Origin of the sequence: Microbacterium sp. ET2 (assembly GCF_030347395.1) — a bacterium.
Taxonomy (GTDB): domain Bacteria; phylum Actinomycetota; class Actinomycetes; order Actinomycetales; family Microbacteriaceae; genus Microbacterium; species Microbacterium albipurpureum.
The window spans coordinates 280,682-508,738 of sequence record NZ_CP128170.1; the positions used below are offsets into that span (position 1 = coordinate 280,682).

General features: G+C 69.9%; 208 protein-coding genes, 2 tRNA genes, 7 pseudogenes and 2 riboswitches (2 of these 219 only partly in view). Of the genes and pseudogenes, 95 read left to right on the forward strand and 122 right to left on the reverse strand.

Translation table 11 applies throughout. The features are described 5' to 3' along the window. The 5 genes in view from QSU92_RS01450 to QSU92_RS01470 are tightly spaced (at most 1 nt apart) and all read left to right on the forward strand, a layout consistent with a single transcriptional unit that may run on beyond the window. Window positions 1-5: the final stretch of a phytoene/squalene synthase family protein gene (locus QSU92_RS01450; RefSeq protein WP_289264432.1), read on the forward strand. It extends 877 nt beyond the left edge of the window; only the last 5 of its 882 coding nucleotides appear in the window; its start codon lies off the left edge, out of view; its stop codon occupies window positions 3-5. Beyond that, entirely contained in the window at window positions 2-1,576 is a 1,575-nt protein-coding gene (crtI, locus tag QSU92_RS01455; protein WP_289264433.1) for a phytoene desaturase family protein, read from the forward strand. Before QSU92_RS01450 ends, crtI begins: the two co-directional genes overlap by 4 nt. A gap of 1 nt (window position 1,577) precedes the next feature. Then, window positions 1,578-1,928 carry a lycopene cyclase domain-containing protein gene (locus QSU92_RS01460; RefSeq protein ID WP_289264434.1) on the forward strand — a complete coding sequence of 117 codons (351 nt, stop codon included), beginning with the start codon at window positions 1,578-1,580 and terminating at the stop codon, window positions 1,926-1,928. Continuing rightward, window positions 1,925-2,245 (forward strand): lycopene cyclase domain-containing protein, encoded by a 321-nt coding sequence (locus QSU92_RS01465; RefSeq protein WP_289264435.1) that lies wholly within the window; start codon window positions 1,925-1,927, stop codon window positions 2,243-2,245. Before QSU92_RS01460 ends, QSU92_RS01465 begins: the two co-directional genes overlap by 4 nt. Next, complete coding sequence (locus tag QSU92_RS01470; protein ID WP_289264436.1) at window positions 2,242-3,141, forward strand: prenyltransferase; 900 nt, start codon at window positions 2,242-2,244, stop codon at window positions 3,139-3,141. The genes QSU92_RS01465 and QSU92_RS01470 overlap by 4 nt, the downstream gene beginning before the upstream one ends. 46 nt (window positions 3,142-3,187) lie before the next feature. Here the strand turns inward: QSU92_RS01470 and QSU92_RS01475 are convergent, their stop codons facing one another. After that, on the reverse strand, window positions 3,188-6,112 hold the full coding sequence (locus QSU92_RS01475; RefSeq protein WP_289264437.1) for a UPF0182 family membrane protein: 2,925 nt from the start codon (window positions 6,110-6,112) through the stop codon (window positions 3,188-3,190). A gap of 79 nt (window positions 6,113-6,191) precedes the next feature. After that, on the reverse strand, window positions 6,192-7,337 hold the full coding sequence (locus tag QSU92_RS01480) for a YlbL family protein (RefSeq protein ID WP_289264438.1): 1,146 nt from the start codon (window positions 7,335-7,337) through the stop codon (window positions 6,192-6,194). A 197-nt stretch (window positions 7,338-7,534) separates the two neighbouring features. Here QSU92_RS01480 and QSU92_RS01485 point away from each other — a divergent pair, with 197 nt between their 5' ends. Beyond that, a complete protein-coding gene (locus tag QSU92_RS01485) occupies window positions 7,535-8,863 on the forward strand; it encodes a zinc-dependent metalloprotease (protein ID WP_289265779.1) in 1,329 nt (442 codons plus the stop codon). Window positions 8,864-9,628: 765 nt separating this feature from the next. On the opposite strand, the gene QSU92_RS01490 is transcribed toward QSU92_RS01485, so the two are convergent. Further along, window positions 9,629-11,416 carry an ATP-dependent helicase gene (locus tag QSU92_RS01490; RefSeq protein WP_289264439.1) on the reverse strand — a complete coding sequence of 596 codons (1,788 nt, stop codon included), beginning with the start codon at window positions 11,414-11,416 and terminating at the stop codon, window positions 9,629-9,631. Beyond that, entirely contained in the window at window positions 11,413-12,366 is a 954-nt protein-coding gene (gene nudC, locus QSU92_RS01495; protein ID WP_289264440.1) for an NAD(+) diphosphatase, read from the reverse strand. The genes QSU92_RS01490 and nudC overlap by 4 nt, the downstream gene beginning before the upstream one ends. A 77-nt stretch (window positions 12,367-12,443) precedes the next feature. Between nudC and QSU92_RS01500 the strand changes: the two genes are divergently transcribed. Further along, window positions 12,444-13,736, forward strand: coding sequence for a phosphotransferase (locus QSU92_RS01500; RefSeq protein ID WP_289264441.1), 1,293 nt, complete (start codon window positions 12,444-12,446; stop codon window positions 13,734-13,736). Here QSU92_RS01500 and QSU92_RS01505 read toward each other — a convergent pair. Further along, window positions 13,703-16,982 (reverse strand): annotated as a pseudogene (locus QSU92_RS01505) (UvrD-helicase domain-containing protein). The gene QSU92_RS01500 and the pseudogene QSU92_RS01505 sit on opposite strands and share 34 nt — an antisense overlap. After that, window positions 16,979-20,218, reverse strand: coding sequence for an ATP-dependent helicase (locus QSU92_RS01510; RefSeq protein ID WP_289264442.1), 3,240 nt, complete (start codon window positions 20,216-20,218; stop codon window positions 16,979-16,981). Before QSU92_RS01510 ends, QSU92_RS01505 begins: the two are co-directional and overlap by 4 nt. Window positions 20,219-20,368: 150 nt before the next feature. On the opposite strand from QSU92_RS01510, the gene QSU92_RS01515 reads away from it, so the two are divergent. Both QSU92_RS01515 and QSU92_RS01520 read left to right on the forward strand, forming a co-directional pair. Further along, window positions 20,369-20,593: a DUF3107 domain-containing protein gene (locus QSU92_RS01515; RefSeq protein ID WP_289264443.1), complete on the forward strand. Its 225-nt coding sequence runs from the start codon at window positions 20,369-20,371 to the stop codon at window positions 20,591-20,593. Between the two features lie 10 nt (window positions 20,594-20,603). Further along, window positions 20,604-20,894, forward strand: a complete 291-nt coding sequence (locus tag QSU92_RS01520; RefSeq protein WP_289264444.1) for a hypothetical protein — start codon at window positions 20,604-20,606, stop codon at window positions 20,892-20,894. A 37-nt stretch (window positions 20,895-20,931) separates the two neighbouring features. Here QSU92_RS01520 and QSU92_RS01525 read toward each other — a convergent pair whose 3' ends face one another. Continuing rightward, entirely contained in the window at window positions 20,932-21,648 is a 717-nt protein-coding gene (locus QSU92_RS01525; protein ID WP_289264445.1) for a ferritin-like fold-containing protein, read from the reverse strand. A gap of 188 nt (window positions 21,649-21,836) precedes the next feature. Between QSU92_RS01525 and QSU92_RS01530 the strand changes: the two genes are divergently transcribed. Both QSU92_RS01530 and QSU92_RS01535 read left to right on the forward strand, forming a co-directional pair. Beyond that, window positions 21,837-23,300 (forward strand): DEAD/DEAH box helicase, encoded by a 1,464-nt coding sequence (locus QSU92_RS01530; protein WP_289264446.1) that lies wholly within the window; start codon window positions 21,837-21,839, stop codon window positions 23,298-23,300. A 107-nt stretch (window positions 23,301-23,407) separates the two neighbouring features. Beyond that, window positions 23,408-23,815, forward strand: coding sequence for an SHOCT domain-containing protein (locus QSU92_RS01535; protein WP_289265780.1), 408 nt, complete (start codon window positions 23,408-23,410; stop codon window positions 23,813-23,815). 27 nt (window positions 23,816-23,842) lie between these two features. On the opposite strand, the gene QSU92_RS01540 is transcribed toward QSU92_RS01535, so the two are convergent. Beyond that, window positions 23,843-24,703 carry a PHP domain-containing protein gene (locus tag QSU92_RS01540; protein ID WP_289264447.1) on the reverse strand — a complete coding sequence of 287 codons (861 nt, stop codon included), beginning with the start codon at window positions 24,701-24,703 and terminating at the stop codon, window positions 23,843-23,845. Window positions 24,704-25,131: 428 nt separating this feature from the next. Here QSU92_RS01540 and QSU92_RS01545 point away from each other — a divergent pair. The 3 genes and pseudogenes from QSU92_RS01545 to QSU92_RS01555 all read left to right on the forward strand — a co-directional run. Continuing rightward, a pseudogene (locus QSU92_RS01545) lies at window positions 25,132-25,740 on the forward strand (endonuclease/exonuclease/phosphatase family protein); the annotation flags it as partial. A 165-nt stretch (window positions 25,741-25,905) separates the two neighbouring features. After that, entirely contained in the window at window positions 25,906-27,327 is a 1,422-nt protein-coding gene (locus QSU92_RS01550) for an aminopeptidase P family protein (RefSeq protein ID WP_289265781.1), read from the forward strand. Further along, window positions 27,324-29,144, forward strand: coding sequence for a gamma-glutamyltransferase family protein (locus QSU92_RS01555; protein WP_289265782.1), 1,821 nt, complete (start codon window positions 27,324-27,326; stop codon window positions 29,142-29,144). The genes QSU92_RS01550 and QSU92_RS01555 overlap by 4 nt, the downstream gene beginning before the upstream one ends. Here the strand turns inward: QSU92_RS01555 and QSU92_RS01560 are convergent. Next, the gene (locus QSU92_RS01560) at window positions 29,126-29,821 is read right to left on the reverse strand and encodes an alpha/beta hydrolase family protein (RefSeq protein ID WP_289264448.1); all 696 of its coding nucleotides are present in this window, start codon (window positions 29,819-29,821) and stop codon (window positions 29,126-29,128) included. The genes QSU92_RS01555 and QSU92_RS01560 overlap by 19 nt on opposite strands. Beyond that, window positions 29,818-30,465 carry a YflT domain-containing protein gene (locus QSU92_RS01565; protein ID WP_289264449.1) on the reverse strand — a complete coding sequence of 216 codons (648 nt, stop codon included), beginning with the start codon at window positions 30,463-30,465 and terminating at the stop codon, window positions 29,818-29,820. The genes QSU92_RS01560 and QSU92_RS01565 overlap by 4 nt, the downstream gene beginning before the upstream one ends. Window positions 30,466-30,500: 35 nt before the next feature. Here QSU92_RS01565 and QSU92_RS01570 point away from each other — a divergent pair, with 35 nt between their 5' ends. From QSU92_RS01570 to QSU92_RS01580, 3 genes and pseudogenes are all read left to right on the forward strand, one after another. Beyond that, window positions 30,501-31,796, forward strand: coding sequence for a magnesium transporter MgtE N-terminal domain-containing protein (locus QSU92_RS01570; protein ID WP_289264450.1), 1,296 nt, complete (start codon window positions 30,501-30,503; stop codon window positions 31,794-31,796). After that, window positions 31,796-32,324: pseudogene (locus QSU92_RS01575) on the forward strand (DUF1003 domain-containing protein). Before QSU92_RS01570 ends, QSU92_RS01575 begins: the two are co-directional and overlap by 1 nt. Continuing rightward, window positions 32,321-33,478 carry an Mrp/NBP35 family ATP-binding protein gene (locus QSU92_RS01580; protein WP_289264451.1) on the forward strand — a complete coding sequence of 386 codons (1,158 nt, stop codon included), beginning with the start codon at window positions 32,321-32,323 and terminating at the stop codon, window positions 33,476-33,478. The pseudogene QSU92_RS01575 and the gene QSU92_RS01580 overlap by 4 nt, the downstream one beginning before the upstream one ends. A 5-nt stretch (window positions 33,479-33,483) precedes the next feature. Here the strand turns inward: QSU92_RS01580 and QSU92_RS01585 are convergent, their stop codons facing one another. Continuing rightward, window positions 33,484-33,864 (reverse strand): twin-arginine translocase TatA/TatE family subunit, encoded by a 381-nt coding sequence (locus tag QSU92_RS01585; protein ID WP_289264452.1) that lies wholly within the window; start codon window positions 33,862-33,864, stop codon window positions 33,484-33,486. Window positions 33,865-33,949: 85 nt separating this feature from the next. Here QSU92_RS01585 and QSU92_RS01590 point away from each other — a divergent pair, with 85 nt between their 5' ends. Then, window positions 33,950-34,588, forward strand: a complete 639-nt coding sequence (locus QSU92_RS01590) for an O-methyltransferase (protein WP_289264453.1) — start codon at window positions 33,950-33,952, stop codon at window positions 34,586-34,588. A gap of 67 nt (window positions 34,589-34,655) precedes the next feature. Here the strand turns inward: QSU92_RS01590 and QSU92_RS01595 are convergent, their stop codons facing one another. From QSU92_RS01595 to dapE, 3 genes are all read right to left on the reverse strand, one after another. Beyond that, window positions 34,656-34,826: a DUF3117 domain-containing protein gene (locus QSU92_RS01595; RefSeq protein ID WP_124293549.1), complete on the reverse strand. Its 171-nt coding sequence runs from the start codon at window positions 34,824-34,826 to the stop codon at window positions 34,656-34,658. 90 nt (window positions 34,827-34,916) lie between these two features. Then, window positions 34,917-36,146 carry a hypothetical protein gene (locus QSU92_RS01600; RefSeq protein WP_289264454.1) on the reverse strand — a complete coding sequence of 410 codons (1,230 nt, stop codon included), beginning with the start codon at window positions 36,144-36,146 and terminating at the stop codon, window positions 34,917-34,919. Continuing rightward, a complete protein-coding gene (gene dapE / locus QSU92_RS01605) occupies window positions 36,131-37,204 on the reverse strand; it encodes a succinyl-diaminopimelate desuccinylase (RefSeq protein ID WP_289264455.1) in 1,074 nt (357 codons plus the stop codon). The genes QSU92_RS01600 and dapE overlap by 16 nt, the downstream gene beginning before the upstream one ends. A 72-nt stretch (window positions 37,205-37,276) precedes the next feature. On the opposite strand from dapE, the gene dapD reads away from it, so the two are divergent. Both dapD and ppk2 read left to right on the forward strand, forming a co-directional pair. Further along, entirely contained in the window at window positions 37,277-38,233 is a 957-nt protein-coding gene (dapD, locus tag QSU92_RS01610; RefSeq protein ID WP_289264456.1) for a 2,3,4,5-tetrahydropyridine-2,6-dicarboxylate N-succinyltransferase, read from the forward strand. Window positions 38,234-38,255: 22 nt separating this feature from the next. Continuing rightward, window positions 38,256-39,047 (forward strand): annotated as a pseudogene (gene ppk2 / locus QSU92_RS01615) (polyphosphate kinase 2); the annotation flags it as partial. A 75-nt stretch (window positions 39,048-39,122) separates the two neighbouring features. On the opposite strand, the gene QSU92_RS01620 reads toward ppk2, so the two are convergent. From QSU92_RS01620 to QSU92_RS01645, 6 genes are all read right to left on the reverse strand, one after another. Beyond that, complete coding sequence (locus QSU92_RS01620) at window positions 39,123-40,418, reverse strand: citrate synthase (RefSeq protein WP_289264457.1); 1,296 nt, start codon at window positions 40,416-40,418, stop codon at window positions 39,123-39,125. A gap of 180 nt (window positions 40,419-40,598) precedes the next feature. Beyond that, window positions 40,599-41,705 carry a succinyldiaminopimelate transaminase gene (dapC, locus tag QSU92_RS01625; protein WP_289264458.1) on the reverse strand — a complete coding sequence of 369 codons (1,107 nt, stop codon included), beginning with the start codon at window positions 41,703-41,705 and terminating at the stop codon, window positions 40,599-40,601. Window positions 41,706-41,707: 2 nt separating this feature from the next. After that, window positions 41,708-42,028, reverse strand: coding sequence for a ferredoxin (gene fdxA, locus QSU92_RS01630; RefSeq protein ID WP_289264459.1), 321 nt, complete (start codon window positions 42,026-42,028; stop codon window positions 41,708-41,710). A gap of 4 nt (window positions 42,029-42,032) precedes the next feature. After that, window positions 42,033-42,425: a histidinol dehydrogenase gene (locus QSU92_RS01635; protein ID WP_289264460.1), complete on the reverse strand. Its 393-nt coding sequence runs from the start codon at window positions 42,423-42,425 to the stop codon at window positions 42,033-42,035. 37 nt (window positions 42,426-42,462) lie between these two features. Continuing rightward, window positions 42,463-42,777 carry an AzlD domain-containing protein gene (locus tag QSU92_RS01640; protein WP_289264461.1) on the reverse strand — a complete coding sequence of 105 codons (315 nt, stop codon included), beginning with the start codon at window positions 42,775-42,777 and terminating at the stop codon, window positions 42,463-42,465. Beyond that, window positions 42,774-43,490, reverse strand: coding sequence for an AzlC family ABC transporter permease (locus QSU92_RS01645; protein ID WP_289264462.1), 717 nt, complete (start codon window positions 43,488-43,490; stop codon window positions 42,774-42,776). The genes QSU92_RS01640 and QSU92_RS01645 overlap by 4 nt, the downstream gene beginning before the upstream one ends. 114 nt (window positions 43,491-43,604) lie before the next feature. Between QSU92_RS01645 and QSU92_RS01650 the strand changes: the two genes are divergently transcribed. After that, window positions 43,605-44,153 (forward strand): helix-turn-helix domain-containing protein, encoded by a 549-nt coding sequence (locus QSU92_RS01650; RefSeq protein WP_289264463.1) that lies wholly within the window; start codon window positions 43,605-43,607, stop codon window positions 44,151-44,153. Between the two features lie 24 nt (window positions 44,154-44,177). Here the strand turns inward: QSU92_RS01650 and typA are convergent, their stop codons facing one another. Both typA and QSU92_RS01660 read right to left on the reverse strand, forming a co-directional pair. Then, window positions 44,178-46,091 carry a translational GTPase TypA gene (gene typA, locus QSU92_RS01655; RefSeq protein ID WP_289264464.1) on the reverse strand — a complete coding sequence of 638 codons (1,914 nt, stop codon included), beginning with the start codon at window positions 46,089-46,091 and terminating at the stop codon, window positions 44,178-44,180. Between the two features lie 127 nt (window positions 46,092-46,218). Further along, a complete protein-coding gene (locus QSU92_RS01660) occupies window positions 46,219-47,988 on the reverse strand; it encodes a dipeptide ABC transporter ATP-binding protein (RefSeq protein WP_289264465.1) in 1,770 nt (589 codons plus the stop codon). A gap of 32 nt (window positions 47,989-48,020) precedes the next feature. Here QSU92_RS01660 and QSU92_RS01665 point away from each other — a divergent pair, with 32 nt between their 5' ends. Further along, window positions 48,021-48,629, forward strand: a complete 609-nt coding sequence (locus QSU92_RS01665) for a PH domain-containing protein (protein WP_289264466.1) — start codon at window positions 48,021-48,023, stop codon at window positions 48,627-48,629. A 10-nt stretch (window positions 48,630-48,639) separates the two neighbouring features. Here QSU92_RS01665 and QSU92_RS01670 read toward each other — a convergent pair whose 3' ends face one another. The 3 genes from QSU92_RS01670 to QSU92_RS01680 form a co-directional block, all read right to left on the reverse strand. Beyond that, window positions 48,640-49,842 carry an ABC transporter permease gene (locus tag QSU92_RS01670; RefSeq protein ID WP_289264467.1) on the reverse strand — a complete coding sequence of 401 codons (1,203 nt, stop codon included), beginning with the start codon at window positions 49,840-49,842 and terminating at the stop codon, window positions 48,640-48,642. Further along, window positions 49,842-51,359, reverse strand: coding sequence for an ABC transporter permease (locus tag QSU92_RS01675; RefSeq protein ID WP_289264468.1), 1,518 nt, complete (start codon window positions 51,357-51,359; stop codon window positions 49,842-49,844). Before QSU92_RS01675 ends, QSU92_RS01670 begins: the two co-directional genes overlap by 1 nt. 188 nt (window positions 51,360-51,547) lie before the next feature. Further along, a complete protein-coding gene (locus QSU92_RS01680; protein ID WP_289264469.1) occupies window positions 51,548-53,383 on the reverse strand; it encodes an ABC transporter family substrate-binding protein in 1,836 nt (611 codons plus the stop codon). Window positions 53,384-53,561: 178 nt separating this feature from the next. Between QSU92_RS01680 and QSU92_RS01685 the strand changes: the two genes are divergently transcribed. Beyond that, the gene (locus tag QSU92_RS01685) at window positions 53,562-54,377 is read left to right on the forward strand and encodes a CPBP family intramembrane glutamic endopeptidase (RefSeq protein ID WP_289265783.1); all 816 of its coding nucleotides are present in this window, start codon (window positions 53,562-53,564) and stop codon (window positions 54,375-54,377) included. Window positions 54,378-54,583: 206 nt separating this feature from the next. Then, window positions 54,584-55,576 (forward strand): hypothetical protein, encoded by a 993-nt coding sequence (locus QSU92_RS01690; protein WP_289264470.1) that lies wholly within the window; start codon window positions 54,584-54,586, stop codon window positions 55,574-55,576. 95 nt (window positions 55,577-55,671) lie between these two features. Here the strand turns inward: QSU92_RS01690 and gcvP are convergent, their stop codons facing one another. From gcvP to QSU92_RS01710, 4 genes are all read right to left on the reverse strand, one after another. Next, on the reverse strand, window positions 55,672-58,551 hold the full coding sequence (gene gcvP, locus QSU92_RS01695; protein ID WP_289264471.1) for an aminomethyl-transferring glycine dehydrogenase: 2,880 nt from the start codon (window positions 58,549-58,551) through the stop codon (window positions 55,672-55,674). Then, a complete protein-coding gene (gene gcvH, locus QSU92_RS01700; RefSeq protein ID WP_289264472.1) occupies window positions 58,551-58,931 on the reverse strand; it encodes a glycine cleavage system protein GcvH in 381 nt (126 codons plus the stop codon). The genes gcvP and gcvH overlap by 1 nt, the downstream gene beginning before the upstream one ends. Beyond that, entirely contained in the window at window positions 58,928-60,145 is a 1,218-nt protein-coding gene (locus QSU92_RS01705) for a glycine cleavage system aminomethyltransferase GcvT (RefSeq protein ID WP_289264473.1), read from the reverse strand. Before QSU92_RS01705 ends, gcvH begins: the two co-directional genes overlap by 4 nt. 50 nt (window positions 60,146-60,195) lie before the next feature. Then, a riboswitch (glycine riboswitch) is annotated at window positions 60,196-60,295 on the reverse strand. 1 nt (window position 60,296) lies between these two features. Next, window positions 60,297-60,393: riboswitch (glycine riboswitch) on the reverse strand. A 90-nt stretch (window positions 60,394-60,483) separates the two neighbouring features. After that, window positions 60,484-61,665: a MarP family serine protease gene (locus tag QSU92_RS01710; protein WP_333783435.1), complete on the reverse strand. Its 1,182-nt coding sequence runs from the start codon at window positions 61,663-61,665 to the stop codon at window positions 60,484-60,486. A gap of 134 nt (window positions 61,666-61,799) precedes the next feature. Between QSU92_RS01710 and QSU92_RS01715 the strand changes: the two genes are divergently transcribed. From QSU92_RS01715 to QSU92_RS01740, 6 genes are read left to right on the forward strand one after another with little or no spacing between them, the layout of a single operon-like run. Next, complete coding sequence (locus QSU92_RS01715; RefSeq protein ID WP_289264475.1) at window positions 61,800-62,492, forward strand: NUDIX hydrolase; 693 nt, start codon at window positions 61,800-61,802, stop codon at window positions 62,490-62,492. After that, window positions 62,489-63,808, forward strand: a complete 1,320-nt coding sequence (gene nadA / locus QSU92_RS01720; protein WP_289264476.1) for a quinolinate synthase NadA — start codon at window positions 62,489-62,491, stop codon at window positions 63,806-63,808. Before QSU92_RS01715 ends, nadA begins: the two co-directional genes overlap by 4 nt. Beyond that, window positions 63,805-65,406 (forward strand): L-aspartate oxidase, encoded by a 1,602-nt coding sequence (nadB, locus tag QSU92_RS01725; protein ID WP_289264477.1) that lies wholly within the window; start codon window positions 63,805-63,807, stop codon window positions 65,404-65,406. Before nadA ends, nadB begins: the two co-directional genes overlap by 4 nt. Next, complete coding sequence (gene nadC / locus QSU92_RS01730; protein WP_289264478.1) at window positions 65,400-66,266, forward strand: carboxylating nicotinate-nucleotide diphosphorylase; 867 nt, start codon at window positions 65,400-65,402, stop codon at window positions 66,264-66,266. The genes nadB and nadC overlap by 7 nt, the downstream gene beginning before the upstream one ends. Before the next feature lie 16 nt (window positions 66,267-66,282). Beyond that, entirely contained in the window at window positions 66,283-67,422 is a 1,140-nt protein-coding gene (locus QSU92_RS01735; protein WP_289265784.1) for a cysteine desulfurase family protein, read from the forward strand. Then, a complete protein-coding gene (locus QSU92_RS01740; protein ID WP_289264479.1) occupies window positions 67,419-68,360 on the forward strand; it encodes a glycosyltransferase family 2 protein in 942 nt (313 codons plus the stop codon). The genes QSU92_RS01735 and QSU92_RS01740 overlap by 4 nt, the downstream gene beginning before the upstream one ends. Window positions 68,361-68,400: 40 nt before the next feature. Here QSU92_RS01740 and QSU92_RS01745 read toward each other — a convergent pair whose 3' ends face one another. Beyond that, window positions 68,401-70,443 (reverse strand): ABC transporter ATP-binding protein, encoded by a 2,043-nt coding sequence (locus tag QSU92_RS01745; RefSeq protein WP_289265785.1) that lies wholly within the window; start codon window positions 70,441-70,443, stop codon window positions 68,401-68,403. Window positions 70,444-70,500: 57 nt separating this feature from the next. Here QSU92_RS01745 and QSU92_RS01750 point away from each other — a divergent pair, with 57 nt between their 5' ends. From QSU92_RS01750 to QSU92_RS01760, 3 genes are all read left to right on the forward strand, one after another. Then, entirely contained in the window at window positions 70,501-70,710 is a 210-nt protein-coding gene (locus QSU92_RS01750) for a hypothetical protein (protein ID WP_289264480.1), read from the forward strand. 141 nt (window positions 70,711-70,851) lie between these two features. Next, window positions 70,852-72,369 (forward strand): MDR family MFS transporter, encoded by a 1,518-nt coding sequence (locus QSU92_RS01755; RefSeq protein WP_289264481.1) that lies wholly within the window; start codon window positions 70,852-70,854, stop codon window positions 72,367-72,369. 89 nt (window positions 72,370-72,458) lie between these two features. Continuing rightward, window positions 72,459-73,007, forward strand: a complete 549-nt coding sequence (locus QSU92_RS01760; protein WP_289264482.1) for a type 1 glutamine amidotransferase domain-containing protein — start codon at window positions 72,459-72,461, stop codon at window positions 73,005-73,007. Between the two features lie 36 nt (window positions 73,008-73,043). On the opposite strand, the gene QSU92_RS01765 is transcribed toward QSU92_RS01760, so the two are convergent. Continuing rightward, entirely contained in the window at window positions 73,044-73,184 is a 141-nt protein-coding gene (locus QSU92_RS01765; RefSeq protein ID WP_289264483.1) for a hypothetical protein, read from the reverse strand. A 41-nt stretch (window positions 73,185-73,225) separates the two neighbouring features. Beyond that, complete coding sequence (locus QSU92_RS01770) at window positions 73,226-74,074, reverse strand: DNA-formamidopyrimidine glycosylase family protein (protein WP_289264484.1); 849 nt, start codon at window positions 74,072-74,074, stop codon at window positions 73,226-73,228. A gap of 57 nt (window positions 74,075-74,131) precedes the next feature. Between QSU92_RS01770 and QSU92_RS01775 the strand changes: the two genes are divergently transcribed. Beyond that, on the forward strand, window positions 74,132-74,494 hold the full coding sequence (locus QSU92_RS01775) for a hypothetical protein (protein ID WP_289264485.1): 363 nt from the start codon (window positions 74,132-74,134) through the stop codon (window positions 74,492-74,494). Here QSU92_RS01775 and QSU92_RS01780 read toward each other — a convergent pair. The 4 genes from QSU92_RS01780 to QSU92_RS01795 form a co-directional block, all read right to left on the reverse strand. Beyond that, a complete protein-coding gene (locus tag QSU92_RS01780) occupies window positions 74,491-74,820 on the reverse strand; it encodes a hypothetical protein (RefSeq protein ID WP_289264486.1) in 330 nt (109 codons plus the stop codon). The genes QSU92_RS01775 and QSU92_RS01780 overlap by 4 nt on opposite strands. Window positions 74,821-74,946: 126 nt before the next feature. Next, complete coding sequence (locus QSU92_RS01785) at window positions 74,947-75,510, reverse strand: alpha/beta fold hydrolase (RefSeq protein WP_289264487.1); 564 nt, start codon at window positions 75,508-75,510, stop codon at window positions 74,947-74,949. Window positions 75,511-75,582: 72 nt separating this feature from the next. Next, on the reverse strand, window positions 75,583-76,296 hold the full coding sequence (locus tag QSU92_RS01790) for an anti-sigma factor (protein ID WP_289264488.1): 714 nt from the start codon (window positions 76,294-76,296) through the stop codon (window positions 75,583-75,585). Continuing rightward, the gene (locus QSU92_RS01795; RefSeq protein WP_289264489.1) at window positions 76,293-76,805 is read right to left on the reverse strand and encodes a sigma-70 family RNA polymerase sigma factor; all 513 of its coding nucleotides are present in this window, start codon (window positions 76,803-76,805) and stop codon (window positions 76,293-76,295) included. The genes QSU92_RS01790 and QSU92_RS01795 overlap by 4 nt, the downstream gene beginning before the upstream one ends. 227 nt (window positions 76,806-77,032) lie before the next feature. Between QSU92_RS01795 and QSU92_RS01800 the strand changes: the two genes are divergently transcribed. The 3 genes from QSU92_RS01800 to QSU92_RS01810 all read left to right on the forward strand — a co-directional run bounded on the left by QSU92_RS01800 (window position 77,033) and on the right by QSU92_RS01810 (window position 79,064). After that, window positions 77,033-77,746: a CHRD domain-containing protein gene (locus tag QSU92_RS01800; RefSeq protein ID WP_289264490.1), complete on the forward strand. Its 714-nt coding sequence runs from the start codon at window positions 77,033-77,035 to the stop codon at window positions 77,744-77,746. Then, complete coding sequence (locus QSU92_RS01805) at window positions 77,743-78,387, forward strand: class F sortase (RefSeq protein ID WP_289264491.1); 645 nt, start codon at window positions 77,743-77,745, stop codon at window positions 78,385-78,387. The genes QSU92_RS01800 and QSU92_RS01805 overlap by 4 nt, the downstream gene beginning before the upstream one ends. A gap of 113 nt (window positions 78,388-78,500) precedes the next feature. Then, the gene (locus QSU92_RS01810; RefSeq protein WP_289264492.1) at window positions 78,501-79,064 is read left to right on the forward strand and encodes a hypothetical protein; all 564 of its coding nucleotides are present in this window, start codon (window positions 78,501-78,503) and stop codon (window positions 79,062-79,064) included. 230 nt (window positions 79,065-79,294) lie between these two features. Here the strand turns inward: QSU92_RS01810 and ychF are convergent, their stop codons facing one another. Both ychF and QSU92_RS01820 read right to left on the reverse strand, forming a co-directional pair. Continuing rightward, on the reverse strand, window positions 79,295-80,368 hold the full coding sequence (ychF, locus tag QSU92_RS01815) for a redox-regulated ATPase YchF (RefSeq protein WP_289264493.1): 1,074 nt from the start codon (window positions 80,366-80,368) through the stop codon (window positions 79,295-79,297). Window positions 80,369-80,410: 42 nt separating this feature from the next. Then, window positions 80,411-81,157: a class I SAM-dependent methyltransferase gene (locus QSU92_RS01820; protein ID WP_289264494.1), complete on the reverse strand. Its 747-nt coding sequence runs from the start codon at window positions 81,155-81,157 to the stop codon at window positions 80,411-80,413. A gap of 82 nt (window positions 81,158-81,239) precedes the next feature. Here QSU92_RS01820 and QSU92_RS01825 point away from each other — a divergent pair, with 82 nt between their 5' ends. Both QSU92_RS01825 and QSU92_RS01830 read left to right on the forward strand, forming a co-directional pair. Next, window positions 81,240-81,857, forward strand: coding sequence for an exonuclease domain-containing protein (locus tag QSU92_RS01825; RefSeq protein WP_289264495.1), 618 nt, complete (start codon window positions 81,240-81,242; stop codon window positions 81,855-81,857). 57 nt (window positions 81,858-81,914) lie between these two features. Then, window positions 81,915-83,219, forward strand: a complete 1,305-nt coding sequence (locus QSU92_RS01830; RefSeq protein ID WP_289264496.1) for a DNA recombination protein RmuC — start codon at window positions 81,915-81,917, stop codon at window positions 83,217-83,219. Window positions 83,220-83,229: 10 nt separating this feature from the next. Here QSU92_RS01830 and QSU92_RS01835 read toward each other — a convergent pair whose 3' ends face one another. Together QSU92_RS01835 and glpX are read right to left on the reverse strand one after the other, a co-directional pair. Then, complete coding sequence (locus QSU92_RS01835; RefSeq protein ID WP_179560413.1) at window positions 83,230-83,433, reverse strand: UDP-N-acetylmuramyl pentapeptide phosphotransferase; 204 nt, start codon at window positions 83,431-83,433, stop codon at window positions 83,230-83,232. A gap of 159 nt (window positions 83,434-83,592) precedes the next feature. Next, complete coding sequence (glpX, locus tag QSU92_RS01840; protein WP_289264497.1) at window positions 83,593-84,582, reverse strand: class II fructose-bisphosphatase; 990 nt, start codon at window positions 84,580-84,582, stop codon at window positions 83,593-83,595. Between the two features lie 235 nt (window positions 84,583-84,817). On the opposite strand from glpX, the gene fbaA reads away from it, so the two are divergent. Then, complete coding sequence (fbaA, locus tag QSU92_RS01845; protein WP_289264498.1) at window positions 84,818-85,849, forward strand: class II fructose-bisphosphate aldolase; 1,032 nt, start codon at window positions 84,818-84,820, stop codon at window positions 85,847-85,849. A gap of 19 nt (window positions 85,850-85,868) precedes the next feature. On the opposite strand, the gene QSU92_RS01850 is transcribed toward fbaA, so the two are convergent. The 4 genes from QSU92_RS01850 to QSU92_RS01865 are packed head-to-tail and all read right to left on the reverse strand — an operon-like array spanning window position 85,869 to window position 88,807. Continuing rightward, a complete protein-coding gene (locus QSU92_RS01850; protein WP_289264499.1) occupies window positions 85,869-86,417 on the reverse strand; it encodes an MOSC domain-containing protein in 549 nt (182 codons plus the stop codon). A gap of 28 nt (window positions 86,418-86,445) precedes the next feature. Continuing rightward, window positions 86,446-87,186, reverse strand: a complete 741-nt coding sequence (locus QSU92_RS01855; protein WP_289264500.1) for a formylglycine-generating enzyme family protein — start codon at window positions 87,184-87,186, stop codon at window positions 86,446-86,448. Next, window positions 87,183-87,749 carry a DUF6264 family protein gene (locus QSU92_RS01860; protein ID WP_289264501.1) on the reverse strand — a complete coding sequence of 189 codons (567 nt, stop codon included), beginning with the start codon at window positions 87,747-87,749 and terminating at the stop codon, window positions 87,183-87,185. Before QSU92_RS01860 ends, QSU92_RS01855 begins: the two co-directional genes overlap by 4 nt. After that, window positions 87,746-88,807 (reverse strand): 4-hydroxy-3-methylbut-2-enyl diphosphate reductase, encoded by a 1,062-nt coding sequence (locus QSU92_RS01865; RefSeq protein WP_289264502.1) that lies wholly within the window; start codon window positions 88,805-88,807, stop codon window positions 87,746-87,748. Before QSU92_RS01865 ends, QSU92_RS01860 begins: the two co-directional genes overlap by 4 nt. 58 nt (window positions 88,808-88,865) lie before the next feature. Here QSU92_RS01865 and xseA point away from each other — a divergent pair, with 58 nt between their 5' ends. From xseA to QSU92_RS01900, 7 genes are all read left to right on the forward strand, one after another. Next, the gene (gene xseA, locus QSU92_RS01870; RefSeq protein WP_289264503.1) at window positions 88,866-90,188 is read left to right on the forward strand and encodes an exodeoxyribonuclease VII large subunit; all 1,323 of its coding nucleotides are present in this window, start codon (window positions 88,866-88,868) and stop codon (window positions 90,186-90,188) included. Beyond that, window positions 90,185-90,430, forward strand: a complete 246-nt coding sequence (locus tag QSU92_RS01875; protein WP_422880404.1) for an exodeoxyribonuclease VII small subunit — start codon at window positions 90,185-90,187, stop codon at window positions 90,428-90,430. The genes xseA and QSU92_RS01875 overlap by 4 nt, the downstream gene beginning before the upstream one ends. Beyond that, window positions 90,430-91,074 (forward strand): DUF4245 family protein, encoded by a 645-nt coding sequence (locus QSU92_RS01880; RefSeq protein WP_289264505.1) that lies wholly within the window; start codon window positions 90,430-90,432, stop codon window positions 91,072-91,074. The genes QSU92_RS01875 and QSU92_RS01880 overlap by 1 nt, the downstream gene beginning before the upstream one ends. A 32-nt stretch (window positions 91,075-91,106) precedes the next feature. Beyond that, window positions 91,107-91,724: a carbonic anhydrase gene (locus QSU92_RS01885; protein ID WP_289265786.1), complete on the forward strand. Its 618-nt coding sequence runs from the start codon at window positions 91,107-91,109 to the stop codon at window positions 91,722-91,724. 72 nt (window positions 91,725-91,796) lie between these two features. Further along, on the forward strand, window positions 91,797-93,191 hold the full coding sequence (locus QSU92_RS01890) for a class II fumarate hydratase (RefSeq protein ID WP_289264506.1): 1,395 nt from the start codon (window positions 91,797-91,799) through the stop codon (window positions 93,189-93,191). A gap of 66 nt (window positions 93,192-93,257) precedes the next feature. Further along, the gene (locus QSU92_RS01895; RefSeq protein ID WP_289264507.1) at window positions 93,258-94,730 is read left to right on the forward strand and encodes a sensor histidine kinase; all 1,473 of its coding nucleotides are present in this window, start codon (window positions 93,258-93,260) and stop codon (window positions 94,728-94,730) included. Beyond that, window positions 94,727-95,383: a response regulator transcription factor gene (locus QSU92_RS01900; protein ID WP_289264508.1), complete on the forward strand. Its 657-nt coding sequence runs from the start codon at window positions 94,727-94,729 to the stop codon at window positions 95,381-95,383. Before QSU92_RS01895 ends, QSU92_RS01900 begins: the two co-directional genes overlap by 4 nt. A 177-nt stretch (window positions 95,384-95,560) precedes the next feature. Here QSU92_RS01900 and QSU92_RS01905 read toward each other — a convergent pair whose 3' ends face one another. Both QSU92_RS01905 and QSU92_RS01910 read right to left on the reverse strand, forming a co-directional pair. Further along, on the reverse strand, window positions 95,561-96,916 hold the full coding sequence (locus QSU92_RS01905) for an RNA 5'-3' helicase PhoH2 (protein ID WP_422880405.1): 1,356 nt from the start codon (window positions 96,914-96,916) through the stop codon (window positions 95,561-95,563). A 213-nt stretch (window positions 96,917-97,129) separates the two neighbouring features. After that, window positions 97,130-97,909 (reverse strand): isoprenyl transferase, encoded by a 780-nt coding sequence (locus QSU92_RS01910; RefSeq protein ID WP_289264509.1) that lies wholly within the window; start codon window positions 97,907-97,909, stop codon window positions 97,130-97,132. Between the two features lie 91 nt (window positions 97,910-98,000). Between QSU92_RS01910 and trhA the strand changes: the two genes are divergently transcribed. Continuing rightward, window positions 98,001-98,735, forward strand: coding sequence for a PAQR family membrane homeostasis protein TrhA (gene trhA, locus QSU92_RS01915; protein ID WP_422880406.1), 735 nt, complete (start codon window positions 98,001-98,003; stop codon window positions 98,733-98,735). 5 nt (window positions 98,736-98,740) lie between these two features. Here the strand turns inward: trhA and QSU92_RS01920 are convergent, their stop codons facing one another. Next, window positions 98,741-98,980, reverse strand: a complete 240-nt coding sequence (locus QSU92_RS01920) for a hypothetical protein (RefSeq protein WP_289264510.1) — start codon at window positions 98,978-98,980, stop codon at window positions 98,741-98,743. Window positions 98,981-99,046: 66 nt separating this feature from the next. On the opposite strand from QSU92_RS01920, the gene QSU92_RS01925 reads away from it, so the two are divergent. Further along, window positions 99,047-99,439: a DUF4307 domain-containing protein gene (locus QSU92_RS01925; RefSeq protein ID WP_289264511.1), complete on the forward strand. Its 393-nt coding sequence runs from the start codon at window positions 99,047-99,049 to the stop codon at window positions 99,437-99,439. Window positions 99,440-99,520: 81 nt separating this feature from the next. After that, window positions 99,521-100,012 carry a transcription elongation factor GreA gene (gene greA, locus QSU92_RS01930; RefSeq protein WP_289264512.1) on the forward strand — a complete coding sequence of 164 codons (492 nt, stop codon included), beginning with the start codon at window positions 99,521-99,523 and terminating at the stop codon, window positions 100,010-100,012. Between the two features lie 18 nt (window positions 100,013-100,030). Here the strand turns inward: greA and ilvA are convergent, their stop codons facing one another. Both ilvA and QSU92_RS01940 read right to left on the reverse strand, forming a co-directional pair. Further along, entirely contained in the window at window positions 100,031-101,281 is a 1,251-nt protein-coding gene (gene ilvA, locus QSU92_RS01935) for a threonine ammonia-lyase (RefSeq protein ID WP_289264513.1), read from the reverse strand. Beyond that, window positions 101,278-102,465, reverse strand: coding sequence for an AI-2E family transporter (locus QSU92_RS01940; protein ID WP_289264514.1), 1,188 nt, complete (start codon window positions 102,463-102,465; stop codon window positions 101,278-101,280). The genes ilvA and QSU92_RS01940 overlap by 4 nt, the downstream gene beginning before the upstream one ends. A gap of 184 nt (window positions 102,466-102,649) precedes the next feature. Between QSU92_RS01940 and QSU92_RS01945 the strand changes: the two are divergent. Both QSU92_RS01945 and QSU92_RS01950 read left to right on the forward strand, forming a co-directional pair. Then, window positions 102,650-103,779 (forward strand): annotated as a pseudogene (locus QSU92_RS01945) (DNA glycosylase AlkZ-like family protein). 14 nt (window positions 103,780-103,793) lie between these two features. Then, window positions 103,794-104,696 carry a hypothetical protein gene (locus QSU92_RS01950; protein WP_289264515.1) on the forward strand — a complete coding sequence of 301 codons (903 nt, stop codon included), beginning with the start codon at window positions 103,794-103,796 and terminating at the stop codon, window positions 104,694-104,696. Here the strand turns inward: QSU92_RS01950 and QSU92_RS17535 are convergent. From QSU92_RS17535 to QSU92_RS02010, 13 genes and pseudogenes are all read right to left on the reverse strand, one after another. Then, a complete protein-coding gene (locus tag QSU92_RS17535) occupies window positions 104,693-104,962 on the reverse strand; it encodes a DNA glycosylase AlkZ-like family protein (protein WP_422880407.1) in 270 nt (89 codons plus the stop codon). The two genes, QSU92_RS01950 and QSU92_RS17535, sit on opposite strands and share 4 nt — an antisense overlap. A gap of 63 nt (window positions 104,963-105,025) precedes the next feature. Beyond that, window positions 105,026-105,517 (reverse strand): DNA glycosylase AlkZ-like family protein, encoded by a 492-nt coding sequence (locus QSU92_RS17540; protein ID WP_422880408.1) that lies wholly within the window; start codon window positions 105,515-105,517, stop codon window positions 105,026-105,028. Between the two features lie 128 nt (window positions 105,518-105,645). After that, window positions 105,646-106,215: a LemA family protein gene (locus QSU92_RS01960; RefSeq protein ID WP_289264516.1), complete on the reverse strand. Its 570-nt coding sequence runs from the start codon at window positions 106,213-106,215 to the stop codon at window positions 105,646-105,648. Between the two features lie 84 nt (window positions 106,216-106,299). Next, window positions 106,300-107,607: a D-arabinono-1,4-lactone oxidase gene (locus QSU92_RS01965; protein ID WP_289264517.1), complete on the reverse strand. Its 1,308-nt coding sequence runs from the start codon at window positions 107,605-107,607 to the stop codon at window positions 106,300-106,302. Next, window positions 107,604-108,845, reverse strand: coding sequence for an alanine racemase (locus QSU92_RS01970; RefSeq protein WP_289264518.1), 1,242 nt, complete (start codon window positions 108,843-108,845; stop codon window positions 107,604-107,606). The genes QSU92_RS01965 and QSU92_RS01970 overlap by 4 nt, the downstream gene beginning before the upstream one ends. A gap of 23 nt (window positions 108,846-108,868) precedes the next feature. Continuing rightward, window positions 108,869-108,941: transfer RNA gene (locus QSU92_RS01975), tRNA-Leu, on the reverse strand. Window positions 108,942-108,970: 29 nt separating this feature from the next. Then, window positions 108,971-110,395 carry an NAD(P)/FAD-dependent oxidoreductase gene (locus QSU92_RS01980; RefSeq protein WP_289264519.1) on the reverse strand — a complete coding sequence of 475 codons (1,425 nt, stop codon included), beginning with the start codon at window positions 110,393-110,395 and terminating at the stop codon, window positions 108,971-108,973. 21 nt (window positions 110,396-110,416) lie between these two features. Next, window positions 110,417-111,700: a S8 family serine peptidase gene (locus QSU92_RS01985; RefSeq protein WP_289264520.1), complete on the reverse strand. Its 1,284-nt coding sequence runs from the start codon at window positions 111,698-111,700 to the stop codon at window positions 110,417-110,419. Next, the gene (locus tag QSU92_RS01990) at window positions 111,697-112,212 is read right to left on the reverse strand and encodes a DUF501 domain-containing protein (protein ID WP_289264521.1); all 516 of its coding nucleotides are present in this window, start codon (window positions 112,210-112,212) and stop codon (window positions 111,697-111,699) included. The genes QSU92_RS01985 and QSU92_RS01990 overlap by 4 nt, the downstream gene beginning before the upstream one ends. 9 nt (window positions 112,213-112,221) lie before the next feature. Further along, window positions 112,222-112,731, reverse strand: coding sequence for a septum formation initiator family protein (locus tag QSU92_RS01995; protein ID WP_289264522.1), 510 nt, complete (start codon window positions 112,729-112,731; stop codon window positions 112,222-112,224). A gap of 31 nt (window positions 112,732-112,762) precedes the next feature. After that, a pseudogene (gene eno, locus QSU92_RS02000) lies at window positions 112,763-114,044 on the reverse strand (phosphopyruvate hydratase). Window positions 114,045-114,132: 88 nt separating this feature from the next. Continuing rightward, complete coding sequence (locus QSU92_RS02005; RefSeq protein WP_289264523.1) at window positions 114,133-114,801, reverse strand: O-methyltransferase; 669 nt, start codon at window positions 114,799-114,801, stop codon at window positions 114,133-114,135. Between the two features lie 32 nt (window positions 114,802-114,833). Then, the gene (locus QSU92_RS02010) at window positions 114,834-115,637 is read right to left on the reverse strand and encodes an SGNH/GDSL hydrolase family protein (RefSeq protein WP_289264524.1); all 804 of its coding nucleotides are present in this window, start codon (window positions 115,635-115,637) and stop codon (window positions 114,834-114,836) included. An 82-nt stretch (window positions 115,638-115,719) separates the two neighbouring features. Between QSU92_RS02010 and QSU92_RS02015 the strand changes: the two genes are divergently transcribed. Beyond that, window positions 115,720-116,982, forward strand: a complete 1,263-nt coding sequence (locus QSU92_RS02015; protein ID WP_289264525.1) for an APC family permease — start codon at window positions 115,720-115,722, stop codon at window positions 116,980-116,982. Here QSU92_RS02015 and hisS read toward each other — a convergent pair whose 3' ends face one another. From hisS to nhaA, 3 genes are read right to left on the reverse strand one after another with little or no spacing between them, the layout of a single operon-like run. Further along, complete coding sequence (hisS, locus tag QSU92_RS02020) at window positions 116,983-118,263, reverse strand: histidine--tRNA ligase (protein ID WP_289265789.1); 1,281 nt, start codon at window positions 118,261-118,263, stop codon at window positions 116,983-116,985. A gap of 31 nt (window positions 118,264-118,294) precedes the next feature. Next, a complete protein-coding gene (locus tag QSU92_RS02025; RefSeq protein ID WP_289264526.1) occupies window positions 118,295-118,981 on the reverse strand; it encodes a MazG nucleotide pyrophosphohydrolase domain-containing protein in 687 nt (228 codons plus the stop codon). A 16-nt stretch (window positions 118,982-118,997) separates the two neighbouring features. After that, window positions 118,998-120,194 carry a Na+/H+ antiporter NhaA gene (gene nhaA, locus QSU92_RS02030; protein ID WP_289264527.1) on the reverse strand — a complete coding sequence of 399 codons (1,197 nt, stop codon included), beginning with the start codon at window positions 120,192-120,194 and terminating at the stop codon, window positions 118,998-119,000. Window positions 120,195-120,325: 131 nt separating this feature from the next. Here nhaA and QSU92_RS02035 point away from each other — a divergent pair, with 131 nt between their 5' ends. After that, window positions 120,326-122,995, forward strand: coding sequence for a phosphoenolpyruvate carboxylase (locus QSU92_RS02035; protein WP_289264528.1), 2,670 nt, complete (start codon window positions 120,326-120,328; stop codon window positions 122,993-122,995). Here the strand turns inward: QSU92_RS02035 and mfd are convergent. Then, window positions 122,980-126,608 (reverse strand): annotated as a pseudogene (mfd, locus tag QSU92_RS02040) (transcription-repair coupling factor). The gene QSU92_RS02035 and the pseudogene mfd overlap by 16 nt on opposite strands. A 48-nt stretch (window positions 126,609-126,656) precedes the next feature. On the opposite strand from mfd, the gene QSU92_RS02045 reads away from it, so the two are divergent. Beyond that, window positions 126,657-127,160 (forward strand): hypothetical protein, encoded by a 504-nt coding sequence (locus QSU92_RS02045; RefSeq protein WP_289264529.1) that lies wholly within the window; start codon window positions 126,657-126,659, stop codon window positions 127,158-127,160. Window positions 127,161-127,170: 10 nt separating this feature from the next. On the opposite strand, the gene pth is transcribed toward QSU92_RS02045, so the two are convergent. Next, entirely contained in the window at window positions 127,171-127,755 is a 585-nt protein-coding gene (gene pth, locus QSU92_RS02050) for an aminoacyl-tRNA hydrolase (protein ID WP_289264530.1), read from the reverse strand. Between the two features lie 9 nt (window positions 127,756-127,764). Next, a complete protein-coding gene (locus tag QSU92_RS02055) occupies window positions 127,765-128,430 on the reverse strand; it encodes a 50S ribosomal protein L25/general stress protein Ctc (RefSeq protein WP_289264531.1) in 666 nt (221 codons plus the stop codon). A 197-nt stretch (window positions 128,431-128,627) separates the two neighbouring features. Here QSU92_RS02055 and QSU92_RS02060 point away from each other — a divergent pair, with 197 nt between their 5' ends. From QSU92_RS02060 to QSU92_RS02070, 3 genes are all read left to right on the forward strand, one after another. Further along, entirely contained in the window at window positions 128,628-128,783 is a 156-nt protein-coding gene (locus tag QSU92_RS02060) for a hypothetical protein (RefSeq protein ID WP_289264532.1), read from the forward strand. A gap of 232 nt (window positions 128,784-129,015) precedes the next feature. Then, entirely contained in the window at window positions 129,016-130,428 is a 1,413-nt protein-coding gene (gene gndA / locus QSU92_RS02065) for an NADP-dependent phosphogluconate dehydrogenase (protein WP_289265790.1), read from the forward strand. 31 nt (window positions 130,429-130,459) lie between these two features. Next, window positions 130,460-131,452: an NAD-dependent epimerase/dehydratase family protein gene (locus QSU92_RS02070; RefSeq protein WP_289264533.1), complete on the forward strand. Its 993-nt coding sequence runs from the start codon at window positions 130,460-130,462 to the stop codon at window positions 131,450-131,452. A gap of 6 nt (window positions 131,453-131,458) precedes the next feature. Here the strand turns inward: QSU92_RS02070 and QSU92_RS02075 are convergent, their stop codons facing one another. Both QSU92_RS02075 and QSU92_RS02080 read right to left on the reverse strand, forming a co-directional pair. Next, window positions 131,459-132,184: an ABC transporter ATP-binding protein gene (locus QSU92_RS02075; RefSeq protein ID WP_289264534.1), complete on the reverse strand. Its 726-nt coding sequence runs from the start codon at window positions 132,182-132,184 to the stop codon at window positions 131,459-131,461. A gap of 65 nt (window positions 132,185-132,249) precedes the next feature. After that, complete coding sequence (locus QSU92_RS02080) at window positions 132,250-133,722, reverse strand: ABC transporter permease (protein ID WP_289264535.1); 1,473 nt, start codon at window positions 133,720-133,722, stop codon at window positions 132,250-132,252. Between the two features lie 163 nt (window positions 133,723-133,885). Here QSU92_RS02080 and QSU92_RS02085 point away from each other — a divergent pair, with 163 nt between their 5' ends. Continuing rightward, window positions 133,886-134,617, forward strand: coding sequence for a response regulator transcription factor (locus QSU92_RS02085; protein ID WP_289264536.1), 732 nt, complete (start codon window positions 133,886-133,888; stop codon window positions 134,615-134,617). Then, on the forward strand, window positions 134,614-136,098 hold the full coding sequence (locus tag QSU92_RS02090) for a sensor histidine kinase (protein ID WP_289264537.1): 1,485 nt from the start codon (window positions 134,614-134,616) through the stop codon (window positions 136,096-136,098). Before QSU92_RS02085 ends, QSU92_RS02090 begins: the two co-directional genes overlap by 4 nt. Here the strand turns inward: QSU92_RS02090 and QSU92_RS02095 are convergent. The 6 genes from QSU92_RS02095 to QSU92_RS02120 form a co-directional block, all read right to left on the reverse strand. Continuing rightward, window positions 136,085-137,647: an FAD-dependent oxidoreductase gene (locus QSU92_RS02095; RefSeq protein ID WP_422880428.1), complete on the reverse strand. Its 1,563-nt coding sequence runs from the start codon at window positions 137,645-137,647 to the stop codon at window positions 136,085-136,087. The two genes, QSU92_RS02090 and QSU92_RS02095, sit on opposite strands and share 14 nt — an antisense overlap. Before the next feature lie 5 nt (window positions 137,648-137,652). After that, the gene (locus tag QSU92_RS02100) at window positions 137,653-138,552 is read right to left on the reverse strand and encodes an FAD:protein FMN transferase (protein WP_289264539.1); all 900 of its coding nucleotides are present in this window, start codon (window positions 138,550-138,552) and stop codon (window positions 137,653-137,655) included. A gap of 1 nt (window position 138,553) precedes the next feature. Continuing rightward, on the reverse strand, window positions 138,554-139,012 hold the full coding sequence (locus QSU92_RS02105) for an FMN-binding protein (RefSeq protein ID WP_289264540.1): 459 nt from the start codon (window positions 139,010-139,012) through the stop codon (window positions 138,554-138,556). A gap of 93 nt (window positions 139,013-139,105) precedes the next feature. Beyond that, window positions 139,106-140,140: a ribose-phosphate diphosphokinase gene (locus QSU92_RS02110; RefSeq protein ID WP_289264541.1), complete on the reverse strand. Its 1,035-nt coding sequence runs from the start codon at window positions 140,138-140,140 to the stop codon at window positions 139,106-139,108. Next, window positions 140,115-141,587 carry a bifunctional UDP-N-acetylglucosamine diphosphorylase/glucosamine-1-phosphate N-acetyltransferase GlmU gene (gene glmU / locus QSU92_RS02115; protein ID WP_289264542.1) on the reverse strand — a complete coding sequence of 491 codons (1,473 nt, stop codon included), beginning with the start codon at window positions 141,585-141,587 and terminating at the stop codon, window positions 140,115-140,117. Before glmU ends, QSU92_RS02110 begins: the two co-directional genes overlap by 26 nt. 1 nt (window position 141,588) lies before the next feature. Continuing rightward, a tRNA-Gln gene (locus QSU92_RS02120) sits at window positions 141,589-141,660 on the reverse strand. Between the two features lie 45 nt (window positions 141,661-141,705). Between QSU92_RS02120 and QSU92_RS02125 the strand changes: the two genes are divergently transcribed. Further along, complete coding sequence (locus tag QSU92_RS02125; RefSeq protein ID WP_289264543.1) at window positions 141,706-142,203, forward strand: MarR family winged helix-turn-helix transcriptional regulator; 498 nt, start codon at window positions 141,706-141,708, stop codon at window positions 142,201-142,203. Between the two features lie 3 nt (window positions 142,204-142,206). Here the strand turns inward: QSU92_RS02125 and QSU92_RS02130 are convergent, their stop codons facing one another. The 8 genes from QSU92_RS02130 to QSU92_RS02165 form a co-directional block, all read right to left on the reverse strand. Continuing rightward, on the reverse strand, window positions 142,207-144,021 hold the full coding sequence (locus QSU92_RS02130) for an ABC-F family ATP-binding cassette domain-containing protein (RefSeq protein WP_289264544.1): 1,815 nt from the start codon (window positions 144,019-144,021) through the stop codon (window positions 142,207-142,209). Window positions 144,022-144,067: 46 nt separating this feature from the next. Next, a complete protein-coding gene (locus QSU92_RS02135; protein WP_289264545.1) occupies window positions 144,068-145,378 on the reverse strand; it encodes a GNAT family N-acetyltransferase in 1,311 nt (436 codons plus the stop codon). Window positions 145,379-145,443: 65 nt separating this feature from the next. Further along, the gene (locus tag QSU92_RS02140; RefSeq protein ID WP_289264546.1) at window positions 145,444-146,367 is read right to left on the reverse strand and encodes an ABC transporter substrate-binding protein; all 924 of its coding nucleotides are present in this window, start codon (window positions 146,365-146,367) and stop codon (window positions 145,444-145,446) included. Between the two features lie 39 nt (window positions 146,368-146,406). Next, on the reverse strand, window positions 146,407-147,126 hold the full coding sequence (locus QSU92_RS02145; protein WP_289264547.1) for an ABC transporter permease: 720 nt from the start codon (window positions 147,124-147,126) through the stop codon (window positions 146,407-146,409). Further along, window positions 147,123-147,812, reverse strand: a complete 690-nt coding sequence (locus QSU92_RS02150) for an ABC transporter permease (RefSeq protein WP_289264548.1) — start codon at window positions 147,810-147,812, stop codon at window positions 147,123-147,125. Before QSU92_RS02150 ends, QSU92_RS02145 begins: the two co-directional genes overlap by 4 nt. Next, complete coding sequence (locus QSU92_RS02155; protein WP_289264549.1) at window positions 147,809-148,636, reverse strand: ABC transporter ATP-binding protein; 828 nt, start codon at window positions 148,634-148,636, stop codon at window positions 147,809-147,811. The genes QSU92_RS02150 and QSU92_RS02155 overlap by 4 nt, the downstream gene beginning before the upstream one ends. 21 nt (window positions 148,637-148,657) lie before the next feature. Further along, window positions 148,658-148,957, reverse strand: coding sequence for a DUF427 domain-containing protein (locus QSU92_RS02160; protein WP_289264550.1), 300 nt, complete (start codon window positions 148,955-148,957; stop codon window positions 148,658-148,660). A gap of 90 nt (window positions 148,958-149,047) precedes the next feature. Continuing rightward, on the reverse strand, window positions 149,048-149,983 hold the full coding sequence (locus QSU92_RS02165) for a 4-(cytidine 5'-diphospho)-2-C-methyl-D-erythritol kinase (protein WP_289264551.1): 936 nt from the start codon (window positions 149,981-149,983) through the stop codon (window positions 149,048-149,050). A 144-nt stretch (window positions 149,984-150,127) separates the two neighbouring features. Here QSU92_RS02165 and QSU92_RS02170 point away from each other — a divergent pair, with 144 nt between their 5' ends. Continuing rightward, window positions 150,128-151,705, forward strand: a complete 1,578-nt coding sequence (locus tag QSU92_RS02170; protein WP_289264552.1) for a stealth conserved region 3 domain-containing protein — start codon at window positions 150,128-150,130, stop codon at window positions 151,703-151,705. On the opposite strand, the gene QSU92_RS02175 is transcribed toward QSU92_RS02170, so the two are convergent. After that, a complete protein-coding gene (locus QSU92_RS02175) occupies window positions 151,659-152,609 on the reverse strand; it encodes a phosphodiesterase (RefSeq protein ID WP_289264553.1) in 951 nt (316 codons plus the stop codon). The genes QSU92_RS02170 and QSU92_RS02175 overlap by 47 nt on opposite strands. Window positions 152,610-152,722: 113 nt before the next feature. Next, window positions 152,723-153,583, reverse strand: coding sequence for a 16S rRNA (adenine(1518)-N(6)/adenine(1519)-N(6))-dimethyltransferase RsmA (rsmA, locus tag QSU92_RS02180; protein ID WP_289264554.1), 861 nt, complete (start codon window positions 153,581-153,583; stop codon window positions 152,723-152,725). A gap of 109 nt (window positions 153,584-153,692) precedes the next feature. Between rsmA and QSU92_RS02185 the strand changes: the two genes are divergently transcribed. Beyond that, window positions 153,693-155,120, forward strand: a complete 1,428-nt coding sequence (locus QSU92_RS02185) for a sugar porter family MFS transporter (RefSeq protein ID WP_289265791.1) — start codon at window positions 153,693-153,695, stop codon at window positions 155,118-155,120. A 56-nt stretch (window positions 155,121-155,176) separates the two neighbouring features. Next, entirely contained in the window at window positions 155,177-156,439 is a 1,263-nt protein-coding gene (locus tag QSU92_RS02190; RefSeq protein WP_289264555.1) for an MFS transporter, read from the forward strand. A gap of 3 nt (window positions 156,440-156,442) precedes the next feature. On the opposite strand, the gene QSU92_RS02195 is transcribed toward QSU92_RS02190, so the two are convergent. The 4 genes from QSU92_RS02195 to rsmI are packed head-to-tail and all read right to left on the reverse strand — an operon-like array spanning window position 156,443 to window position 160,296. Further along, window positions 156,443-156,949 carry an NUDIX hydrolase gene (locus QSU92_RS02195; RefSeq protein WP_289264556.1) on the reverse strand — a complete coding sequence of 169 codons (507 nt, stop codon included), beginning with the start codon at window positions 156,947-156,949 and terminating at the stop codon, window positions 156,443-156,445. A 6-nt stretch (window positions 156,950-156,955) separates the two neighbouring features. Beyond that, window positions 156,956-157,840 carry a TatD family hydrolase gene (locus QSU92_RS02200; RefSeq protein ID WP_289264557.1) on the reverse strand — a complete coding sequence of 295 codons (885 nt, stop codon included), beginning with the start codon at window positions 157,838-157,840 and terminating at the stop codon, window positions 156,956-156,958. After that, window positions 157,837-159,441 carry a methionine--tRNA ligase gene (metG, locus tag QSU92_RS02205; protein WP_289264558.1) on the reverse strand — a complete coding sequence of 535 codons (1,605 nt, stop codon included), beginning with the start codon at window positions 159,439-159,441 and terminating at the stop codon, window positions 157,837-157,839. The genes QSU92_RS02200 and metG overlap by 4 nt, the downstream gene beginning before the upstream one ends. 9 nt (window positions 159,442-159,450) lie before the next feature. Beyond that, complete coding sequence (gene rsmI / locus QSU92_RS02210; protein ID WP_289264559.1) at window positions 159,451-160,296, reverse strand: 16S rRNA (cytidine(1402)-2'-O)-methyltransferase; 846 nt, start codon at window positions 160,294-160,296, stop codon at window positions 159,451-159,453. A gap of 38 nt (window positions 160,297-160,334) precedes the next feature. Here rsmI and QSU92_RS02215 point away from each other — a divergent pair, with 38 nt between their 5' ends. Then, window positions 160,335-161,858, forward strand: a complete 1,524-nt coding sequence (locus QSU92_RS02215; protein WP_289264560.1) for a dolichyl-phosphate-mannose--protein mannosyltransferase — start codon at window positions 160,335-160,337, stop codon at window positions 161,856-161,858. A 2-nt stretch (window positions 161,859-161,860) separates the two neighbouring features. Here QSU92_RS02215 and QSU92_RS02220 read toward each other — a convergent pair whose 3' ends face one another. From QSU92_RS02220 to hemE, 7 genes are read right to left on the reverse strand one after another with little or no spacing between them, the layout of a single operon-like run. After that, the gene (locus QSU92_RS02220; RefSeq protein WP_289264561.1) at window positions 161,861-163,201 is read right to left on the reverse strand and encodes a glutamate-1-semialdehyde 2,1-aminomutase; all 1,341 of its coding nucleotides are present in this window, start codon (window positions 163,199-163,201) and stop codon (window positions 161,861-161,863) included. Further along, window positions 163,198-164,190, reverse strand: coding sequence for a porphobilinogen synthase (gene hemB, locus QSU92_RS02225; RefSeq protein ID WP_289264562.1), 993 nt, complete (start codon window positions 164,188-164,190; stop codon window positions 163,198-163,200). The genes QSU92_RS02220 and hemB overlap by 4 nt, the downstream gene beginning before the upstream one ends. Beyond that, window positions 164,187-165,110, reverse strand: a complete 924-nt coding sequence (gene hemC, locus QSU92_RS02230; protein WP_289264563.1) for a hydroxymethylbilane synthase — start codon at window positions 165,108-165,110, stop codon at window positions 164,187-164,189. Before hemC ends, hemB begins: the two co-directional genes overlap by 4 nt. After that, the gene (gene hemQ, locus QSU92_RS02235; protein ID WP_289264564.1) at window positions 165,107-165,790 is read right to left on the reverse strand and encodes a hydrogen peroxide-dependent heme synthase; all 684 of its coding nucleotides are present in this window, start codon (window positions 165,788-165,790) and stop codon (window positions 165,107-165,109) included. Before hemQ ends, hemC begins: the two co-directional genes overlap by 4 nt. Further along, the gene (locus QSU92_RS02240) at window positions 165,787-166,077 is read right to left on the reverse strand and encodes a hypothetical protein (RefSeq protein WP_289264565.1); all 291 of its coding nucleotides are present in this window, start codon (window positions 166,075-166,077) and stop codon (window positions 165,787-165,789) included. The genes hemQ and QSU92_RS02240 overlap by 4 nt, the downstream gene beginning before the upstream one ends. Next, a complete protein-coding gene (locus QSU92_RS02245; protein WP_289264566.1) occupies window positions 166,061-167,083 on the reverse strand; it encodes an FAD-dependent oxidoreductase in 1,023 nt (340 codons plus the stop codon). Before QSU92_RS02245 ends, QSU92_RS02240 begins: the two co-directional genes overlap by 17 nt. Then, window positions 167,073-168,149: a uroporphyrinogen decarboxylase gene (hemE, locus tag QSU92_RS02250; protein ID WP_289264567.1), complete on the reverse strand. Its 1,077-nt coding sequence runs from the start codon at window positions 168,147-168,149 to the stop codon at window positions 167,073-167,075. Before hemE ends, QSU92_RS02245 begins: the two co-directional genes overlap by 11 nt. Window positions 168,150-168,205: 56 nt before the next feature. On the opposite strand from hemE, the gene QSU92_RS02255 reads away from it, so the two are divergent. Continuing rightward, window positions 168,206-169,444: a glutamyl-tRNA reductase gene (locus tag QSU92_RS02255; RefSeq protein WP_289264568.1), complete on the forward strand. Its 1,239-nt coding sequence runs from the start codon at window positions 168,206-168,208 to the stop codon at window positions 169,442-169,444. Between the two features lie 12 nt (window positions 169,445-169,456). On the opposite strand, the gene QSU92_RS02260 is transcribed toward QSU92_RS02255, so the two are convergent. After that, on the reverse strand, window positions 169,457-170,290 hold the full coding sequence (locus tag QSU92_RS02260; RefSeq protein ID WP_289264569.1) for an aldo/keto reductase: 834 nt from the start codon (window positions 170,288-170,290) through the stop codon (window positions 169,457-169,459). A 98-nt stretch (window positions 170,291-170,388) separates the two neighbouring features. Between QSU92_RS02260 and hrpA the strand changes: the two genes are divergently transcribed. The 11 genes from hrpA (at window position 170,389) to QSU92_RS02315 (ending at window position 184,824) form a co-directional block, all read left to right on the forward strand. Next, window positions 170,389-174,222, forward strand: coding sequence for an ATP-dependent RNA helicase HrpA (gene hrpA / locus QSU92_RS02265; RefSeq protein ID WP_289264570.1), 3,834 nt, complete (start codon window positions 170,389-170,391; stop codon window positions 174,220-174,222). Window positions 174,223-174,251: 29 nt separating this feature from the next. Then, window positions 174,252-175,190, forward strand: coding sequence for a quinone oxidoreductase family protein (locus QSU92_RS02270; RefSeq protein WP_289264571.1), 939 nt, complete (start codon window positions 174,252-174,254; stop codon window positions 175,188-175,190). Window positions 175,191-175,221: 31 nt separating this feature from the next. Next, window positions 175,222-176,205 carry a Gfo/Idh/MocA family protein gene (locus tag QSU92_RS02275; RefSeq protein ID WP_289264572.1) on the forward strand — a complete coding sequence of 328 codons (984 nt, stop codon included), beginning with the start codon at window positions 175,222-175,224 and terminating at the stop codon, window positions 176,203-176,205. After that, complete coding sequence (locus tag QSU92_RS02280; protein ID WP_289264573.1) at window positions 176,205-177,062, forward strand: NYN domain-containing protein; 858 nt, start codon at window positions 176,205-176,207, stop codon at window positions 177,060-177,062. Before QSU92_RS02275 ends, QSU92_RS02280 begins: the two co-directional genes overlap by 1 nt. Before the next feature lie 17 nt (window positions 177,063-177,079). After that, a complete protein-coding gene (locus tag QSU92_RS02285) occupies window positions 177,080-178,282 on the forward strand; it encodes an ROK family transcriptional regulator (protein ID WP_289264574.1) in 1,203 nt (400 codons plus the stop codon). A 7-nt stretch (window positions 178,283-178,289) separates the two neighbouring features. Next, on the forward strand, window positions 178,290-179,363 hold the full coding sequence (locus tag QSU92_RS02290; protein WP_289264575.1) for a sugar ABC transporter substrate-binding protein: 1,074 nt from the start codon (window positions 178,290-178,292) through the stop codon (window positions 179,361-179,363). Further along, a complete protein-coding gene (locus QSU92_RS02295; RefSeq protein WP_289264576.1) occupies window positions 179,360-180,235 on the forward strand; it encodes an ATP-binding cassette domain-containing protein in 876 nt (291 codons plus the stop codon). Before QSU92_RS02290 ends, QSU92_RS02295 begins: the two co-directional genes overlap by 4 nt. Continuing rightward, entirely contained in the window at window positions 180,232-181,413 is a 1,182-nt protein-coding gene (locus QSU92_RS02300; protein WP_289264577.1) for a sugar ABC transporter permease, read from the forward strand. Before QSU92_RS02295 ends, QSU92_RS02300 begins: the two co-directional genes overlap by 4 nt. Before the next feature lie 145 nt (window positions 181,414-181,558). Further along, on the forward strand, window positions 181,559-182,647 hold the full coding sequence (locus QSU92_RS02305; RefSeq protein WP_289264578.1) for a sugar ABC transporter substrate-binding protein: 1,089 nt from the start codon (window positions 181,559-181,561) through the stop codon (window positions 182,645-182,647). Between the two features lie 96 nt (window positions 182,648-182,743). Further along, a complete protein-coding gene (locus QSU92_RS02310; RefSeq protein WP_289264579.1) occupies window positions 182,744-183,556 on the forward strand; it encodes an ATP-binding cassette domain-containing protein in 813 nt (270 codons plus the stop codon). Then, window positions 183,553-184,824, forward strand: coding sequence for a sugar ABC transporter permease (locus QSU92_RS02315; RefSeq protein WP_289264580.1), 1,272 nt, complete (start codon window positions 183,553-183,555; stop codon window positions 184,822-184,824). The genes QSU92_RS02310 and QSU92_RS02315 overlap by 4 nt, the downstream gene beginning before the upstream one ends. Before the next feature lie 40 nt (window positions 184,825-184,864). Here the strand turns inward: QSU92_RS02315 and QSU92_RS02320 are convergent, their stop codons facing one another. From QSU92_RS02320 to nagA, 6 genes are all read right to left on the reverse strand, one after another. Then, window positions 184,865-185,566, reverse strand: a complete 702-nt coding sequence (locus QSU92_RS02320) for an NAD-dependent deacylase (protein WP_289264581.1) — start codon at window positions 185,564-185,566, stop codon at window positions 184,865-184,867. Further along, window positions 185,559-187,079 (reverse strand): ATP-dependent DNA ligase, encoded by a 1,521-nt coding sequence (locus tag QSU92_RS02325; RefSeq protein WP_289264582.1) that lies wholly within the window; start codon window positions 187,077-187,079, stop codon window positions 185,559-185,561. The genes QSU92_RS02320 and QSU92_RS02325 overlap by 8 nt, the downstream gene beginning before the upstream one ends. A 22-nt stretch (window positions 187,080-187,101) precedes the next feature. After that, window positions 187,102-187,866 carry an LLM class flavin-dependent oxidoreductase gene (locus tag QSU92_RS02330; protein WP_289264583.1) on the reverse strand — a complete coding sequence of 255 codons (765 nt, stop codon included), beginning with the start codon at window positions 187,864-187,866 and terminating at the stop codon, window positions 187,102-187,104. Window positions 187,867-187,895: 29 nt separating this feature from the next. After that, complete coding sequence (locus QSU92_RS02335) at window positions 187,896-190,445, reverse strand: ATP-dependent Clp protease ATP-binding subunit (protein WP_289264584.1); 2,550 nt, start codon at window positions 190,443-190,445, stop codon at window positions 187,896-187,898. Window positions 190,446-190,544: 99 nt separating this feature from the next. Continuing rightward, window positions 190,545-191,363, reverse strand: a complete 819-nt coding sequence (locus tag QSU92_RS02340) for a hypothetical protein (RefSeq protein ID WP_289264585.1) — start codon at window positions 191,361-191,363, stop codon at window positions 190,545-190,547. Next, entirely contained in the window at window positions 191,360-192,517 is a 1,158-nt protein-coding gene (gene nagA / locus QSU92_RS02345) for an N-acetylglucosamine-6-phosphate deacetylase (protein ID WP_289264586.1), read from the reverse strand. The genes QSU92_RS02340 and nagA overlap by 4 nt, the downstream gene beginning before the upstream one ends. Before the next feature lie 56 nt (window positions 192,518-192,573). On the opposite strand from nagA, the gene QSU92_RS02350 reads away from it, so the two are divergent. Next, window positions 192,574-193,311, forward strand: a complete 738-nt coding sequence (locus QSU92_RS02350; protein WP_289264587.1) for an EI24 domain-containing protein — start codon at window positions 192,574-192,576, stop codon at window positions 193,309-193,311. Here QSU92_RS02350 and QSU92_RS02355 read toward each other — a convergent pair. Together QSU92_RS02355 and QSU92_RS02360 are read right to left on the reverse strand one after the other, a co-directional pair. Then, window positions 193,308-193,718, reverse strand: a complete 411-nt coding sequence (locus QSU92_RS02355) for a DoxX family protein (RefSeq protein ID WP_289264588.1) — start codon at window positions 193,716-193,718, stop codon at window positions 193,308-193,310. The two genes, QSU92_RS02350 and QSU92_RS02355, sit on opposite strands and share 4 nt — an antisense overlap. Before the next feature lie 24 nt (window positions 193,719-193,742). After that, on the reverse strand, window positions 193,743-194,207 hold the full coding sequence (locus tag QSU92_RS02360) for a DUF3817 domain-containing protein (RefSeq protein WP_289264589.1): 465 nt from the start codon (window positions 194,205-194,207) through the stop codon (window positions 193,743-193,745). A 108-nt stretch (window positions 194,208-194,315) separates the two neighbouring features. On the opposite strand from QSU92_RS02360, the gene QSU92_RS02365 reads away from it, so the two are divergent. Both QSU92_RS02365 and QSU92_RS02370 read left to right on the forward strand, forming a co-directional pair. Next, window positions 194,316-195,422 carry a class I SAM-dependent methyltransferase gene (locus QSU92_RS02365; RefSeq protein ID WP_289264590.1) on the forward strand — a complete coding sequence of 369 codons (1,107 nt, stop codon included), beginning with the start codon at window positions 194,316-194,318 and terminating at the stop codon, window positions 195,420-195,422. A 1-nt stretch (window position 195,423) separates the two neighbouring features. Continuing rightward, window positions 195,424-196,122 (forward strand): hypothetical protein, encoded by a 699-nt coding sequence (locus QSU92_RS02370; protein WP_289264591.1) that lies wholly within the window; start codon window positions 195,424-195,426, stop codon window positions 196,120-196,122. 42 nt (window positions 196,123-196,164) lie between these two features. Here QSU92_RS02370 and QSU92_RS02375 read toward each other — a convergent pair whose 3' ends face one another. Together QSU92_RS02375 and QSU92_RS02380 are read right to left on the reverse strand one after the other, a co-directional pair. Beyond that, window positions 196,165-197,535 carry an HNH endonuclease gene (locus QSU92_RS02375; RefSeq protein WP_289264592.1) on the reverse strand — a complete coding sequence of 457 codons (1,371 nt, stop codon included), beginning with the start codon at window positions 197,533-197,535 and terminating at the stop codon, window positions 196,165-196,167. A gap of 108 nt (window positions 197,536-197,643) precedes the next feature. Then, window positions 197,644-198,120, reverse strand: coding sequence for an Lrp/AsnC family transcriptional regulator (locus QSU92_RS02380; protein WP_289264593.1), 477 nt, complete (start codon window positions 198,118-198,120; stop codon window positions 197,644-197,646). A 115-nt stretch (window positions 198,121-198,235) separates the two neighbouring features. Here QSU92_RS02380 and QSU92_RS02385 point away from each other — a divergent pair, with 115 nt between their 5' ends. Together QSU92_RS02385 and QSU92_RS02390 are read left to right on the forward strand one after the other, a co-directional pair. Next, window positions 198,236-199,432 (forward strand): trans-sulfuration enzyme family protein, encoded by a 1,197-nt coding sequence (locus QSU92_RS02385; protein ID WP_289264594.1) that lies wholly within the window; start codon window positions 198,236-198,238, stop codon window positions 199,430-199,432. Window positions 199,433-199,560: 128 nt separating this feature from the next. Beyond that, on the forward strand, window positions 199,561-199,785 hold the full coding sequence (locus tag QSU92_RS02390) for a hypothetical protein (RefSeq protein ID WP_289264595.1): 225 nt from the start codon (window positions 199,561-199,563) through the stop codon (window positions 199,783-199,785). 309 nt (window positions 199,786-200,094) lie between these two features. Here the strand turns inward: QSU92_RS02390 and nrdF are convergent, their stop codons facing one another. From nrdF to nrdH, 4 genes are read right to left on the reverse strand one after another with little or no spacing between them, the layout of a single operon-like run. Beyond that, a complete protein-coding gene (gene nrdF, locus QSU92_RS02395) occupies window positions 200,095-201,069 on the reverse strand; it encodes a class 1b ribonucleoside-diphosphate reductase subunit beta (RefSeq protein ID WP_289264596.1) in 975 nt (324 codons plus the stop codon). Window positions 201,070-201,099: 30 nt separating this feature from the next. Then, window positions 201,100-203,256 carry a class 1b ribonucleoside-diphosphate reductase subunit alpha gene (gene nrdE / locus QSU92_RS02400; protein WP_289264597.1) on the reverse strand — a complete coding sequence of 719 codons (2,157 nt, stop codon included), beginning with the start codon at window positions 203,254-203,256 and terminating at the stop codon, window positions 201,100-201,102. Then, entirely contained in the window at window positions 203,238-203,672 is a 435-nt protein-coding gene (gene nrdI / locus QSU92_RS02405) for a class Ib ribonucleoside-diphosphate reductase assembly flavoprotein NrdI (RefSeq protein ID WP_289264598.1), read from the reverse strand. Before nrdI ends, nrdE begins: the two co-directional genes overlap by 19 nt. A 49-nt stretch (window positions 203,673-203,721) precedes the next feature. Beyond that, the gene (gene nrdH, locus QSU92_RS02410) at window positions 203,722-203,955 is read right to left on the reverse strand and encodes a glutaredoxin-like protein NrdH (RefSeq protein ID WP_179561498.1); all 234 of its coding nucleotides are present in this window, start codon (window positions 203,953-203,955) and stop codon (window positions 203,722-203,724) included. A gap of 340 nt (window positions 203,956-204,295) precedes the next feature. On the opposite strand from nrdH, the gene QSU92_RS02415 reads away from it, so the two are divergent. Beyond that, window positions 204,296-205,501 (forward strand): MFS transporter, encoded by a 1,206-nt coding sequence (locus QSU92_RS02415; RefSeq protein WP_289264599.1) that lies wholly within the window; start codon window positions 204,296-204,298, stop codon window positions 205,499-205,501. A gap of 22 nt (window positions 205,502-205,523) precedes the next feature. Here the strand turns inward: QSU92_RS02415 and QSU92_RS02420 are convergent, their stop codons facing one another. Then, the gene (locus tag QSU92_RS02420) at window positions 205,524-205,928 is read right to left on the reverse strand and encodes a pilus assembly protein CpaE (RefSeq protein ID WP_289264600.1); all 405 of its coding nucleotides are present in this window, start codon (window positions 205,926-205,928) and stop codon (window positions 205,524-205,526) included. Window positions 205,929-205,981: 53 nt separating this feature from the next. Here QSU92_RS02420 and QSU92_RS02425 point away from each other — a divergent pair, with 53 nt between their 5' ends. The 5 genes from QSU92_RS02425 (at window position 205,982) to QSU92_RS02445 (ending at window position 211,271) form a co-directional block, all read left to right on the forward strand. Continuing rightward, window positions 205,982-206,764, forward strand: coding sequence for an alpha/beta fold hydrolase (locus QSU92_RS02425; protein ID WP_289264601.1), 783 nt, complete (start codon window positions 205,982-205,984; stop codon window positions 206,762-206,764). Further along, window positions 206,761-207,939, forward strand: a complete 1,179-nt coding sequence (locus QSU92_RS02430; RefSeq protein ID WP_289264602.1) for an acyl-CoA dehydrogenase family protein — start codon at window positions 206,761-206,763, stop codon at window positions 207,937-207,939. The genes QSU92_RS02425 and QSU92_RS02430 overlap by 4 nt, the downstream gene beginning before the upstream one ends. Window positions 207,940-208,018: 79 nt before the next feature. Continuing rightward, window positions 208,019-208,486 (forward strand): Lrp/AsnC family transcriptional regulator, encoded by a 468-nt coding sequence (locus QSU92_RS02435; RefSeq protein ID WP_289264603.1) that lies wholly within the window; start codon window positions 208,019-208,021, stop codon window positions 208,484-208,486. After that, window positions 208,483-209,889: an aspartate aminotransferase family protein gene (locus QSU92_RS02440; protein ID WP_422880409.1), complete on the forward strand. Its 1,407-nt coding sequence runs from the start codon at window positions 208,483-208,485 to the stop codon at window positions 209,887-209,889. Before QSU92_RS02435 ends, QSU92_RS02440 begins: the two co-directional genes overlap by 4 nt. A gap of 5 nt (window positions 209,890-209,894) precedes the next feature. After that, window positions 209,895-211,271: an NAD(P)/FAD-dependent oxidoreductase gene (locus tag QSU92_RS02445; protein WP_333783436.1), complete on the forward strand. Its 1,377-nt coding sequence runs from the start codon at window positions 209,895-209,897 to the stop codon at window positions 211,269-211,271. On the opposite strand, the gene QSU92_RS02450 is transcribed toward QSU92_RS02445, so the two are convergent. Genes QSU92_RS02450 through QSU92_RS02470 form a run of 5 tightly spaced genes read right to left on the reverse strand, consistent with a single transcriptional unit; the run spans window position 211,268 to window position 217,114 of the window. Further along, complete coding sequence (locus QSU92_RS02450) at window positions 211,268-212,908, reverse strand: amidohydrolase (RefSeq protein ID WP_289264604.1); 1,641 nt, start codon at window positions 212,906-212,908, stop codon at window positions 211,268-211,270. The two genes, QSU92_RS02445 and QSU92_RS02450, sit on opposite strands and share 4 nt — an antisense overlap. Before the next feature lie 2 nt (window positions 212,909-212,910). Next, the gene (locus QSU92_RS02455; protein WP_289264605.1) at window positions 212,911-213,771 is read right to left on the reverse strand and encodes an ABC transporter permease; all 861 of its coding nucleotides are present in this window, start codon (window positions 213,769-213,771) and stop codon (window positions 212,911-212,913) included. Next, on the reverse strand, window positions 213,768-214,709 hold the full coding sequence (locus tag QSU92_RS02460; RefSeq protein ID WP_289264606.1) for an ABC transporter permease: 942 nt from the start codon (window positions 214,707-214,709) through the stop codon (window positions 213,768-213,770). The genes QSU92_RS02455 and QSU92_RS02460 overlap by 4 nt, the downstream gene beginning before the upstream one ends. After that, the gene (locus QSU92_RS02465; RefSeq protein ID WP_289264607.1) at window positions 214,702-215,886 is read right to left on the reverse strand and encodes a polyamine ABC transporter substrate-binding protein; all 1,185 of its coding nucleotides are present in this window, start codon (window positions 215,884-215,886) and stop codon (window positions 214,702-214,704) included. Before QSU92_RS02465 ends, QSU92_RS02460 begins: the two co-directional genes overlap by 8 nt. A gap of 43 nt (window positions 215,887-215,929) precedes the next feature. Further along, window positions 215,930-217,114, reverse strand: a complete 1,185-nt coding sequence (locus tag QSU92_RS02470; protein WP_289264608.1) for an ABC transporter ATP-binding protein — start codon at window positions 217,112-217,114, stop codon at window positions 215,930-215,932. Between the two features lie 245 nt (window positions 217,115-217,359). On the opposite strand from QSU92_RS02470, the gene QSU92_RS02475 reads away from it, so the two are divergent. Genes QSU92_RS02475 through QSU92_RS02495 form a run of 5 tightly spaced genes read left to right on the forward strand, consistent with a single transcriptional unit; the run spans window position 217,360 to window position 221,522 of the window. Continuing rightward, the gene (locus tag QSU92_RS02475; RefSeq protein ID WP_289264609.1) at window positions 217,360-218,490 is read left to right on the forward strand and encodes a baeRF11 domain-containing protein; all 1,131 of its coding nucleotides are present in this window, start codon (window positions 217,360-217,362) and stop codon (window positions 218,488-218,490) included. 17 nt (window positions 218,491-218,507) lie between these two features. Then, window positions 218,508-219,779: a DUF445 domain-containing protein gene (locus QSU92_RS02480; RefSeq protein WP_289264610.1), complete on the forward strand. Its 1,272-nt coding sequence runs from the start codon at window positions 218,508-218,510 to the stop codon at window positions 219,777-219,779. Continuing rightward, window positions 219,776-220,153 carry a gamma-glutamylcyclotransferase family protein gene (locus QSU92_RS02485; RefSeq protein WP_289264611.1) on the forward strand — a complete coding sequence of 126 codons (378 nt, stop codon included), beginning with the start codon at window positions 219,776-219,778 and terminating at the stop codon, window positions 220,151-220,153. The genes QSU92_RS02480 and QSU92_RS02485 overlap by 4 nt, the downstream gene beginning before the upstream one ends. Further along, window positions 220,150-221,052 (forward strand): agmatinase family protein, encoded by a 903-nt coding sequence (locus QSU92_RS02490; RefSeq protein ID WP_289264612.1) that lies wholly within the window; start codon window positions 220,150-220,152, stop codon window positions 221,050-221,052. Before QSU92_RS02485 ends, QSU92_RS02490 begins: the two co-directional genes overlap by 4 nt. After that, window positions 221,049-221,522 (forward strand): SixA phosphatase family protein, encoded by a 474-nt coding sequence (locus QSU92_RS02495; RefSeq protein WP_289264613.1) that lies wholly within the window; start codon window positions 221,049-221,051, stop codon window positions 221,520-221,522. Before QSU92_RS02490 ends, QSU92_RS02495 begins: the two co-directional genes overlap by 4 nt. Window positions 221,523-221,528: 6 nt before the next feature. On the opposite strand, the gene hutI is transcribed toward QSU92_RS02495, so the two are convergent. The 3 genes from hutI to hutH are packed head-to-tail and all read right to left on the reverse strand — an operon-like array spanning window position 221,529 to window position 225,948. After that, window positions 221,529-222,725 (reverse strand): imidazolonepropionase, encoded by a 1,197-nt coding sequence (hutI, locus tag QSU92_RS02500; protein WP_289264614.1) that lies wholly within the window; start codon window positions 222,723-222,725, stop codon window positions 221,529-221,531. Then, window positions 222,722-224,383, reverse strand: coding sequence for a urocanate hydratase (gene hutU / locus QSU92_RS02505; protein WP_289264615.1), 1,662 nt, complete (start codon window positions 224,381-224,383; stop codon window positions 222,722-222,724). Before hutU ends, hutI begins: the two co-directional genes overlap by 4 nt. After that, window positions 224,380-225,948 (reverse strand): histidine ammonia-lyase, encoded by a 1,569-nt coding sequence (gene hutH, locus QSU92_RS02510; RefSeq protein WP_289264616.1) that lies wholly within the window; start codon window positions 225,946-225,948, stop codon window positions 224,380-224,382. The genes hutU and hutH overlap by 4 nt, the downstream gene beginning before the upstream one ends. A 52-nt stretch (window positions 225,949-226,000) precedes the next feature. Here hutH and QSU92_RS02515 point away from each other — a divergent pair, with 52 nt between their 5' ends. Next, entirely contained in the window at window positions 226,001-226,786 is a 786-nt protein-coding gene (locus QSU92_RS02515) for an IclR family transcriptional regulator (protein WP_422880410.1), read from the forward strand. 3 nt (window positions 226,787-226,789) lie between these two features. On the opposite strand, the gene QSU92_RS02520 is transcribed toward QSU92_RS02515, so the two are convergent. Then, the gene (locus QSU92_RS02520; RefSeq protein WP_289264618.1) at window positions 226,790-227,803 is read right to left on the reverse strand and encodes a LacI family DNA-binding transcriptional regulator; all 1,014 of its coding nucleotides are present in this window, start codon (window positions 227,801-227,803) and stop codon (window positions 226,790-226,792) included. Between the two features lie 201 nt (window positions 227,804-228,004). Between QSU92_RS02520 and QSU92_RS02525 the strand changes: the two genes are divergently transcribed. Further along, window positions 228,005-228,057 carry the 5' portion of a sugar ABC transporter substrate-binding protein gene (locus QSU92_RS02525; protein ID WP_289264619.1) on the forward strand. The gene runs 1,207 nt beyond the window's last position, so 53 of the gene's 1,260 nt are visible here — the first part of the coding sequence; its start codon is at window positions 228,005-228,007; its stop codon lies beyond the right edge, outside the window.

Genomic DNA, 228,057 nt, shown 5'->3' on the forward strand with positions numbered 1-228,057 from the left:
CATGACCGCCGAACGAACCGTGGTGATCGGCGGAGGAATCGCCGGGCTCGCCACAGCGGCACTGCTGGCCGCCGAAGGCCACGACGTGACGGTCCTGGAAGCACGCGACGACGTCGGCGGGCGCGCCGGATCGTGGGAGAGCGACGGCTTCCGCTTCGACACCGGTCCGAGCTGGTACCTCATGCCGGAGGTGTTCGACCACTTCTTCCGCCTGGTCGGCACGACGGCCGACGCCGAGCTCGATCTGGTCAAGCTCGACCCGGCGTACCGGGTCTACCGGGAACCCCAGGCCTCCGGTACTGCCGGCGAGTCCGTGGACGTCCGCTCGGGCCGGGAGGAGGCGACCGCGCTGTTCGAGTCGATCGAGCCCGGCGCGGGCAAGACCCTGGCGACATATCTCGACTCCGCCGGGAACGCCTACGACCTCGCCGTCTCACGTTTCCTCTACGACACCTACGAGACCACGGCGGGCCTGCGCGACCCCGCTCTTCTCAAGCGCCTCCCCCAGCTTCTGCCGCTGCTGACCACGACGCTGGCGCGCTTCGTCGATCAGCGATTCCGCGAGCCGATGCTCCGCCAGATCCTCGAGTACCCCGCGGTCTTCCTCGGCGGCTCCCCCTACGCCGTGCCGAGCCTCTACCACCTGATGAGCCACCTCGATCTCGACGATCGCGTGCTCTACCCGCGCGGGGGTTTCACCGAGGTCATCCGCGCCGTCGAACGCGTCGCGCGCCGTCAGGGCGTCACGATCCGCACCGACGCCGAAGTCGGTGCCATCCTCACCTCCGCCGATACAGGACAGGTGCGGGCGACAGGTGTGCGGCTGCACAGCGGAGAGGTGATCGACGCCGATCTCGTGGTCTCGGCAGCCGACCTCCACCACACCGAGACCGCCCTCCTCCCCCGAGAGCTTCAGACCTATCCGGAGGAGTGGTGGACCCGCAAGCAGCCGAGCCCCGGGGCACTGCTGCTCCTCCTCGGCGTCGAAGGCGAACTCCCCGAGCTCGCCCACCACACGCTGATGTTCGTCGATCGGTGGAAGGCGAACTTCGAGGCGATCTTCGGCGCGAACGCGCACATCCCCGACCCCGCGTCCATCTACATCTGCCGGCCGAGCGCGACCGACGAGACCGTCGCGCCGGCGGGTCACGAGAATCTGTTCGTCCTGGTCCCCATTCCCGCCGATCCCTCACTCGGGCGAGGCGGAGTCGACGGAGACGGAGATCCACGCATCGAAGCGGCCGCCGACCACGTGATCGCGCAGATCGCGCAGTGGGCGGGCATCGCCGACCTCGCCGATCGCATCGTCGTACGCCGCACGATCACGCCCGGCGACTTCCTCCGCGATCTGCACGCGTGGCGAGGCAACTCGCTCGGACTCGCGCACACGTTGAACCAGAGCGCGGTCTTCCGTCCGCGCAACGCCTCGAAGAAGGTTCGGGGCCTGGTCTACGCCGGGTCCTCCACCCTTCCGGGGATCGGCCTGCCGATGTGCCTCATCTCGGCCGAGCTCGTGCTGAAGCGGCTGCGGGGCGACCGGAGCCCGGGGCCGCTCCCCGAGCCTGCGAGGGTCTGAGGTGCCGGGACTCTACCTTCTTGCGATCGTCTTTTCGGGCGCGGGGATGGCGGTGATCGACGCGCGCTACCGACTTGCGCTGTGGCGGACACCGCTGGCCACGATCGTCTCGATCGCTGTCGGCGTGCTGTTCTTCCTCGCGTGGGACGTCGTCGGCATCGTCACCGGGGTGTTCTTCCAAGGAGACAGCCCCCTGTACGTCGGGGTCTCGATCGCGCCTGAGCTGCCGATCGAGGAGGTCTTCTTCCTCACCTTCCTCTGCTACCTCGCGGTGCTCTTCTCCAGCGCCGCGATCCGTCTGGGAGAGCACCGGGCCCGGCGTCGCACGCGGGATGACGGGCCCCGGTCATGACCTACGTGCTGATCAACATCCCGTTCCTCGTCCTCGCGGCCGCCGTGACCCTGGCCACCGTGCGATTGCCGCGATTCCGCGAGAGGATGGGGGCATCCCTCGCCGGTGCGGTGGTGCTCGTCATCCTCACCGCCATCTTCGACAACGTGATCATCGGAACGGGACTCGTGGCCTACGACGACGAACACCGCAGCGGCATCCTCATCGGGCTCGCGCCCATCGAGGACTTCGCCTACGCGATCGCCGCGGCGTTCCTCGTCCCGGCTGTCCACACGCTCATGACCGCCGGGCGGTCCCGCCGGGAGCACACCTCATGACGACCCCGACCCCGCTGCGCCCCGGCCGCGTCATCCGTCAGCTCTTCGTCTCCTCACGGCCCGTCAGCTGGATCAATACCGCCTATCCGTTCGCCGCGGCCTACCTGCTGGCCACCCGGCAGGTCGATCTGACACTGATCCTCGGTGCCCTGTTCTTCCTCATCCCCTACAACGTCGCCATGTACGGCATCAACGACGTCTTCGACTACGAATCCGACCTGCGCAACCCCCGGAAGGGCGGAGCCCACGGCGCCGTCCTCGATCGACGGCTGCACGCGCTCACCCTGTGGGTCTCGGGATTGCTGTGCCTGCCGTTCGTCGCCTACCTGGTGTGGGTCGGCTCACCGGCCTCCTGGCTGGTCCTGGCGGCGAGCCTGTTCTTCGTGGTGTTCTACAGCGCCCCGCCGCTGCGGTTGAAGGAGCGGCCGTTCGCGGACTCGGTCACCAGCAGCATCCATTTCTTCTCCCCCGCCGTGTACGCGCTCGTCCTCGCCGGGGTCGCCTGGACCTGGCAGCTCGTCGCCGTCATCGTCGCCTTCGCACTCTGGGGGATCGCCTCTCACGCCTTCGGCGCCGTTCAGGACGTGCTCGCCGACCGTGCGGCAGGCATCAGCTCCATCGCGACGGCTCGCGGGGCGCGGTGGACCGTTCGGTTCGCCCTCGCCTGCTACTTCGCCGCGGGTCTGGTGATCCTCGCAACGGCGTGGCCCGGCCCGCTGGCCGTGATCGCGGTCCTGCCCTACATCGCGATCGTGTGGCCGTACCGTTCGGTCACCGATGACACCGCCGAGCGGGCGACGATCGGGTGGCGCAGGTTCCTCTGGATCAATCAGATCGCCGGCTTCATCGTCACGGTGCTGCTGATCTCCTACGGCCTCCTGACCGCTGACGCCTGATCTCCGACCGGGGGCGGGGAAGAGCGGATGCCGCTCGCGTCGAGATTCACTGGTCGCCGAGCTCGATGAGCCGCTCCACCGCCGCCGTCAGACGCGCATCGGCTTCGCCGTACGCCGCCCAGTCGGCCGCCTGCAGTGCTGCCTGGCGATCCATCATCGCGTCCTGTGCCTCCTGCAACGCCGCCTCGTACTCGTCGGCGGGCGGGGCCGTGGGCGCCGGGGTCTCCGTGGCGTCACCGGCTTCGGAGGGCGTCGGAGTCGGCGTCGGCGTTGGTGTGGGGTTGGCGTCCGGCGGCACATCCGTGTCACCGGCCGTGGCCCCCGAATCCCCGCCGAAGAGGGTGTCCAGCGCCTCGTTCAGAGTGTTCTCGAACGCGATCCGGTCACCGAACGCGACGAGCACGCGCTGAAGGGTCGGCAGCTGCGTGCCGCCCGAGGACTGGACGAACACGGGTTGGACGTAGAGCAGACCGCCGCCGACAGGGAGCGTCAGAAGGTTGCCGTTGAGGACATCGGACTGACCCTGAGACAGGATGTTGATCTGAGCCGACACCGTCGGATCGGCGTCGAAGGTGTTCTGCACCTGCCCGGGCCCGGGCACCGGGGTCTCCGCGTCGATCTCCAGCATTCGGAGTTTGCCGTAGCCCTCGCTCTTCACGCCGGCCTCGGATCCGGCGTTGGAATCGACCGACAGATATCCCATCAGGACGTTCCGGCTCGCGCCGCCCTCGGAGGACGGGATGAAGGTCGTGAACATCGAGTAGCTCGGCGCCTCCTGCCCCGGCATCTGGATCGTGGAGTAGTACGGCGGCTGGAAGCTGCCGGGGTCCTGCGGGTCCTCCGGGGTGGCCCAGGCGTTGTCCCGCTGGTAGAAGGCCCGCGCATCATCGACGTGGTACACGCCCAGCATGGCGCGCTGGATCTTGAACAGATCGGTCGGGTAGCGCACGTGACTCATGAGGTCGGCCGACATCTCGCTGATCGGCTGCACCGTGGAGGGGTAGACCTTCTGCCAGGCCTGCAGGATGGGATCCTCGGCATCCCAGGCGTACAGCGTCACCGACCCGTCGTAGGCGTCCACCGTGGCCTTGACCGAATTGCGCACGTAGTTGATGTCGTCGATCGCGAACCGCGGCTGGACGTTGTTGGCGTCGGCGATCGCCTGCTGCAGGCTGACCGTCGTGGAGTACGGGTAGTTCGCACTCAGGGTGTAGCCGTCGACGATCCAGACGATCCGACCGTCCACGACGCTCGGGTACGGATCGCTGTCGAGGGTCAGGTAGGGCGCAACCTTCTCCACCCGGGTGAGCGGATCGCGGTCGTAGAGGATCTGCGATTCCTCATTGACGAAATCCGAGAAGAGGATCTGCTCAGACTGGAACTTCAGCGCGTAGATCAAGCGGTTGAACACGTTGCCGACGCTCGGTCCCCCGTCACCGGTGAAGGTGTACCGGGTCTCGTTCTCGCCGTCCGCACCGGACGGGTAATCGAGCTCGAACGGCTCGGTTCCGGCTGGAGCACCCACGATCGAGTAGGGCGGGGAGTTCTCGCCGAAGTAGACGCGCGGCTGATACTCCTCCTCTTCGGTGAGGATGCCGGACACCGGGATCCCTCGCTCGATGAATTCGGGGAAGCCTTCGACCGTCCGCGCGTTACCGCGTGCCGCGACCATGCCGTAGCCGTGCGTGTAGACCACGGTGGTGTTCTGCCACGTCGAGGCCTGACCGAGCCGCTCGACGTCCAGCTCGCGCACCGAGACGATGGTGTCCTGCGACTGGCCATCGACCTCGTACCGGTCCACGTCCAGCGTCTCGGGGAACTGGTAGAACGCGCGGTACTGCTCCTGCTGACGCACGGTCGGGCTGATGATCGCAGGGTCCATGATGCGGATGGATGCCGTGGTCTCCGCATCCTCGCGCAGCTGACCGGGCTCGACGTCGGTGACGGCGGAGAAGTCGGTCTTCTCCAGCCCATCGATGCCGTAGGCCATCTTCGTCATGTCGATGTTGCGCTGGTAGTACTCGCTCTCGAGGGTGAGCTGGTTCGGCCGCACCTGGAAGGTGTTGAGCACCCATGGGTAGCCGACGCCGACGACGATGGCGGAGATCACCAGGAGAGCCGTGGCGATGAGGGGATAGCGCCAGCGCCCGATGACGGCCGTGACGAAGAAGAGGATCGCCACGATCGCGGCCACGATCGCGAGGATCGTCTGGCCGGGGATGACCGCGTTGACGCCGGTGTACCCGGGGCCGGTGATGCGGTCGTACGGCTCCACGAGCGTGCGGTAGCGGTCCAGCCACAGGCTCCCCGCCTGGACCAGGATGTACAGACCCGCGATGACGGCGAGCTGGATGCGTGCCGCCTTGGAGATGCGCAGCTCACGCTGCCCGACCCGGACCGAGCCGTAGAGATAGGACACCAGTCCGGAGACCAGCAGACACACGAGGAGCACCGCGGAGGCGAAGCCGAGGACCGAGCCGTAGAACGGCATGGCGAACATGTAGAACCCGGTGTCCAGGCCGAACTCGGGGTCGGTCACCGTGGTCTGCACACCGTTGAACCACAGCCACGTGGTCTCCCACTGGGTCGACGCGGCGAACCCGGCGAAGAAGCCGAAGAACACCGGAATCCCCCACATGGCCAGTCGGCGCAGGGGCTCGACGACCTCCTGGTAGCGGTCGAGCTGTGAGCTCAGGCGCGCGTACACGGGCCGGAGCCGGTAGGCGAGCTGGATCGCCAACCAGACCGGAATCCCCATGGCGAGGAAGCCGACGGCGAACATCACCACGCGCGCGACCCACTGGGTCACCAGGACCGAGGTGAACTCCAGTTGGTCGTACCAGAGCCAGTCGGCGTAGAGGTTGGCGAAGATGAAGAAGGCCGCCACAAGTGCCGCGATCACGGCAAGGGTGATGGCGATCGCCCGTCGGGATCGGGAGGGTGCGGCCTGCGGCGCGGGGGTCGTGGTCACGGTGTCAATCCTAAGAGGGCGTTTCTCGGCCCATGCGCGGGCGGGGTGTGGTCAGGGCGAACGCTCAGCCCGCGGTCGGTCAGCCGACCGCCGACGACGTCGTCGCGGTACAGGCGGGAAGCGCGTCGAGATCGCCGCCGTCGGCGACGGTCTCGACGGCGGTGAGCGCATCGTCGAGGTCCTCGATGGCGAAGACGCGCAGTCCATCGGGGACGTGCCCGACGACCTCGTCGCAGTTCGCCTGCGGCGCGAGGAACCACTCCGCGCCGGCGCCGACCGCGCCCCACATCTTCTGGCGGATGCCGCCGATCGGCCCGACGATACCGTCCGAGGTGATGGTTCCGGTGCCGGCGACATCCTCGCCCCCGGTCAGGTCACCAGGGGTGAGAAGGTCGACGATGCCGAGGGCGAACATCATCCCGGCGCTCGGGCCGCCGACGTTGTTCAACTGGATCTGCACATCGATGGGGAACTCGAAGTCGGTGGCGAGGATGACGCCGATGACCCACGTCGTGGTGCCGTCCGCCTCCGTCTGCTCGGTCGGCGTGACCGAGACTCTCTCCTCGACCCCGTCTCGCAGGATCGTCAGCTCCACCGGCTCGCCGTCGCCGTCGTTGATGACCTCGCGCAGATCGTCGACCCCGTCGATGGGAGTGTCGTTCGCGGCCAGGATCACGTCGTCCACTTCCAGGATGCCCTGCGAGGCGGAGTCTTCGGAGAACTCGTAGACGACGATGTCCGACGGCACATCGAAGCCCGCTTCGGTGAGGGCGGCCGCGGTGGCGTCCTGCTGGGAGTTGACCATCATCGCGGTGCTCTGATCACGGCGCTGCTCGGTGGTCTGGCCCGCCGGGAAGACCGACTCCAACGGAAGGACCGCACGCGTGCGGTCGAACCATGCCCCGGCGAGCTCCAGCCATGAGGGCGTCCGCTGGGGGTTGCCGACGACCTGCACGGTGAGCAGGTCGAGCGACCCGTCCGTCGGGTATGTCTCCGCACCGTCGACGGTGATGAGCGCAACGTCCTCACCGTCGGCGTTCTGGGCCGTGCCCAGGGTGTTGTAGACCGGCCCCGGCTGCTGGATCACGTAGGCGGTCGGAAGGAAGGTGAGGACCAGCAGCACGACCAGTGCGATCACCAACGCCCAGATGCCCGCCAGCGTGGCACGGCCCAGGGGCTTGCGTGGCGGCGGCGTGACCGTCACCTTCTCGTCGAACAGCACCACCGGTGTTCCTGCTTCCTGCCGTGAGCCTCATGCCGATGTCGCTGATCGTTCGCGACCGGCGTAAGGGTTGGCCCGGTCTGTTCGGAGAGTGCGATCATCCGTGCGACTAGCGTAGACACCACGTCTTTGACCCGGCTGAGAGGGCGATACACGTGCCAGACGACGACCGCGGCCCCGAGGATGAGTTCCAGGAGCTCATGCGCCAACTGTTCGGCGGAGGTGGCGGCGCTCCCGATCCGGAGGCGCTCGCCCGCCTGTCGGGCATGAACATCGATCCCGCCATGATGCAGACGATCATGTCGCAGCTGCAGGGCGCGTTCGCGGCCGGCAGCGACGGCATCCCCTGGGACATGACGAAGCGCGGCGCGCTTCACATCGCCAACCAGGACGGGCTGAGCGTCACCGGCGGCCAGCGGACCGACCTCGACCAGGCGTTCTCGCTGGCCGATCTGTGGCTCGGCGAGGCGACGTCGGTGTCAGATCTGTCCACGACACCGAAGGTCATCACGCGTGGCGCCTGGGTCGAGGCGACGCTTCCGGTCTGGCAGGAACTGGCCGAGCCCGTGGCCACGAGCATCACCGATGCTCTCACCCGGGCCCTCAGCGAGCAGGCTCCGGAGGAGATGAGGTCGCTCGTCGAAGGCGCCGGTCGGCTCATGCGCACCGTCGGCGGGTCGCTCTTCGCCTCGCAGCTGGGTCAGGTCGTCGGAAACCTCTCCAAGGAGGTCGTCAGCGGCGGAGACGTGGGCATCCCCCTCATGCCCGACGGCGAGGCGGCGATCCTGCCGCAGAACTTCACCGACTTCGGTCGGGACCTCGAGATCCCGGACGATCAGTTGGCGCTCTACGTCGCCGCCCGCGAACTCGCACACGCCCGCCTGTTCCGTCATGCCCGATGGTTGCGCCTGCACGTCATCTCGCAGGTCACCGAGTTCGCGCGTGCGATCCACGTCGACACCGATGCGCTGGAGGACCTGGCGACGCGATTCGACCCGTCCGAGCCCGAGGAGCTTCGTCGGGCTTTGGAGAGCGGCGCTCTTCTGCCCCCACGCACGGACGCGCAGAATGTCGCCCTCGCCCGCTTGGAGAACCTCCTCGCGACCATCGAAGGCTGGGTGGATGTGGTCACCGAAGATGCCACGTCCCGCCTCCCGTCTGCGGCGCGGATCGCGGAAGCGGTTCGTCGTCGCCGCGCGGTCGGAGGGCCCGCCGAGCGCGCGCTGGGCTCGCTGGTGGGCCTCGAGCTTCGGCCGCGGCGCATGCGGGAGGCCGCGGCGATGTGGCGCGCGGTGACGGACGACGTCGGCATCGCCGGCCGAGACAGCCTGTGGGATTATCCCGACCTCATGCCCGGCGCCGATGACATCGACGATCCCTCGGCGCTGGTCTCCCGCCTGCAGGCACGCGCGCGCGGCGAAGCACCGGCGCGCGATGAGATGGATGACGCGCTGGAGCGCCTGCTGTCCGGCGAGGCGGACTCCGGCGAGGCGGACTCCGACGGGCCGGAGGATCCTCGGCCGGTGTGACGCCTCACCTCTCCTGCACAGGCGGGCTCTGAGGCTCGGGACCGCAGTGAAGCTGTGGACAGGGACCGGGTGACGGGCACAGCGACGAAAATCGGGGCATGCTCCGCTTGGATCCCGCCTTCCCTCCGCTGTGGCGCTCCCCGTGGGCGGTGCAATTCGGGCTGGAATCGGTGGCGACACTGACTGCTCCGACGACGTGGCAGGAGCGCCTGATCCACGAGCTGGGCACCGGTCTTCCCGCAGCGGCGCTCCCGCTGGTGGCCGCATCGCTGGGGGCTCCGGCAGGGGCCGCCGAGGACCTCCTCACCACGATCTCACCGGCTCTGGAGCGACCGCGCCCGGAATCGCCGACGCGAGCGGTGATCCAGGTCGCGGACGATGTCGCGTCGGCCGTGGTGGAATCGCTCCAGGCGGCGATGGCCTGCTGCGGTCTCGCGTCGGAGCGCTCCGGCTGGCCCGGCGACGTGCCGTCGGATCCCACCGTGCCGGTGATCGCGCTCGCCGCTCACCTCGTCCACCCCGCCCGGGCAGCCGCTCTGATGGCCTCCGACGTGACGCATCTGCCGTTCATCCTGGCCGGGAGCCGCGTCCGCGTCGGTCCACTCGTCGTGCCGGGCATCACGGCGTGCCTCAGCTGCCTGGCTCTCACATCGACGGACGCGGACGCCGGGTGGCCGCTGCTGGCGGCTCAGCTGTGCGGGAGGCCGATCTCCGGTGTCGCGCCGAGCCTGCTGGTCGAGGCCGCGGCGCGGGCGGTGCGGCTCCTCAGCGGCGAGGGGACGACGCCGTCGACGACGACCGAGCTTGTCTTGTCGACCGCGCCGGCGCCCCGGACCCTCCGGCACCGCCCGCACGAACGGTGCGCGTGCCGATCTCCTGCAGGAAACGCGACGGGCGACGATCACGCGGTCCGCGCGACCAGCTCAGATCCAACGTCCGCACGGCCCGCGTGATGCCCACATAGGCCAGTCGTCGCTCTTCGTCGATCGTCTCGAACGTCTGCGCGTAGGAGATGGGCAGCACCCCCTCCGCCAGGCCGACGAGGTACACATGATCCCATTCCAGGCCCTTTGCGGCGTGGAGCGTGGCGAGGGTCACGGTTCGCAGTGTCGGCTCCTCCTGGACCTTCGCCCGCCGGAGCAGATCGTCGGCGAACTCCCGCAGGGTCGTCCCCTCGGGCGCCTCCTCCGCCAGGCGCAGCAGCGCGGCCCGTGCCTCCCACGCCTCGCGCACCGCGCCACCTGCCGGCGGCGGGTCGTCGGTCAGCCCCAGCGAGCGCAGCACATCGCGTACCGCCTCCACGAACGTCCCGGTCAGGGGTGCCACGGCGGCAGCGCGCAGAGCCATCACGGCTTGACGCACCTCGGGGACATCGAAGAACCGGCGCCCGCCCAGCACGCTTGCTGCGATCCCGACGTCCGCCAGCGCCCGCAGCAGCTCGGCGGACTGCGCGTGGGCCCGGTACAGCACCGCGATCCGTGCCGGATCGATCCCCGCCGCGATCCGTGCGCCGACGCGTGCAGCCACAGCCCGGGCCTCCTCGCGCTCATCATCGAATGCGGTGACCGTCGGAAGCGGCGCAGCGTCGGCAGCATCCATCCTGTCCGCGGGGCGCCCTTCCCCCGCGGGCCCTGCGGCCACCAGACGGAGTGCACCGGGACGATCCTTCATCAGCGCGTTGGCGACCCCGAGGATCGCCTGGGTGGACCGGTAGTTCCGCTCCAGACGGATGACGCGGGCATCGGCGTGGCGCCGCTCGAAATCCAAGAGGAACGTCGGGTCCGCTCCCGCGAAGGAGTAGATCGTCTGGCTGGCGTCGCCGACCACGCAGAGGTCTCGTCGATCACCGAGCCACAGCTCGAGGAGGCGTGCCTGCAGCGGGGAGACGTCCTGATACTCATCGACGGTGAAGTGGCGGTACTGCTCGTGGATGGTCGCCGCCACGCGCGGTTCTGCCTCGATCATCCCCGCGCACGCCAGCAGGACGTCTTCGAAGTCGATCTGCCGACGCTGGTCCTTCAGTTGCTCGTAGGCCCGCTGCAGACGCGCGACACGGTCGGCGTCCAGGCCCCCCACCCCCTGCGGCCGCTCACGGACGTACTCCTCGATCGAGCGCATCGTGACCTTCCGCCACTCGATCTCTCCGGCGACATCCCTGAGGGTCGCGGTGTCGGGTTCGAGCCCGATGCCGTCGGCGGCGTGTGCCAGAAGCCGCACCTTGTTGTCGACGATCGACGGCATGGAGTCCCCCGCGAGCGTCGGCCAGAAGTAGTTCAGCTGCGCCAACGCCGTGGCATGGAAGGTCCTGGCGGACACCCCTTCGACGCCGAGGGCACGCAGACGCGCGCGCATCTCTCCGGCCGCCTTCGTGGTGAAGGTCACCGCCATCACGCGACCGGGGGAATAGGCGCCGGTGTCGACGCCGTGTGCGATGCGGTGGGTGATGACGCGGGTCTTCCCCGTTCCGGCGCCCGCGAGCACCACGACGGGTCCGCGCAGCGTCGTCACCGCCTCGAGCTGCTGTTCGTCGAGGTGCTCCAGCGGACCGTTCACGGCGATCCCGCCGCATGCCAGTCGCTGATGAGGCGATGCGCGATCGACGCCGGGCCGGGAAGCAGGAGATCACCACGCCCGCCGAGAGCTTCGCCGATCTCCCGGCGATGGAACCATCGCACGCTCACGATCTCGTCGCCGTCGGGCCGGGCCATGCCGGCGTCGACAGCCTCGGCGGTGAATCCCACCATGAGCGAACGCGGGTACGGCCATGCCTGCGAGGCCTGATACCGAACCTCACCGACTTCCACGCCCGCCTCCTCGCGGATCTCCCGATGGACCGCACCCTCGAGGGACTCGCCCGCCTCGACGAACCCCGCGAAACATGAGTACCGCGGCTCGGTCCACGCCGCATTCGACCCGAGCAGGAGAAGGTCGGGGTCGCCTGGATGCGTCACAGCGACGATCACGGCCGGGTCGGTGCGGGGGAAGTGCTCCCGCCCGCAGGACGGGCAGTGACGCGACCACCCCGCGTGGAGGACCTCGGTGCGAGCGCCGCACGCGGCACAGAACGGCGCCTCGATGTGCCAGCGCCCGAGACTCACCGCGGTGACGGCGAGCGCCGCCTCGGCGGGATGCAGAGACGGAGTCGCGGTCCGCAGCGACGCGTACGTCACCGAGGTGTCGTCGTCTCCCGGCGCGGCCGCATCGGCGGCGAGGACGGCCATCACCACGGCAGCGCCATTCTCGTCGCGGCCCAGGAACGCCCATTCCTCGACCAGCCCCGGAGCCGCGGGGTCCACCCACCGGCTCACCGTGTCCCACGACAGTCCGCCGTCGGCCAGGGGAACCCGGTCCCCCGCCACCGCGAGCACGCGCGTGGCGGGGTCGGCGAGGACAGTCGGGAGCAGCTTCGCGATGATGCGGTCCTCCGCAGCGCGGTCCCACCACGTCATCCGCTCGAGGGCCGTCGGACGTGGCAGCTCTCGGGCGCTGTCGGACGATGTCATCGAGACCTTCCCGCGTTGGTCGACGAGCCAGGGCGTGGCGCGAAGGCCCCGCGGCATGCTCGACCTACCCTGGGCACATGGCACGCTCCTCCCTCACTCTAGCCGCGTCGGTGACCTCTGCTCTGCCCGGCGCAGCTGTCGTCGGCGTCGCCGCGCTGACCGAGAACAGCGCCGGGCGCTACGACTCCGCGCTGGTCGATCTCGACGATGGTCGTCGCGTCGTCGTGCGCGCCCCGGTCGACGACGGCGCCGCGGCGGAGGCGGCGGCCGAGGTGCGTGCCTTGACGGTGCTCACGTCCGGTGTGCGCGGGCTCCTTCCCTTCCGGGTGCCGACCGTGCTGGGCCAGACACCTCTCGTCGGCGGTCGTGCCGTCGTGGCCGACTTCCTGCCGGGCTATCGTGTCGATCCGCCCCACCTCCCCTCGGGTCGAGGAGCCGCGACGTCACTCGGAGAGGCGATCGCAGCCATCCACGCCCTTCCCGTCTCCGTGATCCGCGATGAGGGCCTCCCCGCCCGAACGACCCGCCAGCTGCGCGACGACATCGAGCGGACGGTGGAGCGCGCCGTGGCCACCCGCCGCCTTCCCCCGAGCCTCGATGTGCGGTGGAGTCAGGCGCTGAACGCCGAGGAGCTGTGGCGCTTCGAGACCACGGTCGTGCTCGGCGGTGCCGGTGCCTCGTCCTTCCTCTTCGAGGACTTCGCCGGTGAGCCCCGCGTCACCGGCGTCCTGGACTGGCATGGGCTGAGCGTGGGCGATCCGGCGGGCGATTTCATGTGGCTCGCCTCTGCCCCGGACGCCGCGGACGACGTCTTCGCCTCCTACCTCGCTCGCAGCGTCCACGCCCCCGACGGGCTGCTGCGCGAGCGCGCGCGACTGTACGCGGAGCTGGAGTTCGCCAGATGGCTCGTGCACGGGCACGAGACAGGGCGGTCCGACATCGTCGACGACGCGGTGGAACTGCTGGAGTCACTGGCCGCGGGCGTGGCCGGCGACGACATCGTGCCGCAGGATCGCGGCGACGTCGACGACGCGATCGCGCTGCTCGACCGCGTGCCGGGGCCCGCCGGGTCGGTTGTGGACACCTCCATGCAGACAGACGCCTACGACCCCGCCGAGGTCTCGGGGTGGTTCGGTGACGACCCAGAGGATCAGGACGAGGAGGGACCCGCCGCGGGCGAGCCGACGTCGTCCGGTCGGTCGGCGTCCCCGGCAGATACGGCGCCACTGGACCTCGGCCCGATCCGCGAGCGACTGGACGATGTCGGCGAGGCGGAGCGCGCGTCGCAGGCGGCGCTGCGACGCTGGGCCGTCTCGCCAACAGCGCCAACGTCCCCTCAGCCGCGGAGAACCAGGTCGTCCGCGACGTAGTACAGCGCCACGTCGATCTGGGACACCGGGATACCGTGCTTGGCGTGATAGGCACGACGGTAGAGCTCGAGCTGCACCATGCGCTCCTCACGCTCGCGGGCATTCTTCGGGGGCGCGCCGGTCTTCCAGTCGACGATCTCCACGCGGTCGCCGCGGCGGTAGACGGCATCGAGCTTGCAGATGATGACGTGCGGGCGGCCATCGGGACCGACCATGGTGAAATCGATCTCCGTCTCCACCTCGATCGGCTTCAGGTTCGCCCACTCCGAGGCCAGGAAGCGCTCCTGCAGCCGATCCAGACCGGTCGACGCGGTGTCCACCTCGTCGTGGCCGTCCCAGAGCGCATCGTCCAGTGACGCCGCACGCCCGGGGATCCCCGATCGGCGTTCGACCCATTCGTGGAAGAGCGTACCGATGCGCGTCTGTCGATAGGGGCGTTCCGGGAGCGGCCGGAAATGTGTATCGGCGACTCCGCCGTCCGCCGGGACGAAGTCCTTGTACCTCGATGCCGGAATTCGCGTGGGGAGGGGTCCGCTACGGTGTCGTGCACGCGCGCGACGTTCCGCGAGCAGCATCCTCACCTCGTCGTCCGGGGCGGCCGGAGGCGCATCCAGTGCCTCCCTCACCCGACGCGCCGCCTTCTCGACCCGCTCGCGACGGGCCCCGAGCGCGTCGATCGGCCACGGGAGGACTCTCCGCTCGCCCTCGAACGGATTGGACTCCAGATCGGGCTCGTCGATGTCGATGCCGAGAGCGTCGGCGATCTCGCGCAGGAACACCCCCGTGGGCCTCGGCCGCTTCGTGCCCGCCCAGGGTGAGGCGGTCAGCAGCAGGTATTCCCGCGCACGGGTGACGGCGACGTAGGCCAGACGGCGGTCCTCGTCGAGCTGCCGGGCGCGATGGGCGGCGACGAAGAGGTCGATCTCGCGCTTGAGATCCTGTTGGGTGGGGGCGGCATCCGCCCGCCATGGCAGGGACGGAAGCCATGCCGCATCACCCCGGAACTCGTAGGGAAGTATGCCGAAACCCAGCCACCCCTTCGTATCCTTCGGCGCGGAGGGCAGCTCGTCGGTGACCATGCGGACGACGGCCACGGCATCCCATTCCAGCCCCTTGGATCCGTGGATCGTCAGCAGCTGAACGACATCGTCTTCGGGAGGCTCTGTCCGGGGAGCGAATTCGTCGACCTTCTCTGCGTGATCGAGCCACGCCAGCAGGCTCGCCAACGACCCCGTCTCGTCGGCGGCGAGAAAGGCATGCACCTCGTCCAGGAACGCGCGCAACTGTGCCGAGGCGATCCGCATGGGACCCCGCGTCTCGTTCGCGGCGAGTTCGACGTCCAACAGCAGCTCCGCCTCGATCAGGCGGATGAGCTCGGGCAGCGGCGCTCCTGTGGCGTGGCGCAGACCCGCGAACACCGCTCCGGCCTCCTTCAGCCGCGCACGCGCCTGGGGCGTGAAGGCCGCCATCCAACCGTGGTCAGGGGTCGAACGCACCACGAAATCCAGCGCGTCCACCAGTGACGCGCGGTCCTCCCCCGCACCGGCGCGCACCCGCTCGGCGACGACGTCGTCCAGGGGCTTCAGCGCGGCATCGTGGGTCGCGAGGCGTCGGGCGAGTTCGGCGAGCGCCCGGAGGTCGGCCAGCCCGATGCCCCACCGCGGACCCGCGAGGAGTCGAATGAGGGACGAGCCGGCCGTGGGGTCGCTGATGACGCGGAGGGCGCTGACCACGTCTACCACCTCGGGCGTGGAGAGCAGTCCGCCCAGGCCCAGGATGCGATGCGGGATACCTCGTCGCCCCAGAGCATCGCCGAAACGCACCATGTGCTTCTTGCTTCGGAAGAGGATGGCGCCGGTGGTGGTCAGGCCCGCCCGACGCCGCTCGGAGCGCACCCGGTCGAACCACTCCGCGACCCGCGCAGTCTCGGCGTCGATGTCCGCTTCCACCGCGATCTCGATCGCTCCCTCCGGCGCGTCCGGCCGCGCACGGGCCGGCCACGGCGACGGGCGAGCGCGGGGCGATCGGTGCCAGGACGGCGGCCGCGGCGCGCAGGACGTCACGGCTGTTGCGCCAGCTGGTCATCAGGGCGTAGGTGCCGCAACCCGCGTCACCCGAGAACGCGGCGGAGAATCCGCCGAGGTTGCCCGAACTCGCTCCACGCCACCCGTAGATCGCCTGATGAGGGTCGCCCACCGCCATCACACCGGTGCCGGCGAACACCTCGGCCAGGAGGTCGGACTGGATCACCGAGGTGTCCTGATACTCATCGAGGAGGACGACCCGGAAGCGCTCGCGGAGTTCTGCGGCCACGCGGGAGTGCTGACGAACCACCTCCAGCGCCCCGGCAACCTGGTCGGAGAAATCGATGACGCCCCGTCGACGCTTGGCGTCGAGGTATTCACGAGCGAGATCCGACAGCAGGGCCAGAGCAGCCACGCGGCCTTCGGCGTCGAGGACGTCCTTGTAGACGGTGACAGAGCCCTTGCGGGAGGGACGCTCCAGGACATCGGCGAACCGCTCGGGGAATCGCCGCAGCGCATCGAAGTCGACGAGGTTGTCCGCGCCGTCGCGGGCGATGCGCAGTGCGGCGTCGACGATGGTGCGCAGCGCCTCGGGACGATCCTCGAGACGAGGGTCGTCGGAATCGAGGACCACTCGCCTCATCAGCAGCCAGGCAGCCGACTCGGACAGGACGGCGGTGTCGGTGTCGCGACCGATCCGGACCGCGTGCTCGCGGACGATCTGGTCGGCGAAGCTGTTGTAGGTCGCGATGACGGGCCGCTCGAGGAGGTCATCGCCCGCAGTCGCGCCTCCACTCGCGCCGGAACGCTCGGCGAGCGCGCGCAGATAGCCGAGTCGGGTCGCCTCGTGCTGCGCACCCTCGGTGGAGAAGAAGGTCAGTGCGCCTGAGGCGTGCAGCTCGGGCAGAAGGGGAAGCAACCCGGCCGCCTCGAACTCCCCGAGCCGGCGCAGGCGGCGCTGGACGCGCTCGGCCAGTTCACCCGCCGCCTTGCGCGTGAAGGTCAGTCCGAGGACCTCGTCGCGGCGTACGAAGCCGTTGGCGATGAGCCACACGACGCGACCGGCCATCGTCTCGGTCTTCCCGCTGCCCGCTCCCGCGACGACGAGCGCGGGACGCAGCGGTGACTCGATCACCGCCGCCTGCTCGTCGGTCGGTGGGAACTGCCCGAGCGCGGCGGCGATCACCGCGGACGTGAGACGCGCCGGTTCCGAGGTGCTCACGACGCGCTCACCGCCCCGATCGTGTGGATCCGGCAGAGCCCGTGGCTGTGCTCGTCGCGGCAGTGCTCCTCGTACGGGGCGCGGAAGGACTCGCCGGTCATCACCGTGATCGCGCTGTGGATGCGGGAGAGGAAGGCGGTCCGACGTTCTTCGTCGAAGGGCGGCTGCGTCGGGGTGACGAACTCCCGCTGGGAGGTCGGTCGGAGCACGAGAAGTCGTGCGCCTCCGGAGGGCAGTCCTGCCGTCCCCGCGATGGAGCCGGCCTCGAAGGCCAGTTGATAGGCAGCCAGCTGGGGGTGATCGACGACCTTCGCGTCCGTCTGCGGCTCGCTCTTGCCGGTCTTCAGATCCACGATGACCACGCTGCCGTCCCCCGTGAGCTCGACGCGGTCGATGTATCCCGACAGCACCGCCTGGGCTTTCGCCGCGCGCTCTTCGCCATCGCCTTCGGACGACGGCGCACCCACGGTGAGCCCGGTGGGTTCTTCGGGATCGAAGATCAGCGGAATCTCGAAGTGCGGTTCGGCGTCCAGCAGTCGTCCCCCGTCGGCGTCGAACCGGTCGAGGTAGCGCGCCAGTCGGCGCACGAGGTCGCGGGCCCGGGCGCGCTCGGCCCGGCCCTGCCACGACGCGTCGAACACCAGCTCGTGCCAGCGTCGCTCGACCACCTCCCAGAGCGTGTCTTCGTCGGTTCCCGCGGTGGCGACTTCGAGCGCGGCGTGGATGATCGTCCCGACTCCTGCCGTCGTACTGCCGGGGTCGCCTCCGAGCTCGCCGATGAGCCAGTTCAGCTCGCACTCCTCGAGGGTGTGCAGTCGGGACGGCGACACCCGCACCCGCTCGCGCGCGAGATCGCGCAGCGGTCCGCTCGACGTCGGCGGACGCACCCCGTACCACTCCTCCGGTGACGCCCCGGGCACCTCCGCGGCTGCGAGCAGAGCCAATTGCCCGGCCGCGGCACGAACGCCGGCCGAGTCGGCCGGAGCGTCAGGAGCGGTGAGGGTGCGACGGTGGAGAGCGACGACGCCTCGCAGGCTCAGCGGGTGCGCGGACGATGCAGCGGGGGCCTCGGGATCGGGAAGAAGGTCGAAGAAGACGCTCGGTCCCCGATCGTCGTCGTCGACGGCGGTGACCACCGTCTGCGACCGCGAGCGCGACAGCGCGCGGGCGAAGAGGCGGAGTTCATCGTGAAGGGCCGCGCGCCGACGGTCCAGTCCCGCCGCGCCGGGGTCGGATCCTGCGGGGTATGCAGCGTCGGCCAGCCGCCATGTCTCGAGCAGACTCCCGCGATGGCGGGTGTTCGGCCAGACCCCGTCCTGGACGCCCGCGACGATGACGGTATCCACATCCAGGCCGAGGGCCGCTGCCGGCGTCAGCACCGCGACCACGTCGTGCGGGAGCGCGGCATCCAACCGATCGTCGGCCACGGCACTGTCGAGAAGTCCGCGAATGAAAGCGCGCGCATCCGCGTCCATCGAACGTTCGACGAAGCGCTTGGCCGCCTGGAACAGCGCGACCATCGCGTCGAGGTCACGACCGGCCTGATCGGCGAGCGGGCCGTGCCCCTTCGCCTGCTCCACCCATGCCCGCTCCAGGCGGCTGCACTCCCACGCGGTCCAGAGCAGTTCGTGGATGGTGGCATCCAGCGCAGCCTGTTCCCTCAGGCGTGCGAGGGTGTCGGCCACCACGGCAGCGCGGCGGGCCTCCCGCGTGTCGATCAGCTCCCACTCGAGGGGATGGATCATCGCGGACAGCAGCAGATCGCGTCCCGACCGGTCACCGCCCTCGGCGATCTCCCGATGCCGAAGTGCCGTTCGCAGCCTGCGCAGCTCGATGGAATCGAGGCGGCCGCACACCCCCTCCAGAGCGACGGAGACATCGTCGACGGTCCAGTCCTCGACGGGCCGGTGGGCCAGATCCACGAGCCGGAGGATGTCGCGGACGGCACGCACCTCTCCGAGTGCTCGACCCGCGCCTTGCGAACGCGCCGGGACCTCACGCGCTGCGAGCTCGGTCTCGAGCGCGGCGACCTGCCGACTGTCGTGCGCGACCACCGCCAACTCGCGCCACGGTACGCCGTCGAGCAGGTGACGTTCGCGCAGGATCCGTGCGACGGTGTCGAACTCCTCCGCGGCGGATCTCAGCACGAGCGCGCGCACCGACGAGTCCTGCGCCGTCGGATCGGGCGCGCGGCGGTGGGCCACGACCCCGACCGCACCGATCCGCTCGACGACGCGGCGGACGGTCTCGCGCTGGGCAGGGGTGCCGCGGTGGCCCTCCCCGAGCACATGCACGGTCTTCAGCGAGGCGGCCAACCGGGCGAAGTTCTCCGGTGACGCACCCCGGAACGCACCCGCCCCGACGTCCGGGTCGCCGAACGCCAGCACGGCGACGCCCCGGGCGGCGCAGGCCTCCAGCAGCTCGATCGCACCCAGTGTGAGCTCCTGTGCGTCGTCGACGAGCAGAACGCGCACCCCGCCGGCGACCGCGCGCGCAGCCGCGGCGTCTCGTGCTCGGCGCACGAGCCCGACCGCCTCGCGGACGAGCCCCGCCGCGTCGCGGTGCGCACCGCGCATCGCCGCGCGCACGTCGAGGTACTCCTGGAAGAACGATGCCAGCGGATGCCACACCTCGACCTCGCACGTCCGGGCCAGGCGACCGAGCGCCGTCGGCTCGACGCCCAGGGTGGTGCATTCGGCGAGGAACGTGCGCACCTCGGTGCGGAACCCCGCCGTCGCCCGGATCTCGGGCCCGAGCCATGCCGGCCACCCGCGGGGACGACCAGCCGCTTCGTCCTCGGCGTCGCCGTCGAGCAGGTCGCGCAGCAGCTGATCTTCGTCGCCTCCCGTGAGCAGCTGCGGCGCGTCGCCGCCGGAGGAGAGCTCGGCGGCGCGCACGATCTGGAACGCGAACGAGGGCACCGAACGGGCCGGAGCGCCCGACGTCGCCCGCCCGGCGGCCAGCGACAGCCGGTCGCGCAGGACCGTCGCGGTCTGCCGGGTGGGCGTGAGGACGAGGATCTCATCGGGGTCGGCCCCCTCGTCCACGAGGTGGCGGAACCGCTCGATGACGGTGCGGGTCTTGCCCGATCCCGGCGCACCCACCACGACGCCCGAGGCGTCCGCGGGAAGCCCGACCACCGCCGACTGATCCCCATCCAGGATCGGGGCGGCGCGGCCCTCCACCTGCACGTCTGCCGGTCCGGGTACCAGCGCAGGCAGGTCGGTCGATGTCACGCTTCGACGCTAACCCGGGGCTCCGACAACCCCCGTCACCACACCGACGTGGCGTTCGCCCAGAGCGTGCCCGACCGCCCTTCACCCCTCAGCCGGTGTCGTAGAGTTGCCATGCGCATCGAGGTCCGAGCGCGAGAGGAAGGCAGACACGTGGAGATCCGTATCGGTATCGCGAACACCGGCCGCGAGCTCAACTTCGAAACGAGCGAGTCGGCGGCGGACGTGAAGGCGTCGGTGGCAGCCGCGCTCGATGCCGGCGCGACCCACGTGAGCTTCGCCGACAACAAGGGCAACACCTACATCGTGCCCACCGCGGGTCTCGCCTATGTCGAGGTCGGGACCGAGGAGTCCCGCCGCGTCGGTTTCGTCGCCTGAGGACTCGACCGTGCAGATCCTCCTGGCCTTCATCGCCGGCGCCGCGATCGGCATCGCGATCCACTTCCTGCTGCAGGGTCGCGACAGCCGTGGGGTGATGCTCGCGCCGGTGATCGGCGCCGCCGCATCGGGGATCGTCTGGTCGGCACTGACCTGGTCGGGTGTGGGGATCGACAATCCGTGGATCTGGCTGAGCGCCCTGGTCGCCCCGGCCGTGGTCACCGCGCCGATCGTGGCTCTGCTGGCGCGCGCACGCGTCGCCGCCGACCGGCGGGAGCGCGACCGGCTCGGCATCGCCTGAGCGGCACCCCGACGGTCGGTGCCGGGATGGGAGCCGCTCAGGCGGCCAGGCCCATGTCCTCCATGCGCCGGGAGTGCGCCGCCATCAACGCGGTGAACACCGGTTCGACCCGCTTCTCATCGGAGGCGGCGAGCGTCGGAGGACGCAGGGCGGCGCGCGCGATCAGGAGGGTGTCGCCTACCAGGCGCCGGCCCCACATCGCCAGCAGGGAGCGCCATTCCGGGTCGCTCTGGATCGTCTCGACGACCAGATCGACGATCGCCTGCCGGTCGTCGTCTGCGCGGAGGATCCGCGCGACCCGTCGACCCGTCTCGCCGTAGCTGGCGGAGAGCGCGAGATAGAAGTCGTCGAGCATGCCGGCGGTGATGTGAACGGAGAGCATCGTCTCCTCGGGTCGGACCCCGTGAGCCGCCCGGCGGAATGCGTCCAACGGCTCCCGGAACGGGAGCATCAGCGAGGTGGGGTCCTCGCCGCGATCACGGATCAGCGCCACCAGCTCCTCGTGCTTGGTCAGCGCCGCGCCCGCGGCCCGGGAGAGTGACTCCTTCTCGGCCAGCGACGGGGTCATCGCGATCAGCTCGGAGAGGGTCTCGAAGAAGCCGAGCTGCAGATACGCCGCCTGCCCGAGGAAGGTGCTGACGTCGGGAGCCAGCTCGGCGAAATCCACGCGCCGCGCGTCGCCGAAATCCCCCCGTGACCGCAACGACAGGGTCCGAGCGGTGCCACGCTGCCTTCGCCAGAACCAGTTCACCACGCAGGTCACCTTACCGTCGCGGCTCGCCGCCACGAGGGCGTCGGCGGGCTCGCGGCCGTCGCCGGGTATTCTGGGACGCGTTCCGGCATCGGATCGGAACCCCCGCGCCTGCGGTCGACGAAGGGCGTGGATCCATCACACGGCCCGCCTGCCACATCCGGGCCCCTTCGACAGACAGGCATGACATCGTGACGACTTTCGCCGAACTCGGCGTCGATCAGGACATCGTCGATGCGCTCTCCGCGCGCGGCATCATCGACTCCTTCCCGATTCAGGAGCAGACCATCCCCCTGGGCCTTCCGGGCCAGGACATCATCGGTCAGGCCAAGACCGGCACCGGGAAGACCTTCGGCTTCGGCATCCCCGTCGTCCAGCGTCTGGGGCTCGACCCCGCACCGGGTGTGAAGGCACTGATCGTGGTCCCGACCCGGGAACTGGCGGTGCAGGTCTACGAGGACATCGACATGCTCACGCAGAACCGCTCGACCTCCGTCGTCGCGATCTACGGCGGGAAGGCCTACGAAGGCCAGATCGAGCAGCTGCAGGCGGGCGCGCAGATCGTCGTCGGAACGCCCGGGCGATTGATCGACCTGGCCGGCCAGCGCCTCCTCGACCTCTCCGGTGCGACCGAGGTCGTCCTCGACGAAGCCGACAAGATGCTCGATCTCGGATTCCTCCCCGACATCGAGAAGATCTTCCAGAAGCTTCCCGCGGTGCGCCACACCCAGCTCTTCTCGGCCACCATGCCGGGCCCCATCGTGACGCTTGCGCGTCGGTTCATGTCCAACCCCATCCACATCCGGGCGAACGACCCCGACGAGGGGCTCACGCAGGCGAACATCAACCACCTCGTGTATCGCGCGCACTCGCTGGACAAGGACGAGGTCATCGCCCGCATCCTGCAGGCGGAGGGGCGCGGCAAGACGGTGATCTTCACCCGTACGAAGCGCGCCGCCCAGAGACTGGTCGACGAGCTCGGCGACCGGGGGTTCTCGGTGGTCGCGGTGCACGGCGACATGAGCCAGGAAGCCCGGGAGCGGTCGATGGCGGCGTTCAAGGCGGGGAAGAAGGAGATCCTGATCGCCACCGATGTGGCCGCCCGCGGCATCGACGTCGACGACGTCACCCACGTCATCAACCACACGATCCCCGACGACGAGAAGACCTACCTGCACCGCGCGGGGCGAACCGGCCGAGCCGGCAAGACCGGCATCGCCGTGACCTTCGTGGACTGGGAAGACCTGCACAAGTGGGCGCTGATCAACCGTGCGCTGGAGTTCGGCCAGCCCGAGCCTCGGGAGACGTACTCCTCCAGCCCGCATCTGTTCGAGGACCTCGGCATCCCCGCGGGTGTGCGCGGCCGACTCACCAGCGCGCCGCGCGCCGAGACGGCGAAGACCTCCGGCGCCGCGTCCGATCGCCCGGGGCGCTCGGATGCGCCCCGCCGTCGTCGGCGGCGCAGTGAGGGCACGGGATCGCCCGACGCCGCAAGCGTGCCGGCCGAGCACGGGGCCGAACGCGCCGCCGAGACCGACGGTCAGGGGACGCACGACGGCAGCGGCAAGGAGCACCACGACGGCAATGCCGCCCCGGCGCGCCGCCGGCGCCGCCGCCGGGCGCCTCGCACCGGTGGCGCACCGACGGTCGGCTGACACCGTCCCGACGGCCGGGTCGCTCGAGCGATATGGTGAGCGAGACGACGCAGGACGCGGCGTCTCACCTCGCTACGAAAGGCACGACCGTGCGCTTCACCGATGTCATCGAGTACCAGGGTTTCTGGGGATCGTTCTGGGACCTCATCTGGTGGTTCCTGTGGGCCTTCGCCTTCATCGCCTATCTGTTCGCGCTGTTCGCCATCATCGGCGACCTCTTCCGCGACCACAAGATGAAGGGCTGGGCCAAGGCGATCTGGATCGTCTTCCTCATCTTCGTCCCGTTCCTGACCGCCCTCGTGTATCTGATCGCGCGCGGCGGCGGCATGGCCGAGCGCAGCGCCGCCCAGGTCCGTGCGATGCAGAAGGCGCAGGACGAGTACATCAAGTCCGTCGCCGGCGCCTCGGCGCACCCCAGTCCGGCTGATGAGATCGCCAAGGCCAAGGCGCTGCTGGATGCCGGAACCATCACGCCCGAGGAATACGAGCGTCTGAAGGCCCGCGTCATCTCCTGACGGTAGGAGTCGCGGCTCCGTCCTGGTTCAGACCAGGACGGGGCTGCTTCCTCTGCCGAGCGCGATGATCCTCTGAATCATCGCCGTCTCGGTGCTGTTCTCGCCCGGGACGTTGGGCTTGCCCTGTCCGTGGTAGTCGCTGGAGCCGGTCACGATGAGATCACGGTCCTCCACGACGCGCCGGAGCTGACGCACCTGGTCGGCGATGTTCTCCCGATGGCGCAGCTCCAAGCCGGCGAGCCCCGCGTCGAGCATGCGCTGCATCACCCCGTGCGGGAGCATGCCCCGTCCGGCCGGGTGCGCCACCACAGCCACGCCGCCCGCCCCGGTGATCCGCTCGACAGCGGTGACCGGATCGGGCGCGTAGAGCGCGACGTAGTAGTCGCCTCCGGGGTGGAGGATGCGCGAGAAGGCCTCGGTCCGGTCGCGCACGTAGCCGCGCGCGATGAGGGCGTCGGCGATGTGCGGGCGACCCACCGTGGCACCGTCGGCGGTCTGGGCGAGGATGTCGCCCCAGTCCAGATCGAAGTCGGCGCTGATGCGCTCGGCCATCTCCTGCGCGCGGTCCATGCGCGAGGAGCGGATGCGATCGGTGAGGGTACGCAGCTGGGCGTCATCCGGATCGAAGAGATAAGCCAGGATGTGCACGCTTCGCCACTGATACTTCGCCGACAGCTCCATTCCGGGGAGGAATGTCAGCCCCAGCGCCGATGCGGCGTCGGCGGCCTCGCTCCAGCCCGCTGTCGTGTCGTGGTCCGTGAGCGCCGCCGTCTGCATCCCGTGCCGGTGGGCGGCGCCCATCACCTCGGCCGGGGTCTCGGTGCCATCGGAGTAGACGGAGTGGAGGTGCAGATCCCCCGGGCCCTGGGGTCCGCGGGATCGGTGCATCCTCCCACGCTACCGTCGGCGGCGGGGCCTCGGCGGCGGGGCCCCGGCTGCGAGGGCCACGTCGAGGCCGGGCAGACGGATCTTTCAGACTCGTCGCATAGTGTCGCGATGTGCTTCGCCTGGTCGGGATCCTGCTTGCCGTGGTGGCGGCGATCGTGGCCGCGGTCCTGACGTGGCCGTCGTTCTTCCGCCTCGACCGCACCTTCCCGGTGGCGCAGATCGTCTCCTTCCGCCCTCTTCTGGTGGTGGTCTTCGCCGCCGCGGCGATCCTGTTCCTCCTCGTGGCGATCATCAGGCCGATGCGAGCCCTCGCGCTCAGTCTCGCCCTCATCTGCGTCGTGGCATCGGCGGTGGGCCTGACCACCGTGCTCGGGCGCGGCATCGGCACCCAGACGCTTCCGGAGAAGGGCGAGGACAGCCTCCGGGTCATGACGTGGAACACCGCCGGTGAGGCGACCACCGCCGAGAGCATCGCGCGGGTCGCCGTGGCGATGGATGCCGACGTCGTCACCCTCCCCGAGACGACCATCGAGACCGGCGAACAGGTAGCGATCGCCATGAGGGAGCTCGGCCATCCGATGTGGGCGCACCACACCGAGTACTTCCCCGGCGAGGGATGGGACGCGCACTCCACCACCCTTCTCATCACCCCCGAACTCGGCGACTACAGCGTGATCGAGTCCTCGGTCAACGGAACGACGAACACCTCCACGCTCCCCAGCGCCGTGGCGATGCCGGTCGACGGCGCGGGGCCCATCGTCGTCGCCGCTCACGCCGTGGCCCCGCGTCGGGAGTACATGGATCAGTGGCGCACCGATCTGCAGTGGTTGGCAGACCAGTGCGCCGATCAGAACGTCATCATGGCGGGCGACTTCAACGCCACCCTCGACCACTTGGGCGGGTTGGGCGTGGACGGCGGCGACATGGGTCGGTGCCGGGACGTCGCCAGTCGCACCGGCAACGGCTCGGTGGGGACGTGGTCCACCTCGTTGCCGGCGCTACTGGGAACGAGCATCGACCACGTCATGGTCTCCCCGCAGTGGACGCCGACGGCATCGGTGGTGCTGCGGACCATGGACGACTCCGGCAGCGATCACCGTCCCCTGATCGTGCAGCTCGAGCCGGCTGACCCACGCGCCGGCTGGCGGCGCGCGCCGGCTGATTCCCGATCGGATGCCGCGGCGGAGTGCGACACTGGAGGGATGAGCACCTCGGGCGACACCTCCTCGAACACCACCACCAATCGCCGTCAGCCCTTCCCGCAGGGTTTTCTCGACAGCATCTCCTCCGGGTGGGCCGAGCGGCCCGGCTCCCTGCCGCCGCAGCGACCCCAGGCGCAGTACGCCGCCGCACGGCGCGAACGACTCTCGGCAGCCTTCCCCGGCCGCCGCCTGGTGATCCCCGCGGGGGAGATGAAGCAGCGCAGCAACGACACCGACTACCCCTTCCGTGCCCACTCGGCGTTCTCTCACCTGACCGGCTGGGGCTCGGACTCCGAGCCGGGAGCGGTACTCGTGATGGACCCGCTTCCCGAGGGCGGCCACGGCGCCACGCTGTACTTCCGTGAGCGCGCCGATCGCACCACGCCGGAGTTCTACGCCGACGCCTCGGTCGGCGAGTTCTGGATCGGACCCCGGCCCGCCCTCGCGGGCGTCGCCGCCGACCTCGGCCTCGAGACCCGTCACCTGGACGACTTCGCGACAGCCGACGCAGACCTGATGCTCGACGTCGACGCCGAGCTCACCCGCGCGGTCTCCGAACTCCGCCTGGTCAAAGACGCGTTCGAGGTCGAGCAGATGCGCCTGGCGGTGGAGGTGACCGCGCACGGGTTCGACGACATCGTGGCCGAGCTTCCCCGCGTTCTGGCGCATCCGCGCGGAGAGCGCGTGGTGGAGGGGGTCTTCCACCTGAGAGCGCGCACCGACGGCAACGGGGAGGGCTACGACACGATCGCTGCGTCGGGTCCTCACGCCTGCTACCTCCACTGGACCCGCAACGACGGAACGGTCGCGCCCGGCGACCTCATCCTCATCGACGCCGGCGTCGAGGTCGACAGCCTCTACACCGCCGACATCACCCGCACGATCCCGGTGAGCGGACGCTTCACCGACGTCCAGCGGCGGGTGTACGAGACGGTCCGCGAAGCCGCCGACGCCGCGTTCGCCGCGGCGCGACCCGGGGTGACGTTCCGCACCGTCCACGAAGCGGCGATGCGGGTGATCGCGCAGCGCACCGCCGAGTGGGGCCTTCTGCCGGTCAGCGCCGACGAGGCCCTCGACGCCGATCGCGGCGGTCAGCACCGCCGGTACATGGTGCACGGCACCAGTCACCACCTCGGGATAGATGTGCACGATTGCGCCCAGGCGCGCCGGGAGATGTACTACGACGGCATTCTCGAGCCGGGGATGGTCTTCACCATCGAGCCGGGTCTGTACTTCCAGATCGATGACCTCACCGTTCCCGAGGAGTACCGGGGCATCGGCGTCCGCATCGAAGACGACGTGCTGATGACCGCGGACGGACCCGAGAACCTGTCAGCCTCGATCCCGCGGACCGCGGACGAGGTGGAGGCGTGGATCGCCCGGCACGCCTCGACCGCTCCGACCGGCCCGACCCCGCTGTGAGCTTCACTCCTCCTCCCCCGTTCACCACTCGGCCGACGCTGGCGGGCACCTTCGGGATGACCGCCTCCACGCACTGGATCGCCACCGCCTCGGCGCAGTCCGTCCTCGAGCGCGGCGGCAACGCCTTCGACGCGGCGACGGCGGGCGCGTTCGTGCTGCATGTGGTCGAACCGCACCTGAACGGACCCGGCGGCGATCTGGTCGGCGTCTTCGCCACCGCCGATGATCCGAGCCCCGTGGTGCTGATGGGCCAGGGTCCGGCTCCGGCACGCGCCGGCATCGCCCACTACACCGCCGAGGGGCTCGATCTCGTCCCCGGGGCGGGGGGCCTGGCCGCAGCCGTCCCCGGAGCGGTCGACGCCTGGCTCATCCTGCTGCGCGACCACGGCACATGGGAGCTGTCCGACGTGCTCGCCTATGCCATCGGCTACGCCCGTGACGGCCACCCGCTGGTCGCCCAGGCCGCCGCGACGATCGCACGGGTCGCCGGGCTCTTCCGTGACGATTGGAAGAGCTCGGCCGACCTGTGGATGCCGGGCGGCGAGCCCCCGCGCGCGGGCGAGGTCGTGCGCAATCCCGCCTACGCGTCGGTGCTCGAGGGACTCGTGCGCTCCGCAGGCCACGTGCGCGACGAGGGCCGGGCGGGACGCGCGGCACGCATCGACGCCGCGCGACGCGAATGGCGGGAGGGCTTCGTCGCGGACGAGGCCACGGCCTTCCTTCGGACGCCTCACCGTCACTCCGGCGGGGGAATGCACGCCGCCGTCATCGAGACATCCGATTTCGCGGCCTTCGAGGCGGGGTACGAGTCGGCCCTCACCCGTGAATTCCGCGGCGTGACGATTGCCAAGGCGGGGGCGTGGACGCAGGGTCCGGCCCTTCTGCAGACGCTGGCGCTCCTCGAACCCCTCACCGACGATCTGCTGGATCCTTCCACCGAGCGCGGTGCGCACACCGTCCTCGAAGCCCAGAAGCTCGCCTACGCCGACCGCGAAGCGTGGTTCGGAGACGCTTCCGACGCCGAAGCGATCACGGGTCTGTTCGACGAGGACTACCTCGCCGCGCGGCGGGATTCCATCGGAGAGGATGCTGCCACCGCGTTCCGGCCCGGGCGCCTGAGCGGCCTCGAGCCCTGGACGCCACCCCTGCGGACCGCCTACGGCCACGCCGGCGGTGCCGGAACCGGTGAGCCCACCGTCGACCGTCGTGGCCGGACCCGCGGCGACACCTGTCACATCGACGTCGCCGACCGCTGGGGCAACATCATCTCGGTGACGCCCTCCGGCGGATGGCTGCAGTCCTCTCCCACGATCCCCGCGCTCGGCTTCTGTCTCGGCACGCGGCTCCAGATGACCTGGCTCGAGCCCGGCCATCCGTCATCGCTCGAGCCGGGTCGACGCCCCCGTACCACCCTGACCCCCACGCTGACGCTCCGCGACGGCCGACCCTGGTTCGCCATGGGCTCACCCGGCGGCGACCAGCAGGACCAGTGGCAGCTGCTCGCCATCCTGCGCATGATCGTGGGCGGCTATCGCGCACAGGAAGCGATCGACGCCCCCGCGCTGCATTCGACCGCCCTGCCCGAGTCGTTCTGGCCGCGCACATGGACTCCTGCGGGAGCGGTGGTCGAGGATCGGCTCGGTGATGAAGTGATCCGCGGTCTGGAGCGACGCGGTCACGTCGTCACCCGTGCCGGGAACTGGTCGCTCGGTCGTGTCTCGGCTGTCGGCCGGGAGGCTTCGGACGGCTCGGGCAGGTCCCTGCTGTGGGCCGCCGCCAACCCTCGCGGGATGCAGGGTTACGCCGCAGGGCGCTGAGGCGAGCGCTCTCGCAGCCACGCCGCGACGGCGTCGCCGAGCTCGCCGCCTATCGCCTCGGCAGGACGTTTCCGCCCGGCGATCTCGAACGAGTGACCGCCTCCGGGTACCCAGGCGAGGGTCGCGTCGCGGCATCCGGCGACCACGCGCTCCAGGGCGTCGACGGGTTGCACGAACGGGTCGCGGGTGCCCGACAGGAAGAGCTGAGGCGGCGAGATGTCGGGAAGGTGGGTCGCGCGTTCCTTCTCCGGTTCACCCGGCGGGTGGAGGGGGTAGCCGAGGTAGACCAGGGCGGCCGGTTCGATCGCTCCCGACGCGGCGGCAAGCGACGCCATGCGGCCCCCGTACGACTTCCCCGCAGCGAAAACCGGCACCGCCGGGCACCAGCCCGAGAGCGCCGCCATCGCCGCGGCCCAGGTGGCGGTCGCATGCGCGGCAGGACCCGGCATACGACGCCCGGCTTCGCGATACGGGAAGGCGAAGCGCAGCACGCCGACGCCCCGACGCGCCAGAGCGTCGGCGACGCCGACGAGAAAGGGGTGCTCGGGCCCAGCCCCCGCGCCGTGAGCGAGGGCGACGCCGCCCCAGCATTCGTCGGGGAGCGTGAGGAGAGCCGACACTGCGACGGTTCCCCGCGGAAGCTCGACGTCGATCCGTTCGTCGCGCGAGAGCGTCATCTCGGATCGGACGTGGAGCCTTCGTCGGGGTCCCCTCCGGACGGCTCGGGGGGTGCCACGCGCTCGCCGTACCGTGGAGGATCGGCGCTACCGGGAGGAGTCGGAGGCACGGGGGCGACCGCAGGGGCGTCGGCCGGATCGACCGGTTCGGCGACCGGGGCGGGTGCGTGGGCACGGGGGCCCAGCACGCCGCGCGCCTTCGCGACGTCGGACGCGCTCACGGTGACGTCGTAGCGCTCGGCGACCACCTGCATCACCGAGGCGAAATCGCGCCGGCGGCGAACGAGCGAATAGGTGATGAGGCTCAGGAGCATGCCGATGGCGATGCCGACGAACAGCACGCCCACGAAAGCCTGGATCGGGACGGAGGGAGACCCGAGGACGAGGATCGCGGAGAACAGCATGCCCAGGAGCAGACCGTTGATCGCGCCCGACCGCGCGGCCTCGGCGTACCCGAGCCGCCCGGTGACCCGTTCGACCGAGCGGAGGTCGTGACCGACGATGGCGATGTCGCGTGCGGGGATCTCCGCCGCGATCAGGGTCGAGACGGCCTTCTGAGCCGCTTCGTACGTCGGAAAGCTCGCGATCGCCTGACCCGGTTCCCCCACACCCTGCGGCAGACGCCCCCCACCCATCATGCTCATCTCATCATCCTCCCACGCGCGACTACGCTTGACCCGTGAGCACGCAGAGGGTTTTCGTCGCGCGGCTGGCGGGGTGCTCCGTCTTCGACCCCACCGGCGATCGCCTCGGCAAAGTACGCGATGTCGTGGTGATCTATCGAAGAGACGACCCGCCCCGCGTCATCGGTCTCGTCGTGGAGATCCCCGGGCGGCGGAACGTCTTCCTCTCGATCAACCGGGTCACCTCCATCGCCACCGGGCAGGTGATCACGACCGGATTGATCAACGTGCGCAAGTTCCAGCAGCGCGGCGGTGAGGTGCGGGTCATGTCGGAGATGCTGGGGCGGAAGGTGTACTTCCGCGACGGATCGGGCCACGCCGTCATCGAGGATGTCGCCATCGAGCGCAATCGACTCGGCGAGTGGGATGTCGGCCAACTGTTCCTCCGCAAGCCCAAGACGAGCGCCTCACCGTTCGCCAAGGGACCGACCACGTTCGCCTCATGGGCCGACGTACGCGAGGATCACACCCCCGGCGAGGCGCAGTCGGCCGAGCAGCTCGTGGCGACCTACTCGGAGCTGAAGCCGGCCGATCTCGCCAACACTCTCCTCGATCTTCCCGACGACCGCCTCCTCGAGGTCGCCGAGGAGCTCTCCGATGAGCGTCTGGCCGATGCCCTGGAGGAGATGCCCGAGGACGAGCAGGTCCACATCCTCGAGCAGCTGGGCGACGAACGCGCCGCGCACATCCTCGACGCCATGGAACCCGACGATGCCGCCGACCTCCTCGGGCAGCTGCCCGAGGAGCGTTCGGAAGAGCTGCTCGACCTGATGGAGCCGGAGGAGGCCGAGGACGTCCGTGAGCTGCTGAAGTACCTGCCCGACTCCGCGGGAGGGCTCATGACGAGCGAGCCCATCGTGCTGTCCGCCGACGCCACCGTCGCAGAAGCACTCGCCCTCATCCGCCGTCATGAGCTGCATCCCGCTCTCGCCGCCGCGGTCTTCGTGACCCTCCCGCCCTATGAGACGCCGACGGGGAGGCTTCTCGGGACGGTGCATTTCCAACGGATGCTGCGCTACCCGCCGCACGAGAGGCTCGGGACGATCATCGACGACACCCTCGACCCCGTCCCGGTGACCGCGTCCGCCGCCGAGGTCGCCCGCATGCTCGCCAGCTACAACCTCGTCTCGCTGCCGGTGGTCGATCGGGCGCGACGGCTCGTGGGAGCGGTCAGCGTCGACGACGTGCTGGACTACCTCCTGCCCGAGGACTGGCGCTCGCATGACGGCGACGACAGCTCCCGCGCACCCGTTTCCGCCGCGTCACCGGCATCCCCGACGGGGACGCGCTGATGGCCCGGGGTCACCGCAGCGCGGTGTCGTTGGACGCGCCCCGCGGCCGATCAGGAGTGCTCAGCCGGACCCCTCAACCTTCGCGGGACCGGTTCGGGCGGTTCACCGAGTGGATCGCGCGCAACATGGGCACGCCCGTGTTCCTCCTGGGGCTCACCCTGTTCTGCGTGAGCCTGGATCGCCTGGAACACGCTCATGCCCATCTGGCTGCGTTTCGACTCCGCCGAATTCGGGTTCACCGCCCTGACCCTCGTCCTCTCGCTCCAGGCGTCGTACGCCGCGCCCCTCATCCTGCTCGCGCAGAACCGGCAGGATGACCGCGATCGCGTGCAGATCGAGCAGGACCGCCAGCGCGCCGAGCGCAACCTCGCCGACACCGAGTACCTCGCTCGGGAGATCGTCGCCCTGCGGATGACACTGCGCGACTTCTCCGACGAGGTGGTCACGAAAGACACCCTTCGAAGCGAGCTGCGGGCCCTGCTGGAGGATCTGGACCAGCGACGCGACGCCCCCGGTGAGCGACCGTGACCGACGCCGCATTGACCTCGGCCGTCGCCGCCGCCGTCGGCGCGGTGACCGACCCCGAGCTGCGGCGCCCGCTCTCCGAACTGCAGATGGTCACAGACGTCCGCACCGATCGCGGCGTCGCCCACGTCACCATCGCACTCACGATCGTCGGCTGCCCCGCCTCGGACCGCATCGAATCCGACGTCCGCCGTGCCGCGGCGTCCGTCCCCGGCATCCGCGACGTCGACGTCACCCTCGGCGTCATGACCCCCGATGAGCGGGCGGCGCTCACCGAGCGCCTTCGCGGGGGGCGCGCGCGTCGGGAGATGCCCTTCGGAGCAGGCTCCTTGACCCGGGTGATCGCGGTCACCAGCGGCAAGGGAGGCGTCGGCAAGTCGACGCTCACCGCCAACCTCGCCGTCGCCCTGGCGGCATCCGGCCTGTCTGTGGGTCTCGTCGACGCCGACGTCCACGGCTTCTCGATCCCCGGTCTGCTGGGTTTGGTCGCGGAAGACGGATCCGTACCGCAGCCCACCCGGATCGACGACCTCATGATCCCTCCGATCGCCCACGGCGTGAAGGTCGTCTCGATCGGGATGTTCCTGCGCCGCGGGCCCGAGGATGCTCCGCTGGGCGCGGTTGCGTGGCGCGGCCCGATGCTCCACCGCACGGTGCAGCAGTTCCTCACCGACGTGTGGTTCGGCGACCTCGACGTCCTGCTGCTGGACATGCCGCCCGGCACCGGCGACATCGCCATCTCGGTCGGCCAGCTCCTTCCGGACGCCGAGGTCCTGGTGACCACCACCCCGCAGTCGGCAGCCGCGGACGTGGCGATCCGCAGCGGACTGGTCGCTCGGCAGACCGGTCAGCGGGTCGTGGGCGTGGTCGAGACCATGGCGCCGATGACGCTCCCCGACGGAACGACGCTCGACCTCTTCGGTACCGGAGGCGGAGAAGCGGTCTCGCGCGCCCTGTCGACACCCGACGAGGCGGTCGACCTCCTCGCCTCGATCCCGCTGAGTCCTGCCCTCCGCGCGGACGGTGATGCGGGGACGCCGGTCGTCCTCGCCCACCCCGACGATCCGGCCGCGCGGGCGGTCCGCGATCTCGCAGCGCGGCTGGCCCGCTCCCCACGGGGGTTGTCGGGTCGCTCGCTCCCCCTCCGCACCCGCTGAGCGCCTCAGGTGGCTTCGCTGTCGAACGGCGGCTGCTCGCCCGCGGTGAGCGACGTCTTGCGCACGGGCGCCGCGTCCATCGCCGTCACCACCGATGCGGCCTGTGCCGCGCGGACGGTCGCCACGGGCGCATCGTCCAGGAGCGCCTCACGGATGATGCGACGAGGGTCGTACTGGCGGGGGTCGAGCGAACGCCAGTCGACGTCGTCGAAGTCCGACCCCATCTCGTCGCGCACGCGCGTCTTGGCCCCCTGAAGGAAGTCGCGGGTGCGGCGGGTGAACCGCGCCAGCGACTCGGCATAGCGCGGCAGCCGTTCGGGGCCGATGAGCAGAGCAGCGATCACACCGATCAGCAGAAGCTTCTCGATCGTGATCCCGAAGAACATGCGTCCAGATTACCGCCGCGCCTGAGGAGTCAGCCCGCAGGATCACCGTAGGCTGAGGCGGCAGGCCGGCAGGAAGGACGAGCGCATGGGCGAGCACGACGCGAACCACCGTTTCGCCGACGAAGCGACACCCGAACCCGACCACATCGCCCGCGCGAGAGCGCACGCCCTCGAGCTCGGCGCCGCGCCGGTGAGCGCCGCCGTCGGCTCTCAGTGCGCCCTCATCGCCGCATCCTCCCGAGCCCTGAACATCGTCGAGATCGGCACCGGGGGTGGAGTCTCCGGCCTGTGGCTCCTCCACGGATCTCCGCGGGCGACCTTGACCACGATCGACAACGAGCCCGAGCACCTCGGCGCGGCCCGACAAGCCTTCGCCGACGCGCGCATCCCCGCCGCCCGCGCACGCTTCATCACCGGTCGCGCGTCCGAAGTGCTGCCCCGCATGAACGAGGCGTCCTACGACATCGTCCTCATCGACGCCGATCCCGACGGGGTCCTGGAGTACGTCGAGCACGGCCTGCGCCTGGCCCGCCTCGGCGGCACGGTGCTGGTGCCCCGGGTCCTCCGCGGCGGTGCGGTCGCCGATCCGGTGCGCCGCGACGCCGTGACCACCGCCTACCGATCGCTCATCCAGGAGACGTTGGCCTCATCCGCCGTGATCGGCGCGCTCTCCATCGCCGGGGAGAGTCTGCTTCAGCTCACGACCGTCGGCGCGGACGTCTGACGCGGTCGCAGAACGGAAACGACCGGTCCGAGGACCGGTCGTTTCACGCAGAGTCTGTGGCGAGGGCTCAGGCGCCGACGACCTCACCGAGGACGTCGTACAGCTCTTTCGCTTCCGCGTCGTTGACGGAGACCACCAGACGGCCACCGCCTTCCAGCGGGACGCGCACGATGATGAGGCGTCCTTCCTTCACGGCCTCCATCGGCCCATCCCCGGTTCGCGGCTTCATGGCTGCCATCGCGGCTCCTTCTCGTCGTCGGTATATCGGTCAAGTTTATCGGGTGCGCCAGGTGCCGCGGCATCATCTCGTGTCCGTGCCGCGCATCGGTCAGGGGATCTGCCAGAACGAGGTCCCCAGTCCGTACACGTTCCAGATCCACCACCACTGACCGAGCACGCACAGCACGAGAACCGATCCGCGCCAGACCGGGTGGCGCGGTGCCGCGAACGCGCCCCACAGGGGCGAGAGCGGGAACAGCAGCCGGAACACGCTGGACTGCGGGAAGAAGACCGCCAGGAGATACACCAGGTAGCTCACCGCCCAGAGTCGCACCTCGATTCCCAGACGGGCGACGTGGGGCTCGAAGAGCACGACGCCGCCGACCACGGCGACCCCCAGACCCAAGACGACGAACCCGAGCCACGCAGGAAGCCCCCACACCCCGAACCAGAACTGCGCAGCCTGCGCCCATCCTTCGAACGGGACGAATCCGCCGGTGTCCCCCACCCACACCCGCCGCCAGGCCAGTTCTGTGTCCAGGTATGCCGTCGGATCGGCGGTGACGGCGCCGGCGATGAACGTCCAGGAGAAGCCGGTGACCGTCGCCAGGGCCCCGAGCGCGAGGATGTGCACGACCTCCGTCCCGCGCAGCGGGTCCCTTCGCCGGACGGCGAACCGCCGGATTCCGTAGAGCCCGAACAGCAGCGCCACGGCCAGGACGCCGGGGCGGGTGTACGCCATCAGCACCACCGCGGGATACAGCCAGCCATACCGACGCGTCTGCAGACACCGCAGGATCCACAGCAGGAGCAGGAGGAACAGTGTCTCGGCATAGGCGACCTGGAACATCGCCGCGAGAGGAGCGGACGCGAAGAAGGCAACGGCCCACATCGCCGCGATCCGCCCGATGCGCTCGCGCAGCAGCATCCAGAGCAGGACACAGCAGCCGTAGCCGGCGGCGAGGGCGACGAGGACCCCACCCGCTCCCCACGCTCCCAGGGGCGCACCCACCGCTCGCGCCACCAGGGCGAACACCGGCATGAACGCCCAGGCGTTCTCTCCGACCGTGCCCTGCGGGTCGCGGGGCAGCTCCGCGGGGTAGCCTTCCACAGCGATCAACCAGTACCACTGCGCATCCCAGCCGACGATGTAGTCGGCCAGGCTCGCCCCGGGGCCGAACCGGCTGCCTGCCGGAGCGAGCGCGGAGGTGAGGAGGAAGAGCGCTGTGGTCACTGCCCGCGCAGCGATGTAGAGGACGAGGATGAGCAGCGCGGGATGGCGGAACAGCACCGCGCCGGTGCGACGCCGGGTGAGCGACGAGGTCAGCCCGCCAGCCACGCCCGCAGCCCGCGCTCGACGTCCTCGATCTGCGCGAGCGCGACCCGCTCCTCGTCGTGGTGCGCCAGGTGCGGATCGCCGGGGCCGTAATTGACGGCGGGTACTCCGAGTGCCGAGAAGCGCGCGACGTCGGTCCAGCCGTACTTGGGACGGGGCTCCCCGCCGACGGCGTCGAGGAACTCCTGCGCGAGCGGCGCGTCGAGCCCGGGCCGTGCCCCCTCCGCGAGATCGACGACCTCGACGTCGAAGCCCGCGAAGACGTCGCGGACGTGTCGCTCGGCCTCCTCGCCGCTGCGACTCGGGGCGAATCGGTAGTTCACTTCGATCTCGCAGGCATCGGGGACGACGTTCCCGGCGATACCGCCGTGAACGCGGACGGCGTTCAACCCCTCGCGGTAGACCAGCCCGTCGACGCCGACATCACGCGGACGATACTCGGCGAGCCGGGCCAGCGCGGGCGCCGCGGCGTGGATGGCGTTGACCCCCACCCAGGCACGCGCGCTGTGGGCGCGAACGCCCGAGGTGCGCACGATCGCGCGGAGATTGCCGTTGCAGCCGCCCTCGACGGTTCCGTTGGAGGGCTCGCCGAGGATTGCGAAGTCGCCGGCGAAGAGATCCGGGCGGGCCCGCGCGAGGCGGGTCAGGCCGTTGAGGTCGGCGTCGACCTCCTCGTGGTCGTACCACATCCACGTGAGGTCGACGCGGGGCGCGGTCAACTCCGCGGCGAGCTTGAGCTGCACCGCGACGCCCGCCTTCATGTCGACCGTCCCCCGGCCCCACAGGAAGGCCTCGCCGTCGATCTCGACGTCGCGCGTGGGCACATTCGCGTTGATCGGCACGGTGTCGATATGCCCGGCGATCACGACCCGCTGCGCCCGCCCGAGATCGGTCCGCGCCACGATGGTGTCGCCGTCTCGGTGGATCTCCAGGTGAGGGAGGTCTGTGACCGCCGCGAAGATCGCATCAGCCAGCGGCGTCTCCTCACCGGAGACGCTGGGGATGTCGCAGATGGTCCGGGTGAGATCCACGGATGACGCGGACAGATCGATCGCGGGCACGCCCTGGAGTCTACCCAGCCCGCACGTCGCCGATCGTCCGGGTCGGGGGTCCCGGTTCGCTACCGTGGAGGTATGAGTGAAGACCGCTGGGTGTGGGGCGTAGGGCTCTCGACGATCGCCGAGAACGGCACGGTTCTGGACGCATGGTTTCCCGAGCCACGGATCGGCCGCCTTCCGGCCGGATTCGATCCGGCGCTGGCGCCCTCGGACATCGAGCGTCACGCCGTCCCCGACCCCCGTCGGGCCGTCGACATCGAGGTCGTCGCGATCGAGATCGATCTCGACCACCGTCCCACCTCCACAGCGGACGCGTACCTCCGCCTGCACGCGCTGTCGCACCGCCTCGTCGCGCCCAACGACCTGAATCTCGACGGCATCTTCGGCCAGCTCCCCAACGTCGCCTGGACGACGGCCGGGCCGATGCATCCCGACGACCTCACACGTCTTCGTCCGTTCCTGGCCCGCGACGGCATCCAGGTTCAGGGAATGGACAAGTTCCCACGTCTGCTCGACTACGTCACACCGATCGGGGTCCGCATCGCCGACGCTTCGAGAGTGCGCCTGGGCGCCCACCTCTCCCCCGGCACCACTGTCATGCACGAGGGCTTCGTCAACTACAACGCCGGCACTCTCGGCGCATCAATGGTCGAGGGCCGGATCTCGCAGGGGGTGATCGTCGGCGACGGCAGCGACATCGGTGGCGGCGCCTCGATCATGGGGACGCTTTCGGGGGGCGGTTCGCACCGCATCTCCATCGGGCGACGCACGCTTCTCGGGGCCAACGCCGGCATCGGCATCTCCCTCGGCGACGACTGCGTCGTCGAGGCGGGCCTCTACGTCACGGCCGGCACGAAGGTCGTGCTCTCCGACGAGCCTGCGCGCGCCGATGGAGCGCAGCCCGTCGTGAAGGGCGCCGAGCTGTCGGGCCGGGACGGTCTGCTCTACCGCCGCAACTCGCTCACCGGAGCCGTCGAGGCGGTGCGCCGGACCGGAGTGGGCGTCACACTCAACGAGTCGCTGCACGCGTAGCCGCAGGCAGAGAGGAGCGGACATGGCTCGCAGGATCCCGCGGGAACTGTATGAGAACGAGCTCGCCAGGCTCCAGGCGCAGCTGGTCGAGATGCAGGCATGGGTGCAGGCCACCGGCGCCCGGATCGTGGTGATCTTCGAGGGCCGGGATGCGGCGGGCAAAGGTTCCACGATCAAGCGGGTGTCGGAGTACCTCAACCCCCGCGTCACGCGGATCGTCGCCCTGCCCGCTCCCACCGACCGCGAGAAGACCCAGTGGTACTTCCAGCGGTACATCGCCCACCTGCCCGCGGCCGGCGAGATCGTGCTGATGGACAGATCCTGGTACAACCGAGCCGGTGTGGAGCACGTGATGGGCTACTGCACCAATGCCGAGTACCACCGGTTCCTGCACCAGGCGCCGATCTTCGAGCGGATGCTGGTGGAGGACGGCGTCCTGCTGCTGAAGTACTGGTTCAGCGTCTCGGACGTGGAGCAGGAGCGCCGCTTCCGCTCCCGCGCGAAGGATCCGATGCGGCGCTGGAAGCTCAGCCCCAACGACGTGCTGTCGATCACCAGGTGGGAGGACTACTCCCGCGCCAAAGACACGATGTTCGTGCACACCGACATCCCCGAGGCGCCGTGGTTCGAGGTGGACAACGAGGACAAGCGCCGCGGCCGACTCAACATGATCGCGCACCTGCTCTCACAGGTCCCATACCGCGAGATCGAGCGTCCCGTCATCGAGATCCCCGAGCGCCCCGCCTCCGGCGGCTACGAACGCTCACCGCGCAACGTCGAGAACCATGTCCCCGACTTCGCAGGCGAGGTGCTGCGACGCATCCACGCCGGAGAGAAGCTCCCCCGCTGCCCCTGCTGGAATAATGCGGAGCGGACTGACTCGCGCGGGTCAGGCCTCTCCGGGGTAATTCCGTTCGACGGCGCCCGTGTACAGCTGCTGCGGACGCCCGATCTTGGTCTGCGGGTCCTGCTGCATCTCGCGCCAGTGCGCCAGCCAGCCGGGCAGGCGCCCGATCGCGAACAGGACGGTGAACATGCGCGTGGGGAAGCCCATCGCCTTGTAGATCACGCCCGTGTAGAAGTCCACGTTGGGGTACAGGCGACGCTCCTTGAAGTAGTCGTCCTCGAGCGCGATCGCCTCGAGCTCCTTCGCCAGGTCCAGCAGCGGATCGCTGACCCCGAGCGCCTCGAGCACCTCGTCAGCCGACTCCTTCACGAGCTTGGCGCGCGGGTCGTAGTTCTTGTAGACGCGGTGCCCGAAGCCCATGAGCTTCACGCCGTCTTCCTTGTTCTTCACACGCTCGACGAAGCGACGCACGCCCTCGCCCGAGTCGCGGATGCGACCGAGCATCTCCAGAACGGCTTCGTTCGCGCCGCCGTGCAGCGGACCGTACAGCGCGTTGATGCCCGCCGATATCGATGAGAACTGGTTCGCGCCCGTCGAGCCGACGAGGCGCACGGTCGAGGTGGAGGCGTTCTGCTCGTGGTCTTCGTGGAGGATCAGCAGCCGCTCGAGGGCCCGCGTCATCACGGGGTTGACGTCATAGATCTCCGAGAGCACACCGAAGTTCAGCTTCAGGAAATTGTCGACGAAGCTCAGCGAATTGTCGGGGTAGAGGAAGGCCTGCCCGACGCTCTTCTTATGCGCGTACGCGGCGATCACGGGAAGCTTCGCGAGCATCCGGATGGTGTTCAGCTCGACGTGCTCCGGATTGTTCGGGTCGGATTCGCGCTCGTAGTAGGTCGACAGCGCCGCAGTCGCCGCGGAGAGCACCGACATCGGGTGGGCCGTGTGGGGAAGGGCGGAGAAGAACCGCTTGAGATCCTCGTGCAGCAGAGTGTGGCGACGGATGCGGTTGTCGAACTCCGCGAGCTGGTCGGCCGTGGGCAGTTCGCCGTAGATGAGCAGCCACGCGACCTCGAGGTAGGTGCTGTTCTTCGCCAGCTGCTCGATGGGATAGCCGCGATACCGCAGGATCCCCTTGTCGCCGTCGATGAAGGTGATGGCCGACTTCGTCGCCGACGTGTTCACGAAACCGTAGTCGAGGGTGGTGTGCCCGGTCTGACGCATGAAGGTGGAGATGTCGACGCTGGGGATGCCGTCGGTCCCCGCCAGCACCGGGAACTCGGCGGTGCGTTCCCCGACTGTGAAGGTTGCCTTCTCCTGCTGGGTTCCGTCGCTCACGGCGCCTCCTCGCGATTCCTGGTCGTGCCGGGGGTGTCGTCCAGCCCGGGCGTCACGTTGCCTGCCCGAGCGATGCGGCCCACGACGCGTGTCGCGACGCCGCTTACAGCCTATCGGGCGACGGCGCCTACTGTTGTCATCGCCAAAGCCCGACGAGATCGGCTGGAGGGATCAGACGATTCATCGCGTGCGCAGCCGCGCGGCCGCGGTTGCGATCCGCTCGTCCGACGCGGTGAGCGACAGCCGAACGTGCTGCGGATGATGAGGGCCGTAGAACGTGCCGGGCCCGACGAGGATGCCGAGATCGGCGAGGTCGGACAGGCTCGCCCATGCATCGCGTCCTTCCGTCGCCCAGAGGTACAGGCCGGCTTCGCTGCGGTCGATACGGAACCCGGCGTCGAGCAGGGCGGGGCGGAGGATGTCGCGGCGGCGGCGATAGCGCTCGCGCTGATGGTCCACATGCTCGTCGTCGCCGAGAGCGGCGACCATCGCGGCCTGCACCGGCGCCGGAGGGATGAGACCGAGGTGCTTGCGGGCGGTGTGGATCTCGGCGAGGAGAGCGGCGTCGCCGGCGACGAAGGCCGCGCGATAGCCGGCGAGGTTCGACTGCTTGCTCAGCGAGTAGACCGACAGCACGCCGCGTCGGTCTCCGTCGGTGACCCGCGGGTCGAGCGCGGAGGGCACGGGGTCGGCGTCCCACGGGGCGTCCCAGCCGAGTTCGGCGTAGCACTCGTCCGAGGCGAGGATCGCCCCGAGCTCACGGGCGCGCTCTCGGGCATCTCGCAGCGCCGCGACATCCTGTACCGCTCCATCGGGATTCCCGGGCGAGTTCAGCCAGGCCAGCCGGGTCGCGTCGGGCCATTCGGATGGATCATCCGAGGCGATCGGCGTGGCGCCCACGAGCCTCGCGCCCACCTCGTACGTCGGGTACGCCGCGCGCGGATGTACGACGATGTCTCCCGGACCCACGCCCAGCAGGAGCGGAAGGAGGGCGACGAACTCCTTCGACCCGACGGTCGGCAGCACCTCGTCGGCACCGAGCCCCTCGACGCCACGTCGCCGGGCGTACCATCCGGCGATCGCCTCGCGCAGCGCCGGTGTGCCCGCCGTCTGCGGGTAGGCGTGCGCATCCGTCGCGTCGCGCAGTGCCGCGGCGACGACGTCGGGGGTGGGGTCCACCGGCGAGCCGACCGACAGATCCACGATGCCATCGGGATGCTGCTGAGCCCGGACCGCGAACGGTCGGACGGCGTCCCAGGGGTAATCGGCGAGGTCGGCGACCCCCACGATCAGTGTTCCTGGGGAGGAAGAGCCGCGATGATCGGATGGTCCTTCGCGATGACGCCGACCTTGGCCGCGCCGCCGGGGGACCCCACGTCGGAGAAGAACTCGACGTTGGCGGTGTAGTAGTCCTGCCATTCCTCGGGCAGATCGTCCTCGTAGTAGATCGCCTCGACCGGGCAGACGGGCTCGCACGCACCGCAGTCCACGCACTCGTCGGGGTGGATGTACAAAGAGCGTTCACCCTCGTAGATGCAGTCGACCGGGCACTCGTCGATGCAGGCGCGATCCTTGACATCGACGCACGGGAGGGCGATCACATACGTCACGTGATCAGTCTATGGGCTCCGACCGTGCAGTCCTCGCCGGGACGGACATCCGCTCGGGCCAGGCGACGACGATCGCGACCACGAGGGGGACGGAGAACGTCCACACGATCCCCAAGCTCGTCTGCGGCACGATGACGCTCCCGCCCGGGCCTTCCCCGGAGAAGACCAGGGTGGCGGCGAGCATCCCGAGCCCGGCGGCCAGCGTCGCCCACCGATCTCCCGTCAGGAGTCGGATGGCGACCAGGAGCGCGGTCGATCCGATGATCGCCAGCACCAGCCCGACGGGCAGGACCCACAGGGTGAAGGGATGGGCGATGGTGCCCGCCAGTCCGTACGCTCCGCCGATCACGACCGCGACGATCCAGGTGAGGATGCGGGCGAGGGTGGACGTGCGCATCAGACCAGCGTAGGCGCTGCACGACCGGCGGACGCGATCAGGCCGCCCATCCGAGCCACCGCAGGAGCGCCGCGGTCAGCGCCGCGGCAGCCACCACCACGAGGAAGGGCGCACGAAGGAGGAGAAGGCCTGCCGCGACCAGTACGGCGGGTACCCGCGCGTCCACGACGATCGCCTGGCCGGCACCGAGGGTCTGCACGGCGACGAGCGCCGCGAGCAGCGCGACGGTCAGGAGATCGGCGATCCGGGCCGGGCGGGGCGCCTCGAGGACCTTCGGCGGGATGAGGTATCCGACGGCCTTGAGCGCCACGCAGATGATCGAGGCGACCAGCACCGCTGTCCAGAGCGTCACGGCGCACTCCTTCCCGGCGTTGCGGTGGCGGCGGTCCCCCCGAGGAGGTTTCCCCACCCGATGACGACGGCGACGAACGCCGCGACGAGGACGGGCAGCCCCGGCATCAGCACCGGGGTGAGCACAGTCGCGACCGCGGCCGCGGCGATTCCGGTTGCGATGGCCTGCCGTTCACGCAGGCGCGGCCAGAGGAGAGCGAGGAACGCAGCGGCGGCCGCGGCGTCGAGCCCCCATGCGCGGGGATCCCCCAGAACATCACCGAGGAGCGCTCCGGCCAGGGTGGAGAGATTCCAGCCGAGGTAGATGCCGATGCCGGTCGCCCAGAATCCGATGGTGCGTCCCCGAGGCGTGTCGCGCGCGAGCGAGACAGCCGTGGACTCGTCGATCGTGACGTGCGCTGCGGCCAGCCGCTTCAAGGGACCTGTGCCGATGATCGCCGACATCCGCATCCCATAGGCGATGTTTCGAACCCCGAGGAGTGCGGCGGAGGCGATGGCGGCAGGGGCGGCGGCCACTCCCCCGGCTCCGATGATGCCGACGAAGGCGAACTGGGACCCACCGGTGAACATGAGAAGACTGAGCACGCACGTCTGCCACACATCCAGACCGGCCGCGACCGCCAGCGCGCCGAAGGACACCCCGTAGGCACTGGTGGCCAGCGCCACGCCGAGGGCGTCGTGCCAGGCCTCGCGCGCGTCGGCGTGATCGGTCATCTCGTCCGCCTCTCAGAACGGTCACGGACATCTCCCCGGTTCGGGGGGTCCGGGTTCATCCTGGACGACCACAATCGGCCAGTCAAGTGAACGAATGTTTGGCATACTGAACGAATGGAATCATTGGGAACCCGGATCGCCGTCGCCCTCCGCCGCGAGCGCGAAGCAGCCGGCCTCTCGGTGTCGGAGCTGGCGCGGAGGGCCGAGGTGTCCAAGGCGACGATCTCGCAGCTGGAGGGCGGAGCCGGAAACCCGAACGTGGAGACGCTGTGGGCGATCGCCACGGCGCTGGGCATCCCCTTCTCGGTCTTCGTCGACGACCCGGCGCCGATCACCCGTGTCGTCCGTGGCAGCGAGATGCCCGCAGTGCCCTCAGGGGTGGCACCGTACGCGGCCGCCCTGCTGTCCGCGTGCCCACCCGGAGCGCGTCGCGACCTCTACGTGATCCGAGCCGATCCCGGCGGCACGCGCCGGTCGGCGCCCCACCCCCGCGGCACGGTCGAGTACGTCGTCCTCATCTCGGGACGGGCACTGGTCGGGCCCGAGTCAGAGCCCGTGACCCTCGAGCCCGGCGACTTCCTCACCTACGCCGGCGACGGTCCGCACGTCTTCGAGGCACTCGAGCCCGCGACATCCGCCGTGCTTCTCTCGGAAGCGCGGTGAGTCGGCCCGCGAGGGCGGGCCCGATCAGACGTTGGCGTCCTGGCGCTTCAGCCGCGACGCGGCGCGACCGCGCTCGGTCGCATCGAGGATCACCTTGCGGATGCGCACCTTCTCGGGCGTGACCTCGACGCACTCGTCCTCACGGGCGAACTCGAGGCTCTCCTCGAGCGAGAGCTGACGCGGCGGGGTCAGACGCTCGAGCTCGTCGGCAGTCGAGGAGCGCATGTTGGTGAGCTTCTTCTCTTTGGTGATGTTGACGTCCATGTCGTCGGCGCGGGTGTTCTCGCCGACGACCATGCCCTCGTAGACCTCTTCGGTGGGCTGGACGAAGAAGCTCATGCGCTCCTGGAGCGCCATCATCGCGAACGGGGTCACGACGCCGGCACGGTCGGCGACGATCGAACCGTTCTGACGGGACTGGATGTGGCCGGCCCAGTCGTCGTAACCGTGCGAGATCGCGTTGGCGATGCCCGTGCCACGGGTGACCGAGAGGAACTCGGTCCGGAATCCGATGAGCCCGCGCGAGGGTACGACGAACTCCATGCGCACCCATCCGGTGCCGTGGTTGACCATCGTCTCCATGCGACCCTTGCGAGCGGCGAGGAGCTGGGTGATGGCTCCGAGGTACTCCTCGGGAGCATCGATCGTCAGGTGCTCGAAGGGCTCCTGAACCTTGCCGTCCTCGCCCTTGCGGGTGACCACCTGGGGCTTGCCGACGGTCAGCTCGAAGCCCTCACGGCGCATGTTCTCCACCAGGATGGCGAGGGCGAGCTCGCCGCGGCCCTGCACCTCCCACGCGTCGGGCCGGCCGATGTCGACCACCTTCAGCGACACGTTGCCGATGAGCTCACGGTCGAGGCGGTCCTTCACCATGCGCGCGGTGACCTTGTGGCCCTTGACCTTGCCGACCAGGGGCGAGGTGTTCGTACCGATGGTCATCGAGATCGCCGGGTCGTCCACCGTGATGGCGGGAAGCGGCCGAACGTCCTCGGGGTCGGCGATGGTCTCGCCGATGGTGATGTCCTCGAAGCCCGCGATCGCGACGATGTCGCCCGGACCCGCCTCCTCGGCGGGGTAGCGCTCGAGCGCACGGGTCTTCAGCAGCTCGGTGATCCGTGCGGTGGAGTGCGAACCGTCATGGCGCACCCACGCGACGGTCTGCCCCTTCTTCAGCGTGCCGTTGAACACGCGCAGGAGTGCGAGGCGGCCGAGGAAGGGGCTGGAGTCGAGGTTCGTCACCCACGCCTGGAGCGGCGCTTCGTCGTCGTAGGACGGCGCGGGAACGTGCGCGAGGATGGCCTCGAACAGCGGCTCGAGGTCGCTGTTGTCGGGGAGGTCGCCGTTGGCGGGGCGGGTACGGGAGGCCGCTCCGGCGCGGCCTGACGCATAGACGACCGGCACATCGAGGAGAGCGTCGACATCGAGGTCGGGCACATCGTCCTGCAGATCGGAGGCGAGTCCGAGCAGCAGGTCATGCGCCTCCTCCTCGACCTCGGCGATGCGCGCGTCGGGCCGGTCGGTCTTGTTCACCAGCAGGATGACGGGGAGCTTGGCCTCCAGGGCCTTGCGGAGGACGAAGCGGGTCTGGGGAAGCGGGCCCTCGCTGGCGTCGACCAGCAGCACCACGCCATCGACCATCGACAGACCGCGCTCGACCTCGCCGCCGAAGTCGGCGTGACCCGGGGTGTCGATGACGTTGATCGTCACGGGTACGTCGGTGTGCGCGCCGTTGTAGGTGATGGCGGTGTTCTTCGCGAGGATCGTGATCCCCTTCTCGCGCTCCAGATCGTTGGAGTCCATCGCCCGCTCCTCGACGTGAGCGTGGTCGCCGAACGACCCGGTCTGTCGCAGCATGGCGTCCACGAGGGTGGTCTTGCCGTGGTCGACGTGCGCGACGATCGCGACGTTGCGGAGGTCCGGACGGAGGGCGCGCGCCATGAGGGAATCCTTGAAAGCTGTGGGAAAAGCCCGGAATCGGGCGGACCCATCCTACCGTCCGCGCCTGCGCGACCCGTTCAGGAGCCTCGCAGGCGCGGAGGAGAGTCCTCCGGCGCAGCGGTGTCGGTCAGCTTGCGGAACGCCCCAGGAGGGCGGCGCGGGCCTCTCGGCGCTCCCGCTGCGCGTCGGGGTCGGGCACCGGGACCGCGGCGATGAGGCGCTGGGTGTAGGGATCCTTCGCTCCGCGCAGGATCTCGTCGCGTGTGCCGGTCTCCACGAGCTTCCCCAGGTGCATCACGCTGATGCGGTGGGCGAGGATGTCGACGACAGCCAGGTCGTGGCTGATGAACAGGCACGCGAACTGCAGCTCCTGCTGCAGCTCCTGGAGAAGATCGAGGAAGCGCGCCTGCACCGAGACATCCAGGGCCGAGGTGGGCTCGTCGGCGACGAGCAGCTCGGGCGCCAGGGCCAGGGCGCGGGCGATACCGACGCGCTGGCGCTGACCGCCTGACAGCTCGTGCGGGAATCGATTCCGGTACGAGCGGGGCAGCTCGACCTGGTCGAGGAGGTCTTCGACCCTGCGATCGAGGTCCTTGCCCTTGGCCTCGCCCGCGAGGAGGATCGGCTCGCCGATCGACTGGCCGATCGGCATCCGGGGGTTCAGCGACGAGGCGGGGTCCTGGAAGACGATCCCGGTCCGGCGGCGGATGGCGAACAGATCCTTCTGCGTGGCGTGGGAGATGTCGGTGCCGACGGTGGTGAGCTTCCCCTCCGCGATCGGGATCAGGCCGATCGCGGCGCGGCCGATGGTGGTCTTGCCCGATCCCGACTCCCCCACGAGCCCCATGATCTCGCCGGGGTAGATCTGCAGATCGATGTGCTCGGCCGCACGGAAGGCGGGGATGCGCCCGCGCTTGGGGTACTCGATCGCGACATCCTCGAACGACAGCACCGGCTCGCGCGTCTCGACGACGCGCTGCGTGTTGGCGTGCTCGCGGATCGAGGCGATGGTGGGTACGGCCGAGGTTTCGCTGACCACCTCGCCGGCGGCGGACTCGTCGATCGGCTCGAGCACGCCGAGGCCGAGGTGCGGCACCGAGGCCAGCAGCTGCTGGGTGTAGGGGTGGGTGGGGTGGTGGAAGATGTCCTCCACCGAACCCGACTCCACCACGATGCCGTTCTTCATCACCATGATGCGGTCGGCGAGGTCGGCGACAACGCCCATGTCGTGGGTGATGAGGATGATCGCCGAGTCCAGACGCTTGTGGAGATTGCGGAGCAGGTCGAGGATCTCGGCCTGCACCGTGACGTCGAGCGCGGTCGTGGGCTCGTCGGCGATGAGCAGGAGCGGGTCGCACGAGATCGACTGCGCGATCATGGCGCGCTGACGCTGACCGCCGGACAGCTGATGCGGGTACTTGTGGAAGGACTGCTCGGGGTTGGGCATCTCCACCAGGCTCAGCAGCTCGATGGCGCGCTTCTTCGCCGCCGACGGCGCGAGCGAACGGTCGTGGGAGCGGAGCGCCTCGACGATCTGGAAGCCGATCGTGTAGACGGGGTTCAGGGCCGTCATCGGCTCCTGGAAGATCACCGCGATCTCGTTTCCGCGCAGCGACCGGATGGTGGCCTGGTCGACGCCGCGGAGCTCACGGTCGAGGAGCTTGATCGAGCCGGTCACGCGGGCGTTCTCGGGCAGCAGGCCCAGCAGCGACATCGAGCTGGTCGACTTGCCCGACCCCGACTCACCCACGATCGCGAGGACCTCGCCCCGGCGGACGGTGTAGTTCATGTCGACGGCGGCGGGGTAGAACTCGCCGTCCACCCAGAACTCGACGTTCAGTCCGTCGACCTCGAGGATCGTCTCGGGAGTGCCCGAGGGGGCGGTGGTGTCAGTCATGCGGTGGCATCCCATCTGAGAAGCTTGAGGTCATGGCGTTCCAGGAGGTCGACTACAGGCCGATGTTCGGCCGCATCCTCGCTGTCGTGACCGGGGTGTTGTGCGCGGGGGGAATCATCGCGCTGTGGGTGGATGACCCGGGGTCGGGGCTGCGCTACTCGTGGCCCCTGGTGTTCATCGCCGTGCTGGCGTGGACCTTCTTCTGGCGTCCTCGCCTGAAGGTCGAGCCGCACGGGGTGACGGTCGTCAACGTCCTTCGCACCCACTTCGTGCCGTGGCCGGCGATCCGCGACATCGACACGCGCTTCGCGCTCACGCTGCGGACCGGTCACGGCAAGGTGCCCGTGTGGGCGGCGCCCGCGCCGGGGCGGCACCGCGCACTCGGATTGGCGGAGAAGGACTTCGACGGTGTCGGCGCGAGTGCCCGCGGCGAATTCGGCTCGCTCCGCCCGAGCGACGCCGTCTCGACGCCGACCGGAAACCTCGCTCAGCTCATCCGCGGCCAGTGGGAGGCGCTGCGCGCCCAGGGCCTTCTCGCCCCCGGGGAAGACCCCGAGGCTGAGAAGGTGACCTGGCACGTGGGGACGATCGCCGCTCTCGCGGTCAGCGGCGCGGCGACCGTCCTCGGCCTCGCGCTGTAGGAGCGGCATCTCAGCGCTCCGGATCGAACCGGCCGTGACCGGCATCGCCGGGCTCTTCGGGGCGGGGGTCGTGGTAGTTCTCCACGTCACCGGTGTAGACCGCCTCCCCGGCGACCGTGACGGTGGCGGGTTCGTGAGCCTGCGCGGTGCCACCGGCGGGCGCCGCCGGCCCCTTCGCGATTCCCGCGCGGGCCATCGCCCGCTCGCTCGGCATCTTCTTCTGGCGCGGGTCGAACGCGTCGCGGAGGCCATCGCCGATGAAGTTGACGCAGAGCGCGATGGCGATGATGAACAGACCCGGCCACCAGAACAGCCACGGCCTCGTCGAGAACGCCGCCTGGTTGTCGGAGACGATCTTGCCGAGCGACGTGTCGGGCGACTGGACGCCGAATCCGAGGAAGCTCAGCGCCGACTCGAGCAGGATCGCGCCCGCCATGAGGAGGGTCGCGTTCACGACGATCACGCCGACCGCGTTCGGGAGGATGTGGCGGAAGATGATGCGTCGATCACGGGCTCCCGACACCCGAGCGGCATCCACGAACTCGCGCTCGCGAAGCGTGAGGAACTCACCACGCACGAGTCGCGCCAGGGTCGTCCAGGCGAAGAGGCCGATCACGACACCGAGGACGGCGGCTCCGAGGTTTCCGAGCGCGTTGCCGAGCACCGCGCCGATGACGATGAGCGGGATGGTGATGATGATGTCGGTGAAGCGCATGAGCACCGAATCGGCCCACTTGCGGTAGTAGCCCGCCACCGCGCCGATGACGACGCCGATGATCGTCGCCACCACACCTGCGATGACCATCACCATGAGCGACTGCTGCGCGCCGCGCATGACGACCGCGAAGGTGTCGCGACCGACCTCGTCCTGCCCGAACGGGTGGTTGCCGAAAGCGATCCCGGCCCCGCCGAGGAATTCGGGGATGAGGCTGAGCGACGGAGCGCCACGATTCTCGACCGTCGGGATCTCCCGCCAGTCGTACTGCCACCATCCCGGGATGCGGAGACTTCCGATCTCGATGCCCACGGAGGTGAAGGCCAGCACCACGATGAACGCCAGCACGATCATGGAGGTCACGGCCGCGCGGTGACGGAAGAACCGGCGGCGGACGATCTGACCCTGACTCAGGCCCTCGGTCTCGCGCTGCTCGATGGAGATCTCCGCGGTGGCCTCGGCCTCACGGTCTTCGGGTCCTTGTGTGACGGTGCTCATCAGCCCACCTTGATTCTCGGGTCGAGCGCGGCGTAGACGAGGTCCGCGATGAGGTTGAACAACACGGCCAGCGTCCCCGTGACGACGAAGAACGCCATGATCGGGTTCGGATCGGAGACACGCAGTGCGTCGACGAACAGGCGCCCCATTCCGGTCCAGCCGAAGATCGTCTCCGTGACCACCGCGCCGCCGACGAGGGCGCCGACGTCGAAGGCGATGATCGTCGTGATCGGGATGAGGGCGTTCCGGAAGGCGTGGCGGACGACCACGGTTCGCTCGGTGAGGCCCTTCGATCGCGCCGTGCGGATGTAGTCCTGGTTCATCACCTCGAGCAGGCTCGCCCGGGAGTAACGCGTGTAGGACGCGAACGAGATCAGCACGATCGCGATGGTCGGCAGAAGCAGGTGGGTGTAGAGGTCGATCCCCTGCACCCAGAAGTTGCCGCCCAGTCCCGGCGTCGAGGCGCCCACCGTGGCGATCGGCCGCCCCCGGATGCGGCTGGAGTTGGCGTAGGCCTCCCAGTAGGACATGTACTTGTCGAGGGCGATGAGGCCCGCGGAGAAGACACCGACGAGGATCGCGGTTCGGATCACCGGGCCCCGATCGGGGGCACCGAAGAACCACCCGATGGCGCCGGTCACCACGATGGTGAGGACGATGAGCAGGACGAAGAAGCCCAGCGTCATCCCATTGAGGATGTAGTTCATCATCGGGAAGTACAGCGCGATGCCGAGCACCGCGACGGCCAGTGCCGCGTACAGGGCCTTGCGGTTGCGCAGTCCGGTGGAGACGGCGGTGATGCCGAAGGCGATGCCGATGACGAGTGCTGCGTACACGACGATCCCGATACTCGGGTCGGCGAACCACTGGGTGACCGACAGGTAGGCCAGGACTCCCGCGGTGGCGAGGGTCGCCGCGCCGAACACGATGAGACGACGCTTCCAGTGGCCGCCGATCAGCGACATCCACAGCACACCGGCGATCAGCGATATCAGCACGATCGCGGGTATCGCGATCGTCGGATCGGCGAGCCAGGAGTTCAGCTGGATCGCGCCGTACTGCTTCAGCAGCACCGCGACCCAGAAGATCGGCAGGGAGAAGAAGAGGAACGCGATGAGGGTGACGGAGTAGTCGAAGCCGGTGTACTGGCGAAGCGCCGAGATGATGCCGACCGTGATACCCAGGACGATCGCCACGACCGTCGCCGTCGTCACGAGCGTCAGCGTCGACGTCAGTGCGTTGGAGAGGAGGGCGTTGACCGACTGGTTCTGGATGCTGATGCCGAGGTCGCCGCGGAAGAGACCGCCGAGCCACAGGAAGTAGCGCAGCGGTGCGGGGACATCCAGGTTGAGAAGCCGCGTGCGAGCTTCCATGAGCTCCGCTTTGTTCGGAGCATTGGACTGTCTGAGCTCTTCGAGCGGGTCACCCGAGAGCGAGACCAGGATGTACATCAAGAAGGTGGCGGCGAAGAGCACGAAGATCGACGCGATCAACCGCCGGATGATGAATGAAGCCATGGTGAGGCTGCCTGCCTATCGATGAGTCGGCACGGCGCGCGCGGGAGCGGGGGATGCAGCTCGGGCGTGCGGCTGCCGCGGGGAGAAGTCTAACAAGCGGGAGGGGTGCAGATTCCCGAGGGAATCTGCACCCCCCGACCTTGGTGCGGGTTCAGGCGGCGCGCGCCCGAGTCAGACCGTGGTCTTGCTTACTCCTCCGAGCCGGCGTCCGTGACTTCCCAGTCCCACGCGTTCCAGAAGATGGTCGGCGCGAGAATCGACGGGTCGATGTTCGTCACGCGGTCGCTGAAGGCAGTGACCTCGGGGAACTGGTAGATCGTCACGCCGTAGAAGTCCTCCCACAGCAGACGGTCCATCTCGACCTGGAGCTCGATCTGGGTCTCCTCGTCGAACGTGGTGTTCAGCTCGGTGATGATCTCGTCAACGCGCTCGTTCGAGTAGAAGTTGAGGTTGTTGATACCAGCGGTGACGAAGGTCGGCAGCGAGTTGGTGACACCCAGGCTCGTCGACTGCCATCCGAACAGCGAGGCGTCGTAGGCACCGGGGGTGCCCAGCAGGCCGCCCCAGTCCTCGGAGCCACAGTCGGTGACGTTGAAGCCGGCCTCGTTGGCCGACTGCTGGATGAGCGCGAACTCGTTGACACGACGCGGGTTGTTCGAGGCGTAGAGGACGCAGACCTCGGTGTTGGTGACGCCCGACTCCTCCAGGAGCTGGCGGGCGCCCTCGATGTCGACCTCGGCGTAGTCGGCGGAGGTGTTGCTGGCCGCCGCCTCGTCGTAGCCCGCCGCACCGGGGACGAACAGCTGCGAGTCACGGAGGATCGCGTCGTCGCCGATGATCGGCTTGATGAGGGTGTCGACGATCTCCTGGCGCGGGATGGTCTTCATGAAGGCCTCACGCACCTGGGGGTTGGAGAAGATGTTCTCCGGGTTGCGTCCCTGGTCGAACTGCAGGTCGACGTGCTCGTACGTGCCACCGAGACCGGTGTTCACGGTGATGCCGTCGATGCCTTCGAGGGCCGTGGTGATGTCCGCGGTCGCCTGCGGCTGGATGATGTCCACCTCACCGTTCTCCAGCGCCTGAACCGCTGCGAGCGGGTCGGGGATGAAGCGGACGGTGATCTCCTCGATGTTCGCGGTGTTATCACCGGAGTACTCGGGGTTGGCCGTCAGGGTGATGTACTCGTCGGCGACGAAGTCGCTGATGATGTACGGGCCGCTGGCGGTGACCAGCTCGGCGTCGTCGGGCATCGCCGTGAAGTTGAAGCCCGAGTTCCAGAACGAGGCCATCGGTGCGAGCGCGGCGGCGTCGTTGGACTCGATCGCGTCGAGGACGGCCTGCTTGGCCTCCTCGTTGTCCTCGAGGCCGAGGGCGTTCTTGGCGATGACGTGCGCCGGCAGCGGAGAGGTGAAGACGAGCTCCCAGTCGACGAACGGCTGGTCGAAGGTCATCGTGATGGAGCGACCGTCCTCGCCGACCTCGGGGGTCTCGCTGACCAGACCCATGCCCGACTCGGGCGTGGCACCGGAGTCGAAGTACACGACGTCGGTGGGGAACGCGTCGGTGAACTCACCGGTCTCGGGGTCGGTGAACTCGCCCGGGTCGAAGTCGGGGGTGTCCAGCGCGCGCGACAGGGCGGCCCAGTTGAGCATGAGGTCGGCGGCGTCGATCGGGGTGCCGTCGGACCAGTTGACGCCCTCGTTGACCGTGAAGGTGACCGTCAGCGGGTCTTCGCTGACGAGCTCGTAGGTGCCGAACGAGGTGTTCTGCACGAGCTCCGGGGTGTTGTTGTAGTAGTTGAAGCCGTCCAACACCAGGTAGTTGATGTTGTTGTTGGCGGTGGCGTTTCCGAACGACGTATTGCCGTTCATGGAGTAGAACGCCTGGTTCCACGCCGCGGTGATGGACGATCCTTCGACCAGACCCGAGTCGTCGCCGGCATCGCCGCCGCCGCCCGGGGCGCAGCCCGAGATCACGAGTGCGCCGACCGCGGTGAGTCCCACCGCGATCGAGAAGCGCTTCATTCTCACTGTTCCTCCTGTGCAGGGTTGTGCGCACGCGAAAAGGCCTGGACCTTACGCCGCGCGGATACCGAAACACTAAGCACGCCCTCTGCGGATGGTCAAAAGGGTGGCCCAAAACGTTACAGAGCCTTAACTCAGAGCGACCGGAATGTGACAATCTGACAAGATGGCCGCCGTGATGCCCCCCGATGATGTGAGGATTCCCACGTCGTTCCCCCGGGCCCGGACGTGGTGGGAGATCGGCATCGTGCTGGCCATCACGGTCGGTCAGAGCGCGGCCTACAGCGTCCTGGCCTTCGTCCGCTCGGTGATCCGCGCCCTCGAGGAGGAGCGTCGGATCTCCGACCAGCAGACGCAGCTGAACCCCTCGAGGGACGCCGCGGCCATCTGGGATCTCGTCTATCAGCTGCTCGACATCTTCTTCTCCCTGGCCCTCGTCGCCCTGGTGATCTACCTGCTGTGGGAACCCGGGAAGAGCGCCTTTGCCAGGATCGGCCTCGACTTCCGGCGATTCGGCGGCGATCTGGGTCGCGCCGTGCTGCTCGGCCTCGTGATCGGCGTCCCCGGCCTCGGCCTCTACATCCTCGGCCGTTCACTCGGCGTGACGGTGGCCGTGGTCGCCTCGCCGCTGGATGCCGCGTGGTACACCGTTCCCCTTCTGCTGCTTGCGGCCCTCCGCGCGGGTCTGACGGAAGAAGTCATCTTCCTCGGCTACCTCTTCGACCGCCTGCGGCGCGTCGGCTGGTCATGGTGGGCGATCATCCTCGCCACGGCCGGCCTTCGCGCGGCCTATCACGCGTATCAGGGCGTCGGCGCGATCATCGGGAACTTCGTCATGGGCATCGTCTTCGGCTGGTGCTACCGCCGGTGGGGACGCGTGATGCCGCTGGTGATCACGCACACCCTCATCGACATCGTCGCGTTCGTCGGCTACCCGCTGGCCGTCGCCTTCTTCCCCGGCGTCTTCGCCCCCCTCCCCACCCCCACCCCGTGACCCCGCCCCACCCTCTCCCCCCTTCGGCGAGAGTGCATCTGGGCGCCGAGGATGCGGGGCGACCCCGCATTCTGGGCGCGCAGATGGATTCTCGGTGGCAGACGCCTGGTCGACGAGGCTCCTCCACAGGACGGCTTGAGCACAAGTCATCCACAATCCGCCAAGACGACCGCACCGCTGCCCGACGACACGGTCAGGGTGAACGGATGTTCACCTCTGCATCGACGCTCGGGATCGCTCCGAATCCGCTACCGCTCCTGAGGGCGCGGAGCGTTCCGCATCCCGAACGTGAGGTCGCGCGCGGCGCACTCGTTCGACTCCGAAGGGGCGTGTATGCGCCCGCAGAACGGTGGCGCGATCTCGCACCCTGGGACCGCTACCTGGCCCGCGTCCACGCGGTCAACCTCACGCATCCCGACACCGTGTTCAGTCACGAATCCGCCGCTGCACTCCTGGGCGGGCCGGTCTTCGGTGATCCCCAGGTCGTTCATGTCCTGGTCGGCCCTGCAGACACCTCGCGATTCGGCGGCGGCGTCCGCACCCACCGATCCGGCTCGGACCGCGACATCCTGGTGACCGACGGATTCGCGATCACGAGCCTGGCCGACACGGCGGTCGACCTCTCCCGATATCGGCACTCGTCGCTCGGGCTGGCGATGAGTGATTACGCGCTCCGATCCGACGCCGGCCTGAGCCGGGAGGAACTCCTCGGACGTAATGCGGAGCGGATCAGCGGCCGAGGGCGCGGGGCGGCTCGGTGGGCCCTTTCGCGGGCGACGCCCGTCGCCGAGACCGTCCTCGAATCGGTCAGTCGCGCCGTGATCGAGTGGCTCGGATTCCCCGATCCCGACCTACAGGTCGTCTTCCGCTCTGGTTCGGGTGTGGAAGATCGTGCGGACTTTCACTGGCCGACCCTCGGTGTCATCGGCGAAGCCGACGGCGACGTCAAGTACGACGGTCGGTATGGAAACCCCGTCGAGATCTTCCGACGACAAGGTCATCGTGATCAGCGCCTCCTCGAGAGCATCGCGGCGACCGCGCACTGGGGATGGAGCGACGTCGCTGCTGTCGCGCCACTTCGAGCGACTCTGCGCAGCGTCGGGCTTCGACCGATCGCATCGGAGAACACAGCCGAACTCGTCGCCGTCCGTCGCATCCTTTTTCGCGAGAATGCAACGGGGCGCCGAGAGAACGGGTGAACCCCGCATCCTCGGCGCCCAGATGCACTCTCGCTGGCCGCGGGGAGCGCGCGAGGGACGCGAGCGCGGCGCGGCGCGGCGCGGCGCGGCGCGGGCTAGGCGAACGCCTCGATCGGCGGGCAGGCGCAGGTGAGATTGCGGTCGCCGTAGGCCTGGTCGATACGACGCACCGGCGGCCAGTACTTCGTCCTCACCAGCGCACGCACCGGATACACCGCTTCCTCACGCGAGTAGGGATGCCGCCACTCGGCGTCGACGATCGACTCGGCCGTGTGGGGGGCGTTGACCAGGGGGTTGTCGTCGGCGGGCCAGTCGCCCGCCGCGACGCGCGCCGCCTCGGCGCGGATCGCGATCATCGCGTCGACGAAGCGGTCGATCTCGGCGAGATCCTCCGACTCCGTCGGCTCGACCATCAGGGTCCCCGCGACGGGGAACGACATCGTCGGCGCGTGGAAGCCGTAGTCGATCAGGCGCTTGGCCACATCGTCGACGGTCACACCGGTCTCCTCGCGCAGCGGTCGCAGATCGAGGATGCACTCGTGAGCGACGAGCCCGCCCTCGCCGGTGTACAGCACCGGGAAGTGATCGCGCAGCCGCGCGGCGATGTAGTTCGCGGCGAGCACCGCCGACGCCGTCGCCCGCGTGAGGCCCTGCTCCCCCATCATCCGGATGTAGGCCCACGAGATCGGGAGGATCCCGGCCGACCCGTGCGGAGCCGCTGACACCGCACCTCCCTCGAACCGGAATCCCCCGGCGTGATCGGCCCACTGCGAGAACGGGTGCGACGGCAGGTAGGGCGCGAGGTGCGCCTTCGCCGCCACCGGCCCGACGCCCGGACCGCCCCCGCCGTGCGGGATCGCGAAGGTCTTGTGCAGGTTCAGGTGCGACACATCGCCCCCGAGGTCGCCGAACCGGGCGTAGCCGAGGAGCGCGTTGAGGTTCGCCCCGTCGATGTACACCTGGCCGCCGGCGTCGTGCACGGCCTGGGTGATCTCCAGCACGTCGTGCTCGTAGACGCCGTGCGTCGACGGGTAGGTGATCATGAGCGCCGCGAGCTCATCGGCGTGCGCGGCGACCTTCGCACGCAGGTCGCCGAGGTTGACGTTGCCGGCCTCGTCGCACGCCACGACGACGACCCGCATCCCCGCCAGCACCGCCGAGGCGGCGTTCGTACCGTGCGCCGACGACGGGATGAGGCACACCACGCGCTCCACGTCGTTGTTGGCGCGATGCCACCCCCGGATCGCCAGCAGGCCGGCGAGCTCGCCCTGCGAGCCGGCGTTCGGCTGCAGAGAGACCGCGTCGTAACCGGTGAGCTCGGCCAGCCAGCTCTCGAGCTGCTCGATGAGCGCCGCATAGCCGTGCACGTCGTCGGCGGGGGCGAACGGGTGCACCCGCGCGAACTCCGGCCACGACACCGCTGCCATCTCGGTGGCGGCGTTGAGCTTCATCGTGCACGACCCCAGCGGGATCATCCCGCGGTCCAGGGCGTAGTCGCGGTCGGCGAGCTGATGCAGGTACCGCATCATCGCCGTCTCGCTCCGGTGCTGCGAGAAGACCGGATGCTGCAGGTACCCGTCCTGACGACGGAGCGCGTCCGGCACAGCGCGCACCCCCACGATGCCGTCGAACGAGACCTCTCGGGTGCCGTCGGGCTCCTCGTCCGGGAGTCCGAACGCCCAGGCAACGGCAGCGAGGTCGGCGGCGGTCGTGGTCTCGTCGACCGAGACGCCGACGGTGGCGTCATCCGCCCAGAACAATTGGTATCCCTTCGACCGTGCGCGCTGGATGACCCGCTCCGCCGGTCCCGGGGTCACGATCCGGAGGGTGTCGAAGAACGCGTCGGACACGAGGTTCAACCCGTACGAGCGCAGGCGATCGGCGAGCGCCTCGGTCTTCTGCGCCACCTCGGTGGCGATCGCACGCAGCCCGTCGGGGCCGTGATAGACCGCGTACATCGACGCCATCACCGCAAGAAGCACCTGGGCGGTGCAGATGTTCGATGTCGCCTTCTCACGGCGGATGTGCTGCTCGCGGGTCTGCAGCGACAGGCGGTAGGCCGGGTGGCCCGCAGCATCCTGCGACACACCGACCAGCCGCCCCGGCAGCTGGCGCTCGAGGCCCTGGCGCACAGCCATGAAACCCGCGTGCGGGCCACCGAACCCGAGGGGCACGCCGAAGCGCTGCGTGGTCCCGACGGCGATGTCGGCGCCCAGCGAACCGGGTGAGGCCAGGAGCGTCAGGGCGAGAAGATCCGCGGCGACGACGGCGAGCCCGCCGGCGACGTGCACGGCGTCGATCACGCCGGAGGGGTCCCACACCCGCCCGGTCGCGCCGGGGTACTGCAGCAGCACGCCGAAGACACCCTCGGGCAGGGTCTCCCCCCGCGCGAAGTCGCGCTCGGCAACCTCGATCCCGACCGCCGAGGCGCGGGCACGCAGCAGCGCGCGGGTCTGCGGCAGCGCGTCTGCGTCCACGGCGAAGACGTTCGCGCTGCTCTTGGAGGCTCGCCGCGCGAGCAGCATCCCCTCGACGACCGCGGTCGACTCATCGAGCATCGACGCGTTCGCGATCGCGAGCCCCGTCAGGTCGGACACCATCGTCTGGAAGTTGATGAGCGCCTCGAGCCGTCCCTGGGAGATCTCGGGCTGGTACGGCGTGTACGCGGTGTACCAGGAGGGGTTCTCGAGCACGTTCCGGGCGATGACCGACGGGGTGATCGTGTCGTAGTAGCCGAGCCCGATCATGGGTCGGGCGAGCCGATTCTGCGACGCCAGCGCGCGCAGCTCGGCGAGCGCTTCGGTCTCGCTCGCGGCGGCAGGGATCGACGACGACGCGCGCGCCGTGGCCCGGATGGATGCCGGCACGGCAGCTGTCAGCAGAGCGTCGACGCTGTCGTAGCCGAGCGTGTCGAGCATGACCGCTTCGGCCGCCGCGTCGGTGCCGATGTGCCGTTCGGCGAAGGTCCGCGCCATCACTCGCCTCCCGTGAGGGCCTCGTACGCGGCGCGGTCGAGAAGCCTCTCGACGGCCGCCGGGTCGACCCGCAGCTTCAGCAGCCAGCCGTCCTCGTACGGCGAGGAGTTCACCAGCGACGGGTCGTCGACGACGGCATCGTTGACCGCGACCACATCGCCTGCGACCGGGGCGTAGAGCTCCCCCACCGACTTCGTCGACTCGATCTCGCCGCAGACCTGACCGGCGCTCACGCCGGAGTCGACCGCGGGCAGATCGACGAAGACGACATCGCCGAGCTTGTCGGCGGCGTAGTCGGTGATGCCGACGGTGGCGACATCACCGTCCAGGGCGATCCACTCGTGCTCGGCGGTGTACTTCAGAGCGTTGGTGTCTGTCATTTCTTCCTCCGGTAGAACGGCAGGGCGGTCACGGTGGCGGGAATGCGGGTGCCGCGCACGTCGATGGCCAGTTCGGTGCCGAGAGCGGATGCCGCGGGCGAGACGTACGCCATGGCGATGGGGTGCCCGAGGGTCGGGCTGAGGGCGCCGCTGGTGACTTCGCCCACGCGGTCGCGGCCGACGCGTCCGTCGCCGGCGAAGACGCCGTAGCCGGCGCGGCCCGCACGGCGGCCCTCCGAGACGAGCCCCACGAGCACGGGAGCGCCCTCATCGGCGACGGCGTTCTTCCCGACGAAGTCGGCCTTGTCGGCCGCGACGACGCGGCCGAGCCCTGCCTGGGCAGGGCGGATGCCACGTCCGAGCTCGTGGCCGTACAGCGGCATGCCCGCCTCCAGACGCAGCGTGTCGCGGGCGGCGAGGCCCGCAGGCACGAGGCCGAAGGGCTCCCCCGCCACCAGGAGCGCGTCCCACAGTTCGCCCGCGACGCCCGCGGGGGCGAGGAGCTCGAAGCCGTCCTCCCCGGTGTACCCCGTGCGGGCGACGAGAAGGTCGGCGTCCCGCCACCGAGCAGCGCGTGCGGCGTAGTAGGACAGGTCGGCGAGCTCCCACGGGGCTCTCGGCTCGCCGGCTCGTGGCGCCGGCTCACTGAGGTCGAGGTCGGGCAGAGCTTCGAGGACCTCGCGGGCACGCGGCCCCTGCACGGCGATCAGGGCGGTCTGCTCCGTGAGGTCTTCGACCCGTGGCACCTCCGAGCCGGCGACGCCCGACCAGTCTCCCTCGACAGGGCCGTCGAGGAACGGCAGGATGCGGGGCCACGCCGTCCGAGCCGCGGCGAGCGCCTCCGCCACCGCGTCACGGTTGCCGGCGTTCGCGACGACGAGGAAGTACTGCTCCCCCGTTCGGTACACGATGACGTCGTCGATGATGCCGCCGTCCTCGGCCAGCACGAGCGAGTACTTGGCCTTACCGATCTCCAGGGTGGAGACCCGGCCCGCGAGTACGTAGTCGAGGAAATCCGCCGCTCGGCCGTCGTGCACCCAGAACTCGGCCATATGCGAGATGTCGAACAGCCCCGCCGCCGATCGAACGGCATGGTGCTCGGCGAGGTCGGACGTGTACCGGACCGGCATCAGCCAGCCGCCGAAGTCGGTGAACGAGGCACCGAGCTGAGCGTGTCGATCGTGCAGCGGGCTCTGCCGCGCTGTGCTGTCCATGGAGTTCTCCCGGTCGGATCGGGTCGGCACGGTGATCCGTGTCGAAGAACTCCCCCTCTGTCATGGACCTGAGAGTTTCGCGCCGGGCGGACCCGGGCTTTCACCGTCGGCGGATGACGCAGAAAGCGGCGGCATCCTTTTTCAGAGTCGGCCGGCACGGACGGTACGCGGTACCTGAGAGATTGGCGGGGAGGCTTGCTCCTTCGGTGCTCGTCGCCGTGGCGACGAGGCTCTCCCGTCCGTGTCATGGGCCGGTATGGAGTTGTGTCCCGGCCTGGCCGGTGGGGCCCAGCATAGCCGCGGAAGAGACGTTGGCCCAGACTTCGCAAGCCGGCGCGTCAGCCGAGGCAGTTCCCGGTGGACACCCGGTCGCTGAGCCCCGGGGCACCGGCGGCGACGGGTTCGAGTTCGGCGTTCGTCATCGCGTATCCCCGCGTGTCGTCGCCGTCGGCCCGCGCGAAGACGACACCCGCCACCTCCCCGTCACCGGTCAGGAGCGGCCCTCCCGAGTTGCCCGGACGCACCTGGGCGAACAGCTGATAGATCTCCCGCGCATTGGCGGTGTCGTCGTAGATGTCGGGAACCGGAACCGTCCCCACCGAGAGCACCTCCGCCTGGGTGGGCGTCCACGGCCCGCCGAGCGGGTAGCCCTGCACTTGCGCAGCGCTTCCGGCGGGAAGGGTGTCACTGAGACCGAGCGGGGCGGCGGCGAGCCCGTCGACGGCGATGACGGCGAGGTCGTCGATGGGATCGAAGTACACCACCCGGCCCTCGACGGCGGCGCCCGCGTTCGGCTGCACGACGGGCGTGTCCACCCCTGCCACCACGTGAGCGTTGGTCACCACGCGGTCGGGAGCGACGACGAACCCCGACCCCGTCGAGCTCGTTCCGCAGGCGAAGGCCGTACCCGAGACCCGGACGACGGATGCCGCGGCGAGCTCGAGCTCAGGATCGCCGGCCTCGACCGGCGTCGCCGTGCCGGGCAAGACCTGCGGCGAGAGCAGACCGCCGAGCCTCGGCAGACCGTCATCGGTGACGAAGCTCCGCCATTGCGCGAGCGTTTGCGCCACGGGTGCCGGGATCACGCCGTTGATCGCCGTCATCACCCGCGACGACGCCACCGCGGGTCCGAGCACCGGAGCCCCGGTGTTGGCGACGCTCTGTCCGACGAGCGACAGGGCGAGGGCTGCGACGACGACGCTCACCACGCCGCCGAGGAGCCGATCGATGACCCGCAGCTTCACCCGATCGACGCCGCGACGCACCATGCCCCCGAGGACACCGCCGATCGTCCCGCCGAGCACCAGGAGGAGGAAGGACGCCACGATCACCACGAGCGGCCGCCACTGCTGCCAGGGCCACGCGTCATTGACGACCGGGGCCAGCCACCATGCCGCCACCCCGCCGGCGGCGAGGCCGAGCAGCGTCCCGAGACTTGCCACGAGGCCACGCTGCAGCCCGACGACGAGCGCCACCGCCAGCAGGGCGATGAGGAAGAGATCGACGAGCAGCACGGCCATCCTTCGGCAGGGAGCCACCAGCGTACGGCGCCCGCCTGTGACATCACCGAGGCGCCGCCGTCCGACGTCGCATTTGCCTTCAGGTCGGGATGACAATAAGATGATGGCGCACTTAGAGTCAGGATGACACGAAGATGAGCCCGGATGAAGACATGACCCGCGTCGCGGTGTCGACCGTGATCTTCTCGCTGCGCGCGCGCCGGCCCGGGCTCCCTCCGTCGGTCGTCCTCCCGCTCGTGAAGCGCACCCGGGACCCGTTCGAAGGCCTGTGGGCGCTGCCGGGCGGATGGCTGGACGTCTCCGAGGGACTGGACGCCGCGGCATCCCGCACTCTCGGCGAGACCACCGGACTCGCTCCCAGCTACCTCGAGCAGCTCTACGCGTTCGGTGCGGTGGACCGCTCGCCGACCCGTGTCGTGTCGATCGTGTACTGGGCTCTGCTGCGACCCGAGGAGGTCTCCGACGTCGAGAACGTCGGGTGGTTCGACGCCGCCGATCTCCCCCGGCTGGCGTTCGACCACAACGAGATCGTCGACTACGCGCTGTGGCGCCTGCGCAACAAGGTCGGCTACAGCCGGATCGCGCACGGCCTCCTCGCCGACGAGTTCACCCTCGCCGAGCTCCGCGAGGTGTACGAAGCGATCCTCGATCGCAAGCTCGACCCCGCCAACTTCCGCCGCCAGGTCGACACCTCCGCCACCCTCATCCCCACCGACCGGTTCCGCACCGGCAGTCACCGTCCCGCCCGTCTGTACCGCTACAACCGCGATGTGGAGCTCGCCGACCGCGGGCCCCTGTCGCGCTCGCCCGAAATGAGTGACCGATGACCACCCTCATTCCCACCCTTGCGCTCCGCGAGCCCATCGACCCGTCGGTCGATCACGAGATCCAGGCGATCGTGTCGGGCCGGTCGACGACCGAGACCTGTGCGACCGATCTGTCCGCCGGCCCCTGGACCTTCGACACACGGCCGGGCTACGGGCCGGGATCGTCGATGGGCGATGTGATCCCCACCGGGGCCCCACGCCAGGGTGAACTGCCGCTCGAGTACCGCGAGGCCTCCGAGGCCGAGCTCGCCGATCGCATCCGGGCCGCCAAGGCCACCCTCGGCGAGCGGGTCGTCGTGCTCGGGCACTTCTACCAGCGCGAGGAGGTGATCGCCCACGCCGACTACGTCGGCGACTCGTTCCAGCTGGCCAACGCCGCTTTGGCGCACCCGCACGCGGAGGCGATCGTCTTCTGCGGCGTGCACTTCATGGCCGAGACCGCCGACCTGCTCTCAGGCCCCGAGCAGGCGGTGATCCTCCCCAACCTCGCCGCAGGCTGCTCGATGGCCGACATGGCCGACATCGATCAGGTCGAGGACTGCTGGGAGCAGCTCGCCGATGTCTACGGCGACCTGGACGCCCCGGATGAGAACGGGCTCGTTCCGGTCATCCCGGTGACCTATATGAATTCCTCCGCGGCCATCAAGGGATTCGTCGGCCGCCACGGGGGCATCGTGTGCACCTCGTCGAACGCGCGGACCGTGCTGGAGTGGGCCTTCGCCCGCGGGCACCGCGTGCTCTTCTTCCCCGACCAGCACCTCGGACGCAACACCGCCAAGGCGATGGGCGTGCCGCTGGAGCAGATGCCCCTGTGGAATCCGCGGAAACCGCTCGGCGGCAGCACTCCGACCGAGCTCGCGGACGCCCGCGTCCTCCTCTGGCACGGGTTCTGCTCGGTGCACCGACGTTTCACCGTCGAGCAGATCGACCGGGCCCGCGCGGAGCACCCCGGTGTGCGCGTCATCGTCCACCCCGAGTGCCCGATGGCCGTCGTGGACGCCGCCGACGAGGCGGGGTCGACCGACTACATCCGCAAGGCCATCCAGGCGGCGACCGAACCGACCACCTTCGCCATCGGCACCGAGATCAACTTGGTGCAGCGGCTCGCCGCCGAGCATCCGCAGCACACCATCTTCTGCCTCGACCCCGTGGTGTGCCCGTGCTCGACGATGTACCGCATCCACCCCGGGTACCTCGCGTGGGTGCTCGAAGGACTCGTCCGCGGCGAGGTGCAGAACCGGATCACGGTCCCCGCCGATGTCGCAGACCCCGCCCGTGTGGCACTCGAGCGGATGCTGGCGGCCAAGCCCTCATGAACGCCACCACCGCACCCGCCGTGCACGCCGTCGTCGTCGGCAGCGGGATCGCCGGCCTCACCGCCGCGCTCCATGCCGTGAAGCGCGGATGCCGCGTGACCCTCGTCACCAAGGACGTCCTCGAGCACGCCAACACCCGCTACGCCCAGGGCGGGATCGCCGGGGTGATGTTCGACGACGACCGGATCGAGGACCACATCCGCGACACGATCACCGCCGGGGCGGGTCTCAGCGATCCCGACGCCGTCCGCGTCCTCGCCGCGGAGGGCCCTGCGCGCATCCGCGATCTGATCGCGCTCGGTGTGGCGTTCGACCGGGCTCCCGACGGCACCCTCGTGAAGGGGCTCGAGGCGGCGCACTCCTACCCGCGAATCCTTCACGCCGGAGGGGATGCCACGGGCACCGCCGTCGAGAAGGCGCTCGTCGCGCGTCTGCGCGAGAGCGGCGTGACGGTCGTGGAGCACGCGTTCCTCGTCGACCTCGCCGTCGACGCGGGGCGGGTGCGAGGGGTGAAGCTGCTCGTCGGCGGGTCCGCAGACCGGATGGGTGAGCGCCGTCTCCTCGCCGCCGACGCGGTGGTGCTCGCCACCGGTGGCGCGGGAGAGCTGTACTCCCACTCCACGAACCCGTCGGTGGCCACCGGCGACGGCATCGCCGCGGCGCTGCGCGCCGGCGCCGCCGTCACCGACCTGGAGTTCTTCCAGTTCCACCCCACCGTTCTTCCCGAGGACGATCAGGGCGAGGCCTTCCTCGTCTCCGAGGCGGTGAGAGGCGAGGGTGCCACGCTCATCGACGACGCCGGCCGCCGCTTCGTGTTCGACGTCCACCCCGACGGTGAGCTCGCCCCGCGCGATGTCGTCGCGGCGGCGATCGCGCAACGGATGGCCCGTCAGGACGGGCGTCCGGTGCGGCTGGATGCCACGCATCTGCGGCCGACCCTCACCGAGCGACGCGCGTTCCTCGCTCGGCGCTTCCCTACGATCGACGCCGCCGTGCACCGCCGAGGGTGGGACTGGGCGGCCGAGCCCGTGCCTGTCACGCCTGCGGCGCACTACCTGATGGGGGGCGTCGTGACCGACCTCCGCGGGCGCACGTCGCTCCCCGGTCTCTACGCGGTCGGCGAAGTGGCGCGCACCGGCGTCCACGGCGCGAACCGGCTGGCCTCCAACTCGCTGCTCGAGGGCGCCGTGTTCGGCGCACGAGCGGGTGACACGATCGCCGCGGACACCGCGCGCGACTGGCCGTCCACGCCGGGCGTCGTCCCGAACGCCACGCCGGCCCTCCCGATCGCCGTTGTCGCTCCTCCTCCCTTCGACCGCGCAGCCTTGCAGGACCTCCTGTGGACGCTCGCGGGGCTCGTCCGCACGGAGCGGGGCCTCGCCGAGGCAGCCGCCGTCCTCCGCGCCTGGAGCGCTGCGGCCCCCGCCGCGTCGACCGAGCGGGAGTACGAGGATGCGAACCTCCTCCTCGTCGGCACGCACCTCGTCGCGGCAGCACGCGCGCGTCGGGAGTCCATCGGAGCGCACGTCCGCGCTGACGCGTCGAGGCCGGTCTCCTCGGCGCCGACCGAGCCGATGGCACGGGCGGCATCATGCTGACGCCGGCCTCGATCGACCGCGTCGTCGCCGCGGCACTTGCCGAAGACGCACCGTGGGGCGATCTGACCAGCACCGCGTTCATCCCCGAGGCGGCGACGGCGCGCGCCGAGCTCATCGCCCGCGAAGCCGGTGTCGCCAGCGGCCTCACCGTCTTCGCCGCGGCCTTCGGGCTCACCGACCCCGTCATCACGGTGATCGCTCAGGTGGAGGACGGCGCCCGCTTCGAGCCCGGTGCCGTGCTCGCCGTCGTCGAGGGGCCTGCCCGCGGCATCCTGACCGCCGAGCGGGTCGCGTTGAATCTGACCCAGCGGATGTCGGGGATCGCCACCCTGACCGCTCGGTACGTCTCGGAGGTCGCGCACACACGGGCCCGTATCGCAGACACCCGGAAGACCACGCCGGGCCTGCGCGCGCTCGAGCGCCAGGCGGTGCGCGACGGCGGCGGACACAACCACCGCTTCTCACTGTCGGACGCGGTGATGGTCAAGGACAACCACCTGGCGGTCCTCACCGCGGGCGGCGCCTCGGTCACCGATGCCCTCCGCACCGCGATGGCGAGCCTCCCCCACACCACCCACGTCGAGGTCGAGGTCGACCGCCTCGATCAGATCGAACCCGTGCTCGCCGCGAACGTGGACACGATCATGCTCGACAACTTCTCCCTCGACGATCTCCGTCGCGGGGTCGAGGTCGTCGCCGGTCGGGCCATCGTCGAAGCATCGGGTGGGGTGTCGCTCCAGACGGTGGGCGCCATCGCCGAGACCGGGGTCGACGTCGTCTCGGTGGGAGCTCTCACGCATTCGGCCCGCGCGCTGGATCTGGGGCTGGACATCCGGGTCTCCGCTGCCGGGACCACCTGACGGGCGCCCGATGTCACTGCTCTACCTCGACAATGCCGCTACGACCCCGGTGCGTCCAGAGGTCCTGGAGGCTATGGCGCCCTACCTCACCCGGTGGTTCGGAAACCCGTCGAGCCACCACACCGTCGGCGAGTCGGCTGCCGCCGCCCTCGAAGACGCCCGCGCGCGCGTCGCCCGGATCGTGGGAATGCGGCCAGGCGACATCGTCTTCACCTCGGGCGGCACCGAGGCCGACAACCTCGCGGTGAAGGGGATCGCCATCGCGGCCCAGCAGCATCGCGGCGCGCGACACGTGGTGACCTCGCCCATCGAGCACGAGGCCATCCTGAAGTCGGTGGACTTCCTCAGGCGCATCCACGGCTTCGCGGTGACGATGCTCCCCGTCGACCACGACGGCCGGATCGACCCCGCGGAGGTCTCCCGCGCACTGCGGGATGACACGGCGCTCGTCGCCGTCGGCTACGCCAACAACGAAGTGGGCACGGTGCAGGATGTCACGGCGATCGCCGCCGTGACCGGCGCACGACGCATCCCCCTTCACCTCGATGCCGTCCAGGCCGCGGGGTGGCTGCCTCTCGCCGGCACCGGCGCCGACAGTCTCGCGATCGCCGGCCACAAGCTCGGCGCGCCCAAGGGAACAGGAGCCCTCGCCGTGCGGGGCCGCGTCCCCCTCGAACCGCTGTTCCACGGCGGCGGGCAGGAGCGAGGACGTCGCAGCGGCACCGAGGACGTCGCGGGCGCGGTGGCCCTCGCCACGGCGCTCGACCTCGCCGAGGCCGAGCGGGGTACGAGCAGCGCGCGGGTGAGAGCCACGCGGGAGCGCTTCATCGCCGCCGTGCGCAGCCGGGTGCCCGAGGCCCTCCTCACCGGCCACCCCGCGGAGCGGCTTCCCGGGACCGCGAGCTTCGTCTTCCCCGGCACCTCCGGGGAGGCGATCCTCCTCGAGCTCGAACGACGCGGAGTGGTGTCCTCCAGTGGATCGGCGTGTGCGGCAGGCAGCGACGAACCTTCGCACGTCCTGCTCGCCATGGGATACCCGCCCGAGGTCGCGCAGACCGCCGTGCGGTTCAGCTTCTCCCCCCACTCCCACGTGGAGGCGGACGGGCTGGCCGACCAGGTCGCCGCGGCCGTCCGGGCGGTACGATCGGCCCCGTGACACCCGCCCTCACCGTCATCGTCCCGGGTTTCGACGTCGGGCCCTGGGTGGGTGAGGCGCTGGCCTCGCTGCGGTCTCAGACGTTCCGCGAGTGGCGCGCCGTCCTCGTCGACGACGCCTCCACCGACGACACCCTCGAGATCTTCACGCGCGCCGCCGCGCAGGACGAGCGGTTCTCCGTCATCCGCCACGCCGAACGGCGGGGCCTGGCCGCCGCCCGCAACACCGGGCTCGACGCGGTGGACACCCCCTACCTGGCCTTCCTCGACGGCGACGATCGGTTCACCCCCACCGCCCTCGAGCGCCTCCTCACCGTCCTCGACGACACCGGCAGCGACTTCGTCGTCGGCGCCTACGTGCGGCTCCGACCCGATGAGACGGGGGCCTACGCCGCCGGACCGGTTCAGCCGTGGGTCACCGCCGCAACCCACCCCGAGCGTCGGCGCACCTCCCTGGAGGAGCACCCCGCGGCATCCGGCAACATCGTCGCCTGGTCCAAGGTCAGCAGGCACGACTTCTGGCAGCGCGCGGGCTTGCGCTTCCCCGAAGGACGACTGTACGAGGACCAGATCCTCGCCCAGCGGATGTACGCCGCCGCGCGGGCGTTCGATGTCATCCCCGACGTCGTCGTGGAGTGGCGCGAACGCGCGGACGGATCGTCGATCACCCAGCACAGGGAGGTCCTGCCGGTGCTGCGCGACTATCTCGACGGACTTCGCGGCGGTCTCGAGATCCTGGATGCCGCGGGGCATCCGGCCGCCGTGCGCGCGCGGATCGAGCTCATCCTCACCCTGGATCTCCCACCCCTCGTCACCATCGCGCGCTCGCATGACGACGACGCCTACCGACGGGCGCTCGGGGTCTTCATCCGCGAGCTGCAGGGGCGGGGCCCGGACCGCGCCGTCTCGCCGGAGGTATCGGCCGCCGCGCTCTGGTGATCTCAGGGCCCGGTGGTGATCTCGGGGGCCCGTGGTGATCTCAGGGAAGAGGGCGGTCGGGGAGGACGACGACGGGCTCGGTGAGGAGCCGCGCGACCTCCTCCCGATCGCGTCGCAGGTCGGCGTCGGTCTGCCGATCCCCCGTCTCGTCCGGCGCGCGGTCCGCTCGGCGGTCGGGGAGGTCGGCCGGTTCATCTTCGGCCTCCGCCTCGAGCACGCGCGTGGTGGCGAGCTGCTGCGCGGCGAGCTCGGCGTAGAGTCCCCCCTCGGCCACGAGTCGGCTGTGCGTCCCCGACTCCACGATGCGCCCGGCCTCGATCACATGGATGACGTCGGCGGCGATCACCGTCGAGAGCCGGTGGGCGATCGAAAGGGTGGTGCGCCCCCGGGCGGCGGCGTCCAGCGCCTCCTGCACGACCCGTTCCGAGACGGTGTCGAGGGCTGAGGTCGCCTCGTCGAGGAGGAGGACGGGCGGGTCCTTCAGCAGCACGCGCGCGATGGCGATGCGCTGCTTCTCACCGCCTGACAGCCGATACCCCCGCTCCCCGACCACGGTGTCGTACCCGCGCTCGAATCCGGCGATGACATGGTGGATGTTCGCGGCGCGGCACGCCGCCTCCAGCTCGGCATCGGTCGCGTCGGGCTTGGCGTATCGCAGGTTCTGCCGGATGGTGGCGTGGAACAGGTACGTCTCCTGGGAGACGATCCCGATCCGGTCGATGATCGACTCCTGTGTGAGATGCCGCACGTCCTCTCCGGCGAAGAGTACGGCGCCGTCTCCTGCCTCGTAGAGGCGGGGGGTGAGGTAGAGCACCGTCGTCTTGCCCGCACCCGAGGGGCCGACGAAGGCGATGTGCTGCCCGGGCTCCGCCACGAACGAGATCCCGGCGAGCGTCGGACGTGTGTCGGGTGCCGCGTCGGGGTAGCGGAACACGACGTCGCGGAACTCGATCCGCCCGACCGGTCCTGGTGCGTCGGCGACGTCGATCGCGTCGGGAGCGTCCTGGATCGCCGGCGTGAGGTCGAGGTACTCGAAGATGCGGGCGAACAGCGCGGCCGAGGTCTGCAGGTCCAACGCCACGCGCATGAGACCCATGAGCGGCATGAGCAGACGCGCCTGCACGGTGGTGAACGCCACGATCGTCCCCGCGGTGATGGCATCGGCGCCGCCGGTCACCAGCAGTCCCGCCACGAGGTAGATGAGGGCCGGCACGCTGGACATGAGCACCTGGACGACGGCGAAGAAGCCTTGACCGCTCATCGCGCGACGGACCTGCAGGCGCACCTGGTTGACGTTCTCGTCGGCGTACCGGGCCGACTCCGTGCGCTGTCGGTTGAAGGACTTCGACAGCAGGATGCCCGAGACGCTCAGCGTCTCCTGCGTGATGGAGGTCAGCTCCGACAGCGACTCCTGGGTCTCTCCGGCGATCCGCGCGCGCACCTGCCCGACCCGGCGCTGCACGATGACGAGGAACGGCATCATGATCACCGCGATGATCGTGAGCCGCCAGTCGATGATGATCATCGCGACGAGCGAGGCGATGACGGTGACGACGTTGCCGAGGATGCTCGTCACGGTGTTGGTGAGCACCCCCGACACGCCGCCGACGTCGTTCTGCAGGCGGGATTGGATGACACCCGTCTTCGTCCGGGTGAAGAACGCGAGCTCCATCGCCTGGAGGTGGTCGAAGAGGCGCACCCGCAGATCGCCGGTGACCCGGTTACCCACGGTCGAAGTCAACCACGTCTGGACGACGCCGAGCACGGCGGAGAGCAGGAACAGGCCGATCATGATGGCGACGAGCCGAGCGAGGAGGGGGATGTCGGGCGATCCCCCGTCGACGGGGAACAGGGCGTCGTCGAAGATCCGCTGCACCAGCAGCGGCGGGATGACCGCGACGCCGGCGCCGACGACGACGAGGATGCCCGTCAGGGTGATCCTCCCGAGGTACGGCCGGAAGAGGGCCACGACGCGGCGGCCCAGGTTCGGGATCTTCGGCGCCTCGGCGTTCAGTCGGCGCTGCGCCTCGATGTCGACCGGCCGGAAGCCGCCGGGAGCTCCCCCACCGCCACCACCGCGCATACTCACCTTCGCCAGCCTACTGACGCCCACCCCCACCGGATCGGTAGGGTGTGACCTATGAGCGAGACCACTCCGGAACAGCCCGCACGCGACGGTGAGGACCTCGCCGAGATCCGCGCCGAGATCGACGAGCTGAAGGCCGTGCCGGAGGAGGAGCTGGTCTCCCCGACCCCCGCGGCCCTGCTCGCCGCCGAGCCCGAGCCCGAGCCCACCGACCCGATCGGGTCGGCGGACGACGACGACACGGAGCCGACCACCGAGCACTGACCGTCGGATTCGAACGGATTCACCTCCGAGGGGAATGCCCTGTCGGAGGTGGCGGTTAGCTTCAGACAGTTCTCACGGATGACGGGTGCACCCGCGTCATCCGTCATCCTTCGCCTTCTTCCGCCCGCCCTGAGGAGCCCCGTGGCAGCCACCGACACCATCCCCACCGCCGGCGCCGTCCGCGACTCCGCGCCACCCGCCACGCTCAGCCCCATCGAGAGCCGCATCATCTGGCTCCTGCTGGCCGCCGCCTTCGTCGCGATCCTGAACGAGACCACGATGGGCATCGCGATCCCGCGTCTCATCGTCGACCTCGGCATCACCGCCGTCGCCGCGCAGTGGCTCACGACCGCCTTCATGCTGACGATGGCCGTCGTCATCCCCATCACCGGCTTCCTCCTGCGCCGATTCACGACTCGACAGATGTTCATCGCCGCGATGACCCTGTTCTCGCTCGGCACGCTCATCGCGTTCCTGGCCCCCGGCTTCCCGATGCTCCTGGTCGCACGCGTCGTACAGGCGTCGGGAACGGCGATCATGATGCCGCTGCTCATGACGACGATCATGAACGTCGTCCCGCCGCAGTCCCGCGGACGCATGATGGGGCGCGTCAGCATCGTCATCTCGCTCGCCCCGGCCATCGGCCCGTCGCTGTCGGGCTTCCTCATCGACACCGTCGGCTGGCGTTGGAACTTCGGCGTGGTCCTCCCGATCGCCCTGGTCGCCCTCGCTGTCGGCGCGATCTGGATCCGCAACCTCGGCGAGACCACGCGCGCCCCGATCGACGTGCTCTCCGTCATCCTCTCCGCCCTCGGTTTCGGCGGCCTGGTCTACGGCCTGAGCCAGATCGGCGGCGCCGCGGAGGCACACGGCGGCACCGCCGCCGAGGCGGCTACGGCGTCCACCACCGCGACCGTCTCCCTCATCGTGGCGTTCTCGGTCGGCGTGGTGGCCCTTGCGCTCTTCGCGTGGCGGCAGATCCGGCTGCAGCGCACCGACGACGCCCTCCTCGATCTGCGGGTGTTCACCTTCCGCAACTTCAGCTTCGCCACCGGTCACATGACGCTCCTCTCGGCGGCGTTCTTCGGCATCATCACGGTGCTGCCGCTCTACGCGCAGAACGTAGTCGGGCTCGACCCGTTCATGTCAGGCCTCATCGTCCTCCCGGGCGCCCTGGCGATGGGCCTGGCCGGACCCATCGTGGGGCGCATCTACGATCGGCACGGCACCCGCGTACTCCTCGTCCCCGGCACCGTCATCGCCGTCGGCATGCTGTGGGTCTTCACGACCTTCACCGCGACGACGCCGATCTGGGCCATCGCCGTGGGCCAGACCGCGCTGTCGATCGGACTGGCGCTGTCGTTCACTCCGCTGTTCACCGCATCGCTGGCCTCCCTCGACCGGAAGTACTACTCCTACGGCTCTGCCGTGGTCGGGACGGTGCAGCAGGTCGCCGGAGCTGCCGGCATCGCCCTGTTCATCACGGTGATGTCCGGCGTCCAGTCCGCCGCGGAGGCGACCGGGGCCTCCGACGCGGGCGCGCAGGGTGCTCACGCAGCCTTCCTCCTCGCGGCGATCGTGTCGCTGCCGCTGCTGTTCAGCGCGTTCCTGGTGCGCAAGCCCGCCGACGAGAGGCTGCCACTGCCCGCTCCGCACTGAGGCCTAGCCGTCGAGGGCGGCCGGGGCAAGCCCGGGCGCGGAGGCGACCGACCGACCTAGCGTGGGAGCAACCCACGAAAGGAAGTGTCATGGCCGATCTGGACGGCAAGACCGTCGCGTTCCTCCTCACCGACGGTTACGAGGACAGTGAGTTGACCAGTCCCTGGCAGGCGGTGACCGACGCCGGTGCTCAGGCGCAGCTGGTCTCGCCCGCATCGGGCAGCGTGACCGGCAAGAAGGGACACGAGCAGGCGGTCGACATGTCTGCCGCTGATGCCGACGCGGCGTCCTACGATGCGCTCGTCCTGCCCGGCGGCGTCGTGAACGCCGATCACCTGCGGATGGATGACGCGTCGGTGGCCTTCGCGCGCGCCTTCTTCTCGCAGCACAAGCCGGTCGGCGTCATCTGCCACGGCGCCTGGATCCTCATCGAAGCGGGCGCCGTCGACGGCCGAACCCTCACGAGCTACCCGAGCCTGAAGACCGATCTGACCAATGCCGGTGCCCGCTGGGTGGACGAGGAGGTCGTCGTCGACCAGGGCTTGGTGTCCAGCCGCACACCGGATGATCTGCCGGCCTTCAACGCGAAGGTGGTCGAGGAGATCGCCGAGGGAACTCACGCCGGCCAGACGATCTGACCGGCGCGCGGGGGTGGTGAGGCGGAGCCTGAGCGATCAGACGCCGCAGGCGCCGCCCCCGCAGCACGACCCCGCTAAGCTCGGCTCACCCAGGAGGTTCTCACCCGGGACGAGGGGCTTGGCGTCCTCGACGCTCTGCGCGGTGGGGATCTCGGTGGCGGAGGTGTGAGCAGTCATCCCTCCATGCTAATCCGATCCCCGGAGCTCGGACGCTCGACTCAGTCGATGGAGCCCTGACAGACCGGGCAGTACTGCGCCGCGCCCTTCGATCCCGGCACGTCCTCCACGATGCCCCCGCAGACCGGACAGGCCTCGCCCGTCCGCCCGTGCACCCTCATCGACGCGGCCTTGGCCTGCTTCATGCGCGGCAGTGGGATGCTGCGTCGTGCGCGGACCGCCTCGGAGAGCTCGTCGCGGATCGCCTCGAACAGCACCTCGCGCTCGGTGTCGTCGAGGGCGGCCGCATGGGTCGTCGGGGCGATCTTCGCGCGATGCAGGATCTCGTCGGAGTAGGCGTTGCCGATGCCGGAGATGCTCTCCTGCTCCTGCAGGAGGGCTTTGGGCTGTTTGCGCCGGCCGACGGTGATCCTGTCGAAGTCGGCCCGTGTGTAGGTCGGCGACATCGGGTCGGGTCCGAGCTTCTTCACCGCCGGCACGTCCTGGGGGTGATCGACGAGCGACAGAGCGAGGGAGAGCCACTCGCCGGCGTCGGTGAACTCCAGAGCGGTGCGGTCGTCGAGGTCGAGCGTGGCGATCACCGCGGCCGGAGGTGACGAGGGATCCGGCGGCTCGACGGTGTCGCCGTCGCCTCGCTCCCCCTCCACGCGATGCCGGACCCACCCGGCGCGACCGAGGGTGACGACGAGGTCTCCCCGATCGGTGTCGACGTCGAGGTGCTTGCCGAAGCGGGTGACGCCGGTGATCGTCGCGCCGATGAGCCCCTCCGCCGGCCGGTCCCGGGTCTTCCACGAGCGGAATTCACCCACGTCCACACCGATGATCCGGCGATGGGTCACCGCGTCGTCGAGAACGTCGGCGAGAACCTGCACTTCGGGCGACTCGGGCATGCGGTCATCCTTTCATCGACGGCCGCGATGCGGCATCCGCGTGTCTACAATCGCCGGATGACGACCGCGACGATCTGGTGTCGGAGCAGAAGCGCGGGGGCCGTCTGCACCCGGCCCGCCGGTCACCCGGGCCTTCACAACCGTGTCGGCACCGGGAGGATGTGGTCGAACGCGCAAGCCGATGCCCCGCGCTGTTCAGGAAGCGGCAGGCGCGCGTCCGCCGCCCCTTCGCTGCCGGGCGGGTTCCCGAACGGCAAGGCGGTGTGTCCGGTCTGCTGGGGGTTCGTCGCACTCGAGGGCGGCGCGCTCTGCGACCATGACGCGTACACCCGACCGGCCGACGACGACGACGCCGCAGATCGCGCCGCATGGTTCAACGCGTACGGCTGGTCCGACGGGGACGCGGAGTCGTCGATCTAGAACTCCTCGCCCCAGTTCAGCCCCTCACCCGAATCGGAGGCAACCCGCATCACAGGTCGCTGCTCTCGTGTCAGGGACTGCAGCTGCGCCACGACATCGGGTGCCGAGAGCTCTGCCCCGGACAGCGGGGCGTCCTTCACCACGATCTGGCTCGCGGGTCCCACCAGGAACGTCGCTCCGACCGTGGAGCCGTCGGGCTCGCGGACCGGGATCTCGACGATGTGTGCGGCGTGGGCGGCGCCGAGGGACTCGCTGTATTCGAGGAGGGCTGTGGCGAGGTCATCCCCCGTCAGGAACTCGCTCCCGGCGTAGACGACGACTTTCATGTCTCTTGTCTACTCCGCGGGAAAAGCCTGAGGGGCCCCCTTGCAAACCCGGCGCCGGCGAGGTACTCGTGCCGGCGACGGGTTCGTGCGGCGTGCGGAAGTGCGTCGGCAGCAGCGGCGGGGCGGTCAGTCCCAGTCGAGGTACTCCTCGATGAACAGCGCCGTCTCGATCGGATGCGACATCGGGAAGAGGTGATCGCCCGAAACCGTCCGGACCGTCGCCCGGTCGGCGGCCGACGTCTGGAGACGCGCACCGTTCTCGGGCGGGGTCTCGGCGTCATCCGTCCCCTGGATGATCAGGACCGGAATGCCGGGTGCGAGCGGAAGATCGGCGTCCTCGGCGCCCAGGAGCAGCAGTCCATCGACTCGCGCGGTGTGCTCAGCCGCCACCGCCCGGGCGACGGTGCCCCCGGGGCCGTGTCCACCGACCCAGGTATCGTCGAGACCCACGTGATCGAGGACGGCCATGACGTCCGCGACACGCTCGGCGACACTCGCGTCGCCGCCGGCAGGCTCATCGATGCGGATGACGCGGAACCCGGCCTCCTCGGCGAGATAGTGCGCGATGGCGCCCAGCGCGTCGCCCTCGAGGCTGTGTTCGGGAATGAGGACGAGCGAGACCGGTCCTTCGCCCTCGTCGATGAACGGGATGACGCGCGCGTCGCGCGTGACGCTCTGCAGGTCGGGCATCAGGATCCTCTCGAGTCGGGCGGCGGGCGCTGGGCGCCGGACAATGCCTCGAGGAGCCTACCCGGTGGTGCGTCAGGCCTCGGGCAGGTCTGCTTGCGCGAGGATCGATCGATCCTCCGCGCGCACCTCGAGACGCACGGCCTCGGTGCGCATCAGGGCGGCATTGAGGCGACATTCGATCGGCACCTCCGAGCCGAGCATCGCCCCCGCGGAGTACTCCACCCCCGATTCGTCGATCAGGACGACCTCGTAGGTCGCTCCGACGTCGAGCCCCGTGGCTTCGACCACCGTCTCGGTCCCCCAGGTGTGCGCCACGAGGTCCGCCTCGATCTCGACGTCATCGGGGACGCCGTCGAGAGCGACCGGTTCGATCGCGCCGAGAGTGCCGGGCGGTCCCGACGGCGTCGTCACCGCCGGGTCGGGCCAGGAGACGCCGATGGCGATCCCGACGACCAGGCACGCCGCGGCCACGATCGGGGCGAGCCACCGACGCGAGCGCCGGGCCGGCGCGGCGGTCACCGTCGACCGCATACCCCGCGACTCGGTCTCGGCGTCGACGGCACGGAGGATGCGGTCACCGAGCGCGTCGATATCGCGTGGGGGCGTCCAGGTGACATCTCCCTCGCGGAGCCGATTCGACAACGTTGCCAGCTCGCGGAACTCGTCCTCCACGTCGGGACGACGTCGCCGCAGCGCCTCCCACTCCTCGACTTCGCCCGGCGTCAGTTCGCCGGCGAGGGCTGCCGCCATCAGCTCGGCGATGCGGTCATCGGGGGTGCGCATCATTCCTCCTCCGTTCCCTGGAGATGTCTGCGAAGGGCCCTGAGCCCGTGAAACGCCCGCGTCCGCCACGTGGCCACGGGGATGCCGGTGGCGTCTGCGAGCTCCTGATAGCTGCGCCCCTCGACGTGCACCGCCACGACGACCGTACGATGCGCGTCACTGAGAGCCGCCAGGCCTTCGATGATGCCAAGCCTCTCCAGGGGGTCGATGGCGTCGGCCATCCGTGTCTCCAGCTCTGCGTCGTCGCCGATGCGCGGCAGGCGTGCACGGGCCCGGAGTGCGTCCACGATGACGTTCCGGGCTATCGCGAACAGCCAGGTGCGCTCGGTCGCCCGGGCCGCGTCGAAGCGGTCACGGGACCGCCATGCGCGCAGGAACGTCTCCTGTACGCAGTCCTCGGCGAGTGGACGGTCGCGGAGGGCGTTGACGGCATAACCCAGGAGAGCGTTGCCGTTCTCGGCGAAGGCCCGTCGAACGTCGAAGTCCTCCGGTGGGCGCGGGTCCGAGATCATCCTCTCCCCCTCGCCCCGTCGTGCGGTGATTCCCACACCATCTCCTCACAGGCTAGTGATCGCCCGGGCGCCGGAACGGCCTCGCGATCATCAGGTGTTACCGCCCGCGGCGTCCATCCGTTCATCGAGAAAGAAAAATCTGCGCGCCGATGAACGCACGCCCTTCGCGCCTCGTAGACCCCGACAACGGATGCGACCGGCGCGTCCAGATCGGAAGGTTCGAGGAAATGACGAAGAAGACATCCGCCCGTCTCGTGACGATCGGTGCCCTGGCCGGCGTAGCCGCCCTCACCGTCGCGATGCCCGCCCACGCCGAGACCGCGGTCGAGGAGCCGGACACATTCACCAGCGCGTTCACCGTCATGGCGACTCCGGATCAGGTCATCAACAACGACGGCGTCGCCGCGCCCGGGCAGGAGGGTGCAACGGGGACGTTCACGTTCCGCATCAATTCCGAGTTGGAGATCATCTGCTACGACATCCGCCTGGAGGGTGTCAGCGGCGACTACCAGAGCCCGGCCAAGACGGCCACGCACATCCACGAGGCTGCGGCGGGTCAGCCGGGACCGCCGCGGATCGCGTTCCCGAACCCTGAGCCGGTGGGTGACGGACCGCGCACCTCCTCGGGATGCCTCCAGGGACCGTTCACGACGGGCGTCGAGGTTGACGGCGCCGACACCGGCGACGGATTCTCCCTCGCGGAGATCGAAGCGAACCCCGCCGGATTCACCGGCGACTCGCACACCGTCGATTACGCGGCGGGCGTCGTACGCGGGCAGCTCTCAGCCATCCCCGTCGGCGGAGTGGACACCGGCGCCGGCGGAACCGCCGACACCGGCATCTCACCCCTCGGCATCGGCGGGGCCGCGCTGGCCGTCGCCGGTCTCGGGGTCGGCGCTGCGGTCGTCGTGAACCGCCGCCGGCAGGCCGCCACTCGGTGATCCGACCGCGGTCGGCCGCGCAGCGTCCATTCTGGGGGGAATGGGCGCTGCGCGGCGCGCTCGCGGCCGTGCTTGTGCTGGCGATCGGCAGCGCCGCCGCGTGCGCGACGCAGCGTTCGGCGGACTCACCGCCGCCCGCCTCGCCGGCGGTGAGCCAGGCCGCGCCGACGCCTTCGTCCGAGCCGGAGGCGCAAGCCCTTCCCCCTGCGCGGGTCTCCGTGCCGTCGATCAGTCTCGACGAGCCGCTCATCGACCTCGGCCTGAATGCCGACGGCTCGATGCAGGTACCGACCGACTTCGACGAGGTCGGATGGTTCACCGGTGGCGGTCGCCCGGGAGGAACCGGTCCGGTGGTGATCGCCGGGCACGTCGATTCGCCGACCGGGCCCGCCGTGTTCGTGCGTCTTCGCGATGTGCAGGTCGGTGATCTCGTGGAGGTTGTGGACACGGCCGGCACGGCGCACGCGTACGTGGTGACGGAGACGACGGACTATCCGAAGTCCGCTTTCCCGACCGCGGCGGTGTTCGGAGCCGTCGTCACCGACGAACTCCGCCTCATCACATGCGGCGGGGTGTTCGACCAGGACGCCGGATCGTACGTGGACAACAGGGTCGTGTACGCCCAGCGCGTGGTTCCCTGATCAGTCGTTGAAGCAGAACTCCACCACGTCACCGTCCTACGCTCTTCCGGCGCGGCGCCCTCCTTCGCCGGAAACGACGACCAGCAGGAGCGGACATGGCTTAGGCTTCGCGCATGGAGCGGCGCCGATTTCTGCTTGCCGGCCTTGCCGCCGCGTCAATGATCGCGTTCGTGGGATGTTCAGACGCCGAAACCGACGTGCCGCAGACCCCTGCGGCAGTGGCCACGTACGAGTACCGCTACGGCGACGGTGCGAACGCGGCGCCGATCGTCGGAGTCCTCGATTTCAGCAGCGGCTGCGTGCGGTTCGAGGACGGCTCGGTACCTGTCTTCGCGAGCGCTGCCATTGAGTGGGTGGGCGACGCGCTGCTCATCGAAGGCGACCCGTATCGTGACGGCGATCTGCTCGATTCCGGCGGCGGCGAGTATTCCCAACCGCTGAAGGAGGGCCTTTCCATCCCGACGGAGTGCGAGGGACACCGGTACCTCGGCATCGGGCCGTCTCGAGACTTCATGCGCAGCTTTCCGCCGCCCGTCGCGAGACCGTGTCATGGTGAGTTCATCGCCGACGTCGATACGAGCGCTGAAGGCGCGGCATCCCCGGCGGAAGCAGCGGACGCCGGCGGATGGATAGTCTCCGGACTGAACTGCGCGAGCCCGTCCGACACAACCGGCTGAGCTGGGGCCACTCGGTCCAAGATCAGGTGCTCGCGACACCGTCGGTGGTGTGAGACGCACCGGACCCAGGGAGACGTCCGCAGACGTCTACCTATGACGTCGCCGTCCTGCGCACGGCCGATGTGCCTACCGTTGAGATAGCAGTGCGGCCTCAGCGCCGTCACCGTGGACCGAGTGCTCGCGGGAGGAGCGCTCTTCGGCTTACCGAAGTCGTGACCTCATTCGACCGATCAGTTGTTGAAGCGGAACTCCACCACGTCGCCGTCCTGCATGACGTAATCCTTGCCCTCGAGGCGCGCCTTGCCCTTTGCACGGGCTTCGGCGACGGAGCCGAGGGCGACGAGGTCGTCGAAGGAGATCACCTCGGCCTTGATGAAGCCCTTCTCGAAATCGGTGTGGATGACACCGGCCGCCTGCGGCGCCTTCCAGCCCTTGCCGATCGTCCAGGCACGAGCCTCTTTCGGCCCCGCGGTCAGGTAGGTCTGAAGGCCCAGGGTGGCGAAGCCGATGCGGGCGAGCTGGTCGAGGCCCGACTCGGTCTGTCCCGTGGAGGCCAGCAGCTCGGCGGCATCCTCGGGGTCGAGATCGATCAGCTCCGACTCGATCTTCGCGTCCAGGAACACCGCCTGCGCCGGGGCCACCAGGGCGGCGAGCTCGGCCTTGCGTGCCTCGTCGGTGAGGACGGCCTCATCGACGTTGAAGACGAAGATGAAGGGCTTGGCCGTGAGAAGGCCCAGCTCCCTGATCGGCGACAAATCGAGTCCGGAGGCCGACAGCAGCACGCCCTTCTGGAGCGCGTCCTGAGCGGCGACGGCGGTCTCGAGCACGGCGGGGTCGAGCTTCTTGCCCTTCACCTCCTTCTCGTACCGGGTGATGGCCTTCTCCAGCGTCTGAAGGTCGGCCAGCTGAAGCTCGGCGTTGATCGTCTCCATATCGCCGGCGGGGTTCACTGCTCCGTCGACGTGCACCACGTCATCGTCGGCGAAACCGCGCACCACCTGGGCGATGGCGTCGGCCTCGCGGATGTTGGCGAGGAACTGGTTTCCCAGCCCCTCCCCCTCGCTCGCGCCGCGGACGATGCCGGCGATGTCGACGAACGACACCGCCGCGGGCACCACACGCTCGCTGTGAAAGACTTCGGCGAGAGCATCCAGGCGCGGATCGGGCAGGTTCACCACCCCCACGTTCGGCTCGATCGTCGCGAACGGGTAGTTCGCTGCGAGCACCTGGTTCTTGGTGAGGGCGTTGAAGAGCGTCGATTTGCCGACGTTGGGTAGACCGACGATTCCGATGGTGAGAGCCACGGGCATCCAGCCTACCGGCGGCGCGCGGCGTCGCCGACGCCGTCAGCGACGCACGACCCCTCGGAAGGCCTCGGTGCGATAGGGAAGCTCCACGACGCCGTTCTGGGCGAGTTCGTCGAACAGCGCTCCGACCTCGTCGAGGATCCTCCGACGCGCGGTCACCTCGGCGGTGATGACAGAGCTGCGCGAGGCGGCCATATCGAGGAAGGCCTCGCGCCTGAGGGGGCGATGCCACTCCCAGACGCGCGTGTCGAATGCCTCGAAGCGCGGATGCGGCCTGGGACCGCCCTCCGAGATAAGCTGCTCCGCCGAGGACCCGTGCATGATCCCGGTGAGGCGGTGCACCCAGGCGACGCGCTCGTCGCGGACGTTCCAGACAAGACCCAGGACGCCGCCCTCGCGCAGCACCCGGCCCGCTTCGACGGCGCCGGCGACCGGATCGACCCAGTGCCATGCCTGACCGCCGACGACGGCGTCGACCGATGCGTCGGGGAGCGGCATCCGCTCTGCTGTTCCGACGAACGCAGGGGTTCCGGGAACACGTCGCCGCAGCTCCGCCAGCATGTCGGCATCGGGGTCGACCGCGACGACCTCCGCTTCGAGCTCACGAAGGACTCGGGTGAGCTTGCCCGTTCCCGCGCCCACGTCTGCGACCCGCGGACGCCGCCCGGGCTCGGTCACGGGCTCGAGGAGCCACGCGACCGCCTCCGCGGGGTAGTCAGGGCGGCCGCTCTCGTAGCGAGTGGCCTCGCGTCCGAACGAGGTGGACATCTCCTCACGGCTGACCATCCCCCGAGCCTACGCCGACACGATCCGGCGAACATCGGCGCGCCTCGGACACCGGCGGCCGGGTGACGGAGAGGGTGAAGCCGTGCCTCTGGACTTCACCGCAATCGACTTCGAGACGGCGAACTCCAGCAGCGCTTCGGCATGTGCGGTCGGCTTGGCGCGGGTCCGCGGCGGGGAGGTCGTCGCCACCGCGGGGTGGCTCATCCGCCCGCCCGCCGGCCACGACCACTTCTTCGACATCAACATGCGCATCCACGGCATCCGACCGGAGGACGTCCTCCACGCCCCAAGCTGGTCCGATCAGCTCGGCGACCTCGCCGGATTCGCCGGCGGCGACGTGCTCGTGGCGCACAATGCCGGCTTCGACATGGCCGTGCTCGCGCGCGCATGCGAGGCGACCGGTGACGAGTGCCCACCCTACCGGTACGCGTGCAGCCTGCAGGTGGCGCGCAAGGTGTATCAGCTGCCGTCCTATCGACTGCCCTTCGTCGCCGCGGAGGCGGGATTCGCCGAGTTCGCCCATCACAACGCCGTGGCCGACGCCCTCGCGTGCGCGCATGTGATGATCGATGCGGCGCGACGCGTCGCCGCCGACGACATCGACGACCTGGCGGCGTGGACCGGTGTCCGGGTCTCGCAGATCGCCGTCGCCGCCGCGCCGGCGCCACGGCGTTCGGTGTCGTTCGAGGCCGTCGCCTAGGCGTGAGACCTCACGCGCCGCGCAGGCGATGTCCTACCCCTCGGGCAGGGTGAGGTCATGGACGCGCTCCTTCTTCCCCTCCTCGTCACGGTGAGCCTCTTCGCCGGGGTTCTCGCCGGCTGGACGCTCGCAACGATGCGCGCGCACAGCCGTACGGCTGCCGTGCGCGAGCGCCTGGCGGCCTCCCAAGCCTCTGAAGCTGCGATCGGGGCACAGCTCACCGAGCAGCTTCGGCTCTATCGGGACTTCGTCGCGCAGTCCCGCGCCGAGCAGGCGACGCGCGAAGAACGAGAGCGCCGCGAGCAGGCGGTCCTTCGGGCCCTCGCGCCGGTCGCCGAGACCCTGCAGACGATGCAGCATCGCGTCGGCGAGATCGAACGTGAGCGGCAGGAGCAGTTCGGCAGTCTCGCCGAGCAGCTCCGTCGTGCGCAGCAGTCCGACGAGGCCCTGCGTGCCACGACCGAATCCCTCGCGTCGGCACTGCGATCGGGCACCACGCGTGGAGTGTGGGGCGAGACCCAGCTGCGTCGGGTCGTCGAAGCGGCCGGACTCACACGGCACGTCGACTTCGATCTGCAGAGCGCCGTGAGATCGGATGCCGGCGGCGGGCGTCCCGACATGGTGATCCGACTGCCCGGCGACAAGGCGATCCCCGTCGACGCGAAGGTGCCGCTGGACGCCTACCTCGAGGCATCGGCCATTTCCGACGGAGCCTCCGGTGAACCGGCGGTGCGCCGCCGTTCACTGCGCGAGAAGCACGTCAAAGCCGTCCGCGCACATGTGGATGCGCTGTCGAAGAAGGCCTACTGGGCGGGGCTTCGCTCGAGCCCCGAATTCGTCATCTGCTTCATGCCGAGCGAGTCGCTCTTGGCCGCGGCGCTGGAGGACGATCCGTCGCTTCTGGACTACGCCTTCAGCCGGCGCGTGGCGATAGCCTCGCCGGTCAACCTGTGGGCTGTCCTGAAGACGGTGGCCTACACCTGGACGCAGCAGGATGTCTCGGCCGACGCCCGCGTGCTGTTCGACCTGGGCACCCAGCTCTACGACCGCCTCGGCACTCTCGCCGGCCATGCTGACGAGCTGCGCCGGGCTCTCGAGCGCACCCTCGATGCCTACAACGGCCTGGTCGGGTCGCTCGAATCCCGCGTCCTCGTGACCGCACGGAAATTCCCCGGCATCGATGAGACCAAGATCGATGCGCTCCGCGCGCCCGCGGCTGTCGAGTCCGGACCGCGCAGATTCACCGCGCCCGAACTGCTCGACGATCTCGACGCGACGTCGGCGCCATCAGACGAACCGGCGCCCGCCGTGGCGGCGGATATCGGCGTCCTCCGGGACCGGCTCGGTCCCGAACGCCGCTGACGAGATGCGCTCAGGCCCCGCCGGGGACGAAGCTCAGAAGGGTGATGACCGCGATGGACACTCCGGCGAACGCGCCGATCATCCACCACGGCGAGAGCTGATGGTCTTCATCCCGGCGCACCCGGAACAACACATCGGGGCGGCGGGCGGGGTCGACGGCGTCAGCGATGACCGCCTGAGCTCCCGTCTGCGGACCCACGGACTGTACCGACATGGAGTAACCCCCTGCTGTGGATGAACGACACGTGACTCCGTTGGCACTGAGGTCAATTGTGCCAGAACCGTCCACAGATACCCGTCACGACTGCGTCACGATCGACGATTCGCTAGAGTTCGCCCTTCGCTTCCGCGTGTCCGCACGACGAGGTCGCGTTCAGAGCCACTTGGAGGTCAGATGCTCCGACGTGATGCGGCGAAGGGTCCCCGAGGCGCCGCGGAGCACGACGCTCTCGGTGTAGACGTGGTCTCCTTCGCGACGCACGCCGTCGACCAGCTGCCCGTCGGTGACACCGGTGGCGACGAAGATGGTGTTGCTGCCCTTCACCAGGTCGTCGGCCTCGTACACATGGTCATTCAGGAGAAGACCGGCGTCGATGCCCTTCTGCTTCTCGTCATCGTCACGGGGCCACAGCACACCCTGGATGTGGCCGCCCAGGGCCTTGATCGCGCACGCGGTCACGATGCCCTCCGGACTGCCTCCGATCCCCACGCACATGTCCGTGCGGGCGTTGTGGCGCGCCGCATTGATCCCGCCGGCGACATCGCCGTCGCTCATCAGACGAGTGCCGGCCCCGGCGTCGCGGATCTCCGCGATCAGCCGCTCGTGCCGCGGGCGGTTCAGCACCGAGACGACGACCTCGTCGACGGGTTTGCCGAGCGCCTTGGCCAGCCGCCGGATGTTCTCGCCGATGGGGAGACGGATGTCGACCACGCCGACGCCGGCGGGACCGGTGACGAGCTTGTCCATGTAGAACACCGCCGAGGCGTCGAGCATCGATCCGCGGTCGGACACCGCGATCACCGAGAGGGCGTTGTTGCGCCCCGCAGCCGTCAGCGAGGTACCGTCGATCGGGTCGACGGCGATGTCGCACTGCGGGCCGCGGCCGTTGCCGACGCGCTCGCCGTTGAACAGCATCGGAGCGTCATCCTTCTCGCCCTCGCCGATCACGATCGTGCCGTCGAAGTTCACCGTGGTGAGGAAGGCGCGCATGGCGTCGACCGCGGCACCGTCGGCGGCTTCCTTCATCCCGCGGCCGATGAAGGGCACGGCGCGGATGGCCGCTGCTTCGGTGGCCCTCACCAACTCCAGAGCGAGGTTGCGGTCGGGGTGCAGGGGGCTCATGTCGCCGGTGATGCTCACCATGTCTCCAGCCTAGCCAGCGCCGGAGGCGAGCCACCGGCCCAGGGCAGGCCGGAGAGCGAAGGAACGCCGGTTCTTTCACCGTCGGTAAGTGCGCAGCGCTCGCCGTTCGCTTCGCAGACGGGCATGCGGCCGAGCCCTTCGCTAGAGTTTCGATCGACCCGCGTTGCGCGGAGCCCGCACGACCGACCCATCCCAGGCCACTCGACGACAGGCCGCTCGACAACAAGGAGTCCTCATGCCCGTTGCCACCCCGGATCAGTACGCCGACATGCTCTCCCGCGCCAAGGCCGGCGGGTTCGCGTACCCGGCGATCAACGTGTCGAGCTCGCAGACGATCAACGCGGTGCTCCAGGGACTGACCGAGGCCGGTTCGGATGGAATCATCCAGGTCACCACCGGCGGCGCGGACTACTTCGCCGGGCACACTGTCAAGGCTCGCGCCGCCGGAGCCCTCGCCTTCGCCAAGTTCGCCACCGAGGTCGCCAAGAACTACCCCATCACCGTCGCCCTGCACACCGACCACTGCCCCAAGGAAGCGCTGCCGAACTTCGTGCTGCCGCTCATCGAGGCATCCGAAGAAGAGGTCAGAGCCGGCCGGAACCCCATCTTCCAGTCGCACATGTGGGACGGCTCGGCCGTGCCGCTGGATGAGAACATCGACATCGCGAAGGACCTCTTGCCGCGCCTGAAGAGCATCAGCGCGATCCTCGAGATCGAAGTCGGCGTGGTCGGCGGCGAGGAGGACGGTGTCGCGCACGAGGGGTCCAACGAGGCGCTGTACACGACCGTCGGCGACGTGACCAAGGCCGTCGAGGCACTGGGACTGGGCGAGAACGGCCGGTACATCTCGGCGCTCACCTTCGGCAACGTCCACGGCGTGTACAAGCCCGGCAACGTCAAGCTCCGTCCCGAGCTCCTCGGTGAGATCCAGGAGGGCATCGCCTCGCGCTTCGGCACCGGCCCGAAGCCTCTCGACCTGGTCTTCCACGGTGGCAGCGGGTCCAGCGACGAGGAGATCGCCCTGGCCGTGGCCAACGGCGTGGTGAAGATGAACATCGACACCGACACGCAGTACGCGTTCACCCGCGCGGTGGCGGGCTACATGTTCTCCCACTACGACGGCGTCCTCAAGATCGACGGCGAAGTCGGCAACAAGAAGCAGTACGACCCGCGTGCCTGGGGCAAGATCGCCGAGTCGGCGATGGCCGCGCGCGTCGTCGAGGCGACCCACCAGCTGGGCTCGGCGGGCCAGTCGCTCGGCGTCTGAGGGCGACCGCGCCGACCGTTCAGACGCCGCGGTAGACCTCCAGGATGGTGGGTGCCCGCTCGGGGCGCTCCACCACCTCCACGGGGTCTCCCGCGCCGGCTGAACCGGTTCTCCGGACGCGCAGGTAGGCACCCAACCGGCCCTCGTCGGAGAAGCGCTTGACCCAGCCCCGCGCGTGGCTGCCGCCGACCCAGCGGGCGAATGTGGCGCACGGCGTGCGGGGCATCGTCACTTCGAGCTCCAGACGATCCCCGACGCGCCAGATCTCGCCCACGCGTGCCGCATTGACATCGATTCCGTCGACCCGGAGATTCTCGCCGAACCATCCGGGCGGAAGATCCCGTCCCAGCTGGCGTGCCCAGAAGTCGGCATCCTCCTGCGCGTACGCGTAGAGCGCCTTGTCCAGCCCGCCGTGGTGCCTGCGATTGGCCTGGACATCGCCGCGCACGCCGTAGCGGCCGACGGGTGCCTGCCCCTCGATCGGGCGTTTGTCGATGGCGGTCACGCCGTTGGTTCCGGTGTCGGGTCGAAGCTGGTGGACCGCGCAGACGGCGAGGAGGCGAGGCATCCGATCAGCCTAGGGCGATGAGCCGGAATCAGCGCAGCGGCGTCCAGCCGAAGGGCACGGGGCCATCCGTCTCCGCCCGCCGGAGGTCGGCCTCGGCGGACCATCCCTGAGCTGCATCAGCGGCGTCGAAACCGCCGCGGGCGATGCGGAACCCGACGTCGTCGTGCGACGACCTGGGTGGTCCCCCACGGCGCGTGGATGCTCGCACACTCCACGCGTCATCCGCGAATCCGCCGCCTCGGAAGACGCGGTAGTCGGCGTAACGGGCCGGGTCGAGATAGTCCCAGCACCACTCCCACACGTTTCCGAGCGTGTCGAACAGCCCAAAGAGATTCGGGTGCTTCCCGCCGACGGCCTGGGGACCCCCGACGCCGTCGGCGCTCGTCCAGGCGACATCGGCGAGCGGACCGTAGTGGGGGCCGCTCGAGCCGGCTCGGCAGGCGAACTCCCACTCGGCCTCGGTGGGCAGTCGGAATCCATCGGCATCGACGTGCCACGTGACCTGCTCGCCGTCGTAGGTGTAGGCCGGGTCCAGGCCCTCCCACTCCGACGCCGCGTTGCAGAAGCGGATGGCACGGAGCCAACTCACCTCCGACGCGGGCCGGCGCGAATGACGCCCACCGTCGAGCATCTGTGCCGTCTGCTCCTCGGTGACGGGATACACGCCGATCTCGAACGGCGCCAACTCGACCGTCCGGCGCGCCTTCCGGCGCGCGTCGTGCAGCACCACCGTGCCACCGGGGATGGCGGCGAGCGCGAAGTCCGTCACTGCGAGAGCAGCGCCCCCATGAGCGCGGGGTCGCTCAGGAGCGGCACCATCAGGAGGGCACCCGAGAGGAGGTTGAACACGACGCCTCCCACGATCGGCACCCAGAACGTGATCTTTCCCCGCTGGAGCATGATCCACGACACCGCGGCCGTCAGCAGAAGACCGACCCCCAGCACCACGGATGCCGCGACGCCCCACGCGCGGCCGTTGAGGCTCGGATCGGGCGCCTCCGCGACGCCCATGAACTCGAAGAGAGTCTGGACGTAGCCGTTGTAGTCCACCAGTGCCGGAATGGCCGTCGCGACGGAGAACACCGCGTAGACGAGCAGGGCGATCGTGAGGACGCGGTCGAAGAACCGGCGCCGCGAGGCGATGAGGTTCGGCGCGCCGTCTTCGGCCGGCGCCGGTGTCGGCGCCGGCGCGCCGGGCGCGGCCTCGGACGGTGCGGCGCCGGTCTCCAACGCGACGGTGACGTCGGGCTGCTGGATCCGCGCCCGCTGCTCCTCGGGGGTGGCGTACTCGCCGTACTGCGGCCGCGGCCGAGGATCGGAACCGTCGGTCACGCGCGACCCCGGCCGCCCAGGGCGCGCTCGTCACGACGACCCGCCGGGTCGGTCCGCAGCTCCTTGGGAAGGGAGAACATCAGATCCTCCTCGGCGGTCCGCACCTCTTCGACGTCGCGGTACCCGGCCCCTGAGAGCTCGGCGAGCACCTCTTGGACGAGCACCTCGGGGACGGAGGCCCCGCTGGTCACGCCCACGGTCTGCACGCCGTCCAGCCACTCCTGCTGGACCTCATCGACATAGTCGACCCGGTAGGCCGCTTTCGCGCCGTACTCGAGGGCGACCTCGACGAGGCGAACGCTGTTGGAAGAGTTCGCCGAGCCCACGACGATCACGAGATCGGCGTCTCTCGCAACCTTCTTGATGGCGACCTGCCGGTTCTGCGTGGCGTAGCAGATGTCGTCGGACGGCGGGTCCTGCAACTGCGGAAACCGCGTGCGCAACCGTCGGACGGTCTCCATCGTCTCGTCGACGGACAGGGTCGTCTGCGAGAGCCACACGACCTTCGAGGGGTCACGCACGTCCACGAGATCCGCCTCGTCGGGCGAATTCACTACGGTCACATGATCAGGGGCTTCACCTGCGGTGCCCTCGACCTCTTCATGGCCCTCATGACCCACGAGCAGGATCTCGAAATCATCGCGGGCGAACCGCACGGCCTCGCGGTGCACCTTCGTCACCAGCGGGCACGTCGCATCGATGGCCTGCAACCCTCGATCGGCGGCAGCGGAAACGACGGCCGGCGACACTCCGTGCGCGCTGAAGACCACATGCGCGCCCTCGGGGACTTCGTCGACCTCTTCGACGAAGATCGCACCCTTCTGCTCCAACTCCGTCACGACGTGGATGTTGTGCACGATCTGCTTGCGGACGTACACCGGCGCGCCGTAGCGATCGAGCGCCTTCTCGACCGCGATCACCGCCCGGTCGACACCGGCGCAGTAGCCGCGCGGAGCGGCGAGGAGCACCTTCTTCGGTCCGGACACCGGGATATCCTGGAGCCGCCCGCGGCGCCCCGGTATGCGGGGAACGGGAAGGCTCACGGTCGGAGTGCTCATCCCCTCGATTCTACGGGGCAACCGGCCCTGACGACCCCGATCGACCGATGGAGTCCCCATGACCACCTTCCAGCCCGCCGCGGTCCCGGGCGAGGCGCCGCCGCCCGACTCGGTCCACCCCCGCGATTCCCGTTCGGAGACTCCGACCTCGGTCTCACGGCTGAACGACACCATCCGGGGGTTCATCGAGCGCTGGGGCTCGGTGTGGGTCGAGGGCGAGGTCACCTCGTGGAACGTGCGCGGGGGCAACGTCTTCGGTCGCATGAAGGACCTCGCGACCGACTCGACGGTCTCGTTCCGGGTCTGGTCCTCGACGCTGCAACGACTCCCGCGCGATCTCAAGGTGGGCGACCACGTCATCGCGTGCGTCAAGGCGGACTACTTCGTCCGCACCGGCGATTTCACCTTCGCCGTCTCGGCGATGCGGCACGTCGGCTTGGGCGACCAGCTCGAGAAACTCGAGAGGCTGCGCCGGAAGCTGCGCGCCGAAGGACTGTTCGACCCGGCACGGAAGAGAGCCCTGCCGTTTCTGCCGCGCACCATCGGCCTCATCACCGGAGAAAGATCCGACGCGGAGAAGGACGTGCACCGCAACGCGGAGCTGCGCTGGCCCCAGGTGGTCTTCCGTACGGCCTATGCCGCTGTACAGGGCGATCGCTGCGTGCCGGAGACGATCGGTGCGTTGAAGGCGCTGGATGCCGACCCCGAGGTGGACGTCATCATCATCGCGCGCGGCGGGGGCGATCCGCAGACGCTGCTGGGTTTCAGCGACGAGCGCCTGCTCCGCGCGGTCGCCGAGGCGCAGACCCCGGTGGTCAGCGCCATCGGACACGAGAACGATCACCCGCTCCTCGACGACGTCGCCGACGTGCGCGCCTCCACACCCACCGATGCCGCCAAGCGGGTGGTGCCGGATGTGGCGGAGCAGCGGGCGCTCATCGGACAGCTGAGGTCGCGGATGACCTCGCGCCTGACCCAGCGGGTGTCTCACGACATCGCGCAGCTGGAGCAGCTGCGCTCCCGTCCGGTGCTGAGGTTCCCGGAGCAGCTGGTGGACGCAAGGACACAGCAGGTCTGGCTGGCCACGGCACGCGGCCGCGACGTCGTCGACCGGGCTGTGCACGGCGCGGAGCGCGCCACCGCGGAACTGCGTGCCTCACTGCGCGCGCTCTCCCCCGCTTCCACGCTCGCGCGCGGGTACGCCATCGCGCAGGGAGAGGACGGCCACGTCGTCCGTGACGCGACCGATGCGCCGCCCGGAACGAAGCTCGTCGTCACGGTGGAGCGGGGAATCATCGCCGCACGATCGGAGGGTGTCTCCGATGTCACCGTCGCCGGCGAAGGGTCGAGGGATGGGCGTGGCGGAGCGGAACTAGAATGACGGGTATGACCGGGGCGAGCGAGGGCGTGGCCGACATCCAGGCGATGACGTTCGAACAGGCTCGCGACGAGCTCGTTCGCGTGGTCGCCGAACTCGAGCAGGGAACTCCGACTCTCGAGCATTCCCTCGCCCTGTGGGAACGGGGCGAGGCCCTCGCCGCACGCTGCGAGGAGTGGCTGCTGGGTGCCAAGCGGCGCCTTGACGCCGCCCGTTCGGCCGTCACCGCCCCACAGGGGGGCTGATGGCCCGCGACCCGAAGATCGTCGCCGAGCTGGGGCGTCCCGAGACCCCGGATGAGGCCGCGGACCGCAAGGCCGCCTCCTCGCGCACCTACCGGGCGAGCCAGAACACTCGCAACCTCGTCGCCGCGCTCATCGCGACCCTCGCGGTCGTGCTGGTGATCATCCTCGCCGTACCCCGCGGCGCTCCGCCCGAGCGCGAACCGATCGATGTCGCCGGGGTCGCCGCGCGCATCTCCGCGAACGAGAACCGGACGCTGGTCGTCCCCGACGTCCCCGCCGAATGGCAGGTCAACGTCGCGACCGTCGAGGGGGATTCCGTCCGCGCCTGGACGATCGTCTACGTCCCCGCCGAAGACCGGGGCTTCGTGAGGGTGGCACAGGGGTTCGGGGCCGATGAGGGCTGGCCATCGCGCACCCTCCGGGGTGCCGAGGTCGCCGACACCATCACCATCGGCGGTGTGGCATGGGACCGCTACGAGATCCGCAATCCGTCCGCGGCCGGCAATGTCGCCGCCGCTCTGGGCACCACGTCGGGTGAGGACACCATCCTCATCTACGGCACCACCGATCAGGCAGCGCTGGAAGAGGCTGCGACCGCCGTCGCCGCCGAACTGCCGCTGCCCACCGAGGAGGAGGGTCCGTGAGCGAGACCAGTCCGCAGCAGGTGTGGGACGAGATGAAGCGCGGCAACGCGCGATTCGTGGGCGGCGAGCCGCGCCATCCCCGACAGGATGCCGAGCGCCGCCACGAGGTCGCCGCGGGGCAGCGCCCGCGCGCGGCGCTGTTCGGCTGCGCCGACTCGCGGCTGGCGGCGGAGATCATCTTCGACAAGGGGCTCGGCGACCTCTTCGTCGTCCGCAACGCCGGACAGGTCGTCTCGGACTCGGTCATCGGAAGCCTCGAGTACGCCGTCGCCGTGCTCGGCGTGCCGCTGATCATCGTCCTCGCGCATGACGAGTGCGGAGCGGTACGGGCCGCCATCGACTCGGTCCGCCCTGACGCACCCGCCTTGCCACCGCACATCTGGCGGCTGATCGCCCCCATCGTCCCGGCCGTGCAGCGCGTCGTGCGCGCCGACCCCACCTCGGGTGCCATCGACGGCGAGGCGGTGGGCCGCGAGCACCTGCGCGACACCGTCGGCGACATCCTGAAGACCTCGGAACTGATCAGCGAGGCCGTCGCCGAGGGCCGCCTGGCGGTCATCGGGGCGAACTATCGCCTGGCCGAAGGCGTGGCCGTCCCCGAAGTCATCGTGGGCGCCGTCTCCGACGACCTCACCCCCTCGGCCGCCTGACCGGACGACCGACATCCGACCCAGCCCTTCGCCGCGCCCCGCGGCACCCGTCACACCTCGGAGGACAACGACGTGACCGACATCGATTACCGCATCGAACACGACACCATGGGCGAGGTGCGGGTGCCCAAGGACGCGCTCTACGCCGCCCAGACGCAGCGCGCCGTGGAGAACTTCCCGATCTCGGGAGATCCGCTGGACCCCTCTCAGGTCGTCGCACTTGCGCGCATCAAGAAGGCCGCTGCGCTGGCGAACAAAGAACTCGGCACCCTTGACGGCGAGATCGCCGACGCCATCGCGCGCGCGGCGGACCGCATCATCGCGGGAGAGTACGCCGACCAGTTCCCGATCGACGTCTACCAGACCGGCAGCGGCACCTCGTCGAACATGAACATGAACGAGGTCCTGGCCACTCTCGCCACCGGCGACCTCGGTCGGACGGTCCACCCGAACGACCACGTCAACGCGTCGCAGTCGTCCAATGACGTCTTCCCCACCTCGGTCCACATCGCCGTGACCCAGGAGCTCATCGACGACCTGATCCCCGCGCTGGACCACCTGGCCGTCGCGCTCGAGGACAAGGCTCAGGCATGGGCCGAGGTGGTGAAGTCCGGCCGCACCCACCTGATGGATGCCACACCCGTCACCCTCGGGCAGGAGTTCGGCGGATACGCCCGCCAGATGCGCCTGGGCATCGAACGTGTGCAGTCCGTCCTCCCCCGCGTGGCCGAAGTCCCACTCGGCGGCACCGCGACCGGCACGGGGATCAACACCCCCGTGGGCTTCCCTCAGCGCGTCCTCGAACTCATCGTCGCGGAGACCGACCTGCCGATCACCGAGGCGAAGGATCACTTCGAGGCGCAGGGCGCGCGCGACGGCCTCGTCGAGGCATCCGGCGCCCTCCGCACCATCGCGGTGTCGCTGACGAAGATCAACAACGACATCCGCTGGATGGGCTCGGGGCCGAACACCGGCCTCGCGGAGCTGCACATCCCCGACCTCCAGCCGGGCTCGTCGATCATGCCGGGCAAGGTCAACCCGGTCGTGCCCGAAGCGAACCTCATGGTGTGCGCACGGGTCATCGGCAACGATGCCACCGTCGCCTGGGCGGGTGCCTCCGGGACGTTCGAGCTGAACGTGGCGATTCCCGTCATGGGCACCGCGGTGCTGGAGTCCATCCGCCTGCTCGCCAACGCCGTCCGGCTGCTCGCCGACAAGACCATACGGGGTCTGGAGGCCAACGTCGAGCGCGCCGCGGCCTACGCCGGCATGTCGCCGTCGATCGTCACGCCGCTGAACAAGCTCATCGGATACGAAGCGGCGGCGAAGATCGCCAAGCACGCCGTCGCCCAGGGGATCACCGTGCACGACGCGGTGATCGACCTCGGCTACGTCGAGCGCGGCGAGCTCACCGAGGCGCAGCTGCACGAGCGGCTGGACCTGCTGTCCATGACCCGACCGGGGTGAGCCCCGCGCGCTGCACCTGAACTCCGCATCCGCCCCCAGGGTCCGCGGGGGGCGATAATCAACAGCGTGGTCCGTATCCCGCGTCCGCTGTCGGCCAGAACGCGCATCCTTGCCGCGGTGCTCGCCGTCGCGTGCGTCGGGTTGACCCTGGTGGGAAGCGTGACGTTCCTCGTTCAGCGGGACATGGTGCTGAGCGAGATCGACGACCGCTTGGAGGGGCAGGCCCAGAGTCTGCTCTCCGTCGCGGAGTCCGAAGACGACGTCGCCGAGATCGACGACTTCGACACGGTCGAGGAGTTCCTCCGCGCGGCGATGGACCGCACGGTGCCCTCTCGCAACGAAGCCGCTCTCGCGATCCTCGACGGCACGACGCTCATCGGTCCGGGCGTCGCCTCGGGTATCGACATCTCCGAAGACGACGCCCTCATCGAGCGCATCCTCGCAGGGGTGGAGCGCGGCGTGACGGTCACCCCGAGGACGGCGGTCACGCCCGAGGGGACCCTCCGCTACATCGCCGTTCCAGTGTCGCTTCCGGCCGATCCGTCGCGGGGGGTCGTGGTGCGGTCGGTGGAGCTCGGAGCCGCGCTTCGTCCGGTGGCGTCGGCGCTCGTCACCTACGGCATCACGGCAGTCGCCGTGCTCGCAGCGATCGGCGTGGTCGGGTGGTTCGTCACCGGCCGGCTGCTCTCGCCCATCCGCCGGCTCCGCGAGACCGCGGACGCCATCACCCTCACCGACCTCTCCCCCCGCCTGCCGGCCGAGGGCACCGACGACATCTCCGACCTCAACCGCACCGTCAATTCCATGCTCGACCGCCTCGAGGGGTCGGTCGACGTCCAGCGCCAGCTGCTGGACGACGTGCGCCACGAGCTGAAGACGCCCATCACGATCGTCCGCGGGCATCTGGAGATGATGAACCCGAGGGATGTCGCCGACGTCACCTCGACGCGGGAGATCAGCATCGCCGAGCTCGACCGGATGACCCGGCTGGTCGAGGACATCGATCTCCTGGCGGCGGTCGAGGGCGACTCCTTCGCGATGGGCGAGGTCGACCTCGCCCTCCTCACCGCCCGGATCGGCGAGCTCGTGGCGGTGATCCCCGGGCACCGGTGGCGGATCGATGACATCGCCGACGGCGCGATCCCGGGCGACGCCGACCGGCTGCTCCAGGCGTGGCTCCAACTCGCCGACAACGCCGCGAAGTACACCCCCGCCGGTTCGCCGATCGAGCTGGGCAGCACCTGGGATGCCGCGGGCGCGCGGCTGTACGTGCGAGACCACGGCGGCGGCATCCCGCCCGCATTCCGGCACCGGATCTTCCGCCGCTTCGACCGCGCCGACGGTGCCAGACTGGCCGGGGGGTCGGGTCTGGGTCTTGCCATCGTCGATGCGATCTCGAAGGCACACGACGGCTACTGCGCGGTCACCGATACCCCCGGTGGCGGCGCCACCTTCACCATTCACGTCCCCCCGGCGACGGCGGAGCTTCCGGCTCCGGTGCGCGCGGGCGACGTGCTGCAGCGGGAGTCCAGCACATGACGACGATCCTCATCGCCGAAGACGAGCCACGCATCGCCGCATTCGTCAGCCGGGGCCTGGAGAATGCCGGGTTCACCACGCTCCTCGTCGCCGATGGCGCCGAGGCGCTCACTGCGGCACTCCGCGACGGGGTGGATCTCGTTCTGCTGGATGTCGGCCTGCCGACGATGGACGGCTTCGAGGTGCTCCGCGAGCTGCGCGCGCGCGGATCGGCCGTCCCTGTCATCATGCTCACGGCCCGCACGAGCACCCGCGACACCGTCGAGGGACTCGACGCCGGAGCGAACGACTACGTCCGAAAGCCCTTCACGTTCGAGGAGCTTCTGGCGAGGGTGCGCTCGCGCCTGCGCGAGAGCCCCGTACCGGCGGGGATGACGCTGCGTCACGGTGACGTGATGCTCGATCTGCTCGGCCGTCGTGCCACGGTGGGCGGCGACGAGGTCGAGCTCTCGGCGCGCGAGTTCGCGCTGGCCGAGCAGTTCCTGCGCAGTCCCGGTCGGGTCCTCAGTCGCGAGCAGCTGCTCAGTCGCGTCTGGTCGCTGGATTTCGACCCGGGATCGAACGTCGTCGACGTCTACGTCCGATACCTGCGCGCCAAGCTCGGCGCTCATCACATCGTGACGGTGCGCGGCGCGGGCTACCGCTGGGAGTGAGAGGTGAGAGCCCCCGGCGTCGGGGGAACACCGGGGGCTAGATCCGGGTTGGGGGCCCGGTCACCGGCCGCATTGCGTCTGGGGGATTCGCGGCCGTGTCCCCATGGTGGCAGACCGGCCCCCCTCACCGGCACTGCGCCAGATGAGACTCTTCTCACGTTCGAGCGGAATGGCCGCTCACGCCAGTTCGCCTACCTCCAGGAGATCCGTCACCAGCGCGGCGATGGCAGAGCGCTCGGAACGGGTGAGCGTGACGTGCCCGAAGAGGTCGTGACCCTTCAGCGTCTCGATCACCGAGGCGATCCCGTCGTGGCGTCCGACGCGGAGATTGTCGCGTTGCCCGACATCGTGGGTGAGGACCACGCGCGAGTGCTGGCCGATCCGACTGAGCACCGTCAGCAGTACGTTCCGCTCGAGGGATTGCGCCTCGTCGACGATCACGAAGGCGTCGTGAAGGGAACGACCGCGGATGTGGGTGAGCGGGAGCACCTCCAGGATGCCGCGCTCGATCACCTCCTCGATGACATTCGACGACACCACCGAGCCGAGCGTGTCGAACACCGCCTGACCCCAGGGGTTCATCTTCTCCGCCTGGTCGCCGGGGAGGTACCCCAGCTCCTGGCCGCCGACGGCGAACAGCGGGCGGAAGACGATGATCCGCTTCTGCTGCTGACGCTCCAGAACCGCCTCGAGTCCCGCACAGAGCGCGAGCGCGGACTTCCCCGTTCCCGCTCGCCCTCCCAGCGACACGATGCCCACCTCGGGATCCAGCAGCAGGTCGATCGCGATCCGCTGCTCGGCCGATCGCCCGTGCAGGCCGAAGGCGTCGCGGTCGCCGCGCACGAGCCGGAAGGCTCCGTCGCCGGTGACACGACCCAGTGCGGAGCCGCGCTCGGAGTGGATGATGAGCCCGGTGTTGACCGGCAGCCCGTGGACGGCGTCGGCGGTGGCGACCTCGCTCTCGTACAGGTCGCTCACTTCGTCGCCGGACAGGTCGATGTCGGCGATGCCGGTCCAGCCGGAATCCACGGCCTGCTCGGCGAGGTACTCCTCGGCAATGATCCCGAGGGAAGCAGCCTTCACGCGCATCGGGAGGTCCTTGGAGACGACGGTGACATCCTGGCCGTCCTGCGCCAGATGCATCGCGACGGCGAGAATCCGGGTGTCGTTGTCGCCCAGGCGCATACCGGAGGGCAGAACGGTCGGATCGGTGTTGTTCAACTCCACCCGCAGTGTACCGCCCGCTCCCACCGGAACGGGGAAGTCGAGGCGCCCGTGCTCGATGCGCAGCTCGTCGAGGTGACGCAGCGCCTGCCGGGCGAAGTAGCCGATCTCGGGATCGTGGCGCTTCTTCTCCAGCTCCGTGATCACCACCACCGGGATGACGATGCTGTGCTCGGCGAACCGGAAGAACGCGCGCGGATCACTCAGCAGAACCGACGTGTCCAGGACGTACGTGCGCAGATCCTGCGACAGCGCGTCCTCGTCGATGTACTGCTCGCGGCGCTGGTCGTGCGGTGCTCGTGTGGTCACAACCCACTCCTGCCCCGGGCGTGTCACCCGGCAGTCTCGAGTCGACCGTGGGTCACGAGTCGCGATCCGAGAGGCCGACCCGACCGGGCACCTTGCCCGGTGAGATGACGGTACGACTGTTCCGGGGTCCGCGGGTCGCAGACACGCTGTCGGCCGGTTACGAGCAGATGAAGTTCTGCGAACGCGCGGGCGATGACCCGACCACAGTTGCGCTCAGCGCCCGAAGCGACGGTCTCGGCGGGCGTAGTCGCGCACGGCGCGCAGGAAGTCGACTTCGCGGAGGTCGGGCCCCAGGGCCTCGACGAAGTAGAACTCACTGTGCGCGCTCTGCCACAGCAGGAAGTCGCTCAGTCGCTGCTCGCCCGAGGTGCGGATCACCAGGTCGGGATCGGGTTGGCCGCCGGTGTAGAGGTGTTCGCCGATCTGCTCGGGGGTGAGGCTCGCCGCCAGCTCTTCCAGCGACCCGCCCTCGCGATCGTGTGTGGCGATGATGGAGCGCACGGCGTCGACGATCTCGCTGCGCCCGCCGTAGCCGACCGCCAGGTTCACATGCAGCCCGCTGTGGCCGCGCGTGCGCTCCTCGGCCAGGCCCAGGACATCGGCGAGCTCGGACGGGAGCAGATCGGCGCGCCCCACGTGCTGCACCCGCCAGTCGCGCTCGTGGGAGAGCTCATGGGCGAGCTCGGCGATGATCTCCAGGAGATCTGTGAGCTCGCGCGAATCGCGCCGGCGGAGATTGTCGGTGGAGAGGAGGTAGAGCGACACGACCTTGACACCGATGTCGTCGCACCAGCGCAGGAACTCCCGCATCTTCGCGGCTCCGGCGCGGTGGCCGTGCGCTGCGGAGTCGTAGCCGAGCTGCCTCGCCCACCGGCGGTTGCCGTCGATCATCATCGCGATGTGATGAGGCACGACATCGGACGTGAGGCTCCGACGCAGCCGGGAGATGTACAGCCGGTAGAGCGGACCCCGCCCCTCGTCCGTCGCACTCACACATCTACGCTACTCCCGACATCGCGCCGTCCGTGCCCACGGCCTCCTCACGTGCATCCGGCGGCATGCGCAGCGCCGTACCCTTGGGAGGATGACCCCCAGCCCGGACACCGACCTCTCCCCCGACGGACCGGACATGCCGCAGCTGCCACTGCTGGACGCCGCCGCGGTCGACGCCAACACCGAGGTCAAGCCGACCTGGCGCGGCTGGATCCACGCCGGAACCTTCCCGGTGGCGATCGCCGCCGGCATCCTCCTCATCGTCCTCGCCGACGGCGCGGCGGCCAAGTGGTCCTCGGCCGTCTTCACGGCCACCTCGCTGCTGCTGTTCGGCAACTCCGCGCTCTACCACCGCTTCGATTGGTCACCGCGCACGAAGGTGGTCCTCAAGCGCATCGATCACGCCAACATCCTCCTGCTCATCGCCGGCACCTACACCCCCATCGCGGTCCTCGCCCTGCCGACGGACAAGGCGGTCCTGCTGCTTTCCCTCGTGTGGGGCGGGGCGATCCTCGGCATCCTGTTCCGCGTGTTCTGGATCCACGCTCCGCGGTGGCTGTACGTCGCCCTCTACCTGGTGCTCGGGTGGGCTGCGGTGATGTACTTCTTCGATCTGTTCGCCGCCAACGCGGCGATGATGATCCTCGTGGCGGTGGGCGGTCTGCTGTACACCGCGGGAGCGGTCGTCTACGCGCTCAAGCGTCCCAATCCGTGGCCAGGACACTTCGGGTTCCACGAGATCTTCCACGTCTGCACGGTGCTGGCGTTCCTCTGCCACTGGACCGCCTGCCTGCTCATCGCGTTGGCGCCGGCCTACCACGCCTGAGGCGATCAGGACCGGCCGTCGCCGTCGCGCATCTGCTCCTCGGCATCGAGCTGCTCGTTGATCTCGCCGCGGATCCGCGCGCGGCGGATGCGCCGCATCATGTCCCACACCAGGAACACCACCGCGAGCGCGATGAACGCGATCACCGCGAAACCCACCGGTCCGGGCGTGACGAGGTCGGGGTCGACCGTCGGAACCGGTGAGGGGGTGGCGGCCGCGACGAGCGTCACGAGAGCGTGCTGCATGATGTCCTCTCGGGGCGTGGGAGCGCTTAGCCTGGAATCACCAGCCTAGACGCCCCGAAGAAGGCCATGACGACTCACCAGATCCTCGACGAACGCTACGGCCGCACCCGTTCCCGCGCGCCGCGCTGGCTGATCGCCGCGGGCGTCGCCGTCGCTGGTGCGGTGGTCATCGGAGCCGGCTGGATGACCGTGGCCGGCGCTCTGGACGACGTCGACGTCCGCACCACCGGATTCCAGCTCGTGGACGACGCCTCGGTCCGCATCGACTTCCAGGTCACGGCGCCCGGGGGCCGGGCCGTCGCGTGCGCCTTGGAGGCGCAGGATGCCGACCACGGTGTGGTCGGCTGGAAGGTGATCACGCTGAGCGAGACCGACGGAACGCCGCGCGCGTTCCAGGAGACCATTCCCACGGTGGCCGAGGCGACGACCGGTTTGGTCAACTCCTGCTGGGTGACGTAATCTGTCGGGACAACTCAGAGGGACGCCCTGGCCAGCGCCGGGGCGTCTTTGCATACCAGCTGACGACCGAAGGAGACGAACGTGACTGGCGAAGCCCCGGTGACCTTCCTGACCCAGGACGCCTACGACCGTCTCGCCGCCGAGCTCGAGCACCTCTCGACCACCGGCCGCGAAGAGATCGCCAAGCGCATCGAAGCCGCGCGCGAAGAGGGTGACCTCAAGGAGAACGGCGGCTACCACGCGGCCAAGGATGAGCAGGGCAAACAGGAGGCCCGCATCCGCACGCTCCAGCAGCTGCTCAAGGACGCCAAGGTCGGCGACGCGCCCCAGAGCACGGGCGTGGTCGAATCCGGAACCGTCGTGACGGCGGTCATCGCCGGTGGCGAAGAGGTCTTCCTCCTCGGCAACCGCGAGATCGCCGCGGGCTCCGAGCTCGACGTCTACAGTGAGGCCTCCCCTCTCGGCGCGGCCATCCTGGGCCTGAAAGAGGGCGAGAAGACCACCTACACCGCACCCAACGGTCGCGAGATCGCGGTGGAGATCGTCAAGGTCGAGACGTACTCGGGGCAGTGACCCCTCCGCCGCCCGGCCCTAGTCGACGGCGATCGTGGGGGTGAAGCCGGCGTCGGTGAGCATCTGCATCACGTGCACGCGGTGATCCTCCCCCCGCGTCTCCACGCTCAGCTGCAGGATCACCTCGCTGATCTGCAGTCCCTGGCCGTGTCGCGTGTGCAGCACCTCGATGACGTTCGCCCCCGCCTGGGCGAGGACCTCGGACACCCGTGCCAGCTGCCCCGGGCGGTCGGGGAGCGGGATGCGCAGGGTCATGTAGCGGTCCGACGCGGCCAGGCCGTGGGCGACGACGCGCTGGAGCAGCAGCGGATCGATGTTTCCCCCGGAGAGGATGGCGATCGTCGGTCCGTCGGATCGGATCTTCCCCGCCAGGATCGCGGCGACACCGGCCGCACCCCCCGGCTCGACGACCTGCTTGGCCCGTTCGAGCAGGACGAGGATGGCGCGCGCGATGTCGTCGTCGGTCACGGTGACGATCTCGTCCACAAGATCACGGATCATCGCGAACGGGACATCGCCGGGGCGCGCCACGGCGATCCCGTCGGCGATCGTCGGACGGGAGGACGCGATGACCGGATGCCCTGCGGCCAGCGACGGCGGGTAGCCCGCCGCGTTCTCGGCCTGCACCCCGATGATACGGATGCGACGCCCTTCGGCGGCCGCGCGGGCCTTCATGGCGGCGGCGACGCCGGCGATGAGTCCACCGCCGCCGACGCAGACCACCACGGTCTGGACGTCGGGGAGATCGTGGTGCAGCTCGAGCCCCAGCGTCCCCTGACCGAGGATGATGTCGCGGTGGTCGAACGGGTGGATGAGGACCGCGCCGGTCCGCTCCGCGAACTCCGCAGCCAGGCGCAGCGGCGTCTCCACCGTCTCCCCCTCGAGGATGACCTCCGCACCGTACCCCCGGGTGGCCAGGAGCTTGGGCACCGGAACGCCCAGCGGCATGAAGATGGTGGCGGGGATTCCGAGCTTCTGAGCGGCCAGGGCCACGCCCTGCGCGTGGTTGCCCGCTGAAGCCGCCACGACGCCCCGGGCCCGCTCCTGCGCGGTCAGCCGCGACAGGCGGTAGGTCGCGCCGCGGATCTTGAACGACCCCGTGCGCTGCAGGTTCTCCAGCTTCAGGTAGGTGGGGACACCCAGGACGTCCGTGAGGTGCTGCGACTCCTCCAGCGGGGTGTGCGCGGCCACTCCGCGCAACGCAGCGGCGGCATCCTCGAATTCAGCGAGAGTCGGGATGCCGGAGGACGCGATCGTCGGGATGCTCACGCGGGGGTTCTCCTTCGACGGGGGACGGTACTCCAGATCAGGTCTTCCGGCGGCGGTCGCCCACCCGTCTCCCATCCGCGGGAGCCGAGATAGAGCACTACCACGTTGACGAAGGCGGCCAGCGGAACGGCGAACAGTGCTCCGGGGATGCCGGCGATCATCGCCCCGCCGGCGACGACGAGCACGACGGCGAGGGGATGGACTTTGACGGCCGCACCCATGAGCAGCGGCTGCAGCACGTGCCCTTCCAGCTGCTGCACGCCGAGAACGACGAGCAGCATCCACAGGGCGATGAGCGGACCGTTGTAGACCAGGGCGACGAACACCGCCACCGCTCCGGTCAGGACCGCACCGACGATCGGCACGAAGGCACCGAGGAAGACCAGGACCGCGATGGGAACGGCCAGGGGCACACCCAGCAGCAGCGCGCCCAGGCCGATGCCGACCGCGTCGATGGTCGCCACCAGCAGCTGCGTGCGGGCATAGTTCACCAGTGTCACCCAGCCCGCACGGGCGGCCCCGTCCACCGGAACGCGCGCAGCCTTGGGCAGGAGGCGGGTGCTCCAGCGCCAGATCCCGCCGCCGTCGGCGAGGAGGGTGAGGAGGATGAACAGGGCCAGAAGCGCCCCCGTCACGACATGGCCCAGGGTCGTCCCGATCGCGAGGGCACCCGACCACAGCAGCGAGGCCTGCTCCTGCACCAGGGCGCCGATCTGATCGAGCAGATCGTCGATCTGCTGGGCGGACAGGTGGAGCGGACCGTCGATGAGGTACTGCCGGAACGAAGCCACGGCGTCGACGGTCCGGGCCTGGACGCGGCCGAACTCGCGCGTGATCTGCCAGACCACGACCCACAGGAGTCCGGATACCACGGCGAGCGTCGTGATCACCGCGATCACGATCGCGAGCCATCGCGGCACGCGGTGGCGCAGCATCCAGCTGAAGAAGGGCCAGAGCAGGGCGGTGATGAGGATCGCGATGAGCAGCGGCACGACCAGCAGCTTCAACTGGATGACGAGCCAGATGACGACGCCCGCGGCGGCGGCGATGACGAGGAGACGCCAGGAATACGCCGCGGCCAGCCGGAGGCCGCGCGGGAGGGATCCCGACAGTTCGGTCGAGACCACGCGCGTCCGGTCGCGCAGGGCGCTCCACAGCGACTCGCGCTCGTCCGATCCGGCCATTCGGCAAGTCTAGAACCGCTCTCCGCGTCGGATGTCGGCGCCCGGGTCTAGTGTTGCGGCCGTGACGCCCCGACAGCAGCTCAGCGCCGCCGAAGCACGTCGCGTCGCGGTGGCCGCGCAGGGTCTTCACCGCGCGCGCCCTGCCCGTGTCGGCACCCGCCAACTGAATGACGCGCTGCGGCGGATGTCGGTACTGCAGATCGATTCCGTCAACGTCTTCGCCCGTTCGCACTATCTCCCCCTGTTCTCCCGGCTCGGTCCGTATGACACGACCGACCTCGACCGGCTGCTCTTCAGCCGCCGTCCGCGCTACGTCGAATACTGGGCGCACGTCGCCGCCTTCGTCGACGCCGCCGACCGCCCGCTGTTCGCGTTCCGGATGGCGGAGCTCCGGCGAAAGTACGAGGGCGACCCCGACGGATGGGTCTCGCGGCATCGAGACGTCATGGACTGGGTCCGCGGCGAGCTCGCCGCCCGCGGTCCGCTGCGCCCGGCCGAGATCGAGCGCGACGTGCGTCGCTCTCCGCGCGGCGGGTGGTGGGAGTGGGACGTCGTCAAAGAGGCGTTGGAGTTCCTGTGGCTCTTCGGCGAGGTCGCGATCGCCGGGCGACGCGGCTTCGAACGACGCTACGGCCTCGCCGTCGACGTCCTGGGCCCGGGCTGGCCGGTCGGGAGGTCCCGAGGCCCGAGGCCATCCGCGAGCTGGTTCGACGCGCCGCGCGGGCGTACGGCGTGGCGACCGCCGCCGACCTCGCCGACTACTGGCGCATCAGAGACCGTGGCGCGATCCTCGCCGCGGTCGCCGACCTCGTGGAGGACGGCGAGCTCATCCCGGTCACCGTCGTGGGGTGGACGACGGGTGGCCGCCCGGCGCCGGCATGGCTGCACCGTGACGCCGCGGTGCCGCGACGGGTGGAAACGGCAGCGCTCCTCACCCCGTTCGACCCGATGGTCTGGTTCCGCGACCGCGCGGAGCGGCTGTTCGACTTCACCTACCGCATCGAGATCTACACCCCCGCGGCTCGGCGACGGTTCGGCTACTACTCCCTTCCGGTGCTCGTCGACGATGCGGTCGTCGCTCGGGTGGATCTGAAGGCCGACCGTTCGACGCAGACGCTGCAGGTGCAGTCCGCATGGTGGGAGCGCGAGCACACATCGTCCGTCGTGGAACGCGTCGCGGAGCAGGTGCGTCACGCGGCGACCTGGCAGGGGCTGGAGCGCATCTCGGTGTCGCGCTGGGGCGACGCAGTGGACCACCTGGCCGCGGCCCTGCCCCACGCCTCCCGGCATACCGCCGGCCCCACGGCCGGATGACCTAGCGTTGAGGGATGACCCGTCCGCGACGCGCCCGCACGGCAGCGGCCATCGTCGTAGCGGCGGTCGTCGTCGCGGGCGTGGTCGGTGTCCTCATGTGGACGGGATCCCAACAGGAGTCCCCCGAGGCGGTGGCACGGGCATGGCTGCGCGCGATCGCCGAGGGTGACGACGACGCGGCCCGTGCGGCGATGACCGCTCCGGCGGAAGCGCTCGACGTCGGAGACGCTGCGGAAAGGCCGTCGGAGCCGACGGTGCGTGAGGTCCGCATCAACGGCGACACGGCCGAGGCCGACGTCTCCTTCGCCCTGGCGGGCGACGTGCACGAAGCCAGCGTCACCCTCGCGCAGACCCCGGACGGGTGGCTGATCGGAGCGGATGGCCTCGGCGACGTGGAGATCAGCACCAGCCTGGGAGACAGCGTCACGATCGGGGAGACCGTGATCCCCGCCGGCGGGATCCGGCTCCTCCCCGGAATCTACGACGTCGCCGCCGCCCCTCGGAACTACCTCGACGGAGCGGCGTCGGTCTCCGTCGTCCCGGGCGGGATGCAGGCGGTCGCGATCGATGCGGCATTCAACGACGCAGCTCTCGGCGCCGTCCGCGAGGCGCTCACCGACCATTTGGACGCGTGCACCCAGCCGTCGGCCGCCGTGCCGGACAGCTGCGGCCTGCGCGTGCCGTGGCCGGCGGACATCGCCGTCCTCGAGCGGATCGCGTACCGCATCGAGCGTCGGCCCGACGTTCAGCTGACCGATGACGGCGGGTTCGCCGCCACGGGAGGCGTCGTGGTGGCCACGGCGACCGGCACCGGCCGTGACGGCTCCCCCGCTGCGGTGACCTACCGCGACGACGCCTGGGCCGTTCGAGGAACGATCGCCGTCACCGGAGAGCAGATCCGACTCGACGTGCTCTAGGGTCGCGACACCTCGACCCCCAGCCAGCGCGCCAGGTCCTCGATCTCGGCATCTACCGCATCGGCGACCGAGGCGGTGAACGGCTCGTCCTCATGCACGGCGTTGACGCGAAGCGTCGCGGCACGACGCTCCAGTATCGCGTCGAGCTTTCCGATCAGCCGATCGCCGTGGAGGATCGGCAGGGCGAAGTATCCCCACCGCCGGGACGCCGCAGGCTTGTACATCTCCAGGACGTAGTCGAACCCGAAGAGCTCGCGCAGCCGCACACGGTCGAAAACGAGGCGGTCGTGCGGCGAGAGAAGCGCCGTGCGCGGGTGAAGGGGCTCGTCCTAGAGGAGCGCTCGGTCCACGCGCCAGCGACCGTCCACGCCCTCGACGAGCACGTCGACTCCGACGTCTCCGACGTCCACCGGCTCCCCCGGCTGCGCCACGCCCTTCCGTCTGGCGATGCCCAGCGCCGACAGGCGACGCTCGGCCCTCCCGCGTGCCGCCTCGTCGGCGGTCGCCGATGCCACCGCCGGATAGACGCGCTCGGCCAGGTCGAACCATCTGCCCTTCGCATCACGGTGATCGACGGCCACCTCTCCGCACTCGGTGAGGATCTCCAGCATCTGCAGGACGTTCCGATCGTTCGTCCACCCCGTCGAACGCCAGGACTGAACGGAGGTGTCCTCGATGTCGACGGGACGCAGCGGTCCGTCATCCCGAAGTCGACCCAGGATGTCGCGGCGGAAGGGATCGTTGGTCGACAGCCAGTCGCGGACGGCGGCCGACTGCGGGCCACCGCGCATCAGCGGAAGGAACAGCGGCAGGTCGCTCATCGGGCGGAAGAAACCGCGCCACTCGAAGATCTGCCGGTCCTCGCGGAAGAGGCGGCGGAAGCGGCCGGCTCATAGCGCACGCACCGCGATGCGTGCCGCCTCAGCGCGCGAGATCGTGGGAACCGAGGTCAAAACTGAACGCGCGGAGGCTCCGAGATCGCCGCACCGTCGACGACCTCGAAGAACTCACGTTCGTCGAAGCCGAGATTGCGGGCGAATAGGTTGTTGGGGAACACCTTGATCTTGGTGTTCAGCTCCCGTACCCCGCCGTTGTAGAAGCGACGGGACGCCTGGATCTTGTCTTCGGTGTCGACGATCGACTGCTGCAGCTGCAGGAAGTTCTGGCTGGCCTGCAGCTGCGGGTACGCCTCGGCGACCGCGAAGATCGACCGCAGCGCCTGCTGCATGTGGCCCTCCGCGACACCCGCCTCCGCGGGCCCCCCCGCAGAGAGCGTCTCGGCGCGCGCGCGGGTCACGTTCTCGAACACCGCCTTCTCGTGCGCGGCGTAGCCCTTCACCGCCTCGATGAGATTGGGGAGCAGGTCGGCCCGTCGCTTCAGCTGGACGGTGATGTCGCTCCATGCCTCATCGACACGCACGTTCAGCTGCACCAGCGAGTTGTAGGTCGCCCACAGGTAGATGCCCGCGATGACGACCAGTGCGACGACGATCAGGACGGGGATGAGCCATTCCCACATACCGGGGTCTCCGTTCCAGGTCAGTGCTGACAATCCTAACGGTCCGCCGATGCGCGCCCCAGGCTGTGCGGCGACCTCACAGGCCTAGAGCCCGAGCACGCGGTCCAGATACTCATTGCGGAACAGGCCGTCGGGATCGAGTGCGCGGCGCACCGAGAGGAAGTCGTCGAATCGGGGATAGCGGTCGCGGAGGACGTCGGCACCGAGCGAATGGAGCTTGCCCCAGTGCGGACGTGCGTCGTACGCGAGCATGATCTGCTCGACGGCGGTGAAGTACGCCGTCGGGTCCTCCCGGAAGTAGCGGTGGACGGCGATGTAGCCCGTCGGTCTGTCGTACGCGGTCGACAGCCAGCGATCGTCGCCGGCGGCGAAGCGCACTTCGAGGGGGAAGGAGATCCGCCACCCCTCGGCTGCGATGAGGGCGCGCACCTCGGCGAATGCCGACGCCACGTTCTCGGCGGGAAGGGCGTACTCCATCTCGCGGAAGCGGACCCCGCGCCGCTGCGTGAAGACGCGGTGCGACCGGTCGAGATAGGTGCGGTCGCCGGTGACGCGCGTGGCGAGGCGCGAGAAGGCCGGGACGGCCGGCGGGAGCGCCCTTCCGACGGCGCACATGCCCCGGTACACGCCGTTCGCCAGCACCGTCTCGTCGATGAACCTCCCCACCCGTGGCAACGGACGGCGAGGGGTCGTCTCCGCGAGCCTCCGGTTGGTCTTGGTCAGGGCCACGTCGGTGTGGGGGAACCAGTAGAACTCGAAGTGGTCCGCCGTCCGAGCTCGATCCAGCAGTCCCGCGACGACCTCGTCGAGCGGCTCGCGACGTTCGACGGCTTCGAGGTGGAAGGCGGGAACGCACTGCAGCGTCACATCGACGAGCACCCCGAGGGCGCCGAGTCCGAGGGAGACCGCGGCGAGCAGAGGATCATCCTCTGCAATCCGCCGGGTCTCGCCGGTGCCGGTGACGATGGTGACGCCGACGACCTGGGTGGCCAACCCCCCGAAGGCGAGGCCCGTGCCGTGGGTGCCGGTGGCGATGGCCCCGGCGATGGTCTGCCGATCGATGTCACCGAGATTCTGCATGGCCAGACCGTGACGAGCAAGAAGGCGCGGAACCTGGTGCAGAGGCGTGCCCGCTCCCAACGTCACCCGCATGGTCTCGGAGTCGATCGCGACGACCCCCGACAGCGCGGACAGGTCCAGCAGCACGTCGGGTGCGACGGCGATGCCCGAGAAGCTGTGCCCGGAGCCGACCGGCTTGATCCGCAGCCTCCGCCGGGCAGCCGCGCCGACCGCGCGCTCGACCGCCTCGGGAGTGGCCGGGAACTCGGCGCGCACCGGCTTGGCCTGGACCGTGCGCCCCCAATTGCGCCAGACGGCGCCCGGGCGGGTCACAGGAACGCCTTTCCCTCGCCGCGGTATGTCGGAATACCGGCCACGATCCCTCCGTCCGACACGAGCTCGAACCTCTCCACCCGCTCGGCCAGTTCTCCGCTCTTGGCGTGACGGAACCATACTCTGTCGCCGATCGCCAGATGCGCGGCGGCCGGGCCGCGAAGCGGGGTCTGGACCTCACCCGCGCCCTCGCGAGGGAGAAGACGCAGGCCCGCGGGCCAGACAGGGCGCGGCAGCCGCGATTGCGCGGCAGGACCCGAGGCGACCCATCCTCCCCCGAGGACCGTCGCAACGTCCGGCGCGGGCATCCGCACGATGTCGAGCGCGAAAGCCGCCGCCGGGGCCGGGTCGAAGGAGCGGTAGCCGTCGAAGAGGTGGCCGGCGAGCAGGCCGCTCCCGGCCGTCAGTTCTGTCACCGCGAGGTCAGCAGCGGTCCGCTCCAGCGAGCCGGTGCCCCCGCCGTTGACGAAGTCGAGGTGTGCGAGTTCGCCGACGCGCCGGACGACCTCGCCCCGGCGCTCGCGCAGTTCTTCCGCAGACCGGCGCTGCATCCAGCGGATGACGGCGTCACCGGCACCGGTCGCATCCGGCTGGCCGGCGATCTGAGCCTCGTACATCATCAGCCCGACCAGTCGGAAGCCCGGCCGCTCGACGATGACGCGCGCCAGGCTCACCGCGTCCTGGGCCGTGTGAAGCGGCGAGCGGTGCACGCCGACATGACCGAGGCCCGGGGTCCGCCACGACGCGTCCACGTCCACAGCGACCCGCAGCTCGGTGCGAGCGGTCGCCGGCACGACCGCATCGATGAGATCGAGCTGCCCGGGGTCGTCGACCATCAGGGTGATCCGCCGCGCGGCTTCCTCGTCTGCGGCAAGGCGGGCAAGACTCCGCCTGTCGATCGTGGGATAGCCCAGCACGATGTCATCGTGGTCCGAGCTCAGCCACAGGGCTTCGGCGAGCGTGAAGGCCAGGATGCCGCGATACCCGGGGAGCCGCAGGACAGCGTCGAGCACCTCCCGTACGCGGATGGACTTGCTCGCCACCCGGATGGGCACGCCTCCGGCGCGCACCATCATGTCGAGGGCGTTGAACGCCAGCGCCCCACGGTCGATCGCGGCGACCGGCGCCGGCAGGTGGGCGGTGGCCGCCGACATCTCGGCCCAGTACCGCGCCGGCGCCCGCCAGAGCTCGCCGGATGACTTCGCGGTGGCATCCTGCGCCAGGAGATCGATCGTCACTGGCTCATCCTCGCCCAGATGCGTGCCCCCGGTGGGACTCGAACCCACACTGAAGCGATTTTAAGTCGCCTGCCTCTGCCATTGGGCTACGGGGGCGCCGTCCTGCGACACCCGTCACCTTAGCGTCAGCGTCCCGCGGCGACCTTCGACTTCTCGGGAGCGTCGGCGTCCGCACCGGCGTCGCGGGGCGTCTGCGGCGGCGTCACCGCGGGCTGAGCAGGTCGCGGGCGCGCCGCGAACTCCTCGAACGCCGCACGCGGCGTCTGCACCGCTTCGAGGTTCGCCATGTCGCGACCGAGGACCACATTGCCCAGCCATCCGGCGATCACGCGCAGCTTGCGCTCCCAGGTCGGCATGGCCAGGCCGTGGTAGCCACGGTGTGCGAGCCAGGCGAGGAATCCCTTGATCGCGATGTTCCCCGACTGGAAAGCCCCGTTGTACAGACCCAGACCGGCGACGGCACCGAGGTTCTTGTGGAGGTAGTCGACCGGGTCCTCGCCGCGCAACACAGCAGTGATGTTCTTCGCCAGGAGCTTCCCCTGGCGGACGGCGTGCTGAGCGTTCGGCACGCAGTAGCCGCCGACTCCACCGCCGGACAGATCCGGGACCGCCGCGACGTCGCCCGCTGCCCAGGCACCTTCGACGATCTCGTCCTCTGTGCCCACGCGGAGGTCGGCGCGCGTGCGGATGCGACCGCGCTCCTCGACCGGGAGATCGCCGCCGCGCACGACCGTCGGGTTTGCCATGACCCCGGCCGTCCAGATGATGAGATCGGCGGGGATCACCTCTCCGGTGGACAGTTCGACGTCACCGTCGACCGCGCTCGTGACCTGGGTGTCGAGATGGACGAAGGCGCCGCGCTTGGCCAGGTCCTTCAGCACCCATTCGCTGGTCTTCAGCGAGACCTCGGGCATGATGCGCCCCATCGCCTCGATGAGGTGGAAGTGCGTCTCGTCGAACGTGAGCTCGGGGTACTTCGCCACCAGCGACGAGGCGAACGAACGCAGTTCGGCGAAGACCTCGATGCCGGCGAAGCCGCCGCCGACCACGACGACGGTCAGCAGCCGCTCACGCTCGGGACCGGGCGGGAGCGCGGCGGCCCTGTCGAAGTTGGTCAGGAGCCGGTCGCGGATCGCGACGGCCTCCTCGATGGTCTTCAGCCCGATCGCGGTGTCGGCGATGCCGGGAATGGGGAAGGTCCGCGAGACCGCGCCGGCGGTGACGACGATCTGGTCGTACTCCTGCTGGTACGGCTCCCCCGCGATCGGGGCGAGGGTAGCCGTCTTGTGGGCGTGATCGATGCCGGTGACCTTCGCGGCCACGATCCGGGTCCGCTTCAAGTGCCGTCGGAGTGACACCACCGAGTGCCGGGCCTCGATCGAACCGGCCGCCACCTCGGGCAGGAACGGCTGATAGGTCATGTAGGCGAGAGGATCGACGATCGTCACCTCGGCCTCGCCGCGGCGCAGACGCTTCTCCAGCTTCCACGCCGTGTAGAAGCCTGCGTATCCGCCACCGACAATGAGGATCCTGTGCGCGGTGTGGGTCACGATGTGGAGTACTCCCCTAGATCAACGGCTCGGCGTGCGGGACGCCAATCGGACGCGTCGGACAGCAGCGGTGACGCCGAGCGCCACCAGTATAGCCCCGACGGTCAGCGCCCCGAGCGGCAGGGTGCCGTACAGGAGGGTCTGCTCCGACGGAAGGAACGGCGATCCGGCAGGTCCCGCAGCTTCGGCCGGAGGCAGCGGCGGCACCTCCACCGCGCTCGGCGTGGGCTGCGGATCCGGAGCACTCTCGGCTCGACGGTAGAGCCTCACCCACTCGCGGAGGTCGCCGAGCGGATTCTGCGCCACGTCGGGCACCGTCGCGCTCAGCGCCGCGGCGGCGTCGATGAGGCCGTACCCGTAGAGAGGATCGGGGACGGACACCCCCGGAACCTCCCGTGCGGTGGAGATGATGCGATTGATGACATTCGCCGCATCGAGGTCGGGATAGGCCGACCGTACGAGGGCGGCGACGCCCGCCACGATGGGCGCCGCCCCGCTCGTCCCGTTCCAGGACACGACCCGACCGTCGGCGGAGATGCCGAGGAGGTTCTCGCTCGGCGCGGCCACGCCGATGGTGATCCCCTGGGTGGACGCCTCGACGCTGGCCCGACCGTCGGGGTCGACCCCGCCGACGGCCAGAACCCCGGGGATGGTGGCGGGCGCTCCTACGCGGGTCGTCCCCGTGCCCCGGTTGCCGGCGGCCACGACCACCACCACGTCGTTGTCGAAGGCGTAGAGGAACGCGTCGTCCCAGCTGCGGTCCCAGTCGGGGGTGTTCGTCGTGAGGGAGAGGTTGATGATGTCGGCTCCGTTGTCGACCGACCAGCGCACCGCCTCGGAGATCTGCTCGGCGAACGGCACGGGCGAGGAGTTGCCCACCCCGATCGAGACCGACAGCAGTTCCGCCGCCGGCGCCACGCCGATCATGCCGGTGTCGGCGCCGGTCCCGCGCGCCGCAGCCAGCGAGGCCACCCAGCTGCCGTGATTGCCGTCGACCGCACCCACCGGCAGCCGGCCGTCGGGCGCGCCGATGTCGGACACATCCGTGCCGCCGACCACCGCACCGGCGAACTCGACCGGTCCGCGCCCGATGCCGGTGTCGATGATGGCGATGCGGGCACCCTCGCCACGGGTCGTGCGCCACGCATCCCGGATGCCGTAATCGTCGAGCCAGTACTCCGCGGCCCGCACCGGATCAGCGGCGGCGTCGGGCGACGGCGTGGTCGCTGCGGCAGGGGTCACCAGTCCCCCGACCAGCCCCGCGACGAGCACCGCGATCACTCCTGCGCGGCCGCGGCGCGTCATCCGCTCTCCTCCGGCGGACACGCGCACACCCCCGGCGACCAGGACGCCCGTTCCAGGGCGGCATCCCCCACCGGATTCACTCCGGGCCCTGCCGCCAGTGCGTGTGCCGCCAGCGCATGCAGACACTTCACCCGCGTGGGCATGCCACCGGCGGAGATCCCGGCGATCTCGGCGACCTCACCGAACTGCGCGCGATCGGCGAGGTACTGCTCATGGGCGTGCCGGTAGGCCGCGGGCCCCTCGGGATCGGCCTGGAGCTCGGCGAGCAGCTCGGGCATCACCTGTCCGGCCTCCAGCGCCGACATGGCGGCGGTCGCAGCGGGATGTGTGAGGTAGTAGAACGTCGGGAAGGGCGTCCCGTCGGGGAGCCTCGGCGCGGTGGCGACGACCGTGGGGTTGCCGCAGACGCACCGCGCGGCCACGCCCAGCACACCGCGCGCCGGGCGTCCCAGCTGACGCTGGATCACGGCCAGATCGGTGTCGCTCACGGGCGGATACGGCGGCCTCGTCACCTCGACAGGTTACCCGGGGTCGGTGACGGTGGTGGCGAGGCCGGCCTCGGCGACCGAGCGCAGAAGCTGCGACATCCAGTCGGTGCGGGTGCGTTCGACCTCCTCGCTCACCGCACCCTGCTCCTGCGGGACGTCCTCGGGCGGCAGGTCGTTGTCGACCAGGTACACCACCTCGCCGGGCCTGACGTAGTACAGGCGCTCGCGGGCCTCGGTCGTGATGTAGGCCGGATCGCTCCAGCGCTCGCGCTCGGATTCGAGTTCCTCGATCTGCTCCCGCGTCAGTTCCACGGACTGCTCCAGAGCGGCGATCTGCTGACGCTGATCGAGGTAGGTCCCGACCGTCGGCACGAGGACGAAGGCGGCGAGCACCACCAGACCCAGCATGATCACCATGAACCCGGAGAGTCGGATGCCGCCGAGCCAGCCGCGCACGTCGACCCGGCCGTCCGCGGGGCGACGCCCCGGCCGCCGTCGTCTGGCTGCGGAAGACGACGAGGGGGGAGCCGATCGTGCGGTCACGGCTCCCCCTTCATCGACGATCGGTCGCGCGTCAGCCCCGGTAGCGGGGGAAGGCGGAGCGGCCGGCGAATTCCGCGGCGTCGCCCAGCTCCTCCTCGATGCGCAGAAGCTGATTGTATTTCGCGACGCGCTCGCTGCGAGCGGGCGCGCCGGTCTTGATCTGACCGGCGTTCACAGCCACCGCGAGGTCGGCGATGGTGGTGTCCTCCGTCTCGCCCGAGCGGTGCGAGAGCATCGAGGCGTAGCCCGACCGGGTGGCCAGCGAGATCGCGTCGAGCGTCTCGGACAGGGTGCCGATCTGGTTGACCTTCACCAGGAGCGCGTTCGCGACCCCGCGGGAGATGCCGTCGGCGAGGCGGGTGGGGTTGGTGACGAACAGGTCGTCGCCGACAAGCTGCACCGTCGATCCGATCGCGTCGGTCAGGGTCTTCCATCCGTCCCAGTCATCCTCGGCCAGGGCGTCCTCGATGGTGACGATCGGGTAGTTGGCCACGAGGTCGGTGAAGTACGAGACGAGCTCGTCGACGCTCCACGCCTTGCCCTCGACGGTGTACACGCCGTCCGAGTAGAACTCGGTCGCCGCCACATCCAGGCCCACGGCGATGTCGGCGCCGGGGGTGAAGCCGGCCTTCTCGATGGCGCGGATGAGGAAGTCCAGGCCCTCGCGGTTGCTCGGCAGATCGGGGGCGAAGCCGCCCTCGTCGCCGAGGCCCGTGGCGAACCCGGCGCTCTTGAGCCTCGCCCTTCAGCACGTGGTAGACCTCCGTGCCCCAGCGCAGCGACTCGGCGTAGGTGTCCGCGCCGATGGGTGCGAGGAAGAACTCCTGGAAGTCGATGCCGTTGTCGGCGTGCTCGCCACCGTTGATGACGTTGAAGAGCGGCACCGGCAGAAGGTGTGCGTTGGGACCGCCGAGGTAGCGGAACAGCGGCAGGTCGGCGCTGTCGGCCGCGGCCTTGGCCACGGCGAGGCTGACGCCGAGGATGGCGTTGGCGCCCGTGCGGGACTTGTTCTCGGTGCCGTCGGTCTCGATGAGGATCTCGTCGATGATGCGCTGCTCGCTGGCGTCGACACCCTCGATCGCCGGGCCGAGCTCGTCGATGACGGCGGCGACGGCCTTGAGCACACCCTTTCCGCCGTATCGGCTCTTGTCGCCGTCGCGCAGCTCGTACGCCTCGAACGCTCCGGTGGACGCGCCCGAAGGCACGGCCGCGCGCTGCACGATGCCGTCATCGAGCAGCACCTCCACCTCGACGGTCGGGTTGCCGCGCGAATCCAGGATCTCGCGCGCGCCTACAGCCTCGATTGATGCCACGGGGTGTCTCCTTGCTCGTGGAGGGCGTCCTGCGCCCGATGGAACGGTGGAGCGTCGTCGGTCCGCCCCCGAGTCTAGTGATCCGGCTTCACACCACCATGGCCAGCGCCACGCCGTCCCATCCCTTCGCGTCGAGGGTCTGGAAAGCGGTGGCGTCGAAGCGTGGGTCGCGCGCGAGCATCTCCAGGCCCCGGCGCACACCGTGCACCTGCAGGCTCTCGCTGGCGGGGTTGGCCACCTCCCCCGAGCGCACGACGTTGTCGACGATCACGACCGTGCCGGGCCTTCCGAGCCGGGCCGCCCAGTCGAGGTAGACGGTGTTGGACTCCTTGTCGGCGTCGATGAAGACGAGGTCGAAGGGCGCTTCGCCGACGAGGGTGGGGAGCACGTCGGCCGCGCGACCCTCCGCGATGCGCACCCGCTCGGAAACCCCGGCCCGGGCGAGGTTGGTGCGTGCCACGGCCGCGTTCTGCGGCTCGGCCTCCACCGTCACGACCCGGCCGCCCTCGGGGAGCGCCCGCGCCATCCAGATCGCCGAGTAGCCGGCGAGGGTCCCGATCTCCAGGACGCGGCGGGCGCCGGTGACTCGGACCATGAGGTGGAGGAACTTCCCGGTCAGCGGCGCCACCTCGATCGCGGGGAGCCCGGCGGCCCGCTGGTCGAGCACCGCCTCGTGAAGGGCGGCGTCTTCGCCGACGAGGGTGTCGCTGAGATAGCGGTCGACGCGGGTCCACGCGTCCGGGGTGGGCAGGCTCACTCCCCCAGCCAACAAGCGCCGGGGCCCGCGCGTCAAGAGCGGGCTCGCCATTCCGCCACGAGCGCGGGCACGAGCGCCTCCGCGGTGCGGCGATAGCCCAGTGCGCTCGGGTGGAACCTGTCTGCGCTGAACATCGCCTCGGGATCGCGGGCGAAGGCGTGTCCGACCGCGGCTCTCAGCGAGACCGGTCGCGCGTCGAGCGCGCGTGCCACGCGCGCCTGTCCCGCAGCGAGCCGTCGCGAAAGTCGGGACGCGAGGGCGCGCAGCGGCTGCGGCACGGGTCGAAGGGCACCGAGGTCGGGGCAGGTCCCCACCACCACACGTGCGCCACGGGCTCGGAGTTCTCGCACGGCGTCGGCGAGGTGCCCCAGTGAGATCTCCATCGGCACGCGGTGCGTGACATCGTTTCCGCCGACGATGATGACCGCGAGATCCGGCCGCAGGTCAGACGGCAGCCGCGCGATCTGGGAGGGGAGAGCGGATGACTCCGACCCGACGACCGCAACAGATCGAAGTCGCACCGGGCGCAGGAGCGCGGTGCCCAGTCCCTTGGCGACCCGCGCACCCAACGTCTGCTTCGGGCGCTGCGCACCCAGACCCGCGGCGATGGAGTCGCCGAGGACCACCAGATCGATCGGGTCACCGTGCAGCCGACGCCGCCATACCCGGTCGGTGTCCCAGGCGTCCTCCCCGAGGGGCTTGCCGATCCGGCGCCTCGCGATGCCCGCCTGCCGCCGGATGGTGCGGGGCAGCTCCACGGTCACAGCGACGGTGAGCACGACGGCGACGGCGAGCGCGACGCCGCCGATACGTGCCGCTGTCGCCGAGGATCTCATGAGGTCATTGCACGGGCGTTCGGTGAACGAAGGGGAACGGCCGGGTGACCACCCGGCCACCCGGGCTTAGTAGGGTTCGGTCGTGTCCTCCCCCTCCCTCGCCCGACGACTCGGCCTCGGGGACGCCGTGTTCATCGGGCTCGGTGCGATGCTCGGCGCCGGTGTCTTCTCCGCCTTCTCGCCTGCGGCCCAGGCTGCCGGCGCGGGCCTGCTCATCGGGCTGGTGCTGGCGGCCGTCGTGGCGTATGCCAATGCGACCTCCTCCGCCCAGCTCGCCGCGGTGTATCCGACCTCGGGCGGCACCTACGTCTACGGGCGCGCGGAGCTGAACGACTGGTGGGGGTTCCTCGCCGGCTGGGGTTTCATCATCGGCAAGACCGCCAGCTGCGCGGCGATGGCCCTCACCTTCGCCGCCTACGTCGCCCCCGCCGGATGGGAACGGCCCCTCGCCGTCGCCGCGGTGGTCGCCCTCGGCGCGGTGAACTGGTTCGGCATCACCCGGACGGCGCAGCTCACCCGCATCATCGTCACCGTCGTGCTGCTGTGCCTCGCGGTGGCGGTGGTCGCCGCCGGGGCGGGAGCGGCGGCGGCTCCGACCGCGGCCACCGTCACCGCGCCGGAGCTGTTCGTCGGCGGCCCCTACGGCATCCTCCAGTCGGCGGGTCTGCTGTTCTTCGCCTTCGCCGGCTACGCCCGCATCGCCACGATGGGCGAGGAGGTCCGCGACCCCGCGCGCGTGATCCCGCGCGCGATCTCCCTGGCCTTCGTGATCGTCGTGGCCGTCTATGCCGTCGTCGCCGTCGCGGTCCTCGCCGCACTCGGTCCGCAGGCCACCGCCGCGTCATCCGATCCCGTGGCGGCGGCGGCCGCGACCGCTGGCTGGACGTGGGTGGATCCGGTCGTGCGGATCGGCGCCGCGGCCGCCGCTCTCGGGGCTCTCCTCGCGCTCATCGCCGGGGTGGGGCGGACCACCCTCGCCATGGCGCGGGAGCGGGATCTGCCCGCCTTCCTCTCCGCGGTGCACCCCCGGTGGCACGTGCCGCACCGCGCCGAAGTGCTGATCGTCCTCGCCGTGGTGCTGCTGGTTGCGTTCACCGACCTGCGCGGCGCGATCGGCTTCTCCTCGTTCGGCGTGCTGACCTACTACCTCGTGTCGAACCTGGCCGCGCACCGCCAGACCGAAGCCGCGCGCCGTTACCCCCGCTGGCTGCAGCTGGTCGGGGTCGCGGGGTGCGTCATCCTCGCGCTGAGCCTCCCCTGGCAGAGCGTCGTCGGTGGCGCCGCGGTGCTCGCAATCGGGCTGGTCTTCCGGTTCGTGCGCCTGCGGGTCAGTCGCGGCGACTGATCATCCCAGAGGCTTGATCTCGAGCCTGTCGACGTCACGGTCGCCCGATGCCACCGTCGCGAAGGCGGTGAACCCGTCGGCGCGGGCACGCTCGAGGAGGGCCTTGAGGTTCTTCGTCCGCTGCTCGAGACGCACACGCCCGCCGCGATCGATGAGCGCAGACTTCAGGGTCAGCAGATCTCCGACCGACGCATCCCGGTCGTGAACCAGCACGAGGGCGTCGGCGGTGGTGTCGCCACCGGCGGGAACGAGGTCGACGAGCCGTTCGAATCCGAGCGAGAAGCCGACGGCGGGGACCTCCTGTCCGAGGAAGCGCCCGATCATCCCGTCGTAGCGGCCTCCGCCGCCCAGCGAGTACGACACCGCCGGGTGAGCGAGCTCGAAGATCGTGCCCGTGTAGTACCCCATCCCCCGCACGAGGAACGGATCGAACCGCAGCGGAACCTCACGACTGCCCGCGTCCACCCCACGTGCAGCCGCCACGGCCTCGCCGATGCCCACGAGGTGGGCCACGACGTCGCCCGGCATCCCGTCGGGGAGCGCCCCGCGGATCCCCGACGCGGTGAGGGGATGGTCGGAGCCGGCCCCGGACGCGGCCAGACGTGCGAGATGGGACGCCACAGCAGTCACCGCGGTCTCGTCGGCGCCGCGTTCACGCAGCTCGACCGTCACGCCCTCGGGGCCGATCTTGTCGAGCTTGTCGAGCGTGATCAGCACCCCGGCGCGCGCGTCGGCGGGAAACCCGAAGGCTGCGAGCATCGCGTCCAGCAGGCGACGATCATTGACACGGACTTCGCCGCCCTCCAGCCCCAGCGCATCGAGGGTGTCGAGGGTCGCCGTGACGAGTTCCGACTCGGCACGGGAGGTGGCGTCGCCGATGATGTCGATGTCGCACTGCAGGAACTGCCGGTAGCGGCCCTTCTGCGGACGCTCCGCGCGCCAGACCGGGGCGATCTGCACGGCGCGGAAGATGCCCGGCAGTTCGCCGCGGTGACTGGCGTAGAAGCGCGCGAGCGGCACGGTGAGGTCGTATCGCAGACCCAGATCGGTGAGGGATGCGGGGTCGTCGGCGGCCGCGCGGATGGCATCGGCGTCGAGCCCGCGCTTGAGCACGTTGTAGGCGAGCTTCTCGTTGTCCCCGCCGATACCGGCGTGGAGGCGGTCGTAGTCCTCCATCACCGGGGTTTCGATCTCGTCGAAGCCGTGCACTCGGTAGCGGTCGCGGATGGTGCGGAGCACACGCTCGCGGCGGGCCTTTTCGGCGGGGAGGAAATCGCGCATGCCGCGCGGCGGAGTGACGGTGGGCACCGGACTATCCTTCCAGGTCGTCCCCGCGCGACGCGTCGCGCTCCTCTCCCTCGGCGAAGCGGATCCGAGCGCCCAGGGTCCGCAGCGCGCCGCGGAGCGCCCGATCCGCGTCCCACCCCTGCTCCCGCGCACGCGCCGCCAACGCGAGGAGGGCGTCGCCGAGCTCCGCCTCCGTCGAAGGTTCCTGGGCGGCCGCCGGCACGACGGGCGCGGGCGTGAGACCGGGGACCCGAGCCGCCTTCCCCAGCATCTTCTGCGCGAGGGCGAGAGCCGGCATCCGCTCCGACACCCCGTCCAGCACGCTCGTCCGGGTGCTCTTCTCGGCCGCCTTCGCGGCGTTCCAGTGCACGAGCACCTCCTCCGGGGTCTCAGCGACGGCGCCCGCGAAGACGTGCGGGTGGCGACGTTCCATCTTCTCGGCGAGCGCGGCGGCGACGTCGTCGATGTCGAACGGATCGTCCGGATCCTCCGACGCGATCTCGGCGTGGAAGAGCACCTGCCAGAGGAGATCGCCGAGTTCCTCGCGCAGCTCCGGGCGCGACCCGACCTCGATGGCGTCGATCAGCTCGGCCGACTCCTCCACGAGGTAGGGCACGAGATCGTGGTGGGTGATCAGCCGTGACCAGGCGCACCGCACGCGCACGGCGTGCATCACCTCGGCCGCCCGGCGCAGCCCGTCATCCTCGCTCATGCGCACCCCTCGCGGATCAGTGGATGTCCCCCGTCGTCTCAGCCGGCTCGGGGAGCTCCTCGTCGGCGGTCTCGGGAGACACCCGACGATAGTGGCGGGCGCGCTGGGCGACCAGCAGCGCCGCGAGGATGATCGAGATCGCCGACCCCGCGAGGACACCCAGCGTCGCCTCGTCGCGCACGAGGGGGCTGTTGGCGAAGGCGAGTTCGGACAGCAGCAGCGACACGGTGAACCCGATACCGCCCAGCGCCCCGGCGGCCAGGAGGTCGAGGAACGACAGCGGCGGAGTCACGCCGCGGTTGAGAAGCCTCATCGAGATCCAGCTGAAGACGGAGATGCCGATGATCTTGCCCACGGGAAGTGCGACGAGGATGCCCCAGAAGGCCGGGGAGAGCTGGGTCGGCGAGACGGCGGGGATGACGACGAGGGCTGCCGAGAATGCGAACAGCGGCAGGACGAGTCCGTTCACCCACGGCTCGAGGGTGTGGCGTGTGCGAAGCGCCGGCTGCTGAGCCATCGCGATGCCGAGTGCGACGCCGGCGATTGTCGCGTGGACGCCCGACAGGTAGACCAGCACCCAGGTGGCGAGACCGATCACGACGAGCGCGGCGGCGATCGGGATGCGGCCGCGGGTGTCGAGGCGCCGGCTGAGGAAGCCGAAGGCGATCACCAGCAGGGCGGCCACCGCGAGGAGCCCGACGTTGACGTCGGTGGTGAAGAGCACCGCGATGAAGATGATGCCGACGATGTCGTCGAGGATCGCCAGGGCGAGGAGGAAGATCCGGATGCCGGAGGGCAGGCCCTTGCCGAAGACGGCGAGCACGCCCAGGGCGAAGGCGATATCGGTCGCCGTGGGAATCGGCCACCCCTGCGCGGCATCCGACCCTCCGGCGATGAGCACGAAGATCGCGATCGGGATGACGACACCGCCCGCGGCGGCGATCGCCGGCTGGAGTGCTTTCTTCGCCGAGTTCAACTCGCCGCTGGTGAGTTCGTACTGCAGCTCCACGGCGACGACGAAGAAGAAGACCGCCAGCAGGCCGTCCTGGATCCAGTGACCCACCGACATCTCGAACACCCCGGGGATGCCGAGGTAGGTCTCCTTCAGCGCCTGGGCGGCAGGGCCGAGCGGGGAGTTGGCCACGATGAGCGCCGCGGCGGCGGCGGCGAGGAGCACGATGGCGGGGAAACGGGCAGAGCGCAGCAGGGACACAGGCGGTCCTTTCGTCGGTGTCTGGCGAGTACGCTGACGCGCACGCCGACCAGGCTTCCCGGCACACCGTGTCCGATTCTACCGGGCTCTCCTGTGACATACCCGTCACACAGCGGCGATACCGTGGGGGAATGCGCGAACTCACCCAGACGGAGGCCATCGACCTCGTCGGTCGCTACGAGGCGGGGCAGGGCATCCCCGAATCCATGCGTGCCAACGTCCGCCTGCTGGGCGCCCTCCTCGGACAGGTCCTCCGCGAAAGCGGCTCGCCGGGACTCTTCGATGATGTCGAACGCCTGCGGATCGCCACGATCCAGGCGTACACCGATGAGACCGACGAGGCCTTCGCCCGCGCCGCCGAGATCGCCGATTCGTTCTCGGTGACCCGTGCGGACGAGGTCGCCCGGGCCTTCACCTGCTACTTCCACCTGGCCAACCTCGTCGAGGAGCACCAGCGCGTGAGGGTTCTGCGCGAGCGCGACCGCACGCCCGATGCCGACGGGGATTCGATTCCCGCAGCCTTCCGGCGACTGGCCGACGAGGTGGGCGAGGACGCCGCGACCAAGCGCCTGCAGTCACTGCGTTTCCACCCCGTGTTCACCGCACATCCCACCGAGGCGCGTCGTCGGGCGGTGTCGACCAGCATCCGCCGACTCGCCGCCCTTGTCACCGAGCACGAGAGCGCACCGGAGGGCGGCAGCGAACAGCGACGCGCCCGTCGGCGCATGCTGGAGGAGATCGACACCCTCTGGCGGACCGCACCGCTGAGGCATGAGAAGCCCACGCCGACGGATGAGGTCCGCGCGGTCATGGCCGTCTTCGACGAGACCCTCTACACCGCCATCCCTCACGTCTATCGTCGTGTCGACGACGCGCTCCAGGCCGAGCGAGCCGGCAGCGCCGCGCCGCTGGTGCGGCCCTTCGTCCGCATCGGGTCGTGGGTCGGCGGCGACCGGGACGGCAACCCGTTCGTCACCGCGTCGGTGACCCGCAAGGCGGCCGCCATCGCCAGCGAGCACGTGCTGCGCGGGCTCGAGCGCTCTGCCGAGCGAATCGGACGCACCCTGACCCTGGATGCCGCGACCACCCCCCCGAGTCCCGATGCCGTCGCGCTGTGGCAGCGTCTTCGCACCGAGGACGACGACGCGGCAGCGGAGATCGCCGCGCGGTCGCCGGAGGAACCCCATCGGCAGATCCTCCTCATGGTGGCCCGCAAGATCGAGGCCACGAGGCTCCGCAACGCCGACCTGGCCTACAGCGACCCGGAGGAGCTGCACCGTCAGCTCCGCGTGGTGCAGGACTCGCTCGTCGCCGCACGGGCGCCCCGGCAGGCCTACGGACACCTGCAGCAGCTCATCTGGCAGGTGCAGACCTACGGGTTCCACCTCAGCGAGCTGGAGGTGCGCCAGCACTCCGCCGTACACGCGAAGGTGCTCGCCGAGCTCGATGCCGGCCAGCCTCGCTCGGAGCTGACCGAGGAAGTGCTCGACGTCTTCCGGGCGGTGCTCTTCCTCCAGGATCGCTACGGGCCCCGCGCCGCGGGGCGCTACATCGTGTCGTTCACCCAGTCCGCGGATGACCTGGCCGCCGTCCACCGTCTCGCCCGCCACGCCGCGGGACCCGACGGTCGCGTGCCCGTCCTCGACGTCATCCCGCTGTTCGAGACCTTCGCCGACCTCCAAGCCGCCCCGCGGATCCTCGCCGAGATCGCCCTGCACCCCGAGTTCGAAGCCCGGCTGCAGGCGACGGGCAGGCGCATGGAGGTCATGCTCGGCTACTCCGACTCGTCCAAGGACGTCGGACCCGTCGCGGCGACCCTCGCCCTCTACCAGGCGCAGGCGCAGATCTCGGCGTGGGCGCAGGAGAACGGCATCGAGCTGACGCTCTTCCACGGTCGGGGCGGTGCGCTCGGTCGCGGCGGCGGACCGGCGAACTCCGCGATCCTCGCGCAGCCGCCGGGTTCGGTGGACGGGCGCTTCAAGCTCACCGAGCAGGGAGAGGTCATCTTCGCTCGCTACGGTGACCCGGCGATCGCGATGCGTCACATCGATCAGGTGGTCGCGGCGATGCTGCTGGCCTCCTCCCCCTCGATCGAGACACGAAACCACGCCGCCGCCGAGCGGTTCGCCGGCGTGGCCGCGCGCATGGACGAGGCCTCCCGCGCCCGCTTCCTCGAGCTGGTGAAGGCTCCGGGATTCGCCCCGTGGTTCGCCCAGGTCACGCCGATGGAGGAGATCGGCCTCCTGGCTCTCGGCTCCCGGCCGGCCCGGCGCGGCCTGTCGGTGGAGTCGCTCGCCGACCTCCGGGCCATCCCGTGGGTGTTCGCGTGGACGCAGGCGCGCATCAACCTGGCGGGCTGGTTCGGTCTCGGCACGGCCCTCGAGGCCGTCGGCGACGAGGAGGTGCTGCGAAGCGCGTACCAGGAGTGGCCACTGTTCCGGACCCTCATCGACAACGTCGCGATGAGCCTCGCCAAGGCCGACGCGCGAATCGCCCGGCGCTACCTCGACCTCGGCGACCGCGACGACCTCGCCGACCTGGTGATGGGCGAGATGGAGCTCACCCGAGCCTGGGTCGTCCGGGTGACCGGGGGCGCGGAGCTCCTGGGCAACAAGCCGGTGCTTCAGCGGGCGGTGAAGATGCGCAGCCCCTACGTCGATGCGCTGTCACTGCTCCAGCTGCGTGCGCTGCGATCACTCCGGCAGGATGCCGCGGCCGGCTCCCCCGCCGATCCCGAGCAGCAGCGCCTCCTGCTGCTCTCGGTCAGCGGCGTCGCGGCCGGCCTTCAGAACACCGGCTGATCCGCGGCGGCGGGTTCTGCGACCGGCTCGGGCCACAGCTGCGTGAGCAGCTGATCGACCCACGCCAGCAGTTCCGCGCCACCCAGCGGTGCGTCACCGGCGCGCGGAAGGGGCACCACGAGCGCCTCCCCGCCGGCGAGGAGCTTCGCTTTGGGGTGCAGGCGCTGCAACCGCACGCGCATGGAGTCCGGGAGGTCAGCCGGCGCGATGCGCAGGTTCGGTCCCATCGCCACGACGTCGCTGAGGCCCGCACGCGCAGCTTTCCGCCGCAGGCGCGCGACGGCGACGAGGCCGTCGACCTCGGCGGGGGGCTCGCCGTAGCGGTCGCGCAGCTCGTCGATGACCGCGTCGATCGGATCGCGCCCCTCGGCCTCGCGCGAGACCGCCGTGGGCACCGCGGCTGCAGAGAGCTTCTGGTAGGCCTCCAGCCGCAGCCGCTCGCTGTCGATGTAGTCCTCGGGAAGGCGTGCCTGCACCGGCAGCTCGAGCCGCAGCTCGGTGGGACCCTCGGTGTCCTCACCGCGGAAGGTCGCCACCGCCTCGCCGATCATGCGGAGGTAGAGGTCGAAGCCGACGCCCGCGATGTGACCGGCCTGTTCGGCGCCGAGGAGGTTTCCCGCGCCGCGCAGCTCGAGGTCCTTCAACGCCACCTGCATACCGCTGCCCAGGTCGTTGTTGACGGCGATGGTCTCGAGGCGGTCGGCCGCGGTCTCGGACAGCGGCTTCACCTCGTCATAGAGGAAATAGGCGTAGGCGCGCTCGCGGGCCCGGCCCACCCGGCCGCGCAGCTGATGCAGCTGCGACAGCCCGTATTTGTCGGCCCGGTCGATGATGATCGTGTTGGCGTTGGCGATGTCGAGCCCGGTCTCGATGATGGTCGTGCACACCAGCACATCCGCCCTGCGCTCCCAGAAGTCGTCGACGACCTGCTCGAGCTGATGCTCGCCCATCTGCCCGTGGGCGACCGCCACGCGCGCCTCGGGGACGAGCTCGGCGATATGGGCGGCCACGCGCTGGATCGAAGACACCCGGTTGTGCACGTAGAACACCTGCCCCTCGCGCAGGAGCTCCCGCCGGATCGCCGCGGTGATCTGCTTGTCGTTGCGGGCTCCCACATAGGTCAGGATCGGATGCCGGTCCTCGGGCGGTGTCGCGAGGGTCGACATCTCGCGGATGCCGGTCACGGCCATCTCCAGCGTGCGCGGGATCGGCGTGGCGCTCATGGCCAGGATGTCGACATTGGTCTTCAGCTTCTTCAGGGCGTCCTTGTGCTCGACGCCGAACCGCTGCTCCTCATCGATGATCATGAGCCCGAGATCTTTGAAGATCACCCGCTCCGTGAGGATGCGGTGGGTGCCGATGACCATGTCGATCGTTCCGTCGGCCAGGCCCGCGACGATCTCCTTGGCCTGCTTGTCGGTCTGGAACCGCGACAGGGCGCGCACCTTCACCGGGAATCCGGCGAAGCGCTCGGTGAAGGTCTCGAGGTGCTGCTTGACCAGGAGGGTGGTCGGTACCAGCATGGCGACCTGCTTGCCGTCCTGGATCGCCTTGAAAGCCGCCCGCACCGCCACCTCGGTCTTGCCGAAGCCGACATCGCCCGAGAGCAGTCGGTCCATGGGGATGGGCTTTTCCATGTCGGCCTTGATCTCGTCGATCGTCTGGAGCCTGGTCCGGCGTCTCGGCGAACGGGAAGGCTTCCTCGAGCTCGCGCTGCCAGGGCGTGTCGGGTCCGAAGGCGTGGCCTCGCGCCGCCATCCGTGCGGAGTAGAGCTTGACCAGCTCCACGGCGATGTCGCGCACCGCCTTGCGAGCACGCCCCTTGGCCTGGGCCCAGTCGCTGCCGCCCATCTTCGACAGAGTGGGTGCCTCACCGCCGACGTATTTCGACAGCAGGTCGAGCTGGTCGGTGGGCACGAAGAGCTTGTCGCCGGGGTACCCGCGCTTGGAGGGCGCGTATTCGAGCACCAGGTACTCCCGGACACTCTTGACGGCGTTGCGGCCGCCGCTGGACACCTCTCGCTGGGTGAGCTCGACGAAGCGGCCGATGCCGTGGGTGGCGTGGACGACGTGATCGCCGGTCTTCAGCTGGAGCGGGTCGACGACGTTGCGCCGACGCGACGCGAGCTTCTTGACCACCCGCGTATCCCCGCCGATGGTGCGGCCGTAGAACTCCGACTCGGTCAGCACCGACAGCTGCGCCTCGGCGACTTCGAATCCGCGCTCGAGCGAACAGGCGACCACCTGGGCGACGCCCGGCTCGGGAGCATCGTCGATGGTGTCCACACGCCGGGCGGCGAGGCCGCGCTCGGCGAGCACATCGCGGGCGCGCTCGACGAGCCCGCCGCCGGAGGCCATGACGACGACCCGCCACCCGGCGCGGAGCCTCTCGGCGACATGGCTGACCGCGCCGTCGACATTGCCCTGGAAGGAGGGGACGGATGTCGCGGCGACACGGGTGACGCCGGTCTCACCCGGCTGCAGCAGTCCTTCGGCCGAGGCGTCGGCGGCCCCGGAATCGAAAGAGCCTCAGGCTCCACCACACGCCCTCGCGCTCGGCGACGACATCCCGCAGCCTCGGGAGCGGGACGAAGTCGCCGGCACCGAGGTCGATGGGCGACTCGGCTCCCGAGGTGGCCGCGTTCCACGCGGCATCCAGGAACTCCCTGTTGGTGTCGCTGAGAGTGGTCGCCCGTGTCACCGCGCGCTCAGGGTCGACCAGGGCGACCGCGGTGCCCCGGGGGAAGTAGTCCACCAGGGTGACCAGCTGATCGACCACAGCCGGCATCAGCGATTCCATCCCCTCGACGGGGATGCCCTCGGCCATCTTCTCGAGCATGCCGCGCAACCCCGGGAACTCGTCCTTGAGCTGACGAGCCCGGTCGCGGACGGCCTCGGTGAGGATCAGCTCGCGACTGGCCAGCAGGCTCACCGCGGTGACCTCACCCGGCAGGGAGCGCTGGTCGGCGACGGAGAACGCGCGGATCTGGTCGACCTCGTCGCCGAAGAACTCCACGCGGTAGGGGTGCTCGGCGGTGGGAGGGAAGACGTCGAGGATGCCGCCGCGCAGGGCGAATTCGCCGCGCCGCGAGACCATGTCGACGCGGTGGTAGGCGCGCTCGACGAGCATCGCGGCGACCTGGCCGAGGTCGTGGCCGCGCTCGCCGACCGCGAGTTCGATCGGCGTCGCCTCATCCAGCCCTGCGGCCAGCGGCTGCACCGCCCCGCGGACGGAGGCCGTGACGACGAGCGTGTCGTCCGCGTGCAGCCGCGCGAGCCGGCCGAGGACGTCGAGACGTCGCCCCACGATTTCGGGCGTGGGGCTCAGCCGCTCGTGCGGCAGCGTCTCCCACGCGGGGAAATGGCGCACCTCGGCGTGAGGAAGAAGCGCCTGCAGGGCCGGTCCCAGCGTCTCAGCCCGACGACCGGTGGGCGCGATCGCCAGCAGCACCGCGGGCTTGCCTGCTGCGCGACGTCGCTCGAGGAGCGCCGCGAGAAGCGGCGCATCGACCCCTTCGACCACCGAGTACTCGGCGTCGGCCACGCCGGCGGTCACCGCCTCCCGGAAGGAGTCAGCCTGCTCGAGGGCGCGCACGATCCCGGGAATTGTCACCGGAGAAGTCTACGGTCGCCCGCCGACATCGGCTCCTAGGATGTCAGCGTGAGCACACCCTCCACCCCCGGCGGCTACGCCCCGCCGCCCGGCTACGCACCGCCCGCGGGATACCTCCCCCCGGCGGGCCCCGCCCACGGAGCGGGATGGGCCCCCTCGCAGCCGAAACCGGCACGCGGCGTCGCCCTCGGGCTGACGGCCTTCCTCCTGGCCCTGGGCGCGGCGGTCCTCGCCCCCGCGGCGGGTGGAATCGGCGGCTACTTCATCGGCGCCGGAACCGGCGAGCGTCTCATGGCCGGCACCCTGGGCACGGACTTCGACTGGTCGCTGCTGAGCCCCGTGCGCGACTGGGTCCTGCTGGCCGAGATCGGCTTCTGGGCCGGAACGGTCCTCGGCCTCTGGGCGATCGTGCAGGGGATCATCGCCATCGCCCGCCGTGCCGGGCGCGGGTGGGGCATCGCGGCTGTGGTCGTGGCGGCGCTCGGACCCGTGGTCTTCGGGTTGACGCTCCAGGCGGTGATCGTGGCGGGGCTCGCGGCGGCCGCGAGCTGACGTCCGCGCGTCAGGTGCGGGGAGCGTGGAAGCGCTGCTGAGCCGCGACCAGTCCGTGTTCGATGATGTCTTCGACCGCGTCGGCGGCATCGGAGACCAGCAGCGACACGGCGTCGCGGTCACCGGCGGGGAAGGGCTGGAGAACCCAGTCCGCCGCGTCCTGCCGTCCTGGCGGACGGCCGATCCCCACCCGCACCCGGGTGAAGTCGGGGTAACCGAGCGCCGCGGCCACGTCACGGACGCCGTTGTGACCACCGTGCCCGCCGCCGGCCTTCAGTCGCACGGTGTCGAACGGGATGTCGAGCTCGTCGTGGACGACCACGATGCGCTCGCGCTCGGTCCGGTAGAAGCGGGCCAGCTGCGAGACCGGACCGCCCGACACGTTCATGAACGAGTTGGGCTTGGCGAGGATGAGCTTCGCCCCGCCGGGGCGCAGCCACGTCTCCGCGACGCGCGCATGGGCGCGATGGGCCCGGAAGGGGGCGTCGCGCCTGCCGGCCAGCTCGTCGAGGACGAGCTGGCCGACGTTGTGGCGTGTGCGTTCGTAGCGCGGCCCCGGGTTTCCGAGCCCCACCACGAGCCACGTGTCCGGCATGGCCGGTGATTACTCGCTGTCGGAGGCCTCGTCGCCCGACGCCTCGCCCTCGCCCTGCTCGGAGTCCTCGGCCTGCTCGGCGGCGACCTCGGCGTCGGCCTCGGCGATCTCCTCTTCGGCGATGAGGGTGGACACCGGAACGGCGATCGCCACGACGAGGACGTCGGCGTCGGTCACCAGCGTCGCGCCGCGGGGCAGGGAGAGGTCGCCCGCGGTGATGTGGCTGCCGTCCTCGAGGCCCTCGACATCGACCTCGACGGTCTCGGGGATGTGCGTGGCCTCGACCTCGAGCGACACGGTGGCCGCGTCGAGGTTCGCGATGGTGCCGGCGAAGGGCTCGCCGGTGATGATGACGGGGACGTCGACCTGGACCTTCTCGCCCTTCTTGACCACGAGCAGGTCGATGTGCTCGATGATCTGGTGCACCGGGTCCTTCTGCACGTCCTTCACGAGCGCGAGCTGCGACACGCCGTCGACCTGGAGGTCGAGCACGGCGTTGGCGCGGCGGATCAGCAGCGCGGTCTGGTGGCCGGGCAGCGCGAGGTGCACGGGGTCGGTGCCGTGGCCGTAGAGGACGGCGGGGATCTTGCCGGCGGCACGGAGGCGGCGGGCGAAACCCTTGCCGAAGTTCTCGCGGCGCTCGGCGGCGACGGTGGTGTCGGTCTCGGTGGGCATGGTGTTCTCCTCGCAGGCTCTCGCCTGTCGTATCGGCCTCGCGGGGCCTGGATCTGGGTCTGGGTCGACTCGAACGCGAGCGCGTGAGGAAAACGAGCCTTCACACCCCCGTCGATCACGGATCCGCGCCGCGGCCTGCGCAGACGGGATCCCTCGCCGAAGTCCAGTGGGAGAGTCTACCAGCGACCGGCGATAGCATGGGAGACACTGCCATCCCGACGGAGGACACCATGGAATACGGCTTTCTCTCGCACGTGCTCGTCTGGGTCGTCGGGGCCATCACGGCAGTCGGTGCCGTCGGCGCGGTCCTGGCGATCTTCTCCATGGCGCGCACGGCCTATCGCAAGGACTGACCCCGGCACCGCAGTCGGGCGATCGGGGTGAACCCGATAACCTGAAACGGTGACCGATCCTTCCCGCTCGACGAAGATCTCCACCGACCGCGACGACCAGCCCGGGTCGACCGAGGAACACGAGGGGGCACCCGCCCCCGAGGACGTGCCTCGCCCCCGGGCCGAGGCAGGGGTCGCCGCCCCCTCCGACTCCGCCGCCATCGCCAACATCGGGGTCGTGGGACTGGCCGTCATGGGCTCGAATCTCGCCCGCAATCTCGCCAGCCGCGAGGGCAACTCGGTCGCGGTGTTCAACCGCAGCCGCGAGAAGACCGACCACCTGCTCGAGGCTCACCCCGAGGCGGGCTTCGTGGCGACGTTCTCCTACGAGGAGTTCGCCGCCGCCCTGTCCACCCCCCGGACGGCGATCATCATGGTCAAGGCCGGCCGCGGAACCGACGCCGTGATCGACGAACTCGTCCGCGTCTTCGAGCCGGGCGACATCATCGTCGACGGCGGCAATGCGCTGTTCAGCGACACCATCCGCCGCGAGAAGGCCGTTCGCGAGACCGGCATCAACTTCGTCGGCATGGGCGTCTCCGGCGGCGAGGAGGGAGCTCTGCTCGGCCCGTCGCTCATGCCGGGCGGCTCCGACGAATCATGGGTGACGCTCGGCCCGATCCTGCGGTCCATCGCGGCCGTGGCCGAGGGCGAGCCCTGCGTCACGCACGTGGGGCATGACGGTGCCGGTCACTTCGTGAAGATGATCCACAACGGCATCGAGTACGCCGACATGCAGCTGATCGCCGAGGCGTACGACCTCATCCGGCGGGGCACCGGCAAGTCGCCCGCCGAGATCGCCGACGTGTTCGCCGAGTGGAACCGCGGTGAGCTCGAGTCGTACCTCATCGAGATCACCGCCGAGGTGCTCCGACAGAACGACGCCACGTCGCAGCGTCCCCTGGTGGACGTGATCCTCGATCAGGCCGGCGCGAAGGGCACCGGCGCATGGACGGTGCAGACCGCCCTGGATCTCGGCGTTCCCGTATCGGGCATCGCCGAGGCGGTCTTCGCCCGCTCGCTGTCGTCGCACCCCGACCAGCGGCAGGCTGCCGCCGGACTCCCGGGGCCCGCGGAGGACGCCGTCGGATCCTCCATCACCGATCCGGACGCCTTCATCGAGCAGGTGCGGCTGGCCCTGTACGCGTCGAAGATCGTCGCCTACTCGCAGGGCTTCGACGCCATCCGTGCCGGTGCCGCCCAGTACGGCTGGAAGATCGACCTGGGCGCGGTGTCGCGCATCTGGCGCGGCGGGTGCATCATCCGCGCGCAGTTCCTCAACCGCATCGCAGACGCCTACGCCGAGACGGCAGACCTTCCGGTGCTGCTCGCCGCACCCTACTTCGTCGAGGCGCTGGGCCGCGCCCAGGATTCCTGGCGGCACATCGTCGCGACGGCGGCGACGGCAGGCATCCCCGCGCCCGCGTTCTCGTCGTCCCTGGCGTATTACGACGGCTTGCGCGCTCCCCGTCTCCCGGCAGCGCTCATCCAGGGTCAGCGCGACTTCTTCGGCGCCCACACGTACCGCCGCATCGACCGGGAGGGCACCTTCCACACACTCTGGTCGGGCGACCGTTCCGAGGTCACGGCCGAAGACACGCACTGATCGCTCCCGTCCCTCGGACTAGGGTCGGAGGATGACTCGACGCATCCTCTTCCTCGGCGGTACCGGCACCATCAGCGCGTCCTGCGTGCGACGGGCGGTGGCGCGCGGTGACGAGGTCACCGTCGTCAACCGGGGAACGGGCCGGCGTGCGCTTCCCCCGCAGGTGCGGACGCTGACGGCAGACCTGCGCGACCCCGAGGCTGTTCGGGCTGCGATCGGGTCGGAGGAGTTCGACGTCGTCCTGCAGTTCCTGGCGTTCACGCCCGAGCACGTCCAGGCCGATCTGGAGCTCTTCGAGGGGCGTGCAGGTCAGTACGTGTTCGTCAGCTCCGCATCGGCCTACCAGAAGCCGCCGGTGCGCCTGCCGGTGACCGAGTCGACGCCACTGCGCAATCCCTTCTGGCAGTACTCGCGCGACAAGATCGCGTGCGAGGACCTGCTCGTGGCGGCGTATCGCGAGCGCGGCTTCCCCGCCACCATCGTGCGCCCGTCGCACACCTACGACGAGCAGCTTCTTCCGACCCTGGGGGGATGGACCGACATCGCTCGGATGCGAGCGGGGCGACCGGTCGTCGTGCACGGCGACGGAACGAGCCTGTGGACCATCACGCACAGCGACGACGTCGCAGTGGCGATCATCGGGCTTGCAGGTCACCCGGACGCCCTCGGCGAGGCCTTCACGGTCACCGGCGACCACGCTCCGAGCTGGAACCGCATCTACGGGTGGCTGGCCGATGCAGCCGGTGTCGACTCCCCCGACCTCGTGCACGTCGCATCCGAGACGATCGCCGCCTTCGCGCCCGACCTCGGTCCCGGCCTGGTCGGCGACAAGGCGCACTCCATGATCTTCGACAACGCCAAAGTCACCGCTCTGGTGCCGGAGTTCGGCACCACGATCACCTTCGATGAGGGCGCCCGGCAGATCGTGGCGTTCTACGACGCGCATCCCGACCACCGAAAGGTCGACGCGGACCGCGATGCGCTTTTCGATCGCATCGCGGCCCATGCCCGACAGGCGGGGTGACCACCTTCACCGCGTGATGTCGCGGACCACTCCCTTCTCCAGGCGGAGCCGACGGCGGGCGCGCCCCGCCACCGCGGAATCGTGCGTGACCACGATGAGCGTGAGCCCCTCGTCATTCAGTCGCTGGAGGACGCCGAGGATCTCATCTCTCATACTCTCGTCGAGGTTGCCTGTCGGCTCGTCGGCGAGGAGAACCCGGGGGCGCTTGACGATGGCCCGCGCGATCGCGACGCGCTGCTGCTGACCGCCGGAGAGCTCGCCCGGGCGGTGACCCGCCCGCTCCGCGAGGCCGACCCGGCTCAGCGCCTCGCTCACACGCCGGGACCTTTCGGTGGCGGGGAGGCGCAACGGCTCGAGGGCCATGTCCACGTTCTCGCTCGCGGTGAGGGTCGGGATGAGGTTGAACCCCTGGAACACGAAACCGATCTCGTGCGCACGGATGCGACCGAGGCGGCGGTTTTCCGCGGTGGCGAGATCGAGCTCGCCGAGATGCACCGACCCGCTGCTCGGGCGGTCGAGGGCGCCGAGCAGCTGCAGCAGCGTCGACTTCCCCCCTCCCGTGGGTCCCTGGATCGTGATGAAGTCCCCTGCCTCGATCTCCAGATCGACCTGGACGAGCGCGGCGACCTCTCGTCCCTTCTGGGAATACGTGCGGGTGACGCCGTTCAGGCGGTAGAGCGCCGCCGATGTCGAGTCGGTCGCAGTCGTCTGAACTGGGTTGTCGAGGGTCATGACGGGGTCTCCTGTCTGAGGTGTCGGGGCAAGGGATGAGAGATGAGGGCGCTGGTCGGACACGGTCAGCCCACCGACCTCAGGGCTTCGGCCGGGCTCAGACGGGCGGCTCGCCATCCGCCGAAGGCACCGGCGACGAGACCGCCGAGGATCGAGATGCCGACGGCGGCGAGGATCACCCAGAGCGTGACCGGAGCCTGGAGGACCACGTCGGCGGCCGCCGAGGTCATCGCCTCTCCGAAGCCCCCGCCGCCCGGTCCTCCCGGACCGACGACGCCCTCGGGACCGGTCGTGGTCTGGGCGGTGCTCGTCGAGGAGATCGTCGGGGCGATGAGATTGACCACGAGGATGCCCGCCAGGCCCAGGGCGACGCCCACCCCTCCCCCGATGATTCCCTGGACCGCCGACTCGCCGGCCACCTGACCGACGACGCGGCCGTTGGACCACCCGATGGCCTTGAGCGTGCCGAATTCCCGCGTGCGCCGGGATACACCCGAGATCGTGAACAGGACGGCGAGGGCGAGCGCAACGGCGAGGACGATGAGTGACAGCCAGGTGCCGAGGTTGGTGATCAGTGAAGCGGCGCTGGAGAGCGACCCCGACACCGTGGCGGCGAGATCGGACTGGGAACTCACCGTGGCGTCGGGAAGCTCGTCCTGCAGGGCCGTCTGGATGGTGCTGATCGCATCGGACGACGCGGCCTGCACGTAGATGATCGAGACGACGTCGCCCGCTCCGGAGAGCTCCTGAGCCACATCGAGCGGAATGTAGACGTTGGCGGCGGTGTCGGCTTCGTCCGAGGTCGACGCGACGATGCCCACGATCTCGAAGTCGGTGCCGCCGATCTCGATGGTGTCTCCGACGCCGAGCTCCTCGCTCGAGGCGTAGGTTGCGTCGAGCACGGCGACATCCTGACCGGCGTCGTCGACAGCCAGCGTGCGGCCGTCCGTGATGTCGACGGCGGACGTGGGTCCGATCCCCTCGGCGCCGGGCTCCAATCCGAGGACGGTGAAGGAGTTCAGGTCGAAGGATCCTCCGCCGAAGCCCCCGCCTCCGCCGTCGGACTGCTGGGGTGGCTGCCCTTGCATCGTCGTGTCGTCGCCGGTGCCGCTCGGCGGCTCGGGAAGCTCGCCCGAGAAGGTCGTGTTGGTCAGGCTCAGCGCGCCCACAGCCGAGGCGACGCCGTCGGTCGCCGTCACGGTCTCCACCGTCGAGGCGTCGAGGGTCGATCGGAGGGGCTCGGTCATCAGGCGCGACTGATCCAGTCGCGTTGTGCCGTCCTCGCCGGTCTGACCGCCCTCTTCGTCGAAGTCGAATTGGGCGCCGCTCTGGCCCGGTTCCGCCGTGCCCCCGGTCACCGTGAGGTCGGTGCCGACGCCGTAGACGGTCTCCAGCGCCTGCGCCTGTGCGTCGCGCACACCGGCCGCCAACGAGGTGACGATCATCACCAGGGCGATGGCCAGCGCGAGGCCGGCGGCGACGATGATGGTCTGTCTCTTGCGCCCGGCGAGCTCTCGCCGGAGGTAGGTCGCGTACATGGGTCTCCTCTCGCCGGGCTGCGGTCCCGGCCGTCACGCCGACGCTAGGGACCTCGGTGAAGAGCACCGTTGGCAGGGGGTATGGGATTGCTATGGATGACTCTCAGCCGGCGCATAGCCGACGCCATAGGAAATCCATAGCTGAGCCCGCACACTGGGGAGCATGACGACCCTCGCCTCCTCTGCCCTCCGCCGCCCCGATGGGCAGGCGCTCCGACTCCTCGTCGTCGATGACGAGCAGATGCTGACCGACCTGCTCTCGATGGCTCTTCGGATGGAAGGATGGGAGGTCAAGACGGCGTCCTCGGGCTTCGAGGCTCTCCAGGCGGCACGCGACTTCCGCCCCGACGCGATGGTGCTCGACATCATGATGCCCGACCTCGACGGGATGTCGGTGCTGCAGCGGCTGCGCGCCTCCGGCGACGACGTGCCCGTGCTGTTCCTCACCGCGAAGGACGCCGTGTCGGATCGCGTCGCGGGGCTCACTGCCGGCGGCGACGACTACGTCACCAAGCCGTTCAGCCTGGAGGAGGTCGTCGCGCGGCTGCGTGGACTCATGAGGCGCGCCGGAACGGCCCAGACCGCCGAGGACGAGCCGATCCTCCGGGTCGGCGACCTGTCGCTGAATGAGGACAGCCACGAGGTCGAGCGTGCCGGGACGGAGATCGAGCTGACCGCCACCGAGTTCGAGCTGCTGCGGTTCCTGATGCGCAATCAGCGACGCGTGGTCTCCAAGGCCCAGATCCTCGATCGGGTGTGGAACTACGACTTCGGCGGGCGCTCCAGCGTCGTCGAGCTCTACATCTCCTACCTCCGCAAGAAGATCGACCAGGGCCAGGAACCCCTCATCCACACCGTCCGCGGCGTCGGGTACATGATCAAGGCCCCCCAGTGAGGCGGCCCCGACACCCGTGGACCCTCCAGCGACGGCTGATCGTCACGATCGCCGCCATCGTGTCGCTCATTCTGATCCTGGTCGGCGTCGCCACCTCCGCCATCCTCGGATCCGTGCTGGAGCGGAGTCTGGACAGCCAGGTCGAGGCGACCGCGAACCGCGCCGCCACCTGGATCCGGCCGCTGATCGGCAGCGGAGCGACCGCCGCCGACATCCTGGGGGAACAGGCTCCGCAGCCGGGTTTTCTTCTCGTGGTCGGCGATCCCGTCACGGGTGAGACCACCGCGGCAGCCACCGACGACCGCGGGCGCGTGGTCGAACTCAGCGACGCCCAGATCTCCGAGCTGGTCGAGCGCCTCGACACCGCGGGGCCTGCGGTGACCGCTCTCGACGGAGTCGGCACGTATCGACTCGCAAACGTTCCCGCCTCCCCCGCCATCGTCGTCGTCGGCATCTCGCGTACCGCCGTGGCGACCACCATCGGCGAGATGCTCCTGACGATCGCCCTCCTCACGGTCGGTGGACTGCTGCTGCTTGCCGTTGCGACGGCGTGGACGGTGCGGGCCGGCTTGGCTCCCCTCCGCTCCGTCGCCGAGACCGCCCGCCGTGTCGCGGCGCTCCCCCTCGACCAGGGCGAGGTCTCGATCCGCGACCGTGTCCCCGATGCCGAGGCCGACCCGCGCACGGAGATCGGCCAGGTCGGGCAGGCGCTGAACACCCTTCTCGACCATGTGTCGACGTCGCTGACCGCCCGGCAGCGCAACGAGGAGCGGATGCGTTCCTTCGTCGCCGACGCCAGTCACGAGCTGCGCACGCCGCTGGCATCGATCCGCGGCTATTCCGAGCTGTCGCTGCGCGCCCTGGAACGCGGGCACGACGGCGGAGCGCTCGACACCGCCGAAGCGTCGCTCGAGCGCATTCAGAGCCAGTCGCTGCGCATGACGTCACTCGTCGAGGATCTGCTCCTGCTCGCCCGCCTGGACGAGGGACAGGAGCTCGTGTACGCAGCGGTGGATCTGTCGCAGCTGGCCGTCGAGGCCCTCGGCGACGCGCAGGCGGCAGGACCCGAGCATCACTGGGTCGCCGACGTCGGCGAAGATCCGGTCGTCGTGGCCGGGGATGCACGTCGCCTGCACCAGGTGATGGCGAACCTCCTCGGCAACGCCCGGATCCACACCCCGGCGGGCACCACCGTGCGCGTGTCGATCAGCCGAGACCGTTCCGACGCCGTGGTCCGGGTGCACGACGACGGGCCCGGGATCGACCCGGCGATCGCCGACGATCTGTTCGAGCGTTTCGCCCGAGCCGACCGGTCGCGGGCGCGGAACACCGGCGGCACGGGCCTCGGCCTGTCGATCGCCCGGGCGATCGTGATCGCGCACGGCGGCACCCTCGCCGTCACCAGCACGCCGGGTGACACGACGTTCGAGATCCGGCTGCCTGCCCGCCCCGAGCATCCCCCGGAGGTCAGTACCCGCTGAACGCGTCGGTCGTCAGCGACCGGGCCCGTCGGAGCGCCGGGGCGAGCTCGGCGATGAGGCCGGCGGGGCCCGAGACGAATGCGTGGCGGGCAGAGATGTCGGGAACGACGCCCAGCAGACCGTCGGCGTCCAGCCGCACTCCGCGCGCCCACCGCCAGTGCGGCGGCAGGTCGGCGGGAGCCCCGCGGGTGAAGACGATGACGGGCACCCCCGAAGCGGCGATCTCTTCGCGGTAGGCGAGCTCGGCGGCATCCGAAGCGACATAGACGAGCACGATGTCGCGATCCTCGTCCGCCAGGCGGTGGTGCCGCAGCTGGGAGACGAACGGCGTGATCCCGATGCCGGCGGCGACCAGGAGCACCGGAGCCGCGGTGCTCCTCGGCAGCACGAAGTCGCCCCACACCCCCGTGACCGCCAGCTCTCGCCCGGCTGCGGTCTCGGCGAGCGCGCGCTTGAAGCTCGACGGGGTGCCTGTGGCGGGCTCGCGGTAGGCGATCTTCAGTTCGGGAAGGTCTTCGGGCGCCGACGCGATGCTGAACTCCCGGCGCGTGCCCCGCGCGTCGGCGCGACGATGCGGCACATCGAGCTCGAGGTACTGACCCGGGGCGAAGGAGAGCGGACCCGATACGCGGAAGGTGAGCTCGCGCACGGTCGGGCTCAGGTGCGCGCGCTCCTGCAGCCGAAGCCGCTGCGCGGCCCGGACAGCGAGGAAGAACGCGAGCAGGTTTCCGATGAGAAGGGCCCGCTCCTGGCCGAGACTGAATGACCCGATGACGATCGGCCATCCCGCCAGCGCCCCGACCACGAGCGCGACGAGCAGCTGCTGCCACCGCCTCGGCGGGAGGGTGAGGGGTTCGGAGAGCATGAATGCGCCGAGGAAGAGGAACGGCGAGGAGAACACCACCTGCGGAAGGATGTCGCCGAGCGCGACCGGGGCGCCGAGTGCGGCGTACTGCGAGAAGACCCGGACGAGCGCGACCCCGACGGCCACGACGAGGAACAGCGCAGCGATCCGCAGCTTCTCCGCACGCCACAGCACGGCGATCCCGAGGATGATCACGGGCGCGGCCAGCACCGGGCTTCCCACCCACCACGCCGATGCCCCGAGCGCCGGAACCCAGATGCTGAGGAGGGTCAGCGCCGACGCTCCCGTCGCGGCGGGATTGAGGATGTGGCGCCCCCTCCAGGCCAGGAGGTACTTCGACACGGCCGCGATCGCGCCGGCCAGCGCAGCGCCGAGCAGCAGGAGCGGATCCAGCGACGGGCGCAGGACGAAGAGGAGGATGCCCGCCGTGATGAGCGAAGACTCCCACCGCCACGGCAGGCGCAGCACGCGCTGGGCGGCGAGGTCGACCGCGACGCAGACGACGACGAGCACGACGGCGGTGCCGAGGATCTCGAGCGGGGTCTGCGCGAGCGCTCCGAAGAACGCCAGGACGACGGCGACGGCGGTGAGCGCGCCGAGCGCGAGCAGCACGACGCGATACATCGAGAAGCGACCGAGGACCGCGAAGACGCGGGCGGTGACGGCGCGCACACCGGCGGTCAGGGAGTTCACGATGCCACCGTATCCGCCCTCATGAACAGCTCGGCGGGGCTGCCCGGCGACCAATCGACGCGGCCGTCGGTGGTCATCCTCACCCACTCCACGCCCCAGCGAAGGGCGATCTCGGGCCCGCCGTCGAAGAACAGCGCGGTCGCGATCGCGTCGGCCGTCATCGCGTCGGGCGCGAATGCCCAGGTCGCGGCGATGGTGCGTACCGGCTCTCCCGTGCGGGCGTCCACAACGTGATGCAGTCCGTCACCCCAGCGTCGCCGATTGGTCGCCGAGGAGCAGACGGCGCCGGTCGACACGGTCACGACGCCGATCGCCCGCGACGTGTCGTACGGGTGCTCGAGGCCGATTCGGAGATCGGCCCCGCTCACCCGGAGGTCCCCGGAGGCGTCGACGAGCAGCGGGCCGCTGACCCGCTCGGCGAGCACGGCGTGGACGAGATCGACGAGCCGGCCCTTGCCGAGGGCGCCCACGTCGATGGTCGCGGGTCGAGAGAGGCTCAGCGCATCCGAGGTCCACGACAGGACATCGCGCCAGGGGGGCGCCGATTCGGCTCCGCGATCGATCAGCGACATGGCGGCGTCGTAGCCGCGGCGTGCCAGAACTCCGCCGATGAGGGGGCTGACTGCGCCGCCGGTGGCGTCGGCGATGTCTGTCAGGCCCGAGAGCAGGAGGTCGGTGTCGGCGGGTGCGGCCACGGCTCCCCCGCGATGGGCGAGGGCGGTGACGGTGGAGTCGTCGCGGAACCTCGACCAGATGCGATCGAACGTCTCGATCGCATCGGCCACGGCGGCGCGGTCATCGCTCGTGAGCGCCTGGGCGCTTCCCACCTCCCACCGGGTGCCTATCGCCTCGAATCGCCAGATCGCGGGCGTCGCATGCGGGAGCGGCGAAGACATCTCACGCGGCCGCTTCGGCCTTGATCTCCTCGACTGCCGCGTTGAAACCGCCGCTGGTCAGCGAGGAGCCTGCGACGCGATCGACGGAGAGGTCGTCGATGTTCCGGCCGACGACCTCGTCGGCGATGCCGCCGATGAACTGCGACTGGTACCGCTCCGATTCCGGCCGCTGGGGGTCTCCGGAGACCTCGACGTCGGTGACGACGTCGTCCTGCAGAGTGAGGGTCACGGTGATCTGCTCGACGGACTCGGGAGTGTTGTAGGTGCCCTCGGCGGTGTACGTCCCGTCGGCGTAGGGTCCTTCGGCCGAGGTGGCGCCCGCATCGCTGCTCGACCCGGCATCCTGGGTTCCGGCGTCGGCCGCGCCGGTCGAGCATCCGGCCAGGAGAAGGGCTCCGAAGACACCGGCACCGGCGGCGCCGGCGCGGACGGGACGAGGGGCGAGGTCGAGACGGATCATTGTTCCTCCAGGGGAAGCGTCGGATACCGTCATCCTGCCTCCCCCTCCCTATGGAGGGGCTCGGAGCGGTCGCAGGCGCGGCGAAGACTCAGCTCACGCAGCGCCGTCGAACATGCTCGTGACCGAGCCGTCTTCGAACACCTCGCGGATCGCGCGAGCGAGAAGGGGCGCGATCGGGAGGATGGTGAGCCCTGGGAAGCGCTTCTCATCCGGCACCGGCACGGTGTCCGTGACGACGACCTCGTCGATCGACTCGCTGCGCAGACGCTGGGCGGCCGGATCGCTGAAGATCGCGTGGGTCGCGGCGACGATGACGCGCTCCGCACCGCTGGCTTTGAGCGCTTCGGCGGCCTTGACGATCGTGCCGCCGGTGTCGATCATGTCGTCGACGAGGAGGCAGACGCGCCCCTTCACCTCACCGACGATCTCGTTGACGGTGACCTGGTTCGCCACATTCGGATCGCGGCGCTTGTGGATGATCGCCAGCGGCGCCCCGAGGCTGTCAGACCACGTGTCGGCGACACGCACACGACCGGTGTCGGGTGAGACGACGGTCAGCTTGGCGCGGTCGGCGGCGCTGAGGGTGTCGCGGAAGTACTCCAGCAGCACGGGCTTGGCGAACAGGTGATCGACCGGACCGTCGAAGAAGCCCTGGATCTGGGCGGCGTGCAGGTCGACGCTCATGACGCGATCGGCGCCCGCGGTGCGGAGCAGGTCGGCGACGAGGCGCGCGCTGATCGGTTCGCGCCCACGGCCCTTCTTGTCCTGTCGGCTGTAGGGATAGTACGGCGCGACGACGGTGATGCGCTTCGCCGAGGCCCGCTTGGCCGCGTCGAGCATGATGAGAGTCTCCATCAGCCACTCGTTGACCGGCGGTCCGAAGCTCTGCACCAGGAAGAAGTCGCATCCGCGGATCGACACTTCGAATCGGGTCAGGATCTCCCCGGAGGCGAAGGTGCGGTATTCGGTGGGCACGAGCTGCGTGCCCAGTCCCGCGGCGACCTCGGCGGCGAGGTCCGGGTGCGAGCGACCGGCTGCCACGACGAGCCGCTTCTTGGTCTTGGCGACGATTCCGGGGGCGATGTCGTTGTCGCGGTCGAGATCAACTGTCTTCGTTTTGCGCGCCATCGTCCGCTTTCTGTGACGTCCGGGCTCGCGCTGCGACCTCGGCCGCGGCCGTCCCGGGCCTGTTCTTCTCGACCCACCCCTCCACGTTGCGCTGAGGGGCCACACTCAGGGCCAGAGCGCCGGCGGGGACATCCTTGCGGATGACGGCGCCGGCTCCGGTCTTCGCGCCGTCTCCGATCCTAACGGGCGCGACGAAGACGTTGTGCGAGCCGCTGTGGACCTCGTCGCCGATCTCGGTGCGGTGCTTGGCGAGATCGTCGTAGTTGGCCGTGATCGCTCCGGCACCGAGGTTGACGCCGGTGCCGATGGTGGTGTCGCCGATGTACGACAGGTGCGGCACCTTGCTGCGCTCGCCGATGTCGGAGTTCTTCACCTCGACGAACGTGCCGATCCTGCCACCGGCCCCCAGCCGCGCGTTGGGGCGGAGGTACGCGAACGGTCCCACCGTCGCATCGGCGCCGATCACGGCGAGGGTGGCATCGGTGCGGGTGACCGTCGCCCGCTCCCCCACCTCGCAGTCCACGAGGGTGGTGTCGGGACCGACCACGGCTCCCTCGCCGATGACGGTCGCACGCAGCACGTGCGTGCCCGGGAGCAGGGTGACGTCGGGCGCGAGGGTCGCGGTGACATCGATCCAGGTCGTGGCGGGATCCATCACGGTCACGCCTTCGCGCTGCCAGTGGCGGACGGTGCGGGTGTTCAGCGTGCGCGCCGCCTCGGACAGCTGGATGCGATCGTTCACCCCGAGTGCGGCGGCCGCGTCGGGCGCGGTGACGGCGGCGACGGGCAGCCCCGCCTCGCGCAGCAGACCGATGACGTCGGTGAGGTACTTCTCACCCTGCGCGTTCGCGGTGCCCACCCGTGCGAGCTGGCGTCGGAGCGAGGACGCCTGGAAGACGTAGACCCCCGCGTTGATCTCGCTGACGGCGAGTTCGGCGGGAGCAGCATCCTTCTGCTCCACGATCCGCGCGACGGTGTCGTCGCCCGAGCGGATGACCCGCCCATAGCCCGACGCGTCGTCCAGCACGGCCGTCAGCAGGGTCGCGGCTGCCCGCCGCTCGCGGTGGGCGTCCAAGAGGGTGGCGAGCATCTGAGTGTCGAGCAGCGGCACGTCGCCACTGAGGACCAGGACGTCGTCGTCCTCTTCGCCGAGAGCCGCCAGCCCGAGCTCGACCGCACGCCCGGTGCCGGGAACCTCGTCCTGATCGACGATCACCGCCCCCGGGGACACCTCGGTCGCCTCGAACGCGACGAGGTCGCGTTCGTGACGCACGACGACGGCCGTGTTGCGGGGGCTGAGTCCCGCGGCGGTCTGCAGCACGTGACCCAGGAGCGACCGGCCGCCGATGCGGTGGAGCACCTTCGGCGTGGCGGACTTCATCCGTGTGCCCTGCCCCGCGGCGAGGACGATCACCGAGAGGGAGGAGGTGGCGGTGGTGTCTGTCATGCTCCGCCGCCAGGACTCGAACCTAGACCTCACAGCTCCAAAGGCTGTCGTGCTGCCATTACACCACGGCGGACCGCGCCCGCAGAGGGCGCCCGGACAAGTCTGCCAGAGTGGATGCATGCCCCGAGAGTCGGACGAAGTCGACCGCATCGTCGAGGCGTGGGGTGCGCAGCGTCCCGACCTCGATTTCTCGCCCCTGGAAGTGCTCTCCCGGGTGGACAGACTGTCGCGGCATCTCGATCGCGCCCGACGCGAGGCGTTCCGCCGCAGCGAGTTGGAGCCGTGGGAGTGGGACGTCCTCTCGGCACTGCGACGGGCCGGCGAGCCGTTCCAGCTGAGCCCCAAGCAGCTGCTGCAGCAGACCCTCGTCTCCAGCGGCACGATGACCAATCGCATCGACCGCCTCGTGGGGCGACGTCTGGTGCGCCGCGAAGCCGATCCCGGTGACGGGCGGAGCATCCTGGTGACGCTCACCGAGGAGGGACGCACTCGCGTCGACGCAGCGATCACCCGCCTCGTCGACGCCGAAGCCCTCCTTCTCGGCGCGCTGTCACGAGGTGATCGGGATCGCCTGGCCGGGCTGCTTCGGAAACTCAGCCTGGGTTTCGACGCCTGAGAGTCAGCCGATCTGCTCGATGAGCGCGAACCAGCGCTCCTCCGTGGTGTCACGCTCGGCCTCGAGGGCGCCGATGCGGCTCATCTCCGCCGAGAGGCCCGCGTAGTCGGACTGATCGTGGTCGGCCAGGGCGATCTTGGCGCGCGACACCTCCGACTCGAGCTTCTCGATCCGCCGTTCCAGCGCGGCGGCCTCCTTCTGAGCCGCACGGAGCTCCGCCCCGGTGAGATCCGTCGTGGCCGGCCGCGCAGTCTCCTCGGAGGACGGCGGTGTGGCCGCCGCGGAGAGCCTCCCCGCGGCGCGCAGCCGCAGATACTCGTCGACCCCGGCGGGCAGGTGTCGAAGCCGACCCTCCAGCAGCGCATACTGCTGGTCGGTCACCCGCTCCATGAAGTAGCGATCGTGAGAGACGACGATGAGGGTGCCGGGCCAGGAGTCCAGGAGATCTTCGAGCGCGGCGAGCATGTCGGTGTCCAGATCGTTGGTCGGCTCGTCGAGGATCAGCACGTTCGGCTGGGACAGCAGGATCAGCAGCAGCTGCAGGCGCCGCTTCTGCCCGCCCGAGAGGTCGCGGACCGGAGTGGACAGCTGTGCGCTGGCGAATCCCATCCGCTCCAGCAGCTGGCCGGGTGACAGTTCCTGGGCCTTCGACCCGGCGCCGAGGGTGTACGTCGTCCGAAGGCCCGAGATGACCACGCGGACGGGATCGTCCAGGTGCGGATCCAGCTCGTCCATCCGCTGGCTGAGGATCGCCACCCGCACGGTCTTCCCCCGTTTGACCCGTCCGGACGTGGGTTCCTGCTCGCCGGAGATGAGCGACAGCAGGGTGGACTTGCCCGCGCCGTTGACCCCCAGGATGCCGGTGCGCTCACCCGGCGCGATGCGCCACTCGACGTCGTGGAAGACCTCGGTGCGGGTGGCACCGTCGTCGTAGGCGACCGAGACGTCGAGCAGGTCGACGACGTCCTTGCCGAGTCGGGTGATCGCCAGGGCCTGCAAGGCGACCGGATCACGCAGCTCGGGCACGTCCTCGATCAGGGCGTTGGCGGCGTCGATGCGGAACTTCGGCTTCGATGTCCGGGCCGGAGCACCGCGTCGCAGCCACGCCAGCTCCTTGCGCGCGAGGTTCTGACGTCGTGCCTCCATCGCCGCCGCCTGCCGGTCACGCTCGACCCGCTGCAGGATGTAGGCGGCGTACCCGCCCTCGAACGGCTCGACGATCCGGTCGTGGACCTCCCAGGTCATGGTGCAGACCTCGTCGAGGAACCAGCGGTCGTGGGTGACGACGAGCAGCCCGCCCTGGTTCGCCGGCCATCGGCGGCGGATGTGATCGGCGAGCCATGCGATCGCTTCGACATCGAGGTGGTTGGTGGGTTCGTCGAGGAAGAGCACATCCCAGTCGCCGACGAGGAGCGCTGCCAGGGCGACGCGGCGGCGCTGGCCGCCCGACAACCCGGTGACCGGGCCTTCCCAGTCCAATCCTTCGAGCAGTCCGGCGATCACATCGCGCACGCGTGGATCACCCGCCCACTCGTGATCGGGACGATCGCCGACCACGGCGAAGCGGACGGTGTGACCGTCATCGAGCGTGTCGGACTGGTCGAGGACACCGACGCGGACACCCCGCCTGACGGTCACTCGACCGGAATCGGGCTCGAGCCGCCCGGCCAGCAAGGCGAGCAGAGTCGATTTGCCGTCGCCGTTTCGGCCCACGACGCCGATGCGGTCTCCCTCGTCGACGCCGAGGGAGATGCCGTCGAAGACGACCTTCGTGGGAAATTCCAGATGCAGGGCTTCAGCCCCGAGAAGATGCGCCATATCCTTTCCAGGCTATGGCCCTCGATCGAGCTCGCGGACCAGCGCCTCAGTACCAGAAGCTCAGTCGTGGCGCACGGGGCGTGAGGAAGAGCGGGGCGATGACGTCGGGGTCGTCGACCGCGAGGCGTCCTGCGGCGGCCAGCGTGGCCACCGACACGCCGCCGAGGTAGATCGCCGACAACTCCTCGATCCCGAGGCGCATGACCGGGGCGGCGGAGACGGAATCACCGACGTCTTCGACCGTTCCGATGCCGTCGACCACATGCAGATGCCAACGGCCGGTGGACAGGCCCAGGGAGTCCTCGACGTCGAGGAGCACATCGCCGGATCCGGTGTAGGTTCGCGCCTCGAGCGCCCGGGGGACGTCGATGATCCGCACGTACTGGTGATCGCGGACCGTGATCGTCGCGGCGCGCTGGTCGGCGATCATCCACCACAGCGGCTCATCGACGGCGAGTTCGCCGGCGTGGACCTCTCCGATGAGGTCGAGCTCGAGGAGGAAGCGCCAGAGCGCTGCGTAGGCGACCGGTGTGGCGGCGATGAGCGAGGACACATCGACCCGGGACTTGGTCCAGTCGTCGCTGTTCTCGGTGGCCGTGTACAGCGCAGCGCCCCGGACCCGTCCGGCGTCGTCGCGCCACTGGATGGCTCGCCGCTTCCCCGGGTCCTTGGCGTCGGGCCGCGTGCCCGCGAAGCTGTCCCAGTGACCGGCGGGGATCTCCAGTTCGCCCGCCGAGCGCACGCGCACCTCCTCGTGGAGACCGGGCGCTATGTCGCGCCACGTCTCACGGGGGATGAAGTCCACCCGCCCGGAGCGGCCGGGACCGCGCCATCCGGCCCGCTTGGTGTCGATGACCCAGGTGGCGGCGGGAGCCGCCGGAGCGAAGCCGTAGCGTCCGTAGAGCGTGGCCTCACTGACGGTCAGCATCGCCAGCGGAATGCCGCCGGCGACGGCGCTGCGCAGCTCCGCCTCGAGAAGGGCGCGCGCGATCCCGCGTCGCCGGTGCGTGGGGGCGACCGACACGGCGCTCACCGCACTGCCGGGCAGAACACCCCCGCCGGGAAGGGTGAGGTCCGACACCCATGAGGCACTCGTGGCTACAGGCGCTGAGGTCGTCGGGGTCTCCGGGTCGTAGACCCCCGTCATCCGGCGGTAGTCTCCCCGTGCGCGCGTCTCGCGCACCTGTTCGTCGGTCAGTTCGGGATCGAGGAATCCTCGGGCGACGACCTGGATGAAGGCCTCACGGTCGGCATCGCCGGTCACCGATCTCATCTCGAGTCCCTGAGCTTCGAGGCGTTCTCGGGAGATCGGATCCACGTCGCGCGCGAGGTGGGCGTCGGCAGCAGAAGCATCCATGCCCACCACGCTAGTGAGGGGCACCGACGGGCGCACGCCCGCCGATGCCCCTCCGCTGTGCCGGATCAGGAGATGCCGTTCTCCTCGAGCCACTGGGTGGCGATGTCGGCGCTGGAGAGCTGGTCGACCGTGCTCTGCACGTTCAGGGCGACCAGCGCCTCCGGGGTCAGCGCAGCGCTGACCTGGTTGATGACGTCGGCGATCTCGTCGGCGATGTCGGCGCTGACCACCGGCACCACGTTCGAGGCCAGGAACAGGCCCTCGGGGTCGTCGAGCACGACGAGGTCCTCGGTCTGGATGCGCGGGTCGGCGGTGAAGACGTTCGCGACGTTGACGGTGCCGGCGACGAGGTCCTCGACGGTGGTGTCGCCGGTCGCGGAGAAGGACACATCGACACCGTAGGTGTCGGCGAGGCCCTGGGGACCGTAGGGACGCTCGGCGAGCTCGGGCGGTCCGCCGAGGGTCAGCGGAACATCGACGTTCGCGAGGTCGGCGATCGAGGTCAGCGAGTACTCGTCGGCGAACGCGGCGGTCACGGTGTAGGAGTCCTGGTCGCTTGCGGTGGACTGGTCGAGCACCGCCAGCCCCTCGGGAAGGGCGTCGGGCAGAGCGGCATAGACCTCGTCGGCGGTACGGGCCGTGGTCTCCTCGTCGAAGTACTGCAGCAGGTTGCCGCTGTACTCGGGGAAGAGGTTCACCTCGCCGCTCTCGAGCAGCGGGATGTAGGCGTCGCGCTGTCCGATGTTGAACTGCTTCTCGACCTCGAAGCCGGCGTTCTCGAGAGCCTGCGCGTAGATCTCGGCGATGATCTCGTTGGAGTAGTAGGCCTGCGACCCGACGACGATCGTGCTGCTGTCGCCCGTTCCGCCGCTGTCGTCACCGTCGCCGGAGTCCAGCGGATCGCTGGACGCGCATCCGGACATCGTGACGACGGCACCCGTCAGGATCGCGACGCCTGCCAGGCCCTTTCGGAGTCGTGCTGTGAACATGGTTTCCTCTTTTCTGATGCGGACGGGGAAGGAGCGGGGTCAGGCGGCCGCCATGCGCGGGGCCCGGGCACGTGATGAGGTGGACTGCCGCACACCGGCGGCGACACCCCGCGGGACAGCGAGTCGTTGCAGGATCGCGAACACGCCGTCCAAGACGAGGGCAAGGGCCGCGACGAGGATCGCACCACCGATGATGACCTCGATGCGGCGCAGTTCCAAGCCGGTGATGATGTATTGCCCGAGGCCGCCCAGTCCGATATACGCGGCGATCGTGACCGTCGCCACGACCTGCAGGGTCGCCGACCGGATGCCGCCGACCAGGAGCGAGAGTCCGAGCGGCACCTCGATCCGCCAGAGGATCTGCCGTTCGGTCATGCCCATCGACCGGCCCGCATCGATCACCCGGCGATCGATGGCCTCGAATCCGGCGTAGGCCCCGGCCAGGATCGACGGGATGGCGAGCACGACGAACGTGATGACGGCGGCTTCGGGTTTGCGCAGCACCCCCAGCAGCAGGGTGAGCAGGATCAGCAGTCCGAACGAGGGGATGGCACGTGCGGCGCCCGAGATCGCCACGGCGACCTCCCGGCCCTTGCCGGTGTGCCCGATCCACCACCCGATCGGCGTCGCGATCGCGCCGGCGATGATGACGGACACCACGGTGTACGCGACCTGCTGAGCGAAAGCGACCGGAATGGGGTCGAGGTAGCCGGTGTCTCCGCCGAAGATCCACGCGAACGCGTCGATGAAGTAGTTCATGCGCTCGCTCCGGTCAGGGCGACCCGGCCCGACCTCATCCGCGTGCTCGCCACGCGCCGGGTCCACGGCATGAGGAGGCGGCCCGCGACGATGAGGACGAGATCGACGAGGAGGGCGAGAACCACCACGGCGACGACACCCGAGACGACCTCGGGGATGATCCGACGGTCGAGGCCGTTGGTGAACAGGTAGCCGAGGTTGATGATCCCGGCGAGGATTCCGACCGTCGCCAGCGCGATGGTGCTCGCCGCGGTCACCCGGAGCCCGGCGAGGATGACGGGGCCTGCAAGCGGGAACTCCACCGCCCAGAATCGGCGGAACGAGGCGTATCCCATCGCGGTGGAGGACTGGCGCACGCCCTCGTCGACGGAGTCCAGGCCGTCGGCGACGGCGCGTACGAGGATGGCCACGGCGTAGATCGTCAGGGCCACGACGAGGTTGGTCTCGCTGGTGATGGAGTAGAACCCGGTGGCGCTCGGCAGCAGCACCAGCAGGGCGATCGAGGGAATCGTGTAGAGCAGACCCGTGAGCGTGATCACGCCGCTGCGCACCAGTCGGTAGCGCCAGGCGACCCAGCCCAGCGGCACGGAGATGACGAACCCCAGAACCAGGGCGATGACGCTCTGCCGCAGGTGCACCACGGCCAGCTCCCCGATGAGTCCGAGGTTGTTCAGCACCCACGTCACGTGCGAGCGCCATCCTCGATGAGAGCTCCCTGCGTACGTCCCTCGCCGTCGACGACCACCGTCCCGTGAGGGGTCTGCTTCAGCCGAAGCGCGCGCTTGCCCTTGTCGGCACCGATGAAGGAGGCGACGAAGTCGGTGGCGGGTTCCTCGATGATCTCGTCGGGGGTGCCGCGCTGCGCGACCTGGGCGCCCTTCTCCAGGATGACCACCTGATCGCCGAGGAGGAATGCCTCATCGATGTCGTGGGTGACGAACACGATCGTCTTGGCCACATCGCGCTGGATGCGGAGCAGCTCTTCCTGGAGCTCAGCCCGCACGATCGGGTCGACGGCGCCGAAAGGCTCGTCCATGAGCAGGATGTTGGGGTTCGCGGCGAGGCCGCGGGCGACGCCGACGCGCTGCTGCTGTCCGCCGGAGAGCTGGCTGGGATAGCGATCGGCCATCCCCTGGTCGAGGCCGACGGTGTCCATCAGCTCGAGCGCCTGCGCGCGGGCCTTCTTCCGGCTCACTCCCTCCAGCACCGGGACGGTGGCGATGTTCTCGGCCACGGTGAAGTGCGGCAGAAGACCGGAGTTCTGCATGACGTAGCCGATGCTTCGGCGCAGTTTCACGGGGTCACGTCCGGCGATGTCCTCGCCGTCGATGAGGATCGTGCCGTCACTCGGTTCGATCATGCGGTTGATCATGCGCAGGAGCGTCGTCTTGCCGCATCCGGAAGAACCGACGAAGACGGTGGTGGTGTGCGCCGGCACGACGAGGTCGAAGGATCGGACCGCTTCCGTGCCGTCGGGGAAACGTTTGGTGACGCCTCGGAATTCGATCATGGCGGGGTGCCTCCTGGGGCCTCAGCCGACCTGCACATCCCTGCCGAACGCGACGAAGCCGGCGAAATCCCTGCCCACCCGGTCGATCGCCGTCGGGTAGGGCGTCGGATAGGCCCAGGCTCCGTCCTTGACCGCGTCCTGTCCGGTCTTCAGGTGGTAGTACTGGCACTCGCCCTTCCACGGGCACGTGTACGGCGTCGGGCTCTCAGCCAGCACACCGTCGGCGATGCTCGACGGGGGGAAGTACCAGTTCCCCTCGATCGACACCAGGTCGCTCTCCGGCGCCTCGGCGATCACTGTTCCGTTCAGAACGGCCTTCATGGGGTTCTCCTGACCTGGTGCGGACACGCCGTCCCGGCGACGACCCTGTTCACGCTAGCCGACCCCGACGACACCGGGACGAAACCCGGCTCACTCCGGCATGATCCGCGCACCGACGACCGGGCCGTGGACGTGCAGGGCGTGGTGCCCGGAAACGCTCAGGGCGACCTGCAGCTCCAGCGCGGATTCGGGGTCGACCGCCAGGAAAGCCAGCGTCGGTCCCGACCCCGACACGATGCCGACCAGCGCACCTGACCCCTCACCGAGCTCGAGGACGTCCCGGAGGTCGGGGCGCAGCGACAGCGCCGCCGCCTGCAGATCGTTTCGCACATGGGCGGCGAGCGCGACGGCATCCCCGATGCGCAGAGCCTGGAGGACGCCGGGATCGACGTCGGGCGTGCGCGGCGGCGGAGCGATGTCGGAGCGGCCCCTCATCACATCGAGGTGCCCGTAGACCTCGGGGGTCGACAACCCGTCCTCCGAGGTCACCACGACCCAGTCGAACCGGCCCTTGGCCAGAGCGCGATTCAGTTGATCTCCCCGGCCGGTGCCGATGGCCGTCCCGCCCATGAGGGCGAAGGGAACATCCGCTCCCAGGCGCCGGGCGAGCCGGTGCAGTCCGGATGACCCGAGCTCGGCGCCCCACAGGGCATCACACGCGACCAGGGCGGCCGCGGCATCCGCGGATCCCCCGCCCATGCCGCCTGCCACGGGCACGTGCTTGTCGATGTGCAGCCGCACACCGCCGCGGTGGCCGATCTCGCTCGCCAGCAGACGCGCGGCGCGGAGGGCGAGGTTGCGGTCGTCCACCGGCACACCCGTGACATCCACGGAGCCCGACACGGTCAGCGAGAAGTCGTCATCGACCTCTGCCCAGAGGTCCTCGGAGAGCGACACGGCCTGATAGGCCGAAGCGACATCGTGATAGCCGTCGGGCTGCACCGCCCCGACCTCGAAGAAGACGTTGAGCTTGCCCGGGGCGCGGACGTGGACGCGATCGGCGGGGCCGGCGGGGTCCACGGTCATGCATCGAGGCTATCGCCCGCGGCGAGAGCGGGTTCGCGCGATCTCGGGTGTCAGCGGACGAAACGCCGGGGAAACAGAAGGAGAACTACAGTTATCCGGTGCCTCATCTGCGGCACGCCCACCTGACTTCGCGAGGAGGTTCCCATGGCACGTGTCGCTCCCCTTCCGTCGATGAGCGATCCCTGGACGAACCTGCTCGCTCGCGACGACGTCCGTCTCGTCGACGGGATGCTGCACGCCGTCCACGACACGCTCCCCGTGAGCGAGGCGACCGTGGTCGACCTGCTCGCCGTCGCCGATGCGATGGGTGCCGAGGGGATCGGCGTTCTCCTGGTGCGCGATGCGGAGCGCCGCGATCGCCTCGTGGTCGATGTGGAGGACGGTGCGCGGGCATACGACGCCCTTCGGCGCCTCGGTGCCGACGAGCCGTTCTACGCACGCATCCCCGGGGACGACGCCATCCCGCTGCACGCCCTCGTCGAACCGGTGGGCCTGGCGACCGTCACGGTGTTCCGGCCGCGTGTGACGCGGGGCGGCACGCTTCGCTACGGGTCGGCCTCAGGGACCCGCGTCGACCTGTGGCGGTTCGGGGCCGACCTCGTCGAGGCGCCGCGGCCCACACTCCTCACCCGCCGGACGATGGCCGCCGACGACGTGTCGTACACCACGGTCGAACGCCACGGCCGTCGCTGGCGCACCCTCTCCGGCATGTACGAGACGCACGCGACGGAGTTCTCGGGCGATGTCGACATGGTCTTCTCGTGGGTCGACGGGTCATCCAGCGAATTCCAGCGCAGCCGTGCGGCACGCATGCAGAGCTACGTCGTCGGCGACGGCGACGACGCCCCCGCGCGCTATCGCCAGATCGATGAGCTGAAGTACGCGCTGCGGAGCGTCTACATGCACGCCCCGTGGGTGCGGCGCATCTTCATCGCCACCGACTCCCCCGCGCCCGCGTGGCTGGCCGACCACCCCCGGGTGACGATCGTGAGGAGCGAGGAGTTCTTCGCAGACCCGGGCGTGCTCCCCACTCACAACTCCCACGCGGTGGAAGCGCAGCTGCACCGCATCGACGGACTCGCCGAGCACTTCCTGTACAGCAACGACGACATGTTCTTCGGGCGGCCCGTCGATCCCGAGCTGTTCTTCTCGCCCGGGGGCGTCAGCACCTTCGTCGAGAGCCGGGTGCGCATCGGCACCGGCGACCCCCGCCCCGAGCGCAGCGGCCACGACAACGGCCTCCGCGTCAATCGCGCCCTGCTGCGCGAGAGATTCGGACGCCTCATCACCCACGACCTCGAGCACTGCGCGGTGCCGATGCGCCGCTCGGTCGCCTACGAGCTCGAACGCGAGTTCGCCGACGACTACGCCCGCACGGCGGGCAGTCCGTTCCGATCGGCCACCGACATCTCCGTCACCAACAGCCTGTACCACTACTACGCACTGCTCACCGGGCGGGCGATCGTGACCACCAAGCCCCGGGTCCGCTACATCCAGACGACGCAGCTCGCATCGCTGCGCCGGATGGAGCGGCTCCTGGCCCGTCGCGACACCGACATGTTCTGCCTGAACGACGGCAGCGTGCCCGAGCTCCCCGAGGAAGTGCGCATCCGCGCGATCCGCGACAGCCTGGAGCGCTATTTCCCGGTGCGTGCGCCCTGGGAGCGTGACGAGATCAGCGAAGCACCGGCAACGGGGACGTCGGCGGCGAACTCCCGCTGACAGCGTCGGCGTCGGCACCGTCGGGGTCGCGCAGGGCGACGCCGGCGTCCTCCAGACGCCGACGCGACTCGGCCGCGTCGACGAAGTCGAGCACCGGGCCGGCGTCCACCGGTACGACCGAGTGAACGACGGTGTCGTCGTAGATGTGGACGACGTTGAACGCCTGTGCGCCATCCTGCGGCCTCGTCCCCCCGACGGGGACGGTGAGGTCCTGGGTGTAACAGGTCGCCGACGCCACCGACACCGGCACCCCCGCGAAGGTCGCAAAGGTCGAATAGTGCAGGTGACCGGCGAGGATGGCGCGCACATCGGTCGATCGGACGACCTCCGCGAGGCGTGACTGCTCGCGCAGCTCGACGGTTGCGGCGAGGTCGAGCACGCTCGGGACCGGCGGATGGTGCATGGCGAGGATTGTTCCCAGGGGCGCGGGGACGGCCAGCACCTGCCGAAGCCACGACAGCTGCGCATCGGTCAGCTCCCCGTGGTGCCTGCCAGGGACGCTGGTGTCGAGGGTCACGATGCGCAGGCCGTCGATCTCGTCGACGCCGTCGACCGGGCGGCCCGCGTCATCCGCGCGGCCCCACAGTCCTTCCCGGAAAGCCGACCGCTCGTCGTGGTTCCCCATCACCCAGATCACCCGGGCGCCGATCGTCTCTGCGACCGGTTCGACAAGAGCGCGGACGCGGTCGTAGGCCTCGGGCTCGCCGTGATCTGCGAGGTCGCCGGTGAAGACCAGGGCGTGAGGCGCGATCCCGGAATCGGTGATCGCGGTGAGTGCGCGCTCGAGCCGTTCCTCGGCGTCGATGCGGTCGTACAGACGGGAGCCGTGGGCTCTGAGGTGCGTGTCACTGAGATGCAGGAGCACGCGTTCGGGTCTGGGGTACTCGGCGAGGAGTCTGTCCACTTCGTTTCTCCGCCCCCTTGGCGGTCGGGGTCGTCCGATCGTATCCGGACACCTAAACCGTAGGGTGCCGTCGGGTGAACACGGGCGGCACACCCCGTATACACACGATGTCTTCAGACGGGCGGCCGCGCCCGGACGACGTGCGCGATCCGCAGGAAGTCGTGCACCACGAGCTCCTCACCGCGGGCGGTGGGGGCCACCCCTGCCGTCTCCAGAACGGCGGATGCTTCAGCGGAACTCCCGCCGAGCACGCCGGCCAGGGCCTGACGCAGCATCTTGCGCCGCTGCCCGAATGCGGCGTCGATGAGTGCGAAGGTCGCTTGCCTCTCCTCCTCGGACCCGATCGGTGCGTCTCTGCGCTCGAAGGCCACCAGCACGCTGTCCACGTTCGGGACGGGCCAGAACACCTGACGCGGCACGTTCCCCGCCAACCGCCAGAGTCCGTACCACGAAGCCTTGACGCTCGGGGAACCGTACGCTTTCGTCCTCGGCGCCGCAGCAAGCCGCTCCCCCACCTCGGCCTGGACCATCACCACCCCGCGCTGGAGCGCCGGGAAGGTCTCGAGGAAGTGCAGCAGCACGGGCACGGACACGTTGTAGGGAAGGTTCGCCACGAGAACCGACGGGTCGCCGGGGAGCTCGGTGACGGCCAGCGCGTCGGCGTCGATGACGTGCAGTGTTCCCGGAGCCGCGCCGTGCCGGCCGGCGGTGATCTCCAGTCGCGCCGCCAGACGGTGATCGATCTCGACGGCGGTCACCTCTGCGCCGGCGTCGAGGACGGCGAGGGTCAGCGAACCCAGCCCGGGTCCGACCTCGACGACATGCTCCCCTGCCGCCACCCGTGCCACCTGGACGATGCGGCGCACCGTGTTGGCGTCGACGACGAAGTTCTGACCCAGCTTCTTGGTCGGGGTGACGTCCAGCTCGGCGGCGAGGGCGCGGATCTCGCCCGCACCGAGAAGGGTCACCGCCATGGGTTCCACCCTAGTGACTCGCCGCGCAAGCCCTCACTCCCGCGAAACGCGCGGGACTATGGTGACCCTCGTGAGCTCCTCAGCGTCGATTCCCACCCAGGCCTTCTCCATGCGCAGTCCATTCGGACGCCGAGCGGTGGCCCTTTCGATCGCCGCGGCGGTCGGGGGGTTCCTCTTCGGTTTCGACTCGTCGGTCATCAACGGCGCCGTCAATTCCATCGAGAGCCAGTTCGACCTCACCGCGGTGATCACCGGCTTCGTCGTCGCCGTGGCGCTCCTCGGCTGTGCGCTCGGCGCGGTGCTCGCGGGTGTCCTCAGCGACCGCTGGGGACGCCTGCGCGTCATGCTCGTCGGCGCCGTCCTGTTCTTCGTCAGCGCCATCGGGTCGGGCCTGGCGTTCAGCGCCGTCGACCTCACCGTGTGGCGCTTCATCGGCGGCCTCGGCATCGGCATCGCCTCGGTCGTCGCCCCGGCCTACATCGCCGAGGTGGCGCCGCGGCAGATCCGTGGCACGCTCGGCTCGTTGCAGCAGCTCGCGATCACGCTCGGCATCTTCGGCGCCCTGCTCTCCAACGCCCTGCTCGCGGGGGTCGCCGGCGGCGCTTCTTCACAGCTGTGGCTGGGGCTGGAGGCCTGGCGCTGGATGCTTCTCGTCGAGGCCGTGCCCGCGATCGTCTACGGCGTGCTGGCCTTCACGATGCCCGAGTCGCCGCGGTTCCTCATCTCGCAGGGGAAGTACGACGAGGCGCGGGCGATCTTCGCCCGGCTCGTGCCCGAGGCCGACCTCGACCAGACGATGAAGGACCTCGAGCAGGCGATCGCAGCGGACAAGAAAGCCAAGGGCGTGTCGCTCCGGGGTCCCCGGTTCGGTCTGCAGGGAATCGTCTGGGTCGGCATCATCCTGTCGGTGTTCCAGCAGTTCGTCGGCATCAACGTGATCTTCTACTACTCCACGACGCTCTGGCGTGCGGTCGGGTTCACCGAGCAGAACTCGCTGCTGATCAGCGTCATCACCTCGGTGACGAACGTGCTCGTCACGATCGTGGCGATCGTGCTCGTCGATCGCGTGGGACGCAAGCCCATCCTCCTCACCGGGTCGGTGATGATGACCGTGTCGCTCGGCGCCATGGCGCTGTCGTTCGCGTTCGCCGAGACCGTGGACGGCGAGGTGAGCCTTCCCGGCGCCTGGGGTCCGATCGCCCTGGTCGCGGCGAACCTGTTCGTCATCGGTTTCGGCGCGTCGTGGGGCCCGCTCGTCTGGGTGCTGCTCGGCGAGATCTTCCCCAGCCGCATCCGCGGCAAGGCGCTCGGCGTCGCCGCCGGCGCCCAATGGATCGCGAACTTCCTCATCACGGTGAGCTTCCCGGCGATGTCGAGCTGGTCGCTGCCGCTCACCTACGCCATGTACGCGATCTTCGCCGGGCTCTCCTTCGTCTACGTGCTGCTGAAGATCCCCGAGACCAAGGGGATGGAGCTGGAGCAGACCGAGACCCTGTTCGTGACGAAGGAACGCGCCAGAGCCGGTCGCAGCGCCTGACCGCAGCCTTCCGCCGACGGGCCGTCCGCCGCGGCATCCGATCGTAGGATGATCGGATGCCCTTCCTCGGCGACTTCGTCGCTCCGCGTCGCCTCGGCCGCGACTTCCGGTGGCTGCTGGCGTCGTCGTGGACGAGCAATCTCGGCGACGGCATCGCCCTGGCCGCCGCTCCCCTGCTCATCGCGTCGCTGACGTCATCTCCCATCCTCGTCGCCGCGGGCGCCATGATGCAGTTCCTGCCGTGGCTGCTGTTCGGGCTGCTCGCGGGGGCTGTCGCCGACCACCACGACCGGCGCCGGCTGGTCATGCTCGCCAATGCCCTCCGCGCCCTGGTGATCCTCGCGCTCGTGGTGTTCCTCCTCACCGGGCAGGCGACCGTCTGGCTGGTGCTGGTGACGTCCTTCCTCTACGGCACCGCTGAGGTGTTCGCCGACACCGCCGGCAGCACGCTGCTGCCGATGCTCGTCCGTCCGGCGGATCTCGGCGTCGGGAACGCCCGGATGCAGGCGGGCTTCCTCGTGGGCAACCAGCTGGCGGGGCCGCCGCTGGGTGCTTTCCTCTTCGCCGCCGGTTCCTTCGTGCCGTTCCTGCTGCAGGTCTTCTGCGTCAGTCTGGCGATCCTCCTCATCTCGCGCATTGCGCGAACCCCCGCGCGCGACGACGGAGAGCCCGAGCGCGAATCGAAGCTCCTCGCCATCCGGGAGGGTCTCGGCTGGCTCAGGCACAACGCGCCGGTGCGGACGCTCGTCGTCATCATCCTCGTCTTCAACGTCACCTGGGCGGCGCCCTGGGGGGTGCTGGTGCTGTACGCCACCGAGTACCTGGGCATGGGGCCCGTGGGGTACGGCGCGCTGACGACCGCCTCGGCCCTCGGCGGGATCATCGCGGTCTTCAGCTTCGGCTTCCTGGAGAGGAAGGTCCCCTTCGCCACCCTCATGCGCGTCGTCCTCACCTGCGAGGTTCTGATGCACCTCGCCTTCGCGCTGACCACCGTCCCGGCTGTCGCATTCGTGATCATGTTCGTCTTCGGCCTCTACGCCTTCGTATGGGGCACGATCTCCACGACGGTCCGTCAGCGTCTGGTTCCGATGCCGCTGCAGGGCAGGATCGCCTCGGTGAACATGGTGGGGGTGTTCGGCGGGCTCGTGATCGGCCAGTTCCTCGGCGGGGTGATCGCCCAGATCTGGGGTCCGACCGGGCCCTGGTGGTTCGCCTTCGCGGGTTCGGCCATCACGCTCGCGCTGGTGTGGCGCTCGATCTCCCACATCGCCGCCGCCCCGCCGGCGCTGGATGCCGGCCCCGAGGCCGCCGCGGTCTGAGCGTCAGGTCGCGAGCCGGGCGCGAAGAGCATCACCGAGCTCCCGCAGGCGCCGCACCCATGGCCCGGCCATCTCCCCCGCACCGGTGCGGGCGAAGACCGTGGCCGGCACGACCCACTCGGCCTCGCTGACCTCGGCGGGATCTGGGATCACTTCGGGATCGTCGACCCGCGCGACGTAGAGGTCGAACAGGGCCTGCTCCTCCCGAACACGTCCGACGAGTCCGAGCGAGGCGGGATCGACGACGACACCGGTCTCCTCCGACAGCTCGCGCACCGCCGCCTGGCGACTGGTCTCGCCGGTCAGTGCGCTTCCCGCAGGGAACTCCCACGAGAGCGGCCAGTCCTTGACCGCCGCGCGGCGAGTGGTCAGCACCCGGCCGTCTCGCCGGACGACGCACACCGACACGACGAGGTGGAACGATCCGACGGGGAGATCGGGATCATCGCGGCGATGCGTCCGCCCGAGCGGCCGCCCGGTCTCATCGATCAGGTCCCACAGCTCGCTCATCGTCGCTCAGTCCGTGAACGCGCCGTAGACGGCCAGGGTGTTCTCGGCGAGCTGTGCGCACAGCTCATCGACGTCGACCTCGAGTTCGGCGGCCAGGAACCGCACCGTCACGGGAATCAGGTAGGGCGCGTTGGGTCGTCCGCGGTGCGGCGTCGGGGTGAGGAAAGGCGCGTCGGTCTCGACCAGCACCCGCTCCCTCGGTGTCACCTTCAGGGCGTCGCGCAGGTTCTGGGCGTTCTTGAACGTGACGTTGCCTGCGAACGAGAGGTAATAGCCCTCATCCGCGCAGCGGCGCGCCATCTCGGCGTCGCCGGAGAAGCAGTGGAAGACGGTCTTCTCGGGCGCTCCCACCCGGGCGAGCGTCTCCAGGACGGCGTCGTGCGCCTCACGGTCGTGGATCTGCATCGCCAGCCCGTGCTTCTTCGCCAGGGCGATGTGCGCCTCGAACGAGGCGTGCTGGGAGGTGAGCCCCTCTTCGCCGGTGCGGAAGAAGTCCAGGCCCGTCTCGCCGATCGCGCGGACGCGAGGTTCGGCCGCGAGCGCGTCGATCACACCGATGGCCTCATCGAGGTGGCCGGACTCGGCATAGGCCGGTGCTTCGTTCGGGTGGATGGCGACGGCGGCGAGGACGTCGGGGTGGGATGCCGCGGCGGCGGCCGACCAGCGGCTGGACTCGATGTCACCCCCGGCCTGCACCACCCCGATGACGCCGACGGCCCGGGCACGGGCGAGCTGCGCGTCCAGGTCGAGGGGCTCGTCGCCGTCGATGATCTCGAGGTGCGCGTGGTTGTCGTAGACCGGCACGCGCAGCGGCTCGGGAGCCGCGGGCCACCGCACATCGCGCGACCCGTCGTTGTGACGCTCGCGGACGTACCCGCTGGGGTCGCTCACGCCCCCCGACCCTCCGGCCGCGCGTCGCCCGGCTGCTCGACGCGCGGGAAGAGGGGCGAGAGGGCGTTGACACTCGTGCCCGGGCGGAGCTGCCCCCAGCGCCCCGCGTCGCGGAGCGGCTGATCCTGCAGCCGGCCCAGCGACTCGGCGGCGCCGAGACCCACCCACAGCTTCTCGTTGGCGATCGGCATGATGGGCGACAGCAGTACCGCGAGGGCGCGAAGTCCTTCGGCGGCGGTGTAGAGCACCGTGTCCAGACGCGGGCGCGACCCCTCGTCCTTCGCCAGCACCCAGGGCTCGTTCTCGGTGATGTACAGATTCAGCGCATCGACGATCGTCCAGGTCGCCGCGATGGCCTCATCCAGCCGGAACCGTTCGATCGCGGCATCCGCGCGCTCCGCAGCGCTCGCCACGGTCTCGCGGATGATCCGGTCCCCGTCGGTCTCCTCCCCCGGGGGCGGCACGATGCCCTCCCGGTACCGGGCGATCATCGCCGTGGTGCGCGAGGCGAGATTGCCGAAGCCGTTGGCGAGCTCGGCCTGGTACCTCGCCGACAGGTCCTCCCACGAGAACGAGCCGTCCTGGCCGAAGGCGATGGCCGAGAGGAAGTAGAACCGGTACGCATCCGACCCGAAGACGTCGGTGATCTCGGTGGGCGCGATCCCGGTCAGCTTCGACTTCGACATCTTCTCGCCGCCGACCAGCAGCCACCCGTGGGCGAAGACGCCGCGGGGAACCTCGACACCGGCGGCCATCAGCATGGCGGGCCAGATGACGGCATGGAAGCGCAGGATGTCTTTGCCGACGACGTGATAGGCCGGCCAGCGACGGGCGAACTCCTCGGGATCGGAGCCGAAACCCACGGCGGTGGCGTAGTTCAGCAGCGCGTCCACCCACACGTAGATGACGTGGGTCTCATCCCACGGCACCTTGATGCCCCAGTCGAACGTCGACCGCGAGATCGACAGGTCCTTCAGGCCCTGCTTGACGAAGGAGACGACCTCGTTGCGCGCCGACTCCGGCCGGATGAAGTCGGGATTCTCGGAGTAGAGCTTCAGCAGCGGCTCGGTGAACTCGCTCAGCTTGAAGAAGTAGTTCTTCTCCTGCAGCAGCTCCAGGGGCTTGGAGTGGATCGCGCACACCTTCAGACCCTCGAACGCCCCGGTGCCGTCGACGATCTCGGACTCGGTCTTGAACTCCTCGCATCCGACGCAGTAGAGCGCCTCGAACTCGCCGGCGTAGATGTACCCGCGGTCGTAGATGGCCTGCACGAACTTGCGCACGCGCTCCTCGTGCCGGGGCTGGGTGGTGCGGATGAAGTCGTCGTTGGCGACGTCCAGTGTCTCGAGCAACGGGAACCACGACTCCGTCACCAGCCGGTCCACCCACTCCTGCGGTGTGGCCCCGTTCGCGGCGGCGGCTCGGAGCATCTTCTGCCCGTGCTCGTCGGTTCCGGTCAGCATCCACGTGTCGTCACCGGCCTGCCGATGCCAGCGCGCCAGCGCGTCCACGGCGACGGTGGTGTAGCCGTGGCCGATGTGGGGCACGTCGCTCGGATAGTAGATCGGCGTCGTGATGTAGAAGGATCGGCCGGAAGTCACCCGAGAATTCTAGGTGGACCGGATGCCACCGGCCGCCGTGTGACGTGCAGCCAGCGCCGCTTCGTAGAGATCGCGCCGCGACAGGCCGGTCTGCCCGGCGACATCTGCCGCGGCATCCTTCAATCGCATGCCCCCCGCGACGAGATCCGTCACCTCGGCGACTCCGTCGGCCAGCGACACCCCGCGGCGCTCGGCGCCGGCCACCACGACGACGATCTCGCCGCGCACTCCGCCGCCCGCCCAGTCGGCGAGCTCGCCGAGCGAACCCCGGCGGATCTCCTCGTGGAGTTTGGTGAGCTCCCGGCAGACCGCTGCGGGGCGTTCGGGCCCGAAGGCACGGGCGAGGGCGGCGAGGGTCTCGGCGATACGCGACGGAGCCTCGAAGAACACCATGGTGCGGCGTTCCGTCGACAGCTCTGCCAAGAGCGCGTCGCGCTCACCGGCTTTCCGTGGTGGGAAGCCCTCGAAGGTGAAGCGGTCGGTCGGCAGCCCCGATGCCGCGAGCGCGGTCACCACCGCGCTCGGACCCGGGATCACCGTGACGGCGACCCCCTCGACGGCCGCCCGCGCGACGACGGAGAACCCGGGATCGCTCACCGTCGGCATGCCGGCATCGCTGAGGAGGAGAACATCCTGCGCGCGGGCGAGCTCGACGATCTCGGCCGCTTTGGTCTTCTCGTTGTGATCGTGCAGGGCGATCAGCCGCGGGCGATTCTCCACCCCGAGGGCGGCGAGCAGGCGCTGGGTCGTGCGGGTGTCCTCCGCCGCGATGACGGGAGCCTCCGCCAGCGCGCGGCGGAGGCGGTCGGATGCATCGCCGAGGTTGCCGATCGGTGTGGCCGCGAGGATCAGCATGCCGTCAGCTTAGGCGGGCCGCCTTTAGGCTGGTCGACGTGACCGCCCCCGCACCCGCGCTGACCCGGCCGTCGGCGTGGGACCGGTGGCAGCAGCGGGTGTCCGACGACGGGCGGCTCGCCCGCCGATGGACGGTCCTCGCCGCGGTCGCCGTGACACTCCTCGCCGCCGTCCTGCGCTTCTGGAACCTCGGCCACCCGCACGCCCTCGTCTTCGACGAGACGTACTACGTCAAGGACGCCTGGAGCCAGTGGGTGCTGGGGTACGCCGCCGAATGGCCGGAGGGTGACGACACCAACGACCGGTTCGTCGCCGGCGAGACCGGGATCTTCACCGCCGACGAGCCCGCGTTCGTCGTCCATCCGCCGCTCGGCAAGCTGCTCATCGGCGCCGGGATGGCGCTCTTCGGCGCCGACTCGTCGTTCGGCTGGCGGTTCGCGACCGCGCTGGCGGGGACGGCGCTCGTGCTCGTGCTGTTCCTCCTCGCCCGAACGCTCACCGCCTCCACCGTCTTCGCCACCGTCGCGGGTCTGCTGCTCGCCGTCGACGGACTGGCCATCGTGATGAGCCGGGTGGCCCTCCTCGACATCTTCGTGGCGCTGTTCGTGCTCGTGGCCTTCTGGTTCGTCGCCCTCGACCGGCGGCGCCTTCCCGATCGGCTCGCCGCGGCATTGGCCCTGCGATCACCCGACGGCGAGGGCGGCTACCGCCTCGGACCCGTGCTGTGGGATCGGCCGTGGCTCGTCGCGGCCGGGGTCGCCGCCGGCGCCGCGAGCGGGGTGAAGTGGTCGGGGCTGTACGCGCTCGCGGGGATCGGCATCTACGCCGTCGTCACCGACCTCCTCGCCCGGCGACGGGCGGGCATCCGGCTCTGGGCGGTCGACGGCGTGCTGCGGCAGGGGCCGGTGTCGTTCCTGCTGCTCGTCCCGGTCGCTGCCATGATCTACCTCGCGTCATGGTGGGGGTGGCTGGCGACCACGGGCGGCTACGGCCGCGACAGGGCTCCGACGGCGCTGGAGAGCCTCTGGATCTACCACCAGGGGATCTACGACTTCCATGTCGGCCTCGACACCGACCACGCCTACGAGAGCCCCGCATGGCAGTGGCCGCTGCTCCTGCGCCCGACCTCGATGTACTACGACCAGACCGACGCCGGGGTGCAGAATATCTACTCGATGCCGAACCCGCTCATCTGGTGGGCAGGCGTCGCGGCAGTGGTCTACCTCGCGTACCGGTTCTTCCGCGATCGCGACGCGCGACACGCGCTCGTCCTCACCGGCGTCGCCGTGACGTACCTGCCGTGGCTGCTGTACCCCGAGCGCACGGTGTTCCAGTTCTACACCGTGGCGATCCTGCCCTTCACGGTGCTGGCTCTCACCTTCGCCCTCCGCGACATCACCCGATCCCCCGACCCGCAGCGCCGGCTTCCCGGCCGGGTGGCAGTGCTCGCCTTCCTCGGGATCGTGCTGCTGGTGTCGGCGTTCTGGTACCCGATCCTCACCGCCACGACGGTGCCCTACGACTTCTGGCGGGCGCACAACTGGCTCCCCGGCTGGGTCTGAGGTCAGAGTGGGGTAGCGGATGCCGCGGCGCGCGCAGCCTTCGGAAGCGCGGCGAGAATCTTCTCCAGCGCCTCATCATCGTGCGCGGCCGTGAGGAACCACGCCTCGAACACGCTCGGCGGGAGGGAGACCCCTGCCTCGAGCATCGCGTGGAAGAAGGCGCGGTAGCGCCATCCCTCCTGTGCCCGGGCGTCGTCGTAGTCGCGCACCGGCCGGTCGCGGAAGGCGATCGAGAACAGGCTCCCTGCGTGGGTGATGACGTGGGCGACACCGGCGGCGTCGAGGGCCTCGCCCGCCGCGCGGGAGACGACGCCCGCGGCCCGATCGACGTGGGCGTAGACGGCGTCGTCGGCGAGGCGCAGGGTCGCCAGGCCCGCGGCCACCGCGAGCGGGTTCCCACTGAGCGTGCCCGCCTGGTAGACGGGTCCAAGGGGGGCGAGCAGCTCCATCAGATCCCTGCGGCCGCCGATGCCCGCGAGCGGCATCCCGCCGCCGATGACCTTGCCGAAGGTGACGAGATCGGGCGTCCAGGAGGCCCCGGCCCGGTGCTCGAGCCCCCACCAGCCGGCGGGATCCACCCGGGAGCCGGTGAGCACCTCGTCGGAGATGAGGAGGGCGCCGTGGGCGTGAGCGGTGTCGGCGAGGAAGGCGTTGAAGCCGTCCTCGGGCAGGAGGATTCCGGCGTTGGCGCCGGCGGCCTCGGTGATCACGGCGGCGATGCGGTTCCCGTGGAGCGCGAACGCCTCTTCGATCGCATCCCGATCGTTGTACGGCAGCACCATCGTGAGCGCGGCGATGTCGGCCGGAACGCCCGCCGAACCGGGAAGGCCGAGGGTCGCCACCCCCGACCCCGACTCGGCGAGGAGGCCGTCGGAGTGACCGTGGTAGTGACCGGCGAACTTCACGATGAGGTCGCGCTGGGTGGCGCCGCGGGCGATGCGGATCGCGGTCATGGTCGCCTCGGTGCCGGTGGACACCAGGCGCAGACGCTCGATCTCCGATGCCTCCCCGACTCGCAGGCGGCCGATCACCGCCTCGGCGAGGAGCGTCTCACCGGGGGTCGAGGCGCCGAAGGACAGTCCGCGCGCGGCCGCCTCCTGCACCGCGGCGACGACACCCGGGTGCGCGTGGCCGAGGAGAGCAGGACCCCAGGATGCGACGAGGTCGACATACTCGCGTCCCGAGACGTCGCGGACGTACGCGCCGTGAGCGCCCACGATCGACAGCGGCGTGCCCCCTACCGAGCCGAAGGCGCGGACAGGCGAGTTCACGCCGCCGGGGATCACGGCTCGGGCGCGCGCGGCGGCCTCGACGTTGTCGGTCGGGGTGAGGGTCATGCTCATCGTGCCCACCTTTCTGCCGTCTCCACAGCCCAGTACGTCAACACCGCGTCGGCGCCCGCGCGGACGATGCTCTGCAGCGACTCGTCGATGGCGCGCTCCCGATCGATCCAGCCGTGAGCGGCGGCGGCCTCGATCATGGCGTACTCACCGCTGACCTGATACGCCCACACCGGGACCGGTGAGGATGCCGCGGTGTCGGCCAGCACATCCAGATACGACATCGCGGGCTTGACCATCACGATGTCCGCGCCCTCCGCGACATCCAGCGCGACCTCGAGCGCGCCCTCGCGCCGGTTGCCCGGATCGAGCTGGTAGGTGCGCCGGTCACCCTGCAGAGAGGACTGGACGGCCTCGCGGAACGGGCCGTAGAACGCCGAGGCGTACTTGGCCGCGTAGGCGAGGAGCGCGACGTGCGAGAACCCGGCCTCGTCCAAGGCCGAGCGGATGACGGCGACCTGGCCGTCCATCATCCCGGAGAGCCCGAGGAGCTCGGACCCGGCGGCCGCCTGCGCGAGGGCCATGTCGCGGTAGCGCTCGAGGGTGGCGTCGTTGTCGACACGCCCGCGCCCGTCGAGCACCCCGCAGTGACCGTGGTCGGTGAATTCGTCGAGGCACAGGTCGGTCTGCACGACGAGGTCGGAGCCGACCTCGTCGGCGGCGATGCGCGTCGCGACGTTGAGGATGCCTTCGGGGTCGGTCGCGCCGGAGCCCTGGGCGTCTTTGTGCTCGGGCACGCCGAAGAGCATCACGCCGCCGATGCCCGCGGCCGCCGCGCGCCGCAGCTCTCCGCGCAGCGACTCGAGGGAGTGCTGCTGCACGCCCGGCATCGAACCGATCGGAACAGGCGCGTCGGCGTTCTCACGGACGAACATCGGCAGCACGAGCTGCGCGGGGTGCACCCGGGTCTCGGCGACCAGCCGACGCCAGGCGGTGCTCTGCCGAAGCCGCCGGGGGCGGGTGGCAGGGAAGGGCGGAGGGCTGGGGGTCATGCCTGGTCCTCTCGGGCACCGGGGCCGACGGGCGCGAGGTCGGCGGCCCCCTGGGCCAGGAGCTCGTCGGCCACGCGGGCGGCCAGCTCTGTGGCGACGTCCGGGTCCTCGGCGTCGGCGGCATGGGCGCTGGTGAGCTGTGCCGTGCCGTCGGGGCGGTAGATCCGCGCGGTGAGGAACATCAGCCCGTCGTCGAAGAAAGCGTGGGCCCCGATCGGGGCTGCGCAGCCCGCTTCCAGACGAGCGAGCACGCCGCGCTCGGCGTCGACGGCCAACCGGGTCGGGCGGTGCTCCAGACGCGACACGCGATGCTCTTCGCCGGCGCGGGTCTCGACGGCGAGGGCCCCCTGCGCGGGCGCGGTGGGCCAGCGCTCCAGCGGCATCAACTCCGTCGCCGCGTCCGAGCGATCGATGCGGCTGAGCCCCGCGGCGGCGAGGAGGATGGCGTCCAGGCGCCGCTCCGGGTCTTGCGCGCCCACGCGGGACAGACGGGTGTCGATGTTGCCGCGGATGTCGATCAGGTCGAGGTCGGGGCGCCGCGCCGCGAGCTGCGCGCGACGGCGGGGGGAGCCGGTGCCGACGCGCGCGCCCTCGGGCAGGGTGTCGAGGGTGAGCCCGTCGCGTGCGCACAGCGCGTCGCGCGCATCGGCCCGTGTCGGCACCGCGCCGATCGCGAGCCCCTCCTCGGGCGCGGTCGGGAGGTCTTTGTAGGAGTGCACGACGACGTCGACCTCACCGGCGCGCAGAGCTGCGCGCAGCGCCGTGGCGAACACCCCGGCACCGCCGAGCGACGCAAGCGGCGCGCTGGAGCGGTCGCCGTCGGAGACGATCGGCACCAGCTCCGCACCGAGGGCGGCGGCGACGGTGCCGGCCTGCGCCATCGCCAGCGCGCTCGCGCGGGTTCCCAGACGCAGCGTCATCGCACCACGTCGGCGATCTCGGAGGGCTCGATCAGCCGCCCGGTGAAGAACGGCACCTCTTCGCGAACGTGGCGACGCGCCTCGGTGGCACGGAGGTAGCGCATCAGGTCGACCAGGTCGATGACGTCATCGGCCTCCAGGGCGAGCAACCACTCGTAGTCGCCGAGGGCGAAGCTCGCGACGGTGTTGCTCTGCACCTGCGGGTAGTCGCGGCCCATCCGGCCGTGCTCGCCGAGCATGGCGCCGCGCTCCTCGGCGGGGAGGAGATACCACTCGTAGCTGCGCACGAACGGATACACCGTCACCCACTGCTTGGGAGCGAGCCCCCGGGCGAAGGCGGGGCTGTGGTCGCGGCTGAACTCCGCGTCGCGGTGCACCCCGAGCGCGTTCCATGTCGGAGCGAGCCCCGCGAGCTCGCGCGTGCGGCGAAGGTCGCGCAGCACCGCCTGCAGGTGCTCGGCGGAGCGGCCGACGAGCCAGAGGAGGATGTCGGCGTCGGCGCGAAGGCCCGAGACGTCGTACACGCCGCGGAGGGTGTCGCCGGCGGCGGCGGCCACGTCCACGATGGCGGGAAGCTCCTCCGGCACCGGCGTCCCGGGCTCACGTCGCAGCACCGCCCAGAGGGCGTAGTGCCGGTCGTTCGGGGTCTCGGACGAAGCGGAGGGGGCGGTATCGGTCACCCCTCCATCCTCCCCCGTTCACCGGACGGGTGGCCACTCGCCCTCTCGACGGTGAGAGATGTGGCCAGTGCCTCGGCGTGGCGGACGACGGCGGCCAGCCCCGTGCCCGCGGTCTCCTCCCCGACGGCGAGGGCAGCATCGCCCGCGTCTGCGCGGCCCCAGCGATTCCAGGTGCGCACCGTGTGATCGAGGAGCGCATCGATCGGTGAGCCGAGGAGCGTCTCGGCGTCGCGGACGGCCACAGCGGCGGCATCCGAGGCGGCGGAGCCGTCATACGACAGCCGCACCGCCTCCCGCGGGCCGAGGGATTCGCGGATCCACGGCCATTTGGCGGTGAGGTGGGTCAGGGCGCGGGCGCGCACATCCTGGACATCGGCACCGACGAGCACCCCGGTGCCCCGCGGGGCGTCGCGCCACGCGGGCGCGTCGACGACGAGGGTGACGACGGTGATCCTCCGGGCGGGGTCCGGCGTCCGCCGCGGCCGGGCGAGGACCGGGATGCCGGGGATGCGGCGACCGTCGACCTCGATGCCGTCCGGGGCGACGGCGGTGACCCGGGCACCGCTGGTGAGGCTCGGCCCCGTGCGCGGCGGCGTCGGCCACGAGGGCATCGACGAGGCGGAACACCCCGCCGCGTACCCCGGCGACCTGACTGCCGGCAGGGGATGTGGCTCGGATCGACGCGATGGCAGCGGCGAGCGACCCCGTCCGGCGGAACTCCTCGCGAAGGCGCGGCGACGCACTGTCGATCGGCAGCGCGTCGGGGGTGGTCGAGTGCACGCCCCGGACGACCGGGGCGACGAGGGCGTCGAGAACCCGGTCTCCCATGCGGGCGCGGACGAGCGCACCCAGCGTCTCGGCCGTCGCTCCCTGGTCGGGGGGAAGGGTCGCGTCCTGGCGGGCGCGGGCGAGGCCTGCCGCTCCGAGGGCGGGGAGCAGGGTCTCGTCCAGGTCCGTCGGGATGCCGAGGAGCCCGGCAGCCGGGAGCGGGAAGGTGCGGTCGCTCTGCTCCTGCACCCAGGCGGGTGAGCCCGCGGCCGGCGCGACGACGTCACCGGCGAGCCCGAGTTCGCCGAGCAGCGCCAGGACGGTTCCGGGACCGTCACCTCCCCGCGTGGCGAAGGACTCCGCGCCGGCGTCGAGCGCCACGCCCGCGACATCCTGCCGGGAGACCTGACCGCCGAAGACGCGCGCGGCCTCGAACAGCCGCACCCGGTGACCGGCGAGCGCGGCGCGCCGGGCGAAGACCAGCCCGGCGACGCCGCCACCGGCGACGAGGAGGTCAGCGGCCATGGACGAACGCGACGATGCGCGTGAGGGCGTCGGGGTCGGTGTCCGGCGGCACGCCGTGACCGAGGTTCAGGATGTGGGCGGGCGCCGCCGATCCCGCCTCGATGACCTCCTCGACGTGGCGCTCCAGCAGTCGCCACGGGGCGTTCAACAGGGCCGGGTCGATGTTCCCCTGCAGCGGCACGCGGCCGTCGAGTCGGCGGTTGGCCTCATCCAGCGGGAGTCGCCAGTCGATGCCGACGACGTCGGCGCCGATGCCCGGCAGCAGGTCGAGGACGTCCCCGAGGCCGAGACCGAAATGGATGCGGGACACGTCGGTGCCGCGCAGCGCATCGAATGCACGGCGCGAGTGCGGCGCGACGCGCTTGTGGTAGTCGGCGCGGGAGAGGGAGCCCGCCCACGAGTCGAACAGCTGCGCGACGCTTGCTCCCGACTCGACCTGGGCGCGCAGGAACGCACCGGTGACGTCGGCGCACCAGTTCAGCAGAGCGGCCCACGCGTGGGGATCGGTGCGCATGAGGGCGCGGGTGCGCAGCTGCTCCTTGGAGGGACCGCCCTCCACGAGGTAGCTGGCGAGCGTGTACGGCGCTCCCCCGAAGCCGACGAGGGGGGTCGTGCCGAGCTCGGCCACGACGATCGAGACGGCCTCGCGGATCGGGGCCAGCGCCTCGGGGTCCATCGGGCGCAGGCGCAGGATGTCGGCGGACGAGCGCACGGGCTGATCGATGACCGGACCACGACCGGGGACGATGGTCACGTCGATCCCGGCGAGGAGCACCGGCACCACGATGTCGCTGAAGAACACCGCCGCGTCCACGCCGTGGCGCCGCACCGGCTGCAGGGTGATCTCCGCGGCGAGGTGCGGGGTCAGGCACGCGTCGAGCATCTCTGTGCCTGCGCGCGACGCGCGGTACTCCGGCAGCGACCTGCCCGCCTGCCGCATGAACCACACCGGGGGGCGCTCGGGGCGGTCTCCCCGCGCGGCACGCACCAGCGGGCTGTTCGTGGTGCGTCCGTCGACCAGGGGGTGCGCGGCGGGAAGAAGGGGCGTGGATTCGGGGGATGACACGCCCTCCAGGCTAGACGCGCGCGGCCTTCGGCTCGCCGGTTGGGTAGACTTGTCCGGTGCTGTTCTGTGTGACGGCGAATCATCGCAATACGGATTTCGAGGTGCTGGGTCGCATCTCGGCCGTCGCCGAATCCACCGGCCGAGCGCTCGTCTCCGAGCACGACTTCGTTCGCGGCGCCGTCGTCCTGTCCACCTGCAATCGCTTCGAGGCCTACCTCGAGGTGGATGAGCCCCTGACCGGCGGCGCGGTCGTCGCCCGTGAAGCGGTGCTCGAGGCTCTCGGGGTCGCCGCCGGCGACGATGCGCACGCCCTGCGCGAATCAGCGGTGTCACTCTGCGGCGACGATGTCGTGCGTCACCTCTTCGCGGTGAGTTCGGGCCTGGAGTCCATGGTCGTCGGCGAAGAGGAGATCAGCGGCCAGGTGCAGCGGGCGCTGGTGCAGGCCCGCACCGACGGCACGACCAGCACGCAGCTCGAGCAGGTGTTCCAGCGCGCCACCCACGCCACCCGTGAGATGCGGGCCAAGGCCGATGTCGGCGCCGGGCGACGCTCCCTGGCACGACTTGCCCTCGACCTCGTCGACACCCGCGTGACTGACTGGGCCGCCGTTCCGGTTCTCCTCGTCGGCACCGGCAGCTATGCGGCCACCACCATCGCCGCCCTCCGCGCCCGTGGCGCACGCGACATCGGCGTGTACTCGGCCACCGGTCGCGCCGCGCGGTTCGCCGCGCGCTACGGCGTCCGCCCCGAGGCGGATCTGTCTCGCGCGATCGCGCACGCCGAGATCGTCATCACCTGCACCGCCCGCTACGTCGTCACCCCCGACGACATCCCCGACACCGCACGACGCATCATCATCGATCTGGGCCTTCCCCGCAACGTCTCCCCCGAGGTCGGCGATCTCCCCGGCGTCGAGCTGCTCGACCTCGAGCTGCTCGGTCGTCACGCCGCGCTCCCCGAGCTCGGACCCGGAGCCCACGAGCTGGTCGGCACGGCGGCGGCGACCTTCACCGCGGAGCGGGCCGCTGCCCCGGCGATCGTCGCGGTGCGTCGTCACATCCAGGACGCCCTCGACGACGAGCTCTCGCGACTGCCCGACGACGCGGAGCAGGCTCGGGCCGCGCTGCGTCATCTCGCCGGCGTCCTCTCGCACCGCCCGTCGGTGCGCGCCCGCGAAGCGGCCGCAGCCGGCGAGCTGGCGGAGTTCGAGCGCGCGCTGGACCTGGTCTTCGGCATCGCGGTCGAGCACGGCGCCGGCGAAGCCGGCGGCACGGTCGCGCCGGCCGCCGGCTGACGACGCCGCGGGTCAGTTGACCTCGTCGATGCTGCCGCCCACGCGTCCCTCGTCCGCGCGATCCAGCGCATCGATCGACGCCATCTGGTCCGTGGTCAGCTCGAAGTCGAACAGGTCGAAGTTCTCCTCCAGGCGTGAGCGGCGCACGGACTTCGGGAAGACGATGAAGCCGTGCTGGATGTGCCAGCGCAGCACCGCCTGAGCGGGCGTCTTGCCGTGGGCGGCCGCGGCATCGGCGACGGCGGGCAGCTCGAACAGGTCGTACTTGCCCTGGCCGAGCGGCCCCCACGACTCGATGTGGACGTCGTGGTCGGCGGCCCATGACGTGATGTCGCGACGCTGGTAGGCGGGGTGCAGCTCGATCTGGTTGATCGCCGGGGTCACACCTGTTGCCTCGATGACCTCTTCGAGGTGGCTGACGTGGAAGTTCGACACACCGATCGAGCGGGCCTTGCCGGCGTCGCGGATCGCGACGAGCTTCTCCCATGCCTTGACATAGGTGCCGCGCTTGGGCGCGGGCCAGTGGATGAGATAGAGGTCGACCTGCTCGAGGCCGAGCTTGGTCAGGCTCTCGTCGATCGCCGCGTGCGGCTCGTCGCCGCCCTGCCGGTCGTTCCAGAGCTTCGTGGTGATGAAGAGCTCGTCACGCGGGATCCCCGACTTCTCGATCGCGGCGCCGACGCCCTCTTCGTTGCGGTAGATCGCCGCGGTGTCGATGTGGCGGTAACCGATCTCGAGGGCCTCGCTCACAGCCCGCTCGGTGTCCTCCGGCGGAACCAGGAAGACGCCGTACCCGAGCTGAGGGATCTCGTGTCCATCATTGAGTTTCACAGTGGGGATGGTCATTCCCTCAGCCTAGGATCTCCGTCTCGGCCCCAGTCGCGAGTTGCGCCATCCGGCGCGACCCGCTACCCGAATCCCCGGCGGAAGTACGATGGAGGGCTATGCCCACGACCGTCCCGGTGATCACCTACCCCCCCGAGCTGCCCGTCAGCGCGGCCCGGGATGAGATCGCCGCCGCCATCCGCGACCACCAGGTCGTGATCGTCGCGGGGGCGACCGGGTCGGGCAAGACCACGCAGCTGCCGAAGATCTGCCTCGAGCTCGGACGGGAGCGCATCGCGCACACCCAGCCCCGCCGCATCGCGGCGCGCTCGATCGCCGAGCGCATCGCGGAAGAGCTCGAGGTGCCGCTCGGCGGCACCGTCGGGTACAAGGTCCGCTTCACCGACCAGGTCTCCGACGACACCCGCGTCGCGCTCATGACCGACGGGATCCTCCTCAACGAGATCCACCGCGACCGGCTGCTGCGCCGATACGACACGATCATCGTCGACGAGGCGCACGAGCGGTCTCTGAACGTCGACTTCCTGATCGGCTACCTCACCCGCATCCTCCCCAAGCGTCCCGACCTCAAGGTCATCATCACCTCGGCGACGATCGACCCGCAGAGCTTCGCGGCCCACTTCGCCGACCGGTCGGGCACCCCGGCGCCGATCATCGAGGTCTCGGGTCGCACCTATCCGGTCGAGATCCGCTACCACCCGCAGACCGAGGCGGCCGACGACGACATCGACGGACTGCTCGCGGCACTGCGCGAACTCGATCGCGAGCCGGCCGGCGACGTCCTCGTATTCCTGCCCGGCGAGGCAGAGATCCGCGACGCCATGGATGCCGTTCGCGGCATGTACGCCAAGGACGCCTCGCCGACCGAGGTCCTCCCCCTCTACGGCCGGCTCACCTCGGCCGAGCAGCATCGGGTGTTCGAGCGATCCACGACCCCGGGGCTCCGTCGCCGCGTCATCCTCGCCACCAACGTCGCCGAGACCAGCCTCACCGTGCCCGGCATCCGATACGTCGTCGACACCGGCACGGCCCGTATCTCGCGGTACAGCAACCGCAGCAAGATCCAGCGGCTGCCCATCGAGCCGGTGTCGCAGGCATCGGCACAGCAGCGCGCCGGCCGCGCGGGTCGCACCGCGCCGGGCATCGCGATCCGCCTCTACGGCGAAGATGATTTCACCGCGCGTCCGGAGTTCACCGAGCCCGAGATCCTCCGCACGAGCCTCGCCGCGGTGCTTCTGCAGATGCTCAGCCTCGGCTTCGGCGATGTGGCGTCCTTCCCGTTCCTGACCCGCCCCGATTCGCGCGGCGTCAAGGCCGCGCTCGACCTCCTCACCGAGCTCGGGGCGGTGCAGGCCGGCGAGCGAGGTCCGCGCCTCACCGAAATCGGACGGCGGATCGCCCGGCTCCCCATCGACCCGCGCTTCGCGCGCATGCTGATCGAGGCCGAGCGCACGAAGGCCCTGGGACCGGTGCTGGCGATCGTCGCGGGCCTGTCCATTCAGGACGTTCGCGAGCGGCCCGAGGAGCGTCGCGAGGAGGCCGACCGCCTGCATGCCCGGTTCACCGATCCGACCAGCGACTTCCTGACACTGCTGAATCTGTGGAATCACCTCCGCGAGCAGCAGTCCGAGCTCGGCTCGAGCGCGTTCCGGCGCCTGTGCCGCAGCGAGCATCTGAACTACGTCCGGGTTCGGGAATGGTTCGACGTCCACCGGCAGCTGAGTGCGCTGCTGGGCGCGAGAAGAGCGGATGCCGCAGCCACCGCCGATCCCGATGACGTCCACCGCGCGATCCTTTCGGGCCTCCTCTCGCAGATCGGCGTCCTCGACGAGCGGAACCGTGATCCCAAGCGCCCCGCGCAGGGGCGTGCGGAGTACCGCGGCGCGCGGGGCACCCGCTTCGCGATGTTCCCCGGCTCGGGGCTGCGCAAGCGGCGTCCGGCGGCGGTCATGGCCGCCGAACTCGTCGAGACCTCGCGCCTGTTCGCCCGCACCGTGGCCGAGATCGACCCGGCCTGGGCGGAGGCCCTCGCCGGCGATCTCGCCCACCGCAGCGTCAGCGAACCCCACTGGTCCAAGAGCGCCGGCGCGGCGTCGGCGTACGAGAAGATCACGCTGTTCGGAGTGGAGATCATCCCGCGGCGTCGCGTGCAGCTCGCCCGATTCGACCGCCCGCTCGCCCGCGAGCTGTTCCTCCGCCATGCGCTCGTCGAGGGCGATGTCGATCTGTCGCACCTCGACAAGAGGCTGAGCGCGTTCGAGCGGCGCAACACCGACCTTCGACGACGACTGGAGAAGCTCGAGGAACGCGAGCGCCGACGCGACATCCTCGCCGGCGACGAGGCCGTGTACGCGTTCTACGATGCGCGCCTCCCCGTCGACGTCTTCGACGTGCGCTCCTTCGAGCGCTGGTGGAAGGACACCTCGGCCCGCACACCGCGCCTTCTGGACATGACCGAGGCCGACCTCCTCGACGACGCCACGCGGGCCGACGAGCGAGACTTCCCCACGCGGTGGCGGCAGGGTGACCAGGTGCTCTCCCTCGCCTACCGGTTCGAACCCGGCGCTCCCGATGACGGCGTCACCGTCGTCATCCCCCTGCCTCTTCTGGCACAGCTGCGACCCGACGGCTTCGACTGGCAGGTCCCGGGCCTTCGCCCCGAGCTCATCGCCGCACTCATCCGCTCCCTCCCCAAGGCCATCCGCCGTCACGTGGTCCCCGCTGCCGACTGGGCGGCGCGCCTCGGCGACGAGCTCGACGGTCAGGGCCCGGAATCCACCGATGGGCTGCCGGCGGCGACCCTCACCGCCGGACTCGCCCGCCTGATCCAGCGCGCGGCGAGCCAGCCCGTCACGACGTCGGACTTCGACCTCGAGCGCATCCCCGGGCACCTCCTCATGTCGTTCCGCGCGGTCGACGAGCGCGGACGGGCACTCGGCAGCGACCGCGACCTCGCCGCCCTCCAGGACCGCCTCCGGGGGCGCGCCCGCTCGTCGGTCGCCCGGACCCTCGAGCGTCCGACCGATCGGGTGGCCGCGGCGACGGCACCGGGGGGCCCCACCCTGGCGGAACGCGCCGGCATCACCACGTGGGACCTCGGCGATCTCCCCGCCGTCGTCGACACGCGCGTCGCGGGCGGGGTCGTGCGCGGCTACCCCGCCCTGATCGACGAACGCGACAGCGTGACGCTGCGGATCGAGTCGACCCCGGATGCGGCGGCCGCGGCGCTGCGCGCGGGCGTGCGCCGTCTGCTGCTGCTCGCGGTGCCCTCGCCTGCGACGTACGTCCTGGAGCACCTCACCGCGCCGGAGAAGCTCGCGCTCGCGGCGAGCCCCTACCCCTCGGCGCGCGCACTGATCGAGGATGCGCGCTCCGCCCTGGCCGACGCGGTCCTCGATCGAGTGGCGGGCGCAGAGCCGGTGCGGACGGCCGCGGTCTTCGACCGCGCCCGCGCAGAGTTCTCCCGGGCGAACGTCGATGAGCTGTTCGCCCTCGTCTCGTTGGCGGCGAAGATCCTCACCGCGTCCCGCGACGTGGAGCGGGCGGTACGCGAGGGGACGTCGATGGCCCTCCTCGGAGCGCTCGGCGACATCAAGGCGCAGCTCGCGAGCCTCATCTTCCCGGGATTCCTCTCCCGCACGGGCACGGCGCGGCTGATCCACCTCCCCCGCTACCTCCGCGCCGCCGCCGAGCGGGCGCGGGCACTCGTCGACAACCCCGGCCGAGACCGACAGCGCATGACGGAGTTCGAACGGGCTGCCGCGGTGTTCGCCGAGGCGGGCGGGAGCACCCCGCTTCCCGCGGGAGCGCCGCCCGCCCTCGTGCGCGCACGGTGGCTGCTGGAGGAGTATCGCGTGAGCCTGTTCGCCCAGCCTCTGGGTACGGCCGAGCCGGTCTCGCTGCAGCGGATCCAGAAGGCGCTGCGGGAATAGCCTCGGCGCCGCGAGGCGTTCCCCCGGGTATGGCTCAGGCGATCGTCTACTCCTCGTTCGGTGGTCCCGAGGTCCTCACTCTCACCGATGTCCGCCACCCCGTCGCGGGGGCGGGCGAGGTCGTGGTGCGGATGGAGGCGGTGGGGGTCAATCCGATCGACCACAAACTTCGCTCGGGCCGTCGCCCCTCGCCGCCGATCGAGGAGCCCCGACGCATCGGGGCTGACGGGGCGGGAGTGATCGCTGCCGTGGGCCCCGACGTGGATGGTTTCCGCGAGGGCGACCCCGTCGTGGTGTTCGGCGCGACGGGTGCCTATGCCACCGACATCGCCGTCCCCGTCCGGTCGGTGCAGCCCCGGCCGGCATCCGTGACGGCCGCCGAGGGGGCAGCCCTCGGGATCCCGGTGGCGACGTCGTATCAGGCGCTGCGGTCGCTCGGCGTCCGCGACGGCGACACCCTCCTCGTCCACGCCGGATCCGGCGCCGTCGGCCAAGCGGCCATCCAGCTCGCGACCCTCTGGGGCGCGCGGGTCATCGCCACCTCCTCGCCGGAGCGCTTCGATCGCGTCCACGATCTCGGGGCTGAGCCCGTCGCCTACGGCGATGGCCTCGCCGACCGGGTTCGCGCGGCCGCACCCCACGGCATCTCGGTCGCCCTCGACGCGGCGGGCACCGACGAGGCGATCGAGACGTCGCTCGCCCTCGCCCCCGCTGCGCGGATCGCGACACTCGTCCGCGGTCGCGATGCGGCCGGCTACGGCATCCGGGCATTCTCCGGCGGCGCGCCCACCCCGCTCACCGCGCAGCAGCTGACATGGCGCGCCGAGGCGATACCGGTGGCGCTCTCGCTCCTGGCCGCCGGAGCCTTCTCGGTCGAACTCGGACCCTCCTTCCCGCTCGGCGACGCCGCTGCCGCCCACCGCGCCGTCGAGCAGGGCGCCGCGGGCAAAGTCATCCTGCTTCCGTGACGCCGCCGCCCACCCCGGTACGCTCGAACCCATGACTGGACTTCGCTGGGGCATCCTCGCCACGGGAGGCATCGCGCATGCCTTCGCCACCGATCTGCGCACCGCTGAGCGGGACATCGTCGCCGTCGGCTCGCGACGGGAGGAGGCCTCGCGGTCGTTCGCCGCCGAGTTCGGCATTCCTCACGCGCACGCCTCCTACGAAGCGCTCGTCGCCGACCCCGACGTCGACATCCTCTACATCGCCACCCCCCACCCCTTCCACGCCGAGAACGCGATCCTCGCGCTCGAGCACGGCAAACACGTGCTCGTCGAGAAGCCCTTCACCCTGAACGCGCCCGAGGCCGCGTCGATCCGAGACGCCGCCCGCGCGAACGGGCTCCTGGCGATGGAGGCGATGTGGACGCGGTACCTCCCCCACATGATCCGCATCCGCGAGATCCTCGCCGCCGGCACCCTGGGCGAGATCCGCGCCGTCTTCGCCGACCACACCCAGAAGATCACCGCCGATCCCTCGCACCGACTCAACGCGCTCGACCTGGGCGGCGGCGCGCTGCTTGACCTCGGGATCTATCCGATCTCGTTCTTCTGGGACATCCTCGGCGCGCCGTCGTCGGTCGCCGCACGCGCCCGGCTGGCGGCCACGGGCGCCGACGCCGACGTCGCGACGATCTTCACCCATGCGTCGGGCGCCATCTCTACGTCGATCACCTCATCGCGTTCGGCCGGACCCAACACCGCCCACATCATCGGGACCGAGGCGCGCATCGACATCGATCGCACCTGGTACGCCCCCACGAGTTTCCGTGTGATCGCACCGGACGGCACCGTGATCGAGGACTACGTCAGCGACATCGCGGGCCGCGGGATGCAGTTCCAGGCACTCGCCGCCGAGGAGATCGTCGCGCGCGGCGAGACCGACAGCCCGCTGCTCGGGATCGACGAGACCGTGGCGATCATGGCGACCCTGGACGAGATCCGCACCCAGATCGGCGTCCGCTACCCCGGGGAGAAGTGATGGCCGATCCGCACGGCCGTGTGGCCGTCTACCTCGACTTCGACAACATCGTCATGTCGTGGTACGACCGGGTGCACGGCCGCAACTCCTACGCCCGCGACCGTCCCCGCATCGTCGCCGGCGAGGGCGACACCGAGATCACCGAGCGACTGGCAGCGGCCATGATCGACGTCGGCGCGATCATCGACTACGCCGCCACCTTCGGCACTCTCGTGCTGACCCGCGCGTACGCCGACTGGTCGTCGCCGGTCAACGCGGTGTACCGATCCCAGCTCGTGGCCCGCGCGGTCGACCTCGTGCAGCTCTTCCCGGCCGCGGCGTACGCGAAGAACGGCGCCGACATCCGGCTGGCCGTCGACGCGGTGGAGGACATGTTCCGCCTCGACGACCTCACCCACGTCGTGATCGTGGCCGGCGACTCCGACTACGTCCCGTTGGCTCAGCGCTGCAAACGACTCGGCCGTTTCGTCGTCGGCATCGGGGTGGCGGGGTCCACCGCGAAGTCCCTCGCCGCCGCGTGCGACCAGTTCCATGCGTACGACGCCCTTCCCGGCATCCCCGCTCCGGCGGTGACCGAGAAGCCGGAGACCGCACGCAGCCGGTCGCGGAAGAAGACCGTCGACCCCGGAGCCGAGCTCCTTCAGCGGGCGCTGCGGCTGGAGAGCGACCGCGCGGGCGAGGACTGGCAGCATGCATCGGCGGTGAAGAGCCTCATCAAGCGCCTGGATCCGTCCTTCAGCGAGAAGGCCTACGGCTTCCGCAGCTTCTCGGAGTTCGTCAAAGCCCACGCCGACGTCGCCGAGGTCGACGAGTCGGGCCACATCGTGCTCGTCCGCCTCGCGGGCGAGAAGACCTGACCCGCTACAGTGTGCATGTGATCCGCCGAGAGACGCCGCCGGGCTCGCAGTCGTCACTGCGTGAAGCCAACCGTGCGCGCCTGCTCGAGACGCTGAAGCGTCATGGACGGATGACACAGGTCGAGCTCGCCGGCATCACCGGCCTGTCACCGGCGACCGTCTCGAACATCGTCAAGGAGCTCGTCGCCTCCGGGGTGCTGCACACCTCCATCACCTCGCGGAGCGGTCGCCGGGCCACGCTGGTCTCGCTCGCCCGGCAACTGGGCCTCGTCGCCGGAGCGCACTTCAGCTCGCGACAGCTGCACATCGCCATCTCGGATGTCACGCGCACCGTCGTCAGCCAGAGCTCGCTCCCCCTCCCCCTCGACCACCGGCACGATGCCGAGCTCGACCGTCTCGCGCTGCTCCTCGGCGACATGATGGACTCCCTCGGCGGCGCGGTCGACGATCTCCTCGCCGTCGGGCTCGCCCTTCCCGCCCCGATCGACCCGCGAACCGGTATAGTCAGCGCCGCCGGGATCCTCCGCGGCTGGGAGAACGTCGACATCGCGACATCGCTCGCCGCCCGCATCCAGCGTCCGGTCCTCGTGGACAGCGAAGCCAATCTCGGAGCACTCGCCGAGGCCCGCGAGGGGGTGTCGAGAGACGTCCCGTCGTCGGTGTACCTCCGTGTCGGACACACGATCAGCGCGGGGATGGTCGTCGCCGGCGAGCTGTTCCGGGGTGTCAACGGCAAGGCCGGTCAGATCGGCCACGTCACGATCGACGAGAACGGGCCCATCTGCCGCTGCAGCAACCGTGGATGCCTCGAGACCTACGCAGGCGGTCCGGCGCTTCTGTCCCTCTTCCCGCCCGGGGAGGGCATGCGACGTCTCAGCGACCTCATCCAGGCCGCCGAGTCCGGCGACGGCAGCGCACGGCGGGTCATTGCCGATGCCGGTCGGCACATCGGCATCGCTGCGGCGAGCCTGTGCAACCTCCTCGATCCCGGGCTGATCGTGGTGGGCGGCGAACTCGCCGAGGCGGGCGAGACTCTGATGGCACCGATGCGGCACTCGCTGGAGCGCACCGCGCTGGCCGCGGGCAACGGCCTGCCCGAGATCGTCGCGAGCTCGTTCGGGGAGTGGACCGAGACGCGGGGAGCCATCGCCGCCGCGCTCGACGCCGTCGCCTTCGATCATGTCGCGGTCGACAGCGGAGTCGATCGCGCCACCGCGTGAGCGGCCGATGACCTCCGCTCTCCGCCGCGCCGGCGCGGCCCTCCTCGCGGCGGTGATCGCGCTGGGAGCGGCAGGCTGCGCTTCGCCGACGGGTGGCGAGGAGGGAACGATTGCGCTTCTCCTCCCCGATGCCAAGACCGCGCGGTACGAGACCTTCGACCGCCCGTACTTCGAAGAGCGCGTGGCGGAGCTCGGCGACTTCCGTGTGCTGTACTCCAATGCCGATCAGGATGCCGCCAAGCAGCAGCAGCAGGCGGAGGCCGCACTCACCGGGGGCGCGGGGGTTCTCGTGCTCGACCCGGTCGACGCCAACGCCGCCGTCACGATCGTCCGGGAGGCGAACGCGCAGGGTGTTCCGGTGATCTCGTACGACCGTCTCGTCGCCGGGGGCGATCTGGCTTACTATGTCTCGTTCGACAACGAGAAGGTGGGTCAGCTGCAGGCGGCCGCGCTCACCGAGGCCGTGGCCGCGGACATCGCCGCGGTCGAACCCGAGACGGAGCAGAGAGGCATCCTGATGGTGAACGGCTCGCCGACCGACAGCAATGCCGCGCTGTTCAAATCAGGCGCCCAGAGGGTCATCGACGAGGCGGGACTGACCGTCCTGTCGTCCTTCGACACACCCGAGTGGAGCCCCGACCTCGCCCAGGAGTGGGTCGCCGGTCAGATCGCCCAGTTCGGCGATCGCATCGCAGCGGTCTACGCCGCGAACGATGCCACGGCGGGGGGTGCGGTAGCGGCGCTGCGCGCAGGAAGCGTCACGCCATTCCCCATCGTGACCGGCCAGGATGCCGAGCTGACCGCCATCCAGCGGATCCTCACCGGCGACCAGTACATGACGGTGTACAAGGCGATCCGGCCCCAGGCCGAGCGTGCCGCCGAGGTGGCGGTCGCGCTGCTGCGGGGCGAAGAGGTGAACGCGCCGCTTGAGATCGAGGGCACGCCGACGACCCTCCTCGACCCGGTCGCCGTGACCGTGGACGACATCGCCGACACCGTCGTCGCCGACGGATTCTGGACGATCGACGACATCTGCACCGCCGAGTACGCCGCAGCCTGCGAGCAGGCGGGCCTGCGATGACCGGCGGGATGACGGCGCCCAAGCCCCGCCCCCGGGAGCGTGTGCTGACCATGGAGGGCATCGGCAAGCGGTTCGGCGCCGTGCGCGCCCTCAGCGATGTGGACTTCTGGGTCGACGAGGGCGAAGTCGTCGCCCTCGTCGGTGACAACGGCGCCGGCAAGTCGACGCTGGTGAAGATCCTCGCGGGTGTGTACACCGCCGATGCCGGCGTGATCGAGTTCGACGGCGCACCGGTGCGGCTCACCAGCCCCGCAGACGCGCAGGAGCTCGGCATCGCCACGGTCTTCCAGGACCTCGCCCTGTGCGACAACCTCGACGTCGTGGCGAACCTGTGGCTCGGGCGCGAACTGGTCTCGGGACGCCGCCTGAACGAGGTGGAGATGGAGCAGCGGACCTGGACGCTGCTGCGCGAGCTCGCCGCCAAGCTCCCTTCGGTGCGGGTGCCGGTGGCCTCGCTCTCGGGCGGTCAGCGCCAGACCGTCGCGATCGCCCGTTCGCTGATCGGCGACCCGCGGGTGGTGATCCTCGACGAGCCGACGGCAGCGCTCGGCGTGGCGCAGACGGCCGAGGTGCTGAACCTCATCGAGCGGCTGCGTGAACGCGGGCACGGCGTCATCCTGATCAGTCACAACATGGCCGACGTCATGGCCGTCGCCGACCGCGCGGTCGTCCTGCGACTGGGGCGCAACAACGGCGAGTACGACGTCGCCGACATCACCACCGAGACGCTCATCTCCGCGATCACCGGGGCCACCGCCGACGCGCCGGTGCGCCCCGCGCCGGCGCCCGAGCAGGCGACTCCCGGTCGCATCATCCCCCTCCCCACCGATCGCCCCCGCCGACGTCCGCGCGCGCAGGACATCGACGGATGACCGCCGCCGACACATTCTCGCGCGTCGCCGCTCGCGTCCGGGAGGGCGACCTCGGTGCCCTTCCCGTGATCGTCGGGGTGGTCGTGATCTGGTCGGTGTTCCAGTCGCTCAATCCCTCCTTCCTCTCGAGCCAGAACCTGGTCAATCTCACGATGCAGTGCGCCGCCATCGGCACCATCGCGCTGGGAGTGGTGCTGGTGCTGCTCGTCGGTGAGATCGATCTCTCCGTGGGGTCGGTCTCGGGACTGGCCGCCGCGATCCTCGCCGTGACCTTCGTGCAGCTGCAGTGGGATCTGATCCTCGCGATCGCGGTCGCGGTCGGGGCCGGAGCGGCGATCGGCGCCGGATACGGGCTGCTGCTGACCCGGTTCGCCCTGCCGAGCTTCGTCATCACTCTGGCGGGCCTGTTGGGCTTCCTCGGCCTGCAGCTGTGGGTGCTCGGCGAGACCGGCTCGATCAACCTCCCCTTCGACTCCTGGCTGGTGGTGTTCGCGCAGCAGCTGTTCCTGCCCGACTGGCTGTCGTATCTGCTCGTCGCCCTCGCGGTCGTCGGGTTCGCTCTCTCGCGTGTGCGCCGCGCGCAGCGACGCGTGCTGGCCAACCTCGACAGCCAGAGCTATCGCGAGATCGCCGTGCGGACGATCATCCTCGGCGTCTTCCTCGCCGGTGCCACCTGGTATTTGAATCTCTCGCGCGGCGTCGGGGTGATGTTCCTGTTCTTCCTCGCCCTGGTCGTCGTCATCGACATCGTGCTGCAGCAGACGCGGTGGGGCCGCGCGGTGTACGCCGTCGGCGGGTCGAAGGAGGCCGCACGGCGCGCGGGGATCCGCGTCGGACGCATCTACGTCACGGTCTTCGCCCTATGCTCCAGTCTCGCCGCCCTCGGCGGCATCCTCGCCGCTGCGCGGCTCGCCGCGGTGAGCCAGAGTTCCGGCGGCGGGGACACGAATCTGAATGCGATCGCCGCGGCGGTCATCGGCGGGGCCAGCCTCTTCGGCGGGCGTGGTACGGCCTACTCCGCGCTCCTCGGCATCATCGTCATCCAGTCGATCTCCTCGGGTTTGACGCTGCTGACCCTGGACTCGTCGGTGCGCTACATGATCACCGGCCTCGTCCTGGTCATCGCCGTGATCATCGACTCGCTGTCTCGCCGCACCCGGGAGGCGACCGGCCGATAGCTGCCTTCATGGACCGAACGCATAAGCGCCGTTGCTAAAGCGTTACGTTCACTACTTGACGCCAAGCCCTGCTACTCGGGATGATCGGTCTCGTGAGCGGCCCAACGGGGCGTCGCGCTCACCGTTCGACGATGAAAGGTGAACAATGAAGAAATCCTTCCTCTCGGCCGCGGCGGTCGCCGGCGCAGCCGTGGTGCTGCTGGCGGGCTGTTCCAGCTCGACCGGTGGCGACACCGGCGGTGGCGATGGCGGTGGCGAGTCCGGCGGCGGTGACGCCGCGGGCCGGGCCTGCGTCATCCTCCCCGACGCGGCGTCCTCGCCCCGCTGGGAGAACTTCGACCGCAAGTACCTGCAGGAGGGCCTGGAGGCCGCCGGCTTCGAGGTCGACATCCAGAACGCCCAGGGCAACACCAACACCTACTCGACGATCGCCGATCAGCAGCTCACTCAGGGCTGCGGCGTCATGCTGCTGGTGGACTACCAGGGTGCGGCAGAGGCCGTCGCGGCGAACGCCACCGCCGAAGGCATCCCGGTGATCGCGTACGACCGTCCCTTCGAGGGCGCCGACTACTACGTCTCCTTCGACAACATGGAGGTCGGACGCCTGCAGGGTCAGACGGTGCTCGACGGCCTCGAGGCCGCCGGCAAGGACCCCGCCACCGCGACCGTCGTCTACATGGGCGGCGACCCCACCGACGGCAATGCCGCGATGTTCAAGTCCGGCGCCGTGGAGGTCATGGAGGGCGCCGGCATCACCCCGGCCGCCGAGCCCCCGGGGGTCTGGGACCAGGCTGAGTCGCAGACCAACTTCGAGCAGGCTCTCACCTCGCTCGGCGGTCAGGTCGACGGCGTCTGGGCAGCGAACGACACCAACGCCGCCGGCGTCATCAAGGTGCTGCAGGACAACAACCTCGAAGGCGTGGCCGTTTCCGGTCAGGACGCCAACGTCGCGGGCCTGCAGAACATCCTCCTCGGCTGGCAGACCGCCACGGTCTACAAGCCGGTGAAGGACGAGGCCGACGCGGCCGTCGAGCTCGCCGTGGCGCTGCTCAACGGCGAAGAGGTCACCGCCGATGCCGAGCTCGAAGACGGCACGCCCTACATCCAGGTCACGCCGGTCCTCGTCGGTCCGAACGAAGTCAAAGACGTCATCGCCGCCGGCGACGCCGCCTACGACGACGTCTGCACCCCCGACGTGATGGCTGCGTGCGAGGAGTTCGGCGTCACCGAGTGATGCCCCGCGCGTGACAACGCGCCGAACCGGGGGCGCCACGGCACCGCGCCGTGGCGCCCCCGCCGCGCCCCTCCACCCGGTCGCAAGGAAGCGAGCATGACAGACACCATCCACACCTCCACCGCCCTGGAACCCATCATCGAACTCGTCGGGGTCAAGAAGTCCTTCGGTCCCGTCAGCGTCCTCAAGGGCGTCAATCTCAAGGTCCACCCCGGCAAGGTGACCGCGCTGGTCGGCGACAATGGCGCCGGCAAGTCCACGCTGATCAAGGGTCTCGCCGGCGTGCAGCCCTACGACGAGGGCGAGGTCCTCATCGACGGACAGCACCGCGACCTCATCGCACCGCGCGACGCCTCCGGCCTCGGCATCGAGGTCGTCTATCAGGACCTCGCTCTCTGCGACAACCTCGACATCGTCCAGAACATGTTCCTCGGACGCGAGGAGCTGACCTTCGGGATGTTCGACGAGGGACGGATGGAGAAGGAGGCGTCCGACACCCTGCGCTCCCTCTCCGTGCGGACCGTCAAGTCGGTGCGCCAGAAGGTCTCCTCGCTCTCCGGCGGGCAGCGGCAGACGGTCGCCATCGCGCGCGCGGTGCTGAAGAAGGCCCGCGTGGTCATCCTCGACGAGCCGACCGCCGCGCTCGGTGTCGCCCAGACCGAGCAGGTCCTGAACCTCGTTCAGCGCCTGGCTCAGCAGGGCGTCGCCGTCATCCTCATCAGCCACAACCTGGCGGATGTGTTCGCGGTGGCCGACGACATCGCCGTGCTCTACCTCGGTCAGATGGTGGCGCAGATCCCCACCGGCGAGACGACCCGCGACGACGTGGTCGGCTACATCACCGGTACCAAGACCAACGGCGTCGACATCATCGACACCACCACCCTCAGCACGGGAGGAGCCGAATGAGCAGCAACGCGACACGAACCGAAGCGGCACCCGATCCGGTGACCAGCGACCTCATCGGCAGCGGCGTCGAGGGCGGGCTGATGGACCAGGTCCGCGCCTGGGTCCAGCGCGTCCGCGGTGGCGACATGGGCGCCCTCCCCGCCATCGGCGGGCTGCTGGTCCTCGCCGTGCTGTTCTCCACCCTGAGCCCGTTCTTCCTCACCGAGCGCAACTTCGCCAACCTGCTGAACCAGGCGGCGACCCTCGTCGTCCTCGGCATGGCGCTCGTCTTCGTCCTGCTCCTCGGCGAGATCGACCTGTCGGCCGGCGTCACCGGCGGCGTCGGGATGGCTCTCTTCGTCGTGCTCACCGCGCAGTTCGGCCTGCCCTGGCCGCTGGCGCTCCTCATCGGATTCGGATTCGGTTTCCTCACCGGGGCGTTCATCGGGTTCTTCGTCGCGAGGGTGGGGATACCCTCCTTCGTCGTCACCCTGGGGCTGTTCCTCGGCTTCCAGGGTCTCGCCCTCACCGTCATCGGACCCGGCGGACTGTACCGCGTCGAGGTGCCCGAGCTCCTGGCGCTGCAGAACGGCAATCTGCCGGTCTGGGGCGGCTGGGCGATGCTGGTGGTGATGCTGCTCATCTCCGCGGCGACGAGCTTCTGGGATCGCAACCGCCGCGCTCGCGCCGGGGTGCCCAACCGAGCTCTGTCGCTGGTGTGGATCAAGCTCGCCGCGATCGCCGTCATCGGCGGAGTGGTGGTGTACGTCCTCAACCAGAACCGCGGCCAGTCGGTCGTGGCGGTGGAGGGCGTCCCGATCATCGTGCCCGTCGTGCTGACGATCCTGTGGATCGGAACGCTGGTGCTCGACCGCACGAAGTTCGGCCGCTACATCTACGCCATCGGCGGCAACGCCGAGGCCGCACGTCGCTCGGGCGTGAAGGTGCGCTGGGTCAAGTGGTGGGCCTTCGTGATCTGCTCGAGTCTCGCCGTGGCCTCCGCCCTCCTCGCGGTGACCCGTGTCGGCTCGGTGGACGCCACGGTCGGTCGAGACATCGTGCTCAGCGGCGTCGCTGCGGCGGTCGTGGGTGGTGTCAGCCTCTTCGGCGGACGCGGGCGCCTGGTCCACGCGGCCATCGGTGCGCTCGTCATCGCCGTCATCACGAACGGCCTGGGGCTGCTGAACCTGCCCGCGGGCGTGAACCTGCTCGTCACCGGCGGCGTGCTGATCCTCGCCGCGACGGTCGACGCGCTCTCGCGGCTGAGGTCGGGCGGCATACGGATCTGACTCCGGGGTGGGTGCGCCCCGGCACGAGACCGCGGCGCACTCACCCCTTCGTCAGCACCTCCGACACCCACGCGGGCACCACCTGCGACGCGGGCCCCGCGCGCACCTCGTCGAACGGGACGGCGGCATCGCTCGGCACGAGGTTGAGCTCGACGGTGCGGGCCCCCAGCGCCGAGGCGAAGGCGACGTATCCCGCGGCCGGATACACACTCCCCGAGGTCCCGATGGAGACGAACACGTCCGCGGTGACGAGCGCCCGCTCGATCCGGTCGAGCTCGTAGGGCATCTCGCCGAACCACACCACGTCGGGGCGGAGCGCCCGCGCCCCGCAGAGCGGACACGCCGGTCGACCTTCGAGTTCGTCGACGATGACCGACACCCCGCCGCACGCGGTGCACAGCGCGTTCGTGAGCGTGCCGTGCATGTGCACGAGCCGCGTCGTGCCGGCGCGCTCGTGCAGGTCGTCGACGTTCTGCGTGACGACGAGCAGGTCATCGCCGATCGCCGCTTCCAGCTCGGTCAGGGCGCGATGACCCGCATGGGGCAGAGCGGATGCCACGGCGCGGCGACGCGCGTCGTAGAAGCGCAGCACCGTGTCGGGATCACGGTCGAACGCCTCCGGCGTCGCGACATCCTCCACCCGATGCCCCTCCCACAGCCCGTCGGCGTCGCGGAACGTCGGCACGCCGCTTTCGGCGGAGATCCCCGCACCGGTGAGGACGACGACGCGCACGTCAGCCACGCAGCAGCGCGCGCAGCACGTCGATGGTGTCAGCCTCGGCCGCCGTCTTGTCGGGGCGATAGCCCTTCACCCGCGCGAAGCGGAGGGCGACGCCGCCGGGGTATCGGGCCGAGCGCTGCACACCGTCGATGGCGATCTCGACGACGGTCTCGGGTCGCACGTGCACCGTGTTCGACGACTGCGCGGTCGCGATAGTCGGGAAGTGGGCGGTCTGCCAGGCGAGAAGCTGATCGGTCAGCCCCTTGAAGGTCTTGCCGACCATGACGAACCCGCCGACCGGTCCGAAGGCGCCTTCGGGGTCGCGGGCGCCGAGGTGCAGGTTCGACAGCTGACCGCTGCGGCGCCCCGATCCCTCTTCGACGGCGAGCACCACGAGGTCGAAGGTGAGCACCGGCTTGACCTTCAGCCAGCTCTTCCCGCGCCGTCCCGCCTGATAGGGCGCATCGACGCCCTTGACCATCACGCCCTCGTGGCCGGCGGCGAGGGCTGCGCGGGCCGTCTGCTCGGCGACATCCGGATCAGCGGTGCGCACCGCAGGCACCCGCCACTCCCCCGCCACGCGATCCAGTTCCGCCTGCCGGACGTGCAGCGGTTCGTCCAGCAGGTCACGGCCGTCGAGGTGCAGCAGGTCGAAGAACCAGGGACGCAGCGCCACGGCCGTCGCGGCCTCGGAACCGAACCGCGACATCGTCTCCTGGAAAGCGCGCGGAGCGCCGTCCTCATCGAGTGCGAGCGTCTCTCCGTCGAAGATCGCCGTCTCCACCGGCAGGGCGCGCACCGTCTCGACGATCTCGGGGAGGCGGTGGGTCACGTCTGCCAGAGTGCGGGTGAAGACGCGCACCTCGTCGCCGGTGCGGTGCACCTGGATGCGGGCACCGTCCAGCTTGTACTCCACCGACGAGTCCCCGGTCGCCGCCACCGCCTCGCCCGCGGACGACGCGGTCGCTGCGAGCATGGGGAGCACGGCGCGACCGACGACGAGTCCGACCTCGTCCAGCGCGGCGGAGCTGTCGAACAGCGCCACCGACGCCGCTGCACCGACGTCACCCGACAGCATCGCGGCGCGCCGCACCGATGGGGTCGGGCGGTCGGCGGCCACCGCGATCGCGTCGAGGAGCACCCCCTCCAGCGCGCCGGTGCGCAGCTCGCCGAGGATCACACGGGTGAGGAAGTCCCATTCTGTGGCCGTCGCCGCGTGGGCCAGAGCGTCGAGCTCGGCCTGTCGGCGCGCGGTCGAGCCGGTTCCGACGGCGACGGCGAGTCGCTCGAACGCCGCGTCGACGTCGAGGACGCCGAGGGTGGCCACCTCGGCGTGGTCGCGCTCGGCGGCGAGGGTGCGCCATCCCACTCCCAGCCGGCCCTGCCGGGGCTTGGCCAACAGGAATCCCACGGTGATCGGGACTTCCTGCCGGGCGAGAGAGCTCAGCACCTGAGCGAGAGCGGCGATCTTCGCCTTCCGCGACGACGTCCGAGAGACGCCGTCCGTGGCATCGACGACTTCTCGAAGGAGCATGAGCGCGATTCTGCCACGCGCGTCAGACAGCGGCGGCCGCGCGGTCGATGAACCCCCGCGCCGCCACGACGTCGCCGGGCTCGGCGAGCATCATCCGCAGCACCAGCTCGTCAGCCGCGCGGAGGTAGGCCGGCACGCGGTCCGCGGCGGTGTCGGGGGTGATCACCGTGTCGGCGGGAGCGAGGTCCAGCCGCGCGAAGTTGGCCGCGTACGCGGGGTAGCCGGCGTAGGCATCGCGCTCGGCCTCGAGACGCGGCACGGCGTCGGCGTCGAGGGCGGCACGGACGTACAGCGCCACATGGGCGCGATCCTCGGCGCGGTGCGCGTCGCCGGCCTGCACGGCCGCGATCTCGGGACTGAGCCAGCTGAGCAGCACGCCGTCGCCCGTGGTGGCGCCGAGGCGACGCATCCGCGGTCCCAGCGCGCCGACGACGACGCGGGCGTCCGTTCCCTCCCGCAGCCGGGTGATCGCGGCGGCCACAGCCGCCAGCGCACCGCGGCGCAGGCTCCCGGAGCCGATACCCAGCGTCACCCGGTCCGCCGGCAGACCGAGCGTCCTCACCCGTTCGACGATCTCCTCACCCGGGCGACGGTCCACCGGGATGACGCCGGTCGCGAGCCCCAGCGTGTCGGTGACGTCCGCGGCAGCGGCGAGCACCTCGAGCGCATCGTGCCCCGGGGTGTCATTCACCCACAGCGCGGCGAATCCGGCCCGTTCGAGGGCCGGGGCGATCTCGCGGGCGAATGCGGGGCCGACAGCAGCGGCGATTCCGATGGAGCATGCCATGTCCTCAGCATGCCCCATCGGAACCAGCGTCAGGCGGCAGCGGCGACCGTCGCTCCGGCGGCGACCCGCAGCATCCCATCGAGGGCATCGAGCCGTACCGCACCGCCGTCGCTCAGCTCACCGGAGACGAACAGGTCGGCGATCCGGTCGTCGACCTCTCGCTGGATGAGGCGGCGAAGCGGCCGCGCCCCGTACTCGGGCTCGTAGCCGTTCTCGGCGAGCCAGGCGATCGCGGAGTCGTCGATCTCGAGCGTCACCTCGCGGGCTACCAGCCGGTCGCGGGTCGCGCCGAGCATCAGTCCGACGATCTGCTCCAGCTGCTCCTTCTCGAGCTTGCGGAACAGCACGATCTCGTCGATGCGGTTGAGGAACTCCGGCCGCATGGCGTCGCGGAGACGCCCCATCACACGGTCGCGGAGATCCTTGTCCGAGCCGAAGCCGGTGGCTCCGCCGCCGTCGGCGATGAAGCCGATGGCACCTGAGCGCGAGGCGAGGAATTCGCTGCCGATGTTCGAGGTCATGACGACCACCGTGTTGCGGAAGTCGACCGTCCTCCCCTGACCGTCGGTGAGACGGCCGTCATCGAGCACCTGCAGCAGCAGGTTGAACACGTCGGGGTGGGCCTTCTCGATCTCGTCGAACAGCACGATCGAGTACGGGTTGCGCCGCACGCGCTCGGTGAGCTGTCCCGCCTCATCGTAGCCGACGTACCCCGGAGGGGCACCGACCAGACGCGATACGGTGTGACGCTCGCCGAACTCGCTCATGTCGAACCGGATCACCGCGCCGTCGTCGTCGAAGAGGGAGTGCGCCAGTGCCTTCGCCAGCTCCGTCTTGCCCACCCCTGTCGGGCCGAGGAAGAGGAACGATCCGACCGGGCGACGGCTGTCTCCCATGCCGGTGCGGTTGCGACGCACCGCCTTCGCGACCGCGGTCACCGCGTCATCCTGTCCGATGACCCGCGCGTGCAGCTCGGTCTCCAGCTGCGCCAGGCGCTCGCGCTCGGTCTCGGTCAGGCGCTGGGCGGGGATGCCGGTGGCACGGCTGATGACCGCGGCGATCTCGGGCTCGTCCACCACCGCCGCACCCGCTGCGGAACCGGCGGCGGTCGCCTCGCGCAGACGGTCCTGCACCGCGGTGATCTCGTCGCGGATCTGCGACGCCTCCTCGTAGCGCTCGGCGGAGACCGCGGCGTTCTTGTCGGCCTCGAGGGTGGCGAGACGCTCCATGAGCTCACGGGTGTCGACCTTCGCGCCCAGGCGCAACCGCAGCCGTGCGCCGGCCTGGTCGATGAGGTCGATCGCCTTGTCGGGAAGCACCCGGTCGGTGAGGTAGCGGTCGCTGAGCTCCACGGCCGCGCGCAGCGCGTCGTCGGTGTACGAAACGCCGTGGTGCTCCTCGTAGGCGCCGCGGAGGCCGCGCAGGATCTCGACGGTGTCGATGAGCGACGGCTCGCCCACCCTCACCGGCTGGAACCGGCGCTCCAGGGCCGGGTCCTTCTCGATCGTGCGGTACTCCTTCAGCGTCGTCGCGCCCACAAGGTGGAGCTCGCCGCGGGCGAGCCGGGGCTTGAGGATGTTGCCGGCGTCCATCGCTCCCTCGCCGCCGCCTCCCGCGCCGACGACGGTGTGCACCTCGTCGATGAAGACGATCAGCTCGCGGGAGCGCGCGGCGATCTCGTCCATCGTGCTCGTCAGACGCTCCTCGAAATCGCCCCGGTACCGGGTGCCGGCGAGCATCGCGGGCAGATCCAGGGCGATCACGCGCTTGTCGCGCAGCTGCTCGGGTACCGAGCCCGACACGATCGCCTGGGCCAGGCCCTCGACGATCGCGGTCTTGCCGACGCCCGCCTCGCCGACGAGCACGGGATTGTTCTTCGTGCGGCGGCTGAGGATCTCGATGGTCTGCTCGATCTCGTCCTCGCGCCCGATGACCGGGTCGAGCAGTCCGTCGCGCGCCCGGGCGGTGAGGTCGGTGCCGAAGCGGTCGAGCATGGGAGACCCGGATGCCGCGGCATCCGCACCCTCGTCGGTGCTCGCTCCGGCGGGAGTGACCGTCTCGCGGACCCCCTGGGTGAGGGCCTCGGCGGTGACGCCCGCCTGAGCGAGGATCTGCCCTGCCGGAGTGTCCTGAGCGAGGACGAGGGCGAAGAAGAGGTGCTCGGGGTCGACGTAGGTCGAGCCCGAGGAGCGCGCCACCTGGAAGGCGTGGAAGAGGGCTCGCTGAACCGACGGGGTGATCACGGCGCCGTCGACGTCGGCGGCCGACGACGCGGCCGGGAGCCGCTCCTCGGCGGCGCGGGCGATCACGTCCGGGTCGGAGCCGACCCGCGCCACCGCATCGCGGGCGGGGGCGTGCTGGACCAGCACGCGCAGCACGTGCAGGGCGTCGAGCTCGCGCTGCCCGCGCTCGAGCGCGTAGCGGCCCGAACGCTGCAGCATCTCCTGGGTTCGGGCGCTCAGGAAGCGGCTGAGGTCGATGGAACGCTCGGCCCGCGCCCGCTCGCCCGCGAGGTAGCGAGCGAGGAACTCGTCGAACGCACTCTGACCGTCTCCGGTCGGGGGGAAGTCTTCGGGCATGTCACTCTCCGTGAATGGTGATGCGAAGCCTGCTCTTCAAACTTGAGCAGACGCGTATCAACTTAAACGCGAGGGCTCATCGCCTATTCCCGGCGTCCGTCACCGGATTCTCGGATCGGGATCGCTCCAGGTGCGGACCGTCTCGACGACCCAGAACGCCGCGAACAGCATCAGAAGGACCACCTCCCCGATGAGGACGAGCGGGATGTCGCGGGGTGGAGCGCCCGGGTCGGCGAGCTGCAGAAGGAAGACGGCGAGAAGGAACACGATCGCGAGGATGATCCCGATCGCGATGACCCCGTACACCCCGCGAACCGAGGGGCGGGACGACGACGGAGCCCAGGCGGTCCACCCGGCGACGGCCGCGATCACGGCGAAGAACGCCAGTGTCGCCGTGAGATGCCCGAAGCGCAGGAGACTTCCCTCGTCGAGGACGGCCCACAGCGGGAAACCGACGACGAGCACGGCCACCACCGCCAGAGTGGTCACGACGCCGCGGGTGAGCGTCCCCTGGGCACGGGCGACGACGACCGCGGCGACGAGCCCGGCGACTCCGACGAGGAGGAAAGTGACAAGCCCGTTGACGACGTCGGCGTGCACGGCGGCGGGGACGACGCCCTCCACCGGCGTCGGGATGATCGCGACGAGCGGCGCGAGGACCGCGGCGACGTCGAGCAGAGCCTGCGGGACGCTCCGCCCCGACAGGGCGAGGAGGGCGAGCGACACGGCGAAGAGCGACCCGGTGAAGACCGTCCGGGCTGGAGTGTAGAAGCCGGCGCTCAACGACTCCGGCGCGGTGCCGGCGCCGATCGCGACGGCTGCGACGGAGACGAGGATGGCGAGCACCGCCCCGAGGATCGCGAGCCGGACATATCGATAGGTGCGGGCGAGGGATGTCGCCGAGGCGACCTCTGTCACCGGTACCGCCGTCCCGCCGACCACACGGCCTCGACCTCGAGGGTGGGGCCGAGCAGCACGACGTCGGCGGCGTATCCCGGGTCCAGGCGCCCCAGCCGGTCCTGCCGGCCGAGGACGGCCGCGGGGGTTTCCGTCAGCGCGGCGACGGCGGTGGGAAGTTCCAGTCCCACCTGTCCCACAGCCCGGCGTAGAGCGACGTCCTGGGTGAGGGTGGATCCGGCGATCGTCTCCGTGCCCGTCAGCCGCGCGACACCCTCCGACACGGTGACATCCAGGTCACCGAGGACGTAGTCGCCGTCCGCCGCACCCGCGGCGGCCATGGCGTCGGTCACGAGGGCGATCCGCCCCGGGGCCAGATCGAACAGCATCCGGGCGACGCGAGGGTCGAGGTGGCTGCCGTCGAGGATCACCTCGAGGATGACTCCGGGCGCGCCCACCGCGGCGAGGACGGGGCCCGGGGCGCGGTGATGGATGCCGCGCATCGCGTTGAACGCATGGGTCAGAAGGCTCGCACCGCGCTCGAACGCCGCGTCGGCGAGAGCGTGATCGGCACCCGTGTGTCCCACCGCCACGACGACGCCGTCGGCGACGAACGCCTCGATCGCCTCGAGCGCGTGAGGTCGGTCGGGGGCGATGGTGATCTGGACGAGCGCATCCCCCGCGGCATCCCGCAGACGACGCACCGTCTCGGGATCGGGGTCGCGCAGGACGCGCAGATCGTGTGCCCCTCGGAAGTCGGGGTGGAGGAACGGTCCCTCCAGGTGCGCACCCAGCACGCGCGGATCGCGGGCCTTCGCCTCCGCGATCGCGGCGAGGCGCCGAGCGAGCACGTCGATGCGGGCGCTGACGAGTGAGAGCACGGAGCGCGTCGTCCCGTGGGCGGTGTGGGTGTCCACCACCCGCGCGATCGAGGCGGCGCCGTCATCGTCGACGGATGCTCCCCCGCCCCCGTGACAGTGCAGGTCGATGAACCCAGGCGTGAGGACGCGCCCCGCGACATCCACGACCTCCCCCGGGGCGTGGCGCTGCCAGTCGTCGCCGTTGCCTCGCGCGGCGACGACGTCGCCGTCGAGCACGAGCCAGGCGTCATCGTGGATCTCACCGCCCGACACCAGTCGCGCCGAATGCAGGACTGTCGTGCCGGTCGCGCTCACTCCGCCACGATATCCGTCTGCGCCTCGCTATCCTTCACAGGGCCGGAAGGAGCGGGATGTCGGAACTGTGGCGCGGGGCGGGTCTCCTCCTCCGCGGGTTCGGGTGGTGGGCTCGTCGGCCCGCGGCGATGGCGCTCGGCCTCATCCCCGCGGTCGTCGTCGCAGTGGTCTTCCTCACGGCCCTGATCGTCCTGGGAGCGTGGGTGCCCGGGGTCGCCGAGTGGCTGACGCCCTTCGCCGCCGGGTGGCCGGAATTCTGGACCGGCGTGCTGCGCATCGCCGTGAGTGCGGCGCTGCTCGGCGGTGCCGGCATCAGCGCGATCGTGTCCTTCACCGCGGTCACCCTCATCGTCGGCGAACCCTTCTACGATCGCATCTGGCGCTCGGTGGAGAAGAGCGCGGGCGGCGAGGTCCCGGGCGCGGACTACGGTTTCTGGCGATCCGCCGGAGACGCGCTCTCACTCCTCGGCCGCGGCATCCTGATCGCGATCTGCGCGGCCCTGTTGGGGTTCATCCCCGTCGTCGGCACGGTTCTCGGCGCGGTCGTCGGAACGACGCTCACCGGTTGGGTCCTCGCCGACGAACTCACCTCTCGCGCCCTGACGGCGCGGGGCATCTCGCGCAGGGAACGGCGCGCACTGCTCCGTCGCGCCCGGCCCCGGGTGTGGGGTTTCGGGATCGCGACCCAGCTGTGCTTCCTCGTGCCGCTGGGCGCGGTGGCGGTCATGCCGGCTGCGACAGCGGGCGCGACGATGCTCGCGCGGACGCTCGTCGGGGAAGAGGCGAGCGGTTAGCGCCGACCATCCCGCGTAGACCACAGCGCCGCGGCGACGAGGACAGGCTGGAAGAAGAGCCGCAGGAATCGCTTGCGGTCGGTGTCGAGGCCGAAGCCGTCGCGCTTCTTCAGATACTGCTCGACGTTGCCGGGGAAGATCGCCACGAAGAACGCCGCCAGGTAGTTCCCGAGCGTTCGGCGTGAACCAGGAAGAACCACCAGCGACGCGCCGAGCATGACCTCGAGCACGCCCGAGACGATGACGACGTCATCCTTGTCGAAGCCGGTGCCCCGGGTGGTCCAGTCGGGAACCTGCGCCTGGAACTCCTTGCGGCCCCAGAACAGGTGGGTGAGGCCGGCGAACACCATCGCGCCGGCCAGCGACCAGCGGGCGAGGGTGCGGAGGGGGCTCGAGCTGTCCGACATCCCGTCAGCCTAACGGCGCGTGGATCAGTCCCGGCCGCCGGGCGGACCGACGATGAGAAGCACGACGAACAGCAGCACCACAGCGGCCGCGATGAGCAGCGCGAGCACCCACGGGCGTCGCAGGAAGAAGCGCAGCATCCGGTCGAGGATCCGGCGGTCGCGGGGGTCGGCTGACTCCTCGGTGCGCCAGGCGCCGCGCAGGCGGCCGGAGCGCTGCAGCCAGATCTCGGTCGGGATGGTGGCGTACGGGATCACCGCGCTGCCGATGGCCACGATCGCAGGCCCCGGCGACCAGCGCTGATTGAGCGCGACGAGGACCGCGGTCGCGCCGTACGTGAGGAACATGAACCCGTGGATGCCACCGCCGATCGTCACCGCGATGTCGAGACCCGCGGTGGCCCGAAGGATCAGTCCCGTGATCAGCAGGGTCCACGACACAGCCTCGGCGATGGCGAGGGTGCGGAAGAGGGTCAGGGGCGTGCGGAACACGGGTTCTCCTCGGCGAGGGACGGGGTTTCCAGCCTAGAGAGGCGCACCGAACGCTCCGTGCCGGTCGTGTCGGTGTCAAGAGATCGCGACGGCGCCTAGCGTGGGGGTGTGGAGTTCCCCTTCGATGCGCTGCGGCGGTGGCCCGACGTCGAGGCGCCGGATCTCGTGGCTGTCGACGCGGCCGACCGGCTGCTGCTGGATCTGTCCCAGGAGGCGCGCCGTGAGGCGGCGCCGGACGAGGTGGTCGTGATCGGCGATGCCTACGGCGCGCTCACGCTCGCATCGGCTGCGGACGGCGAGCCCGTCCGGGTGCACCAGGACTCCCTCCTCGGTGAGCGAGCCCTCGCGGCGAACGCCGAGGCGCTGGGGATGTCGGGAGTGTTCCGCTCCATGCCGCTGACCGCCGAGCTCGTGCGCGACGCGAGGGTCGTCCTCCTGCGCCTCCCCCGGTCCCTGGACGCGCTGGACGACATCGCCGGGCTCATCGCGAAATATGCCCATCCGAGCGTGCGGGTCTTCGCCGGCGGACGCATCAAACACATGGCCCTGGCCATGAACGATGTCCTGCGCCGCTTCTTCGGACGCCTCGACGTCAGCGCAGCGCGGCAGAAGTCGCGTGTCCTCATCGCCGCCGAGCCTCGCGGCGGACGCGATCCCGAGCCGAAGCGTGCGCAGGTCGGAGACCTCGCGGTCTGCGCCTTCGGCGGCGTCTTCGCCGGCGCGGGCCTCGACATCGGCACGAGGTTCCTGTTGGACACTCTCTCGAGGCCGATCCGGGATGGTGCGCTCGTCGTCGACCTGGCCTGCGGGAACGGCATCGTCGGGGTGACGCTCGCCCGGCATCATCCCCGTGTCCGGGTTCACGCCTCGGATGTCTCAGCCGCTGCCGCCGCCTCGGCGCGGGCCACGGCCGCCGCCAACGGGGTCGACGATCGTGTCGAAGTGATCCAGGATGTCGGCCTGTCGAGCGTCCCCGACGGCGTGGCCGACGTGATCGCGTTGAACCCGCCGTTCCACACCGGCGCGGCCGTGCACGAGCGGCTCGCGCACGGACTTTTCGCGGACGCGGCACGGGTGCTCGCCCCCGATGGTGAGCTCTGGACCGTCTGGAACTCGCACCTCCGCCATCGTTCGGCGCTCGAACGCCTCGTCGGCCCCACTCGGCAGGTCGCCCGGAACTCCAAGTTCACCGTCACCGTGTCCAGGAGCGGCTGACATGCATGACATCGCGCGGTGGACGGTCGCCCTGTCGACGCTGATCGGCCTGGGGCTGGCGCTCGGCCTGAACCCGGCCCTGTACGGCGCGACGGCTGACATGCTGGCTCGCAACACCCAGGTGGCGGCGCGGATGGCGTGGATGGTCGGCGGCCTCGCGACGGGAGCCACGATCCTCTTCCTGGCGTTGCAGAGCTTCAATCCGGCGAACCTGGTCACCGCGGCGGAGCGCGAGGCAGATGCCCTCGCGCTGAGCCGCACAGTCGACCTCATCGCCGGAGCGGTCTTCCTGACCGCGGCGATCGGGGTCGCCGTCTGGCGTCTCCGCGTTCCTCGGCGAGCGGAGGGCGGCCACCCGACGTTGGGTCGCGCTCACGCCGGCAGCTACTTCTGGCTCGGCCTCAGCTGCTCGATCGTCGGGTTCACCACGCTGCCCATCATGTATACGACCGGACGCGTCACGGCGGGCATCAGCGACGACCTCGTGCCCCGCGTCCTGGCGTACGTCGTCTTCCTTCTGGCGCTCATCGCCCCCTTCGTCCTGCTCGCCGGCATGTGGTCGCGGCTGCCCGGCACCGCCGCATTCGTCTCTCGCACCTACGACAGACTCATCCATTTGGACTTCCGGTGGACGTACGCGGTGGTCCTGGCCATCGCCGGCGTCGTATGCCTCGGATTCGGGCTCATCGCGGGGCGGTGAGATCCGCGCAAGTCTGACCGTCCCGCCCTGACCGCCCGAACCTCAAAAGGGTGCGGGTTCGTGGGGGTTGTCGGCGGGTTCGTCGGTGATCCGGAACTCGAGGCGCGGGTTCGTCCACTTCGCCCACAGATCGTCGGGGAGATCCTCTTCCGGTGTGAAGTGCACCCCGTGACCGGGTGGGTTGTCGATGTAGATCCGCCCGGTCGGGGAGGTCCACGCGATGACCCCGCCGTCGAGTTGCCGGACTGTCCAGGCGGTGAACTGTTTCATGCTGTGGTGCCGTTGGCAGAGGCAGCAGAGGTTGCAGATCTCGGTCTTCCCGCCCAGGGCGGCGTCGTGGTTGTGGTCGACCTCGCACTTCTTCGCGGGCATCCGGCATCCGGGCCACCGGCAGTGCTTGTCGCGGCCCTTCAGGAACCGGTCCATTGCTGCGGTGCGCTGGTAGGTGTCCACCGCCATCGTGAGCCCGGTGATGGGGTGGGTGAGGAGCCGCTCCCAGGGGCCGTCGCTGTTTCCCGCCAACAACCGGGCGGTCTTCGCGTCGATGGGTCCGACCCCGGCGAGATCGCACGGGACATCGCTCTGACCCATGAGGGCCATGACGGGGATCACGACCTGCACTTTGGCTTTGATCGCCCCGAGCCCGCCCGGCCGGTCGCGGGTGGGGTCGATCGCGGGAATGGCGGTGAGGAGCATGTCGGCGAACAGGTCCGCACGGACCTCATCCAGGGACCGGGTGTCACCCGATCCCGGTTCCCGGGCGGCGATGACCTGGTTCGCCTGCTCCGTGACACGCTGGAAGATCCCCTCAATCAGCACCGAGGAATGCACCGACCGGAGCTCCGACATCCCGTCCCCGACCGTGTACCGGACGATCTTCCGCTCCCGGTAGGCGCCCGCGTGCCGCTCGGTCAGGGTGCGGGGATGCATCCGCTCCGCGAGGATCTCCAGATCCGCACGGGCACGACCGGGGGTCTCATCCAGGCAGATCTCCGCCGCGAGCTGATCGAACTCGCCCTTCACCTCCGGCGGCAGGCGCCGCCCGATGTCCTCCACCACCGCCACGTGCGCGCGGGTGAGCAACCCCTTCTCCAGGCAGTGCACCGTCGCGGGATAATCGTTCACCAACGCGAACGCACTATCGATCTGGCGTTGCACCGACCGGTCGGACAGTCGCACCGCCGCGGCGATCTCCGCCGCCACACCCCGCAACGCCATATCCCGGTCCCGCACCACCGCGGGCGACCCCTCGGCCAGCCGCGCGGCGAACGCGCCCGCCTTGGCCAGCACGCGGGCCTGTGCCGCCTCGGCCGCAGCCAACGCCGTCTGCGCGGCTTCGGCCTCCGCCAGGATCCCGGTCAGCTCGGACCGGTCCTCGTCACTGAGGAGAGTGAGCCGCGGATTGGAACGCATGTATGAAGCGTCCCACCACCCTCCGACATCCACACCCGAAACCCTCAACCACAGATTGAACCCAAATCGAGGCGAGGCGTGCCGACCCCAGGACGGGAAGATCCCTGCTCAGATGGAAGGACCCTGACCATCGCGCACCTCGAAGAGGAGCTGCGTCTCGGTCGCCCGCACGACGGGGTGCACGGTGATGTGCTCCAGCACCACGTCCCGCAGCGCTTCGGGATCGCGCACGGCCACATGGACGAGGAAGTCGTCCACTCCGGCCACGTGGAAGACACGCAGCGCAGACGGGATCTCACAGAGCGCGTCGAACAGGTCGCGAACACGAGAGGCCGAGTGACTTCCCAGTCGCACGCGGATGAGAGCCTGGATGGGATAGCCCAGCGCGGTCTCACTCAGGCGCACCTGCGATCCGAGGATCACTCCCCGCGCGCGCAGCATGCGCACCCGATGGGCGCACGTCGACTCGGCCAGGCCGAGCCGTTCGGCGAGGGCACGGTTGGTGAGGTCACCGTCGTGCTGAAGCAGCCGCAGGATGCGGATGTCGTTGTCATCCAGGAGGTCATCACCGCCCTGAGACTTCATCGAGAACTCCTTGCCCGAGCCGATAGAACCCGCAGAATATTCGGACCAAGCACGCTTTCTCCGCCCCTTCAGCCTGATCATCGCCGTCTTGTTGCGATTCCCTCACACTAGCTGCATGGAATCTGCACACCGCCACCGCGACACGGTCGCTGTGCACGCCGGACGTGCCGACCTCGAGGGTCTCGGCGTTCACGCGCTCCCGATCGACCTGTCGACCACCAACCCCATCCCCGACCTGGAAGCCGGCGGGCTGTCCTATGAATCCATGGCGAGCGGGGGTCACCCGCTCGCCGAAGGCGGGCTCGTCTATGCGCGGTTGTGGAACACCACGGTCGCCCGCTTCGAGTGCGCGCTGGCCGAACTCGAGGGCGCCGAGGAGGCTGTCGCATTCGCCTCGGGCATGGCGGCGATGACCGCCGCGATCGTCGCACACACGGCAGCGTCCGGACGGTCGCATGTGATCGCGGTGCGCCCGCTCTACGGCGGGACCGACCACCTGCTCGCGTCGGGACTGCTCGGCATCGATGTCACGTACTGCCGCGAGGACGAGATCGCCGCCGCGATCCGACCCGAGACCGGGCTGATCGTCGTCGAAACGCCCGCCAACCCCACGCTCGACCTCGTCGACATCGCTGCTGTGGTGGCGTCGGCCGGCAGCATCCCCGTCCTCGTCGACAACACGTTCGCAACGCCCCTGCTGCAGAATCCGGTCGCGCTCGGAGCGGCGATGTCGCTGCACAGCGCGACGAAGTACCTCGGCGGCCACGGCGACGTCATCGCCGGTGTCATCGCGTGCGGTGCCGAGACCGCCGCCGCGCTGCGTCGTGTGCGCGCGGTGACCGGCGGACTCCTGCACCCCCTGGGCGCGTATCTGCTGCACCGAGGACTGCCGACCCTGCCGGTGCGCCTGGAACGGCAGCAGGGTACGGCGCGCCGGCTGGTGGAATGGCTGCAGGAGCAGCCGGAGATCGCAGAGGTGCACTACCCCGGACTCGACGGTGATCCGCGCGGTCTGCTGCGACGTCAGATGCGAGGAACCGGCGCGATGATCGCGATGCGACTTCGCGGAGGGTTCGAGGCCGCGGCCGCCGTCACCTCGGCCGTCGCTCTCTTCACGCACGCCGTGTCGCTGGGGGGGGTCGACTCCCTCATTCAGCACCCGGCTGCCCTGACGCACCGTCCCGTGCCCTCACATGCGCGCCCGGATCCCGGTCTCGTGCGGCTGTCGATCGGGCTCGAACACGTCGACGATCTCCGCAACGACCTCGCCCGCGCGCTGCGCGCGATTCCCGCCGAGCTGATCAGCGCGTAGTCCGAACCAAGACAGCCGCAGACCCCCCCCCAAAAAAAAACGATGCGGGCGAAGCTCCACGCTTCTGACTGGGCATTCCTCCGACCGCCCGCGCGCACAGGAAAGTCCACTCCCGTATCCCGGCACCCTTGATCGGCTTCGAACTCAACCTAGCCGCGCGCGACGAGCGCCCTTCGCGTCTCAAGTCGGCTCAACTCCTCAAGTTAGATCTCGACATAGATCTCAACGGCCGCGTCGATTGCCTCCTTGCGTCAGCGGCGATGACGCTTGACGTCTGCGTCGAACTCACTGACAAAAAACTCGAGGCTGTAGCGGCAGCGATGAGCGAGGCACGCGACGCCGCCGCCTCCTAGGGGTAACGTGGAACACGGCGAGGCCGGACTGCCATCCAAACCTCGCCGTGTCCCATCAGTGATCACTTACCGGATCGCTTGGGCTTGTGCACGACGGTCGTCCGCGGATTGCGGGCGGCCGTCGACTTCTTTACGAAGCGACCGGTGATCGCGCTACGCGCGTGTCCTTTGCTGGCCATGCCATCACCTCCCCTCCTGCGATTGTGGGCGAAACGAGGCAAGCCCCCACCCGTGCGCTCAATAGAGCGTCACGGATGAGGGCTTGCGAGCGCAGCTCAACCCCACGATGTCGGCTGCGATCAGGCATTCTCAGAAGTCCCAGTCGTCGTCCTCGGTGGCGACGGCCTTGCCGATGACATACGACGAGCCCGACCCGCTGAAGAAGTCGTGGTTCTCGTCGGCGTTCGGCGAGAGCGCCGACAGGATGGCCGGGTTCACGTCGGTGACGGTCGCCGGGAACATCGCCTCGTAGCCGAGATTCATCAGCGCCTTGTTGGCGTTGTAGTGAAGGAACTTCTTCACGTCCTCGGTGAGGCCGACCTCGTCATACAGATCCTGGGTGTACTGGATCTCGTTGTCGTACAGCTCGTACAGCAGCGAGAACGCGTAGTCCTTGATGTCCTGGCGTTCCGCGTCATCCAGCAGCTCCAGACCACGCTGGAACTTGTAGCCGATGTAATAGCCGTGCACGGCCTCGTCGCGGATGATGAGGCGGATGATGTCGGCCGTGTTCGTCAGCTTCGCCTTCGACGACCAGTACAGCGGCAGGTAGAAGCCCGAGTAGAACAGGAACGACTCCAGCAGAGTCGACGCAACCTTGCGCTTGAGGGGCTCGTCGCCGCGGTAGTAATCCATGACGATCCGCGCCTTCTTCTGAAGGTTCTCGTTCTCCGTCGACCAGCGGAAGGCGTCGTCGATCTCGGGCGTCGAGCACAGCGTCGAGAAGATCGACGAGTAGCTCTTGGCGTGCACCGACTCCATGAACGCGATGTTGGTGTACACCGCCTCCTCGTGAGGGGTGATCGCGTCGGGGATCAGCGACACCGCGCCGACCGTGCCCTGGATGGTGTCCAACAGGGTCAGACCGGTGAACACCCGCATGGTGAGGGTCTGCTCCTGCGGAGTCAGCGTGTTCCAGGACTGGATGTCGTTGGACAGCGGCACCTTTTCGGGCAGCCAGAAGTTGTTCACCAGACGGTTCCAGACCTCGAGGTCCTTCTCGTCCTGGATGCGGTTCCAGTTGATCGCCTGGACCCGGTTGAGCAGTTGGAGCTTCTCAGCCATCATGTCTCCTAAAAAGTCCTGATCAGAGGGTCACAGCATGCAGCTGACGCACTCGGACATGTCGGTTCCCTCGAGCGCCATCTGCCGCAGGCGGATGTAGTAGATGGTCTTGATGCCCTTCTTCCAGGCGTAGATCTGCGCCCGGTTGATGTCACGCGTGGTCGCGGTGTCTTTGAAGAAGAGCGTCAGCGACAGCCCCTGGTCCACGTGCTGCGTCGCAGCCGCGTACGTGTCGATGACCTTCTCGTAGCCGATCTCGTACGCGTCTTCGTAGTACTCGAGGTTCTCGTTCGTCATGAACGGAGCCGGGTAGTAGACGCGGCCGAGCTTGCCTTCCTTGCGGATCTCGATCTTCGACGCGATCGGGTGGATCGACGAGGTCGAGTTGTTGATGTACGAGATCGATCCGGTCGGCGGCACAGCCTGCAGGTTCTGGTTGTAGATGCCGTACTGCTGGATGCTCGCCTTCAGCTCGCGCCAGTCGTCCTGGGTGGGGACGGGGATCTCGGTGAACAGCTCCGCGACCCGCTCCGTGGCGGGCACCCATGCCTGATCGGTGTACTTGTCGAAGAACTCCCCCGAGGCGTAGGTGGAGTCCCAGAAGCCGTCGAAGGCCGTGCCGCGCTCGATGGCGAGTCGGTTCGACGCGCGCAGGGCGTGGAAGAGCACCGTGTAGAAGTAGATGTTCGTGAAGTCCAGGCCCTCTTCCGAGCCGTAGTGGATGTGCTCACGGGCGAGGAAGCCGTGCAGGTTCATCTGTCCGAGACCGATCGCGTGCGAGCGGTCGTTGCCGTCCTCGATCGAGCGGACCGAGCGGATGTGGCTCTGGTCGCTCACCGCGGTCAGGGCGCGGATGGCCGTCTCGACCGTCTGGCCGAGGTTGCCGCCGTCCATCGCCAGCGCGATGTTCATCGATCCCAGGTTGCAGGAGATGTCCTTGCCGATCTGGGCGTACGAGAGGTCTTCGTCGTACGTCGTCGGGGTGTTGACCTGGAGGATCTCCGAGCACAGGTTGGACATGTTGATCCGCCCCTTGATCGGGTTGGCCTTGTTCACCGTGTCCTCGAACATGATGTACGGATAACCCGACTCGAACTGGATCTCGGCGAGGGTCTGGAAGAACTCGCGCGCGTTGATCTTGGTCTTCTTGATGCGGGCGTCGTCGACCATCTCGCGGTACTTCTCGGTGACGGAGATGTCGCCGAAGGGCACGCCGTAGACGCGCTCGACGTCGTACGGCGAGAAAAGGTACATGTCCTCGTCGTTCTTGGCCAGCTCGAACGTGATGTCGGGGATCACCACACCCAGCGACAGCGTCTTGATGCGGATCTTCTCGTCGGCGTTCTCGCGCTTGGTGTCGAGGAACCGCAGGATGTCGGGGTGGTGCGCCGACAGGTAGACCGCACCCGCGCCCTGACGGGCGCCGAGCTGGTTGGCGTAGCTGAAGCTGTCTTCGAGGAGCTTCATCACCGGGATGATGCCCGAGGACTGGTTCTCGATCTGCTTGATCGGAGCGCCGGCCTCACGGATGTTCGACAGCAGCAGCGCCACCCCGCCACCGCGCTTGGACAGCTGCAGAGCGGAGTTGATGCCGCGGGCGATCGACTCCATGTTGTCTTCGATCCGGAGGAGGAAGCACGACACCAGCTCGCCGCGCTGCGCCTTCCCGGTGTTCAGGAACGTCGGCGTGGCCGGCTGGAAGCGCCCGGAGATGATCTCCTCGACCAGCTGGACGGCGAGCGTCTGGTCGCCGTCGGCGAGCCCGAGGGCGGTCATGACGACGCGGTCCTCGAAGCGCTCGAGGTACCGCTTGCCGTCGAAGGTCTTCAGCGTGTAGCTGGTGTAGTACTTGAAGGCGCCGAGGAACGTCTCGAAGCGGAACTTCTTTCCGTAGGCGAGGTCGTTGAGCTGCTGGATGAACTCGAAGGGGTACTTCTCGAGCACCGTGGGCTCGTAGTACTCCTTCTCCACGAGGTAGTCCAGGCGCTCCTTGAGCGAGTGGAAGAACACCGTGTTCTGGTTCACGTGCTGGAGGAAGTACTCCCGCGCAGCGCGCTTGTCGGCGTCGAACTGGATCTTCCCGTCCGGTCCGTACAGGTTCAGCATCGCGTTGAGGGCGTGATAATCCATACCCTCGAATCGCGCCTCGGTCTTGAAGTCCTTCTCGGTCAGTGCAGCTTCCACCATCGTTCCAATCCATCGCTGACGCGTGTCACGTCTTCAGGCGTGCCGAATACTTCGAGCCGGTACAAGTGCGGCACTCGGCACTTGCGGCTGATGATCTCGCCGGCGAGGCAGAACGACTCGCCGAAGTTGCTGTTGCCTGCGGAGATCACTCCCCGCAGGGATCGTCTGTTCCGCTCGTCGTTGAGGAAACGGATGACCTGCTTGGGGACGGCACCCTTCTCTTCACCGCGTCCCTGGCCTCCCCCATAGGTGGGGGTCACGAGAACGAAGGGCTCGTCCACGACCGGGGTCGGTTCGGAGGCGGTGATCGGGATGCGGATGGCGGGGAGATCGAGCTTCTCGACGAAGCGTGCGGTGTTGCCCGACACGCTGGAGAAATACACCAGGAGCGGGGCGGATGTCGCCAGTGCGCTCATGGTTCCCTCCTGAGCTCGGTCCTCGCGGGTCCCCGACGCGGCGCCGGCCTCAGGCCAGGCGCGACGCCAGTTCGTCGATCTTGTCGGGACGGAAGCCCGACCAGTGGTCTTCGTCGGTGATGACGACGGGTGCCTGCAGGTAGCCGAGGGCCTTGACCTGCTCGAGCGCGGCCGGGTCTTCGGAAAGGTCGTGGACCTCGTATGCGATGCCCTTCGAGTCCAGTGCACGGTAGGTCGCAGTGCACTGCACGCAGGACGGCTTGGTGTAAACGGTGATCGCCATGTCGATCCGTTCTCCCCTCGATTTCGAGTGTTTTCTCCGGTGACCCCCACCGGGAGACCAATACTACATATGGGTGCCGACATCGGATAGCACCACTAGGGATAGTAGTTACATCCGTGTAGTTTTCTCACCGTCATCCCCATGTACAACACAGGTTGTCCACCATTTCATCCACAGGCGGCGCGTCGGTTCCGCTGCCGGAAAGCCCGGATTCGCGCGGCTCCGCGAACCCGAGAGAGAACTCCTCCACAGGGGCGACCGTATTCGGGGGTTCCGACATCCGATTACCTGTGGACAGAGCACGACGGCGTGTCGCGGCGTGTCGCACTAGCGTGGTGGCGTGGCGGGATATCGAGACCTTCTGCGCACCCCCGGAGTAGCGCGCATCATCGCCGCACAGCTGACCGCCCGCTTCCCCAACGGCATGACGAGCCTGGCCGTCCTGCTTCACATCGAGCAGGTGACCGGATCGTATGGCGCGGCCGGTCTGGTCCTGGCCGCCACCTCCGTCGGACAGGCGGTCGCCGGCCCGGTCACCAGCCGCTGGATGGGCCTGTGGGGCATGCGGCGGGTGCTGTCGATCACCCTGGCGATCTGCGCGGTCGCGATCGCGACACTGGCCCTGGTCGAGATGCCGCTCCCCGCCTACATGCTGCTGGGCCTGGTCGCAGGGCTGTCGACGCCTCCGGTCCAATCGGCGGTGCGCACGATCTACCCCAAAATGGTCAACTCCCGTCAGCTGACGCCGCTGTTCTCGCTGGATGCCTCGCTGCAGGAGATCATCTGGATCATCGCGCCGGTTCTGGTGACCTTCGTGGCGACCCAGATCGGCACGGTCGAGGCCCTGGTCCTCATCGTGGTGATCCTCGTCGGCGGCGGACTGTGGTTCATCCTGTCGCCCGAGGTCGGACGCGTGCGGATCCCACGGAGCCGCCGACGCCTGGGACGGGTGCTCGCCAAGCCCCCCGTGCTTCTGGCCACCGTCATCGGCTTCCTCCTCATCGGCGGCTGCGCCGCGGTCGAGGCCGGAGTCGTGGCGACCTTCGGCCACAGCGGGTTGGAGGCCGGTCTCGTCCTGGCGGTCTTCTCCATCGGCAGCCTCGCCGGCGGGCTCGGCTTCGGCCACATCCCCATCGGCCCCTGGGCCATGGCGCGACGCATGGGCATCTTCACCCTGGGCCTGCTCCTCGCCCTGATCTCGCTCGATGTGTGGTGGCTCGGCGGCACGCTCTTCCTCGCCGGTATCGGCATCGCCCCCGCGCTGGCGGTGCTCTTCGCGATGACCTCGGCGAGCGTGAAATTCAGCGAGACCGCCGAGGCGTACGGCTGGATCGGCACGGGACAGCTCATCGGCGCCGCCGCGGGTTCGGCTGTCGCCGGCTTCCTCATCGACGGTGTGGGTCCGCAGGGCGCCTACCTGGCGGCGGCGGCGTTCGCGGGCGTCGGCTTCCTCGTCGCGGTGGTGTTCGTCCGAGGGTTCCCCGATCTCCGCGGGCGCGACGCCAGCCCGATCCCCGACACCGAACCGGTGTCGACGATCACCTGAGCGGATGCCGCGGGCGAGCGCGCTACTGGATGCGACGCAGCAGCTCGAGGACGGCCAGCGCGTAGGCGTCGGCGGGCTCGGGATGCTCGAACACGATGACGTCGCCGCCCAGCTCGATCTCCACCTGATGGGTGTCGACGAGCCGGCGCAGCGACCGGAACGCCCCGCGCAGAAGCTCCCGCAGCTGGCTCTCGTGCGGAAGCCACAGGGCGTCTTCGAGCGCGACCGAGTCGAGCGCCCACTCGGTCGTTCCGTTGAAAGCCAGGATGCGACCCGTCGGGTACTCGCGCGGTTCGATGGTCATCTCGCTGACGGTGAAGACGTCGGCATCGAATTCGGGTTCGTCCAGCTGGAAGCGATCACCGGAGGTCGGATGCCACACGAGACCCGCCGCGCGCAGCTCGAGGGCGAGGTCGGTCGAGATCATGCCCTCCATCTTCCGCCACCCCGGGGCGGCGAGGCCCGCTTACGCTGAAGGGCGTGACGTTTCCGGTGACTCTCCCCCGCATCTCCTGGGGCGACCCGCGCGCCGCGCGACGCGCGCTCCTCGTCCACGGCCTCGGCTCCACCGCCGCACTGATGTGGCGCTACGGCGTGGCGCTGGCCGAAGACGGATGGCGCGCGGACGCCGTGGATCTGCGCGGGCACGGCGTGGCCCCACGCGTGCTCGACTACACGATCCCCGCCTACGCCGCAGACCTCGTCGGCATCCGTCCCGAGCAGGGCGATGGCACGTGGGACCTCGTCATCGGCCACTCCCTCGGCGGCGCGGCGACCACGCTCGCCGCCGCGGACGATCCGGAATGGACGCGTCGCGTCATCCTGATCGATCCCGCCGTCCACCTCTCCGACCACGACCGGGAGGTCGTGCGACGAAGTCAGGAGGAGGCCTTCGCCGACCCGACGGAGGCCGCTGTGCGTGAGGCGCACCCGCAGTGGCATCCTCACGACATCGAGCTGAAGGCCCTCGCAGCCCGACAGGCCAGCCGGTGGGCGGTCGAGCAGACGAGCCTGCAGAATCCCGCGTGGGACGTCCGCGCCGCCCTCGCGCGACTGGATGTCGACGTGGACGTTCTCGCCGCCGATCCCAAGGTGTACAGCATCTTCGACGGCCCGCTCGCCACCGAGGTGCTCGCAGCCAACGACCGGGTGCGGATGACGGTGGTCACCGGCGCCGGGCACTCTCCGCATCGCGACAAGCCCGAACAGACCGTCGCCGAGCTGCGCCGGGTGCTGCGGGACGAACGGACAATGGGATCGTGAGCGAATCCGAGAAGATCCTCCCGCCGGATCTGCTGGAGCGGTTCCGTGAGCGCGCGGGCGCCCACGACCACGAGAACACCTTCCCCATGGCCGACCTCGACGAGCTCCGTGGCATCGGGTACCTCGCCCTCTTCGTACCGGAGACCCTCGGGGGACGAGGACTGACCCTCGCCGAGGTCGCGGTGCTGCAGCAGCGGCTCGCCACCGCCGCCCCGGCGACGGCGCTCGCGATCAACATGCACCTGGTGTGGACGGGCGTCGCGCGCCAGCTGCTCGACCGCGGCATCGACGACCTGCGGTTCGTGCTCGAGGGCGCGGCAGCGGGAGAGGTGTTCGCCTTCGGCATCAGCGAAGCCGGCAACGACCTCGTGCTCTTCGGCAGCGACACCGCCGCCGATCCCCGGCCGGACGGCGGGTACGCCTTCACCGGCACCAAGATCTTCACCACCCTGTCGCCCGTCTGGACGCAGCTGGGACTTCACGGTCTCGACACCCGCTCGGCCGACGGCCCGCGGATCGTCTATGCCTTCGTGCCGCGAAGCGAGGAGGCTGACGATCGGGTGCGCATCCGCGATGACTGGGACACCCTCGGCATGCGCGCCACCCAGTCCCGCACGACGGAGCTCCACGGCGCCGTCGCTCCGCCCGAGCGCGTGGTCAGGCGCGTGGCACCCGGGCCCCAGCCCGACCCGCTCGTCTTCGGCATCTTCAGCGTGTTCGAACTGCTCATCGCCTCGGTGTACACCGGCATCGCACGGCGAGCGCTCGACCTCGCGGTGCTGTCGGCGAGATCACGGCACTCCAAGAAGACCGGTGCACCCCTCAGCGACGACCCCGACATCCGTCGGCGCGTGGCGACCATGGCGATGGCCTACGACGCGCTTCCGCCCCAGATCTCCGTCCTGAGCGCAGACGTGGACGCGCGAGCCGAACACGGCGAGCGATGGTTCTCGCTGCTCGCCGGTGTGAAGCACCGTGCGGTCGCAGCGGCCAGACAGGTGGTCGACGAGGCGATGCTGGTCGCGGGAGGATCCTCGTTCTTCGCCCGGAATGAGCTGTCCCGCCTCTACCGCGACGTCCTCGCCGGGCAGTTCCATCCCTCCGATCCCGAATCGGCGCACGCCGCCCTCGCCACCGCCTGGCTCGGCCCGATCGCACCGCCCACATCCGTCTGACTATCGTTCTCGTCAGTCAGGCGAACTATTCTCAACGGAATCAGTTGCTCAGGCGCTCCTCGAGTGCCAGGATCGAGACATGGCAGCGCGGACCGCACCCCCGCAGATCGACGAGGTGTCGAAGGCGATCATCGAACTTCTGCAGGAGGACGGTCGCCGTTCGTACGCCGACATCGGCAAGTCCGTCGGGCTCAGTGAGGCGGCTGTGCGCCAGCGCGTGCAGAGACTGACCGAGTCGGGCGTGATGCAGATCGTCGCGGTCACCGACCCGCTGCAGTTGGGCTTCCACCGTCAGGCGATGATCGGCATCACCGTGTCGGGTGACACGCGTGAGGTCGCCGAGGCACTGGCCGCCTTGCCCACGGTCGACTACGTCGTCCTCACAGCGGGATCGTTCGACATCCTCGCCGAAGTGGTGTGCGAGAGCGATGACGACCTGCTCGCGCTGCTCAACTCCGAGATCCGCAGCATCGACGGCGTCCGGTCCACCGAGACGTTCGTCTACTTGAAGCTCCACAAGCAGCTCTACAACTGGGGAACACGATGACGTCAGAGTTCACCCGCACGGCGCGCCTCAGGCCCGACGCCGAAGCGCTGCAGCAGATGACCGACGACCACCTGTGGATGCATTTCACCCGCCAGTCCACCGTGGCCGACGGGGTCCCGATCATCGTCAAGGGCGACGGTCACCACATCTGGGATGCGGGCGGCCGGAGGTACTTCGACGGGCTGTCGGGACTGTTCGTGGTCAACGCCGGCCACGGACGACGGCGACTTGCCGAAGCGGCCGCACAGCAGGCATCCGAACTGGCCTTCTTCCCCATCTGGTCGTACGCGCATCCCGCGGCCATCGAACTCGCCGATCGATTGGCGTCGTACGCGCCCGGCGACCTGAACAGGGTGTTCTTCTCCACCGGCGGGGGCGAGGCCGTCGAGACGGCGTTCAAGCTCGCGAAGTATCACTTCAAGCTGCAGGGAAAACCGAACAAGCACAAGGTGATCTCGCGCTCCGTCGCCTATCACGGCACGCCGCAGGGGGCGCTGGCGATCACCGGCATCCCGGCGATGAAGGCGATGTTCGAACCGGTCACCCCCGGCGGGTTCCGGGTGCCGAACACGAACTTCTACCGCGCCGGCGACATGGGTGCGCCCACCGACGACGAGGAGGCCTTCGGCGTGTGGGCGGCCGACCGCATCGAGGAGATGATCCAGTTCGAGGGGCCCGAAACGGTCGCCGCGGTGTTCCTCGAGCCGGTGCAGAACTCCGGAGGATGCTTCCCCCCGCCGCCCGGCTACTTCCAGCGCGTCCGCGAGATCTGCGATCGCTATGACGTGTTGCTCGTCTCGGATGAGGTCATCTGCGCCTTCGGCCGCATCGGCCACATGTTCGCGTGCGACGCGTACGGCTACGTGCCCGACATGATCACCTGCGCCAAGGGCATGACGAGCGGCTACTCGCCGATCGGCGCCACGATCGTCAGCGACCGCATCTACGAGCCGTTCCGCACCGGCCAGACGACGTTCGCGCACGGGTACACATTCGGCGGACACCCGGTCTCGGCGGCGGTCGCCCTCGAGAACCTCGACATCTTCGAGGAGGAGGGGTTGAACAACCGCGTCCGGGAGAACTCGCCGCTGCTGCGCGCCGAGCTCGAGAAGCTGCGCGATCTGTCGCTCGTGGGCGACGTGCGCGGCGACGGATACTTCTTCGGCATCGAGCTCGTGAAGGACAAGTCCACGCGCGAGACTTTCGACGACGACGAGTCGGAGCGACTGCTGCGCGGGTTCCTGTCGAAGGCGCTGTTCGAGGCCGGGCTGTACTGCCGGGCCGACGACCGCGGCGACCCCGTGATCCAGCTCGCTCCCCCATTGACGACGGGACCTGCCGAGTTCGCAGAGATCGAGCAGATCCTGCGCGCAGTGCTGACCGACGCCGAGAAGGTGCTGTAGACCGCGTGTCACCCGCGATGGGGAACGTCTCGTTCTGGATGGCGGAGCTGGGCGTTCCCCGACCGGCCGACCGCCTCGACGGTGACGCCGACGCGGATGTCGCCATCGTCGGCGCCGGGTACACCGGACTCTGGCTGGCCTACTATCTCGCCACGCAGAACCCCGGGATGTCCATTCGTGTGCTCGAGGCGCGTTTCGCCGGCTTCGGCGCGTCGGGACGCAACGGCGGCTGGCTGACCAACACCATCACGGGCGGGCACGAATGGTATGTGAAGCACCACGGCAGAGCCGCCGCGGCGGCTCTGCAGGAAGCGCTCAACGACACGGTCGACGAGGTGATCGTCACCACCCGACGCGAGGGGATCGACGCCGAGATCCGCAAGGGCGGCAGCCTCGTGGTGGCGCGCAACACGGCGCAGCTCGCGCGGGCGGACGCGTTCGCGCGGGACGCGACCGCGTGGCCGGAGGAGGGCTTCCGGCGGCTCGACCGGGAGCACACCGATGAGCGGGTGCGCGTCGCCGGATCGCTCGGCGGACTCTGGCAGCCGCACTGTGCTCGAATCCACCCCGCGAAATTGGCGTCGGGCCTGGCCGCCGTCGTCCGCGGGCTCGGCGTGCGGATCCACGAAGACACCCGCGTCGAGCGGATCCGTCCCGGCCGCGCCGTCACCGCGACCGGTACCGTCCGGGCGCGGCACGTCATCCGTGCGACCGAGGGGTACACCGCGACCCTGCGCGGCGAACGCCGCACCTGGGTGCCGCTGAACTCCGCGATGATCATCACCGAGCCGCTGCCGGAAGCCGCCTGGTCCGAGATCGGATGGGCGGACAGCGACACGCTGGAGGACCTCTCCCACGTGTACGCCTACGCCCAGCGCACGCCGGACGGCCGGATCGCCCTGGGCGGACGCGGGAATCCCTACCGCTTCGGTTCCCGCACCGACAACGACGGTGACGTCTCGGCAACCACGGTGGCCGGGCTCGCCGGCATCCTCCACTCCTGGTTTCCCGCAGCCACCGGCACCCCGCTCGCCCACGGCTGGAGCGGGGTGCTCGGCGTGCCGCGCACATGGCGGGCGAGCGTCGGGTACGACCCCGCCTCCGGGCTCGGCTGGGGCGGTGGGTACGTCGGCACGGGCGTCGCCGCGACGAATCTGGCAGCCCGCACTCTCGCGGATCTGATCACCGGTCGGGACACCGACCTCACCCGACTGCCGTGGGTCAATCAGCCGGCGCGGCGCTGGGAGGTCGAGCCGCTGCGGTGGCTCGGTATCCAGGGGATCTACGCGGCGTATCGCGCCGCGGATCGTCGTGAGAGCCGGCACGGCGCGCGCACCTCGCGCCTGGCCCACCTCGCCGACCTGATCAGCGGCCGTTCCTAGGCGGTGTAGACGCGCTGCCCGCCCACCCAGGTGCCGAGTACGCGGGTGAAACCGATCTGATCGGGCGGCGCGGCGAACGGGTCGCGATCCAGGAGGACGAGATCGGCGAGCGCGCCGACGCGGATCGTGCCGGTGTCGTCGAGGCCGTTCACGCGGGCCGAACCCGCGGTGTACGCAGCGAGCGCCGTGCCGAGATCCAGCGCCTGTTCGGGCAGGAAGGGCTCGTAGTCCCCCTCCCACTCGCTCGGCGCGGACCGACGGTTCACCGCGACGTGGATGGCCGCCAACGGGTCGGGGGTGCTGACCGACCAGTCGCTGCCGGCGGCGAGCGTCGCGCCCGCGCGCAGAAGATCTCCGAACGGGTACTGCTGCGACGCCCGCGGTTCCCCGAGGAACGGGAGCGTGAGCTCGACCATCTGCGGCTCCAGCGTCGCCCAGAGCATCTGCATGTTGGCGGTCACGTCCAGATCGCGGAACCGCGGGATGTCATCGGGATGGATGACCTGGATGTGCGAGATGTGGTGACGATTCCCGCTCGGGCCGTTCGCCCGTCGGGCAGCCTCGATCGCGTCGAGACATTCGCGCACGGCGCGGTCGCCGATCGCGTGGAAGTGCATCTGGAAGCCCAGGGCATCCAGCTGGATGGCAGCCGCGTTGAGCACGGCGGGCTCGACGAAGGAGATACCTGCGTTGTCGGTGTGGTGGCCGTGGGCGTCATGGTAAGGCTCCAGCATGGCCGCCGTGAAGTTCTCGGCCACGCCGTCCTGCATGATCTTCACTGTCGTCGCCCGGAACCGCCCGACGGAGGACTCGGCTCGACGGCGTACGAGGTCGGCGATCTGCTCGAGACCCCGATGTCGGTCCCACCAGAGCGCCCCGACGACGCGTGCGGTGAGCTGTCCGGATGCTGCGGCGGTGAGGTAGGCGGGCAGTGGGTCACCCGCGTCGGAGTACTGCGTGCCGACGATCGCATCCTGCCACGCGGTGATGCCGAACGAGTGCAGGTAGCGCTGGCCGGTCAGCAGTGCTTCGACGAGTCGCTCGGGCGGCTCCTCGGGGAGCAGCCTGTTGACCAGGCTCATCGCGCCCTCGTGGAGCGTGCCGGTGGGCTCCCCCGCAGCATCCCGCTCGATCCGGCCGTCGGCGGGGTCCGGGGTGTCGCGCGTGATGCCGGCCCGCTCCAGCGCGCGCGAGTTGACCCACGCGCCGTGTCCGTCGCGATTGGGGAGGAACGCCGGCCGGTCCGCAACGACGGAGTCGAGGTCGGCCGCCGTCGGCGTACCGCCGGGGAACGCCGACATCATCCACCCGCCGCCGAGCACCCATTCGTCATCCGGATGCTGCGCGGCGAACGCCTCGATGCGGGCGAGGTACGCCTCGCGGTTGGAGTCAGCCGACAGATCGCAGCGGAGCATGTCGAGGCCGCCCCAGACCGGGTGGACGTGCGCGTCCTGGAAACCGGGCACGAGCAGTCGCCCGGCCAGATCGATGACCTCCGTGCCCGGTCCGATCCATCCGCTCGCCTCCGGGCCGACCGCGACGATCCTCTCGCCGGCCACCGCGACGGCGAAGGTGCGGCTGCGCGCCGCGTCGGCGAGGAACACCGGCCCTCCGGTGAAGACGATGTCGGCGGGCACCGTCAGCCGCCGGTCATGGTGCGGGCGATCTGCGACGCGGAGTCGCCCGCGCGCCTGAGGACCAAGGCGACGAGTGCGAGGGCGACCAGGGTCAGCAGGAGCATGATCGTGGAGACGGCGGCGATCTCGGGCCGCAGGCCCGACCGCACTGCGCTCAGGACGTAGACCGGCCAGGGGGTGGTGCCCGAGACCTGCACGAACGCCGCGATGATCGTGTTGTCGAGGCTCAGTGTGAAGGCCAGGAGGAATCCGGCCAGCACCGCCGGCATGGCGAGGGCGAGAGTGATGCGGCGGAAGGTCGTCAGAGGCGTGGCATAGAGATCACCCGAAGCCTCTTCGAGGTTCGCCTCCTGTCCGACCAGGCGCGCACGCACGATGTACGAGACCACGGCCGTGGCGAAAAGCGAGCTGCCGATCGACAGGCGGACGATGCCGTCGTTGAACAAGGCGAGGCCGAGATCCTGCCCGAGGAAGACCAGGAAGGGCAGCAGGGCCACGGCGTCGACGATCTCAGGCGTCACCGAGACGAGGAGGAGAAGTCCGAGGAACCACCAGACCCACCGGCCCGGATGACGGGCCATGGCGATCCCGGCGAGGGTGCCGAGCACCGTGGCGATGACGGCGGAGATGAGCGCGGTGACGATCGAGACGCGGACGGCGTTCTGGATGGCGGGCTTTTCGACGATGGCGCGGAATCCGTCGAAGCCGAAGCCATCCCACGCCACGAGGAGACGTCCGCTGTTGAAGGAGTAGATCACGATCACGATGATGGGGGCGAAGAGGAACAGCAGCACCAGGACGCCCCAGACCGTCAGCGCGATGTCCGACCACGATCGGGGAGCCGACCTCCGCTCCAGGGTCACGACCGCACCTCCACCCGCTCGGGCGCTGCCGTCTCCGGCGCGGCGGCTTCGGGTGGCGGGCCGAGCACCAGCCCCGTGCGCGACCGGAACGGCAGGGTGATCACCCAGATGATCGCGGCGGCCACAGCGATCGTGAGCACGATCACCAGCATCAGCAGCACCGCCATCGCCGACCCGAGCGCCCAGTTCTGGGCAGTCTGGAACTGGCTGGCCACGAGCTGCCCGACCATGTTCCCCCGCGCCCCTCCGAGCACGGTGGCCGTGATGTAGTCGCCCATCAGGGGGATGAAGACGAGCAGGACACCGGCGATGACGCCCGGACGCGACAGCGGCAGGGTCACGCGCAGGAACGTCGTGACTTTCCCCGCTCCCAGGTCCTTCGATGCCTCGCGCACCGCCGGGCCCACGCGGTCGAAGGCCACGAACAGGGGCAGGATCATCAGCGGCAGATAGTTGTACACGACGCCGATGAGCACCGCGGTGCGGGTGTAGAGCAGTTCGAGCGGGCCATCGATGATCCCGATCGACTGCAGCACTCCCGACGCCCATCCCTCCGGGGCGAGGATCACCTGCCAGCCGATCGTGCGCACCAGGAAGTTCGTCCAGAACGGCACCAGCACGAGGGCGATGAGGAGGCCACGACGCTCAGGTCGCACCTTGAAGGCCATCCAGTATGCGACCGGCATCCCGATCAGGAAGCAGATCGCCGTTCCGAGCACCCCTACCCACAGCGTGTTCTGGAAGGTGGTGAAGAACGTCGGGGAGAGCGCCTCGACGTACCGGTCGAAGGAGAGCACGTCGTTGGCGTGCGTGCCGAAGACGCCCGGCTTGTAGCCGAAGCTGAACCAGACCACCATCGCCACGGGGGCGACGAAGAACACCAGCAGCCATGCCCACGCCGGAACGGCGAGCGCGGCACCGGCGCGGCGTCTAGGCACCCGCCGCGGCCTTCATCTCGTTCCAGATCTCCACCCGCGTCGTCTGCGAGTCGTTCAAGGTCTGCTCGCGCATCGTGTCGAGCTGCTGGGGTGTGAAGAAGATCATGTCGGTGAGCTCGAGACCGGCTTCGACCGCGGCCTGCTCCATGTCCTTGCCCCCGACGTTGTAGCCGATGTAGTCGAGGTTCAGAGCCAGGTTCTCGGGTGTCATCGAGAAGTTGATGAACGCGTGCGCCGCCTCGGGATGGGGAGCACCCGCGGCGATCGCCCAGTTGTCCATCCAGAGCTCGGTCAGCGGGCCGGGCAGCACCCACTGCCACCGGTCGGGCTCGCTGCTCTCGAGCAGGCCGAGGCGGGCATCTCCATTCCAGGCCTGCATCAGCACCTGCGTGCCCTGCGGGATGGCGTTGGTCCCGGGATAGGAGTCGAAGGCGGAGATGTGGGGTGCGATGGTCTCGACGAGGAACGCGCGGCACTCCTCGAGCTCGGCGGGGTCTTCGGTGTTCCAATCCATGTCGTTGGCCCAGAAGTAGGCGCCGATGATCCCCGCCGGGTCATCCGACATCGATGTCCTGCCGCTCGCCTCGTTCTGCGCGGCGTCGAAGAAGTCCGACCACGTCGCGAGCTCGCGCGTGATGACGTTCTTGTCGTAGACGAACCCGGTCGTGCCCCAGGCCTTGCACACCGAGTAGTCGTTGGAAGGATCCCACGCTCGCCCGAGGTAGGCGGGATCCATGTTCGCCAGATTCGGCAGCAGCTCCTTGTTCAACGGGGTGAGGAGCTCGTTCTCGATCATCTGGGGGATGAACACCCCGGTCGGCACGACGATGTCGTAGCCGGACGTGCCCCGCGCCGCGACGAGCTTGGCGATCAGCTCTTCGTTCGAGCTGTAGGAGTCCAGCGCCACCCGCGGCCCGAGCTCCGACGTGAAGTCCGCGATGACGTCGGGTGAGTCGTAGTCGCCCCAGGTGTAGATGGACAGATCGCTCTCGAGGTCGCCACCGGTGGCCTGTGGGTTCGGTGCGCTCCCGCCACCCGGTGCACACGCTGCCAGCACCGCCGTCCCGCCGACGAGGGCGGCGAGGCTGAGAAAGCGCCGCCGGGACAGTTCGCGCGCGATGACGGGTACGGCGGCGTCGGGGGCGAGGATGCGGATCGGGCTGCGGGATTCGTTCATCGGTGCTCCTGGGGTCGGGAGGTCGGGAAATCCGGTGAAGGGTTCAGGCGGTCGGCGGCGCGACGTAGCCGCCCTCCTCGGCGGCGTCGTCGAAGGGGAAGAGGAGGACGTGGTGGGGCGCCCACGCGCAGCGCACCCGGTCGCCGACGCGCAGGGCCGGGGCGTCGGGCGTGGGTCGGCGGACCACGAGACTCTGGTCGCCGCCGAGGCTGACGAGGTACTGCATCGTCTCGCCCAGGTGCGAGACGCCGATGAGTTCGCCCTCGACCGCATTCACCTCGCCGGCCGCGGATGACCCGGCGGGATCGATGCGGATGTTCTCGGGCCGCACCGCGGCCTCGCCCTGCGGGCCCGTCAGCACCCGCTCCGTGCCGCGCACGACGACGTGTGGAGACTCGACCGCCGCGCCCGCGTCGACGACCGCTCCGCGGAAGAAGTTCTGCTGGCCGACGAACGCCGCCACGTAGGCCGTCGCCGGCCGCGCGTAGATGGTGTCCGAGTCCGCCAGCTGCTCGATGCGGCCATCGCGCATCACCGCGATCCGGTCGCTCATCGACAGGGCCTCACCCTGATCATGGGTGACGAACACGAAGGTGATGCCCAACCGCGACTGCAGAAGCTTGAGCTCCAGCTGCATCTCCTCGCGCAGCTGCCGATCCAGGGCGCCGAGCGGCTCGTCCAGGAGCAGCACGGCGGGCCGGTTGACCAGGGCGCGTGCGAGGGCGATGCGCTGCTGCTGCCCGCCGGAGAGCTGCGTCGGCTTGCGGTCGGCGAACCGGCGCATCTGCACCATGTCCAGCGCGTCGGCGACCCGCTGCCGCACCTCCGCCTTCGGCGTGCGCGTCTGCTGCAGACCGTAGGCGACGTTCTCGGCGACGGACAGGTGAGGGAAGAGCGCGTAGGCCTGGAAGACGGTGTTCACGTCGCGGCGGTAGGGCGGAAGACCGAGCACGGAGCGGCCGGAGACGACGATGTCCCCGGCATCCGGATGCTCGAATCCCGCGATCATGCGGAGGGTCGTCGTCTTCCCGCACCCGGAGGGCCCGAGGAGCGAGACGAACTCGCCGGCAGCGATCGCGAGAGACAGATCGTCGACAGCCGCCTGACCCGCGTAGCGCTTGGTGACCCGGTCGATCACGACCGACCCCGTCGCCCCGCTCGCATCCTCCTCCGGCTGCGAGGTGCGCCCGCGCGGGCCGGGGTGTGTGGTGAGGGAAGCCTCGGGCATGAATCCTCCGCGGGCGGCAGTGCCGCGTCTGTTCGAACCGCTGTGTCCCGTAGTCAAACACACGCGCTGTTGCTCGTACAGACGTGATTGTGTGTCGGAGTTGTAAAACCTCGCGGATTCCGTCGTCTATGTGCCGTAACGGTGACGGATTCGACCCTCTCAGCCATCGGCGCCGCGCCGTAACCGACACTCGCGAAGTACGCAAGGACCTGCCCTCGCCCGCGCGGCCGTCATAGCGTGGTGCGATGCTGCCCACCGACATTCCCCACACCGCCCAGCTGCTCGAACTGATCGACGTCCGCGACGACGCGAGCGTCACCATCGCCGTGGCATCGTCGCCCGTCCCCTCAGATCACGACAGAGTGCGAGGAGACCTGAGAAGCGCGGTGTCGGAGGCCGAGCGGATGCTCGCCGAGAAGGACGTCGACGCCGCCGACGCGGAGGAGGTCGTGGCCGCGCTCCGCGCTCTGGAAGACGACGACGAGCTCTGGCGCCACCAATCGCGTTCGCTCGTGATCCTCGCCTCCCCGTCACGCGTCGAGGTCTTCCGCCTGGCCAACCGGGTCGAGCGCAACGTCGCCGTCGGCGATCGGTTCGACACCGGAGCACTCCTGCGCGCGACGGCGTTCCCGCATCGCGCCTTCATCATCCAGGTCTCCCAGGGCGGAGCCCGCCTGACGGAGATCAGCGCCGATCACGGCGTCGTCGCCCACGAGCTCGACCTGCCCGACGACCACCACGCGGTCCTCGAGCATGCCAGCAACGACGGCCAGGCCGACATGCCGCGCCCGCAGGGATCGACTGGAGACCGGATCGAGCGTGAACGCTTCTGCCGGGTCGTCCAGGACCGGGTCGTCGCCATCGCGCCCCGCGATGTTCCCGTGATCCTCGCCGCCACCGTCGACCTCGACCCTGCCTACCGCGCGGTCAACACCCACCCTCGCCTTCTCGAAGCGAAGATCGACGCCCACCCCGATTCCCTCGACGACGCCGAACTCGAGCAGAAGGCGCGGGCGATCCTCGACGCGGAGTTCTCGCGTGAGCTGTCGGAGTGGCGGGAGCTCTTCGGCACGCGCAGAGCCGAGGACCTGGCGACCAGTCGCCTCGCCGAGGTTGCCGCGGCAGCAACCGCCGCAGCGGTCGACGAGCTTCTGTTCGACATCGACGCCACCCTCGAGGGCCAGATCGACGAGTTCGGCGTCATCACCACCTCCGAGGAGCCGACCCCCTCGGCGTACGCCGTCGTCGACGAGATCGCCGCGCGGGTGCTGCGGGGCGGCGGAACGGTGCGGGGTGTGCGCAACGCCGACCTCGTCGACGGCTCACCCGTGGCGGCGCTCCTGCGTTTCCCGGTCTCAGCACCGGCTGAGGGGTGACGTGCGAGGATGACCGGATGGCGCGTACCCCGACGGCTCTGCTGAGCCCCGCCGACCAGCAGCGGCGCCGCGGCCTGCGCACGATGAAGGCCGTGGCCCTGGGCGCTCTGCTGGCGATGGCCGTGGTGTTCGCCATCGCCTTCTCGCTCCAGGAGCAGGTGCCCTGGCTCGGTTACGTCCGCGCCGCCGCCGAGGGCGGCATGGTGGGAGCCCTCGCGGACTGGTTCGCGGTGACGGCGCTGTTCCGGCATCCGCTCGGTCTCCCCATCCCGCACACCGCCATCATCCCCAAGCGCAAGGACGAGATCGGCCGCACGCTCGGCGAGTTCGTCGAGACCGAGTTCCTGCGCGGTGACGTCGTGCGCACGAAGCTCGCCGCGACCCATGTGTCGCGCCGGGCGGGCGAGTGGCTGCGCGAACCCGCGCATGCAGCCCGGGTGGGTTCCGAAGCCTCGGTGATCGCCGCCGGCGTCCTGCGCGCCCTGAGCGATGACGATGTGCGCGACGTGATCGAAGAGCTTGCTCGCGAGCACGTGCTCGTTCCGGAGTGGGGCCCTCCCGTCGGCGCGTGGCTCGGCCGAGTGATCGACGCGGGCGCCCACCACAGCGCCGTCGATCTGGCCGCGGAGACCATCGACCACTGGCTCTCGGCCAACAGAGTGGCGTTCGAGGGTCTGGTCTCGCGGCGACTGCCCAGCTGGGTGCCCCGGATCGCTCAACGCCTCGTCGACGAGACGGTGTACAACGAAGCGGTGAAGTTCGTCGCGGCCGTGCGCGCCGATCCCGATCATCCGGCGCGGCATGCGATCGACGGCTACCTCGAGCGGCTCGCCCAGAACCTGCAGACGGACCCCGCCACCATCGGACGACTCGAAGACGCCAAGGGCGCGCTGTTCGACAGCCCGCGGGTCCGCGAACTCGCCGCGCAGGCCTGGGGCACCGCGAAGTCCGGACTGCTGGCTGCCCTCGACGACCCCGACAGCGGCCTGCGCCGCCGACTGACCGATGCGCTGGCCGACATCGGCGAGCGTCTGGTGACCGACACCGCACTGCAGCAGCGTGCCGACGGCTGGGTGACCGAGGCGGCGGTCTTCCTCGTCGACCGATACCGCCACGACATCGCCTCGATCATCACCGACACCGTCGAGAAGTGGGACCCCGAGGAGACCACCGAGAAGATCGAGCTCATGGTCGGGCGCGACCTCCAGTACATCCGGCTCAACGGCACCATCGTCGGGTCGCTGGCGGGTCTGGTCATCTATACGATCGCCCGCGCCATCTGGGGATGACGCTCCTGCGGCGCTACAGTGAGCGCGTGGAATCGATGGGCGGCGAACTGCTCTTCAGCTACGGCACACTCCAGCAGCCCGAGGTGCAGCTGGACACCTTCGGCAGGATCGTCGAGGCCGAACCCGACATCCTGCCCGGATTCACGGTGGACTACGCCGAGATCGTCGACGAACGCGTCGTGGATGTCTCGGGGCACGCGGTGCACCCCATCGTGCGCCCCACGGGCAATCCGCTGGACAAGGTGGTGGGGAAGGTCATGTCCATCACCGAGGACGAGCTCGACGCCGCCGACGAGTACGAGGTCTCGCTCTATCGCCGCATCTCGGCCCCGCTCGCCAGCGGCCGCGTCGCCTGGGTGTACGTGACGGCGTGAGCGGCCTCTTCCACGACCCGCTCTGGCCCCGTGCCGGCGAGTGGCCGTCCGCGCACGACGGCGCCGAGATCTCGGGGCGCGTCGATGTCGCGATCCTCGGCGTGCCGACCTGGCGGACGTCGCTGTCGGCGACCGGAGCGCACGCCACCCCCGCCGCCGTGCGTGCGGCGCTGCAGCGGTACAGCGCCACCCTGATCGGTCCGCCTGCGCTCGACCTCGACGCCGCACTGTCGATCGTCGACGCCGGGGACGTGCCCGAGCCCGACGGCGACGCCGGCGAGGCGCGCGTCCGCCGAACTGTGGCCGACCTCGTCGCCCGTGGCGCGTTCGTCGTCGGTCTCGGTGGCGACAACGCCGCGACCGTGCCGGTGGTCCAGGGTGGGCGGGCGGGCGGCCTCATCACCCTCGACGCCCACCTCGACCTGCGCGACGGCAGGTCGAACGGCTCGCCGGTTCGCCGGCTCATCGAGGACGGGCTCGATCCACGACGGATCGTGCAGATCGGCATCGCGGACTTCGCCAACTCCCCCGCGTACGTCGCGCGCGCCGTGGAACTGGGGATCACCCTCATCACCCTGGATGAGGTGCGCCGTCGCCCCGCCGCTGACCTCATGGCCGAGGCGTTCGAGATCGCAGGAGCGGGTGCAGGCGGCGTGCACCTGGACATCGATGTGGATGTCTGCGACCGCTCGGTCGCACCGGGCTGCCCGGCCTCGGTTCCGGGTGGGCTGAGCGCTGATGCGCTTCGCGCGCTGGTGCGGTCGGCGACGTCCGATGCCCGGCTGGTCTCAGCCGATATCGTCGAGGTCGACGCGACGGCCGACACCGAGGACGGCCGGACGGTGCGACTGGCCGCGCTGTGCGTCCTGGAGCTTCTGGCGGGGAGAGCGATCCGATGACGATCGAACTGGTGCTGGCGCGACATGCGAAGTCGGACTGGGGCGACCCCGGGCTCCGCGATCACGATCGCTCGTTGAACGAGCGCGGCCGGCGCGATGCGCCGCGCATGGCCGCGCGCCTGGCCGGAACGGGGTTCCGCCCCGATGCGCTGCTGTCGAGCACCGCCGTGCGCGCCCGCACGACCGCGGAGGCCTTCGCCGCGGCGCTGGAGACCACGGTCACCCTTGTCCCCGACCTGTACGGCGCCTCACCCTCGACGCTCCTCGCCACCGCGTCGGAAAGCGGCGCCCTGCGGGTGATGCTCGTCGCCCACAACCCCGGGATGGCGGAGCTCGCCGACGCCCTCTCCGGAGGCCGGATCGGCGAGATGCCCACGTGCGCGGTCGCCCGGTTCCACTGGGATGATGACGACTGGGCCGTCGTCGGCGCGGTCGACCCGACGGAGTGGCACATCGACACACCCCGCTGAGGCGAGCTACGCGACGCGTCCGCCGTCCTTCCAGACCGCCGCGACGATCGGCACACCCGGCCGGTAAGCCAGGTGCGTCCTCGACGGCGCATCCAGCAGCACCGCATCGGCCCTCATCCCCGGAGCCAGGGCGCCGACGTCGCTGCGTCGGAGCGCCCGAGCCCCTCCCGCTGTCGCCGCCCACACCGCCTCGGCGACGGTCAGACCCATCTCGCGCACCGCGAGGGCGACCATCAGGGGCATCGAGCTGGTGAAACTCGACCCGGGGTTGCAGTCGCTCGCGAGGGCGATGGTGACGCCGGCGTCGACGAGCCGACGGGCGTCGGGGTAGGGCTGCCGCGTGGAGAACTCCACCCCGGGCAGGAGCGTGGCGACGGTGGCCGACCCCGCGAGCAGGCGGACATCGGCGTCGGTGAGGTACGTGCAGTGATCGACGGATGCGGCGCCGAGACCGACCGCCAGGGCGACACCCGGGCCCTCCCCGAGCTGATTCCCGTGCACGCGGGGCTGAAGGCTGCGGGCGAGGCCCGCCTCGAGGACCCGGCGCGCCTCCGCCGCGGTGAAGGCGCCGTCCTCGCAGAAGACATCCACCCACTTCGCCACGGGCGCGCAGCGCTCGAGCATCGGCCCGCACACGAGATCGACGTAACCCTCGCGGTCACCGGCGTACTCCGGCGGGATCACGTGAGCTCCGAGGAACGTCACCTCGTCGGTCACCTCGGCCGCGAGGCGAGCAAGCCGCTCCTCGTCGTCGACGGTCAGCCCGTACCCCGTCTTGATCTCCACCGTCGTGGTTCCCTGGCGGCGCATCTCGCCGATGAACCCGGCAAGGCGATTCCGAAGCTCCTCGTCCCCGGCCGCACGTGTGGCCTCGACGGTGCGACGTATGCCCCCGGCGGAATAGGACCTGCCGGCCATCCGAGCCTCGAACTCGTCGGCGCGGTCACCCCCGAACACCAGGTGCGTGTGTGAGTCGACGAACCCGGGAAGCACCGCCCGCCCCGCGGCATCCACGGTCCTCATCCCGGTCGTTGAGCGAGCGAAGCGAGACGAAACGTCCGACGCCTCCCCTGCGGCCCCGACCCATGCGATCCGACCGTCGTCGATCAGCACAGCGGCGCCGCGGAGCGTGCCACACGCGTCGCCGTCGCGGGCGACGTTCGTCGTCAGCTCCCCGATGTTCGTGATGAGCGTCACCGTCACGGCATCGGAACCTTCAGCCCGCGCTCGGCAGCGACCTCGCGCGCGCGTTCGTAGCCGGCGTCGACGTGGCGCATGACGCCCGTTCCGGGGTCGTTGACGAGCACGCGCGCGAGCTTCTCGGCGGCGAGCGCCGACCCGTCGGCGACCGTCACCTGTCCGGCATGGATGCTGCGGCCGATGCCCACGCCACCGCCGTGGTGGATCGAGACCCAGGACGCCCCCGAGGCCGTGTTGAGCAGGGCGTTCAGCAGCGGCCAGTCGGCGATCGCGTCGGAACCGTCGGCCATCGCCTCGGTCTCGCGGTACGGGGAGGCCACGGAGCCGGCGTCGAGGTGGTCGCGCCCGATCACGATGGGTCCGGCGAGCTCGCCGGAGGCGACCATCTCGTTGAATCGCAGACCTGCGAGGTGGCGCTCCTGGTAGCCGAGCCAGCAGATGCGCGCCGGGAGTCCCTCGAAGTGCACCGCGTCGCCGGCCTTCTCCAGCCACCGCACGAGCGCGGCGTTCTCGGGGAAGAGCGCCTTCACCGCGGCATCCGTCTTGCGGATGTCTTCGGGGTCGCCCGACAGCGCCACCCAGCGGAACGGGCCGCGCCCCTCGGCGAACTGCGGACGGATGTACGCCGGTACGAAGCCCGGGAACGCGAAGGCCCGGTCGAAGCCGCCCAGTTGCGCCTCGGCGCGGATCGAGTTGCCGTAGTCGAAGACCTCGGCGCCGGCGTCCTGGAAGCCGACCATCGCCGCGACCTGCGCGGCCATCGATTCGCGTGCCCGGCGAGTGAACTCCCCCGGGTCGCGCTCGGCCTCGAGGCGCCACTGTTCGACGGACACACCGACGGGCAGGTACGACAGCGGGTCGTGCGCGCTGGTCTGGTCGGTGACGATGTCGATCGGGGTACCGCGACCCAGCAGCTCCGGGAAGACCTCCGCCGCGTTCCCCACCACGCCCACCGACAGCGCCTCGCCGGCCGCGCGCGCCGCGACGACGCGCGCGACGGCGGCGTCGAGGTCGGTCGTGTACTCGTCGAGGTAGCCGTGCTCGACGCGGCGCGCGAGGCGCGACTCGTCGACGTCGACGATGAGCACCGCTCCCCCGTTGAGGGTGACCGCGAGCGGCTGCGCGCCGCCCATGCCGCCGCATCCCCCGGTCAGGGTCAGCGTGCCGGCCAGATCGTCGCGCCCCATCGACCGCGCGACGGCAGCGAAGGTCTCGTACGTGCCCTGGAGGATCCCCTGCGTGCCGATGTAGATCCACGACCCCGCCGTCATCTGGCCGTACATCGTCAGGCCCAGGTGCTCGAGGCGGCGGAACTCGGGCCACGTCGCCCACTCGCCGACGAGGTTGGAGTTGGCGATGAGCACACGGGGCGCCCACTCGTGCGTGCGGAAGACCCCCACCGGCTTTCCGGACTGCACCAGCAGCGTCTCGTCGGGCTCGAGGTCGTCGAGGGTGCGGACGATCGCGTCGTACGCCTCCCACGAGCGGGCGGCTTTCCCGGTGCCGCCATAGACGACGAGGTCGTCGGGGCGCTCGGCGACCTCGGGGTCGAGGTTGTTCATGAGCATGCGTTTGGCCGCCTCCGCTCCCCAGCTCTTGGCGGTGCGGTCCGCGCCACGGGGCGCGCGGATCGCGCGGGCCGGTGCCTGGACGTCGGTCATGAGTGCTCCTCGGAGGTGATCGGGGAAAGGGCGGATGCCGCGGCGCGGGCGATCGCACCGCGGGAGACGAGGTCGGTGACCGCCTCGATCTCGGGCGAGAGGAAGCGGTCGGGACCGGGGACGCCGGCGGCCTCGCACACGAGGTCGGCGACGGCGCCGGTGGCCGGTGCCGGCCGGAGCGGGGCGCGCAGCCGCTGTGCCCTCGCCCCGGTGATGACCTCGATCGCCAGGACACGGGCGAGGCCATCCACCGCGCGTCGGAGTTTGCGTCCCGCCGCCCACCCCATCGACACATGGTCTTCCTGCATCGCCGAGGACGGGATCGAATCCACCGATGCCGGGGCGGCGAGGCGCTGGAGCTCCGACACGATGCCCGCGGCGGCGTACTGGGCGATCATGAGTCCCGAATCGACGCCGGGCTCGTGGGCGAGGAAGGGGGGAAGGCCCTGATTGCGTGCGACGTCGAGCGCGCGGTCGGTGCGCCGCTCCGAGATCGACGCCACATCGGCGACGGCGATCGCGAGGAAGTCCAGCACGTAGGCGATCGGCGCCCCGTGGAAGTTGCCGTTGGACTCCACGCGGCCGTCGAGGGTGACGACGGGGTTGTCGATGACGGCGGCGAGTTCCCGCTCGGCGACCAATCGTGCGTGGGTCAGGGTGTCACGGGCGGCGCCGTGCACCTGCGGGCTGCAGCGCAGCGAGTACGCATCCTGCACCCGCGTGCACACCTCGGGATCGCGATGACTGGCGACGATGCCCGATCCGGCGAGGAGAGCCCGCAGGTGCGCGGCCGAATCCCGCTGACCGGGGTGCGGCCGCAGCTGCATCAGATCGGCGGCGAACACCGCGTCGGTACCGAGCTGGCTCTCGATGGACAGCGCGGCGGCGACATCGGCGGTATCGAGGAGCATCTCCAGGTCGTGGGCGGCGAGGAGGAGCATCCCCAGCATCCCGTCGGTGCCGTTGATGAGGGCGAGCCCCTCCTTCTCCTCGAGCACGAGAGGGGTGAGGGATGCCGCGGCGAGCGCCTCCCGCGCCGACGTGACGTCACCGCCGCGCACCCGCACCTCGCCCTCCCCCATGGCCGCGAGCGCGACGTGGGCGAGGGGTGCGAGGTCGCCCGAGCACCCGAGCGAGCCGTACTCCCGGACGACCGGGGTGATCCCGGCGTTCAGCATGCCCGCGTAGACCTCGACGACCTCGGCGCGCACACCCGTGCGCCCCGACGCGAGGGTCTGGAGGCGCAGGAGCTGCAGCGCCCGAATGACTTCGTCCTCGACCTCGGCGCCCGTCCCGGCGGCGTGCGAGCGGATGAGGCTCGCCTGCAGCTGTCGCCGTCGCTCGGGGGCGATGAAGGTGGTCGCAAGCGCGCCGAAACCCGTCGAGATGCCGTAGTGCGGGCGCGGGTCGTCGGCGAGGCTCTCGATGAGGGCACGGGTCTCGCGCACCTGCGCGAGTCCCGCGTCGGATACCCGGACCGCGGCACCGTGACGGGAGACGGAGACGACATCGGCCCCGGTGAGCGGGCGATCGCCGACGAGCACCTCGGAGGACAGCAGGGACATGACTCGATTGCACTCCTCGCCATCGTGCGACGCCAGCGCCCCGTGGCATCCTGTGTCTGTGATCTCAGACAGCCGCACGTCGAAGGCGAGGCCGCAGGTTCCGGCTGCCGACCAGACGCTGCGGATCCTCTCGCACCTCGCCCGTCAGCGCGGGCCCGTGCCGGCCCGGACGATCGCCGACGCTCTCGCCCTTCCGCGCTCGACGGTGTATCACCTGCTGACCACGCTCGAGCGGCGCGGATTCGTCGTCCACCTCACGGCCGAGCAGCGCTGGGGCCTCGGCATCGCGGCGTTCGAGCTCGGCGGCGGTTACGCGCGTCAGCAGCCGCTGGCACGTCTCGGACGCCCGCTGGTGGCCGCTCTCGCCGACCGTCTCGGCGAGAGCACGCACCTGGCGGTCATGAGCGGCCGCGACGTGCTGTACCTCGTGGAGGAGCGCGCGCCCGGTCGCCCGACGCTCGTGACCGACGTCGGGGTGCGCCTCCCCGCCCACCTCACGGCGACCGGACGCGCCATGCTCGCCGCCCTCCCCCCGGCTCAGGTGCGGGCCCTGTTCCCCGACGCGTCGGCGTTCGCCGATCGCACCGGGCGCGGACCCCGGCGGCTCAGCGAGCTCCGGCGGATCCTCCGCGACGTCCGCGGGGACGGAGTCGCCGAGGAGCACGGCGAGGTGACGCTGGGATTCCGGTCGGTCGCCGCCGTCGTGCGGGATCACGCCGGGTGGCCCGCGGCGGCGGTCGCGACGACGTGGGCCGAGGAGTCGACGCCTCGGCATCCCGACGTCGCCGCGCTCGTACGTGACACGGCGGGTGTCCTCGCCCGCCGCATCGGCGGGTGAGCGTCAGCGGACCACGAGACGCGGCTCGACGAGCATCCGCTCGGGAGGGCCCTCGCCGCCGGCGATGCGGCGCCCGGTGTCATCGGTGAGGAGGTCGAGCACCGCACCGGCCACGAGCTCAGGCGCCTGCTCGACGCTCGAGAGCCCCAGCGCCTCGGCGACCGGGGTGTTGTCGAAGCCGATGAGTCCGATTCCGGTCGCGCCGGTGTCGACGGCGGCCAGGTGAGCCCCGACGGCGAGGGCGTCGCTGACGCACACCACGGCGTCGATCCCGTCACGCACGACCGGATCGGCGAACGCCTCAGCCATCACGCTGCGGGCCTCCGCCACGCTATCGGGCACGCGGAAGACCCGACCCGTGAGCCCCGACGCTCCCATCGCCTCACGCCATCCGCGCTCCCGGTCGTCGCCGGTGCCCGCGTCGGGAGGCCATCCGAGCCACGCGACACGGGCTCCCCAGGACTCGAGCGCGTGCCGCGTCGCGGCCCGGGTGCCGGCCGCGCCGTCGACGTCGACCCAGGAATGCCCGGACTCCCACACGTCGCCGCCACCCCAGGGCCGCCCGAAGGCGGCGTAGGGAAGCCGCCGTCCGTCCAGCCACCCCGTGCGCGGATCGCCGAAAGCCGTACCGGTGATCACCGCCGCATCGATCTCGCCGCCGTCGATCAGGTCGCTGAGCCGCGCGATCTCCTCGTCCTTGCTGCGCGCGCTGTAGATGAGCACCCGCAGAGCGCGCTCGTTGGCGTTCTCGGTCAGGGCGTGGATGAAGCGGTCGAGGATGACGCCGGAGATCCCCCCGGTGAAGGGATCGATGTGCACGCCGATCGTCGAACTGCGCCTCGTGCGAAGGCTTCGCGCGGCGACATGCGGGCGGTAGGCGAGCTCGTCGATCGCGCGCTGCACACGTACCCGGGTCTCCTCCCGCACGACCGCGGGGCTGTTGATGACGTTCGAGACGGTCTGCCGCGACACCCCCGCGCGGCGCGCGACATCTTCGACGGTCGCCGCCTTCGCCATCTCCCGCCCCCTTCGGTCCGATCCGCACGGGGATCTGAACGATCAAAATCGTTACCCGAGCGTAGCCGTCCGTCGTTGACACACGAAAGAGCCGAGCCGTAGTCTTCCAGCGACACCGAATTTGAACGTTCATATTTGATCGTTCATACACCCCCGGATCACCCGAATGGTGTCGCGACTTCATTCAAAGGAGAGGGAGACATGACACGCAGGAAGATGCGCGCCGCCTTCGGCGCAGGAGCGATCCTCACCGC

What these genes read in the sequence shown, in the direction of transcription:
- crtI (WP_289264433.1), top strand. Translation starts at nt 2, where the DNA reads ATGACCGCCGAACGAACCGTGGTGATCGGCGGAGGAATCGCCGGGCTC.
- QSU92_RS01465 (WP_289264435.1), top strand. Translation starts at nt 1,925, where the DNA reads ATGACCTACGTGCTGATCAACATCCCGTTCCTCGTCCTCGCGGCCGCC.
- QSU92_RS01470 (WP_289264436.1), top strand. Translation starts at nt 2,242, where the DNA reads ATGACGACCCCGACCCCGCTGCGCCCCGGCCGCGTCATCCGTCAGCTC.
- QSU92_RS01485 (WP_289265779.1), top strand. Translation starts at nt 7,535, where the DNA reads ATGCGCCAACTGTTCGGCGGAGGTGGCGGCGCTCCCGATCCGGAGGCG.
- nudC (WP_289264440.1), bottom strand. Translation starts at nt 12,366, where the DNA reads ATGACATCGTCCGACAGCGCCCGAGAGCTGCCACGTCCGACGGCCCTC.
- QSU92_RS01500 (WP_289264441.1), top strand. Translation starts at nt 12,444, where the DNA reads ATGGCACGCTCCTCCCTCACTCTAGCCGCGTCGGTGACCTCTGCTCTG.
- QSU92_RS01540 (WP_289264447.1), bottom strand. Translation starts at nt 24,703, where the DNA reads ATGCACCGATCCCGCGGACCCCAGGGCCCGGGGGATCTGCACCTCCAC.
- QSU92_RS01550 (WP_289265781.1), top strand. Translation starts at nt 25,906, where the DNA reads ATGAGCACCTCGGGCGACACCTCCTCGAACACCACCACCAATCGCCGT.
- QSU92_RS01560 (WP_289264448.1), bottom strand. Translation starts at nt 29,821, where the DNA reads ATGACGCTCTCGCGCGACGAACGGATCGACGTCGAGCTTCCGCGGGGA.
- QSU92_RS01565 (WP_289264449.1), bottom strand. Translation starts at nt 30,465, where the DNA reads ATGAGCATGATGGGTGGGGGGCGTCTGCCGCAGGGTGTGGGGGAACCG.
- QSU92_RS01585 (WP_289264452.1), bottom strand. Translation starts at nt 33,864, where the DNA reads ATGTTCTTCGGGATCACGATCGAGAAGCTTCTGCTGATCGGTGTGATC.
- QSU92_RS01590 (WP_289264453.1), top strand. Translation starts at nt 33,950, where the DNA reads ATGGGCGAGCACGACGCGAACCACCGTTTCGCCGACGAAGCGACACCC.
- QSU92_RS01595 (WP_124293549.1), bottom strand. Translation starts at nt 34,826, where the DNA reads ATGGCAGCCATGAAGCCGCGAACCGGGGATGGGCCGATGGAGGCCGTG.
- dapD (WP_289264456.1), top strand. Translation starts at nt 37,277, where the DNA reads ATGAGTGAAGACCGCTGGGTGTGGGGCGTAGGGCTCTCGACGATCGCC.
- QSU92_RS01635 (WP_289264460.1), bottom strand. Translation starts at nt 42,425, where the DNA reads ATGCGCACGTCCACCCTCGCCCGCATCCTCACCTGGATCGTCGCGGTC.
- QSU92_RS01645 (WP_289264462.1), bottom strand. Translation starts at nt 43,490, where the DNA reads ATGACCGATCACGCCGACGCGCGCGAGGCCTGGCACGACGCCCTCGGC.
- QSU92_RS01650 (WP_289264463.1), top strand. Translation starts at nt 43,605, where the DNA reads ATGGAATCATTGGGAACCCGGATCGCCGTCGCCCTCCGCCGCGAGCGC.
- typA (WP_289264464.1), bottom strand. Translation starts at nt 46,091, where the DNA reads ATGGCGCGCGCCCTCCGTCCGGACCTCCGCAACGTCGCGATCGTCGCG.
- QSU92_RS01660 (WP_289264465.1), bottom strand. Translation starts at nt 47,988, where the DNA reads ATGACTGACACCACCGCCCCCTCGGGCACTCCCGAGACGATCCTCGAG.
- QSU92_RS01665 (WP_289264466.1), top strand. Translation starts at nt 48,021, where the DNA reads ATGGCGTTCCAGGAGGTCGACTACAGGCCGATGTTCGGCCGCATCCTC.
- QSU92_RS01670 (WP_289264467.1), bottom strand. Translation starts at nt 49,842, where the DNA reads ATGAGCACCGTCACACAAGGACCCGAAGACCGTGAGGCCGAGGCCACC.
- QSU92_RS01675 (WP_289264468.1), bottom strand. Translation starts at nt 51,359, where the DNA reads ATGGCTTCATTCATCATCCGGCGGTTGATCGCGTCGATCTTCGTGCTC.
- QSU92_RS01680 (WP_289264469.1), bottom strand. Translation starts at nt 53,383, where the DNA reads ATGAAGCGCTTCTCGATCGCGGTGGGACTCACCGCGGTCGGCGCACTC.
- QSU92_RS01685 (WP_289265783.1), top strand. Translation starts at nt 53,562, where the DNA reads ATGCCCCCCGATGATGTGAGGATTCCCACGTCGTTCCCCCGGGCCCGG.
- QSU92_RS01690 (WP_289264470.1), top strand. Translation starts at nt 54,584, where the DNA reads ATGTTCACCTCTGCATCGACGCTCGGGATCGCTCCGAATCCGCTACCG.
- gcvP (WP_289264471.1), bottom strand. Translation starts at nt 58,551, where the DNA reads ATGGCGCGGACCTTCGCCGAACGGCACATCGGCACCGACGCGGCGGCC.
- gcvH (WP_289264472.1), bottom strand. Translation starts at nt 58,931, where the DNA reads ATGACAGACACCAACGCTCTGAAGTACACCGCCGAGCACGAGTGGATC.
- QSU92_RS01705 (WP_289264473.1), bottom strand. Translation starts at nt 60,145, where the DNA reads ATGGACAGCACAGCGCGGCAGAGCCCGCTGCACGATCGACACGCTCAG.
- QSU92_RS01710 (WP_333783435.1), bottom strand. Translation starts at nt 61,665, where the DNA reads ATGGCCGTGCTGCTCGTCGATCTCTTCCTCATCGCCCTGCTGGCGGTG.
- QSU92_RS01715 (WP_289264475.1), top strand. Translation starts at nt 61,800, where the DNA reads ATGAGCCCGGATGAAGACATGACCCGCGTCGCGGTGTCGACCGTGATC.
- nadA (WP_289264476.1), top strand. Translation starts at nt 62,489, where the DNA reads ATGACCACCCTCATTCCCACCCTTGCGCTCCGCGAGCCCATCGACCCG.
- nadB (WP_289264477.1), top strand. Translation starts at nt 63,805, where the DNA reads ATGAACGCCACCACCGCACCCGCCGTGCACGCCGTCGTCGTCGGCAGC.
- nadC (WP_289264478.1), top strand. Translation starts at nt 65,400, where the DNA reads ATGCTGACGCCGGCCTCGATCGACCGCGTCGTCGCCGCGGCACTTGCC.
- QSU92_RS01745 (WP_289265785.1), bottom strand. Translation starts at nt 70,443, where the DNA reads ATGCGCGGTGGTGGCGGTGGGGGAGCTCCCGGCGGCTTCCGGCCGGTC.
- QSU92_RS01750 (WP_289264480.1), top strand. Translation starts at nt 70,501, where the DNA reads ATGAGCGAGACCACTCCGGAACAGCCCGCACGCGACGGTGAGGACCTC.
- QSU92_RS01760 (WP_289264482.1), top strand. Translation starts at nt 72,459, where the DNA reads ATGGCCGATCTGGACGGCAAGACCGTCGCGTTCCTCCTCACCGACGGT.
- QSU92_RS01765 (WP_289264483.1), bottom strand. Translation starts at nt 73,184, where the DNA reads ATGACTGCTCACACCTCCGCCACCGAGATCCCCACCGCGCAGAGCGTC.
- QSU92_RS01770 (WP_289264484.1), bottom strand. Translation starts at nt 74,074, where the DNA reads ATGCCCGAGTCGCCCGAAGTGCAGGTTCTCGCCGACGTTCTCGACGAC.
- QSU92_RS01775 (WP_289264485.1), top strand. Translation starts at nt 74,132, where the DNA reads ATGACGACCGCGACGATCTGGTGTCGGAGCAGAAGCGCGGGGGCCGTC.
- QSU92_RS01780 (WP_289264486.1), bottom strand. Translation starts at nt 74,820, where the DNA reads ATGAAAGTCGTCGTCTACGCCGGGAGCGAGTTCCTGACGGGGGATGAC.
- QSU92_RS01785 (WP_289264487.1), bottom strand. Translation starts at nt 75,510, where the DNA reads ATGCCCGACCTGCAGAGCGTCACGCGCGACGCGCGCGTCATCCCGTTC.
- QSU92_RS01790 (WP_289264488.1), bottom strand. Translation starts at nt 76,296, where the DNA reads ATGATGCGCACCCCCGATGACCGCATCGCCGAGCTGATGGCGGCAGCC.
- QSU92_RS01795 (WP_289264489.1), bottom strand. Translation starts at nt 76,805, where the DNA reads ATGATCTCGGACCCGCGCCCACCGGAGGACTTCGACGTTCGACGGGCC.
- QSU92_RS01800 (WP_289264490.1), top strand. Translation starts at nt 77,033, where the DNA reads ATGACGAAGAAGACATCCGCCCGTCTCGTGACGATCGGTGCCCTGGCC.
- QSU92_RS01810 (WP_289264492.1), top strand. Translation starts at nt 78,501, where the DNA reads ATGGAGCGGCGCCGATTTCTGCTTGCCGGCCTTGCCGCCGCGTCAATG.
- QSU92_RS01820 (WP_289264494.1), bottom strand. Translation starts at nt 81,157, where the DNA reads ATGGTCAGCCGTGAGGAGATGTCCACCTCGTTCGGACGCGAGGCCACT.
- QSU92_RS01830 (WP_289264496.1), top strand. Translation starts at nt 81,915, where the DNA reads ATGGACGCGCTCCTTCTTCCCCTCCTCGTCACGGTGAGCCTCTTCGCC.
- QSU92_RS01835 (WP_179560413.1), bottom strand. Translation starts at nt 83,433, where the DNA reads ATGTCGGTACAGTCCGTGGGTCCGCAGACGGGAGCTCAGGCGGTCATC.
- glpX (WP_289264497.1), bottom strand. Translation starts at nt 84,582, where the DNA reads ATGGTGAGCATCACCGGCGACATGAGCCCCCTGCACCCCGACCGCAAC.
- fbaA (WP_289264498.1), top strand. Translation starts at nt 84,818, where the DNA reads ATGCCCGTTGCCACCCCGGATCAGTACGCCGACATGCTCTCCCGCGCC.
- QSU92_RS01850 (WP_289264499.1), bottom strand. Translation starts at nt 86,417, where the DNA reads ATGCCTCGCCTCCTCGCCGTCTGCGCGGTCCACCAGCTTCGACCCGAC.
- QSU92_RS01865 (WP_289264502.1), bottom strand. Translation starts at nt 88,807, where the DNA reads ATGAGCACTCCGACCGTGAGCCTTCCCGTTCCCCGCATACCGGGGCGC.
- xseA (WP_289264503.1), top strand. Translation starts at nt 88,866, where the DNA reads ATGACCACCTTCCAGCCCGCCGCGGTCCCGGGCGAGGCGCCGCCGCCC.
- QSU92_RS01875 (WP_422880404.1), top strand. Translation starts at nt 90,185, where the DNA reads ATGACGGGTATGACCGGGGCGAGCGAGGGCGTGGCCGACATCCAGGCG.
- QSU92_RS01880 (WP_289264505.1), top strand. Translation starts at nt 90,430, where the DNA reads ATGGCCCGCGACCCGAAGATCGTCGCCGAGCTGGGGCGTCCCGAGACC.
- QSU92_RS01885 (WP_289265786.1), top strand. Translation starts at nt 91,107, where the DNA reads ATGAAGCGCGGCAACGCGCGATTCGTGGGCGGCGAGCCGCGCCATCCC.
- QSU92_RS01900 (WP_289264508.1), top strand. Translation starts at nt 94,727, where the DNA reads ATGACGACGATCCTCATCGCCGAAGACGAGCCACGCATCGCCGCATTC.
- trhA (WP_422880406.1), top strand. Translation starts at nt 98,001, where the DNA reads ATGACCCCCAGCCCGGACACCGACCTCTCCCCCGACGGACCGGACATG.
- QSU92_RS01920 (WP_289264510.1), bottom strand. Translation starts at nt 98,980, where the DNA reads ATGCAGCACGCTCTCGTGACGCTCGTCGCGGCCGCCACCCCCTCACCG.
- QSU92_RS01925 (WP_289264511.1), top strand. Translation starts at nt 99,047, where the DNA reads ATGACGACTCACCAGATCCTCGACGAACGCTACGGCCGCACCCGTTCC.
- QSU92_RS01940 (WP_289264514.1), bottom strand. Translation starts at nt 102,465, where the DNA reads ATGGCCGGATCGGACGAGCGCGAGTCGCTGTGGAGCGCCCTGCGCGAC.
- QSU92_RS01950 (WP_289264515.1), top strand. Translation starts at nt 103,794, where the DNA reads ATGACCCGTCCGCGACGCGCCCGCACGGCAGCGGCCATCGTCGTAGCG.
- QSU92_RS17540 (WP_422880408.1), bottom strand. Translation starts at nt 105,517, where the DNA reads ATGAGCGACCTGCCGCTGTTCCTTCCGCTGATGCGCGGTGGCCCGCAG.
- QSU92_RS01960 (WP_289264516.1), bottom strand. Translation starts at nt 106,215, where the DNA reads ATGTGGGAATGGCTCATCCCCGTCCTGATCGTCGTCGCACTGGTCGTC.
- QSU92_RS01985 (WP_289264520.1), bottom strand. Translation starts at nt 111,700, where the DNA reads ATGACGCGCCGCGGCCGCGCAGGAGTGATCGCGGTGCTCGTCGCGGGG.
- QSU92_RS02010 (WP_289264524.1), bottom strand. Translation starts at nt 115,637, where the DNA reads ATGAGATCCTCGGCGACAGCGGCACGTATCGGCGGCGTCGCGCTCGCC.
- hisS (WP_289265789.1), bottom strand. Translation starts at nt 118,263, where the DNA reads ATGCGCGATTTCCTCCCCGCCGAAAAGGCCCGCCGCGAGCGTGTGCTC.
- QSU92_RS02025 (WP_289264526.1), bottom strand. Translation starts at nt 118,981, where the DNA reads ATGAGCGAGGATGACGGGCTGCGCCGGGCGGCCGAGGTGATGCACGCC.
- QSU92_RS02035 (WP_289264528.1), top strand. Translation starts at nt 120,326, where the DNA reads ATGCGCGAACTCACCCAGACGGAGGCCATCGACCTCGTCGGTCGCTAC.
- pth (WP_289264530.1), bottom strand. Translation starts at nt 127,755, where the DNA reads ATGCCGGACACGTGGCTCGTGGTGGGGCTCGGAAACCCGGGGCCGCGC.
- QSU92_RS02055 (WP_289264531.1), bottom strand. Translation starts at nt 128,430, where the DNA reads ATGCCCACCGAGACCGACACCACCGTCGCCGCCGAGCGCCGCGAGAAC.
- QSU92_RS02060 (WP_289264532.1), top strand. Translation starts at nt 128,628, where the DNA reads ATGGGAGACACTGCCATCCCGACGGAGGACACCATGGAATACGGCTTT.
- gndA (WP_289265790.1), top strand. Translation starts at nt 129,016, where the DNA reads ATGGGCTCGAATCTCGCCCGCAATCTCGCCAGCCGCGAGGGCAACTCG.
- QSU92_RS02070 (WP_289264533.1), top strand. Translation starts at nt 130,460, where the DNA reads ATGACTCGACGCATCCTCTTCCTCGGCGGTACCGGCACCATCAGCGCG.
- QSU92_RS02075 (WP_289264534.1), bottom strand. Translation starts at nt 132,184, where the DNA reads ATGACCCTCGACAACCCAGTTCAGACGACTGCGACCGACTCGACATCG.
- QSU92_RS02080 (WP_289264535.1), bottom strand. Translation starts at nt 133,722, where the DNA reads ATGTACGCGACCTACCTCCGGCGAGAGCTCGCCGGGCGCAAGAGACAG.
- QSU92_RS02085 (WP_289264536.1), top strand. Translation starts at nt 133,886, where the DNA reads ATGACGACCCTCGCCTCCTCTGCCCTCCGCCGCCCCGATGGGCAGGCG.
- QSU92_RS02100 (WP_289264539.1), bottom strand. Translation starts at nt 138,552, where the DNA reads ATGTCTTCGCCGCTCCCGCATGCGACGCCCGCGATCTGGCGATTCGAG.
- QSU92_RS02105 (WP_289264540.1), bottom strand. Translation starts at nt 139,012, where the DNA reads ATGATCCGTCTCGACCTCGCCCCTCGTCCCGTCCGCGCCGGCGCCGCC.
- QSU92_RS02110 (WP_289264541.1), bottom strand. Translation starts at nt 140,140, where the DNA reads ATGGCGCGCAAAACGAAGACAGTTGATCTCGACCGCGACAACGACATC.
- glmU (WP_289264542.1), bottom strand. Translation starts at nt 141,587, where the DNA reads ATGACAGACACCACCGCCACCTCCTCCCTCTCGGTGATCGTCCTCGCC.
- QSU92_RS02125 (WP_289264543.1), top strand. Translation starts at nt 141,706, where the DNA reads ATGCCCCGAGAGTCGGACGAAGTCGACCGCATCGTCGAGGCGTGGGGT.
- QSU92_RS02130 (WP_289264544.1), bottom strand. Translation starts at nt 144,021, where the DNA reads ATGGCGCATCTTCTCGGGGCTGAAGCCCTGCATCTGGAATTTCCCACG.
- QSU92_RS02135 (WP_289264545.1), bottom strand. Translation starts at nt 145,378, where the DNA reads ATGGATGCTTCTGCTGCCGACGCCCACCTCGCGCGCGACGTGGATCCG.
- QSU92_RS02140 (WP_289264546.1), bottom strand. Translation starts at nt 146,367, where the DNA reads ATGTTCACAGCACGACTCCGAAAGGGCCTGGCAGGCGTCGCGATCCTG.
- QSU92_RS02145 (WP_289264547.1), bottom strand. Translation starts at nt 147,126, where the DNA reads ATGAACTACTTCATCGACGCGTTCGCGTGGATCTTCGGCGGAGACACC.
- QSU92_RS02155 (WP_289264549.1), bottom strand. Translation starts at nt 148,636, where the DNA reads ATGATCGAATTCCGAGGCGTCACCAAACGTTTCCCCGACGGCACGGAA.
- QSU92_RS02160 (WP_289264550.1), bottom strand. Translation starts at nt 148,957, where the DNA reads ATGAAGGCCGTTCTGAACGGAACAGTGATCGCCGAGGCGCCGGAGAGC.
- QSU92_RS02165 (WP_289264551.1), bottom strand. Translation starts at nt 149,983, where the DNA reads ATGACCGTGGACCCCGCCGGCCCCGCCGATCGCGTCCACGTCCGCGCC.
- QSU92_RS02170 (WP_289264552.1), top strand. Translation starts at nt 150,128, where the DNA reads ATGGCACGTGTCGCTCCCCTTCCGTCGATGAGCGATCCCTGGACGAAC.
- rsmA (WP_289264554.1), bottom strand. Translation starts at nt 153,583, where the DNA reads ATGGCGGTGACCCTTCTCGGTGCGGGCGAGATCCGCGCCCTCGCCGCC.
- QSU92_RS02185 (WP_289265791.1), top strand. Translation starts at nt 153,693, where the DNA reads ATGCGCAGTCCATTCGGACGCCGAGCGGTGGCCCTTTCGATCGCCGCG.
- QSU92_RS02190 (WP_289264555.1), top strand. Translation starts at nt 155,177, where the DNA reads ATGCCCTTCCTCGGCGACTTCGTCGCTCCGCGTCGCCTCGGCCGCGAC.
- QSU92_RS02195 (WP_289264556.1), bottom strand. Translation starts at nt 156,949, where the DNA reads ATGAGCGAGCTGTGGGACCTGATCGATGAGACCGGGCGGCCGCTCGGG.
- rsmI (WP_289264559.1), bottom strand. Translation starts at nt 160,296, where the DNA reads ATGCTGATCCTCGCGGCCACACCGATCGGCAACCTCGGCGATGCATCC.
- QSU92_RS02220 (WP_289264561.1), bottom strand. Translation starts at nt 163,201, where the DNA reads ATGAGCATGACCCTCACCCCGACCGACAACGTCGAGGCCGCCGCGCGC.
- hemB (WP_289264562.1), bottom strand. Translation starts at nt 164,190, where the DNA reads ATGACCCCCAGCCCTCCGCCCTTCCCTGCCACCCGCCCCCGGCGGCTT.
- hemC (WP_289264563.1), bottom strand. Translation starts at nt 165,110, where the DNA reads ATGACGCTGCGTCTGGGAACCCGCGCGAGCGCGCTGGCGATGGCGCAG.
- QSU92_RS02245 (WP_289264566.1), bottom strand. Translation starts at nt 167,083, where the DNA reads ATGGCCGCTGACCTCCTCGTCGCCGGTGGCGGCGTCGCCGGGCTGGTC.
- QSU92_RS02260 (WP_289264569.1), bottom strand. Translation starts at nt 170,290, where the DNA reads ATGACCATCCCCACTGTGAAACTCAATGATGGACACGAGATCCCTCAG.
- hrpA (WP_289264570.1), top strand. Translation starts at nt 170,389, where the DNA reads ATGCCCACGACCGTCCCGGTGATCACCTACCCCCCCGAGCTGCCCGTC.
- QSU92_RS02270 (WP_289264571.1), top strand. Translation starts at nt 174,252, where the DNA reads ATGGCTCAGGCGATCGTCTACTCCTCGTTCGGTGGTCCCGAGGTCCTC.
- QSU92_RS02275 (WP_289264572.1), top strand. Translation starts at nt 175,222, where the DNA reads ATGACTGGACTTCGCTGGGGCATCCTCGCCACGGGAGGCATCGCGCAT.
- QSU92_RS02280 (WP_289264573.1), top strand. Translation starts at nt 176,205, where the DNA reads ATGGCCGATCCGCACGGCCGTGTGGCCGTCTACCTCGACTTCGACAAC.
- QSU92_RS02290 (WP_289264575.1), top strand. Translation starts at nt 178,290, where the DNA reads ATGACCTCCGCTCTCCGCCGCGCCGGCGCGGCCCTCCTCGCGGCGGTG.
- QSU92_RS02295 (WP_289264576.1), top strand. Translation starts at nt 179,360, where the DNA reads ATGACCGGCGGGATGACGGCGCCCAAGCCCCGCCCCCGGGAGCGTGTG.
- QSU92_RS02300 (WP_289264577.1), top strand. Translation starts at nt 180,232, where the DNA reads ATGACCGCCGCCGACACATTCTCGCGCGTCGCCGCTCGCGTCCGGGAG.
- QSU92_RS02305 (WP_289264578.1), top strand. Translation starts at nt 181,559, where the DNA reads ATGAAGAAATCCTTCCTCTCGGCCGCGGCGGTCGCCGGCGCAGCCGTG.
- QSU92_RS02310 (WP_289264579.1), top strand. Translation starts at nt 182,744, where the DNA reads ATGACAGACACCATCCACACCTCCACCGCCCTGGAACCCATCATCGAA.
- QSU92_RS02315 (WP_289264580.1), top strand. Translation starts at nt 183,553, where the DNA reads ATGAGCAGCAACGCGACACGAACCGAAGCGGCACCCGATCCGGTGACC.
- QSU92_RS02325 (WP_289264582.1), bottom strand. Translation starts at nt 187,079, where the DNA reads ATGCTCCTTCGAGAAGTCGTCGATGCCACGGACGGCGTCTCTCGGACG.
- QSU92_RS02330 (WP_289264583.1), bottom strand. Translation starts at nt 187,866, where the DNA reads ATGGCATGCTCCATCGGAATCGCCGCTGCTGTCGGCCCCGCATTCGCC.
- QSU92_RS02335 (WP_289264584.1), bottom strand. Translation starts at nt 190,445, where the DNA reads ATGCCCGAAGACTTCCCCCCGACCGGAGACGGTCAGAGTGCGTTCGAC.
- QSU92_RS02350 (WP_289264587.1), top strand. Translation starts at nt 192,574, where the DNA reads ATGTCGGAACTGTGGCGCGGGGCGGGTCTCCTCCTCCGCGGGTTCGGG.
- QSU92_RS02355 (WP_289264588.1), bottom strand. Translation starts at nt 193,718, where the DNA reads ATGTCGGACAGCTCGAGCCCCCTCCGCACCCTCGCCCGCTGGTCGCTG.
- QSU92_RS02370 (WP_289264591.1), top strand. Translation starts at nt 195,424, where the DNA reads ATGCATGACATCGCGCGGTGGACGGTCGCCCTGTCGACGCTGATCGGC.
- QSU92_RS02375 (WP_289264592.1), bottom strand. Translation starts at nt 197,535, where the DNA reads ATGCGTTCCAATCCGCGGCTCACTCTCCTCAGTGACGAGGACCGGTCC.
- QSU92_RS02380 (WP_289264593.1), bottom strand. Translation starts at nt 198,120, where the DNA reads ATGAAGTCTCAGGGCGGTGATGACCTCCTGGATGACAACGACATCCGC.
- QSU92_RS02385 (WP_289264594.1), top strand. Translation starts at nt 198,236, where the DNA reads ATGGAATCTGCACACCGCCACCGCGACACGGTCGCTGTGCACGCCGGA.
- nrdF (WP_289264596.1), bottom strand. Translation starts at nt 201,069, where the DNA reads ATGGCTGAGAAGCTCCAACTGCTCAACCGGGTCCAGGCGATCAACTGG.
- nrdE (WP_289264597.1), bottom strand. Translation starts at nt 203,256, where the DNA reads ATGGTGGAAGCTGCACTGACCGAGAAGGACTTCAAGACCGAGGCGCGA.
- nrdI (WP_289264598.1), bottom strand. Translation starts at nt 203,672, where the DNA reads ATGAGCGCACTGGCGACATCCGCCCCGCTCCTGGTGTATTTCTCCAGC.
- nrdH (WP_179561498.1), bottom strand. Translation starts at nt 203,955, where the DNA reads ATGGCGATCACCGTTTACACCAAGCCGTCCTGCGTGCAGTGCACTGCG.
- QSU92_RS02420 (WP_289264600.1), bottom strand. Translation starts at nt 205,928, where the DNA reads ATGATCTCGACCGACCTCGCCCTCGAGCTGCGCGCGGCGGGTCTCGTG.
- QSU92_RS02435 (WP_289264603.1), top strand. Translation starts at nt 208,019, where the DNA reads ATGGCAGCGCGGACCGCACCCCCGCAGATCGACGAGGTGTCGAAGGCG.
- QSU92_RS02440 (WP_422880409.1), top strand. Translation starts at nt 208,483, where the DNA reads ATGACGTCAGAGTTCACCCGCACGGCGCGCCTCAGGCCCGACGCCGAA.
- QSU92_RS02465 (WP_289264607.1), bottom strand. Translation starts at nt 215,886, where the DNA reads ATGAACGAATCCCGCAGCCCGATCCGCATCCTCGCCCCCGACGCCGCC.
- QSU92_RS02470 (WP_289264608.1), bottom strand. Translation starts at nt 217,114, where the DNA reads ATGCCCGAGGCTTCCCTCACCACACACCCCGGCCCGCGCGGGCGCACC.
- QSU92_RS02475 (WP_289264609.1), top strand. Translation starts at nt 217,360, where the DNA reads ATGCTGCCCACCGACATTCCCCACACCGCCCAGCTGCTCGAACTGATC.
- QSU92_RS02480 (WP_289264610.1), top strand. Translation starts at nt 218,508, where the DNA reads ATGGCGCGTACCCCGACGGCTCTGCTGAGCCCCGCCGACCAGCAGCGG.
- QSU92_RS02485 (WP_289264611.1), top strand. Translation starts at nt 219,776, where the DNA reads ATGACGCTCCTGCGGCGCTACAGTGAGCGCGTGGAATCGATGGGCGGC.
- QSU92_RS02495 (WP_289264613.1), top strand. Translation starts at nt 221,049, where the DNA reads ATGACGATCGAACTGGTGCTGGCGCGACATGCGAAGTCGGACTGGGGC.
- hutU (WP_289264615.1), bottom strand. Translation starts at nt 224,383, where the DNA reads ATGACCGACGTCCAGGCACCGGCCCGCGCGATCCGCGCGCCCCGTGGC.
- hutH (WP_289264616.1), bottom strand. Translation starts at nt 225,948, where the DNA reads ATGTCCCTGCTGTCCTCCGAGGTGCTCGTCGGCGATCGCCCGCTCACC.
- QSU92_RS02520 (WP_289264618.1), bottom strand. Translation starts at nt 227,803, where the DNA reads ATGGCGAAGGCGGCGACCGTCGAAGATGTCGCGCGCCGCGCGGGGGTG.